We start from the raw sequence: 230,686 nt of genomic DNA on the forward strand, positions 1-230,686 counted from the left end.
GAATGACGAGCGGTGAAATTCAAGCGATGGGATGCAGAGGCTCTGGACGGAGCGCTGAGGGCGTAGCAAGGCTTGGACGCCTGGCACGGCGCCTGTGCCTCGATGTGCCATTCGCTGTCCGCTGTTCGCTTGCTTCGGTGTTGGCGGCGCCAGCGATCAACGCTCGGCCGGTGGCGTGTCGCGATAGCGTTCGAAAAAACGCGCATGCGACGCTTCATCGATAAGGACGGGATTGGCTTCGGTCCGTGCCAGATGTTTCGCGAGCTGCGCACGGGTGCGAATCGGCCGAGGCGCGAAATTGCCGCCGCAATTCGCGGCAGACGTTGCGCAGTCGCGTCAGCGCACAGACCTCGCAGAACGTGCATTCGTACGTGCAGATCATCGCAGCGGGCGCGTTCGGCGGCAGCGACTTGCCGCAACCTTCGCAGGACGGTCTCAGCTCGAGCCTATCGGCGGCTCCGCTTCAGGAACGCGAGGCGCGGGGGGCGTCTCGCTCTCCGGTCAGTGTAAGCGGCCGGCCGCTCGCGGCGGAAGGAGCGGTGCGGGAGCGCCGGCCTACCGTGCGTGCATACGTCGATCGCCGGCAATGACGATACGCCTCGCTCCCGTTGCGTGGCATCGTTACGTCAGCACGTTCCACAACACGAGCGTCAACGCGAGTCCGACGACCGATACGATCGTCTGCAACACCGACCAGACCAGCACCGTCTGTTTCAATTGCAATCCGAAGTATTCGCGGACCATCCAGAAACCCGCGTCGTTGACGTGGCAGAAAAATACCGAGCCCGCGCCGATCGCGAGCGCCATCAGCGAATTGTGTGTCGCGCTGAGGCCGGCCACGACCGGCGCGACGATGCCGGCCGTGGTCGTCGTGGCGACCGTTGCCGAACCGGTGGCCTGACGCAGCGCGACCGCGATGAGCCAGGCGAGCAGAAGCAGCGGCATATGCGAGCCGAGCGCGATCTTGCCGATCGTCGTGCTGATACCCGCGACGACGAGCGCCTGCTTCAAGCCGCCGCCCGCGCCGATGGTCAGCAGCAGCGCGGCGATCGGCGGCAGGCTTTTGCGCAGAATGCCGCCGACGCGCTCGCGCGCCATGCCACGCGACCAGCCGAGCGCGACCACCGCGAACAATACGGTGAGGCCAAGCGCGACCAACGGTTCGCCGAGAAAATTCAGCGCATCGAAGAGGAATGTTTCGGGCTGCAGCAGCAGCTTCGCGACCGTGCGCCCGAGCATCAACACGACGGGCAGCAGGATCGTAATCAGCGAAATCGCGAAGCTCGGCGGCTCGGTGCCGTTTTCTTGCGCCGTGAAGAGCTTGCCCATTTCTTCAGGCTCGCCGACCTGTATCCGCTTGGATAACCAGACGCCATAGAGCGGCCCCGCGAGAATCACGGCCGGAATCGCGACGATCAAACCAAGCCCGAGCGTGAGGCCGAGGTCGGCGTGCAGCGCGCTCACCGCGATCAGCGGACCCGGATGCGGCGGCAGCAACGCGTGCAGCGTCGTCATGCCGGCGAGCGCGGGAATCGCGATGCGCAGGATCGGCTGCTGCGAGCGGCGCGCCATCACGAAGATGATCGGCACCATCATCACGAGGCCGACTTCGAAGAAGAGCGGCAAGCCGATCAGCAATGCGACGACGGCCATCATCCACGGAAGCGTGCGTGGCGTCGAATGTTTGAGGATGGTCGACACGAGTCGGTCGGCCGCGCCCGATTCGGCCATCAGCGCGCCGAGCATCGCCCCGAGCGCGATGATGATGCCGACGTCGCCGAGCAACGCACCCGCGCCTTTGCTGAAGGCGCTCGCCACCGCTTCGAGCGGCAGACCGGCCGCAAAGCCCGCCGCGAACGTGCCGACGAGGATCGACAGGAACGGCGCGAGCTTGAGCACGCTGATGAAGACGATGATCAATGCGAGCCCGAGCACGCACGACAGGATGAGCTGCGTATCGTGGGCAGCCCACGGGGTGAGTGTTGTTATCGGATGCACGGAGGTCCTTTTTCGATTGGTTGATGCGGACGTGGTTTTGCGTGATTGCCCGGCGGCGTTGGGGGTTCACGCTTTCAGACGTTTGGGCGACTGGCCGATTGTAGCGGCGGGGAACGACAGGCTGCAGTGTGGTGGGCTTGGGCTTGCGTCGTGCGATGTGACGGGTACACATGGCAATGCTTCGCTGCGACCGCGTGATTTGCTTATGCGAATTTATCGGTTCGTCCAGGCGGACAGACGAATTATCGTCGGAGCCAATCGGGCCATTTTGCGTCCGTCTTTTTTACGAGCATGTTCATGTCCCGTCATTCGCCGCTCACGCGCCGCGCGTTTCTGACCAGCGTAGGGGCTTCACTGGCCGCCGCCGCGTTGCCTATCGTCTCCACGTCCGTGTTTGCCGCCGATGCGCACGTAAAGGAATTTCGCATCGGCTATCAGAAAGCAGCGAGCACCCTCGTGCTGCTCAAGGCGCACGGTACGCTCGAAAAACGGCTTGCGCCGCTCGGCATCGGCGTCAAATGGACCGAGTTTCCGGCCGGCCCGCAGTTGCTCGAAGGACTCAATGTCGGCGCGATCGACTTCGGCTACGTGGGCGAGGCGCCGCCCATCTTCGCGCAGGCAGCGGGCGCGAACTTCGTCTACACCGCGTATGAAATTCCGACGCCGCACGCCGAAGGCATCCTCGTGCATCCCGATGCGCCGATCAAAACATTGGCCGACCTGAAGGGAAAGAAAATCGCGCTGAACAAAGGCTCCGATGTGCACTGGTTCCTGGTGGCCGCATTGCAGAAGAACGGCGTGAAATTCAACGAGATTCAGCCCGTCTATCTGCCACCCGCTGATGCGCGCGCGGCCTTCGAACGTGGCGCGGTGGATGCATGGGCGATCTGGGACCCGTTCCTCGAAGCCGCGAAGCGACAGTCGAATGCGCGCCTGCTCGCGGATGCCGAAGGCATCGTGAGCCACCATCAGTTTTTCTTGAGCGCTCGGCCGTTTGCGCAACAGAACGGCGACGTGCTCGCCATCGCGATGGACGAAGTCGGCAAGGAAGGGGAGTGGGTGCGAGGGCACTATAGCAAGGCCGCGGCGCAACTCGCGCCGATTCAGGGGCTCGACGCGAGCGTGATCGAATCAGGCCTGCGCCACTACGCGCATATCTACAAACCTGTCGATCCCAACGTGCTTGCGGAACAACAACGTATTGCAGATACGTTCAGCGAACTGCGCCTGATCCCGACGAAGATCGTCACCAGAGACGCAGCGCTGGCAAGCAACGCCTAGCGTCGGCGCGTGAGCTTGCGCCACGCGCATCCTTGACGTCAGTACTCGCCCATTTGCTCAGGCGAAGAGTGCGGCGACGTTTTCAGGCGGGCGGCCGATCACGGCACGCCCGTTTCGCACGACGATCGGACGTTGCAGCAGGATCGGATGCTGCGCCAATGCGTCATACAACTGCGCGTCGCTCAGCGACGGATCGGCGAGATTGAGTTCTTTGTATTCGGCTTCGGTGTCACGGATCATTTCGCGGACCGGACAGCCGAGTTGTGCATTGATCTGTTTGAGTTCGGCGACGGTACGCGGTTGTTTCAAGTATTCGACGATCTCGGTTGCTTCGTTCGCGCTGTTGTAGGTACTCGTGATCAGTTCACAGGTGGCGCGCGACTTGGAGCAACGGGGGTTGTGGTAGATGGTGATCATTGAGATTGAGCGGTTCGGTTTGGGTTTGCGTTCCAGGGTCTGGCGACGAGGTAGTAAAAGGGATTTTAGCGGGTGGGGGGGCGGTTGGGTGTTGAGCTTGGCGGGGTCGCCTGTTGAGCCGTGGTTGGATGACGGCTGCGGGGCACGTGGTTTATCAGCTCCCGAGTTTATGCGCATAAACCGGCCCTCGCTTCGGCTAGCGGCGAGGTCGAGAATTGAATTCTGGTTGCCCTGGAGAAATTCACGCGGGGCTAGTGATTCAGGTAAAGGGCTCTCGCGAAGATCGGCGTAGGCAACCTTCCGCCAAACCCCAAAGCCGTTTGCCCCGCCGCCTGATGCGCCATCGAGCCTCGTAGCGTTGCCCTCTTCGATAGACATCAATCCTTGCCGGGATGACCCGGACTTTATGCGCATAAAGTCCCGCAGGCGCGTCGCACGCCGCAGGCGGAAATCAACGGCACATGTCTCAGTAGCTGCCGACGCAAAGCCAAACCTCTTTGTCCCAAGACCACACACTCAAAGCAGCTCGCCCCTCTCTCAATACTTCATTCCCCGATTGCGCCCACGACGAGAAAACCTCTCGCGCCTTCTCTCCATCACCGCGAGCCGGTCATCGCATCACCTCTCGCGAGCGCTCCTGTCATCTTTATGCGCATAAACGTCTGCCGAACGGCTAATTTTCATTTCTATTTACTCAAGTCATTTGAAATAGGAAATCAACCAGGTAAAATCCAACTGCGTCTAAAAAGAGGAGGTGAAATTTGGCTGCAGAAATCATCGCGGTAACACAGCAGAAGGGTGGCGTCGGGAAAAGCACAATCGCGATGCATCTCGGCGCTGCGTTTCACGAGAAAGGTAAACGCGTTCTCGTCGTCGACGCAGATGGCCAAAACACGCTGATCCACTGGGCCAGCGCTTCCTCTGACGGCGACGTCGGCATCCCATTCCCTGTCGTCAATCTCTCTGAGGCGGGCAGTCAGATCCACCGCGAGATCAAGAAATTCGTGGCTGACTACGACATCATCGTCGTCGACTGTCCGCCTTCCATCACCGAAAAAGTCTCCGGCGTCGTACTGCTTGCGGCGAGCGTGGCAGTCATCCCAACGTCGTCATCGCCCGCCGATTACTGGTCGAGCATCGGCCTCGTCAAGCTGGTTCAGCAAGCCCAAGTCATGAACGAAGACCTGCGCGCCGTCTTCCTGCTCAACAAGACGGAAGAGAAGCGGATGCTGACGCGCGAACTGAAACGCGCGCTCGAAGAACTCGGCTTCCCTTTGTTGAAGACCCAGATTCCAACGCGCGAAGCCTACAAACAGGCCATGGCGCTAGGGCAGACGGTGCTGCAGATGACCGACCGCGGCGCCAAGCTCGCCGCTATCGAAGTCAGGGCGTGCGCGAATGAGATCGCCGCCCTGCTCCCCTGAATTTATGCGCATAAAGGAGCCTGAATGAAACCGTCCCAATTCGCCAAAGGCTTTCAAGCACGTCCTGACACGACCAGCAGCGAAAAGCGCACCGCGCTCGACCGTCTGAACGCGATCGACGGTCTGGTCAAAAACGCGCCGCAAAATCCCGCAGCAGCCGGACGCGCGATACCTGCCGTCGTACCGCCAGGCATGCAGGAAATCGATGCCGTCGACACCGCCAACGAATCGGCGGCGTATCGTGCATGGCGGCTCGAGCACGGCTATCGTCCGGGCCAGGTCATCGAGCTTGCGCTCAAGACGATCAAGCCGAGCCCGTTCAATCCAAGGCACTTCTATCTGAAGTCGTCGATCGCCGAGCTCGCCGTCAATCTGGCTAAGCAAGGGCAGCAGCAAGCCATTCACGTCATTCCCGACTACGACAATCCCGGCACCTACTTCGTCAGCGACGGCGGCCGGCGCGTACGCGCCTTGAAGGAAGCGAACAAGGAATCGGTGAAGGCGATCGTCATCGATCTGCCGATCGGCCTGCAGAGCTACAAGCTCGGCTACGACCTCAATGTCCAGCGCGACTCGCAGACCGTGTTCGACAACGCGGTCGTCTGGAAGCGATTTCTCGATGAACGGCATTTCCAGAGCCAGAAGGAGCTTGCCGAACACCTTGGGCTCGATGAATCGACGGTCGCGGTCGCGCTGTCCGTCGCCAAGTTGCCGGAAGCCGTGATGCACGAGATGGTCGCGCGCCCCGACCGCTTCGGCTCGAACATGGCCTACCAGGTGGGCCGCTATCACACGGCGCGCGGCGCGGAAGCCACACTGCGCCTGATCAACCGAATCCTTGCCGACGACCTGAGCACGCGCCAGGTCGCCGACATCGTCCAAGGCAGGGCGACCGCGCAGGAAAGCGCCAAGCCCGCCGGTCGGCAGCGCTACGCGCAACGTCTGGAAATCAAACTGGAAGGGGTATCGGTCGGCGATCTCAAGTCCTACGGGGACGACCGGCTCGAGCTGCGCCTGAAAGGCCTCACGCGCGAGAAACGCGACGACATTCTGCGGCAGATTGAAAAGATGCTGAAGTAAGCGGACGAGGTGGCCACGCAAATGCGCAGCGCCACCCGCCATTCGCGACGGCCGGTTATCGCGCGGCAGACCCCGCTCAGGCCGCGCGCGACTGGCTCAGCGTAAAGGCAAGCAGATCGCCATCGGTCGGCTCGCCCCAGGTTTTGCGCGAAAGCCAGTCGAAGAACGCCGTTTCGACGATCTTCGAATCCAGCCCACGGCGGCGCCAATCGTCGCGCAGGTGCGAACCGAGCCCCGGCAGTTCCTCCTCCTCGAACGACTGCCGCGCCATATCCCGTTCCGCGTCACCCTGTTCGTTGTATAGCTCGTAGGCCTGCTTGCGGCGATACGCCGAATATTCGCCCAGCAGACGCGCCTTGAGGTCGTCGGCCGGCGTCGCGACGGCTTTACCCACGCCGACAGCGGTCGGCAGCGCCTCGACAGGCGGTGCATAGCCTTTTTTCAACGCATCCTTGAACAGCGCGGGCGCGCTGCGCACCGGCGGCAGCGAAGTACTGCGCATGCGCTGCTCGGTCATCTGCAAAGCCGCGCGGATACGATTTTCCTCGCTGTCCGCATAGAGCGTCTGCGCTTCCTTGAGTGGAATGCCGATCTTCACCATGCGATCGACGAGCGTGCTATCAAACACGTTCGGATGTTCGTCGAGCGCGAGCATCGGCTGCTTGCGCTCGGTCACGCGAAACTGGATTTCGGCGACGCGCCGTCCCTCGCGATGCTCGATCAGCTCGACGAAGATGTTCGTGACCGCATTGACCTCGGCGATGGCCGGACGCAGATAATCGCGCTTGAAATACTTGTACTCGCGCTTCGCTTCGTCGCCGGCTTCCGTGTCCGGTGTGCCCGACAGAATCGGACGCCACCATTCCCACGTCTCGCGCATCGTCAGATGACTCGGGTTGGTCAGATAGCGCACGCAGATCTCGTACAGCGCGAGGCCGGCGCTACTGCGCAACTGGCTCTGGAATTGCAGGCTCAGACGCGCGTACTGAACCGGATCGAGCAGCTTCTTCTTGATCTTCGGCGCGAACGAAAACTCGACCCAGACACGTCGGGTGGTCGGATCTTCGAGAATTTCCGCGTCCGCGATCAGCGTCGAAATACCCCATTTACGGCCGGGCTTCTGACTGGACGTGCCGGTGCTCCATTCGACCTGCACCGACACCATACGGCGCAAGTGTTCCTTGACGAGCGCCGTATCGTTCGAATCGAATGCCGAATTCGCGACGATGTCCGACAGCAGCGCGCGGTACGTGTCGCCCGACTCGTCGGCCTGCTGGGCCACCGCGAGCAGCACGTTGAAGAGCTTGCGGGTCAGCAGCGTGATCTTGCCGCTCTTGGGCTGGATCGCGATCGCCTCGACGGCTTTGCGCAACTCAGCCGAACTCGGGCTGACTACATCGGTCTTTTTCGCGCGCTTCGTGGCCATGCGTCGGGGTGAGAAGGGGGAATTTCGCGTGAGCATACCGGCTGGGGTGATACGCGTCTATAGCGTCCCTCTCACCATTGCCGGTGAAGTGAGTTTACGAAGCGCGGCTCACCTCGAACCACTCCCGAAAACCCTCACCTCAGCCGTCTGCCGCCAGGTTCGGGGTGTCCTTGCAGGTCGCGGCGTTTGCCGATCCGGACAGATTCGCAGTCCATGGAAACGGGGAGTTTTTGATCCCGAACTTCCTCACCTCAAAAAATTGCGGATTTTTTTGAGGCTGCGCGTAAACAAGAGGGATTCGGTGGCGTAACGACCGGGTGGCGAAGTCGCCCCTCCGCAGCTTTGTCACCGGCAGGATCGCGTCCAGCGGCGCAGACCCGACGCTTCAATGGCACCGATGCAAAGAAATGCGCTCAGCCCCCTCTCCAATGCTCTGCTCAAGCAGTCGCTCCCCGTTTGTTCGGCGTTGCGCTCGCAACTTCTCCTTTCACCCAAACGGCTCAAAACAATGGCCAAAGTCCATCGTCAACCGTGGGTTTCCTGCCGTTAACTCAGCCTCTCTTCCGCGATATCCCCGAAAAAGCTCACCTCGACGCCACTGAATCACGTGAGGTGATGCACGCTCAAACCGCGCCAGCACCGACCTGCGCCGAAAAACTCTCCCGAAAAGTCTCACCTTTAGGTATTCCCGAGAGCGACGCGAGGTTGCCACGGAAAGTCCCGAAAAACCTCACCTTTGCCGACGGTCCAAATAATTATCAATGATTTCAGTAGGTTAGAGTAATCCACAAACGTTACCAATCGCCTCGATCTCCCGAAAATTCTCACCTCAAATCACTTTGGGACCTCGAAGGTCTCCCCGCTTACCGGCTCCAATCCTCCTGAAAAACCTCACCCGTGAAATCCAGTCTCCCATGGAGCCGGTGGATCGTAACGGCCATCAGACGGGCATCTCCAGCCGATGAACCCGATTTTTCTCCCGTATTTCCTCACCTTAACGTCCGAAAACCCTCGCAGCACTTCCCGAAAAGCCTCACCTTTAGCGAAATTGTCCGCCTGAGATCGAGCCAAACGCTCACGTCCCGAATCCGCTCACCTTTCCGATCCTCGTGGCCACCAGCCAGTCAACGCCGCGGACAAATCTGGATCACAAAATCCGCTCCTGTCCTGTAAAAGCTCACCTTAGGGCTCCGAATGCTCAAAATTGAGGCAAAAACGACCTGCTGGTCCCGTAAAACCTCACCTTCAATCTGCATTTTCTCCCGACTCATCTCACCAATGGGGTTAACAGCCCAAAAACAACCCAGAAAATCAGTGCTCGCAAGACTCCCGAAAGCGCTCACCGTTGGGCCTGCCGGCCCAGGAAGAGCTTTTCGCGTGTGGCCGGGCGATTCACGGCGCCAGGCTCCCGCAAAACCTCACCTTTCGCCAAACCGCCCGTATACGGCGTTTCCTGAACTCGCTCACGTTCTGTCCCGGACCTTCTCACCAGGCTCCCCGAACCCCATCACTCGAGGTTCCCGCAGAATCTCACCACGTCTCCCGCAAAGCTTCACCTTGTCGGCTTGAAACCCCCGCCAGATAAGGGTTTGCCGAGGCGTTAACGTTTTTAACAAGGGTTCAAAGGTGTTTACTTTTATTACTCTCAAGCTTTTCCACCCCGCGAGCTTCCGAAACACCACGTCCTCAACCCTCTCAACCCGCTAACGCTCGTGAAACAGTGCGCGATCATTGAAAAATCAATAAAAGCTCTTTCTTTACAAGAGCTTATTAGCTATTCTTCGTTTTGTTTCACGGAAATAAAACTGTCACGCAGGTTCAGCAGTGCTTTGCTCCCTCAAAAGCACATCTGTTTACCTCAATCCCCTCGTCACGGATAAATTGGTAGCAAACGCTACGTAAATTGTTATGATTCATCCAATTCGAGCAACATCGAGGTTGATATGAATCTGGATCAGGAACGGCAAACCATTCGGGACGAGCTTGAAGCCATGCGTGCCCAAGGCATGCGCCGGCAGGATCTTTCACTGCACGCCTGCAAGCGGCTCTTTTTCGATCTGGGCATTCGCCCGTCGATGGCTGCGGTTCGCGATCTGACACAAACCGGCAGCGCTAGCGACATTCCAAAAGACATCGATCACTTCTGGGAACGCATCCGCAATGTCTCGCGCGTCAAGGTCGGCGCCGGTGCGATCCCGAAAGCGCTCGAAGAACGTGCCGGCGAACTGCTCGGCGTGCTGTTTGAAGAAGCCGTGGCCGAGGCAAAAGCGGCACTCGATAGCGAACGCGAAGAAATCCATGCGCAAATCGGCGCTGCCGATCTGCGTACCCGCGACGCGGAAATTCGCCGTGACGCAGCCGATGAGGCCGTCAAACGCAGCGAAATGCGAGCCGAAGCCGCTTGGGAACGTGTCCGGGTGCTAGAAACCGAGCTATCGAGCGCGACCACGCACGGCAATATCCATCTCGAGGGATTGCAAGCGACCACGCGGCGACTCGACCAGGAAAACGAGACGCTCCGCCAGCGTCTCGAAACCGAGCAAGCGACGAACGCAACGCTGCGCGACCGGATCGACGCACTACACGTCGAATTGCGGCAAAGCACCGAACACTATGCGCAGCAGATCAAGGACGCGGTTGCCGAGGCCGAGCGACGCGTCAAGCCGATGCTGGTCGAGCTCGATTCGCTGCGCAGCATGGCCGCGACCTATCAATCCGGTGTGCGCGACGCGAGCCGCAAAGAATTCGAGTTCATTCAGCAGATTGCCGCGGCCAAGGCTCGTGGGGACCGGCTCGACGCGCAATTGCGCGAACAGTCGGATGAGGTGGACACGTTGACCAGGGAAGTCGCGATGCTGCGCGGCCAGCAAGGTATCGACCCGGCGATCGCCGCCCTGCTTTGCTCGCTGGTCAACGCCGGCCGGCTCACGAACGAAGAGTTGAGCATGATCGGCACTGCGGCGGACGGTCACGTGACGTTGCCTGCGCGCTGCCCGAAATGCGAGGAAGGTGAGCCGGAGTTGTCGCAGGTCGATCACCGTTTCGAGCTGCTTTGCCCAGAGTGTGAGCATTCCTCGGGCCTCGGCGAATCAAGGCTGGCAGCGGTTAGCCAGTTTCTGTCAGACGCTGCGGCCGCACAGTCCACGCGAGCTGTCGATATCGTGCGATAGCGGATAAAGCGCTAAAGGTGAGGAAATCCGGGAGTCAAGAGGTGAGGACTTTCAGGGTGGGTTTTCTCCCGTTGTATTCGTCAAACGCCCGTCACGCCGAGGTGTCGACAAAGGTGCCGCTGCTGGATCCGGCACATTGGCGGCCGGCGAATCCTGCTGATCCATCCACGTTTGCCACGCGCGATACAGCCGGTTGGCGGACACCGCCTGCACGAAGCCGAGCCACTGACCGACCTGTTCGGCCTCGACCCCGCTTTCGAACAGGTCCGCCGCAAATGTGTTGCGCAAAGTCTGTGGACTCGCGCGCGACGTTCTCGATCCGGCGATTCCCGCAGCATCGACCAGCGCATCGACGGCGCGCAGCATCGTGGCTTTGTGCATCGGCCGCCCGGACGGCGCTGCGGGAAACACGAGATTGCCGGCCAGTTCCGTCAGACGTCGTTCGGCGAGCCACGCGTCGAGAATGGCCGTTGCGAATGGCGCAAGCCGTGTACGTCGCGTCAGCATCAGATTGGCCGACTCGATCGTGACCCACGGCGAACCCGCATTGACGCAACTAACCGTGAGGGATGCCGCCTCGCCGGTCTTCAGTCCACCGCCGAGAAACACGGCAATCAAGGCGCGATCACGCCGTTCTCTCCAGCGTTGCGCCGCCGACAAATCCGGCAATGGCGCAAACAGATGCGCGATCAAGGCGGTTCGCTCGGCATGCGTGAGAAAACCGGTCGGGTCATTATCGCGTGCATTGCGCCACGCAGCTTCGCCATCCTGAGCAATAAAGCGAGCTGGGTTGGTCGAGGCGGATTCGATCTCGCGAACGTGATCGAGTACGCGCTCGATCAGCCTTAAATAGCGGACTCGTTGCGTTTTCCGTATTTCGAGTCCAGCGACAAATTCGGCGATCGCGTGCGAGTCGACCGTGGCCAGGCTTTTTTGCTGCGTACCGAGCCAGTCGAGAAACTGTCCCCACTGTGCCTGATAGACCAACGCGGAAGAACGTCTGAAATGCTGCTTCACTAGCCATGCGTCGAAAGCGATCTGAGGATCGCGACGCCAGTCTTCGCGTTGCTGATCGAAGAGATCGGTCGAAGGCGCGGGACGTGGGACAGGGTCGGACAGATGAGGAGGTGACATCGGTATTCTTTCCGTTAGTTGCGCCTTTTGCTCTGCCTATTGTAGGCGGCAATGGACATCGGATCGGAACGCAAAACACAAACCGGAGCGAAAAGCCGAAGAAAATCAACCTGCTGCCGTATCACCCGCCCCAGGCATGCGCGCGTTTCAGTGTCATATCGCGCGGCACCGGTTGCGTGGCGGCGAGACGTGCTGCTTCCCGCGCCGCGTCTTCGTAGGCGTTAACGGCAAACGCAAACACTGCGGGCAGCGCATTGGACGAGCCGAAATCCACGGTGTCATCGGTTTCGGGATAGGGCAGATCGGATGGCCGCTCGAACAGGCCCAGCATCACGGCATCGTGCCGGCTTGCGAAGCCGAGATCGGCCAACGCCTCGGCTTCGATGGCATGCAGCAGACGCCACGTGAGCGGCACCTGTTTGACGATGTAGCGGGCCGCGATATTGCGCACGATATGTTCGAGATCGCGCGCGGCGGTCTGATAACGCAGCGCGGCCAGAGCTTGATCGGTAGGGTTCGCTTTCAGGTTGTTCATTATCGGCTCCAGTCGACAGATAATACTGTACAAACATACAGTATTGAGCGCAACCTTGGCCGAATGGCCTATTTCACCAACGGCCCGTCATCCGCTTGTCACCGGTCGCCCGATCTGCCGCGCACCGGGCGCGCCCCGCCGCTCAACCGTGAATCACGACCAGCAACGCTTTCGCCTCACCCTTGCCGGCATTGCGAATCGCATGCGGTTCGTCCGCGACATAGCGCGCGGTGTCCGCCACCTTGAGCCGCTTCGTCGCCCCGGCCGCCTCGACTTCGATCGATCCGTTCAGCACGGTCAGATGCTCGCGCGTGCCGGGTTCGTGGGCGTTTGACACGAGCGCTCCGCCCGGCTGCAGCGTCAATTCGTACCACTCGAACTTGCCGGCCAGCTCGATCGGCCCCCACACCCGCAATTGATATTTCGCATCATGGCCGCTCAAGGTCGGAATGTCGTGCGCGCCGGAGACCGCGATCGCTTCCGGCGCCTTCGGCGGCGCAAACAGCGAATCGAGGCTCACACCGAGCGCATTGGTGAGCCGCCACGCGACCGCGATCGTCGGATTGGCCTTGTCGCGCTCGATTTCCGACAGCATCGATTTCGACACGCCCGCCGCGCGCGACAGATCGTCGAGCGTCATGCGCCGCTCGGCGCGCAGCCGCTGAATCTGCTCGCCGACGCGCGGCGGTGCAGCATTGACCGGCGCCGCCGTCGTGCCCGCGGCGGACGCTGTTTGGGCCGTTGCCTTGCGCGCGGTGCGGCGGATACCCGAACTTGCCATTTCCTGACCTATCGTTTAGAGTTGTTCGATATACCGGATTTTAGTTCGAAAAAACGAAAATATCCGATAAAGCTGACAGCCGACTATAACAGGCCGCCTCGCTGCTGCACACGCCGTCGATGCGGACTATGCTGATGTCAAGCGCCGACGTTCAGCGCAGCGAGTCAGGTCGTCTCCTTCATCTCTCCGGAGTCTCGTTCATGCGTGACCAATGTGACCAGTACCTTGCCCATCTGCGCGGCACCCTCGCGCAGATCCGCGCCGATGGCTTTTACAAGAGCGAACGCGTGATCGCGAGTCCGCAATCGGCTGACGTGCGTCTTGCCGACGGCACGGACGTGCTGAATTTTTGCGCGAACAATTACCTCGGCCTCGCCGGCGACGCGCGGCTCATCGACGCCGCGAAAGCAGGGCTCGACAAGGACGGCTTCGGTATGGCGTCGGTGCGTTTCATCTGCGGCACGCAGACCGTGCACAAGCAACTCGAGGAAGCGCTCGCCGCGTTCCTGCAAACCGACGACTGCATTCTCTATTCGAGCTGTTTCGACGCGAACGGCGGCCTGTTCGAAACGCTGCTCGACGAAAACGACGCGATCATCAGCGACGAGCTGAATCACGCGAGCATCATCGACGGCGTGCGGCTGTCGAAGGCGAAGCGCTTTCGCTACAGGAACAACGATCTCGCCGATCTCGAAGCGCGCCTGAAGGAAGCCGACGCCGCCGGCGCGCGCTTCAAGCTGATCGCGACCGACGGCGTGTTCTCGATGGACGGCATCATCGCGAATCTCGCGGGCATCTGCGATCTCGCGGACCAATACGGCGCGCTCGTGATGGTCGACGACTCGCACGCGGTCGGCTTCATTGGCGAACACGGGCGCGGCACGCCCGAGCATGGCGGAGTGATGGCGCGCGTCGACATCATCACCGGCACGCTCGGCAAGGCGCTCGGCGGCGCATCGGGCGGCTACGTCGCCGCGCGCAAGGAGATCGTCGAATTGCTGCGGCAGCGCTCGCGTCCCTACCTGTTCTCGAACACGCTAACGCCGAGCATCGCTGCCGCTTCGCTGAAAGTGCTCGAACTGCTCGCGAGCGACGAAGGCGCGCGATTGCGCGCACGCGTGCGCGAAAACGGCGCGCATTTCCGCGGCAAGATGAGCGCGCTCGGCTTCACGCTCGTACCGGGCGAACATCCGATCATTCCGGTGATGCTCGGCGACGCGCAACTCGCGGGGAAGATGGCCGACGCGCTGCTGAAGGAAGGCGTCTACGTGATCGGCTTTTCGTTTCCGGTCGTGCCGCGCGGCCGCGCGCGCATTCGCACGCAGATGAGCGCCGCGCATACGCCCGAACAGATCGATCGCGCCGTCGAGGCGTTCGCGCGCGTCGGCCGCGAACTTGGCGTGATCCCGGCCTAGTCGCCGCGCGATTCGAACGGAGACGCAAATGAAAGCATTGGCAAAACTCGAACGCGCACCGGGCCTCACGCTCACGGACGTGAAGAAGCCGGAAGTCGGCCATAACGACGTGATGATTCGCATCACGCGCACCGCGATTTGCGGCACCGACATTCATATCTGGAAGTGGGACGACTGGGCGCAAAAGACGATTCCCGTGCCGATGCACGTCGGCCATGAGTACGTGGGCGAAATCGTCGAGATGGGGCAGGAAGTGCGCGGCTTTGCGATCGGCGATCGCGTGTCGGGAGAAGGGCACATTACGTGCGGCTTCTGCCGCAACTGTCGCGCGGGGCGCCGTCACTTGTGCCGCAATACGGTCGGCGTCGGCGTGAATCGCGAGGGCGCGTTCGCCGAGTATCTGGTGATTCCGGCCTTCAACGCATTCAAGATTCCGCCGGAAATTTCCGACGATCTCGCCGCGATCTTCGATCCGTTCGGCAATGCAACGCACACGGCGCTGTCGTTCAATCTCGTCGGCGAAGACGTGCTGATTACCGGCGCGGGGCCGATCGGCATCATGGCGGTCGCGATTGCGAGGCACGTCGGCGCGCGCAACGTCGTGATTACCGACGTCAACGACTATCGCCTCGAACTTGCGCGCAAGATGGGCGCGACGCGCGCGGTGAACGTGTCGCGCGAATCGCTGCGCGACGTGATGCACGATCTGCATATGACAGAAGGCTTCGACGTCGGCCTCGAAATGTCGGGCGTGCCGAGCGCCTTCACGGGCATGCTCGAAGCGATGAACCACGGCGGCAAGATCGCGTTGCTCGGCATTCCGCCCGCGCAAACTGCGATCGACTGGACCCAGGTGATCTTCAAGGGCCTCGAAATCAAGGGCATTTATGGGCGCGAGATGTTCGAGACCTGGTACAAGATGGTCGCGATGCTGCAAAGCGGCCTCGATCTGTCGCCGATCCTCACGCACCATTTCAAGGTCGACGATTATCAGCAGGCCTTCGCGACGATGCTCTCCGGCGAGAGCGGCAAGGTGATTCTCGACTGGACCGCCGCCTGAGCGAGCACGGCGCAGTTCGATTGACCGACGCCCGCGGCGCTTACGCGCCTGCGGGCGTTTTCACGAATTCGGCCTGAATGCGCACGTGAATGTCGTCGCCGACGGCCGGATACCACGTCGCCAAACCGAACTTCGCGCGGCTGAAATGGCCGTCGGCGGAAAAGCCGAGCGTGTCTTTCTTCGTCAGCGGATCGGGTGCGAAGCCGTTGAACGTAACGTCGAGCGTCACCGGCTGTGTGACGCCGCGTATCGTCAGATTGCCGCTCAGCGTGCCGCGCGCGTCCCCTGTGCGCTCGAAACGCGTGCTCGCGAAGCGAATCTCCGGATAGCGCGATACGTCGAGCATGCTGTCGCTCTTCACCATCCTGTCGAGCAGCGGCACGTTCGTGTCGATGCTCGCGGCGTCGATCGTGACCGATGCCGTGCTGCGTTCGAGGCCGCCCTCGTTCCAGTCGAGTTGCCCCTGCTTGCGATCGAAGCGCATCGTAAAGCGCGAGTATTTGAAGTGATCGACGTCGAACGTGATGCTCGTGTGATCCGGGTCGATGTCGTAGCGGCCGACCGGCACGCGCGCTTCGTTCCGGCTGACCGAATGCGTGAGCACCTGCACCGGCGTGCAGGCCATCGCAGTGAGCAGCGTGACGCCGAGCAGCGCCCGCATCCATGCGGTGCGAACAGAAGAGGAGTTCATCGAAGCCGTTCCGGTTGAGCGATCTTCGTCACGATAGCAGCAAGCGCAGCCTGCGCGCGGAAACTCCATAACGATCGCACAGGGTCGGAAAAACTTGACGAAGGAGAATGATCGTTCTACCTTTCGTCCATGACACGCGAAACCCTTAGCGACCCGACACCGACCGGCCAGGCGCGCGAGCGTCTGCTCGACGCGGCCGAAGCGCTGATTTACGCCGGCGGCATCCACGCAACCGGCGTCGACGCGATCGTGCGGCAATCCGGCACCGCGCGCAAAAGCTTCTACACGCATTTCGAATCGAAAGATGCGCTCGTGGCGGCTGCGCTCGAACGGCGCGACGAACGCTGGATGAACTGGTTTATCGCCGGCACGCAGCGGCGCGGCAAGACTGCGCGCAAACGCCTGCTCGGCATGTTCGACGTGCTGCGCGAATGGTTTGCTTCGGCAGATTTTCATGGCTGCGCGTTTCTGAACGCGGCCGGCGAGATCGCTTCCGCCGACGACCCGATCCGGATCGTCGCGCGCCAACACAAGGAGCGTCTGCTCGATTTCGTGCGGACCGAGTGCGCGGCGTTCTCGGCGGAATCGGCTATGGATACGCGCCGCGTTGCGCGTCTCGCGAGGCAGTGGCTCGTTCTGCTCGACGGCGCGATCGCGGTCGCGCTCGTGAGCGGCGAGGCAGACGCCGCGCTCGATGCGCAGACGGCCGCGAAAACCTTGCTCGATGCGCAAGCGGGTTTTGCCGCGAAGCCGGCGGCGAACACAGCAGTGAAATCGGAAGCAAAGCCGCCAGCAAAGCCGGCCGCGAAATCAGCACACGCTCCCCCAACCCAACGACCGCCATCCCGGCGCACCGCTACCTGAATGAGGAACCCTCATGGCCGATACGACCGAAACCCGCCCGCCGCTGCCGCCGTTCACGCGCGACACCGCGATCCAGAAAGTGCGCGCCGCGGAAGATGCCTGGAACACCCGCGAGCCCGAACGCGTCTCGCTGGCCTATACGACGGATAGCATCTGGCGCAATCGCGCCGAATTCGTTCATGGGCGCGCGGAGATCGTCGGCTTTCTGCGCCGCAAGTGGGAGCGCGAACTCGACTATCGCCTGATCAAGGAGCTGTGGGCGTTCACCGACAATCGCATTGCGGTGCGCTTCGCGTATGAATGGCACGACGATTCGAACAACTGGTTTCGCTCGTACGGCAACGAGAACTGGGCGTTCAACGAGCATGGCCTGATGGCGCGTCGCCATGCGAGCATCAACGATCTGCCGATTCGCGAGGCCGATCGCCTGTATCGCTGGCCGCTCGGGCGCCGTCCCGACGATCATCCGGGCCTGTCGGACCTCGGTCTGTAAGCGTCTCGCCAGCGTTCATCGCCGACGGCGCGTTCGCCACGCGCCGCGGATTCACCGCTTTGCCATCGGTTCTCCGTTATCGTTGCGGTTTTGGCTGCGGGCGCGTGCTGTGCCCGCAGTCGAGTAGATCCTCAAGCAGGTCCTCAACATCGCCCGCGCGGGTTGAGGTACAGTGCGCGACGGGCGGCAAACAGACCGTCGGAACATCGATGACCCCGGCGCTCGACCGGTGGCGGAGAAGACATGCACTTTCGGCAGATGAACAAAAATATCCGGCGCATCGCCGTGGCACTCGTGACGAGCCTGGCGGCGGCCACCGCCGCGCATGCGAGCAGTTGGTGCGAGGGGGGCATATGGGCCGACGCGATGCTCGGCTCGTATCACATCGATCCCGATCCCGGCACCGATTTCGAGCAGTTCAACCCCGGCCTCGGTGTCGAATGCTGGCTGAACAACCAGTGGGCGCTGACGATAGGCGGCTTTCGCAACTCGCTGCGCCGGCCGTCCTACTATGGCGGCGGCGTCTGGGCGCCCGAGTTCGCGCACTGGGGCATCGTGCGGCTCGCGGCGATCGGCGGGATCATCTCGGGCTACAACTACGGCAACTGGGGGCTCGGCCGCAATCACACGATCGGGCCGGTGGTCGCGCCGATCGTGATGGTCGAATACAAGCGCGTCGGCGCGAACTTCATCGTGGTGCCGCCGATCCCTTCGGACCATCTACCGTTTACGATTGGATTTCAGGTGAAGTTCAAGTTTTGAGCGGGAGATAACCGGAACGTGTTCCGGTTATCCGTGGGCGCAGCCAGCCATTGGCAAAGGTGAGGTTTTTCGGGAGCGTGACGTAAGCTGGACGGCGAGCCAAGGGGTCAATGGCCCGACAACCTGCTTTCCGGTGTGGATGCAACTCCTGGAAATCCTCACCATTCTGAAAAATGCGCTCGGTTCGGTATCGCCATCTCCTGGAATTCCTCACCATCCTGGAAGAACTCACCTTGAGCGGCGAGTTCACCCATCCCCTGGAAATCCTCACCATTCGCGACTCAGGCGCGCCGGTCCACTTCGACTCGCGTTACTCGGAATAATCCTCGGGATTCTCCCGCCCCGCACTCTGATAGAGCACCATCACGAGAGGAATGCCGGGTTCCGCCGTCGCATCCGTACGATACCCCGTCACTTCGCCGGCGACCCCGCTCGTATACTCCGCGACCACTTCGCCGAACGTGTTGCGCTGGATCGCCACCTTCTGCCCGGCCGTGACCTTCTCGTTCAGCTTGACCAGCAGTTCGACGAAGCCGCCGTGCGTCGTGAGGACCGTGTGCGCGCTATTGCCGACGAAGATGCCGACGTCGCGGCCGGTCTTCCCGATCGGGCCCGGCACGACGCCATAGCGCTTGAGCACGTTCATCGTGCCTTCGACAAACTGCGGAATCATGTTGAGGTCGATGATGCGCGCGGCGCCGATCTCCGGCGTGATCGCGGGAATGCCCACGTCGATCAGCGCGTTCGCAAGCAGCGTGGGATACGCGGGGTTGTCGAAGATCTGCGTGATCGGAAACAGCTCGGCCATCGCGCGCGCTTCCGGCAACTCCATCCGCGCGAGATTGAACGAGGTCAGGTCCATACCGGTCGTGCCGGTGTGAAAGTCGATCGCGTAGTCGGCGTTCGGCCGCAGCAGGCGGTTGAATAGCAGTCCCGCGTGCCGGCTCGGCGCACTCGCGCCATTCTCGTTGCCCGGCCATTCGCGGTTGATGTCGATGAGATCGATGCCTCGCCCCGAGTTCGGCCATCTGCGTTCCATCGCTTCGAGCGCGGGGCGCGACACGTCCAGCACCGCGAGCACCGTGCCCGACATCTGGGCCGGATCGAGCTGGCTCACGACGCTTTGTATCGTATGCACGGGGCTGATCTCATCGCCATGCACGCCGCTCACGAGCACCACGCGCTTGCCCGGTTTCGCACCACGCACGACGATTACCGACACGTACCAGTGCTGGCCCGTCGGCATCTGCACGCCCTGAAAATAGAACATATGCTTCGCGCCGCTCGGCAGGTCGTTGACGTCGAGCGAGCTGATGACCTTCTTGCCGTCTATCACGTCGCCGGTGTAGACCGTGCCCCGGTGCGCGCCCGTCCCGGCGGCCGGCGCATTCGCGTTCTGCGCGTACGCGGTGCCGGCCTGCGCGACGAGCGCGGACGATGCGCCGACCAGCGCAATGGCCGTCTTCATGAAGTTGCGTCGATCGACACCGTCTTTTGATTCGTTCTGCATGGCGAAGGATCCTTATGTTGTGTGCAGGCGTGGCCTGTTCTGATCGCAACGAATTCAACCGCGCTGATGCTGGCCGTTCTTTTCCTCGTGTTCGCGGAAGATCATGACGCCGGCGACACTGATCGCGCTGCAGCCCATCACGTACCATGCGGGCGCATAGAAGCTGCCCGATCAGCGCCATAGACCGAGCACGATGAGTTGTGCGAAACCACCGAAGAGCGTCACGTCCATAGCATAGATGACCCCGAGCGATGTTGCACGTACGTCGGGGCTGAAGGCCCTCAAAATAGGAACAAATGCGGCGGGACTGGAGAGCGTCATTAATCCGACCAGCAATGCGACGATACTGGTGATCAGTTAGGTCGACGGAAATTTGTGAATTGTGTGAAATGCCAGCGGCAGCAGCACGCAGGTGTCGATCGACGTCACGTACACGAGTGTCTTGTGGTTTTGTACGCGATTGATCAGGAGTCCAGTGAAAGTCGATCCGACCTTCCGGCTCGACATGGCGCGTCACAAGATTGCGACATTGCGCCTCGTGGAGTCGTTTCCCGACACGACCGTATCGACGGTGGTGCACGGCGATCGTCCTTTGACGTCGGCGGCGCAGCGCGTTCTATCCTGTTTCGAAGACGGGTGCGGCAGTTCGCGCACGAACGCGACAGGCGCTGATGCATTGATGCGCACGCCAGGGCGGAGCCGTCAGAACTCGAAGCGATAAAGCCGATAGGCGCGCGGCGCGATCAGCGAAAGATACCCATGCACGGCGGTGCGCAGCAAACGACGCAGCGCTGCCACGTCGTGAGGAGCCGGGCGCGTCATCAGCGCCTGCGAGACGAGACCGTAGATTGTCGCGTGTACCGCGAACGCGGCATCTTCCGTCGGCGCATCGGCGGGCCAGTCGGGTGCCGAGGCAAGCAGGCCGGCCCATAGCCGCACGAACTCCGCGTAAAGCTTGCGGTAGGCATCGATGCCGGAAACCCGGCGTTCGAGCTGAAAGAGCGTCGACCACTGTTCGGGTTCCGCGAGCGGCGCGCGAATCTGCGCGTTTAGCAGGGCATCGGCTCGCGCGGGCAATGCTTCGTCGCGCGTGGCCGGAATGCATTCGCTCATTTCGATGGCGATCCGCTTGATGCGCAGATGAATGCACACCGCCGCGAGTGCTTCCTTGCTGGCGAAATATTCATAGAAGCTGCCGATACCGACGCCGGCCGCCGTCGTCACCTGGCGGATCGATACCTTGTCGTAGCCGTGCTCGACCAGAAGCTGAACAAAGGCCTGCTGAATCGCCTCGGCCGTGGCGAGCGCGCGCGATTGCGCGGGCTTGCGGCGCGTGGTTTTGACGGGGAGCGGTTCCTTCATGTCGGCGAATCCGAACACTCGCGCCGAAGCGCGTCCCTATACTGGGTAACCAGAAAAAAGCCCGCGCGGCAAGCGTACAGGTTCGTCGATGACGGATCGACCTTGGACCGATCGGGGCACCTTGAAAAGGAGCCGCTCATGAACTGGAACACCCATGAGGTGACGAATGTCGTGCCGGAGTTGGCCGATTATAACCTCTACACCACGGACCTCGCGCTGCGCGAAGCGGTGCAACGCGCGGGTGCGCAGGCGCACGAATCCGAACTGAGCGACTACGGCGAGCGGCTCGGCAGCGCGCAAACGCTGCGCATGGCCGAGGACGCGAATCACTTCAAACCCGAACTTCACACCTTCGATCGCCAGGGACACCGCATCGATCGCGTCGAGTTTCATCCCGCGTGGCATGGCCTGATGAAGATGCTGCGCGAACAGAATCTCGTCTCGCAACCGTTCTCCGATACGCGGCCCGGCGCATGGGCCGCATACGCGGCCGGCTTTTCGATGCACGGACAGATCGAGGCCGGCTCGCAGTGCCCGACCTCGATGACCTTCGCGAGCATCCCCGTGTTGCGCCAGGAGCCCGAGTTGTTCGAGCAGTTGATGCCGAAACTCTATTCGCGCAGCTACGACGCGCGCGATCTGCCACTCGAACAGAAGACGTCGATGCTGGTCGGCATGGGCATGACCGAGAAGCAGGGCGGCTCCGACGTGCGCGCGAATACTACGCACGCCGTGCCGGTGCGTGGCGAGGGGCGAGGCGGCGAATACGAGATCGTCGGTCATAAATGGTTCATGTCCGCGCCGATGTGCGATGCGCATCTCGTGACCGCGCGCACCGAAAACGGCCTGTCGTGCTTCTTCGTGCCGCGCTACCGGCCGGACGGCAGCAAGAACGCCGTGCAGATCCAGCGTCTGAAGGACAAGGTCGGCAACCGCTCCAATTCGAGCAGCGAAGTGGAATTCCTCGGCGCGTGGGGGCGCATGATCGGCGAGGAAGGGCGCGGTATTCCGACCATTATCGAAATGGCGTCCTATACGCGGTTGAACTGCGTGATGGGCAGCGCGGGTACGATCCGCCAGGCCGTGGTGCAGGCGATTCACTATGCGCGCGAGCGTCACGCGTTCGGCAAGCGCCTCGCGGAACAGCCGCTGATGCGCAACGTGCTGGCCGACATGGCGCTCGAAAGCGAAGCCGCGACGCAGCTGATGATGCGCCTCACGCAGGCGTTTGCGCTCGCGGACCATGATCCGCTGCAGCACGCCTATAAACGGATCGTGACGCCCGCTGCGAAATTCTGGGTGGCCAAACGCAGCATCGAACTGTCGGCCGAAGCGATGGAAGTGTTCGGCGGCAACGGCTACATGGACGAAAGCCCGATGGGCCGGCTTTATCGCGAGGCGCCCGTGATCTCGATCTGGGAAGGATCGGGCAGCGTGATGGCGCTCGACATGCTGCGCGCGATCAGCCGCGATCCCGCCGCGCTAGCCGCGTTGATCGACGATATCCGGCCGATCTGCCACTGCGAGGCGCGCCTGCGCCCGCATATCGAGGCGCTGGCCGGCGCAGCTGGTGCGGGGACCGCGATGCACGAAGCGGCCGCGCGCCGCGAAGCGCAGCGCCTGATTCTGCTCGTGCAGGCGTGCCTGCTGCGCGAGCACGCGCCCGCCTACGTCGCGGACGCGTTCATCGCAAGCCGCTTCGACGCGCAGTGGGGCCGCGTGTTTGGCACGTTGCCGGAACATGGGCAACAGGCGCGGATCGTCGAGCGGGCATGGCCTGTGTGACTGCGTTTCCGCGTGCTGGCGATGATGCGCAACACGGCTCCCGTAAATCCTCACCGTTAGCGCATCTCCTGGAACTACTCACCATTCGCGCGGCTTCACAGCGCCATCTGCACGACCTTCACGATGACGAGGCCGATCGCGAGCAGCAGATAAGCGCGCAGCACGCCCATCCACATGCGCTTCGCCAGCGTCAGATTCGGCGGCGGCAATTCGTCGAGCGCTGGCATGCGCCAGGCGTTGCGCGCCTCTTTCGAATAGACCGGCGACGGTTCGGCCGCGGGCTCGCCGCGCAGCTTGCGGATGCCGAGCGCCGCGCCATAACCGGTCACGGCGAGCAGCGTGCCGCCCACGAGCATTTCGATAATCGTTTTGCCGGCCATGTCCGGATAGATCACCGATGCGGTCAGGATGATTGACAGCATCACGAGTACCCAGACGACAGCGCCCGTAAACAGATTCAGCTTTTTCGAATTGGCCCACGGACCGAGCACCGCGCGGTCGTTGCAAAGCAGCAGCAGGAACACGGTCGCGCTCGGCAGCAGCACGCCGGCCAGCGTTTGCACCGCTTCGGTCAGAAGACCGAGCGGGCTGCCCGGAATCAGCACGAGCGCCGCGGCCGCCGCGACGATAACGAAGTACACGAGATAGAAGCCCTTCGCGTCCGAGACGCTGCGATGCAGCGAGTGACGGATCTTGAACACGTCGCCGATCGCATAGGCGGTGGATAGCGACACGGCCGCCGCGCCGATCACGCATGCGTCGAACAACGCGATCGCAAACAGCACCGCCGAGGTGCGTCCCGCGTATTTTTCGAGTCCCGCGATGACGCCGCCCGCATCGGTGAAGTTGCCGAATTCGGGCCGGCCGTCGAACAGCGCGGCGCTGAACGAAATCATCGCCACCGCGCCGATCAGCACGAACACGATACCGATCCACAGGTCGGCCTTTTCGTAGTTCATGAAGCGCGGCGTGATGCGTTTGTCGATCACGTAACTCTGCTGGAAGAACAATTGCCATGGCGCGACCGTCGTGCCGACGATGCCGATCACGAGCAGCATCACGTCGGAGAGCTTCGAGTGGGCGGGCCAGTTCGGAATGAAGAAGTCACGCGCCATCTGGCTGACGGGCGGATGAATCGACACGAGCACCGGCACGAGCAGCAGGCTCAACACGCACAGCACGACCGCGAAGCGTTCGAAGCGGCGGAAGTCGCCCGTGCTGACGGCGGCCATCGTGAGGGCCGCGGCGATGCACACGCCCGCGATCTTCGAGACGCCGAAGAAGTCGAGCACGAACGTGATGCCGATAAACTCGGTCACGATGGTCAGCGCGTTGAGAATGAACAGATCGACGACGCTGAACGCCCCCCAGAACTTGCCGAAGCGCTCGAAGATGAGGCGCGCATGGCCGACGCCGGTGACCGCGCCGAGGCGTAGCACCATCTCCTGATTGACGTAGAGCACGGGTACGAGCAGCAGCATGGTCCACAGCAGCGTCGTGCCGTAGTTCTGACCTGCCTGGGTATAGGTGCCGAAGGCGCCGGCATCGTTGTCGCCGACCATCACGATGAGCCCCGGACCGAGGATCGCGAGCAGCGTGCGCACGCGCGCCCACCAGTTGGTGCGTGGCGCGACGTCATGATGCGCGATCGTGCCGAGCGCGCCCTTGATGTCGCCGACGTGCGCCGAATCGAGTACGGCGCTGCGGGCGGAGGAAAGGTTGGTGGGCGTGGACATGACGTTCTTCCCTGGTTGTGTTTATAGACGGCGACATGCGTGCTCCGGCATACGCAAGGACATGGGCAGCGTGCGAGTCGAGTGCTGGCTGAGCCGCTTGCGTATGACGGAAGAATCGCGAAACGCTACGAAAGATGAAGAACGCGTGCTTTCAGACGGCGCCAGAACGGCACGAAAGCATGTGTTTCGCGGACGTGCAGCATGAGCAGGCTGTCGTAATGGACGCGCGACTCCTGTACGTGCGGGAGCCGCGAGAGAAGGAGGCCGAATTGCATGATATTTCTCCGTGCGTTGCATGCAACGCGCTGGACGGAAAGCCAGCAGACACGGAGGCCGCGCGTATCGACGCGGCGGTGGCGGTCTACTCGCTTTCCTCAGTTAAAAGAAGCGGTAAGCGGCATAAGGGATAACTGTCACTGTCTGTCATGGCGGCTCCTTGCTGGCTGGTTTCTCTCTGCCATCGCGGCGCGCATTCGGGACGCGCGCCCGCGACAGGCGTGTTTATTCTCGCGTCCGTGCGCGTTCCGTCGAACTGACGAAACGCGTGCGAACACGCACGCGAGCCTGATGCTCGCGATACAAAGCCGCGTCAGCGTATGGACGCGATCAGACGCGTCGATCCGTATGGCGCGGATATAACATTAACCAGGGTGCACGGGGAGTTGCTGCGACGCGCACCGTCTGCCTGCTGGCAAGACGGCGGCTAGGAAAGGAAGCGCGGACGTCCTGCCGTTCAGGCAGCGAATCTGTTCGAAAGTCGACTACTGCAGGTGTCCAAGGCACGAGCCTCACTAGTGAATATTCCTGAATTCTAGGGGGCGTATTTGGGCAAGGTCAATCGGTTTCTTAAGCAGAGCAGAAAAAAGTGTGCTGCGAGCAACGCAGTGCTTTCGGATTGAAAGACCGGATGAGAACCGGAGGATTTCAGCGAGGCGGATCGTGCCAGCGTTGACCGATGCGAAGGAAGGCGGCTGCGCGATTGACGCGGAAGGGACAAAGCAGAGGGAGTCAGGCAGAGGAAGTAAAGCGGAGACATTCGGCGCTCACGAAGGCGGCATCGGTTTCATCCGACCGATGCCGTCTCGTTCGACTCAATGACCCGAGCCGCGCCTCGTTCGCACGGTCAGTCGGTTCGACACCGCTCTCACGCCTTGAACCGATCTTGCGGCGCTGCCGGCCCGTTCGATCTGCGAGCGCTGCGGCACCGAGCCGGTCAATGTCACGAAGGCATGACGCGACTCGACGTGAATGCTCGCCGAATTTAATCCTGGTGTGCGCGTGAAGGCGCGGCGAACGTCGCGGACCAACTGGGTATCCGATCTGTTTCGACGTGGAGCTGGAGCCGCCACCCCCGGCCGGCTTTGCATCGGCATGTTTTGCGCCGACATGTCGCCCGGTGTGCCGCCGGGCGTTTGCGCGTTCGCATAGGTCACGCAAGTCGCGAAGGCCATCGCGAACATCGCGCCGAGTATTCTGCTCGCGCCGTTTGTTTTCATTCTTCCTCCTTTGCCGGTTTGTCAGGAACTGCTGTTCGAGCCGCATGCTGTCAATGGGGAAGAGGCGGCGCCACGCGCTGCCGCCTCGAGACGAGTGTTCGACCGTCTCGTCCGATTATATGCCGCGACGACTGTGCGAATAAGGCATCGACGGGGGGGTTATGCGGCCGTGCCGGTTGCCCTGCTCGCGGCGCGATCCGCGCTGCATGACCGACAGGTGAGAAGATTCGGGAGCTGGCGCGGTGAGAATCGGCGCACCTGTACGCGCACTGCAAATCTGGAGGTGAGGGTTTTCGGGGAACGTCCGCGCATGGTTCCCAGCCAGCGCTCGAACCCGCCGAATACACGAATAAACCGCACGGCAAGATGATTCCGGCAGCACACGTATCGCGGCTGTCACGCTCAAAGGTGAGGATATTCAGGAGCCGAGTGATACGAAGCGGCTATGCATGCCTTGCAAATGCGTAATCCGCTCGGGAAAAACAGCCTGTGCTAAGGCGCGTGCGTCACGTAACCCGTTGAATGTCCAGGCGATATTGCCTCGGCCTTTATCAAAGGTGAGGGTTTTCGGGAATGGCGTATGCCGTGCGTGGCGCACTGGCCGTGAGCCTGCATTTATCCCGCTACGGCCCTCAAGGTGAGCGTTTTCGGGAGCAACGGCGGGGACTATTTGCGTCGATCCGCTGCTGCTCCGTGCTAAAGGTGAGAATTTTCGGGAGCGTCGATGCTGCCGATTGCTGCCCGTTACTGCCGAGTGCGGCCATGGCAACCGCTGCACCGACTACGCCTGCTTCACGATCTCGCGAATATCCGCGACCGGCGTTTGACCGAATGCATCGCTGAGCGCGTAGTCGATCAACTGCGTCGCGCATTGCTCGGGCGTCGACAGTTGGCCGTTGCGTTTGAGGTCTTCGAAACGCGCGCGCATCGGGAACTGTTCTTCGCCGCTGCCGCGAATCTGCGCCTGCATGTCCGTATCGATCACGCCCGGCGCGAGACTGCAGATGCGCAGCGCGCGGTTCGCGTCGAGTGCAACGGCGCGCGCGTGATGATCGAGCGCGGCCTTCGTCGCGCAGTAGATGCTCCAGCCCGGATACGCATTGCGCGCCGCGCCGCTCGAAATATGCACGATGCGCCGGTCGCTCGCCTCGACGGCCGCGGCGGCGAGCGCGCTCGCGAGCATCAGCGGCGTGGCGATGTTGAGGTTCACCGCGTCCGCGATGCTGGCCGGGTCCTGTCCTTCGATCGGACCGATCGGCTGCACCATGCCCGCGTTATTGATGAGCAGCACCGTTTGCGCGCCGCTCGCGAAGCGGCGCAATGCGTCGGTGGCGAGCCATTGCGCGACGCGCGCGGGGTCGGCCAGCGGCAGTTCGATCTCTTCGAGCTGCGCGGCGAATCGCGCTTTCAGCGCGGCGTGCCGCGAGCGCGACAGACCCAGCACCGCGACGCCGCGCGCGAGCAGTTGTTCGGCGAGCGCCGCGCCGAGGCCGCGCGTATGGCCGGTGACGATCGCGCGAATCGGAGAAGAGGAAGTCATGTCGTTCCTTGTGATCGTTGGCTTGCAGAGTCGCCGATTTTCTCACGTCGCCTTCACGACGAACGGAAACGCTCGCGATACTGCATCGGGGTTACGCCAAGCCGCTTCGCAAACACGATGCGCATGCGGTCGGCGGTGCCGAAGCCGCAATCGTAGGCGATCGCCTTGAGTGCCGCGCCGCTGCTTTCGAGCAGTTTGCGCGCGGCATCGACGCGCGCGCGTTCGACGAATTCATGCGGCGTCACGCCGGTTTCCTGCACGAACACGCGCGCGAAGTTGCGCGCGCTCATGCCGGCGACGTCGGCGAGCTGCCTGACCGTAAAGCTCTCGCGGATGCGCGCCATCACGTGCGCCTGGACTTTCGCGGCGGGCGAGGTGTCGTCGGCGGGCGCGGTCAGGTAGGGGCTGAATTGCGACTGGCCGCCCTGGCGCTGCGCGAATACGACGAGCCGCTTGGCGACCGCGAGCGCCGTGTGCGGACCGTGATCCTCGGCCACCAGCGCGAGCGACAGGTCGATGCCGGCCGTCACGCCCGCCGACGTCACGAGCGGTCCGTCGCGCAGATAGATGCGATCGAAGTCGACATGCGCGCGCGGAAACCGCGCGGCCAGTTGCGCCGCATGCTGCCAGTGCGTCGTGACGTTGCGCGCGTCGAGCAGCCCTGCGTGACCGAGCGCGAAGGCACCGGTGCAGATCGAGCCGTAGTGCCCGCAGCGTGTCGCGACGTTCGCGAGCCAGTCGAGCAGCCGCGTGTCGGGCACGTCGTTGTCGGGCAGCGCGGGACCGCCCGCGACCAGCGCGAGATCGAACGGCTCGCGCGCCTCATCGAACGTCGCATCGGCGCTCAGCGTCATGCCGTTCGACGCGCGCAGCGGCGCGGCATCGGCGGCCAGCAGCTTCACTTCGTAATGCTCGCGCGGCGCGATGAAGCGGTTCGCTTCGGAAAACACGTCGACGGGGCCGGCGACGTCGAGCGCCTGCACGCCGGGGAAGATCGCGATCGCGACGGTGGGCATCGAAAGACTTCCTGGGTGGATGAACGGAATCCGCGCGCGGCGGCAGGCCAGCATAGCAAACGCGCCTTGACGCTGCACCGCGCGCCGCGTTCATTCCCCTTCCTGCCGTACGTCGGCGCGAGGTTGCACGGCATGGGGTTCGTCGCGCCCTATGGCAGCAAGCACGAGCGCTTCGAAGCGGACGGCGCAAACGCGGCAGTGCGATAAAGTTCGATAGACTGTATGGCGTCATCTTCGAGCGGGACGAATCGCATTCCCCGCGCCGCGCCATGGTCATCAAAAACCTTCTCCGCAAGCTCGATCTCACCACGCTTCAGCTGTTCCTTGCCGTCTTCGAGGAAGGCACGCTCACGCGAGCCGCCGAGCGCGAGGCGATTGCCGTGTCGGCCGCGAGCAAGCGTCTGCTCGAACTCGAACAAGCGGTCGGCGCGACGCTGTTTCAGCGCAACGCGCGCGGCATGACGTTGACGCCGGCCGGCGAAACGCTGCTGCATCACGCGCGCCGCGTGATGCGCGACATCGAGAACATCGGCATCGAACTGGCCGGTCATGCGAGCGGCGTGCGCGGCTACGTGCGGATGATGGCGAACCTGTCGGCGATCGTCGAATTTCTGCCCGAGGACCTGCGCGCGTTCCAGTTGCAGCACGAGCGCGTCAAGCTCGATCTCGAGGAGCGGCCGAGCGGCGGCGTCGTCAAGGCCGTCGACGACAGCCTCGCCGATCTCGGCATCTGTTCCGGCGACGCCGACACGCGCGAGCTGCACGTCGAGCACTACCGGCGCGATTCGCTCGTGATCGTGATGCGCGACGATCATTCGCTCGCCTCGCGCGCGAGCATCGGCTTCGCCGAAACGCTCGACGGCGATCACGTCGGTCTGCATTCCGCGAGTTCGATCAACGCGCGCACGCACCTCGCCGCGCACCAGGCCGGCAAGCCGCTGCGGCTACGCATCCACGTGCCGGGTTTCGACGCGGTGTGCCGGATGGTGCAGGCCGGCATGGGCGTCGGCGTGCTGCCGCGCAAGGTGTGTCAGCTGATGGGCCGGCCGCTCGGCCTCGTCGGCGTGCCGCTTGAAGACGACTGGGCCGAGCGCAGCCTCGTGATCGTGGCGCGCGACCTCGAGGCGCTTTCGCCGGTGGGCCGGCTGCTGTTCGATCATCTGCGCACAGTCGAAGCGTTGGAAGAGGCGGGCGATTCCGCGACCGCCGGCGCATCGGGCGCATCCGCGACGCCTGCCGCCACCGTCACCACCCCGCCCGCCAAACGCCGCCGCTGAGCGTTCGTCGTTCGCGAACGGTCCTTGGCGAATTGCGGTTGGACCCACCGCCGCACCGCTTCTAAGCTGTCTCCCAACACCAAACCAACTCCGGAGACTGCACCATGGCTGGACCCCTTCAGGGTATTCGCGTCGTCGAGATCGGAACGCTCATTGCCGCGCCGTTTGCCGCGCGCCTCATGGCCGAGTTCGGCGCCGAAGTCATCAAGATCGAAGCGCCCCAAACCGGCGATCCCCTTCGCAAATGGCGCAAGCTCCATGAAGGCACCTCGCTCTGGTGGTATCTGCAGTCGCGCAACAAGAAATCCGTCTGCGTGAATCTGAAATCGGCCGATGGCATCGAGGTCGTCAAGCGCCTCGCCGCCGATGCCGACGTCGTAATCGAAAACCTGCGCCCCGGCGCGCTCGAAAAGCTCGGCCTCGGCTGGGACGTGCTGCACGCGCTCAATCCGAAACTGACGATGGTGCGCATCTCCGGCTACGGCCAGTCCGGCCCGTATCGCGACCGGCCGGGCTTCGGCGCGATCGGCGAGGCGATGGGCGGCATCCGCTACACGACCGGCGAAGTGGACGGCGCGCCGGCGCGCGTCGGCGTGAGTCTCGGCGACTCGCTCGCGTCGCTGCACGGCGTGATCGGCGCGCTGATGTCGCTGCTGCGCGTGAAGACGGGACAGGGCGAAGGCCAGGTGGTCGACGTGTCGCTCGTCGAGAGCGTGTTCAATCTGATGGAAAGCCTCGTGCCCGAATACGACCTGCTCGGCCACGTGCGCGAGCGCAGCGGCGGCGCGCTGCCGGGCATCGCGCCGTCGAACACGTATCGCACGCAAGACGACGGCTATGTCGTGATCGCGGGCAACAGCGATCCGATCTTCAAGCGCCTCATGCATCTGATCGGCCGCGCCGATCTCGCCGACGATCCCGCGCTCGCCTACAACGACGGCCGCGCGAAGCAGGCCGCGATGCTCGATCAGGCGATTACCGCATGGACCTCGCAGCACACGACCGAAGACGTGCTGGCCGCGCTCGAACGCGCCGAAGTGCCGTCGGGGCGCATCTATTCGGTGGCCGACATCGTGGCCGATCCGCACTACCAGGCGCGCGAGATGCTGCTGCAGGCGCAATTGCCGGGCGGCGCGTCGGTAAAGATGCCGGGCATCGTGCCGAAGCTCTCGGACACTCCGGGCGAAGTGCGCTGGCAAGGTCCCGCGCTCGGCGAGCATACCGGCAGCGTGCTGAGCGACCTCGGCTTTGAAAACGACGACATCGAGCGGCTGCGCCGCGAAGGAGCCGTGCAATGAGCGCCGCCATCTACTCCACTGCCGACACTGCCTCGCTCGACACACTGATCGTGCAGGAAGTCGCGCCGCGCGACGGTCTGCAGATCGAGCCCACCTGGGTCGACACGCCGGACAAGATCGCGCTGATCAACGCGCTTTCCACATGTGGCTTCACGCGCATCGAGGGAGGCTCGTTCGTCTCGCCGAAAGCGATTCCGGCGCTGCGCGACGGCGAGGCCGTATTCCAGCAGATCGAGCGACAGCCCGGCGTGATCTACGTCGCGCTGATTCCGAACCTGAAGGGCGCCGAGCGCGCGCTGTCCGCGCGCGCCGACGAGCTGAACCTCGTCATGTCGGCGAGTCAGACCCACAACCGCGCGAACATGCGCATGAGCTGCGAGTCGTCGCTCGCCGCGTTCGGCGACATCGTGCGCCACGTCAAGGGCTCGGGCGTGCTGCTCAACGCGACGGTGGCGACCGCGTTCGGCTGTCCGTTCGAAGGCCGCATCGACGAAGACCGCGTGGTCGGCATCGTCGATACGTATCGCGAGATGGGCATCGAAGGCATCACGCTCGCCGACACGACCGGCATGGCGAATCCGCGCCAGGTCGCGCGGCTCGTCGCGCGCGTGCTCGAACGCGTGCCGGCCTCGGCGCTCACGCTGCATTTTCACAACACGCGCGGCTTGGGCCTCACCAACGTGCTGGCCGCCTACGAAGCCGGCGCGCGCCGTTTCGACGCCGCGCTCGGCGGCCTCGGCGGCTGTCCGTTCGCGCCGGGCGCGTCCGGCAACATCTGCACGGAAGACCTCGTCAACCTGTGCGACGAAGTGGGGATTCCGACCGGGATCGATCTGGAGAAGCTGCTGGTGCTGTCGCGCGGCTTGCCGGCGCTGCTCGGCCACGACGTGCCGGGGCAACTCGCCAAGGCGGGCCGCAATTGCGACCTGCATCCGGTGCCCGAATATGTGCGGCAGATCTGACCGGCCACACGGCAACCATCATCGACCATCAACCATCAAGCGACCGGACGGCGGCGCCGAATCCGGCATTGGAGACAAGCATGAGTGACCTGGGCGTAGCGGCGGACAGTAGCCGCACAGGCAGCGACGATCTCGCGGCCATCATCCGTAAAGTCGCGTGGCGGCTGATGCCGCTCATCATGATCTGCTACCTGTTCGCGTTCTTCGACCGCATCAACATCAGCTTCGCGAAGTTCCAGTTGCAGAGCGATCTCGGTCTGTCCGACACCGCATACGGCCTCGGCGCGAGTCTGTTCGTGATCGGCTATGTGTTGTTCGAAGTCCCGAGCAACCTGTTCCTCTACAAGGTCGGCGCGCGGCGCTGGATCGCGCGGATCATGATTTCGTGGGGTCTCGCGACCGCCGCGATGGTGTTCGTCAACAACGAATGGCAGTTCTACGGATTGCGCTTCGTGATCGGCGCGATGGAAGCGGGCTTCGCGCCCGGCGTGCTGTACTACCTGACGCTGTGGTTTCCGACCGCCTATCGCGGCCGCATCACGTCGATGCTGTTTCTCGCCTCGGCGTTTTCGGGGCTCGTCGGCGCGCCGCTCGCGGGGCTCGTGATCGGCCATCTGGACGGCGCGCTCGGCATGCCGGGCTGGCACTGGCTGTTCCTGCTCGGCGGCATGCCGTGCATCGTGCTCGGCGTGCTGGTGCTGCTGCTGCTGAAGGATCGCATCGAGGACGCGGGCTGGCTGTCGGCCACGGAAAAGACCGTGCTCTCCGCGCAGATCGCGCAGCAGAGCCGTCATCCCGCAAGCGGCCATTCGCTGATCGGCGCGCTCAAAACGCCGGGCTTTCTGACGCTCGGGCTCGTGTACTTCCTGATCCAGATCGCCTCGTACGGATTGAATTTCTGGGCGCCGCACCTGATTCACGTGGCGGGCACGAAGAACCCGACCGTGGTCGGTCTGCTGACGGCGGTGCCGTATGTGTGCGGTGCGATCTGCATGGTCGTGGTGGGGCGTCTGTCCGATGCGAGCGGCGAGCGGCGCAAGTTCGTGTTCGGGCTGCTGCTGATGTCGGCAATCGGCTTCTTTGCGGCGGGCTACTTCGACAAGCAGACCGCGTTGCTGGTCGTCGCGCTCGCGGTGATGGGCGCGGGCGTGGTGGCGTCGATCCCGGCGTTCTGGGCGCTGCCGCCGAAGCTGCTCGCGGGAGCCGGCGCCGCCGGCGGGATCGCGCTGATCAACACGCTCGGCCAGTTGGGCGGGATCGTGAGCCCGGTGATGGTCGGCCGCGTGAAGGATCTGACCGGCAGCACGACGCCGGCCTTGTACGTGATCGGTGTGCTGAGCGTCGTGTGCGCGCTGATCGTGCAGTATGGCCTGCCGGAGTCGCTGCGGCGCCGGGAAACCGAAACCGCGCAGGGATGATGGCGCGGACGGGACGGTGGGCTGCGTCGGACGATGCGCCCCGGCCCGCCGCCCCGTTGCCTGCTGCCGAACCTGGGAGAGATACGCCTGCTGCGTCAATCACTTGGCAGGGCTATGCGCAGGTTGTCCACAAGCTTGTTCCCAAAATATGTGGACAACTCGATGTCGAGGACGATGGGCGTTGTATGGTGTCCCTGGCAAAGCGGTCGGGCCGTGCGGTTTGCCGGGCGGCGGCGCAGGCTGCCTACGCCTGAACCGCAAGCCGATAATGCCGCTGCGTCAATGACTTGGATGGCCTATGAGAAGGTTGTCCACAGCCTTGCCAACATTTTACGTGGACAAGTTTCCACATCGGCTTTAGCTCAGCGATCCTCAATACCGGGTATGGGCTTCGCGTTTCCTACCTCAATTCCCGCCGCCGCCCGGGCTCATCCTTCAATCACCCGCCCATCACCTGCCGATACACGCTCGGCGTCACCCCCGCGCTCTCGCGGAAGCGATGGCTGAAGTGGCTCGCGTTCGCATAGCCGCACTGCTCGGCGATTCGCGCGAGCGGCAGCGCGGTCGTGTGCAATAGCGTGCGCGCGCGTTCGAGCCGCTGCTGCGCGATCCACGCGGCGGGCGGCAGACCGAACGACTCGCGGAACATGCGCGCCAAGTGGAACTCCGAGAGCGCCGCGACTTCCGATAGCTCGCCGAGCGTAAGCGGCTGCGCCAGATGGCTGTCGATATAGTCGCGCAGCCGCCGGCGCGTCGCGACCGACAGCCCGCCCTTCGGCGAGACGCCGGTGCGCCGCACGCCTTGTCCGCGCAACAGCAGGCTCAGCGCCTCATGCGCGGCTTCGTTGGTGCGCAGCAGGCCGTCGGGGCTTGACCAGTCCTCGTTGACGAGCGACTGGCACAGCGTCGAGAGATGCGGGTCCTCGAAATAGGTGCGATCGGCGAGCGTCAGTTCGCGCGGCTCGCGGTCGAGTTCCTGCACCGCGCGCCGCGTGAAGTGCTCGGGCAGGAAGTACAGGTGCATGAAATGCATGTGGCCGCGCACCCACCAGCGCGATTCGTGATCGCCGGGCAGCGCGCATAGCCGCGACGGCGCGCCGTAGTGGCCCGGCATTTTCTGGCGCTCGGTGCGGTAGCCGCCGTCGAGATAGCACGACAGCGTGTGATGGCCCGGCCGCTCGTAGACGGTTTCGGCCTCTTTCGTGTTGCGTGTCCAGAGCGCGATCGCGAGTCCGTCGCCGAGCCATGCGAAGCGGTCCAGATTCGCGTTGGCGCTGGCGAGCGTATGACAGACCGACTGCAGACCGAACGGCGTGCCGGCAGCGGAGATCTCGGGGATGGACGGGCTGGCGTTCACGGTGGCGAGCGGACGATGGGCGGCGAGTAGTGGATGGCTGAGCGGCCAGTATACGGCGAGCCTCGCGAGGCCGCCCAGCGCCGCAAAAATGTGCGCAATCCTGGACAAGTCCGGACGGCGGCGCGGCGGCATAGTCGGGTTTTCGTCATCGCGGCTTACCGTGGCCTGCCGCGCGACATGGCCGACCACGGATTGCCGACCCGGGCTTCATCATGAATCTGCTGCTCTATGTTTCGACCGTGCTGATCTGGGGCACCACCTGGATCGCGATCAAATGGCAACTCGGCGAGGTGCCGCCGCCCGTGTCGATTGCGTGGCGCTTCTGGATCGCGGCGCTGCTGCTGTTCGCGCTGCTGCGCGTCATGCGCCGGCCGATCTGGCCGCCGCGCGCCGCGTGGCGCTATCTCGTCGCGCAGGGCCTCGCGCTGTTCTGCCTCAATTTCCTGTGCTTCTACTACGCCGAGCAGATCGTGCCGAGCGGTCTCGTCGCGGTCGTGTTTTCCACCGCGCCGCTGCTGAACTCGATCAACGGCCGGCTGTTCATGGGCCGTCCGCTGCAACCGACGGCGATCGCGGGCGCGCTGCTCGGGCTCGTCGGCATCGTCTGTCTGTTCGTGCAGCAGATGGCCGGGCACCTCGGCGATCACACCGCGTGGCTCGGGCTCGGCGTCGCCTTGCTCGGCACGCTGTGCTTCTCGGCCGGCAACCTGTTGTCGAGCCGCATGCAATCGATGGGCCTGCATCCGTTCGCGACCAATAGCTGGGCGATGCTGATCGGCGCCGGCATCCTGACGATCGGCAGCCTGTTCGCCGGCTACTCGTTCGCGCCCGATCTGTCGCCGCGCTATCTCGGCGCGCTCGCCTACCTCGCGGTGTTCGGCTCGGTGATCGGCTTCACGGCCTACCTGATGCTGGTCGGCCGCATGGGACCGGAGCGCGCCGCGTACTGCACGGTGCTGTTTCCGATCGTCGCGCTGGCGGCGTCGACGATTTTCGAGGGCTATCGCTGGTCCGCGCTCGCGGTGGTCGGACTGCTGCTCGTGGTGGCCGGCAACCTCGTCGCATTCGATCTGACGCGGCGCATTTTCGTGCGGCGTACGGTGACGGGGTCGTGAGCGGGGGCTTCACCGCCACCGCTTAAGGTGAGGATGTTCGGGAGCGGAAAAAGCCTCTGCATCGACATCGGGTGAGTGTTTCCGGGAGCCGGTTTTACCGGCTCCGATAACCGACGAATGCCGGGGACACGAATGGACGGCGGCGCACGATCGGTATATAACAACGTGACAGGTTCGTTCACCGATGCATCAACAGGAGCGATGTTTCATCATGACGCAAGACGTTTCTCCCAAGCCGCCTTCCGATGATCGTCCCGGGATGGAGCAGCTCGACGCGGCGCTCAGCCATGTCGATCAACAGGTATCGTCGGGCAACATCGCGTCGGGTGCGGCGAAGGGCATTGTGTATAGCCTGATCGAAACGCTCGGCGCGCTGGTCGGCGATCCCGATCTGCCGGAGCATGCTCGCTCGGGTTACGAAGGACTGCTGGAAGCCGCGCGCGAGTTGCGCGCGAAGCTCGAGCACTAAGGCGGATTGCCGGATGGGCCGTTGATGAGGCCTTGAAGCGGGCCTTTGAAGCGGATCGTTGAAGCGTCCATCTGCCTTGGTGCCTCACGAGCGCTGTCCACGATAAAAAAGCGCACGGTGTCATTCACCGTGCGCTTTTTTTCATGCCTGCTCAGCGGCCTGACCGCCGGGTAGCCTGACCCGTTACCCGAGGCGGGCGACCGCCAGGACTTCGCGCTTGGTTTCGAGAATGTGCTGTTCGAGCAGCGTCACGACCTCGTCGACGGCGCGCCGCTTGCACGCGTCGAGAATGCGGTAGTGGTCGTGCTGCACGTCGTCCTTTTGCGTATCCAGCGACATCCGCAGATGCGGATAGCGATTCGTCGTGCTCAGGCAATACTCCTCGATCATCTTCTTGAGCCGCTCGTTATTCGACGGCGCGCACAGCGCCAGATGGAATTGCCGGTTGCACTCCGCCCATTCGGCCGGGGTCGTGGCGATGTCGTATGAGGCGAGGATGCGCTTCATCAGCTCGATGTCGGCGGACACCATGTTGGGCACCGCGAGCTTCGCCGCATAACTTTCGAGCGCGGCGCGGATGTCGAGCAGCTCGCAAATCTCGCTCGTCGACATCGCGATCACCACCGCGCCGCGATTCAGCTGATAACTGACCAACCCTTCCGCTTCGAGTTGCCGCAACGCTTCCCGCACCGGAATCCGGCTCGCGCCGAAGCGCTCCGCCAGATTTTCCTGGCGCAGTTGCGTACCGGGCGGCAACTGTCCCCGCAGGATTTCATCGCGCAGTTGATCCCGGATGGACTGCGGCAGCGATCGTTGCTCTGCCTTGGCCTGCACTGTCGTCATGGGTAAAAGCCGGTCGTGCGCCGACCGACGAAAAAAGTTGTCGTCAAAATTGTGGGTTGCTATGATTGTATCCAATCAGCGCATCTATGGATAAATATAACCAAGATGTGAATCCAATATGTCGTCGCACCAAAGCCTGGAAAACCATGCCCGACGCACCCGGAGACAAGCAACCCATCTTAGCGTATGACCCGGCTCGTCGGAGCGCGGGCCCGGTCCGCGTGTGCGCCGATTTCAGATGAGCAAAAAGCAGTGCCCAACGGCTTGACGGGCGCCGCGTCGGTTGTGCGCGGTGAGCCTTCTCGTGCCATTTCATAACGAAGATATAACGAAGACGAAGAGGAGCATCAGATGAGCATGAAACACATCGCATCTGGCGTGGCCGCCAGCGTGCTCTGTTTGAGCGGAGCGAGCGCGTTTGCGCAGCAGGCACAGGACGTGAAGATCGGTTTCGCCGCGCCGTTGACCGGCGGGCAGGCGCACTACGGCGAGGATTTCCGCAGCGGCGTGACGCTGGCGCTCGAAGACTTTAATGCCACCAAGCCGGTGATCGGCGGCAAGCCGGTGCACTTCGTGCTCGATGCGGCCGACGACCAGGCCGACCCGCGCACCGGCACGACCGTCGCACAAAAGCTCGTGGACGACGGCGTTGCCGCCGTGATCGGCCACTTCAATTCCGGCACCAGCATTCCGGCGGCGCCGATCTACGCGAAGGCCGGCATTCCGGAACTCGCGACCGCCACCGCGCCGGCTTACACCGCGCAAGGGCTGCCGACCACCTTTCGCCTCGTCACGTCCGATGCGCAGCAAGGCGGCGTGCTCGGCAAATACGCGGTGGAAGACCTGAAGTTCAAGCGTTTCGCGATCGTCGACGATCGTACCGCGTACGGCCAGGGCGTGGCGGAAGAATTCGCCAAGGCGGTCAAGGCGGCGGGCGGCACCATCGTCGCGCAAGAGTTTACCAACGACAAAGCCGTCGATTTTCGCGCCATCCTGACCCACATCAAGCAGGCGGACGCGGACGCGATTTTCTACGGCGGCGCGGACACGCAAGCCGCGCCGCTCCTCAAGCAGATGCGTTCGCTGGCGATCAGGAGCACGCTGATCGGCCCAGACATGATTCACTCCGATGAACTGCTCAAGATTGCCGGTCCTGCGGCTGAAGGCGTGCTGGCGTCGTCGGGCGGCAGTCCGCTGGACCAGATGCCGGGCGGCAAGTCGTACGTCGACCGCTACAAGAAACGCTTCGGCACCGAGGTCCAGCTGTATTCGCCATACGCGTACGACGGCACGATGGCCGTGCTCAACGCGATGAAGAAGGCCGACTCGGTCGATCCGCACAAGTATCTGCCGGTGCTGAAAGCAACGCAGATGAAGGGCGTGACGACCAACGAACTCGCCTATGACGATCACGGCGATCTGAAGTACGGCGGCGTGACCGTCTACAAGATGAACAACGGCGCATGGGCAGCGCTGCAAACGGTCGGCACGAAATAACCGCTGCGGAACGATCCGTTAATCGTGCCGCTGGCGCTGTATCGCGGCGTTGGCGGTAACGAGGCGGTCGAATCCGGCGGTGAGACTTGGGCGGTGAAAATCGCGGCGCAAGGAAGCTTAAGGTTTCCTGAGGGTCGTCCACCGGTTCGCGACCCGTGCCGCATGGCCCCGCGTGCGGCGCGGCGTTGACTCCAGACCCCAGCGCGCGAATCGCGGGCGATGAATCTCACGCGCCCAACGCCACCGCTTCCTCGCCGACCGCCGCCAGCAGTTGATGAATCTGCGCGACCACCGCCGCGCCTTCCCCCACCGCCGCCGCCACCCGTTTCGTCGACCCCGCGCGCGCGTCGCCGATCGCGTACACGCCCTTGACCGTGGTGGCGAGATCGCAGGCCGCGGCCGAGCCATCCGTGCCGACGCCGGTCAGCACGAAGCCCTTTTCGTCGAGCTGCACGCCGCAGGTGCGCAGCCATTCGGTGTTCGGGTCCGCGCCCGTGAAGAGGAACAGATGCCGCGTGTCGAGGCGGCTCACGCCATCGGGTAGCGGCCTTTTCAGCGCGACCGAGACGAGTCCGTCCTCATCGCCGTCGAGCCGGCCGATTTCCGAATTCGGATGCACGAACACGTTCGGCAGCGCGCGGATACGGTCGATCAGGTAGCGCGACATCGTCGCCTCGAAACCGCTGCGGCGAATCAGCACGTGGACCTTGGCCGCGTGCGTCGCCAGATAGACGATCGCCTGGCCGGCCGAATTGCCGCCGCCCACGAGCACGACTTCCTGGCGCTTGCAGAGCTTCGCCTCGACCGGCGAGGCCCAGTAATAAACGCCGCGTCCGTCGAAGCGTTCGAGCCCTTCGAGCGCGGGCCGCCGGTACACCGCGCCGCTCGCGATCACGATCGCCCGCGCGCTGATATGGCCGCCGCACTTCAGTTCGAGCCGGTACGGCGACTGGCCGCACTGGAGTGCCTTCACGTTGACCGGAATCGCGACGTGCGCGCCGAACTTCTGCGCCTGCACGAAGGCGCGGCCCGCGAGCGCCTGGCCCGAGATGCCGGTCGGAAAGCCGAGGTAGTTTTCGATCCGTGAGCTGGCGCCCGCCTGGCCGCCCGGCGCGCGGCTGTCGAGCACGATCACCGAAAGCCCTTCGGAAGCCGCGTACACCGCGGCGGCGAGGCCCGCCGGCCCGGCGCCGACGATTGCCACGTCGTACACGTGCGAGTCGTCGAGATCGGGCAGGAGGCCGAGGCAGGTCGCGAGTTCCGGCATGCTCGGATGACGCAGCACCGAGCCGTCCGGGCAGATCACGAGCGGCAGGTCCTCGCGCTGCGCGGCGAATTGCCCGATCAGACGCAACGCGTCTTCGTCGCGCTCGTCGATTACCGAATGTGGATGGCCGTTGCGCGACAGGAAGCCTTGCAGCATCACGAGCCGCGCGTCGTTGCTGTTGCCGATCAGGATCGGCCCGCCCGCGCCTTTTTCGATCAGCGAGACTCGCCGCAGGATCAGCGCCCGCATGATGCGCTCGCCGAGTTCCGCCTCGGCGACGAGCAGCGCGCGCAGACGCTCGGGCGGGATCAGCAGCGCCTGCACCGAACCGAGCGCCATGCCGTTGACGAGCGCCGGCTTGCCCGACAGTTGTCCGACTTCGGCCAGAAAATGTCCCACGCCATGCTCGCCGATTACGACCTCGCGGCCGATGCCGTCGCGCTGATACAGCTTCACGCTCCCTTCGAGCAGCACGAACATGCCGGGGCCGGGCTGACCGGTCTCGAACAGCAGTTCGCCGGCCTGCCAGTGACCGGTCTCGCCGAAGCGGCGCAGCCGGTCGATTTCCGCGCAGGTGAGCGCGGGGAACATCTGGTGCATGCGCGTCGACAGCGACGAAAACGGCGCGTCGGCGACGACTCCCTGCTGTCCGTCCATCTCTTGAGTCGAAACGTCCTGAGTCGAAAGCATTGAACCGCTCCTTCGGTGTTCATTGAACGATTGAACGGAAGGCGAAGCGGCGCGCGGGCACGCGCGAGAGCCGCGCGCGCCGTGCTAGACGGCTTTGGGCGCGACGTCCTCGACCGCGACTTCCGCCTTCGGCGCGTCGGGCAACGCATCCACCGGCTCGCCCGAGTCGCGCCACGCTTCCATGCCGCCGCGCAGCGGCAGCACGTCGGAGAAACCGGCCGCGCTCAGTTGCTTCGCCATCCATGCCGCGGAAATCTCGTTCGGGCAGGAACAGTAGATCACCAGCTTCTGGTCGTGCGGATAATTGGCGACGATGTTCTCGAGATGCCGCTCGTCGGCGAATTGCGCGCCGGGAATCACGAACGGATCGAGCTTGCGTTTCTCGTCCGAACGGATGTCGAACACGACCGGCGCGTTGCCGGCCGCGAACAGCTTGCCGAGTTCGTTGACCTCGATGCGTCCCGACTCGAGCGTCGCGAGCAACTGGCGGCGCCGGATCCACCGGTATGCCGCGTACAACAGCAGCAGCGCCACGACGATGAGCGCCGCGGTGCGGCCGAGCCGGCCGGCGACCGCGAACAGCATGTCGATCTGCCGCGAGAACAGCGCACCGATGATGAGCCCGGTGCCCGACCACAGCGCCGCGCCGATGCCGTCGTAGCTGAGGAAGGTGCGGTAGCGCGTGCCCATGGCGCCCGCCATCGGAATCGACACGATCGACAGGCCCGGGACGAACTTCGCGATGGCCAGCACGCGCACGCCCCAGCGGCCGAAGAAGCGCTCGGTTTTCTTCACGCAGGTGTCCCGCGAAAGCGACAGCCGGCAGATCGTTTTCAGCGTATTGCCGCCGTAGATGCGGCCGGCGAGATACCACGCGCTGTCGCCGATCAGGGTGGCGAAGATCGACAGCACGAGAACGGGCATCAGTTGCGTGCCGACGGAGCCGGGGTGCATCGCCGCCATCGCGCCGAACAGCACGAGTGACGGCATGGCCGGCACCGGCAGCCCGAGTGCGGCGGCCAGCACGTTGACGAATACGAGCGCGGGGCCGTATTGCTCGACGAGGTCATGTAGCATCGGTTTACGTCCGTGGCCCTTGCGGGCGCGTCACGGTGAGGAGAGCAAAGGGGAATGCAAGGATTATGGACGCATTTTCGAGGCGTGCAAACGACCCGGACGCGTGCCCGTCATGCACAGGTCGAAACGCGGTCATGGCGCGCCGGGGGCTTGGCGCTCGCGTGCGGAAACGATCGTAAAAACGCGCGCGCGCAGGCATGCGGAAAAGCGTCTTCTATTAGCCGCCGCGGCGGAACAACGATGCGCGGTTTGGCGCTCGCGGACAGGGCAGGCGCGAACAATGCCGCCTACCCGCATCGGCCGCGGGCGCGCGATGCGGGCAACGCATGCGGCGCTCGTGTGCCGCATGCCGGTTTTACTGACGATGATTGTGTTGCTCGCCCGGCAACTCGGCGCCGTGCGCGCGGATCGCGGCAATCAGTTCGGCGGGCGTGATTTCGTAGCGCACTTCGCGATGTATGCCCGGTTTGCGCTCATCGACTTCGATCAGCAGGATGCCTTTGCCGTCTTCGGTCGATTCGAGGCGCAGCGAGCGGAGTTCGCGCGCCGTTGCGTCGTCGTATTCGGTGAGCAGGGCCATTGACCCGGAGGACCCGGTGATGCGCATCGAAGTTGTCCTTCTTCCGTTGTTGATCGAATCATTGTACGGGCAGGCGCGCGTACCGTCTGCCGCGCCTGCCCGCCGTGCATGTCCTTCTCTGTCACGCCCGGGTTGTGCTTGAGTGTGGCGCCGCCTGTATGGTGACCCCGGTGCGTTTCAATCAGTTTAACGCGACTCCCCGCTATGACGACTGCATTTTTCATGCTCCTCGGCGGCGCGCGATGTGTGCGCGGTTGTCATGCGGGTGACGTGCGGGCAAGGTAGATGAGGCAATGCATTGCGGTACGGGTGCAGCGCGCAGGAGAGCTTACGGATCGTCAGGACAGCATAGCGGCGGCTCCCGTATTGACTCACCGTTGGCTGTTCGTCCTGCGGCTCGCAACGCCTCGTATTTCGTCCACCTGCGCCACGATCAGCAAGACCATGAAAAAATGGCCCGTCCGGATAAGCGGACAGGCCGTTAAACGCCGTTGTTACTCGGGTCAGCCTGCCCTTGCAACGATTGGGCGCTGACATTCCCATCCTCTTGCTTCAGTGGCGGCTTGTCGAGGTGGGAGTAATGCCGATCTATCAGATCAATGCGGCGGGGCCGGTAAAAACGCTCGCGCCCCGTGCGAACCGATGCAGTTGAACTGCAGTTAGGTCGGGGTTAAACCAGGCCCGTTGCGTAATACACGGTGATGACGAAGAACACGGCCAACGTCTTGATGACCGTGACCGCGAAGATGTCGCGATACGACTGGCGATGCGTGAGCCCCGTCACCGCGAGCAGCGTGATGACCGCGCCGTTGTGCGGCAGCGTGTCCATGCCGCCGCTCGCCATCGCGACCACGCGATGCAGCACTTCGAGCGGAATATGCGCGGCTTCGGCGCCCTTGATGAACACGTCCGACATCGCCGCGAGCGCGATGCTCATGCCGCCCGACGCCGAGCCCGTGATGCCCGCGAGCGTGCTGACCGACACGGCCGCATTGACGAGCGGATTGGGGATGCTCTTCAGCGCATCGCCGACCACGAGGAAGCCCGGTAGCGCCGCGATCACGCCGCCGAAGCCGTATTCCGACGCCGTGTTCAGCGACGCGAGCAGCGCGCCCGCGACCGCCGCCTTGGTGCCGACCGCGAAGCGCTGGCTCACGCGGCCGAACGCGGTCACGACGACCATCACGATGCCGAGCAGCAGCGCGCCCTGCACGGCCCAGATCGCGACCACGGCCTTGACCGTCGTTTCGACCGGCGCATGCAGGCCGGGCAGGATGTCCGGCGTGATCGTGTAGGTCGGGCCGTACCAGGTCGGAATCCAGCGCGTCAGCAGGAAGTTCGCGACGCCGACCACGACGAGCGGCGCAACCGCGAGCAGCGGATGCGGCAGCTGCTTCGACTCGACGCGCTCCGGTTCGTTGACGAGTTCCGTGCCGTAGCCTTCGCCGGTCGCCATCGCGGCGCGGCGGCGCCATTCGAGATACGTCAGGCCGACCGCGATGATGAACAGCGAGCCGATCACGCCGAGCGTCGGCGCGGCCCACGAGGTCGTCTTGAAGAACGTCGTCGGGATGATGTTCTGGATCTGCGGCGTGCCGGGCAGCGAGTCCATCGTGAACGAGAACGCACCGAGCGCGATCGCGCCGGGCATCAGGCGCTTCGGAATATTGCTCTGGCGATACAGTTCGGCCGCGAACGGGTAGACCGCGAACACGACCACGAACAGCGATACGCCGCCGTAGGTGAGCAGTGCGCACACCGCGACGATCACCGCATTCGCGCGCGAGCGGCCGATATAGCGGATCGCGGCTGCGACGATCGCTTCCGAGAAACCCGACAGTTCGATGACCTTGCCGAACACGGCGCCGAGCAGGAACACCGGGAAGTAGAGCTTCACGAAGCCGACCATCTTGTCCATGAAGATGCTCGTGAAGACGGGCGCGACGGCGGTGGGTTCGGTGGCGAGAACGGCGGCGAGCGCGGCGATCGGCGCAAACAGGATGACGCTGTAGCCGCGATACGCGGCGAACATCAGGAACGCCAGCGCGGCGAGGACGATGACAAAGGACATTGAGTCTCCAAAGCTTGGTTGTTCTGCATGTAGGCCGCGCTGACGACACGGCGGGGCGGCGGCGAAAGCGCGTGCTCGTGCCGTGCCCGATGGCGTGAGCCGGACGCTTGTGACGGCATCGTGAGGCAACGCGGCCGATTGTACAGAAACGTCTCCGATTCGGGACGTCATTGTGCTGAAGATAGCCAAAACCTGGGATAAACCTCAATAAAACAGGCTTTGCCGCATGTCTCTAAATGGAGATAATCGTGTCCACGAAAAGAGACAAAAACAAGCACTACGATACGTGGAGACAGCGACAGCATGATGACCGACTGGGCGGGCTTGCCCGCCACCTACGGCGACGTATTGCGCCGGGCGATGGATTCGCTCTTTCGCACGTTCGAGAATTTCAGCGAAGGCACCTTCATCGTCGACGCGCAAGCGCGCGTCGTCTGGATCAACAAGCGCTACGCGGCGCGCTTCGGCTTCCCGGACCCGCAGCAGGCGATCGGCCGCGATTGCGAAGCGGTGATCCCGAACAGCCTGATGCGCGAGGTCGTGAACACCGGCAAGCCGATCCTGCTCGACATCATGGAGACGGATCGCGAACCGCTCGTCGTCACGCGTCTGCCGCTCAAGGACGACGCCGGCGCGACGATCGGCGCGGTCGGCTTCGCCCTGTTCGACGAATTGAAGGCGCTCACGCCGCTCTTTTCGCAGTACTCGCGGCTGCAGCAGGAACTGATCGCGACGCGCCAGTCGCTCGCGCAGGCGCGTCGCGCGCGCCATACGTTCGGCAGCTTCGTCGGCACGAGCGCGGCGTCGCTCGAAGTGAAGCGCCAGGCGCGGCGCGCGGCGCAACTCGAAGCGCCGGTGCTGCTGTCCGGCGAAACCGGCACCGGCAAGGCACTGCTCGCGCATGCGATCCACGGCGGCTCGGCGCGCGCGCATCGGCCGCTCGTGAGCGTCAACGTCGCGGCGCTTCCGGAGACGCTGCTCGAAGCCGAACTGTTCGGCGCCGCGCCCGGCGCGTATGCGGGCACGGACCGCAAGGGGCGCGTCGGCAAGTTCGAGCTTGCCAACGGCGGCACGCTGTTTCTCGGCGAAATCGGCGATCTGCCGCTGCCGTTGCAGGGCGCGCTGCTGCGTGTGTTGCAGGACAAGGAATTCGAGCCGCCCGGCTCGAACCGGATCGCGCATGCGGACGTGCGGATCATCGCGGCGACCTCGGTGGACCTGCCCGCGCTGGTCGCGGCCGGGCGCTTTCGCGCGGACCTGTTCTACCGGCTCAACGTATTGACGATCCACGCGCCCGCGTTACGCGAGCGTTCATCCGATATCGAAGCGCTTGCGTATGCGATGCTCGAAGACCTCGCGGCGCAGACGCGCGGCGGCGCTCACTTCGAATTGCAGGACGACGCCTTGCGCCTGCTCTGTGCGTACGACTGGCCCGGCAACGTGCGCGAGTTGCGCAACACGCTCGAGCGCGCGGTGATGCTGTCCGACAGCGAGCGGATCGACGCGCGCACGCTCGCGCCGTTCCTCGGCGCGGGGCAGGGCGGCGCGTTTGCCGCCGTCTTGCCGAAGGCAGCCGGGCCGGCCCATGCCTCCGGTGCCGCGGACCTCGCGGATATCGCCGCCGCACCGGCCTTATGGAGCGACGCCATGGCCGCCTACGAGAAGCGTTTCCTCAGCGATGCATTGCGCGCGAACGGCGGCCGCGTGATCGACACCGCGAAGCAGATCGGCATGGGCCGCGCGACGCTGTACAAGAAGATCGCGGCGCACGGCATCGAGGTCTGAGCGGCGCGTTCGCGCGCATGCCGCCGCAAGTGACGCAGTGCGAGTGCCGCGTGGCACAATCGCGTGATCGAACAACAAGACGTGATCGGGGCATCCAATGAAACGCTGTCTTTCTCTCTTCGCGCGCCGTTCGGGCATCATGCTGGCTGCCGGTGCGGTCGTCGCGCTCGGCGGTTGCAGCAGCAGTGCGCCGTTGTTTCTCTCGGATGGCCGCGCGACCACGCTCGTGCAATGTCCGGTCGGCTCCGACTCGTGTTCCCAGCAGGCGAGCGCCAGCTGCAGCGGCGCATACGACGTCGTGCGTCAGTCGAGCGAGGGCGGCACGCTCAGCCTGATCTACGCCTGCCGCGCGAAGTAACCGGCACGCCAGTCACGCCAACGCCGCGCCGGTGCAACGCCGGCGCCGCCCGTACAGTCGCTACGGCACCGGCGCTTTCTGCGGATTGCGATCCAGTAAAACATGCGGGCTTTTCAGGCGCTATACATTGACGCTGCGCCAGTTAATCGTTTTTCCACCGCCTCAATCTCTTTATTTAGCATGCTCGTATTATTTCGACGAGCGCATGGCCGTCACAAATCGGTGCGTGTAATACACGTCCGATATCGGGTTGACATACAACATGGCTTTTACGAGCGGCGCTTTACCGGAGGCGCGCCGTGTACCCCCACAATTATTTTCCGCGAGAACATGGATTAAGCGTTAGCGGGTTCACCGTCGAACGTCGTCGGTGCGGAAGGTAACGGAACGCGAAGTTCGACAGCAGTATTCTTTTTAAACCGTTAGCGATTTAACCCCCGGCGGGCAGATTTTGCCGGGTTTTTCTGATGCTAGCAGGCGCTCAGGAAGTATTTTCCGCTCACGGTCGGGCCATGTCAGCGTGCGCTGGCTATCGCACTCATGTTTCGATTTTGCTTCGATATTAATCAATAGAAAACGGGGAAAAGCAATGAATCATCAGCAACTCGAAAAAGACATTGAGCATCTGGAGCAGATAATTTCCCATATTTCCGCAGAAGACCGTATTCCGTTGTCCTATTGGCGCAACCGGATCGAACTGGTTTCCTGCGCGGCTCTGGTGCCGTCGCAGGCCACTCGCGTCAAACGCCTGAATGCGGCGCTTAATGCACTCGAAAAACGGCGGAAAGTTTAATTGCCGGGAACCTGATTCCGGCAATCAAGGAAGTCCATGCATTCTTCGGCCGGGCAATTTTTTCGACCCGGCATGCGCCTATCGCGCTCGCGCGGCTGACTGGTCGAAGCCGCAAAAGCGCTGGCCGGTGCGCCCTCCCGATCGTCGACGATTGAGCGCCTTGAGTGTGCCTCGTGCCCATCGCACTCATCGCGCGGGCGGCACGGCTCGCGCGGTCATTCAAGCCATCCAGGTATACGCCGCATTCACACGGTCGCGCGATTCACTATGCTGTGCTTGATTCCTCTGATAGTGTCCGCACAGCACAGCAGTTCGTCCAATGAGTGGGGAGCACCGGCATGGCCTCTTACAAACAGTTGACCGCACAACTCGAAAAACTCCATAAGGAAGTCGCCGTGGCTCGCGAACGCGAAATCGCGCAGGCCATTGCCGAGATCAGGCAGAAGGTGGCCGAATACGATCTCACCGCCGAGGAACTCGGTTTCACGAGCCCGGCGAAGCCGAAGCGCAAGGCTGCTTCGGCAGGGGTTGCCAAGTACCGCAACCCGAAAACCGGCGAAACGTGGAGCGGTCGCGGCCGTTCGCCCGCCTGGCTGGCCGGCAAGAATCGCGAGCGTTTTCTGATCGACGTTTGAGGCGTTCCGGCGCCGTTGGTCCATGCTCACCGACGCTTATCGAAGGCGTCGATGCCCGTTGGCGTGTAGCGTATTGCCATCGTCGCGCGATGCTCGCCGTGATTCGCTGCCGCCTTCTTTTCCCGATGTGATCCGCTTTCATCCGCGCCGTTGTCCAGGTCCTGAAAACGCTCACCTTTGAGCCGGGTTCGAATGCGAGTCGCGAGCTTTGTCGATGCGTTCGAGACTCGCGTGCTCGCTTCGGTGAGCCAGGTTTTATTGCGCGACGCACCGCCGGGCGCATACGCCGCCGCCGCGTTCCGGTGGCATACAGCGCTTGCCGAAAACCCGTACCCGCCTTTGCTGGCGGGCGTTTCCAGGCGTTTTCGAGCGGTTCGGCGCGGCGTATCGATAGCGATGCAGAGCGTTGCCGCCGTTTCTCCACGGCTTGCTTTTACGTTCCGCGCGCCGTAGCAGGTGCAGGGATGATCTTCGCGATCCTCACCTTTCGTCGCGTTTCGATTGCCATTGGCGAGAGTCCCGAAAACGCTCACCTTTCCCGCGCGAATGCGCACGCCGGCGTCCATGCCCGAGCATCGGGCGGCCCATGCCCCGCCCATCGCGCCGTTTCCACCGACCCCCTTTCCCCCGGCCGCCGCGCCGGACGTGTATCATTCGCACCTTGCGCGGCGATTCCCGCATTGTCGAACGCTGAGCCATGACCCGTTCGCCCGTCGTTTTCGACGCGGCACGAGCCGGTCGATCCCGGCTCTCGTCCGACTCCCGCAACTCGACGCCGCCGCGCCACGCGCGGCATACCGGCCGTCCGAGGCCGCGGCAATCGCCCGAACCCCTTTCCGTGACCGCCCGATCCGATGTCAGTCTCCGAACTCAAACGCCGCCGCACGTTCGCGGTCATTTCCCACCCGGACGCGGGTAAAACCACGCTGACCGAAAAGCTGCTGCTGTTCTCGGGCGCGATCCAGATTGCCGGCACCGTGAAGGGCCGCAAGAGCAACCGCTACGCGACGTCCGACTGGATGGAGATCGAAAAGCAGCGCGGCATTTCGGTCGCGAGTTCGGTGATGCAGTTCGAGTACGGCGATTGCGTCATCAACCTGCTCGACACGCCGGGCCACGAGGACTTCTCCGAAGACACCTACCGCGTGCTGACCGCGGTCGACGCCGCCGTGATGGTGATCGACGGCGCGAACGGCGTCGAAGCGCAGACGCTGAAGTTGCTCGAAGTCTGCCGCAGCCGCAAGACGCCGATCGTTACCTTCATCAACAAGCTCGACCGCGAAGTGCGCGAGCCGCTCGAACTGCTCGACGAAATCGAGCAGCACCTTGGCGTGTCGGCGGTGCCGTTCACGTGGCCGATCGGCATGGGCAAGGATTTTCAGGGCGTCTATGACGTCCAGCGCGACCAGGTGCGCGTGTTCCGCGCGGGCCAGGACACGGCCGGCGGCGAAGTCGAAACGCTGCAGGCGCTCTCCGACGAGGAAGGCGAGCGCCGTTTCGGCCACGCATGGGTGCGCGCGAAGGAAGAGATCGATCTGATCAGCGGCGCGACGCCCGCGTTCGATCGCGAGCAGTTCCTCGCGGGCCAGCAATCGCCGGTGCTGTTCGGCTCGGCGATCAACAACTTCGGCGTGAAGGAAATTCTCGACGCGCTCGTCGATCTCGCGCCGCCGCCGTCGATGCGCATGACGGTGCAGCGCCCCGTGCTGCCCGAAGAGCCGAAGTTCACCGGCGTCGTGTTCAAGGTGCAGGCGAACATGGACCTCGCGCACCGCGACCGCGTCGCGTTCATCCGCGTGTGTTCGGGGCGTTTCGAGCGCGGTATGGCGGTGAAGGTCACGCGGTCGAACAAGACGTTCCGCGCGAACAACGTCGTGACGTTCCTGTCGCAGCGCCGCGAGACCGTGAGCGAGGCGTATCCGGGCGACATCATCGGGATTCCGAATCACGGCACGCTGAGTCTCGGCGATACGCTGACCGAAGGCGAGCAACTGCAATTCGTCGGCTTGCCGTTCTTCGCGCCGGAAATTTTCCAGACCGTCGAAGTGGTCGATCCGATGCGCGCGAAGCAGCTTGGCGAAGCGCTGAAGCAGCTTGGCGAGGAAGGCGCGATTCAGGTGTTCCGTCCCGAAGCGGGCGGCCTGATGATTCTCGGCGCGGTCGGCCAGCTGCAGTTCGAGGTGGTGTCGCACCGGCTGTCGACGGAGTACAAGGTCGACGTGCGCATGGCGCCGGCGCGTTACCGCCTGTCGCGCTGGGTGACCTGCGACGACGCGGCCGAATTGCGCCGCTTCACCGATTCGTACTCGGCGCGGATCGCGCTCGATGCGTCCGACGCGCCGACCTATCTGGCCTCGCACGTGTCGGAGATCGAAGTCGCGCAGAAAGCGTGGCCGAAGATCGTGTTCAACGAGTTGCGCGAGCACTCGGGGGCACCGTTCAGGAAGACGATGTAAGGGCGTGAGGCGAGCGATAAGTCCGCTTTTCGCCGCTTCGCCTCCGAGCTTTTCAGCGCTGCATGGAGAAAAAACCGCGTCGGTTCATATCGACGCGGTTTTTTCTTTGCGGCGCGGAACATCGCGACACCGCGATACTGCGGCGCAGTGCGTCAACCACACGCATCGCCGCATTTTCGGCACCTCATCCCGCAGCCACGCCCCCAGCGCCTGCACATACCGCTCCATCACCGGCAATCCGGAATGCGCGTCCGACTTCGCCTATGCTGACGGAAGCGCCCGCCTCGTCGCGAAGCCGGCTCTTTTCCACTCCAACCGCATGGAGCGCCCGTGACCGTTCGCAATCTCGACGCCCTGTTCCGACCCAAATCCGTCGCCGTGATCGGCGCGTCCGAGCGGCCGGGCAGTACCGGCGCGATGGTCTGGGCGCGCGTGCTCGAAGGCGGCTTCACGGGCCCGCTGTGGCCGGTCAATCCGAAGTACGAAACGCTCGGCGGCCACGCGGTGATTCGCGATGCCGGCGATCTGCCGCAAGCGCCTACCGTCGCGGTGATCTGCACGCCGCCCGCGACGTGGCCCGCGCTGATTCATCGGCTCGGCGGCATGGGCACGCGCGCCGCGATCATCGTCGGCGAGGCGCGCGGCGAGGAAAGCCGGCTCGCGCTGCGGCAGGCGCTGTCGGCGGCGCGGCCGCATTTGCTGCGCATCGTCGGGCCGGGCAGCCTCGGCGTGGTGTCGCCGGCGCTCGGCGCGCATCTCGGCGCGCCGTCGTGCACGGTCAAGGCGGGCGGCGTCGCGTGGGTGTCGCAGTCGAATGCGCTGACCAACGCCGTGCTCGGCTGGGCGCAAGCGCGCGGGCTCGGCTTTTCGCATGCGGTGGCGCTCGGCGAGGAAGCCGACGTCGACGCTGGCGACGTGCTCGACTATCTCGCGAGCGATCCCGGCACGCGCGCGATCCTGCTCGAACTCGATAGCGTGCGGGCCGCGCGCAAGTTCATGTCGGCCGCGCGCGCGGCGGCGCGCAACAAGCCGGTGCTGGCGCTGCGCTCGGGCCGCGCCGATCCCGCCGACGGCCTCTACACCGCCGCGTTCCGGCGCGCGGGCCTCGTGCGCGTCGATGCGCTCGACGATCTGCTCGACGAAATCGAAACGCTCGGCGTGGGGCGCGTGGCGGCGGGCGGCACCGCGACGCTGATTACGAGCGACCGGGGGCTCGCGACGCTCGCCTGCGATGCGTTCGCGGCCGCCGGCGGCATGCTCGCGCCGTGGCCCGCCGAGGTGTCGGAGGCGCTGCGGGAAGCGCTGCCGCACGCGGTCGGCGGCAATCCGCTGCAACTCGGCGACAACGCGCGTCCCGAGCATTTCGGCACCGCGCTGAAGCTGCTCGCCGAGCATCGCGACACGGGCACCGCGTTCGTGGTCCACGCGCCGACGCATGGCGCGCCGGTTGGCGAAGTCGCGCAGGCGCTGATCGAGCATCAGCGTTTCGCGTATCGAGGGCTGCTCGCGTGCTTCTTCGGCGGCGTCGATGCGACGATGCGCGACGCGTTGCACGCGCAGGGCATTCCGGTTCATACGACGCCGCAGCGGCTCGCGCGCGCGTTCGCGCGTCTCGTCGATTACCGGCTCGGCCGCGAACTGCTGATGCAAACGCCGGAGGGTTTGCCCGCGCGGATTCCCGAGGCGATCGACGCGGCGCAGGCGCAGGTCCGGGAGACGCTGGCGGCGGGCGAGAGCCGGCTCGCGGGGGCCGCGGCGGCGCGGTTTCTGGGGCGCTTCGGCTTGCAGGTGGAGGGGCATGAGGGCGCGGACGCGGCGCGGCGCGCGGCAAGTCATGCGGCGGGCGGCGTGGTCGATGGCGCAACAGGCGGCGCAACGAACGAAGCAACAGATGAGGCAACGGGCAGCGCGCCAGGCAACACCGCCAGTACGACGCCAAGCGCTACGGTAAACGCTACGGCACAGCCCCCAAATCCCATCGTCGACATCACCGTCGAACTCCACGATGACGACAACTTCGGCCCCGTATTCCGCTTCACCACGCCGCCCGTCGATGGCGTGTTCGAGGCGATACGCGTCTACGGCCTGCCGCCGCTCAACCCGATGCTCGCGCGCGATATCGTCACGCGTTCGCACTACGCGCGGCTCGTCGCGCCGGAGCCGCCGCTCGCGGCGCTGACGTCGCTCTCGCAGGCGGTCTGCGAGGTGCGCGAGATCGTCGGGATTGCGTTGCGGCTCAGGGTCTACGCGGATCGTGTGACGGTGGTCGATCCCGTGCTGAGTCTCGGCGCGCAGCGCAGCCGCCTCGCGATCGTGCCGTATCCGCGCCGCTTCGAGGAGACGCTCGACTGGCACGGCATGCGCGTGACCGTGCGGCCGATTCGTCCCGAGGACGAAATCGCGCATCGCGACTTCGTGCAGGCGATGACGCCCGAGGATTTGCGCTTGCGCTTCTTCGGCGCGGTCGGGGCGTTCGATCATTCGCAGCTCGCGCGCATGACGCAGATCGACTACGACCGCGAAATGGCGCTGATCGCGACGATCGACAACGAAGCGGGCGTCGCGCAGACGCTCGGCGTGGTACGCGCGGTGGCCGATCCCGACAACGAGACGGCCGAATTCGCGGTGGCCGTGCGCTCGGACCAGAAAGGCCGGCGCCTCGGCCAGTTGCTGATGCAGCGGATCATCGCGTACGCGCGGGCGCGCGGCACTCACTGGCTGGTGGGCGAGGCGTTGCGCGAGAACGGCGCGATGATCGCGCTCGCGAGGTCGAGCGGCTTCACGATCACGCGGACTGACGATCCCGGCGTGGTCGGCTTCCGGATGGCGCTCGACGAAAGCATCGAGGCGGATGCGAAGAGCGGGCCGAAGTTCGGGGAGCCGCAGCCCGCGCGTTGAGCGGTTGAGCCAGCCCGGCTTACGCCGCCAGCTTCCCCGCGGCCTCGTCGACCTGCGCGCGCGTCACGGCGAGTTCGTCGAGCCAGGCCTGCGCGTACACCGCGCCGGTTTCGCGCTCGAGCCGCGCGATCGTCGCCGCACAACGGTTCGCATCCTTCAGCGTCGAGATGAACGACTTCACCGACTCGCCGCCCTTGAACGCATCGAACAGCGGCACGCGGATTTCGTCGGGCAGCGCACGCGTCGTCCATTGATACGGCTTGCCGTTGAACGTCAGCGACGGCGGCAGCACGCGCTCCTTGCGCGCGGCCGGAATCAGGCCGAAGGTGCGCGCCGCTTCGCCGATCTGTTCGGAAGAAAACAGCTCGTCGGGCGTGATGTCGAATTGCTGGATGAAGGTCTCGATGCTTTGCATCGCGGCGGCGCGATCGTCGCGGCGCTTTTGCGCGTGAGCGACGATGTCGCGCAGTTCGTCGGCTTCTTCAGGGGTGATCGTGAAGCTCGACTGCTTCTGCTGGAGTTCGGAAAAGCGCTGAAATTCGGAATCGGTCAGAAGTTTGGCCATTGCTCAATCGATGCGCGCACGAGTCTGCTTATGCGGCGTAATTTTGGAAGGGTCGCCATTCTAAACCATGTGGGGGAGTGGTCACGATGCCGGGAGTGAAACTGGGGCCGCGCCATGAATGTTGGGGTGTAGCGGTTCGTGGCGTTGAGCGCAGAGCAACGAATAGCGTGCGGCCCGACAGGAAATGCCCTGATTACCTTGGCTAACAGGGGCGACACAATTAGATTGTTAAAAATGACTATCCCGAAATTAAATATTGAAATTTAAGATGAATCCGCAATTAGAATCGGTAGCGAGGAGTCGTCAAGGAAATTCGAAAATAAACGGAAATTGAAATGGCCGATATTTTTATCAAGATCGACGGTATCACCGGTGCATCGCAGGACACAACGCATCCTGATGAAATCGAGGTTCTTGGTTGGAATTGGAAAATCACACAGCAGTCCAGCATGCATTCCGGTTCGGGTCGTGGTGCAGCTAGGGCAACAGTTTCGGATTTGCATTTCGTACACAGGATCGATCGCACAAGTCCTAATCTGGCGAGTTACTGTTTTCGGGGATCACATGTTCCTAAGGCCGTGCTCACCATGCGTAAGGCCGGCGGTGCTCCTCTGGAGTATCTGAAAATCACGCTGTACGACGTGATTGTTTCGCACGTTGAGCCGGCGGCCAATGACGGCCTGGATTTGGAGCATGTCGCGCTGTCGTTTGCACGCATCAAGAAGGAATATGTAGTGCAGCGCGACTGGCGGCAGTCGGGGGACAGTGACCGCGTTGATTGATGTAAAGCAGAATAATGTCAGTTGAGATTACGCAGCAATGAATGAATACGAGCGGCTACTAAACGACGAGTCAACGTCTCCAGTAAATCACTATTCGTATGGGGACGCAATGATCTTACGGCCTGTGAGTTGTACATTGCGGTGCTGACGGAGGAAATATGTAAGCGACTGGGCGCGGCGGATGTTGCTGCGATTATTGCATTCTTGATCGGTCAACCGTTTCTCACAACCAGACAGAAATTTGCGGGCACTACGCCCGGAACTTCCATCGCATCGCAGATCGCCAGGGAGCTTCTTGATTTCAATCTTCCAGTTAGAGTTCCAACGCTGACCAATCAGTCTATGGCGGCCTTGCGCTTTTCAATGACGTGCAATCTTGGGGCCGTTGTAGGTCGATGGACGCCTCAAATTGGCGCGATGATCCTGGTTTATGACGTTGTTATGATTGATCTCACGACTACTTTGCACTTCAACAAGCTCGCAAAACCAGAGGACAGAATCAGTGATCGAACGGTCGGAACACTCGGCTAAAGAGGCATGGCAACAGCTCGAGAAATTCCTGAGAGAGCGGAAATATCTGTCTCTGCGTGAGGTATTGCGGCCTGATATGGATATTCGATGGGATTTGGGAATGGATGGACACGATGCCGTACATTTTTTTCCCGACTTCTTCGAGGTATTCCAGATCAGGAGCGGCGACTTTACATACGATAAGTATTTTGATGGAGAGAGCGTCAATATTTTTTCTACCGTATGCACGCTTTTATTCGCGCTGTTCTTCAAAAAATTTCGCAAAGAGATACGCGAAAAAAACGAATCGACAAAACTAACGGCCGGGATGCTCCAACGTGCTATCGAACTCGGTATGTGGGATAGCCAACGCCTGATGGAGCCGGAAAAGTAATAACCGAACGGCCCGCTGACATACGGGCTTTTTTTGCAACGGCGTTGAGTCCATCGCGAAGTGCACGCGTCTACCCGTTCCCCTTCCAATCAAAACCCGCCCTGCATCAATCCCGTAACGCAGTGGGCAAATCCCGTTCGCGCATGGTAAAACACCAGACACCCAAGCATGGAATCGGAGAAAGAGCTTCGCACGGGACCCGAGTAGGCGCTCAAGCACCCACTTCGGATCGCTAGCCCAAGAAAGCCCTCACTCCGGTCAACAAGGAGACGCGCTCAATGACCGCAGCGATCGGTTCGAAGATCGGGCAGCGGCGCCGTATCGGCCGCGGCTCGCTGCAAGTGAGCGGATTGGGTCTCGGCACGGCGCCGCTCGGCGGCCTGTACCACGATCTGTCCGACGAGGAGGCTCATGCGACCATCGCCGCCGCATGGGACGCTGGCGTGCGTTACTTCGACACCGCGCCGCACTACGGCAACACGAAGGCCGAGCATCGGCTCGGCACCGCGTTGCGCCGTTATCCGCGTGGCGAGTACGTGCTTTCCACCAAGGTGGGGCGGCGCTTCGTGCCGCGCACCACGCCGTTCGACGACCGCGAGGGCTGGCAGAATCCGCTGCCTTTCGAAGCGATCTACGACTACACGCACGACGGCATTCTGCGGTCGTTCGAGGATAGCCAGCAGCGCCTCGGCATCGTCGACATCGACATCCTGCTCGTGCACGACATCGGCCGGCTCACGCACGGCGCTCAGCACCCGCACTATTGGCGGCAATTGACCGAAGGCGGCGGCTTTCGCGCGCTCGACCGGCTGCGCTCGACGGGCGCGATCAAGGCGGTCGGCCTCGGCGTCAACGAAGGCGCCGTCATACTCGACACGCTGGCCGAGTTCGATATCGATTGCGCGTTGCTGGCCGGCCGTTATACGCTGCTCGAACAGACCACCCTCGACGATCTGCTGCCCGCGTGCGAAGCGCGCGGCGTCGGCATCCTGCTAGGCGGCGCGTTCAATTCGGGCATTTTGGCGCGCGGCGTCGCGGGCGATCTGAAGTTCAATTACGGCAACGCGCCGCCCGACGTGATCGAGCGCGTCGCGCGTCTGGAGGCGGTCTGCCGCGCGCATCAGGTGCCGCTCGCCGCCGCCGCGTTGCAGTTTCCGTATGCGCATCCGGCGGTCGCCACCGTGCTGACCGGCGCGCGCAGTGCCGACGAATTGCGCGAGAACGTCGCGTCGTTCGAGCAGCCGATCCCCGCGGCCTTGTGGTCCGCGTTGCGCGATGAGGGTCTGCTCGACGCGCGCGCCCCCGCCCCCAAGGATTGACTGGATCATGCCGATCGACGCTCACCAGCATTACTGGGACCCTGCGCGTGGCGACTACGAGTGGCTCACGCCGGAGCTGAAAATTCTCTACCGGCCGTTCGGCCCCGCGGATCTGCGGCCGCTGCGCGAGCAGGCGGGCGTCGAGCGGACCGTGGTCGTGCAGGCGGCGCCCACGCTCGACGAAACGCGCTATCTGCTCGACCTTGCGCGGCACGAGCCGTCGATCGCCGGCGTGGTCGGCTGGGTGCCGCTGCTGCTGCCGAACGCGCCCGACCTGATCGGGGCGCTCGCGCGCGAGCCGAAGTTCAAGGGCGTGCGGCCGATGTTGCAGGACCATCCCGACGACAGCTGGATCGCGAACCCCGATCTCGCGCCTGCCGTCGACGCGCTGATCGCGCACGATCTCGCCTTCGATGCGCTGATCTACACGCGCCATGTCCAGTACGTCGAAACCTTCGCGCAGCGTTTTCCGGCGCTGCGCATCGTCGTCGATCATGGCGCGAAGCCGCCGATCCGTTACGGCCAGGCGGGCTATCAGGCGTGGCGCGATGCGATCACGCGTCTCGCCGCGCTGCCTCAGGTGCACTGCAAGCTCTCGGGGCTCGCGACCGAGGCGTCGCCGGGCTGGACCGAGGACACGCTGCGGCCCTACGTCGAGCATCTGCTGGATGCGTTCGGCCCCGCGCGTCTGATGTGGGGCAGCGACTGGCCGGTGCTCGAACTGAACGGCGACTATCTGCTCTGGCATTCGGTGGCGGCCACGCTGCTGGCGTCGTTGAGCGATGCCGAGCGCAACGCCGTATTCGGCGAGAACGCCGCCGCGTTTTACCGGCTCTGAGCGCCGGCAACCCCAGACCATTCAGACCATTCAGGAAACTCAGCAACGTTAGCAGCCCACCCAACTGGAGTCGTAGATGACACAAAGACTGGCCGGCAAAACGGCCCTGATCACCGCGGCGGGACAAGGCATCGGTCTCGCCACCGCCGAACTGTTCGCGCGCGAAGGCGCGCGCGTGATCGCCACCGACATCCGCATCGACGGACTCGCGGGCAAACCGGTCGAGGCGCGCAAGCTCGACGTGCTCGACGGCGCGGCGATCAAGGCGCTCGCCGCCGAGGTCGGCACGGTCGACGTGCTGTTCAACTGCGCGGGCTTCGTGCATGCGGGCAACATCCTCGAATGCAGCGAGGAAGACTGGGACTTCGCGTTCGACCTCAACGCGAAGGCGATGTACCGGATGATCCGCGCGTTCCTGCCGGGCATGCTGGAGAAGGGCGCCGGCTCGATCATCAACATGTCGTCGGCGGCGTCGAGCGTGAAGGGCGTGCCGAACCGCTTCGCGTACGGCGCGTCGAAGGCCGCGGTGATCGGGCTCACGAAGGCCGTCGCCGCGGACTTCGTCACGCGTGGTGTACGCTGTAACGCGATTTGCCCGGGCACGGTGTCCTCGCCGTCGCTCGAACAGCGAATCGCCGCGCAGGCTCAGGCGCAGGGCGCGACGCTCGACGCGGTGCAGGCCGCTTTCGTCGCGCGCCAGCCGATGGGCCGCATCGGCAAGCCGGAAGAAATCGCCGCGCTGGCGCTGTATCTCGCGTCCGACGAGTCGTCCTTCACGACGGGCCAGGCCCATGTGATCGACGGCGGCTGGTCGAACTGATTCTGCCTGATTGACGCAACACTACTGAACGTAAAGGGAAGTGCAACGATGAAACTGCTTCGTTATGGGCCGAAAGGCCAGGAAAAGCCGGGCCTGCTCGATGCGCAAGGCAAGATTCGCGACCTGTCGAAGGTGGTCGCCGATATCGACGGCACAGCGCTCAGCGACGCAAGCCTCGCGACACTGCGCGCGCTCGATCCGGCCACGTTGCCGGTCGTCGAAGGCAATCCGCGCATGGGTCCGTGCGTCGGCAAGATCGGCAAATTCATCTGCATCGGGCTCAATTACGCGGATCACGCGGCGGAATCGAATCTGCCGGTGCCGACCGAGCCGGTCATCTTCAACAAGTGGACGAGCGCGATCAGCGGCCCGAACGACGACATCGAAATTCCGCGCGGCTCGAAGAAGACCGACTGGGAAGTCGAACTCGGCGTCGTGATCGGCAAGGCGGCGAAGTATGTCGACGAAGCGAACGCGCTCGACTACGTGGCCGGCTATTGCATCATCAACGACGTGTCGGAACGCGAATGGCAGATCGAGCGCGGCGGCACGTGGGACAAGGGCAAGGGCTTCGACACGTTCGGCCCGATCGGCCCGTGGATCGTCACGCGCGATGAAGTCGCCGATCCGCAGAACCTGAGCATGTGGCTCGAAGTGGACGGCCATCGCTACCAGAACGGCAGCACGAAGACGATGGTGTTCGGCGTCGCGCAACTGGTGTCGTACGTGTCGCAGTGCATGAGCCTGCAACCGGGCGATGTGATCTCGACCGGCACGCCGCCGGGCGTCGGCATGGGCGTGAAGCCGAACCCGGTGTTCCTGAAGCCGGGGCAGACGGTGAGCCTCGGTATCGAGGGTCTCGGCGAGCAGACGCAGAAGACTTACGCGGCGGAATAAGCCGCACGACGCTCGAAGGCCGGGCGCGCGTCGGTTTCGGCGCGCGGATGCCGCGGCCAGCAAAAAAGCCGTTCCCTTTTACGGGAACGGCTTTTTTTCGTATGCATCTCCACTTCAGCCGGCGCTTTGCGCCACGCGCGGTACGGCTGGCTACCCCGCCGGCACGTCGTCCCCATTCTGGCCGATCCGATTCACCGTTCCCTGTGCGACCGCGACGAGCTTTTCGCGATTCCCGTCCATCACGAACACGCTGCACTGGCAGGTCGCCTGATGCCGGCCCGCATAAATCACGCTCGCGCGCGCGATCAGTATGCCGTTCACCGCCGGGCGCAGATAGTTGATCTTGTATTCGCCGGTCACGACTTTCGGGCCGAGCGACAGCGCGCCCGCGAAGGTCAGCGCGTTATCGGCGAGATAGCTGATGACGCCGCCGTGCACGAAGCCATGCTGCTGCCTCAGCTCATCGCGAATCGGCAGACTCAGCGTGAGTTCGTTGCCGTCGGCGTGCATCAATTCCGCGCCGAGCAGCATGCTGAACGGCTGGGCGTGCAGTGCGCCGCGCGCCCGGTCGAGAAGGTCGGTCATCGTCGTTCCTTGGGGAAGGCCCGTGCGGGCATCCGCGGCGGCGTACTCCGCGCGGTCCCTACCCACTCTAGGAAGCGTGGCTGCACCGCGTCAAGGCGATTTCGCAAAATACATGCTGCATTGTTGCGCAAAACGACTCTAATTTCGACGATCGCCGATGAACCGTGGACATAGCGCGCTGTTTGCTGAACTTGGCCTCAAGTTGCGCGTCAGCTTGCCGTAAACCCTGGTGTATTCCTCGTCACCCTTTGCCCTTCAGGTGTCCACGATGTTCAGCAAGATCAAGGTCGCATCCGGCCTCTTAAGTGTTCTGGTCGCGTTCTGCGTATTCCAGCTCGTCACGGTGGGTCTCGGCTTCTGGTCGTTGACGCGTTCGCACGACGACGTCGGCGAGCTTTCGAACATCGCGCTGAAACAGGTGAATGCGGTCAACCAGACGACGCAGCGTCTGATGGACGTGCGCATCAACCTGTCGCGCGCCGGCACGCGCATGGCGCGCGGCGGCACCGAGCCGACCGACATCGTGCAGCATGCGCGCGAGCAGCTTACCGCCGCCGAGCAGTCGTTCGCGGCGTTCACGGGCGCGCAGAAAACCAGCGGCGAAAACACCGCGCGCGCCGCCGCACTCGCCGAACGCTACAAGAAGCTGCACGACGCGCTCGCCGAATTGGCGCAGGACCTCGATTCGAACAACCTGCAGGCCTTCCTCGATCAGCCGACGCAGTCGTTCCAGGACACCTACCTGACGGAAGTGCGCAACTTCGTGCAATTCGGCGACGCCGCGAGCCGCGCGTCGCTCGATTCGATCGATGCGCGCATGGCGGCGTTTCGCATCGTCAGCGTCGTGATCCTGCTCGTGCTCGTGAGCGGCACGCTGGCGGTCTACGCGGCGCTGCGCCGCGGTGTCGTCGCGCCGCTCGAAGAGGCGGGCCGCCACTTCGAGCGCATCGCGCAAGGGCGTCTCGACCAGCCGATCGCCGCGCGCGGCACCAACGAGATCGGCCGCCTGTTCTCGGGCCTCGCGGCGATGCAGGCGAGCGTCGCGCGCACCGTGCAGAGCGTGCGCGAATCGGCCGACTCGATCCATATCGGCGCCGACGAAATCGCCACCGGCAACGCCGATCTGTCGGCGCGCACCGAAAACCAGGCCGCTTCGCTCGAGGAAACCGCGTCGAGCATGGAAGAACTGACCGCGACCGTGCACCAGAACGCGGATCACGCGCGCGAAGCGAACGCGCTTGCCGAGACCGCGCTCGACGCGACCTCGCGCGGCAGCGAGGTGGTCAACCAGGTGGTCGACAAGATGCGCGGCATCGCGCAAAGCTCGGACCGGATCGCCGAAATCATCTCGGTGATCGACGGCATCGCCTTCCAGACCAACATCCTCGCGCTGAACGCGGCGGTGGAAGCCGCGCGCGCGGGCGAGCAGGGCCGCGGCTTCGCGGTCGTGGCCGGCGAGGTGCGCGGACTCGCGCAGCGCAGCGCGCAGTCGGCGAAGGAAATCAAGACGCTGATCAGCGAGTCGGTTGCCGAGATTCAGGGCGGCTCGGCGCTCGTCGAGCGCGCCGGCGAGGCGATGAGCCACGTGTCGGCGTCGATCTCGCGCGTCACGCAGATGATGGCGGAGATCAGCGCGTCGTCGCTCGAACAGAGCACCGGCATCGAGCAGGTGAACCAGGCGGTCGTGCAGATGGACGAAATGACCCAGCAGAACGCGGCGCTCGTCGAAGAGGCCGCGGCGGCGGCGGCTTCGCTGCATCAGCAGACGCAGCAGTTGAAGCAGGCCGTCTCGGTGTTCGAAATTTCGGAAACTGTGTTGCGCACGCAACAGCCGGGCGCGATGCCGGCCGCGAATGCGGAATTCGGATTAAGCGCAATGCATGCGATTTAATGCGGTAGCGCTTTGAAAAGCAGGTATTGAAAAGCGCATCGAAAAAGCATCAAAAAGAAAATGGCCCGCGAAAGCGAGCCATTTTGCATTAGATGCGGCAGGCGCCGGAAAAGGCACCTATGCGCGCTATCCAGGTCGTCCTGACAGTACGGAAGTACTTAGGCCGACTGGATGTTCGCAGCTTGCTTGCCCTTCGGGCCTTGCTTGACTTCGAACGTCACTTTCTGGTTTTCCTGCAGGGACTTGAAGCCCGATGACTGGATTTCCGAGAAGTGTGCAAACAGGTCTTCGCCGCCGTCGTCCGGGGTGATGAAGCCAAAGCCCTTTGCATCGTTAAACCACTTAACAGTACCTGTTGCCATTTTTGATCCAATAAATGTTGTGTGTTGCATTCGCGTTCGTTATCCCTCGACGTGAGGCAAAGCGCGAGGGGAGAGTTGTATCACGTCTTTATGACGGACGCCAATCAACCCGTATCCGGGTATTCCCCGGTTCTGATATTTTTTGACGCCCGAAAAGCCTTCGAAAGGCATTGTTTTGTCGTCAGGGTAAACCAGCGAGACCGGCTTGCGGCCACTTCCTGTGAAGAGCGGCAGCGCGTTTTTTCAGCCAAAGACGTTTGTCTCCGGATGATTGGTTCGGCCGGCTATCTTCGTCTATTGTCTTTCAATTTCGCCTAAGACAGCGTTGCCGATTCCGCGGCGGCGGGCAGTGCCGCGTACGCCGTGGCGAGGTGATACGGCGTGGTCGACGGCATGTCCGCGCGCGCCACTTCGCCTGAGGATGTTTTGCATTCGAACCAGCCGCGCGAATGCAAAAACCGTTGCGCGAAGAGCGCAATCTGTTGCGGTAACGCGGCGCGCACGGCCGGGTCGTCGTGACAGGCGAGCGCGCGCAGATATTCCGTTTGCGCCCAGATCCGCTCGGTCGCGTCCTTGATATGGCCGGCTTCGTCGAGCGCGGCGCATACGCCGCCGCTGTGCGGGTCCACGCCGTGCTGCCGCGCAAAGGTAAAGGCGCGCGCGAGCGCTTCGGCGAGGCCCGTCCCGTCGACGAGGCTGCCCGCCTGCCTGACCAGCCAGAACCATTCGAACTGATGCCCCGGCTCGAGGCGGTTGTCGCTTGCGCCGATCGGCAATTCGGCGATGCAGCCGCTCGGCGCATGCACGAAATGCCGCGCGACCGCGCCGGCCAGGCGGCGCAACGCGGCGCCGAAGGCGTTGTCGTGGGTAGCCTCGCAGGCGGCGAGCCACGCTTCGGTCAGGTGCATCAGCGGATTTTGCAGCGGCGTGCCGGTGACTTTCGAGAAGTCGACACTGAGCGCGGCGTTGAACAGACCGTCGTCGGCCGCGAAGTTCGACTGGATCAGCGCGGTCGTGCCGTGTACGAGCGCGAGCGCGTCGCGATTGCCGGAGCGCCGGCCGTATTCGGCGCACGCGAAGATGACGAACGCGTGCGTGTAGAGGTCCTTGGTGGTGTCGAGCGGCACACCGAGCGCATCGACGCTGTAGAACCATCCGCCGTGGTCGGTGTCCTGAAAGGTGTGCTTCAGCGAATCGAACAGCACGCGCGCATGCTCCATGTCGCCCGCCTGCGCAAACGTGAACAACTGTCGCGCGCAGGCCATTGCCCGATAGCGCTGCGCGGGCAGCGGCCGATGATCGCCGGCGTCGAGCGCTTCGTACGGCAGCTTCAGGGTGGTGTTGAAGCCGGAGCCGCGCCACATCGGCAGCACCACGTTCGCGAAGTGCCCGCGCAGCGCGGTCGCTGTCGTGGCGGTGGTGGTCGTGGCGAAGGGCGGGGTCGGGCTCGGCATAGGCGGATGGGGCGGGTGCGGCGTTTCGGCGTGGCGTTGAGGGCGGCGATGCAAGGCAGTGATTCAGGACAGCGATTCAAGGCAGCGGCTCGGGCGCGCCAATGTGCGGCTTAGCATAAAGCAAACGTCTCGCGCTGGCACGGACGTCGGCATGAGTCTGTGACATGCACGACGCATGCGCGATGCGGAGTTCGCGTGCGAGGTGGACCGCGAAAGGGGCATGAAGCCGCGCGATGAAGCATGAGCGAAGCGAGCGGCCCCGCGCTCATTTCAGATAAGGAGGAACAACCATGCTTGGCAATCTCGAACTGGTCTCCCGTCTCGTGTTGGCCGCGGCGCTCGGCAGCGTGATCGGCTTCGAGCGCGAGCGGCTTTCGTGGGCAGCGGGACTGCGCACGCATATGCTGGTCTGCGTCGGCTCGGCGCTCATCATGATCGTGTCCGCGTATGGCTTCGCCGAAGTGCTGCAGGGTGAACACGTCGTGCTCGATCCGTCGCGGATGGCCGCCCAGGTCGTGTCGGGCATCGGCTTTCTCGGCGCGGGCTCGATTCTGCTGCGCGGCGAGATCGTGCGCGGGCTGACCACCGCGGCGAGCCTGTGGTCGGTCGCGGCGATCGGGCTTGCGGTCGGCGGCGGGCTGTACACGGCGTCGATTGCCGCGGCGATCATCATTCTGATCATCCTCGCCGGTATCAAGCCGCTCGAGCGGCGCTTCATCACGGCCAAGCAGCGCCGCCAACTGACGATGATCGTCGAGCGCGGCGCGCTCACGTTTCACTCGCTGCACGACGAACTCGGCGCCGCCAGCCCGCGCGTCAAGCAGTTCGTGATGCAGCAGAGCGATGACGCGCCCGAGTGCGACGAGGTGATGATTACGCTGCACCGCGTGTCGAATGTGGAATACGACTCGATCTGCGCACGCTTGCGGCAACTGCACGGTGTGAGGCAGTTTCGCCAGGATGACGCGACGTCGTGACGCGGTGTTGTAATACGGCGTTGTGATTCGGCGTGATTTTCCGTGAGGCGTCGTGAGATGGGGGATGGGCGGAAGCGGCGCAAATCGTCGGCGAATGGCTTCGGCACGGGCGGAGCGCCGTGCGACAATGCGGGGTCTAAAAATTCCAATGGCAATGACGAGCGGTATCCGGCGCCCCGTTCCCGGCGACGACCGCTTTTTTCTCTATGGCAGATTCAGTAGCATCCCCGCAGTCCAAGCCCAGGCGCGCTGCTTCGAAGAAGCAGCGGCAGGGCGCCGTCTCCACCGAAACCGAAAACAAGCTGGCGCGCGCGGCGCGCTCGGCACAACGCCTCGCGCAACTGAGCGGCGCGGCGCGAGACGACAGCACGCTCGACCTGTTCCCCGACGATCCGACCCGCGCGCGGCTCGAAGCGATGAATATCGACATTCGCCAGGGCACGCTGCATGGTTTCGAGCTGCCCGACGTGGTGTTGCAGGCCGTCGGTGCGCTCGACGACAACGCATCGCCCGACAAGGCGGCGCGCCGCGCGCCGCGTGCGGCGAAGGCCGATGTGGCGGAGCCGGTCAATGCGCAGTTGAGCGGGTTCGATATCGAGCCGCAGCCGGGAGTGGCGGTTGTGCCGGCGGGTGAGGTAGCGGGCGGTGGGGTGGATGCGGTGGGGGCTGCGGAGGAGTCGAAGGCCTCGGGTGCTTCAGGCGAAGCGGCGCCGGAAGCCGATGCGACTGCCGGCAACTCAGCCGCCGCAGCCGCGCGCGAACAGTCCGCGCCGCTTGCCTCGACGATGGCGGCTACCGTCGCGCGCAGCGTGACCGCGCTGCGTCAGGCGACGGAAGCAGGAGCCGCGGCGGGTTCGGGCACCGCGCCGGCCGTGGGCGGCGGCAAGCCGTCGCAGCGTTTTGCCGCGACGTCCACGAAGGCCGCGGTGGCTTCGCGCGAGGCACCTGACAGTCACGCGGGCGCGAACACCACAAGTCAATCCGCTGTGGACGTTTCGGCTCAAGCGCGTGACGCATTCGTTGCTGCGGTCGATTCCACCGTTTTCACGGATCAGCGCGATGTGCAGCCGAACAAGCCTTCGGCTGCCGCGTCTACTGTCGCACCCGCACCCGCACCCGCACCCGCACCCGCACCCGCACCCGCACCCGCACCCGCGTCGCTCGACACTCCCGCCGCCTTCGCCACACCGTGGCGCGACGCACATCGCGCCGAGCCGGAACTCGATCGCGCGCGGGCGACCGCCTTTGCCGATACCGTCGATGCGCTTTACGGCGTGATCGCCGATCAGCGCCGCGCCGCGACCGATCATTCGCGCCGTATGAAATGGATGCTGTCGATCGTGGTCGGCGCGCTGCTCGTGACGGTTGCGATCGGCGTTGCGCAAACGCTGCTGCTGATGCGCCTGACGCGCGAAACCACGGCGCAGCAGCAGCGCATCGAGCAGATGATGCAGAACCAGCAGGCGGCGATGGTCAGCCTGCTCGACGCGCATACGGCGGTGGCCGCGGCCACCGCCCCGTCAGCGCCAGCGGCCACGGCACCGGCTGCACCCCAGCAGGTCGCCGCGACGCAGACGGCTCATGGCCGGCACAGCGTCCGCCCGCCGCACGGCCACCGGGCGAAGGCACCCGCCCCGACGCACTGATGATTCTCGCCGCCGCGCCGTGCAAGGCGGGCGCGCCGGCGCTTCATGATGGCCCCATCGCCCGTGCCCGAGGCGGCTCCGAGGCGAAGTGCTCACCCGAAACTCACACCGCGGCGCCGCTTGTCCAGGCGGCGACTCGTTCCCTTGCCCGCCGCGCGCCCGCAACCTTCCAGCGGTCACCTGTTTAACCGCAAACACGCCCCAAACCGCCCAAACGTTAAATCGGGGACGTTGTCCTGATGCAACGCATCATGACCGAAACAGGCCGTGACATCGCGCCACACCGAAAAAATGCTGCGTTGCACTAGCTTTTTATTGGGGAAAACCCTATAGTTACGCATAAGGGAAAACCCTAGAAACGCAGTCACTAACCGGGAGTCGCCATGAGCTTCATCTTTGCACTGTTCCAAAAGGTCAGCGACCTCTTTGCGTCGCCCCATCTGCCGCTGGATGCGGAGTACTCGTACGAAGCGCGCAGCCGCGAAGCGGACCGTGTGCGCCGCACGCAAGCTACGCTGTTCGGCATCAAGCTGACCGACTAAAAGCTGCCTCACCGTCTCAGGCGCAAACATAACGTGCCGGGGCGCGCACTTCGGGTGCGCATCTCAATGAAGCCACTGTTCGCATCAGCGAATCGTGGCTTTTTGTTTTTGAGCCGCCATGCCGTGCGGGCGACGTTGCGGGCGCTCTCGTCCTTACGAAATATTTCTCCGGCGAAATGAATGTAACGGCCGCTCACACCGATTCGCCGGGCCGCGTTGAGGAATCGGGCTGTAAGCCTTGGTGAACGGGGCTCGAAAGCGAAAATCGCCCTGAGTCATCCGTCCCTATCTAAGAAATGCGCGCTTACAAGTGCTCACGTCTTCATGCGCCGCGGGCCGCTAAAGTGCCTCTCAAGCGTACGGCGTCTGGTTCGAACCCAATCGATCCCGAATGGGCAAGCCGAACAGCACGGACGCTGGCTTGAATAAAACTTTGACGGGAGGTCATCATGAAAACTTTCAGCAAGGCATCGCGCTCGGTTATCGCAACGCTGCTCGCCGGTGGCGCACTGCTCGCAGCCGGCAGCGCATTCGCCCAGGATCACATGTACATCCAGAACGGCCCGGCGCCGGTCGTCTACGGCCAGCCGCACATGGTGCCGGTGGGCGTGTCGATCAACATCGGCTGGCATGGCGACCGCTATTGGGACGGCCATCGCTACTGGGCGCACGACGACTGGATGCGCCATCATCCGCACGACTACGATCCGCATCACCGCGACGATCATCGTCCGCCGCCCCCGCGCCACTATTAATGCAGGCATGACGGCGCCGCCTCTCGCGGCGTGAGTCCACGAAGCCGGCCTTTCCCTCGCGGGAAGGCCGGCTTCGGCGCATCTGGGCGTGCGTTTTGCGCATGCTGCGCTATGCTTCGGAGCTTTCATCGACGGCAGCAGGAGCGCATGTGGACAACGCAACGCAGAACGCAGCGATAGGCGTGGTGGGCACGGGCCTGATGGGTGTCGGCATCGCGACGCAGAGCGCATTGCATGGATACCGGACAATCGTGCACGACGTCGACCCGGCGCGTCTCGCGAGCGTCGCGCCGAAAGCGGAAGCGGTGCTCGACGAATTGATCGATGCGGGCCGCATCGGCCATGCGGACAAACAGGCGGCGCTCGCGCGCATCGAAACGCACGCGCAACTCGATGCGATGGCGTCGGCGCAATTCGTGATCGAGGCGATTCCCGAGGTGCTCGAACTGAAGCATCGCCTTTATGCGACGCTGACCGATCTGCTTGCCGCGGACGCGATTCTCGCGAGCAACACGAGCGGCTTCCCGCCCGATCGGCTCGCCACGCCGCTGCGCGCGAAGGAGCGCTTCGTGATCGCGCATTTCTGGAACCCGCCGCACATGATTCCGCTCGTCGAGGTCGTGCCCGGCAGCGCGACCGCGCCCGAAGTCACGCAGCGGACCGCCGAACTGATGAGCGCGATCGGCATGGAGCCGGTCGTGCTCGCGAAGGCGATTCCGGGTTTCGTCGGCAACCGGCTGCAGTTCGCGGTGCTGCGCGAGGCGCTGAACATCGTCCGGTCGGGGGCGGCGACGCCCGAGGTGGTCGACCGCGTGATGAAGGCCTCGCTCGGACGCCGCTGGGGGATCGTCGGTCCGTTCGAGAGCGCGGACATGGGCGGGCTCGACACTTTCGTCGACATTGCCTCGCATCTGATGCCGCAGCTCGCGAAGGACGAGGACGTGATCGATCTGCTGCGCGCGCAGGTCGACGCTGGGCGGGTCGGCGTGCGCAGCGGCGCGGGCTTTCACGAGTGGGACGAAGCGCGGCTTGCGCGCGTCAGGGAAGGGCGTAAGCGCGTGATCGGCCGCGGCTAGTGCAATATTCACGCTAAGTAAGTTTTTTTCAGGCAACTTGTCACACACCAACCCAACGCTACGTCATGTCTCATTACTTTTACGATCCCGCCGCCGGCCACGGTTTGCCTCACGATCCGATCAAGGCCATCGTCGCGCCACGGCTGATCGGCTGGATTTCGTCGCGCGATAGCGAAGGCACGCTCAACCTCGCGCCATACAGCTTCTTCGGCCTGTTCGCCGCACCGCCGGCGATCATCGGTTTTTGCAGCGAAGGCCGCAAGGACAGCATGGCCAATATCGAAGCCACCGGCGAATTCGTGTGGAATCTCGCCACGCGGCCGCTCGCCGAGCAGATGAACCGTTCGTCGGCGCCGGTTGCGTCGCACGTCGACGAGTTTCAGCTGGCCGGGCTCACGCCCGCGCCGGGCCGCAACGTCGCGGTGCCGCACGTCGGCGAGTCGCCGGCCGCGCTCGAATGCAAGCTGCTGCAGATCATGGAGCTGCACGACCTCGACGGCAAACCGGTGGGGAACTACCTGGCGCTCGGCCAGGTGGTCGGCGTGCATATCGACGAGCAGTATCTGAAGGACGGCCTGTTCGACACGCATGCCGCGCAGCCGATCATGCGTGCCGGTTATCGCGCGGACTACGCCGAGATCGGCGCGATGTTCCAGATGTTCCGGCCGACCGCGTAGGCGGTTCGCTTTGTGCCATGCGTGCGGCGGCAACCGCGCTTTCGTGACGGCGTTGACGCCTGAAACGTTGTTGCCCTGTTCGCCGCCGGCATATTGGGCTGAGCGCGGGCCGAGCGCGGGCCGAGCGGCACACATCCGGCGAACGGCATGCCCGGGCGGGTGCGATGCTCAGCGCACCCGCCCGCTCCGATGGTTCGCCGCTCCGCGCCACGTGCGCAGCAACAGCGCATTGGTGACGACGCTCACACTCGAAAACGCCATCGCCGCGCCCGCGAGCATCGGGTTCAGCAGACCGAGCGCGGCGAGCGGAATGCCGATCAGGTTGTAGACGAACGCCCAGAACAGGTTCTGCTGGATCTTGCGCCAGGTCTTGCGCGAGATGTCGATCGCATCGGCGACGAGCGCCGGGTCGCCGCGCATCAGCGTGACGCCGGCCGCGTGCATCGCGACGTCGGTGCCGGTCGCCATCGCCATGCCGATGTCGGCGGCGGCGAGCGCGGGCGCGTCGTTGATGCCGTCGCCCGCCATCGCCACGATGCCGGCGTCGCGCATCTTCAGGTCGCGGATCACACGGGCCTTGTCGTCGGGCAGGACTTCGGCGTGGAATTCGCCGATGCCGAGCGCCTGCGCGACACTCGCCGCGCTGCCGCGATTGTCGCCGGTGACGAGCACGCTGCGGATGCCCATGCGTTCGAGCCGCTCGACGGCCGCGCGCGCCGACGGTTTGACGGTGTCGCCGAACGCGATCAGCGCGAGCGCTCGCGGCGCTTGCGGCGCGCGTGCCATCAGCCACGAGACCGTGTTGCCGGCGGCTTCGAGCTCGCGGGCGCGCGCGCCGAGCGCGGGCGGCGGCGCGATGCCGAGTTCGTCGAGCCAGCGCGTGCTGCCGAGCGCGAACGTGTGGCCGTCGAGGTCGGCTTCGACGCCGCGGCCCGCGATGGCGCGCGCTGCGGTGGCGTGAAACGCTGCCGTCGTGGCGGGTTTGTCGATCGTGCTGGCGACATGATCGGCGTGCGAGCTTGCCGAAGAACCAGCGGATGAATTCGCGGCCAAATTCGCCGCAGCAGCGTTCGACTCAGCACTTGCCGCAGCGGCCAGCGCATCAGTCGGCTCGGCGCCGGCGCTGCCGATAGCCGCCTGTGCTCTTTCCGCCTCATACGCCGCGACGACCGCCCGCGCCAACGGATGATCGCTATGCCGCTGCACCGCCGCGGCGAGTGCGAGCGCTTCGTTGCGGCGCATGCCGTCGACTGGCTCGAACGCCGTCATCGACGGCTGGCCGAGCGTCAGCGTGCCGGTTTTGTCGAACGCGACGACCGTGACGCGATGCGCGATTTCGAGCGCTTCCGCGTCCTTGATCAGCACGCCGTGACGCGCGGCGACGCCGGTGCCGGCCATGATCGCGGCAGGCGTCGCGAGTCCGAGCGCGCACGGGCAGGCGATCACGAGCACGGCGACCGCGTTGAGCAGCGCGGTTTCGCCGCCCGCCCCGGCGATCAGCCAGCCGATCAGCGTCAACGCGGCGATCGCGAGAATCGCCGGCACGAAGATTTCGCTGACGCGGTCGACGAGCCGCTGGATCGGCGCCTTCTCGGCCTGCGCGCTTTCGACGAGGCGGATGATGCGCGCGAGCGTCGTCTCCGCACCGATCGCAGTGGTCGTCACCACGAGCGCGCCTTCGCCGTTGATCGAGCCGGCCGTGACCGCGTCGCCGGTCTGTTTCGGCACCGGCAGGCTCTCGCCCGTAATCAGCGATTCGTCGATATGCGTGCGGCCTTCGAGCACCGTGCCGTCGACCGGCATGCGTTCGCCGGGCCGCACGATCACGACTGCGCCGACGCGTACCTGCGCGAGCGGCACGTCGCGCTCGTCGCCATTGACGCGGATGCGCGCGCGCTCGGGGCGCAGCGCGTTGAGCGCGCGGATCGCGTCGGTGGTCTGACGCTTCGCGCGCGCCTCGAGCCATTTGCCGAAGCGTACGAGCGTAATCACGACCGCCGACGCCTCGAAGTAGAGATGCATCGTGTCGCCGCGATGCATCGCGAGTTCGTAGACGCTGATGCCGTATGCCGCCGAAGTGCCGAGCGCGACGAGCAGATCCATGTTGCCCGCACGGGCGCGCACGGCGCGATAGGCCGCGCGATAGAAGCGCGCGCCGAACGCGAACTGCACGATCGACGCGAGCACGAATTGCAGCCACGGCGGCAGCATCGCGTGGATGCCGAACCATTCGCCGAACATCGGCGCGACGAGCGGCAGCGTCAGGATGGCCGCGGCGAGTACGGTGGCGAGTTCGCGGCGGGCTTCGGTTTGCTTGTGGGCGGCGGTGTCGTGTGCCGCTGTTTGCGCGCCGGTTGTGAGCGACGCGATGGGCCCGGGAGCGGGAATTGCTGTGGCTACGATCGGTGTCGCTTCGTAGCCGGCTTTTTTCACGGCGGCGATGAGCGCCTCGGTATCGGCCGATGACGCGCCCGCTGAATGAACGGTCGCGGTTTCGGTCGCGAGATTGACCGTCGCCCGCTCGACGCCGGGCACTTTCGCCAGTGCCTTTTCGACACGCATCGCGCATGACGCGCAGGTCATTCCGCCGATCGACAGTTCGGTGACTGGCGGCGTCGCAGTTGCTGTTGCAGCTGCTGCTGTGGTTGCTTCGGCTGGCGTGGTTGCGATATCGGCATCCACATCGAGCGTGACGTCATAGCCGGCTTTGCGCACGGCGGCGGCAAGCTGCTCGGGTTCGATTGCGACAGCGCTTTCCACGCGAGCACGCTCCGTCGCGAGATTGACCGATGCGCGCACGACACCCGGCATTTTCGCCAGTACTTTTTCGACTCGCGCCGAGCACGACGCACACGTCATGCCGCCGACATCGAATTCGACGACGCGCGTGGCGCAAGAAGAGGAAGAGGCGGCAGCGGGGCGCTGCTCGTTGGCAAGTGCGGTCATGGCAGGCAAGGTTCGTGGCGGCATCGGGCCGCATCGTGAATCCAGTATCGACCTTCCCATGCCAGGAAGGTCAAGCACGGATTATGCGGCGGCCGCGCCGCGCATGCCGGCAACGCGACATGGCCTGTAGCACGGCTTGCACGCGGAAGCGCGAAGCATGACGGAAAGTCGTACCGAACGCGTCCGCTCAAAACGGCGGCGGTGCATCCAGCATGGCCTGTCCTACCGCCTTCTGCTGCTCGCCGTCGCGCGCGAGCAGCGTTTGCGCCGCGCCGCGCCGGTCGTCGGCCGCCTTGTTTTGCCCGAGCTTCCATTTGCCGACGAGCCGCGTCACCTCGATCTCGATGCCGACAATCGCGCCGAGCATCTGCGCGATGAAGTCGGCGGGCGCGTCGCCCATTTTCCACGGCACCGGCTCGCCAGCTTCCATCTTGCGCGTGAGCCGCGCGACGAGGCCGCGCACGAATGCTTCATCGTCATGCACCACAATCCTGCCATGTGCATGCACGATCATGTAGTTGTAGGTCGGCACCTGCCTGTGCGTTTCGTGCTTGCTCGGATACCACGTCGGCGAAATGTAGGCGGCCGGTCCCTGGAAGATCACGAGCGCGTCGGGATGGGTGGCCGCTTCCTGCCACACCGGGTTCGCGCGTGCGACATGAGCGCGCAGTATGCAGCGCGATGCATGCTGCGCGCCGGCCGCGTTGCCGCTGTCACTGCGGTGGCCGCTATTGCTGCCGCCGTCGCCGGGAATCAGTTGTGCCTCGAACGGCAGATGATTCGCATCGAGCCCATGCGGGCCGTTCGTGATCAGCGCGCCGAACGGCTGCTCGGCAATCAGGCGATGAAGAACCTCTGGGCGGTTCTCTTCGAAATGGGCGGGCATATACATTGAAGCGCTCCGGATGCGAACGGCGAAGGCGTGTCGGCGAATCGAAATTGAAGGCGAAACCGAATCGAAAACTATGGCGTGTGCAGGCGGCGGGTCGCCAACGTGGCGACCGCAAAAATGCCATTTGTGCCGTTTATATGAACTGTACGCGGCAGCAAGCGCAATTCCCTGCTTTCTGCTTGCCTGGTTAGCAAGGATACGATACAACGCGATGTTGTCGGGGTCGCAATCCGCGGACTGGCTGCGCAGGCCTTCGGGGGACCGCGCATGTTCCTTGCGCTGCGCACCGGCATCTCCCATAGGACTGCACGTTCCGCACTCTGAAAGAATGATAAAAAATCGCCAAGCACTGTTTTCGCCTCAACGGACCTGCGCATCGCTCGCCGGCCTCGCATTTCTGGCCGGCTGCGCGTCGGCCCCATCCGTGACGCATCCGAGTACCGGCTGGATCAAGGATGAAGTCGCCGATTCCTACGTATTCGGTTATCCGCTCGTGCTGATGAGCGCCGCGCGCGACGCGGCGGTCGGCACCGATCCGGGCGAGGCGCCGTTCAACACGTTGCGGCATGCCCAGGCACTGCCGCCGGTCGGCGCGGCCAATCCGCCGCAACCGGGTCTCGATACGCTCGATTCGACCGGCTGGCTCGATGTCGCCGACGAGCCGGTGATCCTCTCGTTGCCCGATTCGCATGGCCGTTACATGGACGCGCGCGTGCTCGACATGTGGACCAATGTCGTGTGGTCCACGGGACCGCAGTTCGTCGCGGGCACGGCCGGCGCGAAAGGCATCCACGCGCAGACGCTCGCATTCGTCACGCCGGGCTGGCAGGGCGAACTGCCGAAGGGCGCGAAGCGCATCGAGGTGCCGACCCGCAATGCATGGGTGAGCGTGCGCATCCAGTCGAACGGCACGCGCGATCTGAAGGCGGTGCGCAAGCTGCAACACGCGATTCGTCTCGCGCCGCTGAGTGTCTATGGCGACGACGAGCGCGTGGCGCCGGTCGCGCTGTCGCGCGGCAACGGCGGCGCTTCGGGTGCCAACGGCACGCCGGCGCAGCAGGTGGCCGCGCTCGACGCGAACGGTTTTTTCAGCCGTCTCGCGGATGCGCTGCCGGACAATCCGCCCACGCCGGCCGATCCGCACGCGCTGAAGTTTCTCGCGGACCTCGGCGTGACGCCGGGTGATCCGGTGCAGTTGCCGAAAGCGTCGGACGCGGTTGCGGCCGGTCTTGCCGATGGCCGCGATCGGGTTGCCGCAGCGCCGTCCAATCTGCTCAGCGCGAACGGCTGGAACTGGTTCGGCGATGGCGTCGGCAACTACGGCCCCGACTATGCGTTGCGCGCATACGCGGCGAGCACGCAGCCGGGCATCGGTACCCGGGACGACGAAGTACGCGCGGTCGTCACGCAGGACAGCGACGGCAACTCGTTGAACGGCGCGAATCGCTACGTGCTGCACTTCGCGGCGAACCAGTTGCCGCCGGTGCGCGGCTTCTGGTCGATCACCGCCTACACGAAGGATGGCGCGTTGAGCGACGGCGCGCCGGCACGGCTTGCGGTGGGCGATCGCAACGGTGCGCGCCGCAATCGCGATGGTTCGCTCGACGTGGTCGTGTCGTCGGCGCGCAGCAGGACCGGCAACTGGCTGCCGGCGCCGCGCGCCGATATGCAGCTCGTGTTGCGTCTCTATGCGCCGAAGCCGCAGGCTACCGACGGCAGCTGGCAGCCACCGCCGGTCGTGCGGCGATGAGGGCTGCGGCAACGACGCATGCAGGACCTCTTCGATAGGCAGCAACGGCAGCCACGGCATTAACGCATTTCAATGCAGCATCGATAAAAATCAGAAAGCGGCCAACCCAAAAAGCCTCGATGAAGCGCGTCATCAACATGACAGCGGCGCGCCGGGAGGCATCGATCGATGTCTCCCGCCGTCTGTCCGCAGCGCACTGCACAACGGACAGACGGCCCCGGACAGTCATCGATCGGCGGCGCGAATCTTCAAACCGTCTCTGACAATACTGTCTTACAACTGATTCACGACTTATACTGCCGCTTGCGGGATTTCTGTTTTTCGCGGCGGGCTTGCCGCCGCATTCATCCAGAGCGAGCATGGCAAGCCTCAATAAAGCATCGTTAGCCTCCTCCATGCAGACCGTGCGCAAAGTCGCACAGTCGCGTCGTACGCGTCGTGTTCTCATAGGTCTGCTGATCTTTCTCGTCGTATTCGGCCTGCTGGGCTTTTTCGCGGCGCCGCCGCTGATTCGCCATATCGCGAGCCAGCAGTTGAGCAAGCAGCTCGACCGGCCCGCCACGATCGGCCGCATTGCGCTCAATCCGTACACGCTGCGCTTCGAAGCCGATAACGTGCATATCGGCGAGCGCGGCGGCGCGGGCGAATTCGTCGATATTTCGCGGCTCATCGTGAAGCCGTCGTGGAGTTCGCTGTTTCGCGCTGCACCGATCGTCGATGAAGTCCAGGTCGATTCACCGCGTTTTCATATCGTGCGCTACGATGCGCAGCGCTTCAATTTCAGCGATCTGATCGAGAAATTCGCGAGCCAGCCCGCGAAACCCGACAGCAAGCCGACGCTGTTCTCCGTCTCCAATATTCGCGTCGAAAACGGCCAGATCACGTTCGACGACCGGCTGCTCGGCACGAAGCACGTGATCGATCAATGGAAGCTCGGCATTCCGTTCATCGCGACGCTGCCCTCGAAAACCAACATCTTCGTCGAGCCGCTGCTGCGCGCGCGCATCGACGGCGACAGCCAGCTCGCAATCGACGGCAAGACCAAGCCGTTTGCAGAGTCGCGCGAATCGGAAGTGTCGCTGCGCTTCGACGATCTCGACGTGCCGAAGCTGATCTCCTATGCGCCGAGCAAATTGCCGGTGATCGTGCAGTCGGGCAAGCTCTCGACCGATCTCAAGCTCAACTTCGCGATGTCGAACGAGACGCCTTCGCTGCGCGTCGCGGGCACCGTCGACTTGAACGACGTCGACGTGCGGGATCAGGGCAAGGCGCCGTTTTTCGCGGCGCATGCCGTACACGTGGCGGCTGCGTCGCTCGAACCGCTGAAGAGCGTCTATCACTTCGACGAGATTCGCATCGATGCGCCGAACGCGAACCTCGCGCGCGACAAGGACGGCGTGCTCAGCGTCGAGCGCATGTTCGCGCCGGCGCCCGAACAGAACGAGACGGCCACGGCGGCGGCCAGCGCGGCGTCCCCGGCTTCGGGCGCCAAGGCCGCAGCCGACACCCAAACCGCGGCCGCTGAAAAAGCCGCGCCACCGCTCGATCTGTCGATCAAGCACTTCGCGCTCAACGACGGCACGGTCAACGTTCACGACGAAGCGGTGCCGCGCCCGGTCGATGCCGGTTTGCAGAATCTCGCGGTCACGCTGAACGATTTTTCGACGCTCGCATCGGCGCCTGCTCACTACACGCTGAACACCGTCTTCAAGGATGGCGGCACGCTCGTCGGCGAGGGCACGCTCGGCCTCGCGGCGAAAACGGCCAGCGCGAAGCTCGATCTGAAGTCGCTGAAGCTGCCGCCGATACAGCCGTATCTGGACTCCGCAACCTCGGCGCAGGTGCTCGACGGCGCGCTTTCGGTGACGACGAATATCGACGCGAACTGGTCGAAGTCGCCGATGGCGCTGACAGTCGCCGATACGCAGGTGGACATGCAGTCGCTCAAGCTCGCGGCGCGCGACGGCAAGGCGCCGCTGATCTCGCTTGCGCAGGGCAACGTAGCCGTCAAGCAGGTGGATGTGGCGGCGCGCACGGCCGACGTGACGAGCGTCGACGCGACCGGCCTCGCGATCGACGCGCAGCGCCTGAAAGACGGCAGTATCAACCTCGCATCGCTCGCCAGTCCGCATGCAGCGGCGCAGCCGCGCACCGCGGTGCACGCGGAGAAGAAGCCGCAGGCCGAAGAAGGTCCAGCGTGGCACTACAAGATCGGCGAATTGACGCTGAAGGACGCGACCGCCAATTTCACCGACAACACCACGCCGCAGCCGGTCAAGCTCAGCATCGCGCCGCTGCAACTGAAGGTGCAGCAGATCAGCGACGACCTGAGCCACCCGCTGCCGGTCGATCTGCAAGCCACGCTGAACAGGAAGGGCACGCTCGGCGTGAAGGGCGACGTGACCGCGACGCCGCTGAAGCTCGCCGTCAAGGTGAACGCGAACCGGCTCGACGCGGCGGCGTTCGAGCCGTACTTCGGCAGCAAGCTCAACGCGGTGATCGCGAGCGCGCTGCTCAACGCAAACGGCGAACTCGCCGTTACCAATGCGAAGGCGCTGAAAGCGAACTATCGCGGCGACGTCGCGCTCGTCGACGTGCGCATGCTCGACAAGGCCACCTCGGACCCGTTCGCGGGCTGGGGCTCGCTTGCGCTGTCAAACCTGAAGGCCGATTACGACGAACACGGCACCACGGTCGACGCGGGCCGCGTCACGTTCTCGAAGTTCTACGGGCGCGTGCTGCTCGATGCGCAAGGCAAGCTCAACCTGAACGACGTGGTCGCGCATGAAAGCGGTCAGGCGCAGTCGCTCACGCGCGACAAGAGCGGCGCCGATCACGTGGAACTGACGCCGGCGGCGGCGTCGGAAGCGGTAGCCGCGTCTGCGCCGGTCGTGGCCTCGGCGGCCTCGGCGACGCCCGCGACCGTCACGGCCGCCACGCCGCCGCAAAATCCGGTCAAGCTGCACTTCGGGCAACTGGTGCTGCAGCAGGGCCGCGTCACCTACACCGACAACTTCATCCGGCCGAACTACACGGCGAACCTCGTCGACATTCAGGGCACGGTCGGCGCGTTCGGCACGCAATCGACGACCCCCGCGCCGGTCGACGTCGCCGCGAAGCTCGCGGCCAACGGCCCGCTGACGATCCGCGGCAGCGTCAATCCGCTGATCGACAAGCCGGCGCTCGATCTGACCGCGACCGCGCACGACATCGAGCTGACCAACCTCACGCCGTATTCGGCGAAATATGCCGGCTATCCGATCACGAAGGGCAAGCTCAATGTCGATCTGCACTACAAGCTCGACAACGATCAACTGAGCGCGAACAACCACCTGTTCATCGATCAGCTCACGTTCGGCGATCACGTCGACAACGACACGGCCACCAAGCTGCCGGTGCGTTTCGCGATCTCGCTGCTGAAAAATTCGCGCGGTGAGATCGACGTGAACCTGCCGGTGTCGGGCTCGCTGTCGAACCCCGAGTTCAGCATCGGCGGCCTGATCTGGCATGCGGTGCTCAATCTGCTGGAGAAAGCGGTGACCGCGCCGTTCTCGCTGATCGCCAACGCGTTCGGCGGCAACGGCGAGGAGCTCGGCTACGTCGAGTTCGACGCGGGCTCGGCCACGCTCACCGACGCCGACAAGCAGAAGCTCGACACGATCGTGAAGGCGCTCTCGGACAAGCCGTCGATCCGCATGGACCTGATCGGCCGCGTCGATCCGAAGGTCGACGAACCGGCGCTGCGCACGCAGTACGTCGACCGGCTCGTCAAGCAGCAGAAGATCAAGGACGTGGTGGGCAACGGCGAGAGCGTCGATCTGTCGACGGTCACCGTCGATCAGCAGGATTACGACAAATATCTGGCGAAGGCGTACAAGTCGGGCGATTTCAAGAAGCCGCGCAACTTCATCGGCATGACGAAGACGCTGCCCGAGGGCGACATGAAGGGTGCGCTTGCCGCCAATGCGCCGATCGACGACGCGAGCCTGCGTCAGCTTGCGCAGCAGCGCGCGCAAAGCGTGCAGCAGTACCTGGATGGCAAGATCGACAGCAGCCGTCTGTTCATCGTCGCGCCGAAGCTCAACGCCGACGGTATCAAGGACAAAGGCGCGACGACGCGCGTGGACTTTGGCCTGAAGTGAGAGCGGCGCGCGCGTGCCGGCCGCCGGGCCGCGCGCGCCGCGACGCGTGCCGCTTGCGTGGCGCATGTCCGTCATGCCGCGTACAGATCACGCGGCGTGACGGCGCTTTCACTATCCCTTCACCCCATCGCGAGCCGTTCGCGCTCGCCACGATCCCATCGTGTTCCCGGCGTATCCGCCGCCCACACAGAACGCTCGCGTAGTAAGCGGCCGCTGAACGCCGGCTGCCGGATTGCGCCGTAAAAGTTGTCAGTGAAAGTAAGTACTAGAAAATGCCGCGCATCCAATAGACTATGCTAACTATTGATGCGACTAGCCCAAGTTTCTTACAAGATGATGAACAACTTCGATTCGTCCATCGAAACATATCTGTCCAACGTACATTTCGGCCATTTCGCGACCCAATCCATACAAGCCATCGCCGACCTGTACACCTTCAAGGGCCTCGTACTCGTTCCCGTGCTGTGGTGGATGTGGTTTCAGCAGGACGGGCGGCGCGAATGGCGGCGGGAAATGGCGCTCGCGACGTTTCTGAGCGGCATCGTGGCGCTCTTTGTCGGAAGATTGCTGACGCACTGGCTGCCGTTCAGAGTGCGTCCCGTCTATAGCGACGAACTGCATCTGCACTTTACGAGCGGCGCGACCAGGGACGCACTGCTGACAAGCTGGAGCTCCTTTCCGAGCGATCACGCGATGCTCTGGATGGCGGTCGCCACCGGCATCTTCCTCGTGTGGCGGGGCATCGGTGTGCTGGCGATTCTCTATACCGCGGTGTTCATTTGCCTGCCGCGCGCCTATCTCGGCTTTCACTACCCAACCGATCTGCTGGTGGGCGCGGCCATCGGCGTCGTGATTACCCTGGTCATGACGCGAGATGCGATTCGCGTGCGCTACGCGACTCCGGTGCTGCGATGGATCGAACGCTATCCTGGACCCTCGGCGATGCTGGCTTTTATTCTGTGCCTCGAACTCGTCACGCAGTTCGACGAACTGCGCAAGCTGGCGAGCGGTGTGTTCAAGCATCTGTGAAGTACAAGGCGGGCGCGAGGAGGGTGCCGGCCCGTTATGGGCCGGTCTAATGGGTTTGTCTTCGCTCTCCTCGGGCGCGCACCTTCCGCATGCATTCGTCGACGCGGCCGCTCAGGTTTGACTCGCGGCGATTGCCATGACGATTCGCTGCCTCGACGCAAATCCCTGTTCGGACCGTTGCCTGACGAGTTCCACGATCGCTTGCGGTGCGACGTCCGGGTCTCCTGCCTCGAACGGCGGCGCCGGAGCATATTCGAGTCCGAGCTGAATCGTCTGCGCTTCCTCGGCCCCCGCCAATTCCGCCGCCACCGTCAGCCCGAAATCGATGCCCGCGGTCACGCCGCCGCCCGTAATGAGGTTGCCGTCACGGACAACCCGTTCGCGCGTCGGAATGGCGCCGAGCGGTTCGAGCAGCGAGTGGAAGGCCCAGTGAGTCGTGGCGCGCCGTCCGCGAAGCAAGCCCGCGGCGCCAAGCAATAGCGCGCCGGTACAGACGGACGTGACATAACGGGCGCCGGCGGCCTGCTTGCGAACGAACTCGATCGTCTGAGCGTCCTGTAGCAGATCCGTCACGCCGCTTCCACCGGGAATGCAGATCACGTCGAGTGGCGGGCAGTCCTGATACGTGGCGGTGGGCGTCAGGAGCAGTCCGCTGCTGGATGCCACGGGTTCGCGGGTTTTCCAGATCAATCGGGTCGTTGCACCGGGCAGCGATGCGAGTACGTCGTGGGGACCGGTCAGGTCGAGTTGCTGTATTTGCGGAAATACCAGAAATCCGATCTGGAGTGTCATGAGGATACCTTGTCAAATGTAGAAACGATTTTTCGACGGGTGTTTCGAGGTGGACGAATCGATTCTATGCAGGTAGCCTTTGGCAAGATTGCCATTTACCCCTCAGTTTCTGCCACGCTCTGTTTTTGCCACGTCATGCCAGCCGAAGCGCGATCTATCCTGATGCTTGCTTTTCCGGACGTCCAGCTGCTCGACGTCAGCGGGCCATTGCAGGTTTTTGCTTCCGCCAACGAGCTGGCCGTGCAGCGTGGGCTCGCGGAACCCTATGCATCCCGGCTCGTTGCCGCCGAGGCCGGGCTCGTGACGTCGTCCTCGGGCGTGGCCTTGCTGGCGCGTTCCATCGGTTCCGTGAGAGGGCCCGTCGATACGCTTATCGTTCCGGGCGGGCGCGGCGTTTCCGCGGCATCGGCGGATGCGCGCCTGACGCGTTGGACACGGCGGCAAGCCGGCCGGGCGCAACGCATCGCTTCCGTGTGTTCGGGGGCGTTCCTGCTGGCCGAGGCCGGCTTGCTGGATGGGCGGCGCGTGGTCACGCACTGGGCCCGCTGCGACGAACTCGCGAACCGCTATCCGAAGCTGTGCGTGGAAACCGATCCGATCTTCGTGCGCGACGGCGCTATCTGGACATCCGCCGGCGTGACCGCGGGAATCGATCTCGCTCTTGCGCTCGTGGAAGAAGACCTCGGCCGTTCAGTCGCACTGGACGTTGCCCGCGAGCTCGTCGTCTTCGTGAAGCGGCCGGGCGGCCAGTCGCAGTTCAGCGCCATGCTGTCGATGCAAAAGGCGGATGACCGGTTCGGCGAACTGCATGCGTGGATGACGGCGCACCTTGCGTCCGATCTTTCCGTCCCTACGCTGGCCCGACGGCTCCACATGAGCGAACGCAGCTTCATGCGTCACTACAAGGCGGAAACGGGCCGCACGCCGGCGCGCGCGGTTGAGCAACTTCGGGTCGAAGCGGCACAGCGACTACTCGGCGAGACCTCGTGGCCGGTCAAACGCATTGCAACCCGTTGCGGGTTCGGTAGTGAGGAAAGCATGCGGCGCAGTTTCGTCCGTTTGTTGAGAGTTGCTCCGCAGGTGTATAGGGAGCGGTTTTCGTTTTCCTGAACAATGGAATCGTGGAGCGGGGCAACCCCACGACAACCCCCCCTGCCGCTCCCCAACCCTACTTGCGCGAAAAAACCGGCTGCCGTTTCTCCTTGAACGCGGCACGCCCTTCGCGCGCGTCGTCGGTGGCAAAGCAGATGGTTTGCAGATCGCGTTCATACTGGATCGCGTTTTCCAGCGGCATGTTGAATGCCGCGTGCAGATTCGACTTGGCGGTTTCCGCCGCGATCGGCGCGCGTTGCGCAATGGTCCGGGCGACGTCCTGCGCTCGCGGCAAGACCTGCTCCGCGCTCTCGACAACCTCGCTGATCAGCCCCCACTGGAGTGCGCGCTCGGCGTCGATAGGGTCGCCGGTCATAAGCATCAGCGCGGCATTCGAGGCTCCGATCGAGTTGGCCAGGAAGGCCGCCATGCCGCCGCCGCCGATCCAGCCCAGCTTGATCTCCGGCGCGGCGAATTGCGCATTGGCCGACGCGATGCGGATATCGCAGCTCAATGACGTTTCCAGGCCGCCGCCGAACGCGTATCCGTTGATTGCGGCGATCGACGGCTTCAGCAGGCCGCGCACTGCGTCGCAATAGTCGGGGCGATTGCGGAAATTCCACGGCGTCGTGTAGTCGTCGAGCGTGCCGATGTCGGAGCCTGCGCAGAACGACTTCGGTCCCGCGCCCGTCAGAACGACGGCGCGAATCGCGTCGTCCTCGTTGCAGCGCTTCATGTATTCGACGACCTGTGCGGCCATCATCGGCGTCATCGCATTCAGTTTGGTCGGGCGATTCAACGTGACCGTCGCAACGAAGTCGCTCACCTCGAACGACACGGAACCTTCAACATGCTCACTCATTTTCGCTTCCTGGTAGTTGCCTGATAGTTTCCTGGTCATGGCCGGGTATTCAGACGGGTTTGAAGCATTGCCGGTACGACGACTGAAGCCCGTTCAGCAGATCGGCATCGCCGGCGCCGCGCGCGAGCGCGTCTCTGACCATGGCCGACGCCTCGGTCTGGAACGCGATGTAGCCGTCGAAGCGCGGCCGCACCCACGACTGTTCGAGCGTTCGCGAAGTCCGCTCGAAGAAGCCGTGCGTCAGTTCGTTCACGCGGCCGTCATGCCACGCGGCCCGGTGGCTCGGCTGCCCGGCATGCTGCGGAATGAACTCGCGTTGCGCCGGTTCGGAAAGCAGCCAGCGCAGATGCGCGAGGAGCGCCGGCGTCGCCTCGCAGCGTGTGCTGAGCGCGATGCCCGTGCCGCCGATGACCGAGGTGGCCTCCGACGGCGCGCCGGAGAACGTCGGCACATCCGCGAAACGGACCGCGCGCGAGGTCGTCGCGCCGCGCGAGTAGTTGACGTAGCCGAAGATCAGCGGACACAGCGCGAGACGATCCGTCGAGCTCATCAGGTCGAGCATCCGGATCGGGTTGAGCGCGATCGTCTCTGGGGCGGTTCGGCGGTACAGCGCCCTGAGCACGTCCAGTACCTTGCGGCCCGTCGGCTCCGAGACGAAAACCCCCGGTTCCAGCGAGCCGATCGGCTCGCCGAGCGTCGCCGCGATCGACATGAACGTCAGGATCGCGTGCGGTCCCGCCAGAGACAGCGCGACGGGCGTCGCCGCCGGAAGGTCGATTACGTCGGCCCACGTCGCGGGCGGCGGCGCGTCGAGCAGATCGGGCCGGCAGGCCATGACCTGTGCCGCGGCGTCGAGCGGCAACGCCCACGTTTGTCCGCCGATCTGGTAGGAGCGCAAGGACGGACCGATCGATTGCGCTTGCCACTGGGCGATATCGCTCGCCTCGAACAGCGCTTCCAGCGGTTGCAGGCAGCCGCGCGCGACTGCCTCGCCGAGATGCGGATGATCGAGCACGACGATGTCATACGCGCTGCACAGTTCCTCGATCGGATGCGACTCGAAGCCTTCCAGCGGCTGCTTTTCCCATTGGATATCGACACCGTCGACATCCGCCCGCGCGCTTGCTGCGGCGGCAAGCGCGTCATAGCCACGCGGATGATCCCAGGTGAGTGCGCGGTAGGAGCGCATCATGCCTTCTCCGTTTCGTGCGCATGCTCCTTGACCACGCCGCGCGCCACCAGAGCGTCGATGGCCGCATCGTCGAGGCCTGCCGAACGAAGGATTTCGCGCGTATGTTCGCCCACGAGCGGCGCGCCCATCCGCACCGAACCGGGCGTTTTCTCGAACTGGTACGGGAAGCCCGGCGCCTTGACGAGGCCTTCGGTCGGGTGCTCGTATTCGACGAACGTGCCGTTGTGCCGGATCTGCGGATCTTCGACGACGTCCGCATAGCTGTAGACCGGCCCCGCCCAGATATCGTGCTCGGCGAACAGTGCCAGCCATTCCTCACTCGTGCGCGCGGTCAGACGCTCGCGCGTGCGCGCGAAAATCTCATCGCGGCGTGCGAAGCCGTCGACTTCGTCGACCATGTCGAGAAAGCTCGGCTCACCGATCAGCTCACCGAATTTCTTGAGCGGCGGGAACGCGATGATGATGTAGCCGTCGCGGGTGGCGAAAGCACCATACGGCGCGCGAATGAACACGTGACCATGCGGCTCGTGACTGCGCTTTTGCGGCACCTTGCCTTGGGTGAAGACGGTCAGCTCCTGCATCTGCAGCGTCACGATCGCGTCGAGCATGTTGACCTTGACCAGTTGGCCTTCGCCGGTGCGCTCGCGATGCAGCAGGGCAGTGAGGACCGCTTCGAACGCGGTCGAGGCCGCGACCGCGTCGACGAGAAACTGGCCCGCGGCCTGCGGCGGTTCGTCCGCACGACCGGCGGACAGCATCGCACCCGACATCCCCTGGAGCAGCAGATCCTGGCCCGGACGCTGCACGTAGGGGCCGTCTTCGCCGTATCCCGACATCGAGACGTACACGAGCTTCGGATTCAGCGCCTTGAGCGTGTCGTAGTCGACGCCGAGCCGCTTCGCCACGCCGGGGCGGTAGTTCTGCAGGAACACGTCCGCGCTCTTGACGAGTTCGTACAGGGCCGCTTTCCCTTCTTCGGCCTTCAGGTCGATCGCGACGGAACGCTTGTTGCGGTTCAGCGAAAGGAACGAGACGTTGATCTGGTTGCCGCGCGCGCCGCCCGCGGACGTGTGGCGTTGCCATTCGCCGGTGGTCGGTTCCACCTTGATGACGTCCGCGCCGAGGTCGCCCAGGCGTTGTGCCGCGAAGGGGCCCGCCATCGCGATCGAGCAGTCGAGTACGCGGTATCCGCTCAGCGCGCCCCGGGGTTCATTCTTTTGCATGTTGCATGCTTCCTATAAAAAGTATCAGCCGTTCGCCGTGGCTGGGTTCGTGTTGGCGGCCGGGCGATCGAGTCGTCCCGCGCACAGGATCGAGATGGCGGTCAGACCCGCAAGGCCGATGACGAGAGACGCCAGCGGCCATGTCTGCCCGCTCGTCGAGGCGATCAGCGCGGTGGCGACGAGCGGTAGCGGGCCGGCGATCAGCGAACCCGTCACCTCGCGAGCGACCGAAATGCCGCTGTAGCGCACTTCCACCGGGAACAGCTCGCGGTAATAGGCCGGTTGCACGCCGAAGACCGCGCGTTCGCCGAGATGGGCGAGCACGACCGCGGCCCAGACGATCCACGGCGTCCCGCTGTCGAGCATCCTGAAGAACGGGAAGACGAACAGGCAGACGAAGATCGCGCCGCCGAAAATCACCGTGCGCCGGCCGACGAGGTCGGAGAGCGCGCCGAATCCCACGGTCGCGATCGCACCGCAGATACCCGACAGGATCACGCCGATCAGGATGGTGTTCTGCGGCATATGCAGCTGCTTCGTTGCGTAGGACAACGCAAAGATCTGGAAAACGTAGGACAGGCTCGGGGTGAGATTGACCCCCATGGCGACCAGCAGGCGAGCCTTGTGTTCGCGCAGCAGCGTGCGCAGCGGCATCTTGCGCGCCTGCCTGTCGGTGCCGCGCCGGTAGTCGTCCGTTTCCTTGAGATTGCGGCGTACGAAGAGGCCGAACGCGAGCACGAGCAGGCTGCCGACAAACGGAATGCGCCAGCCCCACGTCAGGTAGTGCTCGCTCGGCATCAGGCTGAACAGCGCGATTGCGCCGGTTGCGCAGACCAGCGACAGATCGACGGCCGCCGCGGGGAAGCTGGCGAAAAAGCCGTGCCGCCGGTTGACGGCCTCGGCCGCCACCAGCACCGCGCCGCCGTATTCCGCACCGGCGCCCAAGCCCTGGACGATGCGCAGAACGACGAGCATGACGGGCGCCCAGATGCCGATCTGCTGATACGTGGGCAGCAGCCCGATCGCGGCCGTCGACAGCCCCATCATGCACAGCGTTACGATCAGCACGGGCTTGCGGCCGTATTTATCGCCGAAGTGACCGAACACCACGCCACCGAGCGGCCGGAAGAAGAAGCCCACCGCGTAGGCGGAGAAGGCGGCCATCGTGCCCGTGACCGGATCGAAGCTCGGGAAGAACAGTCTGTTGAAGATCAAGGCGGACGCGGCGCCGTACAGAATGAAGTCGAACCATTCGACGAACGTCCCTACCGCGCTGGCGGTAAGGGGAATCCACAGCTTCTGCCGTGGTTGGGAAGTGCCGGCCATCCTTGTCTCCTTTGGTCCCTTCTTTGTGTACTTGCGCGACTCGAACGAAATTTTCGCTAGCGCTAATGTTAGCGTTAATGTTAGCGTTGAGATGTGGCGATCGAAACTAGGTGTTTACCCGGCGCAGGGGGTGAAGGTGGTGGAACCGCGGAAATCTGACGAAAATGATGGTTTGCACCGCCGCATCGGCGGCAAACCCTTAACTGGAGCAGGAATGGATCGGCCCGCATCACGTCGCAAATCGCTTTCTTATACGGTCACGCTGGCCGAGGTCGCCGCGCAGGCGGGCGTGTCGGCGCAGACCGTATCGCGAGCCTTGCGATTTCCGGACACGGTCGCCGGGCACACGCTCGCGCGCATCACGGCCGCGGTCGAGGCCACCGGATACGTACCGAATCTTTCCGCGAGCCAGCTGGCGTCCAACCGCAGCAAGACGATCGCGATGATCATTCCGACGCTCGCGGCCTCGGTGATCGCCGAGACCGTGCAGGGCATGTCCGACGTATTGCTGACCGAGGGGTATCAGCTTTTTCTCGGTCACACGGACTACTCGCCCGAGAAAGAGTACGAACTCGTGCGCAGCATGCTGGGCCGCCGTCCCGATGGCGTCTGCCTGATCGGCACGGTGCATCGTCCGGAGACGATTTCGCTGCTACGCAAGGCGGGGATTCCCGTCGTGCAAACCTGGGACTGGACCGAGGAGCGGATCGACATGCTGGTCGGCTTCTCGAATCGCGACGCCGCCCGCGCGGTGGTGGCGCATCTCGCCGGGCGTGGCTACAAAAAGCTCGCCTTTGCCGCCGTCATCTTTCCGGGCGACTATCGGGCCGAGCAGCGCCACGCGGGCTTTCTTGAAGGCGTCGCGGAACACTTCAAGGGCAAGAAGGTGCGCGAGGTGATCTATCGCGACCGGCCTCTATCGATGAGCGTCGGCGCCGAGCTTTTCCACGACATCAGGCAGCGTTACCCGGAGGCGGATGCGATCGTGTTTTCGAGCGACGTCTTTGCGGGTGGCGCGTTGCTCGAGTGCATCGGCGCGTCCATCAGGGTTCCTGATGAAATCGCCATCACGGGTTTTGGCGACTACGACTTTGCCGGGCAGTTGCATCCGGGACTGACGACCGTGCATGTGCCGGCACGCGACATCGGCGCGCAATCGGCACGCCTGCTCGTGCGCCGCCTGAACAAGCAGCCGTTGGAGACCGAGGCGCTCGACGTGGGCTTCGATCTCGTCGTCAGAGAAAGTACCTAGTTTTACGGGGTTGTGTTGCAGGCCGGGCCTGTTTGTTAGGCCCGTGCGTTCATCAACTCAACGGGATGTTTTCACGGAAGATGACCTGTAGCCGGGGCATATAGGTCGGTTCGGCTTGTCCTCGCACCGCCGACGCCAGCAGCCGGACCGCTTCACGCGCCTCGACGCGGGGATTCTGTTCGATGACCGCGTCCATGGTGCGATCCAGCAGGAATTGCCGGGAAATGTGGGTGAGATCATGGCCGACGAACATGATCTGGCGTTGCAGCCCGGCTTCCTGCAAGGCGCGGCCGATTCCCGAATTGCCCGCGCCGATGTTGTAGATGCCCGCGGGCGTTCCCTGCTGCAGCATCTGCCGGGTCAGCTCGTAGGCGCGGGCACGGTCGTCGCCGATTTCGAGCATGCGGGCGATCCTGATGTGCGGAAACTCTTCGCTGAGCAACGCGCGAAATCCCATTTCGCGCTCCTCGTGTCCCCGGTAGGCCAGCGAGCCGAGAAACACCGCGACTTCCTGCGGCACGCCCTGCGGCAGGAAGCGCCCCAGCAGCCATGCGGCGAGACGCCCGGCCGCGCGATTGTCGATACCCACATAGGCCATGCGCGCCGACGTCGGGATATCCGAGACCAGCGTGCAGACATGGACGCCGCTTGCCTGCAAGGCGGCAATGGCATCGCGAACCTGCGGATGATCGAGCCCGACGAGCCCGACCGCATCGGTATTGCCCTTCAGTTGATGCAACTGGGCGGCGAGCTTTTCGGCGTTGAAGCCCTCGACCAGATGCATTCTTGCCTGGACTTCCGGCCGGCATTGCGCTTCCACCAGCAGATGCTGATGCAGCAGGGACATGAAGCTGTTGTCGCCGGCGGGCAGGACGAAGCTCAGGCGGATGCCGGCCTGGGCGCCCTGGTCCGCTTCCCCGGCGTGACCGAGCTTGCGTGCAACGGCCAGCACGTGGTCTCGGGTGTGGCTGCGCACGCCTTCGCGCCCGTTCAGGACGCGGTCCACCGTGGCGGTCGAGACGCCCGCGGCTTCGGCAATGGCCGTGATGGTAGCGCGGGTCATGGCGTGATTGGCTCGGTGGTTGGGTTCATGAGTCGATCATATCACATCATTTTGATTGAATTGCCTCATTTTGATGGGTTGATACTGGCTGACTACGGCTTGTGGTTTGAGGCTCATCTCTCGCAGCGGTAAGGCATTACAGGCGTTGCGTTTCAGGTCGCAGCAGACTGGCAGCCTGGAATAGCGATAACATCAAATTGATGTTAATAAAGTGAAATTTGTAAGCAAAATGATGTTGCATTCAAATAAAAAAGATGTGATATTCGCGTCTAAACGGATCGGCGATCGATCGGCCCCCGGCAGGCGAGCGGGGCGGTTTTCGCCGGCCGATACCAACAGGAGACGAGCATGTCCGTAATCGGCTTCCAACCCGATGCGCCTGTGCGCGAACGCGGCTACACCATTGGCTGCATCGGCGCCGGCATGATCATGGCGGATTGCCATCTGGCCGCCTATCGCGAGGCCGGCTTCAAGGTCGCGGCGATCGCCTCGCGCACGCCCGGCCGGGCGCAGGCGGTGGCGCAGCGATGGTCGATCGGGCGCGTGCATGACACGCCCCAGGCGTTGATCGACGATCCCGAGGTGCAGATCGTGGACATCGCGTTTCCCCCCGATCAACAACCCGCGCTGATTCGCGCCGCGCTGGCGGCACCCCACGTCAAGGCCGTGCTCGCGCAAAAGCCGCTGGCCCTGTCGTTGCCGGAAGCGCTGGCGTTGCGCGACGAGGCGCGCCGGGCCGGCAAGCTTCTGTCGGTCAACCAGAACATGCGCTACGACCAGTCCATGCGCGTGCTCAAGCAGCTGCTCGATGAACGCGCGCTCGGCGAACCGGTGCTGGCCCAGATCGACATGCATGCGATTCCGCACTGGCAGGGCTTTCTCGAAGGCTACGACCGGCTCACGTTGTCCAACATGAGCGTGCATCACCTCGATGTTCTGCGCCATCTGTTCGGCGAGCCCACGGAAGTCACCAGCGTGGTGCGCACCGACCCGCGTACGCGCTTCGCGCATCAGGACGGCATCGTGGGGACGACGCTACGGTTCGAGTCGGGCGTGATCGCCTTCTCGCTCGAGGATGTCTGGGCCGGACCGCGCCACGACGGTTTCGCGGACGATCAATACATCAACTGGCGCGTCGAGGGCACCGAGGGCGTGGCGAAGGGCACGATCGGCTGGCCGCACGGCAATCCCTCCACGCTGAGCTACGCGTCGCAACGCATGACGGACGGCCAGTGGGTCACGCCCGAATGGTCGACGATGTGGTTCCCGCACGCTTTCATCGGCGTGATGGAGCAGTTGCAATACGCGCTCGCGAGCGGCACCGAGCCCGCGCTGACGGTGGCCGACAACGTCAGGACCATGGCCTTGGTCGAGGCCGCGTATCGGTCCGCCACCGAGCGCCGTACCGTGCGCATGACCGAAATTCCGCTTCCCGGCTAGGAGCGTTGCCTCAGGTTCCCAGCCGTTTCCGTTCCCGTAGGACCACTTAGCAGGCAGGCAACCGGTTGCCCCATGAGGCGGCCGGCTCATCCCAAGGAGACAGAGGATGATTCAACCCGGCATTTTCTCAGGCTATTTTCCGTACGACCTGGCCACCGCGGCGGGCAAGATTCGCGCGCACGGCTTCAATACCGTGCAACTGGACTTGCACTTCAAGGACATGGACCTCGGCCGCGGCCAGATCACCCAGGACAAATGCGAGCGCATCCGCAACACGTTCCGCGATCACAACCTGCCGGTGTCGTGCATCTCCGGCTATACCAACATCGTGCATCCCGATGCGCAGGAACGGCAGCGGCGCAATGACTACCTGAAGGAAATCATCGCTCATGCGCAGTATCTGGGCTCGCCGTATGTGATCTCGGAGACGGGTACGTTCGCGACCGACAGCGACTGGGTTCATCACCCCCGCAACAAGACCGAGGAAGGCTGGGAACAATGCCGGGCCGTGATTCAGGAACTGGCGCAACATGCCTATGACCACGGCGCCGTGTTCCTGCTCGAAACCTACGTGAACAACGTCGTCGGCTCGGTGGAAGAAACCCTGCGCATGTTCGCCGAAGTCGATCATCCGGGACTCGGGTTATTGATGGACCCGACCAATTACTTCGAAGACCATAACATCGACCAGATGGACAAGACGCTCAACCAGGTGTTCGATGCGCTGTCCGACAAGATCTGCATTGCTCACGCGAAGGACGTCAAACGTGCCGGCGGCGACAAGTCGGAAAAGCACTCCGATATCGGCGATGCCGATGCGGCGGAGAGCCATACGTTTCGCGGTGTCGGCGAGATCGAGTTACCGGCGCCGGGGCTCGGCGCGTTGAACTACGACCTGTACCTGCGGCGCCTCGCGAAGCGTTACCCCAACATCCCCATCATCATCGAGCACCTGACCGAAGACGACGTGCCGCGCGCCAAGGCGTTTCTGGACGGCAAGCTGCGCGCCAACGGTGTTTGAAAACGGCGCGCCGCCGCGCCGCGAGTTCCCGCCTTCCACATCAACCCGGCACCGCGAGTGCCGGTTTCCGGAGTAGACGTACACATGGTGCAGCTATACGCCACGACGATGAACCGGCAGCAGATCGAAGCGCGCTGCGGACAACTGGCCCAGTTTGCCGGCGTGCGACTGGTCACGCTCGAAGATGGCCTGGAGCGCGGCATCCGGCAACTGGAGTTTCGCAGCGGCACGGGTCTGCGCTTTACCGTGCTGGTGGATCGCGCGATGGATATCGCCGACTGCGAGTTTCGCGGCTATGCGGTGGGCTGGCATTCGCCCGCCGGTTTCCGGCATCCCGGCCTGCACGAGTACGAGGGCGAGGGCGGTCTCGGCTGGCTGCGGTCGTTTTCGGGCCTGATGGTCACCTGCGGGCTGGACCATATCCTCTTCATGCATGACGCGCCCGCGGACAACTACGTGTACAAGCCGCGCCAGAAGGTGCAGCACTCGATCCACGGCCGGGTCGGCACGATCCCGGCGCGCCTCGCGGGCTATGGCGAGCGTTGGGACGGAGAGCGCTGCTTCCTGTGGGCCGAGGGCATCGTTTCGCAGGGCACGGTGTTCGGCGAGCACCTGGAATTGCATCGGCGCATCGAGATCGAGGTGGGCACCAACGACATTCAACTGAGCGACCGCGTGGTCAATCGCGGTTTCTACCGCACGCCGCACATGCTGTGCTACCACCTGAACATCGGCTACCCGGTGCTCGACGAGGGCGCCCGCTACCTCGCGCCGATCCGGCACGCGGTATGGGCGGCACATGCCGATGCGTACCGTGCCCAGGGAGTCGGCTATCGGCGCATGCCGGCGCCCCAACTGGGTTTTCACGAGCAGGTCTGGCAGCACGAAATGAAGGCGGACGACGCGGGCCTCGTGCCCGTGGCGCTGGTCAACGACCGGCTCGGCATCGGCGTGGAAGTGACGACCCGCAAGGACCAGTTTCCGTGTCAGTATCAATGGCAGAACCTGCAGGCCGGACAGTACGCGCTCGGCATCGAGCCCTCGACGAATCACGTGCTCGGAGAAGGCGGCGCGCGCGAGCGCGGCGAACTGATCTGGCTCGAACATGGCGACGAGCGCCGCTATCAGACCAACATCCGCATCCTCGCCGGCGCGGATGAAATTGCCGGCAGCGAGCGGCGCATTCGCGCGATTGCCGAACAGCCGTCCGACGACTACCCCGAACTCTCCGGCCAGTTTGCGCCGTTGAGCGGACGCGAAGGACGAGGAGCCGCCGTATGAGCGCGCAAGCGATGCAGTTTTCCTTGCGTGGCCGGCGCGTGTTGCTGACCGGCGCGGCGGGCGGGCTCGGCCACGGCATGAGCCTGGCGCTGTTGCGGCAGGGCGCGCGCCTGCTCGCGCTCGATCGCGACGTCGAGGCGCTGGCGCGGTTGCGCGACGCGGCGGGGCCCGAGTTCGCCGACTCATTGCAAACCCTGCAGATCGATCTCGCCGACGCAGCCGCGTTGCAGCGGACACTAGACCGGCTGACGGCCGAGGCGCCGCTCGACGTGGTCATCAACAACGCGGCCATTTATCCGTCCAGGCCCTTCGAAGCGTATTCCGACGACGAGCGCGCGCTGATTTACCGCGTGAACGTTTCGGCCGCACTGCAGATCGTTCGCGCGGCGCTGCCGGGCATGCGCGAACAGCGATGGGGCCGCATTATCAACGTCGCGTCCATCACGCTTTCGGGCGGCTGGGAGCGGTTGCAGCCCTATGTGGAATCCAAGGGCGCGATGGTCGGCAACACGCGCGCGCTCGCGCGGGAGTTCGGCGCCGAGGACATCACCTGCAATGCGATCTCGCCGGGCGCATTTCCGACGGCGGCCGAGGCCATCCATCCCGACCTGCCGGGTTACGAGCGCATGGTGCTCGAGCGCCAGTCCATCAAGCGGCGCGGCCACGCGAACGATATTGCCGCCGCGGTCGTCTTTCTCGCCTCCGAGGAAGCGGGGTTCATTACCGGGCAGACGCTGTCCGTGGATGGGGGATGGGTGATGCGCTGATCGTGCGCGTGAGCCCGCACGCGTCCGCTGTTTGAGACGTCGATACCGCGCATATCAATCGCGGCACGCGTCGCTATGCGCTCGCCCGGTCGATGATCGAAAACCCCGTATCGACCCGAACGGGCGCCGAAGAGGCGCTCTCGCGCGCACCGAAGCGGCCCAGCAACGCTTCGGCCGCGGTCTTGCCGATCGCGGCTCCATCGACGCGCACGGTCGATAGCGCGGGATAAACGTGAGCGGCCGTACTCAGGTCGCCGAATCCCATGACCGCGATGTCTTCGGGAATGCGCAGGCTGCGGCTTGCCGCCTCGGCCAGAATGCCTTGAGCCAGCGTATCGGTGCTGCAGACGATGACTTCCGGCAGCCCCGCTTCGAGCATCCGCGTCAGGCCTTCCCTGCCGGTCTGGAGCGTCGCCGGTGCGGGGAGCACTTCAAGGGGAATTGGCGACGCACTGTGCTTTTGCAGTTCGTTGATAACGGCGTGGCTCCGCCTCAATCCTCGCGGGTCGTCCGCGGAAACGACGCCGAACCGCTTGTAGCCCTTTTCCATGAGGTGCCGCGCGACCGCCGAGCCGAGCGCCTCGTGCGAGAACCCGACCAGCATGTCGATAGGCTTATCGGTGAGGTCCCAGATTTCGACGATGGGCACGTTGGCCTGGCTCAGCCGTTCGAGCGTGAGGTCCGTGTGGTCGGTGCCGGTCAGGACGATCCCGTCGGGCCGCCGGCCGAGCAGGGTGCGAACCAGTTCTTCCTCGCGCATCGAGGAGTATTCCGTCAGGCCGAGGAGGGTCTCGTAGCCCGACGCGGACAGCGTGTGCATCAGCGCCTGGACCATATCCGTAAAGATGGACGTCGCAATGGTGGGCAACAGCAAGGCCACCAGCCGGCTCCTGTTGCTCGTCAATCCGCTGGCCAGCATGTTCGGCACGTAGCCCGTCTTGCGCACCGCCTCGATAACCCGCTTTTGCGTTTCACTGCGGACGAGTTCGGGGCGATTCAGTGCACGGGACACCGTCATCGCGGTGACGCCCGCGACCCGGGCCACATCTTCCAGGGTAACGCTCGCGCCGGTCCGGGGGGCCTGTCCTGCGGCGTCTTGTGTCAAAGCTTCGTCCATTCCTTGCTCCGTCGGTGGACGTTATTTTAAGCGGATTTTTTCCGCCGCCCCGTTGTGTGCCGGGGTTAAAGGTCTGGGAAAACGCGATATCTATCATATGACATCGTATGTTTAGACAGCCTAAAACACCGGGGAAAACCCTTATTTTAAAAATGTTTGCGCAAACATAATCTGTCGAAGTCATAGGACATCTGATAAAAATCGGAGGCACAGATGCGACAAGGACCTGGGCATACAGGTGAGATGCAGGGCAGCGCGGCACCCGGACCGGACCTCGGAGCAGGCTCGCTGCCTTCGGCCGGGGGACGGACCGATCCGCATGCCGGTAGAAGCCGGGCGCGATTCCTGATCGTTGCGATGCTGTTCGTGGTCACGACCCTGAACTTCGCGGATCGCGCGACGATTTCGATCACGGGCTCGTCGATCCAGCATTCGCTCGGCGTGTCCCCCGTTGAGATGGGGTACATCTTTTCGTCGTTCGCGTGGTCGTACGTGATCGCGCAGATACCGGGCGGGTGGCTGCTCGACCGTTTCGGCACAAGGCGGGTGTATGCCGGCAGCATCCTGTTCTGGTCGATCCTGACCGCGCTCCAGGGGTTGGTTACGCTGCTGCCCGCGGTGATGGCCGTCGCCACGCTGTTCGTGTTGCGGTTTCTGGTCGGCGCCGCCGAAGCACCGGCATTCCCTGGCAATTCGCGCTTGACCGCGGCATGGTTCCCGACGCACGAACGCGGCACCGCCAGCGCCATCTTCAATTCCGCGCAGTACTTCGCGGCGGTGATTTTCACGCCGTTGATGGGCTGGATCACGCACGCCTACGGCTGGCCGTACGTGTTCTTTACGATGGGCGGGATCGGCGTGGTGATCGCGGGCATCTGGGTCAAGACGGTCTATGCGCCCAAATCCCATCCGCTCGCGAACGAGGCTGAAGTCCGCTTCATCGCCGACGGCGGCGCGCTTGTCGATCTCGAAGACCCGGTGCTCGCCGAAGAGCGCCGCGCGGCGCAATCGACGGGCCAGTCCGCGGCTGCGAAATCGTCCGGCGTGGTCGGGCAGCTTCTGAAAAACAGAATGATGATGGGGGTCTTCGTCGGACAGTACTGCATCACCACGCTGACCTATTTCTTCCTGACGTGGTTTCCGATTTACCTGGTGCAGGAGCGCCATATGTCCGTTCTGAAGGCCGGCTTCGTCGCGTCCATTCCGGCGATATGCGGCTTTCTTGGCGGCGTGCTCGGCGGCGTGATTTCGGACCGTATGATGAAGCACGGCTTTTCCACGACGGCGGCCCGCAAAGTGCCCATTGTCGTGGGGATGCTGCTGTCGACCTGCATGATCGCCTGCAACTATGTCGACAATCAGTGGATCGTGGTCGGCATCATGGCCGCGGCTTTCTTCGGCAAGGGCATTGGCGCGCTCGGCTGGGCGGTCGTCGCGGACACCGCGCCGAAGCAGGCAAGCGGCCTGTGCGCGGCGCTATTCAACACGTTCGGCAATACCGCGGGTATTACCACGCCGATCGTGATCGGCTATCTGGTCCAGGGGACGGGTTCGTTCGCGGCCGCGCTGGTGTTCGTGAGCGCCAATGCGCTCATTGCAATCGTCTGCTACCTGTTCGTCGTCGGAAAGATTCAACGTTTTGAACTGCAGCCGGCGAGCCGCTGATTGCCTGTTCGAATCTTGACAAAAAAAGCCCGACCAAAGGTCGGGCTTCAAAGTCGGCTGCGCCCTCCACAGGACGCAGCCCCTGCAAAACAGCGAGGCTGTTTGCGTCGTCGCCGAGCTTAAGCAGCCAGCAGCGAACGCAGCACGAACGGCAGAATCCCGCCGTGCTTGTAGTAGTCGACTTCGATCGGCGTATCGATACGCAGCAGGACCGGAACGCGCTTGTCGCCGTCCTTGCCGTGGATCACGAGCGTGACTTCCTGTTGCGGCTTGAAGTCGTCGCCGAGGCCTTCGATGTCGTACGTTTCTTCGCCGGTGATGCCGAGCGACTGCACGCTATCCGAGCCCTTGAACTGCAGCGGCAGAACGCCCATGCCGACGAGGTTCGAGCGGTGGATACGCTCGAAGCTGCGTGCGACCACGGCCTTCACGCCGAGCAGTTGCGTGCCCTTCGCCGCCCAGTCGCGCGACGAACCCGTGCCGTACTCTTCGCCCGCGAACACGACGGTCGGCGTGCCGGCGTCGATGTACTTCATCGCTGCGTCGTAGATCGACTGTTGTTCGCCGCTCGGCTGGTGAATCGTCAGGCCGCCTTCGACGCGCGTGCCGTCCGCCTTCGCCGGGATCATCAGGTTCTTGATGCGGACGTTCGCGAACGTGCCGCGCATCATCACGTCGTGGTTGCCGCGGCGCGAGCCGTAGCTGTTGAAGTCGGCCTTCTGCACGCCGTTCGCCTTCAGCCACTTGCCTGCCGGCGAGTCTTCCTTGATCGAGCCGGCCGGGCTGATGTGGTCGGTCGTGACCGAGTCACCGAAGATGCCCAGTGCGCGCGCGCCCTTGACCGGCGCGATGCTGGTGTCCGGCGTCATCGAGAAGTCCTTGCCGAAGAACGGCGGCTCGGCGATGTAGGTCGACTTCGGCCAGTCGTAGACCTGGCCTTCCTCGCCCTCGATCTTGCTCCACAGGTCGCCCTTCTTCGTGAGCTGCGAGTAGTTCTTGCGGAACGCGTCGGCGTCGAGCGCGTACTTCAGCAGCGCGTTGACTTCTTCGCTGGTCGGCCAGATGTCGCCCAGGTAGATGTCCTTGCCGCCCTTGCCCTTGCCGACCGGCTCGGTCATCAGGTCGCGCGTGATGTTGCCGGCGATCGCGTAGGCGACGACGAGCGGCGGCGAGGCGAGGAAGTTCGCGCGGATGTTCGGGTGAATACGCGCTTCGAAGTTACGGTTGCCCGACAGCACCGCCGCCGCGACGATGTCGTTCTTCGTGATCGCTTCGTTCAGTTCCGGCGTCAGGTCGCCCGCGTTGCCGATACAGGTCGTGCAGCCGTAAGCGGCCAGCGTGAAGCCGAGCTTGTCGAGGTACTTGAGCAGGTCGGTCTTCGTCAGGTACTCGGTGACGATACGCGATCCCGGCGCCAGCGACGTCTTGATGTGCGGCGCGACCGTCAGGCCAGCCTCGACAGCCTTCTTCGCGAGCAGACCGGCAGCCAGCAGCACGCTCGGGTTCGAGGTGTTCGTGCACGAGGTGATCGCGGCGATCAGCACGTCGCCGTTCTTCACGTCGACGCCGTTGCTCGTCGTGTATTGCGCGTCGAGGTCGGCTTCCTTCTTCGCAAAGCCGTTTTCGGCGACCGGCTTCGAGAACAGGTCGCTGAAGGTCGACTTCACGTTGCCGATTTCGATGCGGTCTTGCGGACGCTTCGGACCGGCCAGCGACGGCGCGACCGTGCCGAGATCGAGCGTGACGACATTCGTGTAGTCGATGTCGCCTTCGCTCGGGATGCCGAACAGCTCCTGCGCCTTGAAGTAGTTTTCGAACGCGGAGATTTCGGCGTCGGTGCGGCCCGTGCCGTTGAAGTAGTCGATGGTCTTTTCGTCGACCGGGAAGAAGCCCATCGTCGCGCCGTATTCCGGCGCCATGTTGCCGATCGTCGCGCGGTCCGGCAGCGACAGCGAGCGCGTGCCTTCGCCGAAGAACTCGACGAACTTGCCGACCACTTTTTCCTTGCGCAGCAGTTCGGTGATCGTCAGCACGAGGTCGGTGGCGGTCACGCCTTCGCGCAGCTTGCCCTTCAGGTTCACGCCAACCACGTCCGGCGTGAGGAAGTACACCGGCTGGCCGAGCATGCCGGCTTCGGCTTCGATGCCGCCCACGCCCCAGCCGACCACGCCGATGCCGTTGATCATCGTCGTGTGGCTGTCGGTGCCGACGAGCGAATCCGGGTAGTACACGGTGTCCGCGCCGTCAGCCTTCTTGTGCACGCCGCGTGCGAGGTATTCGAGGTTCACCTGGTGAACGATGCCGACGCCCGGCGGCACGACCTTGAACGTGTCGAATGCCTGCATGCCCCACTTCATGAACTGGTAGCGCTCGTTGTTGCGCTGGAATTCCAGTTTCATGTTCAGGTCGAGCGCGCCCTTCTCGCGGAAGTGGTCGATCTGCACCGAGTGGTCGACGACGAGGTCGACCGGCACGAGCGGCTCGATCGACTTCGGGTTCTTGCCGACGGCCTTCGCGACGCCGCGCATTGCGGCGATGTCGGCGAGCAGCGGCACGCCCGTGAAGTCCTGTAGCACGACGCGCGACACGACGAACGGGATTTCGTCGACGCGCGCGGCGGTCGGCTTCCAGTTCGCCAGTTGCGTGATGTGTTCTTCGGCGATTTTCTTGCCGTCGTAGTTACGCAGCACCGATTCCAGCACGATACGGATCGAAACCGGCAGGCGGTCGATCTTGATGTTCAGTGCCTTGCCGAGTTGCGGCAGGGAGTAGAACTTGCCTTTGCCGGAACCGCTGTCGAATTCCTTGAGCGTTTTGTGGAGGTTGTGGGCCATGGTGTTTTCCTTGGTTTGGATCGCGGAACTACAGTACTTAACCTAGATGACGTACAGATCGACGTACTCATTGACCGGCATCGATTCGAGCCTGGCCTGATCGAGCGACACGCCGAGAATCGCCAGTTGCTGCTTGACCGGAAAGCGCCGCGCGAGGTTGGTCCTGAACTTCTCGACCAGCAACGGGATACCGTCTTCGCGACGGCGCTTGTGCCCGATCGGGTATTCGACTACGACTTCGTCGAACTTCGCCCCGTCGTCGAATTCGATCGTCAATGCATTGGCGATCGAACGCTTCTCCGGATCGTGATAATCCTTCGTGAATTGCGCGTCTTCGACGCATGCCATCTTCGCGCGCAGCGCGTCGATGCGTGCGTCCCGCGCGACCGACTCTTCGTAATCGGCGGCGGTGAGGCGGCCGAAAATCAACGGCACCGCGACCATGTACTGGAGGCAATGATCGCGGTCGGCCGGATTGTCGAGCGGCCCTTTCTTATCGATGATACGAAGCGCCGCTTCGTGCGTGCGAATCGTGATCTTGCTGATGTCTTCGACGCGCCGGCCTTGCGCGGCCAGTTGCGCATGCAGCGCGAGCGCGGCTTCCACGGCGGTCTGCGCGTGGAATTCGGCCGGAAACGCAATCTTGAACAGCACGTTTTCCATCACGTACGAGCCGTACGGACGCTGGAACCTGAACGCGTTGCCCTTGAACAGCACGTCGTAAAAGCCCCACGTTTTTGCCGTGAGCACCGACGGATAGCCCATCTCGCCGGTCTTCGAAATCAGCGCGAGGCGCACCGCGCGCGAAGTCGCGTCGCCGGCTGCCCACGATTTGCGTGAGCCCGTGTTCGGCGCATGGCGGTAGGTGCGCAGCGCCTGCCCATCGACGAGCGCCTGCGATACCGCGTTGATCAGTTCGTCGCGGGTGAGGCCGATCAGCTGGCCGACCACGGCGGTCGAGGCGAGCTTGACGAGCAGCACGTGATCGAGCCCGACCTGGTTGAACGAGTTTTCGAGAGCGATGCAGCCTTGAATTTCGTGCGCCTTGATCATTGCGATCAGGACGTCTTTCATCGTCAGCGGCGCCTTGCCCGCTGCGATGGCGGTGCGCGAGAGCCAGTCGGCCGTCGCGAGAATTCCGCCGAGGTTATCCGACGGATGACCCCATTCGGCGGCAAGCCAGGTGTCGTTGAAGTCGAGCCAGCGGATCATCGCGCCGATATTGAAGGCGGCCTGAACCGGATCGAGCTGGAACGACGTGCCGGGCACCCTGGCGCCGTTGGGGACGATCGTGCCCGGCACGATCGGTCCCATCAGCTTGGTGCAGGCCGGGTAGGTGAGCGCCTCGAGTCCGCAGCCGAGCGTGTCGATCAGACAGTGCCGCGCGGTTTCCAGCGCGAGCGTGCTGTCGATCCGATAGTTCAGAACGTAGTCGACGATATCCGCCAGGACGGTGTCCGGGGCGGGTCGTACGTTCGATATCGTTGACATCAGCGGAGCAGACATCGGGGAGCGTTCCTGACGGCGGAAATCAGTTAGTTGCCGAGCTTGTTGATCGCGTTCGATTGCGTCGCTGCCGGCGCGCCTTGCGCCATGGCTGCGGTTTGGCACTCGTCGGCGAGACGCGAGCTGTCCTTGTCCTGGAACAGCATCGCCTTGGTCGGGATCACGACCAGGTCCATGCCGCTTGCGGCGTCGTGGAAGCGGTCCGCGCCCGTGGTGGTCGTTTCGCGCGGCAGGTTGTAGTTCTTGTTGGCCCAGTGAACCGTGACGATCTGGTCGCGCTTCATGTCGCCTTTCATTTCGAAAGAAAGACCGTCCTTGCACGACCACTTTTCGGCGCCGTCCGGTACCGGATCGACCTTCGCTTCCTTCGCCGGGTTCGGCTTGCGCTTGATCAGGCGGCGCGGTTCCGGACGCTTGGCGACGGCCTTCTTGGCAGCCGGCTTGGTGGTCGGCTTCGTGGTGGTCGCCGTTTGCGCGGCGGCGTCAGTCGAGACGGACAGCATCGTCGTGGACAGGGCGCCAATCACGGCGGCGATCATCAGCTTTTTCATGGAGAAAACCTTTCTATCTAATTTCAGTTAAACAGTGCACGGGAGACCGGTTCCGGGGGCCGCGCGGGTTGAACTGCGCGCGCTTCGAAAGCGCGCAGCGAGCGCTATTTTCTCCTATTTAGCGGCACGTACTTCAAATTCTCGGGGCCGGTGTAATTCGCGCTCGGCCGGATGATCTTGTTGTCGATGCGCTGCTCGATGATGTGCGCGCTCCAGCCCGCCGTGCGCGCGATCACGAAGATCGGCGTGAACATCGCGGTCGGCACGCCCATCATGTGATACGACACCGCACTGAACCAGTCCAGATTCGGGAACATCTTCTTCGCTTCCCACATCACCGCTTCGAGCCGCTCCGCAATCGAGAACAGCTTCGTGTTGCCTGCTTCCTTCGAGAGCTTCTGCGCCACATCCTTGATGACCTTGTTGCGCGGGTCCGAGATCGTGTACACCGGATGACCGAAGCCGATCACGACTTCCTTGTTCTCGACGCGGCGACGGATGTCCGCCTCGGCTTCGTCGGGCGTCGGGTAGCGCGACTGGATCTCGAAGGCGACCTCGTTGGCGCCGCCATGCTTCGGCCCGCGCAGCGCGCCAATCGCGCCGGTGATCGCCGAATACATGTCCGAGCCCGTGCCCGCGATCACGCGACCGGTGAACGTCGAGGCGTTGAACTCGTGTTCGGCGTAGAGATTAAGCGAGACGTGCATCGCATCGACCCACGACTTCGACGGCTCGACGCCATGCAGCAGATGCAGGAAGTGACCGCCGATCGAATCGTCATCGGTTTCGACCTCGATGCGCCTGCCGTTGTGCGAGTAGTGATACCAGTAGAGCAGCATCGAGCCGAGCGAGGCCATCAGCTTATCGGCGATATCGCGCGCGCCGGGCAGGTTGTGGTCATCCTTCTCGGGCAGCACGGTGCCGAGTACGGAAACGCCGGTACGCATCACGTCCATCGGATGCGCGGCGGCCGGAAGCCATTCGAGCGCGGCCTTGACGTTGGCGGGCAGTCCGCGCAGGCCCTTGAGCTTTGTTTTATAGGCTTTCAGTTCGGCGGCGGTCGGCAGCTTTTCGTGGACCAGCAGATAGGCGATCTCCTCGAATTCGCAGGCACCGGCGATGTCGAGAATGTCGTAGCCGCGATAGTGAAGGTCGTTGCCGGTCTTGCCGACCGTGCACAGCGCGGTATTGCCCGCGGTCACGCCCGACAGCGCGACGGATTTCTTCGGTTTGAAGCCGCTTTGCGTTTCGCTTTGTGCTTCCTTACCGCCCACTGCGCCAGCGGTTTGCGTCGTCTCGCTCATCTTCCGCTTTCTCCTGTGTGCCGGCTTGCCGCCGCCGTTTGACCCGCGCGGCTCATGTGCCGGACTGTCCGTTAGCGCCTGCTTGCGCAAACAGCGGCGCCGCTTCTGGCGGAACCGCACGGCCGGTGGTTTGCGCGCGGCGCAGCACCGACCAGTAATAGCGATAGCTCGCGCGGTCATGCAGCGTATCGCGATGACGCGTCGGGCCCCATTGCGCGGACTGCGCGGCCAGCAGGATTTCGGCGGCCGTGGCGATTTCCTCGTCGCGCGGCGCGAACGCGGCGACGATCGCCTCGATCTGCGCGGGGTGGATGCTCCACATGCGCGTGTAGCCGAACTCGTTGCGCGCGCGGGCGGCGTCGTTGGCGACCACGCTCATGTCGCGCACTTCGGTGCTCACGTTATGCGAGGGCACCTTGCCATGCGCATGGCAGGCGGCCGCGATTTCGAGCTTGGCGCGCCGTACGAGCGGATGATCGAACTGGCCCGGCGAGCGCATGGCCGTGTCGGGAATCGCGCCGTCGTGCGCGGAGACGAAATCCATCAGGCCGAAGCTCAGCGCCTCGACGCCCGGCAGCGCGGCCAGCTCGAACACGCGCGTGAGCGCGCCGTGAGTTTCGACCAGCAGTTGCGCCGGCACCGGTTGTGCGATGTTCAGCTCGCGCCGTGTCGCTTCGATGAACGCGACCATTTCGGCCGCATCGTGGACGTTGCGGATTTTCGGCAACGTGATGTAAGCGGGTGCTCGCTTCGCGGCGCGCAGAATCAGGCGCACGTCGTCGCGCCAGTGCGCGTGAGCGAAGTCGTGGATGCGCACGCCGACACGGCCGAAGCGGTCGTGCTCGCTGCCGAGCAACGACGCGACGAGTTCCGCATGCTCGGCCTCGCGGCCGACCTGGGCGCCGTCTTCGCAATCGAGCGTGATATCGAACACCGGGCCCAGTTGCTGCTGCAACGCGAGCGACTTCAGCATCAGCTTTTCGCTGCCGGCGTAGTGGTCGCAGGCAGGCAGCACAGCGGGCGGCGCTTCGCCGTCAAACAGCACTTCGGCGGGTGTGAGAACGCGCATCTTCGGCGTGAAGGATGGGGTGATTAGAGAAAACCGGATTCGGGCGTGCTCTGCAGAGGCGCTGCGCGGCAACTGCAAAGCAGGCTCGAATCCGTTGCGAACCGCTGCCTTTCAGTGGCGATTTCAACGGCAATTCGCACGGCAATTTGCGCGAAAAAAACCGGAACCCGCCGCGCTGAAGCTTCGGAGTTCCGGTTCGTTTGCATCGGAGGCTTAGCCCAGCAGGTGTTGAACGCCTTCGCGCTCTTCGAGCAGTTCCTGCAGCGTGCCGTCCATCTTTTCGCGCGAGAACGCGTCGATGGCGAGACCTTCGACGCGCTTGTACTCGCCGTTTTCGCAGGTTACCGGCACGCCGTAGATGATGTCTTCGGGGATGCCGTACGAGCCGTCCGACGGAATGCCCATCGTGACCCACTTGCCGTTGGTGCCGAGCACCCAGTCGCGCACGTGGTCGATTGCCGCGTTAGCCGCCGAGGCCGCCGACGACAGGCCGCGCGCTTCGATGATCGCCGCGCCGCGCTTGCCGACGGTCGGGATGAACGTGTTGCGGTTCCATTCTTCGTCGTTGATGAGCTTGGTCAGGTCCTGGCCTTCGGCCGTTGCGACGCGGAAGTCCGGGTACATGGTCGGCGAGTGGTTGCCCCACACGGCGAGCTTTTCGATCGACGCGACCGGCTTGCCCGACTTGGCGGCCAGTTGCGACAGCGCGCGGTTGTGGTCGAGGCGCAGCATCGCGGTGAAGTTCTTCTTCGGCAGATCCGGCGCCGACTTCATGGCGATGTAGGCGTTCGTGTTGGCCGGGTTGCCGACCACCAGCACCTTCACATCGCGGCTCGCGACGTCGTTCAGCGCCTTGCCCTGAACCGTGAAGATTTCGGCGTTGGCCGACAGCAGGTCCTTGCGCTCCATGCCCTTCGAACGCGGACGCGCGCCGACCAGCAGGGCGATGTCGGCGTCCTTGAACGCGACCTTCGGGTCGTCCGTGATCACGACGCCCGACAGCAGCGGGAAGGCGCAATCATCCAGTTCCATCACGACGCCTTTGACGGCGGCTTGCGCTTGCGGCAGATCGAGCAGCTGCAGGATGACCGGCTGATCCTTGCCGAGCAGGTCGCCATTGGCGATGCGGAACAGCAGGGAGTAAGCGATTTGACCTGCGGCGCCGGTGACGGCAACGCGCTTTGCGGGCTTAGCCATTGAGAAATCTCCAGGACGATGCGTTAGACGCTAGGAAAAACGCCATTCTATATGCGCGTTCAGCGAAGCGTTATGAAACACGGCGGATTTACTGCTCGCGTACGGATGTGCCGACGAACCCGGTGCATGCCGGGCTCGGACGGCGCGTTGCGGCAAGACCGCCATGCCGGAAACCTGTACTGCCGAGCGGGACGGGATGGTGCGCTGCCGGACCGCCGCTGCACGGTGCGAACTCCTGCGAACAGCGCGTTTCGGCAAGCGTCTGGCCAGCGGATGGCGGCGAATCGAAACCTGAACTGCGTAGGGAACGGCATGGTGCAGAGTGGTTGCCAGCGCGTCGCGGCACTGCATCAAACAGCTGCCGGAAAACCCCGCAAACCCTTGCTCGACAAGGAGTGTAGGAGTCGACACAGACAAAGTCAACATTATCTTATGTCTTATATAAGACATATCTCTTGCCGGGAAAAGTCTGGACGCGCCCCGGCCCTTTATGATGAAATGCGCGCATGAATTCGAACCCGGCGAATCCTGTGAACCCGAATGGCCAGGGGGCCGCGGGCGAGGCTGTACCCGTTGCCGCACCGGTTGCGTCGCCTACTTTCAGCCCTCTATATCAGCAGATCAAGGGGCTGATTACGCAGAGTCTCGAAAGCGGCGAGTGGAAGCCCGGCGAGATCATCCCGAGTGAAGTCGAACTGGCGGCCCGTTTCAAGGTGAGTCAGGGCACCGTGCGCAAGGCGATCGACGAACTGGCCGCCGACAACCTGCTGGTGCGCCGCCAGGGCAAGGGTACTTTTGTTGCAACGCACAACGAAGATCGCGCGCAGTTCCGCTTCCTGAGACTGCTCGCCGACGACGGCGCCGAGCATCCGCACGTGAGCCGCCTGCTCGAATGCCGGCGCCTGCGGGCATCGGCGGAGATCGCCAGGCAGCTCGATCTGAAGCCGGCCGACCCGGTCGTGCTGATCAAGCGTCTGCTGCAATTCGACGGCGAAGTCACCGTGCTCGACGAGATCTGGCTGCCGGGCGCCGTGTTCCGCGGGCTTACGCTCGAGCGGCTCTCGGAGTACAAAGGTCCCCTCTACGCGATGTTCGAGACGGAATTCGGCACGCGCATGATTCGCGCGACCGAGAAGATCCGCGCGGTGGCGGCCGAGCCTTCCGTGGCGGACCTGCTGCATGTGCCGGCGGGTTTTCCGTTGCTTTCTGTGGAGCGCGTGTCCTATACCTATGGGGACCGCCCCGTCGAAGTCCGGCGGGGTTGGTATGTCACAACCGGGTATTACTATCAGAACGATCTGAGCTGAATTGGGCTGGAACGAGGCGTGGCGTCCTACACGCGTGCCTCTCGGAAGGTGCCTTCATCGCGCTCGCGGCAATCAATCCGTAGGGGTTTTCGCTGCAGCGCGATATAAAAAGGCGCTAAAATCGCGGATTAGTGTGACTACATAGTAGGGGTCTAGCATGGCAGAAGCCGTAAAAAAACCGAGGCCGGAATTCCGGAACATCGGTATTGGGCAAATATTGACGTCGTACCGTCTCCCGCTAGCGGGGCGCGTGTCGATTTTGCATCGCGTGAGTGGTGCCTTGTTGTTTGTATTTCTTCCGTTCCTGCTGTACCTCTTCGATCAGAGCCTGACCTCGGAACTCAGTTTCGACGTTTTCAAGGGCTTCCTCTCCAACATCGTCGTCAAGCTGATCACGCTCGTTCTTGCGTGGGCTTTCCTGTTCCATTTCTGCGCCGGCGTCCGTCACCTCGTGATGGATACGAACCACAACGCGGTCTCGAAGGAAAAGGGCAAGTCGACCTCGGTCGTCGTGTTGGTCGTGTCGTCGCTGCTCACCATCGCATTCGCGGCCAAACTGTTCGGAGCATTCTAAAAAATGTCAGCCAATAACCGAATCGGTTCGAAGCGTCTCGTCGTCGGCGCGCATTACGGCCTGCGCGACTGGCTCGCCCAGCGCATCACCGCCTGCATCATGGCGATCTACACCGTGATCCTGCTCGCCTGGTTCTTCGGCGCGCACGACTTCTCGTACGACGGCTGGGCGTCGATCTTCGCGACGCAGTGGATGAAGCTCGCCACGTTCGTCACGCTTCTCGCGCTGTTCTACCACGCGTGGGTCGGTATCCGCGATATCTGGATGGACTACGTGAAGCCCGTTGGCGTGCGTCTGCTGCTTCAGGCGCTGACGATCGTCTGGTTGCTCGCATGTGCGGGCTACGCTGCGCAGATTCTCTGGAGAGTATAAAAGCATGGTTGCAATCAAGAATTCTCTGCCGCGTCGCAAGTTTGACGTGGTCATCGTCGGCGCGGGCGGCTCGGGGATGCGCGCGTCGCTGCAACTCGCGCGCGCCGGCCTGTCGGTTTGCGTGCTGTCCAAAGTGTTCCCGACGCGTTCGCACACGGTCGCGGCGCAAGGCGGCATCGGCGCTTCGCTCGGCAACATGAGCGAAGACAACTGGCACTACCACTTCTACGACACGATCAAGGGCTCCGACTGGCTCGGCGACCAGGACGCGATCGAGTTCATGTGCCGCGAAGCACCGAACGCCGTCTACGAACTCGAACACTTCGGCATGCCGTTCGACCGTAACGCCGACGGCACGATCTATCAGCGCCCGTTCGGCGGCCACACCGCGAACTACGGCGAAAAGCCGGTGCAACGCGCCTGCGCGGCGGCTGACCGTACCGGTCACGCGCTGCTGCACACGCTGTACCAGCAGAACGTCGCGGCCAAGACGCAGTTCTTCGTCGAATGGATGGCGCTGGACCTGATCCGCGACGCCGACGGCGACGTGCTCGGCGTGACCGCGCTGGAAATGGAAACCGGCGACGTCTACATCCTCGAAGGCAAGACCACGCTGTTCGCTACGGGCGGCGCGGGCCGCATCTTCGCGGCATCGACCAACGCGTTCATCAACACCGGTGACGGCCTCGGCATGGCGGCCCGTTCGGGCATCGCGCTGCAGGACATGGAATTCTGGCAATTCCACCCGACCGGCGTGGCCGGCGCGGGCGTGCTGATTACCGAAGGCGTGCGCGGCGAAGGCGGCATTCTGCGTAACTCGAACGGCGAGCGTTTCATGGAACGCTACGCGCCGACGCTGAAGGATCTGGCGCCGCGTGACTTCGTTTCGCGTTCGATGGACCAGGAAATCAAGGAAGGCCGCGGCGTGGGTCCGAACAAGGATCACGTGTTGCTCGACCTGTCGCACATCGGCGCCGAGACGATCATGAAGCGTCTGCCGTCGATCCGCGAAATCGCGCTGAAATTCGCGAACGTCGACTGCATTAAAGAGCCGATCCCGGTTATCCCGACCATTCACTATCAGATGGGCGGTATTCCGACGAATATTCACGGCCAGGTCGTCGGTACGCCGAAGGGTCATGAAGAAATCGTCAACGGTTTCTACGCTGTGGGCGAATGCTCGTGCGTGTCGGTGCACGGCGCGAACCGTCTCGGCACGAACTCGCTGCTCGACCTCGTGGTGTTCGGCCGCGCGGCCGGCAACCATATCGTCAAGCACGTGAAGGAACTGAAGGAACACAAGCCGCTGCCGGCCGACGCCGCCGACTTCGCGCTGTCGCGTCTCGCGAAGCTCGATAGCTCGTCGTCGGGCGAGTACACGCAGTCGGTCGCGAACGACATTCGCGGCACGATGCAGAAGCACGCCGGCGTGTTCCGTACTTCGGCCCTGCTGGCCGAAGGCGTCGACGCGATCCGCGAAGTGGCGGCGCGCGTCGATAACATCCATCTGAAGGACAAGTCGAAGGTGTTCAACACGGCCCGTGTCGAAGCGCTCGAAGTGGCGAACCTGATCGAAGTGGCACGCGCCACGATGGTCTCCGCCGAAGCGCGCAAGGAAAGCCGTGGCGCGCACGCGCACAACGACTTCGAACATCGCGACGACGAAAACTGGCTGCGCCATACGTTGTGGTTCAGCGAAGGCGATCGCCTCGACTACAAGCCGGTTCACATGCAGCCGCTGACCGTCGAATCGGTTCCGCCGAAAGCGCGTACCTTCTAAGGCACAAGTCAAAGGAATTCAGAAATGGCCAAGCGTACATTTGAAATTTACCGCTACGATCCGGACAAGGACGCCGCACCGCGCATGCAAACGTACGAGATCGACATCGACTCGCACGAACGCATGCTGCTCGACGCGCTCGTCAAGCTGAAGGCGCTCGACGAAACCCTGTCGTTCCGTCGCTCGTGCCGCGAAGGCGTGTGCGGTTCGGACGCAATGAACATCAACGGCAAGAACGGCCTCGCGTGCCTGACGAACCTGAACGACCTGCCGCAGAAGATCGTGCTGCGTCCGCTGCCGGGCCTGCCCGTCGTGCGTGACCTGATCTGCGACTTCACGCAGTTCTTCAACCAGTATCACTCGATCAAGCCGTACCTGATCAACGATACGCCGCCGCCGGAAAAGGAACGTCTGCAGTCGCCGGAAGAGCGCGACGAGCTCGACGGCCTCTACGAATGTATCCTGTGCGCCAGCTGCTCGACCTCGTGCCCGAGCTTCTGGTGGAACCCGGACAAGTTCGTCGGCCCGGCCGGTCTGCTGCAGGCCTACCGCTTCATCGCGGACAGCCGCGACCAGGCGACCGGCGAGCGCCTCGACAACCTGGAAGATCCGTACCGTCTGTTCCGTTGCCACACCATCATGAATTGCGTCGACGTTTGCCCGAAGGGCCTGAACCCGACCAAGGCGATTGGCAAGATCAAGGAATTGATGGTTCGCCGCACGGTCTGAGATGGACGCATCGCATCAGTCCGACCCTCTCCGCCGCGCGCGCCTTCGCTGGCGCGCGCGGCGGGGCCTGCTGGAAAACGATCTTTTCATGGAGCGTTTTTTCAGCCGATATGAGCATGACCTCAGCGATGCCGACGTGGGCGCTCTCACGCGCCTGCTCGAGCTGAGCGACAACGACCTGATGGACTTGCTACTCGCGCGCAAGGAACCAGAAGGCGATCTTGCCGACCCGGACGTGGTTCGGGTTCTGGAGTTACTGCGCAACGCTTGAGTGCCGCCAGTCCGTTGATCCAGGCGTGCAATTATCGAAACCCCGTATCCATACTTCGATTGAGGATGTGCTATGACCCCGTCAGATGTTAAAGCCACGCTATCGTTCAGCGACAATTCGCCGAGCGTCGAAATGCCGATCTACAAGGGTACGATTGGCCCGGATGTTATCGACATTCGCAAGCTGTACGGACAGACCGGCAAATTCACGTACGATCCGGGCTTCATGTCGACGGCGTCGTGCAATTCGGCGATTACCTACATCGATGGCGACAAGGGCGAACTGCTCTACCGCGGCTATGCGATCGACAACCTCGCGCAGAACGCCGACTTCCTCGAAACCTGCTACCTGCTGCTGAACGGCGAACTGCCGAACGCCGCCCAGAAGACCGAGTTCGTCGACACCGTCACGAAGCACACGATGGTGCACGAGCAGATGCAGTTCTTCTTCCGCGGCTTCCGCCGCGACGCGCACCCGATGGCGATTCTGGTCGCCGCGGTCGGCGCGCTGTCCGCGTTCTATCACGACTCGCTCGACATCAACAATCCGCGTCACCGTGAAGTCTCGGCAATCCGCATGATCGCGAAGCTGCCGACGCTCGTCGCGATGGCGTACAAGTACAGCATCGGCCAGCCGTTCGTTTATCCGAAGAACGACCTGTCGTACAGCGCGAACTTCATGCGCATGATGTTCTCGAACCCGTGCGAGGAGTACGTGGTCAATGACGTGCTCGTGCGCGCGCTCGACCGTATCCTGATCCTGCACGCGGACCACGAGCAGAACGCGTCGACCTCGACCGTGCGTCTCGCCGGTTCGTCGGGTGCGAATCCATTCGCCTGTATCGCAGCCGGTATCGCGTGTCTGTGGGGCCCGGCGCACGGCGGTGCGAACGAAGCCGCGCTGAACATGCTCGAAGAAATCGGCTCGGTCGACAACATTCCCGAGTTCATCAAGCAGGTCAAGGACAAGAACTCGGGCGTGAAGCTGATGGGCTTCGGTCACCGCGTCTACAAGAACTACGACCCGCGTGCGAAGCTGATGCGCGAAACCTGCCACGAAGTGCTCGAAGAACTGGGTCTGCACGACGATCCGCTGTTCAAGCTCGCCATGGCGCTCGAAAAGATCGCGCTCGAAGACGAATACTTCGTGTCGCGCAAGCTGTACCCGAACGTCGACTTCTACTCGGGTATCGTGCAGCGCGCGCTGGGCATTCCGACCTCGATGTTCACGTGTATCTTCGCGATGGCGCGCACGGTCGGCTGGATTGCGCAGTGGAACGAAATGATCGCCGATCCGGAGCAGAAGATCGGTCGTCCGCGCCAGCTCTTCATCGGCGAGACGCTGCGTGAGGCGAAGCCGCTTGCACAGCGCTAATCGCTGATCGACCTCGATACGCGCGCTGCGCCGCGGCATTCGTGCCGCGACCGGGCGCGCAATCGGAGTGAATAAAACGCCTCGACGGGCCCACCGTTGAGGCGTTTTTGTTTTTGCGGCCGCCGCGAGGCGCGTATGTGCCGCAGCGGCATCGCGAAGGTCCCGCGCGTGCCGGGTAACGCCGATACAGGTATCGACACTACCAGCCAACTCCCTGTTTTTTATCGGTTTTTTTCGTTGGATGAGCCGCCCATCGCGGTGCATCGCGTGGCATAATCAACCGACATAGTCAGCCCGCAGTCACTCGTAGTTACTATTTTCCCCGCATACCATGGCACAGACTCTCTACGACAAATTGTGGAACACGCACGTGATCCACACGGAAGACGACGGCACCGCGATTCTCTATATCGACCGTCATCTGCTGCATGAAGTGACCAGCCCGCAGGCGTTCGAAGGCCTGAAGATAGCCGGGCGCCCGGTGTGGCGCATCAGCGCGAACTTGGCCGTGTCGGATCACAACGTGCCGACCACGGACCGCACCCACGGCATTGCCGATCCGGTTTCGAAGCTGCAGGTCGACACGCTCGACACGAACTGCGACGCGTACGGCATCACGCAGTTCAAGATGAACGATCTGCGCCAGGGCATCGTTCATATCATCGGACCGGAGCAGGGCGCGACGCTGCCGGGCATGACGATTGTCTGCGGCGATTCGCATACGTCCACGCACGGCGCGTTCGGCGCGCTTGCGCACGGCATCGGCACCTCGGAAGTCGAGCACGTGCTGGCCACGCAAACGCTCTTGCAGAAGAAGAGCAAGAACATGCTCGTGAAGGTCGAGGGCCCGCTGCCGCGCGGTTGTACCGCGAAGGACATCGTGCTCGCGATCATCGGCAAGATCGGCACTGCGGGCGGCACCGGCTACGCGATCGAATTCGGCGGCTCGACGATCCGTTCGCTGTCGATGGAAGGCCGCATGACGGTCTGCAACATGGCGATCGAAGCGGGCGCGCGCGCCGGCATGGTCGCCGTCGACGACACCACGGTCGAATACCTGAAGGGCCGGCCGTTCTCGCCGCAGGGCGTCGAGTGGGATCACGCGGTCGAGTACTGGAAGCAGTTCAAGTCGGACGACGGCGCGCATTTCGATCACGTGGTCGAACTGAATGCCGCGGAAATCGTGCCGCAGGTTACCTGGGGCACGTCGCCGGAAATGGTCACGTCGGTCGACGGCCGCGTGCCGGACCCGGAACGCGAGAAGGACCCGGTCAAGCGCGACGCGATCGAGCGCGCGCTCAAGTACATGGCGCTCGAACCGAACGCGCCGATCGAGTCGATCAAGCCGGATAAAATCTTCATCGGCTCGTGCACCAATGCGCGCATCGAAGACATTCGCGCCGCGGCTTACGTCGTGAAGAAGCTCGGCCGCCGCGTTGCGCCGAACGTCCGCCTGGCGATGGTCGTGCCGGGTTCGGGGCTCGTGAAGGCGCAAGCGGAGCGTGAAGGCCTCGACAAGGTCTTTACCGACGCCGGTTTCGAATGGCGCGAGCCGGGCTGCTCGATGTGTCTCGCGATGAACGCCGACCGGCTCGAGCCGGGCGAGCGTTGCGCGTCCACGTCGAATCGCAATTTCGAAGGCCGTCAGGGCGCCGGTGGCCGTACCCACCTCGTGAGCCCCGCGATGGCTGCGGCTGCGGCCATCGAAGGGCATTTTGTCGATATTCGCAAGCTTGGATGATCCGCATGATGAAGAACACGAATCGCATCACGCTATTGCGCCGCTTCGCACTCGGCACGCTCGCCGGGCTCCTGCTCGGCTTGGCCGGCTGCAACACGGTGCACGGATTCGGCGAGGACATGTCGCACCTCGGCAATTCGATCAGCAATCACGCTGATAAATAAGCGGTTTTTGATTTTTGCCGGCGACGCGGCGCGCGGCTTTCCTGCCGCCGCTCGCATCGCCCGGTCCTGAACAGGCGCAAGCGTCATGGATAAATTCATCGTACACACCGGCGTCGTGGCGCCGCTCGATCGCGAGAACGTCGACACGGACGCGATCATTCCGAAGCAGTTCCTGAAGTCGATCAAGCGCACGGGCTTTGGTCCGAACGCGTTCGACGAATGGCGCTATCTCGACCACGGCGAACCGGGCCAGGACAACTCGAAGCGTCCGCTGAACCCGGACTTCGTGCTGAACCAGCCGCGTTATCAGGGCGCTTCGGTGCTGCTCGCGCGTAAGAACTTCGGCTGCGGCAGCTCGCGCGAACACGCACCCTGGGCGTTGCAGCAGTACGGCTTTCGCGCGCTGATCGCGCCGAGCTTCGCCGACATCTTCTACAACAACTGCTTCAAGAACGGCTTGCTGCCGATCGCGCTGACCGAACAGCAGGTCGATCATCTATTCAACGAAACGTACGCGTTCAATGGCTTCCAGCTGACGATCGACCTCGAAGCGCAAGTCGTGCGCACGACCGACGGCGGCACCGAATATCCGTTCGACGTCGCGGCGTTCCGCAAGTACTGCCTGCTGAACGGTTTCGACGATATCGGCCTCACGCTGCGTCACGCGGACAAAATCCGCCAGTACGAAGCGGAACGCCTCGCCAAGCAGCCGTGGCTCAATCACCGCCTCGTCGGCTGAACGCACGCAGTTAGCGCGGTTGCGCTCGATCACGTGAGGGCCGTGCGCTCGCGCGCCGGTTCGCACGCTGGATCGTGCTCAAAAGTCTCGAAGAAAATCATCAAGGAATTCGCATGAAGATCGCAGTGTTGCCGGGCGACGGCATCGGTCCCGAAATCGTCAAGGAAGCCGTCAAGGTTCTGAACGTGCTCGGCGAAAAGTTCGAACTCGAAGAAGCGCCGGTCGGCGGCGCGGGTTACGAAGCGAAGGGCCATCCGCTGCCCGATTCGACGCTCGCGCTCGCGAAGCAGGCCGACGCGATCCTGTTCGGCGCGGTCGGCGACTGGAAGTACGACAAGCTCGAACGCGCGCTGCGCCCGGAGCAGGCCATTCTCGGTCTGCGCAAGCACCTTGAGCTGTTCGCGAACTTCCGTCCGGCCATCTGCTATCCGCAACTCACGGGCGCGTCGTCGCTGAAGGAAGAGATCGTGTCGGGTCTCGACATCCTGATCGTGCGCGAACTGAACGGCGACATTTACTTCGGCGCGCCGCGCGGCGTGCGCGAGGCGCCGGATGGCCTGTTCGCCGGTGCGAAGGAAGGCTTCGACACGATGCGTTATTCGGAGCCCGAAGTGCGCCGCATCGCGCACGTCGCGTTCCAGGCAGCGCAAAAGCGCGACAAGAAGCTGACGTCGGTCGATAAATCCAACGTGCTCGAAACGTCGCAGTTCTGGAAGGACGTGATGATCGACGTGTCGAAGGAATACGCGGACGTCGAGCTGTCGCACATGTACGTCGACAACGCCGCGATGCAGCTCGTGAAGGCGCCGAAGTCGTTCGACGTGATCGTGACCGGCAACATGTTCGGCGATATTCTCTCCGACGAAGCGGCCATGCTGACGGGCTCGATCGGCATGCTGCCGTCGGCTTCGCTCGACAAGAACAGCAAGGGCCTGTACGAGCCGTCGCACGGTTCCGCGCCGGACATCGCGGGCAAGGGCGTGGCGAATCCGCTCGCCACGATCCTCTCCGCGGCGATGATGCTGCGCTATTCGCTGAACAAGGCCGAGCAGGCCGATCGCATCGAAACCGCGGTGAAGAAGGTGCTTGAGCAAGGCTATCGCACCGGCGACATTCTCACGCCGGGTTGCAAGCAGGTCGGCACGGCGGCGATGGGCGATGCCGTCGTGGCCGCGCTGTAAAAAGCGCGAGTTGGCCAGTCAGCGGACCGTCGAATTCGTCGAATAAACGGCTGCAAAAACAGCCGCAAAAACGAGAATCGGCCCGTATTTAAGGTCGATTTTCGCTTAACAAGCCTGGCGGCGGCGATAAGCGCCGCCGGCTTCCGGTTTTCGTGTATATTGTTGCGATGGCGCAGATCTCCCAAATCTCCTCGATTTCCAAACCGCACGGCACAACAGCCCGTGCGATCGAGTTCGCCATTATTACCATCAAAACGATTACCCCGAAAACGATCACGAAGCGCTGATCGTCCGTCGTGCCCGCCCATCTTCCCCGCGCGGTCACTGCGGGCAAAGATGCGGGGAAGTTTCCATTCGAAGGGTATGAAGTCATGAACGTAGGTCTCGTAGGTTGGCGCGGCATGGTCGGCAGCGTCCTGATGCAACGCATGCAGCAGGAAGGCGATTTCGACTTGATCGAACCGGTGTTTTTCAGCACCAGCAACGCGGGCGGCAACGCGCCGTCGTTCGCCAAAAACGAGACCAAGCTCAAGGATGCGACAAGCATCGACGACCTGAAGAAGTGCGACGCGATCATCTCCTGCCAGGGCGGCGACTACACGAACGACGTGTTCCCGAAGCTGCGCGCGGCAGGCTGGAACGGCTACTGGATCGACGCGGCCTCGTCGCTGCGCATGAAGGACGACGCGGTCATTATTCTCGATCCGGTCAACCTCGACGTCATCAAGAACGCGCTCGTGAAGGGCCAGAAGAATTTCATCGGCGGCAACTGCACGGTCAGCCTGATGCTGATGGCACTGGGCGGCCTGTTCCGCGAAAACCTCGTCGACTGGATGACGGCGATGACGTATCAGGCCGCATCGGGCGCGGGCGCGCAGAACATGCGCGAACTGCTGTCGCAAATGGGCACGCTGCACGGCTCGGTGAAGAGCGAGCTGGCCGACCCGGCTTCGGCGATTCTCGACATCGACCGCCGCGTGCTCGAAGCGATGAACAGCGACAGCATGCCGACCGATCACTTCGGCGTGCCGCTCGCGGGCTCGCTGATTCCGTGGATCGACAAGGACCTCGGCAACGGCATGTCGAAGGAAGAGTGGAAGGGCGGCGCGGAAACCAACAAGATTCTCGGCAACCCGGCCATGGGCACGCCGGGCTCGATTCCGGTCGACGGCCTGTGCGTGCGGATCGGCGCAATGCGCTGCCACTCGCAGGCGCTCACGATCAAGCTGAACAAGGACGTGCCGCTCGACGAGGTGAACAGCATCCTCGCGTCGGGCAACGATTGGGTCAAGGTCGTGCCGAACGAACGCGAAGCGTCGATGCGCGATCTGTCCCCGGCGGTTGTGACGGGCACGCTGTCGGTGCCGGTTGGCCGCGTGCGCAAGCTCGCGATGGGCGGCGAATACCTGTCGGCCTTCACGGTTGGCGATCAGTTGCTGTGGGGCGCGGCCGAACCGCTGCGTCGCATGCTTCGCATTGTGCTCGACAAGTAAAGTAAACTACGCGCTCACGACGCGTAGACAACTCTCAAGAAGCGTCGCGCTTGCGCGGCGCTTTTTTCATTGTGTCTCCGATTATCTTGTTTCTTTCCAATCGCAAAAAAGGCTGCGCGCTGACGCAGCGGGAGTCCCGATGAACTTTCGACGCTCCGCTCTTCGGGCTATGTCCATCCATCACGATAAAGGTCGATTCAAAGACCGTCTGACGACTGTGGCGGCTGCCGCTGCGTTGGCGCTTGCGCTTGCGGGCGCCGGCATGGGCGGCGCGGTTGCGGCGCCGGTGCCAGCGTCGGCGAGCGCGCCGGAGGCTGGTTTCGCTCCCGCTGTCGTCACCTATGGCGCGGGCAGCCAGTACACGGTGCGGGCTGGGCAGTCGCTGAACGACGTGGCGATCGCCGTCACGCAATCGCATGACAAGGCCGTGCTCGCTCGCTCGACGCACGCGCTGTTCGATACGAATCCGGCCGCGTTCATGAACCACGATCCGAGCCGGCTGCGTGTCGGCGCGATCCTGATCGTGCCGGCGCTGGACGCGTCGGGGGCGCTGGCGGCTTCGTCTGTTGCAGCGGCAGGTGCTGTGGCGGCGGCTTCGGGGGCGTCTGGTGCGGCGGTGTCTGCGCCTACGGCATCTGCTTCCGCGCCGGCTGTGCCGGTGTCCACGCCGACGGTGGCTGCTGCGGCTAGTGCGGGCAGTGGTGCTGCGAGCGCGGTCGCGCAGGTCAGCGCTGCGGCTGCGAGTGTGACTAGTGCTGCGACTCAGGTCACAACTCAGGTAGGCACTCAGGCAGCGGCGCAGGTCGCGACGTCTGCCGCGCCCGCAGTGTCTGGTGCGGCCAGTGTGCCGGTTAGCGCGAGCGCGGTGATGTCGGCGACGGCAGCGAGCGGAGCGGCTGCGTCCGCGCCGGTAGCAGGCTCGCAGGCGGCGGCGCTGCCGGCGAGCGGTGCGCAGGAGTGGACCGGATCGGTTCAATCGCCGGCGAGTGTGCCAGCCGCCCAGGCGCAGGCAGCGACGAGCGGCGTCGGCTCGGCAGCCGCTGCCGTGCAGCCGGCTTCGCAGACGCATCCGCAGGTATCGAGCCTGCAGCAATTGCTTGCGCTGAAAAACCGCGTGCTGATGGAGTTGCAGAAGCACGGGATCGGTGGTGCGCCGGCGGTTTCGGGCGCTGCGCCGACGAGCGCTGCGCAGCCGGCGGCGGGAGCGTCGCCAGTGACGGGTGCTGCGCCGGGGCAGGCGAGCGTGGCGCCGTCGCCAGCGAATGACGATGGCATGTCGCGGCGGAATCTGAGCATCGCTGCGGCGATTGGCGCCGCGCTGATCGTGCTGCTCTCGGCCCTGCGGATGGGGCGGCGCAAGCGCGAGAAGGCGGTTGCGGGGCATACGGCGGATGCGGTGAATCCCGAAATGGCGCAGTCGGCGCAGGCGGGCGATTCGCAGGACGATGCTTCGGCGCGCGGGCAGACGGCGGCGCAGGAAGCGTCGGATGTGCACGGTGATGAAGCGGCTCGGCAGGCGGCTGCGTTGGCGGCAGAACGTGCGGCAGCCGAACAGGTGGCAGCGGAACGCACCGCAGCCGAGCGCGCGGCGGCGGAGCAGGCGGCAGCGGAACGCGCCGCGGCTGAGCGCGCGGCAGCCGAGCAGGCGGCAGCGGAGCGCGCCACAGCTGAGCGTGTGGCAGCCGACCTTGCAGCACCGGCACACGCAGCCACAGAACACTCCACGGCCGAACCTGACGCAACCGCCGCCCCAGCAACCGCCCCTCAGGAAACCCTCAACACCGCAGCCACAGCCGCAAGCCCTGCCGTCGGCGCGGAACCCGCCGCCGAGGCTCTGTCGCGCGATCCACTCGAACCTCGCCCCGAATCGGCACCGCAGGAAGAGCGCGCTCATCGTCTGCAATGGGACGACGAATCCACGGGAAGCGAGGCCACAACAAACACCCCGGCAACCCCACCGGCCGAGCCCCAACAGCCCTTGGCCGAGCCGCAAAACCCGGTTCCCGCCCCCGCGATCGATTTCACGCAACACCCGGCCGAACCTGACGCAACCGCGCCGCTCGGTCAACCGCACAGCGATACCGCAGCACCGATTCAACCCACGCTACCCGCGCCATCGGCATTTCCGCGCGACGCCGTGGACGCGTTCAGCAGCCTCGACATGCCATTGCCGCCGCGCGTCGAAGCGCCCACCGGCAATGCGGAGCCAGCCGCCCCGTTGTCGACGCAACCGGTCGCCTCGCCCGAAACGACCGCGCAGCAAGCCTTTGCCGCACATGAGCCGGACGACGACGCCCCGCACATCGCCGATGAAATCGCCGCCGGCACCGCCGGTCACGGCGCTGTCGCGGGTTTGGGCGCGGCGGGCTTCGGCGCGCTGAAGCTCGACTTCGACCTCGAACTGCCGCCGAGTCCCGCGCAGCCGTTGCCGGCGTTCACGCAGGCCGATCTCGGCCGCATCGCGCGCAACAAGCTCGAACTGGCGTCCGAGTACATCGAACTCGGCGACCTCGCGGGTGCCCGCGCCCTCATCAACGAAGTGATCGAAGCCAACGATCCGGCCACGCGCACCGAAGCCCGCGCGTTGCTCTCGACCCTCGCGCCGCTGTCGTGAAGCGCATTGCGTTAGGCGTTCAGTACGACGGTTCGGCGTTCGCGGGCTGGCAGTCGCAACCGCACGGCAACACCGTGCAGGACGAACTCGAGCGGGCGCTGCGCGAATTCATGCGCACACCCGTGCAGACCACCGTGGCGGGCCGCACGGACCGTGGCGTGCACGGGCTCGGGCAGGTCGTGCATTTCGACACCGAACTCGAGCGCGTCGATATCTCGTGGGTGCGCGGTCCCAATGCCTTCCTGCCGAAGACGATTGGCGTGCAGTGGGCGAAGACGATGCCCGACGATTTCCACGCGCGCTTCTCGGCGTTCGAGCGGACCTATTACTACGTGCTGTACGTGAGCCCGGTGCGCTCGCCGATGCTGTCGACGAAGGCCGGCTGGGTGCATACGCCGCTCGACGCCGACGCGATGCGGGCCGGCGCCGTGCACCTGATCGGCGAGCACGATTTTTCGGCGTTCCGTTCGTCGCAATGTCAGTCGAAGACGCCGTTCAAGCATCTGTACCAGATCGACGTGAAACAGCACGGTAACTTCGTGCATTTCCGCTTCCGCGCGAACGCGTTCCTGCACCACATGGTGCGCAACGTGATGGGCTGTCTGATTGAAATCGGCAGCGGACGCCGGCCTGCCGGCTGGATGGCCGACGTGCTCGCGAGCCGCAGCCGCGATTGCGCGGCGCCGACCTTCATGCCGGACGGCCTGTATCTCGCGCAGGTGGGCTATCCTGAACAATTCGCCGTGCCCGCGCCGGTAACCGGCAGCGTGCCGTGGAGCAGCGTATGGACCGAACAACCGAAAACCTGAAAGCAGTCGAGCAACCCGCGAACCAAGCCGGCGCGGCCGACTCGCCAGGCGTGCCGCATCGCACGCGCATCAAGCTGTGCGGGCTGTCCAGGCCCGAGGACGTCGCCCATGCGATCGATCTCGGCGCCGACGCGATCGGCCTCGTTTTCTACCCGCCGAGCCCGCGTTCGGTGAGCGTCGCTCAGGCGGTCGAGCTCGTGCACGACGTGCCGCCGTTCGTGTCGGTCGTCGGCCTGTTCGTCAATGCGACGCCGGACTGGATTCGCGAAGTCGCGAGCAACGTCAATCTCACGCTGCTGCAATTTCACGGCGACGAGACCCCGGCGCAGTGCGAAACCCTTGCCAGCATTGCGGGTTTGCCTTGGTTGCGCGCGCTGCGGATTGCGGCGGATACTCAACCGGCCGATTTGGTAAAATCGGCACTTAACTATTCAGCAGCCAGTGGCCTTCTATTCGACACGCATGTCGAAGGCTATGGCGGCGGCGGGAAGGTTTTCGATTGGTCACTTATTCCAGCAGAGCTCGCGCATCGGGCCGTTTTGAGTGGTGGGTTGAACGCGCAAAACGTCAGTGATGCGATCCATCGCGTGCGCCCATACGCGGTCGATGTCTCGAGCGGCATCGAAGTCGCGGGCGCCAGGGGCGTGAAAGATCACGCCCGGATGGCGGCGTTCGTACGCGCGGTGCGCACCGCGGACGCCGAATGATTCAGGTTCGCGGCTCTCTCGCATGAAAGCCGCGAGCCATTCTGAGAAGAGTGATCACCATGTACAACTTGCCTGACGAAAGAGGCCATTTCGGCCAATTTGGCGGTGTGTTCGTCGCCGAAACGCTGTTTTCCGCACTCAACGAGCTGCGTGAAGCCTACGAGAAATATCAGAAAGACCCGGAGTTCGTCGCCGAATACGAGCGCGAACTCAAGTATTTCGTGGGTCGTCCTTCGCCGATTTATCACGCCCAGCGCTGGAGCGAACTGCTCGGCGGCGCGCAGGTTTATCTGAAGCGTGAAGACCTCAACCATACCGGCGCGCACAAGATCAACAACGTGATCGGCCAGGCGCTGCTCGCCAAGCGCATGGGCAAGCCGCGCGTGATTGCCGAAACCGGTGCCGGCCAGCACGGCGTGGCCACGGCGACGATCTGCGCGCGTTTCGGCATGGAGTGCGTGGTCTACATGGGCGCCGAAGACGTGCGTCGCCAGGCTGCCAACGTGTACCGCATGAAACTGCTCGGCGCGACGGTCGTGCCGGTGGAATCGGGCTCCCGTACGCTCAAGGACGCGCTGAACGAAGCGATGCGCGACTGGGTCACCAACGTCGAAAACACGTTCTACATCATCGGCACGGTCGCGGGTCCGCATCCGTATCCGATGATGGTGCGCGACTTCCAGCGCGTGATCGGCGACGAATGCCGCGTGCAGATGCCGGAACTGGCCGGCCGTCAGCCGGATGCTGTGATCGCGTGCATTGGCGGCGGTTCGAATGCGATGGGTATCTTTTACCCCTATATCGACGACACTTCCGTGCAATTGATCGGCGTCGAAGCAGCCGGCGACGGCCTCGAAACGGGTCGCCACGCAGCCTCGCTGATCGGCGGCAGCCCCGGCGTGCTGCACGGCAACCGCACGTACCTGCTGCAGGACGAAGACGGCCAGATTATCGAGACGCATTCGGTGTCGGCCGGTCTTGACTATCCGGGCGTGGGCCCCGAGCATGCGTGGCTAAAAGACAGCAATCGCGCGCAATATGTCGCTATCACCGACGAAGAAGCGCTCAAGGCATTCCACGATTGCTGCCGCATCGAGGGCATCATCCCCGCGCTCGAGTCGAGCCACGCGCTCGCTTACGCGATGAAGCTCGCGCCGACGCTGCCGAAGGACAAGGTCCTGCTGGTCAACCTGTCGGGCCGCGGCGACAAGGACATGCACACGGTCGCCGAGCGATCGGGCATCCAGTTCTGAGCCACGACGATGCGCGACGAGTTCGACGAGCCGCAGCCGGCGCTTGAAACCACGAATCCGGCCGCCGGGGTAACGGCGGCCGCGGCATCGGCGCCGCTGCTGGCGCAGGTGCCGGCCGGCATTCAGCTGTTGAACCGCGATTTTCTGACCGACGTAGCGAACATTCCCGACGGGTCGATCGACCTGATCGTCTGCGATCCGCCTTATGGGCTGGGCAAGGACTACGGCAACGATTCCGACATGCGTACGGGCGAGGACTTTCTCGTCTGGACGCGCGGCTGGCTCGAGCTTGCGGTACCGAAGCTCAAGCCGTCGGGTTCGCTCTATATTTTCTGCACCTGGCAGTACGCGCCGGAAATCTTCAGCTTTCTGAAGACAAAACTCGTGATGATCAACGAAATCATCTGGGACCGGCGCGTGCCGAGCATGGGCGGCACCACGCGCCGCTTCACGTCGGTGCACGACAATATCGGTTTCTTCGCGGTGTCGAAGGACTATTTCTTCGATCTCGATCCCGTCCGCATCCCGTACGATGCAGTCACGAAGAAGGCGCGTTCGCGTAAATTGTTCGAAGGAAGCAAGTGGTTGGAGCTTGGCTATAATCCCAAGGATGTCTGGTCGGTCTCGCGCCTGCATCGGCAGCATGCCGAACGTGTGGCGCACCCGACCCAGAAACCTCTGGAAATCGTCGAGCGGATGGTGCTGTCCAGCTGCCCGAAAGGCGGCCGGGTGCTCGACCCGTTCATGGGCAGCGGCACCACCGCGGTCGCTTGCGTCCGTCATCAGCGCGAATTCGTCGGCTATGAGATCAATGAAAGCTACTGCGCGATAGCGCGCGAGCGCGTGAGCGCCGCCGCTTCGCCACCTGTGCCGCGTCGGGCCAGAGCCAGGCCGAAAGTGCAGCCGCCGACCGAAGTGCAGTGAAAAGCGTGACAGTTGCCGCGAACATGCAGCAAATACACTGTAACGAGCATGCAGTAGCCCTAATCCGAGAATATTTCCATGTCCCGTATCAAGAACACGTTTGCCGCGCTGTCCGCCCAGGGTAAGAAGGGCTTGATCCCGTTCATCACGGCCGGCGACCCGGACCCGGCTCGCACCGTCGAATTCATGCATGCGCTCGTGGCCGGCGGTGCCGATGTCATCGAGCTTGGCGTGCCGTTTTCCGACCCGATGGCCGATGGTCCCGTGATCCAGCGGTCGTCCGAGCGCGCGCTGGAGCGCGGCGTGACGCTGCGCCAGGTGTTCGCCGACGTCAAGCGCTTCCGCGAAACCGACGACAAGACGCCGGTCGTTCTGATGGGCTACGCAAATCCGATCGAGCGGATGGGCGCCGAAGCGTTCGCGAAGGCGGCCAATGAAGCCGGTGTCGATGGCGTGCTGGTGGTCGATTATCCGCCCGAGGAATGCGTTGATTTCGCCGAACAGATGCGATCTGCCGGCATCGATCCGATATTTCTGCTTGCCCCGACCTCAACTGACGAGCGTATCGCCGAGGTCGGCCGGATCGCCAGCGGCTACGTCTACTATGTGTCGCTGAAAGGGGTGACCGGCGCGGCGAATCTGGACGTTTCCAGCATCGCGAGTAAAATCCCGGCCATCAAGTCGCGCGTCCCCCTGCCGGTGGGCGTCGGTTTCGGCATTCGCGACGCGCAAGCGGCGCGCGCGGTGGCCGGTGTGGCCGACGCCGTCGTGATCGGCAGCCGTATCGTTCAATTGCTCGAACAGGCAGCGCCCGACGCCGCTGCCGAGACGCTGACGCGTTTCATCGCCGAAGTGCGCGAGGCGCTCGATAGCGCCGCGACTGCCCGATAACAGTTATTTTTGTCGCTGTCACGTGAGCGGCGGGTTCGTCCCGCCGTTCGCGCAACCGTGACCCAGAAGGATTCCCTATGAGCTGGCTCGATAAGCTGCTGCCGCCGAAAATCAAACAAACCGACCCGAAGAACCGCAAGGGGATTCCGGAAGGCCTGTGGATCAAGTGCCCTTCGTGCGAAGCCGTGCTGTATCGCAACGACGTCGAGGCCAATCTGCATGTTTGCCCGAAGTGCGACCATCACATGCGTATCGGCGCGCGTGAGCGGCTCGACGGCCTGCTCGATCCGGAAGGCCGCTACGAAATCGGCCAGGAAATCGTTCCGGTCGACGCGCTCAAGTTCAAGGACAGCCGCAAGTACCCGGATCGCCTTAAAGAGGCGATGGACGAAACCGACGAAACCGACGCCATGGTCGTGATGGGCGGCGCGATTCACACGCTGCCGGTCGTGGTCGCATGCTTCGAGTTCTCGTTCATGGGCGGCTCGATGGGTTCGGTGGTCGGCGAGCGCTTTGCGCGCGGCGCACAGAACGCGCTCGAACAGAAGGTGCCGTTCATCTGCTTTACCGCTTCGGGCGGCGCGCGGATGCAGGAAAGCCTGCTGTCGCTGATGCAGATGGCGAAAACCACGGCGATGCTCACGAAGCTCGCCGAAGCGAAACTGCCGTTCATCTCCGTACTGACCGATCCGACGATGGGTGGCGTGTCCGCGAGCTTCGCGTTCCTCGGCGACGTCGTGATCGCCGAGCCGAAGGCGCTGATCGGCTTTGCCGGCCCGCGCGTGATCGAACAGACCGTGCGTGAAAAGCTGCCGGAAGGTTTCCAGCGCGCCGAGTTCCTGCTGCAGAAGGGCGCGATCGACATGATCGTCGACCGTCGCAAGCTGCGCGAGGAAATCGCGCAATTGCTGGCGTTGCTGAGCCATCAGCCGGCGGATGCCGTGGCGTAAAGCTGGCCGTACCGCACGTCGTACAGCTATTTGCTCTGCCGCTTCGCCGCGAAAAACGCGCGGCGGCGGTCAGAGAAATCGTCAAAAAGAGCGCGCCGCGTGAGCAATCAAGCGGCGCGCTGTCATTTCCGGGATAATTGCGGTCTCTTGCAATGCGACGGCGATTGCCTCTGGCGGAAGCCGCAACGAAAGAGGCTGCGCGGCTTTCTTTGTGCGCATAAACCGCGCTGGCGCGCGTGCCCGGCTCGACCTGAACCGCCGGGCCCGCGCCTATTCATAGCGTTGCCACTAGCACTGCCGGACCGAAAACTCGCGAACGAACCCGCGAACCACCCGCGAAGACTCTCGACTCACTCAAGATTCACCCGATGACGACATTCCCCACCCTTGACGCGTGGCTCACGCACCTTGAATCCGCGCATCCGGTCGGCATCGACATGGGTTTGGGCCGCATCTCCAAGGTGCGTGACGCAATGCAGTTGTCGTTCTCCTGCCCGATCATCACGGTCGGCGGCACGAATGGCAAAGGCTCGACCTGCGCGATCATGGAAGCCATTCTGTTGCGCGCGGGCTTCACGGTCGGCTGCCACACGTCGCCGCATCTGCTGTCGTTCAACGAGCGGGCGCGAATCAACGGCGAGATGGCGAACGACGCGGACCTGCTGCCGCACTTCGAAGCCGTCGAAACCGCGCGCCTGAGCCTTGCCGAGCCCGTCACGCTGACTTATTTCGAATTCACGACGCTCGCGATCATGAGCCTGTTCGCGTCGCGCGGGCTCGATGCGGTGATCTTCGAAGTCGGTCTGGGCGGCCGTCTCGACGCCGTCAATATTCTGGACACGGACTGCGCGATCATCACGAGCATCGATCTCGATCACATGGATTATCTCGGCGATACGCGCGAGAAAATCGCCTTCGAAAAAGCCGGCATTTTCCGTCCGGGCAAGCCGGCGATCTGCGCGGACCCGGTGCCGCCGCAATCGCTGATCGATCACGCGGAAAAAATCGGCGCCGAGCTGTGGCTATTCGGCCGCGATTTCCGTTACGAAGGCCAGGCGGGCAGCGAGCGCCAACAGTGGAGCTATGTCGGCCCGACGCTGCGGCGCTCGGCGCTTGCCTATCCGTCGCTGCGCGGCGCGAATCAGCTGATCAACACATCGGCGGCGCTGGCCGCGCTCGAAGCATTGCGCGACCGCCTGCCGGTGTCGGCGCAGGACATCCGGCTCGGCATCGCCAACGTCGATCTGCCGGGGCGTTTCCAGGTGCTGCCAGGCAAGCCGTCCATCGTGCTCGACGTCGGCCACAATCCGCATGCGGCTGCGGTGCTCGCGCAAAACCTCGGCAACATGGGCTTTTTCCCGTACACGTACGCGGTGTTCGGCGCGATGCGCGACAAGGACATCGCCGGCGTGCTCAATCACCTGAAGGGCGAGATCGATCACTGGTGCGTGACCGATCTGCCGACCCCGCGGGCGGCGTCGGCGCAGGAGCTCGAAACGGCATTGCGCGAGCAGGGCGTGAGCGAGGGTGGGGGCGCCGACAGCAGCGTGACGCGTTACGCGAGTCCGGCAGAAGCTTTCCAGGACGCGCTAAAACGTGCGTCGGAGAATGATAGAATCGTGGTTTTCGGCAGTTTCTATACGGTAGCAGGTGTGATGGCCTACCGGAAATCGCAGCAACACTGAGCGGGCGCCAGGCTCGAACCAAGCGATTCATGGGAATTTTCTCGTTCGGCAAGAAAGACGACGCGCCCAGCCGGCGCGGCGCAAACACCAGTTCCAATCGGGCCGCCCGGGGTGAGCGCGTCGAGCGGCGCACCCGCCGCACCGAGCGCTCCGTCGATGCCGATGCCATGCTGCTCGACCCTACGCTGCCGGAAAAGCAGCGTGCGCGGCGCCGGCTTGTCGGCGCGATCGCGCTGGTCGTCGCGGCGGTGATTATCCTGCCGATGGTGCTCGACTCACACCCGAAGCCCGTCACCGACGACATCTCCATCGACATTCCGAGCCGGCCCGCGCCGAAGCTCGCCAAATCCACCGCCAGCGAAGACGTGCAGGCCGGCGTCGCGCCAGATAATCCGCCTGCCGCCGACGCGGGTCTCTCCGCTTCCGGCCTTGCGCCGGCAACGACCGCCGCCACGAAGCCGGCACAGTCGGGCACGAGCACCGCGAAGCAGGACGCGAAGCCGGCCACGAGCGCAACTGCTGCGGCCAAGCCCGCCGCGAAACCGCAGGCGCCGGCGCTCGCCGCCAACACCGCTCCCGCGAAGCCGACCAAGGCACCGGCCACCGCCGCTACGTCGACCGACGACGACACGAACACGGCCGCCGCCAGCGCCGACGCCAATTCCGGCACGCCGGCATCGCCGCCCGGCAGCCGTTTCGCGGTCCAGCTCGGCGCCTTCGCGAACGAAACGAACGCGCGCAATTGGGTCTCGAAGTTGAAAGCGGCCGGCGTACCCGCATATATCGAACATCGCAAGCAGGCAGACGGCTCGACCATGGCGCTGTTGCGCGCCGGTCCGTTCGCCGACCGCGCCTCGGCCACCGAAGCGATCGCGAAGGTTCGCGGGGCCGGTCTGATGGCGGGCTCGAACAGCGGTGCCGCTCAGTAAGCCAGCGATGTTCACTGCCTTCGACTACGCTGTAATGGCGGTGATCGGCTTGTCGGCGCTGCGTGGCGCCTGGCGCGGTTTGCTGTCGGAAGTATTCGGTTTGATCGGCTGGGTCGCGGCGTTTTTCCTGGCTTGCGAGTTCGTCGGCTACGTGGTCCCTTATATCCCGTCCAACTGGCCGGGGGGCGCGCTGACCCAGTGGCTGCTGGCTTTCTCGCTCGTGGTGATCGGCGTGGTGCTGGTGTCGAGCGTGGTGAGCGCGCTGCTCAGCCGTCTCGTGCAGGTCACGGGCCTCGGCGGCGCGGACCGCTCGCTCGGTTTGATGTTTGGCCTCGTGCGCGGGGTCGTTCTGGTGCTGATTCTGGTCGCTCTCGCAGGCTTGACCGAACTGCCCAAACAGGAATTCTGGCGCAACGCGCTGCTTCGCCCGTATGCGGCAGAAGGCGTGCTCGCTCTGAAATCGCTGCTTCCCGAGGCGCTCGCCGCTTACGTCCACGTGGACGATCCGGGCGCCCAGAGCAATGCAGGACAGGACCCCGGCACCCGCCGGCTGCCTTGACGCCGTAGCGCGTACCGTCGCGGCATCGCGCGTACGCCGTCGCAGGCACCGGGCGCCATCATGAATTTCGTACCTTTGAAGGACATGCCATGTGCGGCATCGTAGGCGTAGTTTCCCACTCTCCGGTCAACCAGCTCATCTATGACAGCCTGCTGCTGCTGCAGCACCGCGGTCAGGACGCCGCCGGCATCGCAACCGCGAACGGCAGCAATTTCCACATGCACAAGGCCAACGGCATGGTGCGCGACGTGTTCCGCACGCGCAACATGCGCAGCCTGCCCGGCACGACCGGCATCGGCCAGGTCCGCTACCCGACGGCCGGTTCGGCGTCGAGCGAAGAAGAAGCCCAGCCGTTCTACGTGAACGCGCCGTTCGGCATCATCCTCGCGCACAACGGCAATCTGACCAACTGGCAGCAGCTGAAAGACGAGATGTTCCGCATCGATCGGCGCCATGTGAACACCAATTCCGACACCGAAGTGCTGCTCAACGTGCTCGCGCACGAATTGCAGCTGTCGAGCTCGGGCCTGCAGCTCGATCCGGCCGCGCTGTTCAAGGCGGTGTCGGGCGTGCATCGCCGTGTGCGCGGCTCGTACGCGATCGTCTCGCTGATCGCCGGTTACGGCCTGCTCGGTTTCCGCGACCCGTTCGGCATTCGCCCGCTGTGCATCGGCAAGCAGGAAACGGCGCAGGGCGTCGAGTGGATGCTGGCGTCGGAATCGGTGGCGATCGAAGGCATCGGCTTCGAGTTCGTGCGCGACGTCGCGCCGGGCGAAGCCATTTTCATCGACGCCGACGGCCAGTTGCATGCGCAGCAATGCGCGACCGCTCCGAGCCTGAACCCGTGCATCTTCGAACTCGTGTATCTCGCGCGTCCGGACTCGGTGCTCGACGGCGTGCCGGTCTACAACGTGCGTCTGCGCATGGGCGACTACCTCGCCGAGAAAGTCCGCCGCGAGCTGCCCGACGTCGCGATCGACGTCGTGATGCCGATTCCCGACTCGTCGCGCCCGGCCGCGATGCAGGTCGCGAAGAAGCTCGGCGTCGAGTATCGCGAAGGCTTCTTCAAGAACCGCTACGTGGGCCGCACCTTCATCATGCCGGGCCAGGCGGTGCGCAAGAAGTCGGTGCGCCAGAAGCTCAACGCGATGAACATCGAGTTCAAGGGCAAGAACGTACTGATCGTCGACGACTCGATCGTGCGCGGCACGACCTCGCACGAAATCGTGCAGATGGCGCGCGACGCGGGCGCGAACAAGGTGATTTTCGCCTCGGCGGCGCCGCCCGTGAAATTCCCGAACGTCTACGGCATCGACATGCCGACGCGCGGCGAACTCGTCGCGCATGGCCGCACGGACGAAGAAGTCGCGCGTATGATCGGCGCGGATCACCTCGTGTATCAGGACGTCGATGCGCTCAAGCAGGCGGTGCGCGACATCAACCCGGCGCTGAAGGAGTTCGAGGCGTCGTGCTTCGACGGCCACTACGTGACCGGCGACATCACGACCGAGTACCTCGATCGCATCGAAAGCGCGCGTCTTGAGCCGTCGTCGCAATCGGATCGCGACGCCGCGAGCGAGGCGATCGACGGCGGCGGCCCGGCGCGTTCGCAGCTGCATCTGCAGCTGTCGGTAGGCTGAGCGCACACCGCGGCGCGAGCGTGTTAGCATGACGGCTTGCGTCGATTTGATCTCAGCTTGCGGACGCGGGGCAACCCGAAACAGCTAAAGCGAAAGGCGGAAAGCCGCAATCATCCGCCCTAGCTCCAGCTTCCCCGCACATGAAGCCCGCTTATGCCGACGCAAAAGCGGGCTTTTTTGTTGCTGCCGTACGGCGTCGCGCCGTCTCCGATGCGCACCGCACGCAGCCATGGAACCTTGGAAACCAGAACCAACATGGACGACTCCCTGAACTTCGACTTCGATACGCTGGCCGTCCGCTCGGGCACCGCGCGCAGCGACTTCAACGAGCATTCGGAAGCGATTTTCCTGACCTCGAGCTTCGTGTTCGCGAGCGCCGCGGATGCCGCCGAGCGCTTCAAGAACTCCGAAGACTATTTCACGTACTCGCGCTTCACGAACCCGACCGTCTCGATGTTCCAGGACCGCCTGGCCGCGCTCGAAGGCGGCGAGGCCTGTATCGCGACGGCGTCGGGCATGGCCGCGATCATGTCGGTCGTGATGTCGACGTTGCAGGCGGGCGACCACCTCGTGAGCTCGCAGGCGCTGTTCGGCTCGACGCTCGGCATGTTCTCGCAGATTTTCAGCAAGTTCGGCATTACGACCACGTTCGTCGATCCGACCGATCTCGACGCATGGAAAAACGCCGTGCGTCCCGAGACGAAGATGTTCTTCCTCGAAACGCCGTCGAACCCGTTGACCGAAGTCTCCGATATCGAGGCGATCAGCAAGATCGCCCGGGCGGCCAATGCGCTGTTCGTCGTCGATAACTGTTTCTGCAGCCCGGCCTTGCAGCAGCCGCTGAAGCTCGGCGCGGACGTCGTCATGCATTCGGCCACCAAGTTTCTCGACGGCCAGGGCCGCGTGCTCGGCGGCGCGCTGGTCGGCTCGAAGAAATTCATCATGGAGAAGGTGTTTCCGTTCGTGCGCAGCGCCGGGCCGACGCTGTCGGCGTTCAACGCGTGGGTGCTGTTGAAGGGCATGGAAACGCTGTCGCTGCGCGTCGAAAAGCAGTCGGCGAATGCGCTCGAAATCGCGCGCTGGCTCGATTCGCATCCGGCTGTGAATCGCGTGTTCTATCCGGGGCTCGAATCGCATCCGCAGCATGCGCTCGCGATGCGTCAGCAGAAGTCGGGCGGCGCGATTGTGTCGTTCGAGCTGAAGGGCGACACGCCCGAGCAGATGCGCGCCAATGCATGGCGCGTGATCGACAGCACGAAGGTTTGCTCGATCACCGGCAACCTCGGCGACACGCGCACCACGATCACGCATCCGGCGACGACCACGCACGGCCGTATCACGCCGGAAGCGCGCGCGGCGGCGGGCGTCAGCGAAGGTCTGATCCGGCTTGCGGTGGGGCTCGAAAACGCCGGCGATATTCGCGCCGATCTGGAGCGCGGGCTGGCGGGGTAAGCGGGGGAAAGTGCCAGCCAGCAGAACTGGTGTGGGCCATACCGGCTCACGCAGCCTCTCGCCTCATCAATGACGCAGCGCCCGCCACTGTCCGGGCGCGAGCCCAAAGCGCCGCGTGAACGCGTGCGTGTAAGCGCTCTGATCGGCGAAGCCGATGTCGAGCGCGATTTCAGTCAATGAAAGACGCGGGTCCGCGAGCAGCGTGAGCGACGTGTCGAGCCGCAGCCGCTGCAAATAGCGATGCGGCGTTTCGCCGAATGCGTCGATAAAAAGCTGGTGAAAACGGCGCATGCCGAAGCCGCAATGCGCGGCGAGATCGGCGATACGCAATGGCTCAGAGAGATGCGCGCGCAGCCAGCGGTCGATGCGCGCGAAATCGAGGCCGGCGCCTGCGGCCCGCGCGCCCGCAAGCGTGCCGGCGTCGGCGATAAGCGCCGCGCCGAGACGCGCGGCGGCGTCCCAATGGAAGCGGCGGTTGAGGGCGTCGCCTTGCGCGTCGACCGCGCCCCCTGTTGCATGCGCGGCGATCCGATGCACGAGTTGCGCGAGCGACGCATCCACCGTAACGGCCCGAGGGCGCTCGAACAGCCGCTCGGGCACGGCCAGCGACGCAGCCGGCAAATCCAGCACCAGTTGCCGGTTTTCGCCGACACCCGCGTAATCGTGCCGCGCGCCGGCCGGAATCAGCCATGCGGAACCGGCGTCGATCTGCTGCGCGACGCCGTCTACCGCCATCACCATCGCGCCGTCGAGCCCGAGCACGACCTGATGAAAGTCGTGCACGTCCGACGCTTCGATTGCGCCGTAGCGGCGCAACGAAACGTTAGGGGCGGTGACGGCGGCGTGGCTCATGAAAAACAGCCTGGGTGTAGCCGGAATGGACCCGAGGGCCGACTCAGACTTCGAGCAGCTCGACTTCGAACACGAGCGTTGCGTTCGGCGGAATCACGCCGCCCGCGCCGCGCACGCCGTAGCCGAGTTGCGGCGGAATGGTCAGCTTGCGCTTGCCGCCGACCTTCATGCCTTGCACGCCTTCGTCCCAGCCCTTGATGACCATGCCGCCGCCCAGCACGAATGCGAACGGGTCATTGCGGTCTTTGCTCGAATCGAACTTCTGGCCGTCGGTCAGCCAGCCCGTGTAGTGCACGGTCACGGTTTTGCCGGCTACCGCTTCGGCGCCGGCGCCTTCCACGAGGTCTTCGTACTTCAGGCCGGATTCGGTCGTCACAGTCGACATGCGTCGCTCCTCTCATCAAAACGTAAAACCGACATTGTAGGCGTGTTGAGCCGCATCGCCGAGTCTTGCCGGGCATTGCAGGTGGCACGCGGATTGCGCGCCATTAGCCGTTCGGCCAGGCTGGTCGGCCCGGACCGCTTGCCTATAATGGGACATTCCTTCAATCACCGCCATTGCCTGAGAGAGCTCGATCGTGACAACGTCTTCAACCGGGGCGGCTGACGTACAGTCCGCGCCTGCCGGCTTTGCCATTTCCGAACGCAGTGCGCATCTGCGCGCGCAAACCGCGTTGTTCATGCGCGATCATGTGCTGTCGCTGGTGTCGCACGATCTGCGTGGTCCGTTGAATGCGATCCATAGCTGGGCCTACGTGCTCGAGCGCAAGCTCGATGCGAGCGACCCGAACTCGCAGCGCGCGATTGCCGGCATTCGCAGCGGCGTCGATCAGCAGGTCAAGCTGCTCGAAACGGTGGTCGATGCGACGCGCGCCGAAACGAAGTCGCTCGCGCTCGCGTATGCGCCGTTTTCTCTGCATCCGCTGCTCGACGAAACCATCGCCGAGGTCCGCACCGGTCTCGCTCGCGCGCGCGGCGTCGAGATCAGGCTCGACTCGCAGCTTGCCACCGAGCAGTTGAACGGCGACCGCGAGCGGCTCGTCGCCGCCTTGTGGCTGATGCTCACGTTTGCGGTCGAAGCGGGCGCGCCGGGTGCCGAGGTCGCGCTGAGCACGCGCGCGGACGCGGGCGCGTGGCACGCGAGCGTGGTGTACGAGCCGAACCAGGCCGCGCTGAACGATGCCGCGTTGCCCCACCTGCTGGAAGCGTTTGCGCGCAAGCAGGCAGGCGAGCCGCGCGAAGCGAAACGCATTGCATGGGTGTTCGCGCTGTGCAAGCGCGTCGCGGAAGCACACGGCGGCAGCTTCGAGCAAAGCGACGCGGTGGACGGCGACGGCAACGGCGTTGCCACGCTCACGCTGCGCGTGCCGTTCAGCGCGAGCGTACCGAAATGAATACGAACGAACACGAATGAGTACGATTGAGCATGGGGTGCCGGCATGCCGGGCACGCAAGCAGGCGCAGGCAACAGGCAGCCGCCGGCAAACACGAGTACGTGCAAATAAGCGCGCTTAACTTTTCACCGAGCTTTCACCCTCTATACTGACAACTTTTGTTGCCGGAGCCCCTCGCTTTGATCCAGGTCGTTGCCCTTATCGGCGCATTGTTTCTCGTTGCCCTCAACGGCTTTTTCGTCGCCGCTGAATTCGGTCTGGTGAAACTGCGGCAGACGCGCGTGCAAAGCCTCGCGGCCCAGCACGGCATGCGTGGGCGCCTGCTCGCGAAAGTGCATGGACAACTCGATGCCTATCTGTCGGCGTGTCAGCTCGGCATCACGCTCGCCTCGCTCGGTCTTGGCTGGATCGGCGAGCCCGCGTTCGCGCAACTGCTGACGCCGCTCTTCAAGGTGATCGGCGTCGAATCGGAACAGCTGATCCACGGCATTTCGCTGTTCTTCGCGTTCTCGTGCATCTCGTTCCTGCATATCGTCGTCGGCGAACTCGCGCCGAAGTCGCTCGCGATCCGCGAAGCGGAGAAGGTGTCGCTATGGGCCGCGATGCCGCTGTACGGTTTTTACTGGGTGATGTATCCGGCCATTTGGGTGCTCAATACGAGCGCGAACACGGTACTGAAGGCAGCGGGGCTCGATACCGGTCACGGTCACGATTCCCATTACTCGACCGACGAACTCAAGCTGATCCTGCGCGGTCGCCGCGCACAGGTCGCGAGCGGACGCGTGGCGACCGATGGCGCCTACAGCCAGGACGAATGGAACACGATTGCGCATTCGCTCGATTTTTCGCGCATGACCGTGTCGGACCTGATGCGGCCGGCGCATGAAATGGTCAGCCTGCGGCGCGATCTGCCCTTGCGCGACAACATGCAGGTGGTCGCGCAGCATCGCTTCAGCCGCTATCCGCTATTCGAGGATGCCTCGGGCGAGCGCGTCGCCGGCATGATTCACCTGAAGGACCTGCTGCTCGCGCGCCAGGCCGGCAGCACGCTCGACGATCTCGGCCGCTACGTGCGCCCGGTGCAATGCGTGCGGCCCGATCTACCGGCGCTCGAACTGTTTCGTCGCTTTCGCAAGGGCGCGCCGCACTTTGCGCTGGTCGGCTACAAGCATGCGAAGCCGATCGGCTTTCTCACGCTCGACAATCTGCTCGGCGCGCTGGTGGGGCAGATTCACGACGAATTCCGTCAGGGCGATGCCGACTGGACTCGCATGGACGACGGCACGCTGATGGGCAAAGGCAGCTTGCCGGTGGTGTCGCTCGAACGCGCGCTTGGTATCGATATCGACGAGGGCCGGGCGGAATCGGTCGGCGGTCTCGTGATCCAGGCGCTCAACGATCTGCCGAGCGAGGGGCAGCGCATCGAGTTCGAAGACTTCGACGTGGTCATCAAGAAGATGAAGGGCCCACGCATCGTGCTCGTGCGCGTGTATCCGAAGATGTTCGACGACGAAGGCGGTTGAGCGGTCGTTCAAAGCCGGCGCTCAAGGTTAAGTCCAAGCCTGGGAGTGCACTTCAACTTACCCGCAAAAGCCGCCCTCAACTCCGCGGCACGCCGTCCTCGACCAGCACCGCCACCGGCATCGCCGCCAACGCATCGCGCAGATACAGCAAACCATTCTCGTCGACCTTCGGCGCGGCCGGACTCAGCCAGTCGAACAGCGCGCGCGCCGACAGATCGGACGGCATCTCGATGGCCGTATCGGCCCATCGCTCGGGCTCGACGAGCGGCAAATCTCCTTGAGCGCTCCCGGCGTCACCTGCGCCGGTATCGCGCCCGGTTCGAAGCAGCCTCGCCGCAAGCCGGCTCGCCACCACCACGGCCCACGCATTGCCATGCCGCCGCGCGAACGCAATCACACTCGACGCATGCGCGCCCCGCACCGCGAGCGGCAGATACGCACCCTGGCTCAGCAATTCCGGCAGATGCGTGCGCAACGCGAGCACACGCTGGATTACCGCGAGCTTCACGCGTCCGTCGCGCCAATCCGCGAGAAGCTCCGACGGCGGTGTCTGTGCCGTCGCGAGCGATGCTTCGCGCTGCGCGAAATCGACGGGCCGCCGATTGTCGGGATCGACGAGGCTGAAGTCCCACAACTCGGTGCCTTGATAAAGATCGGGAATCCCCGGCGACGCGAGCCGCAGCACCGTCTGTTGCAAGCCGTTGAGCGCGCCCGCGCGGCCGATGCGCTCGACGAACGCCGCCAGCTCCTTCAGGAAGCCGTCGCGCCGCTGCGGCGCGAGGATGTCGAACAGGAAGTCGCGGCAGCCCGCTTCGTAGGCTTCGTCGGGCGCGAGCCAACTGGTTTGCAGTTTCGCCTCGCGCAGCGCCTTCAACTGCCATTGCGCGACGCGCTCGGCCAGTGCCTTGACGCCGGCTTCGTCGCCGGCACGTAGCAGAAGCGGCCAGCAGCCCACGAGCGTCTGATACAGCATCGCCTCGGCGGCGGGGCCCGGCGCCCATGCGTCGCTCGTGTCCCGACTCACGCTGCTGATCGGCGTGCCGTCGAGCGCGCGCCGCTGCGGCGCGTTCAAGGTCGACCACGCGCGCAACGTCGCGCTCCATTCGTCGGCGATCTCGCTGAGCACCGCGAGCCGCGCGCGCACGTCCTCGCCGCGCTTGTGATCGTGCGTGGCCGTGGCGAGCAAGGCATGCGGAAAGCGTTGCGCGCGCTCCCGGTTGCGCGCGTGAAACGGCTCGACCGGTAATGCGAATTCGCTCGGGTCCGAGCCGACTTCGTTGCGCGACAACAGGCGGCCGTAGCGGTAGCACGCGGTGTCCTCGATGGCCTTCGCGGCGAGCGGCGCGGTCAGCTGCGAGAACAGCGTCTGCGCGTTGCGTCGCGACGACCCCGTGTGCGAGGGCGGGCCGCCGCCTTGCGCCGACGGTGGCTGCGGCGCGCCGGGCCGTGCGGGCGGCGCGTCTTCGGCGCTGCCGCCGAGCCATGCGTTCACGCGCTCGAGCGCGGCATGATCGGCGCGCGGCAGCGTCGCCCGCGCGCGGGCGAGCGCTGCGTCGAAGTAGACGTTGTCGGCGGCGCTGCGCAAGCCGTTCTGCGGATAGATGCGGTACACCGGGAAATGCACGACCAGTTCGGTCAGCACGCGGCGCAGCGTCGTGAACGTGAAGTCGCGCGTCGCTAGCGAATCGCGCGCGATGCGGTGCAATGCGCGCGCGGCGCGATCGAGTTCCGCCGCGAGGTTTTCCGCGAGAATCTTGCGGCGCGCGGCGAGCGCTTCGTCGGCGAAATGCGCGGCGCGGCCGGTCAGCTCGACCCATGTGCGCGCGAGCGGTTCGGCGCCGGCCGGATCGTGCAGCAGCGCGCCGACGTCGTTCATGAAGTCGTAGCCGGTTGTACCGTCGATGGGCCAGTCGTCGCGCAGCGGCTCGTCGTGGCCGAGAATCTTCTCGACCACGACGTACGGCGCCGTGTCGCGCAACTCGGCGAGCCGTTGCCGCAGGCGCTGGCAGTATTCGCGCGGCTCGGCGAGTCCGTCGACGTGATCGATGCGCAGACCGTCGACGAGCCCTTCGCGATACAGCCGGAAGATCAGCGCATGCACCGCGTCGAACACCTCGGGCCGCTCGATACGCACGCCCGCGAGCGTCGAGATGTCGAAGAAGCGCCGCCAGTTCACTTCGTCGGATGCGGTGCGCCACCACGCGAGCCGGAAGTGCTGCCGTTCGAGCAGCCGATGCAGCCGGTCGCGCGTGACCGGGTCTTCCGGTGCATACGCTTCGAGCACGAAGTCGAGCGCCGCGGCGCCGTTGCGCGCCGCGAACTCGCGCAGCGCGTCGCGCGCAACGGCCGCGTGCGGCTGATCGGCGGGCTGCGTCGTGAGTCCCTGAAAGCGGTTGGCGAGCGCGCCCAGATCGGCGCGCTCGGCGCTCAGCAGGATCGCCGCGTAATCGATCGGGCACACCGGGAACACGTGCGGGCCGTAGCGAACATCAAAGCGCCCGCTGTCGGCCGCGAAATGCAGCGCGATGCGGCCCGCGGCAAGCTCCTCGCCGTAGGGCGCGCCGAGCATCGGCAGCAGCACCTTGCCGCGCAAGGCGGGGTCGGGCGAGTGCCAGTCGACGTCGAAGTGGCGCGCATACGTGCTGTGGCGTCCCCATTCGAGGATGTCGAGCCACCACGCGTTGCTCGATCCGCCGACGCCCATATGGTTCGGCACCATATCGACGATGAGGCCCATGTCGTGCGCGCGCAGCTTTTCGACGAGGCGCCGCAAGCCCGCCTCGCCGCCGCATTCGGCGCTGACTTCGGTATAGTCGACGGTGTCGTAGCCGTGCGTCGAGCCGGGCTCGGCCGTCGTGATCGGCGATGCGTACAGGTGGCTGATGCCGAGCGCGGCGAAGTATTCGACGTGGCGCGCGGCGTCGTCGAACGTGAAGCCTCGATGGAACTGCAGGCGTAGGGTGGAGCGTGGGACGGTCATGGCGTGTCGGGCTCCGAAGAAGCGTTGGATGAAGGGGTAGCGGGGCGCGCCGAAGTCGACGCCGGAGCCGGAGCCGGAGCCGAAGCCGGGGAAGCGGAAGAGGCCGAAGCATCCGAATCCGGCGCGCCGGCCGGCACCGAAGCGGCGGCGCGGCGCACGCGGTCGATCTCGCGCAGGCGCTTGCTGAACGCGGCGTCGTCGAACATCGCATCGACCGGCAGCGTCATGCGGCGGCGCCAGTTCGGATGCTCGTCGATCGAGCCCGGCAGGTTCGGCTGCTCGACGAGCGCGAGCAGGTCTTCGAGCGGCAGCGTGACGAGCTCGCAGGGCGTGGCCGCGACGAACGCGAGCGCCGCGTCGACCGGCGCGCTGTCGGGGGGCGCGCCGTCCTGCGGGCCGCGCGGGGACAACGCGTGGGCGGCTACGCCCGCCTGCTGGAACGCGCGCCACAACTTCGCGCGGTCGTGCGCGCGTTCTTCCTGCGCGACCTGCTCGGGATCACGGCCATCGGCGCGCGCCAGCGTCTGCCCGATCCGGTTGCGCCACGTGATGTCGCTGCCGCGCCACCAGCCGGCCACGGTCGGCAGATCGTGGGTGGTGGTTGTGCCGACCGCATGGCGGTCCCAGTCGCGCGGCGCCTTGAAGCCGTCGCCGCCGGACGCGCCCTCGAACCACAGCACGCGAATGCCGTCGATGCCATGTTCGTCGAGCCGCTCGCGAAACCCGGGCGGCACGGTGCCGAGGTCCTCGCCGATCACGATCGCGCGATGCCGCCACGATTCGAGCGCGATAAGCCGCAACAGGTCTTCGAGCGGATAGCGCAGATACGCGCCGTTGCGCGCGCTCTCGCCGTCGGGCACGAGCCACAGCCGCCGCAAGCCGAGAATGTGGTCGATGCGGATGCCGCCCGCCTGCGCGAACGCGGCGCGCAGCATGTCGATGAACGCGGCGAAGCCCTGCGTGCGCATCGCGCGCGGCGAGAACGTGGTGAGTCCCCACGACTGGCCGGCCTGGTTGAAGAGATCGGGCGGCGCGCCGACCGACACGCCGCGCAGCATGTCGTCGGGATACGACCATGCGTGACTGCCGGCGCTGTCGCAGCCCACCGCGAGATCGGCGATCAGGCCGATCGCCATGCCGGCTTCGCGCGCGACGTGCTGCGCATGCGCCAGGCCGCGTGCGGCGAGCCATTGCAGGAACAGATGGAAGTCGACCTCGGCGCGATGCGCGGCGGCGAATGCCTCGACTTCGGGGCTGCGCGGATCGCGCAACGCCTCGGGCCAGTTGCGCCAGTGTCCGTCGCCGCCCTGCGCGAGCTGCGCGGCCTGCAACGCTTCGAAGCGCGCGTGATCTTCGAGCGCGCGGCCGGCGCGTTCGCAGAAGCCGTGAAATTCGAGCGCGCGCGGCGTGGGCTGTGCGCGCTCGTCGGTGTTGAACCGCTCGTAGAGCGCGCGCAATACCTTGAACCTCAGCGGTGTCGCATTCGGCCAGTCGATCAGCGGCGCGTTTTCGTATTGCGCGTATTGCGCCCACGCGTTGCGCGCGCTTGCCGACGGCAGCACGGCCGCCAGCGCGGCCTGCATCGCGTCGGCGCCGAACATCGCGGCGGGGTCGATATGCGCGACGTTGAGCCACAAGCGCGAGGACGGCGAGTAGGGGCTGAAGCGCTCGGGCTGCGCGCTGAACATCGCATGCGTCGGGCTGACGGCGAGCGCATGCGCGCCGCGTTGCGCGCTGTGCCGCGCGAGTTGCGCGAGCGCCGTGTAATCGCCGATGCCGCCGTCGCCCGCGCGGCGCAAGCCGTACAGTTGAGCGGCGATGCCCCACAGCGGCGGCGCGGGCGGTGCCTCCCGGCCGTCGTGCAAGGTGCGCCACGCATCGGCGACGGTATAGCAGCGCGGCGGCGCGACCGCGAGCGTCACATGCTGCTCGTTGATGACGAGCGTGTGATAGCCGGCTTCGTCGATCGGCGCGAGCAGCGCTTCCTCGCCCTTCGGCGCCGTGAAGCGGCCGTCGATGATCGAACCGCTTTCGAGTTCGATCCGGTAATGGCTGCCCGATTTGACCGCGGCGGCGGGCAGTGCGATACCGCGCCCGACCATTGCGGTCATCAGCGGCGGTAGCTTGCGGCCCGATAGTTCGGTCTCCAGAGCGGCGGCGCTCTGGCGAGTCTGCGTGGCGTTGCCGCACGGCAGACCCATGCGTTCGAGCAGCGTCGCGAGCGTGCTCTCGGGCACGCGCTGCGTCGTGCGATGCGCGTCCTGCCACTCCACCTCGAAGCCGGCGCGGACGGCGAGCGCGGCGATCCTGTCGTTGGGGGGGCGTCGGGTCGTCACGCGCGATGCTCCTGGCGGCCCGCGATGCGCGCATCGTGGCCGCTCGCGTATTCGCTGACGTCGCCCGTGAGCCACGCGACGAACGCATGCGCCGGCAACACGTGGGCATCGATCCGCTCGCGCACGCGCGGCGGCGTTTCGAAGATCACCTTGCCGTCGGGCGCGTGCCCGAACGCAACCTCGTCTTGCGACAGATTCAGCGCGATCGACAACGTCTCGCCGTCGCCGAGTTTCCAGCGCGCGACGAGCGCGTTCGCGTCGCTGCCGTCGGCTGCGGGCAGCACGCGCGCGCCGAGTGCTTTGCCGTGCTTCAGACGCGGCGTGATGAGCTTCGCGCGCACCGCGAGCGCGGACTTGTAGAAGTGCAGCCAGTCGAGGCGGTCGGGGTTCGACGCCGCAGCGGCAGCGGCTGCGGCATCGGGCGCGGGCGGCGACGACGCCGCGAACGTCCGCGCATCGTTCGGATCGGGAATCAGCGCGCGCCGCTTTTCGTCGCTAAACGCGGAGAAGCGCGCGAATTCACGCCGACGTCCTTCGCGCACCGCGTCGGCGAGATCGCCGGTGTAGTCGGTGAAAAACAGGAACGGCTGTGTCGAGCCGTACTCCTCGTCCATGAACAGCAGGGGAATCTGCGGCGACAGCAGAAGCAGGCCGGTCGCGGCGCGCAGCGCGTCGTCGGAAGTCAGCGAGCGCAGCCGCTCGCCGCAGGCGCGATTGCCGATCTGGTCGTGGTTCTGCAGGAACATCACGAACGCGGTCGGCGGCAGATGTCCGCAGGCTTCGCCGCGCGGCGCACCGTCGTGAATCGGCGACGGGTCGCCCTGATACGCGAAGCCCTCGGCCAGCACGCGCGCGAGGCGGCGGATCGGCTGGTCTTCGTAGGCGTGGTAGTAGCCTTCGGTTTCGCCGGTCAGCAGCACGTGCAGTGTGTTGTGCGCGTCGTCGTTCCATTGCGCGTCGAAATGCGTGTCGAGCAGGCTCGCGCTGTTGCGCTCGTTTTCGAGCACCAGATGCACGTGGCGGCCATGCTGCACGCGCGCGCGAATATGGTCGGACAATTCGCGCAGCCAGTCGTGATGGCCGATCGCATGCACTGCGTCGAAGCGCAGCCCGTCGATGCGGTATTCGTTGATCCAGTAGACGGCGTTGTCGGTGAAGAATTCGCTCACTTCGCTGCGCTCGAAGTCGATCGCGGGGCCCCACGGCGTCGCCGCGCCCGCGCGGAAAAACGGCCGTGCATAGCGGTGCAGATAATTGCCGTCCGGGCCGAAGTGGTTGTAGACCACGTCGAGAAACACCATCAGGCCGAGACCGTGCGCGGCGTCGATCAGCGCCTTCAACTCGTCGGGGCGGCCGTAGGCGGAATCGGGCGCGTAGGGCAGCACGCCGTCGTAGCCCCAGTTGTGGCGGCCGGGGAAATCGTTCACCGGCATCAGCTCGATCGCGGTGACGCCGAGCGCGGCAAGTGCCGCGAGGCGCTTCTGCACGCCCGCATAGCCGCCCATGGCGCCGACGTGCAATTCGTACAGCACCGTTTCCTCCCAGGGCCGGCCGTGCCAGCCGGTGTGCTCCCAGCGATACGCGCGCGGGTCGATCACTTCGCTCGGTCCATGCACGTCCTGCGGCTGGAAACGCGAGGCCGGATCGGGCACCACCTGGCCGTCGTCGAGCCGGAAGCGGTACAGCGTGCCCGCGCCGCTCTCGACACTCGCCTCGAACCAGCCGTTGCCGGCCGGCGTCATGTCGTGCGCGCCCTGCGCGGGACCGTTTTCGATCAGCACCTGGGCGCTTTTGCACGACGGCGCCCAGAAACGGAAACGCGTGCGCGGCCTGGCGCCCGTCGCGCCGATCAGCTGCGCGCTGAACGGCAGGCAATGCGCGTGATGATGCGCATGAGGATCAATCGGACTTTCGGACATGATTCTTCACCCTTCGAGAATCGGCTATCGAACTGTCTTGCAACGTGTTTGCCGCAGTGGTCGCCGGTTAGGGCGACCCATCGCCTTCCGGCGCTTCCGCGCCGGCCTCGCCGCCGGCGCGAGGATCGGGCGGCAGCGCGCTCAGCAGCCGCGAGCCGTGCCGCGCGCCGGCTTTCCAGCCGGCCTGCCAGTCCGCCTCGCCGCTCGGCTGCGCGGCCAGCATCACGAGCGTGTGCGCGCCGACTTCGACTTCGGCCGTGGCGAGCCGCCGCGGCGCGTCGTCCGGGGCCGCCGTGTCCAACAGCACGTGCCATTCCAGATGCGGGGCGGGCGGAACGAACTGCCGCGGCTCCTCGTGCGCGTTGAGCATCAATAACAATACTTCCGTTTCGCCATTCAGGCCCGGACCCGCGCGGCGCAACGTGAACGCGCGGCCTTCCGGGTCTTCCCAGGCTTCGATCGTAAGCGGGTCGCCGTGCTCGTCGAACCAGCCGACGTCGAACAGGCCCGGCAGCACCTCGCGGTCACCGAACAGAAAACGCGTTTCGCGCAGCAGCGGATGGCGCTTGCGCAACGCGACCATGCGCGCAACGAACTCGGTCATACGCCGGCCTTCCGGCGAATCCGCGAGCGGCCAGTCGAGCCACGATATTTCGTTGTCCTGGCAATACGCGTTGTTGTTGCCGAACTGCGTGCGCAGTGCTTCGTCGCCGGCCAGCAGCATCGGCGTGCCGAGCGCGACCAGCAGCGTCGCGATCAGCGAACGCGACACACGCCGGCGCGTGGCGAGAATCGCGGGGTCGTCGCTCGGGCCTTCCACGCCCCAGTTGCGGCTGCAATTCTCGTTGTGGCCGTCGTTGTTGTCTTCCTGATTCGCCTCGTTGTGCTTCTGCTCGTAAGCGGTGACATCGGCCAACGTAAAGCCGTCGTGTGACGTGATGAAGTTGATCGACGCCCACGGTTTGCGGTGCCGCCGGTTGAACAGATCGGCCGAGCCCGTCAGGCGCGCGGCGAGATCGGGCCGCAGGCCCGCGTCGCCGCGCCAGAAGCGCCGCACGGTGTCGCGAAAACGGTCGTTCCATTCGCTGAAACCGGGCGGATGATTGCCGAGCTGATAGCCGCCGGGGCCGATGTCCCACGGCTCGGAAATCAGCTTGCGCTGAGACAGGAGCGGGTCCTGGCGCAACGCGTCGAAGAGGCCCGAGCCCGGATCGAAGCCGTGGCTCTCGCGCCCGAGCGTCACGCCGAGATCGAAGCGAAAGCCGTCGATGTTGAACGCGCTCGACCAGTAGCGCAGCGAATCCATCACCATCTGCAGCACGCGCGGATGCGCGAGGTTCAGCGTGTTGCCGCAGCCGGTGTCGTTGATGTGGTGGCGCTCGTCGCCGGGAATCAGCCGGTAGTAGCTCGCGTTGTCGAGCCCGCGCCACGAGATCGTCGGTCCCATTTCGTTGCTTTCGCAGGTGTGGTTGTAGACCACGTCGAGCATCACCTCGATGCCGGCCGCGTGCAACTGCCGCACCGCGATGCGCATTTCGTCGAGCCGGTGCGAACTCAGATACGACGGCTCCGGCGCGAAGAACGCGGCGGTGTTGTAGCCCCAGTAGTTGCGCAGCCCGCGCTCGACCAGAAAACGGTCGTTCAGAAACGCATGCACGGGCAGCAGTTCGACCGCTGTCACGCCGAGCTTCAGCAGATGCTCGATGAACTCGGGCGAGGCCAGCGCGGCGAAGGTGCCGCGTTCGTGCTGGCGCAGGTTGGCGCGCAGCATCGAGGTGCCGCGCAGGTGCGTTTCGTAGATCACGGTGTCGCCCCACGGCACGTCCGGGCGCCGGTCGTGCGAGGCGTCGAATGCCTCGTCGATCACGACGCACTTCGGCATCGCGGGCGCCGAGTCGCGCCGGTCGATCGACAGGTCCGCGCGATTCGAATGCATGCGAAAGCCGAACAGGGCATCGGACCAGCGGAATTGCCCGACGAGCTTGTGCGCATACGGATCGAGCAGCAGCTTGTGCGGATTGAAGCGATGCCCGTATTGCGGCTGATACGGCCCGTGCGCGCGAAAGCCGTACGCGGTGCCCGGATGCGCGTTCGGCAGATAGCCGTGCCAGATTTCGTCGGTGCATTCGGGCAGCGCGAAGCGGCGTATCTCCTTGCGGCCGGTGGGATCGAACAGGCAAAGCTCGATTTTCTGCGCGTTCGCGGAGAACACCGCGAAATTCACGCCGAGGCCGTCCCAACTCGCTCCGAGCGGATACGGCGCGCCGGGCAGCAGCCGGTCGGGCATGGCATGCGACATGGTTCCCCTTTCCTGTTCTGACTTATGAGCGCGAAGCCCGGGTTTTCATGCCACGGGCGCGTGGCGCATGTTCCGGCGAGTTTCCTGCGAGTCCTCGCGAACCGCGCGCCCGTGGTGCGGCAGCTTCGTCAATCCGCGCGCAATACGATCGTCGCGAGCGGCGGCAGCGTCAGCGCGGCCGAGTACGGGCGGCCGTGGCTCGGCACATGGTCGACGTGAATCCGGCCGCCGTTGCCCATGTTCGAGCCGCCGTACACGCTCGCGTCGGTGTTCAGCACTTCGCTCCAGTGTCCGCCGCGCGGCATGCCGAGCCGATAGCCGAGACGCGGTACCGGCGTCATGTTGCACAGCACGACGCACTCCGCGCCCGCGCCGTCGGTGCGGCGATACGCGAACACGCTGTTCGCGCTGTCGTCGCCGATCAGCCATTCGAAGCCGCCCGGTTCGCTGTCGAGCCGATGCAGCGCGGACTCGTCGCGGTACAAGCGGTTCAGATCGCGCACCAGCAGCTGCACGCCGTGATGCAGCGTATCGTCGAGCAGATGCCAGTGCGGCGAGCCGTCGTGATCGAACTCGGCCATCTGGCCGAATTCGCCGCCCATGAACAGCAGCTTCTTGCCCGGATGCGTCCACATGAAACCGAAGTACGCGCGCAGATTCGCGAAACGCTGCCAGCGGTCGCCGGGCATCTTGCCGAGCAGCGAGCCCTTGCCGTGCACCACCTCGTCGTGCGAGAGCGGCAGCACGAAGCGCTCCGAGTACGCGTACACCATGCCGAACGTCATGTCGTGATGATGGTATTGGCGATACACCGGGTCTTCGTGCAGGTAGTGCAGCGTGTCGTGCATCCAGCCCATGTTCCACTTGAAGTCGAAGCCGAGGCCGCCGTCGTCGAGGCGCGCGGTCACGCCGGGCCAGGCGGTCGATTCCTCGGCGACCGTGATCGCGCCGGGCACGCCCGGCACGTAGCGGACTTCGTGATTGAGGCGCTTGAGGAACGCGATCGATTCGAGATTCTCGCGGCCGCCGTGGATGTTCGGCACCCACTCGCCGGCCGCGCGCGAATAGTCGCGATAGAGCATCGAGGCCACCGCGTCGACGCGCAGGCCGTCGACGTGATAGCGCTTGAGCCACGCGAGACCCGAGGCGATCAGGAACGCGCTGACCTCGTTGCGGCCGAGGTTGTAGATCATCGTGTTCCAGTCCTGGTGGTAGCCCTCGCGCGGATCGGCATGCTCGTAGAGCGGCGTGCCGTCGAAGTCGACGAGACCGTGCGCGTCGTTCGGAAAATGCGCGGGCACCCAGTCGAGAAGCACGCCGAGCCCGGCCTCGTGCGCGCGATCGACGAAGCGCGCGAACTGCTCGGGCCTGCCGAAGCGCGCGGACGGCGCGAACTGCCCGAGCGGCTGATAACCCCACGAGCCGCCGAACGGATGCTCGGCAATCGGCATGAACTCGAGGTGCGTAAAGCCCATGCTCGTCACGTAGGGAATCAGCCGCTCGGCGAGTTCGTCCCAGTCGAGGCCGCGCTGGCCTTGTTCGGCGATGCGCAGCCACGATTCGGCGTGCACTTCGTAGATCGTGAGCGGCGCGCTCGCGGTCTGCCGGTCGGCGCGGGCTTGAAGCCAGTCGTGGTCGGTCCACGGAAACTGCTCGACCTCGTCGACGTGTGCGACGACCGATGCCGTGCCCGGCGGTCTTTCGGTCTGCATCGCGCAGGGGTCGGCCTTCAGCGGCAGCGGATGGCCGTCGCGCGACAGCAGTTCGTACTTGTAGCGCGCGCCCGGCCCCACGCGCGGCACGAACAGTTCCCACACGCCGGCTTGATGGCGTAGCCGCATCGGATGACGGCGCCCGTCCCATGCGTTGAAGTCGCCGACCACCGACACGCGCCGCGCGTTCGGCGCCCACACCGCGAAGCGCACGCCGGGCACGCCGTCCATGTCGATCGGCCGCGCGCCGAGACAGTCGAGCACCGCATACGGATCGCCGCGCGCGAGACGTTCGAGCGGTTCGTCGCCGAGCACGGGACCGAACGAGTAGGTGTCCTCGACTTCCTGCACGACGCCATGCCAGTCGATCCGCAAGCGGTACGGTTGCGCGGACGCGACGCGGCCCGCGAACAATCCCCCGCGCAACGGTTCGAGTTCGCCGAGCGTCGCGCCGTCGGCGCGCGCAATCACGCTGACCTGCGCGGCGTTCGGCAGCAGCGCGCGCACGACCGGTCCGGCGTCCGTGCGATGCGGGCCGAGTTGCGAGAACGGATCGGGATGGCGCGCTTCGACGAGCGCGTCGATATCGACCGGTTGCAGGCCAGCGGCCGGATCATGCTCATTCATAGTCGCCCTCGGCCGGGTTAGGCGGCGCAGCGTCGCGCGGCGCCTCGCTGGATGGATTCGACGGATCGTGACCCGGCAGCGTGCCGGGGGTGCCGAGCAGGCGGTCCGCGAGCGCCGCGAGGCCGCGCACCGGCAGGCTGAGCCACGTCGGCCGGTTGGCCGCTTCGTAGCGGATCTCGTAGGCGGCCTTCTCGATCAGGAACAGGTCGAGCAGCGCCTGCTCGGATTCGGGCGCGACGAGCGGTGTCGGCGCCTGTTCGACGATCGCGCGGTACTCGGCGAGGAACGTTTCCGTGGCTTGCACGCGGAAGCGTTCGAACAGCGCGCGCTTGCGGTCCGCGGTCTGTTGCGGCGCGCTCTCGGTGGTCGATTGCGCGGCCGCGCTCGCATACGACAGCGAACGCATGAGACCGGCCACGTCGCGCAACGGGCTCGATTTCTGCCGACGCTCTTCGAGCGAACGCGCGGGCTCGCCCTCGAAGTCGATCAGATACGCGTCGCCCTGCGCGACCAGCACCTGGCCCAGATGGAAGTCGCCGTGAATGCGGATGCGCAACGCGTCCGCCGCGCCGGACACGAGCCCGCCGACCGCCGCGACGAGCCGCTTGCGCCGGTCGAGCAGGCTTTGCGCGAGCGCCTTGGTGTCGGCATCGAGCAGGTCGGCAATGCGCGGCGCGAGCAGATCGAGCGCGCTCGCGAGCATCGCCTGCGTTGCGTCGACCCATGCCTTGACGTGTTCGGCGCTGGCTGGTTCCGGCGCGAATGCGGGGTCGTCGGTCAGGCTCGCGAGCGCGACGTGCAGCTCGCCGAGCCGTTTGCCGATGATGCCGGCGAGTTCGCCGTAACCGTCCAGCAGGATCGCCTCGTTGTCGCGGTCGGGCGCGGTTTGCGTATCGGTGTCGATCGCGATCGCGAGTTCGTCGACCGAGCGGCGCAGATAATCGAGCGACCAGTTCCACGCGTCGCCCTGATTGTCGATATAGCCTTGCAGGATCGCGAGCGTATGCGGCACGCCCTCGGGATCGACGCGCACCACTTCGCCATACAGCGGCGCCGTGTTCGCATAACCGAGCTGCGTCAGATAGCGGCTGATTTCCGCTTCCGGATGAATGCCGCTGACGAGCCGGCGCACGAGCTTCAGCACGGCGGCATCGGCGACGATCAGCGAGCTGTTGCTCTGCTCGGCCGCGAGCCAGCGAATCTCGGGCCGCTCGCCGAGAGCGTCGAGTTCGGCGAAGCGTTCGGTCGGCAGGAATTGGATCTCGCTCTTCTGCACGGTCGGCACGACCGCGCGTTCGCGCAGCTTGCGCAGCACGTTGTGCGCGAAGATCGGCAGCGAGAACGCGTCGGTCAGATGGCCGACATTGCGGCCGCGCCGCACGCGCGCGAGCGCCAGTTGCAGGAACAGCGGCGTGGTGGTTTCGCCGCCCCACGTGAGCGCGATCGGCACCACATAGCGCTCGGTATGAGCGCCGACGTCCACCTCGATTTCGGTGAACGCGAAGCCGCCGTTCGGAATCGTGGTCAACGCGGCGAGCCGCACCGCGTGCATCTTCTGATCCTTCGAGGCGAACCAGCGGCGCCGGCTCAGCCATGACGGCAACACTTCCGATTCGAGCAGGCGCACGTTCTCGGGCGTCGGGCCGGTTTGCCCTTCGCGGATCACGATCGTGACGAACTCGGGCAGCGGCTCGGAATGCGCCTGCGCCCACGTCGGACGCTGGCTGCCCTCGCAGAGCAGGAACCACAGGAAGCCGTACGGCGGGAACGTCAGCAGATAGGTGAGCTGGCCGATTGCGGGGAATACCGAATCGGCAGTCATTTCGATCGGCACGGTGCCGTTGAATTCGGACAGGTCGAGTTCGACCGCCTGCGGCGCGCGCGAGAGATTGGCGACACACAGGATCGGCGGCTCGCCCGGCATCTCGCGCAGATACGCGAGAATCTTGCGGTTCTCCGGCTTCAGGAAGCGGATCGTGCCGCGCCCGAAGGTCTGCTTTGCGCGCCGCGTCGCGAGCATGCGGCGCGTCCAGTTCAGCAGCGAATGCGGGTCGCGGCTTTGCGCTTCGACGTTGACCGCGTCGAAGCCGTAGAGCGAACCCATGACGGGCGGCAGCACCAGCTGCTCGGGGTCGGCGCGCGAGAAGCCGCCGTTGCGGTCCGACGACCATTGCATCGGCGTGCGCACGCCGTCGCGGTCGCCGAGATGGATGTTGTCGCCCATGCCGAGTTCGTCGCCGTAATAGATGACCGGCGTGCCCGGCATCGACAGCAGCAGCGAATTGATGAGCTCGATGCGGCGGCGGTCGCGCTCCATCAGCGGCGCGAGGCGGCGGCGAATGCCGAGATTGAGGCGCGCGCGGCGATCGCTCGCATAGGTGTTCCACAGATAATCGCGCTCGGAGTCGGTGACCATTTCGAGCGTGAGTTCGTCGTGATTGCGCAGGAAGATCGCCCACTGGTTCGATTCGGCGAGGTCCGGCGTCTGCTTCATGATGTCGGTGATCGGAAAGCGGTCCTCGCTCGCAATCGACATGTAGATGCGCGGCATTAGCGGAAAGTGGAACGCCATATGGCATTCGTCTTCGTTGCCGAAGTACTCCTTCACGTCTTCGGGCCACTGGTTCGCTTCGGCGAGCAGCATCCGGTTCGGGTATTCGGCGTCGATGGTCGCGCGAATCTTCTTGAGGATCGCATGCGTCTCCGGCAGGTTCTCGTTGTTGGTGCCTTCGCGTTCGACGAGGTACGGCACCGCGTCGAGCCGCAGCCCGTCGATGCCCATGTCGAGCCAGAAGCGCATCACCTGCAGCACTTCTTTCATGACCGCCGGGTTGTCGAAGTTCAGGTCGGGCTGGTGCGAATAGAAGCGATGCCAGAAATACGCGCCCGCGACCGGATCGTGGGTCCAGTTCGACGGCTCCGAGTCGATGAAGATGATGCGCGTATCGAGGTACTTCTGATCGGTATCGGACCACACGTAGTAGTTGCGATAGTTCGAGCCGGCCTTCGCGCGGCGCGCGCGCTGGAACCACGGGTGCTGGTCGGACGTATGGTTGATGACCAGCTCGGTAATCACGCGGATGCCGCGTGCGTGCGCTTCCTGAATGAAGTGCCGCACGTCGGAGAGGTGCCCGTAGTCGGGATGCACGTTGCGGTAATCGGCGATGTCGTAGCCGTCGTCGCGGCGCGGCGACGGATAGAACGGCAGCAGCCAGATCGCGTTGACACCGAGTTCGGCGATGTAGTCGAGCTTGGCGATGAGGCCGGGGAAATCGCCGACGCCGTCGTTGTTCGCATCGAAGAACGACTTGATGTGCACCTGGTAGATGATCGCGTCCTTGTACCAGAGCGGATCGTCGCTCAGCGTGGCCGGCTTGCCGCGCCGGCGTGCATGGGGGTGCGCCTTGGCGCTACTGGCGGCCGCGGCCGTATGCGCCTCGTGCGCGGTTTGGGCGGGATCGTCACGCTTCATGTTCCACCTTCCATCCAGGTTGGGTTGCCAGCGTCTGCGTGAGATGCGCTGTCCGGATCGGGGTCGGTCTCCTGCGGACGCTCGGCGGGCAGGCCGCCGAGCGGTGCGATGCGCCAGATCGAGAACGGCTGCCCCGAGCGGAGCCGCACGTGCTGCCAGCGTCCGTGCCATTCGAAGCGCGCGCCGCTCATCTGGTCGGCGACTTCGAGCGCGCCGTGATCGTGCAGATGCCAGCGCTGGAACGTGTCCCACGACAACTCGACATCGGCGCCCTGTTCGTTGAACGGATCGAGATTGATCGCGACGACGATCACGTTGTCGCGTGCCTCGGTGGCCTTCTCGAAGAACAGGATATGGTCGTTGTGCGCGGTGAGGAACGTGAGGCCGAGATGCGATTGCAGCGCCGGATTGGCGCGGCGAATCCGGTTCAATGCCGTGATCTCGCCGACGATGTTGCCGGGCCGCTGCCAGTCCCATGCGCGCAACTGATACTTTTCGGAATCCAGATATTCTTCGCTGTTCGGCAACGCGGCGGCTTCGCACAGTTCGAAGCCGCTATACACGCCCCACAAGCCGGCCAGCGTCGCGGCGAGCGCCGCGCGAATCAGAAAGCCCGTGCGTCCCTGCGCCTGCAGATGGCGCGGGTTGATGTCGGGCGTGTTGACGAAGAAGTTCGGCCGGTAGAAATCGCGCGCGCCCGTTTGCGTGAGTTCGGTCATGTACTCGATGAAATCGCGCTTCGACTCGCGCCACGTGAAGTACGTGTACGACTGCGAGAAGCCGATCTTGCCGAGCCGGTTCATCATGCGCGGCCGCGTGAACGCTTCGGCGAGAAAGATCGCGTCGGGGTAGCGCGCGCGCACGTCGCCGATCATCCACTCCCAGAACGGCAGCGGCTTCGTGTGCGGATTGTCGACGCGGAAGATGCGCACGCCCGCCTCGATCCAGAACAGGATCACGTCGCGCAGCGCGAGCCACAGGCCGGGCTTCGCGTCGCGCGCATAGAAGTCGGGATTGACGATGTCCTGATACTTCTTCGGCGGATTCTCGGCATAGCGCAGCGTGCCGTCGGGACGCCACGCGAACCATGTCGGATGCTCCTTCAGCCAGGGGTGATCGGGCGAGCATTGAATCGCGAAGTCGAGTGCGATTTCGAGGCCGTGCCCGTGCGCGGCGGCGAGCATCGTCTTGAAGTCGTCGAGCGTGCCGAGCTGCGGATGCACGGCGGTGTGGCCGCCTTCGGCCGCACCGATCGCATACGGACTGCCCACATCGCCGGGCTGCGCGGTCAGCGTGTTGTTGCGGCCCTTGCGGTTCGCAAGCCCGATCGGATGGATCGGCGGGAAGTACAGCACGTCGAAGCCCATCTCGCGGATGCGCGGCAGTTTCGCCGTGACGTCGGCGAAGGTGCCGTGGCGCGCTTCGTCGTCGCTCATCGAACGCGGGAAGATTTCGTACCAGCTTGCGAAGCGCGCGGCGGTGCGTTCTGCGTCGATCCTGTAGATCACCGGGGCGCGGCTCAGGAACGGACGATGGCGCGCGGCCGTCATCGCCTGCGCGGTGGCCGGCGCCAGGATCAGCGCGAGCTTCTGTTCGGCGCCGGCCTTCGTGAAGTCGCGCACGATCCGTTCGAGCGGTTGCTTCTGCGCGCCGTCGGCCGTTTCGACTTCGGCGAGCACGAGCGCGAACAGATGCGCGGCTTCGTCGATTTCGATCTCGACGGTCTGCCCCGCCTTCAGCTTCTTCTCGATGTGCTCGACGAGCGAGGCGAAGTCGTCGCGCCAGGCGATCACGGTGAACTCGTAGCGGCCGATCCGTTCGAGCGGAATGCGTGCGCTCCACAAGTCGAGCCCGGCCGGCGGCGCGGGCGACATGAGCGTTTCGTGCCACGCGGTTTCGTCGGCGGCGCGCCAGAGCACGGCGGCCGCAATCTTGTCGTGCCCCTCGGCGAAAATTGCCGCGCCGATCTCGGCGCGCTCGCCGACGCTGCGCTTCGCCGCGAAGCGGCCCTGCTCGACCGACGGCGAGACGCTTTCGATCGCGACGCGCGGCGCGTCGATTGCTTCGAGCACGGTCTTGTGGCCGCTGTGCTGGCTGTTCGGTTTGTCGATCGGCGGCGCGAGACAGATCGGCTGCTCGGCGAACGCGCGCCAGAGCCGCACGGCGCCAGGCGCGAGCGCGAACGGTGCGAGCGCCGCGGGTTGACTCTCCTGTTGCGCCTCGGTATGCGCAGCGGGAGCGTCGACAGGTGGTGCAACAGGTGGTGCAAAAAGCGGCGCAAAGCGCGTGAAGCCGCCCGGCACGCCCGCGAGGAAGCGCGCGGGATCGACGCGCAGCGGCGCGCCGAGTTCGGGATTGACGACGATCAGCATGGCCTCGCTCGCATCACGCAGATCGGCCTGCTCGGCGCGCAGCAGCACCGCGGCCGGCGCGTCGGGCCCGGAGAGCGGGCGCAATTCACCGTTCGCGTGCAGCACGGGCGTATGGCGCGCGATGTCGTTGGCCTGCGTGATCGCGGCTGTCAGGTCGAAGCGCCGCGCCTGCGCCGCGAGCGCGAACTGTGCGGCATCGCCCCGTGTTTGCGACAACGGTTCGGTAAGGCCGTACTCGAAGCCCATCGGCATCATCCAGCCGCTGCCGATCGCCACCGAGGTGAACAGCGCGCGCCGGTACGCGCGCTCGATGAGCGCGGCGTCGTGCGCGTCGCCGAATTCGGCGGCGAGGCGCGTGCCGTACGGCGCTTCGGGAAACGCGATCGGCGTGCCGATCCGCGCGAGCGCCGCGTGTTCCTCGGCCATCCAGCTTGCCCGAAAGTCCCACCAGCGCACCGAGGAAAACACGCTGTCGAAGCCGGCTGGTTCGAGCGCGGGCAGATCGCCGCGCGCGAGGCCCGGCGTCGCGGCGAGAAAGCGCACGTGCGTATGCTTCGCGCGCACCGCCTCGCCGAGATGCCGCCATACGCCGGCCGGCACGCGATGCGGCGAGTCGCAACGGAAGCCGGCGACGCCGGCATCGGCGAGCGCGAGCAACTGCTGCGCCCACCAGACGGTTAGCGCGGCGCTCGTCGCCGGGTCGTCGAAGTTCGCGTAGGCGACGTTGTCCTCACGATGCGCGTGACGCGGATCGAGCCGCGCTTCAGCGGATTCGCGCGCGTGGAACCACTCCGGATGGTCGGCGTAAAGCGCGCCGTCGGCGGCCATGCGGTCGATCACGAGATCGACGAGCAACGCGAGGCCGTTGCGGCGCGCGGCATCGGCGAGCCAGCGCAGCGCGTCGTGAGCCGGCTGCTTCGCCTCGAACACCGGATGCAGCCGCGCATGATTGCCGACCACCTGACCATGACCGGCCTGGCCGGGCTCGAACAGGCCGCCGATCAACGCGTGATCGAAGCCCAGCGCGGCCGCGTGAGCGAATTGCGCGGGCCAGGCATCGAGCGGCCCGACGAGAAGCGAATGGAAAAAATAAATCCGTGGCGCGTACCCGTTTGGAGATTCCATCGGTCGTTTCCAGAGTTGTCCTGCTGCGGTGTGGATGCAATGGCATGCGATCACAGCGCTCATCGGGCTTCCCGGGCGGATACCACGCAGGCGTCAGCGAGGGCGCGTACTGGTCAAATGTAGTGCATAGATCGTCACGCCGCTGGCCAGTCGCGGGTGTTTCGACGCCAGATGCCGGTTGCACGAGGCTGCTCAGCACTCGTGGCGGAAGGGAGCAAGCGTTGTGCCAATGAGGGCCTCGCGAGGACGAGGCAGAGGACGGGGCAGCGGCGGGGGCGAGTGTCGAGGGGAGGTGCGCGGGAGTCCGCACGGGACTGCGCGCAAGCCGGTTGCGTGCGATGAAGCGCGCATGGCATGCGTAGCGCGCCGGCTGCCAGCGTGTAAAACGGGCGGGTGCCGTGCGGGTTTTACACGCAGCGGATCAATGCTTCGGCGCGTGCTGCAAAAAGCGGAGTGTTCGGACTGTGTGGCACGCATGTGGCGTTCGCATGAAGTTCATGCGAACGCCACATGCAAACCCATGCAGACCGTCTCACGAACCGAGCAGGCCTGCCGCGATGTTCACGCACAAGCCCAGCACGGCGACGTTGAAATAGAACGACAGGATCGATTGCGCGAGCGTGGCCCGGCGAATCGAACGCGAGCGCAGCACCACGTCGGAGGTTTGCGACGCGACCGCGATCGTGAACGAGTAGTACAGGAAGTCCCAGTAGTTCGGCGTGAGCTTGTGATCGGGAAACAGCAGCGCGGTTTCGTGTGCGTCGGTGTCGTAGTAGAGCCGCGCGTAGTGCAGCGTGAAGATCGTCGGAATCAGAAACCATGCGCCGAACATCGTCAGACCCGTCAGCAGATAGTGCCAGGCGGTCGACGCGCCCGCCGTGCCCTTCGCCGAGGCGAGTTCGAGCACGATCGCGGCAATGCTCGCGACCGTCGCGAGGCAGATCACGAACAGCACGACGCCCGCGTTTTCGTCGTCGCTCAACGCGCGTTCGCGCACGCGGTTTTCGTCGGCGAGGGCCATGTGCAGCCAGATCATCAGCAGGTAGCTCCAGACGGCCGCGTCCCAACCGATCAACGCGCGCGCCATCGAACTCGTATGCGCGGGCACGAGAAGCGCAACGACGATGCCGATGAAAAGACCGATGACCGTGCGCGGACGATTGCGAAGAACCTGCGGATAGTATTTCATGAACATGTGGTCGGGATGAATGACGGTTGCTGTCGCGAATTTTACTCGCGCGGCGCAGATCATTTGTCGAATCGGCGGATCACAGGCTATAGTCTTTCGCAGTGGCCTTGCACGCCGCTTTCAGTTGAAAGGCGATTGGCAGACACCGCCACGCGGTTGCCGTCGCGATATCGCATGCGGCGCGGCGCGCAAGATGCTGTATGCGGTGCGTGCGAACGTCACGCGCAAACACGAGACCGCTCGAGCGGCGCAAAGACCAGGTTTGGGGAAGAGAGCAACCGAAGCAGCACGCGAGCGGCACCCTGCCATCGCCTCGCTGCTCGTTGAGAATGACTCATCATCTGGAGCCCCCAATGACAGATGCTGCTGAGAATAACGATGCGCACCGCGACGTGACGCCTCGGCCTCGCGCACCATCGTATCGCAACGTGATACATCCGCCGGGCGGGCCAGGGCCGTCGTCGGCTGGACGCCGGACCTGGGTGCTCGGCTCGTGCGCGGCGGCCGCGGCGCTCGCGTTTGCGGGCGCGAACCGCTCGCTGTCGTGGATCGCCCCCGCTTTCGCCGATGCCGCCAGTGCCGCCGCTGCGCCTTCCGCCGGCGGCGGGCTCGATGCCTTCCTCGCGCTCTCGCGGCACCTCACGGGCCGCAGCGGCTTCGATGCCGTGCTCGGCCAACGCGTCTACGACGCACTCGCCCAATCCGACAACCAGTTCGCGCAGAACGTCGCCGCGCTCAATACGTGGCTGCAGGCTCATGGCGGCGTGCCGTCCGATACCGTGACGCAGGTGTTGCAAAGCGACCAGCCCGCGCTCGCGAAGCCGGTCGGCGCGATCATGCGCGCGTGGTATCTCGGTCTCGTCGGCGAGATGCCGCATGTCGAGGTGGTCGCCTATGAAAAGGCGCTGATGTTCGAGCCGGTCAAGGACGTGCTCACGATTCCGTCCTATTGCCGAGACGTGCCGTTCTACTGGACGCAGAAGCCGGCGTCCGCCTGAGCGGCGTTGCGCGCGCGGAGCAAGGAAAAAAGCGAAGAAAAGCGCCGCAGCAAGGGCGCTGAAGAGGGCAACGATGGCAAACACACATTCCGCCGATATCGTCGTAGTCGGCTCGGGCGTCGCCGGTAGTCTGGTCGCGCATCAACTCGCGCTCGCCGGTGCCTCGGTGATTCTGCTCGAAGCCGGGCCGCGCATTCCGCGCTGGCAGATCGTCGAGAACTTCCGCAATTCGCCGGCCAAGTCCGACTTCGCGACGCCGTATCCGTCGACGCCTTATGCGCCGCATCCCGAGTACTCGCCCGCGAACGGCTATCTGATCCAGAAGGGCGATTATCCGTACAACTCACAATATGTGCGGCTGGTCGGCGGCACCACGTGGCACTGGGCCGCGGCCGCGTGGCGGCTGCTGCCCTCGGACTTCCAGTTGCACAAGCGCTATGGCGTCGGGCGCGACTGGCCGTATCCGTACGAAACGCTCGAACCGTGGTACGTGGCGGCCGAAGTGCAGCTCGGCGTGTCCGGGCCCGACAGTTCGATCGATCTCGGTTCGCCGCGCTCGAAGCCGTATCCGATGCAGCAGTTGCCGCTCTCGTACATGGACCAGCGCTTCAGCGACGTGCTCAACGCGCAGGGCTTCAAGGTCGTGCCCGAACCGGTCGCGCGCAACAGCCGCCCCTACGATGCGCGGCCGACCTGCTGCGGCAACAACAACTGCATGCCGATCTGTCCGATCGCGGCGATGTACAACGGCGTGATCCACGCGGAAAAGGCCGAGCAGGCCGGCGCGAAACTGATTCCCGAGGCGGTCGCGTATCGCGTCGAGGCGGACGACAAAGGGCTCATCACCGCGGTCCACTACAAGGACCCGAACGGCAACAGCACGCGCGTGACGGGCAAGCTGTTCGTGCTCGCGGCGAACGGCATCGAAACGCCGAAGCTGATGCTGATGTCGAGCTCCGATAAATTCGCGCACGGCATCGGCAACAGCTCCGATCAGGTGGGCCGCAATCTCATGGATCATCCCGGCACCGGGGTCACGTTCCTCGCCAACGAACCCTTGTGGCCCGGCCGCGGACCGATGGAGATGACCTCGATCGTCAACTTCCGCGATGGCGCGTTCCGTTCCGACTACGCGTCGAAGAAGCTGCATCTGTCGAACGGCGTGCCGACCATGAGCGTGACCGCCGACCTGCTGAAAAAAGGCCTGACCGGCGCGGAGCTCGACCGGCAGATTCGCGACCGCGCCGCGCGCACGCTCAACATCAACAGCTTTCACGAGCATCTGCCGGAGCCGCAGAACCGCATCGTGCCGTCGGCCGATCACAAGGACGCGCTCGGCATTCCGCAGCCCGAGATCTACTACTCGATCAACGACTACGTGAAGAAGAGCGCGGCCAACACGCACGAACTCTATGCGCGGATCGCGGCGCTGTTCGGTGGCACCGAAATCTCGTTCGACGATACCTTCGCGCCGAACAATCACATCATGGGTACGACGATCATGGGCAGCGATCCGGCGACTTCGGTCGTCGACGCGGACTGCCGCACGCACGATCACCCGAATCTGTTCATTGCCAGCAGCGGCGTGATGCCCACCGCGGCCTCGGTGAACTGCACGCTGACGATCGCGGCCTTGTCGCTGAAGCTGGCCGACAAACTCAAGCGCGAAATCTGAGCCCCGACCGGAGAGCCACCATGCTGAAGAATCTCTCGCGCGCGCGGCCGGACCCAGCGCCCAGACATGCGGCGCGGCGCCGCCGCTTTGGCGCCGCGCTGGCGGTCGCGTTCGCGCTGTTCGCGCTGTCGATGGCGTGGCGCGAGGTGTCCGGCCCGGGCGAGCCATTGAGCGACGAATTGCCGATCACCCAGGCCCATGCCGACGACGCCATGCAGGCGTCCGATGCCGGGGCCGCCGTGCTCGCCGGCTCCGCCGCCAACGGCGATCTCGTCAAACGCGGCGAGTACCTGACGCGCGCCGCCGATTGCGCGGCCTGCCATACCGCGGACAAGTCGCGCCCGTTCGCGGGCGGCCTGCCGATCAGCACGCCGTTCGGCACGATCGTCACGCCGAACATCACGCCCGACCCCGACACCGGCATCGGCCAATGGAGCGACGCCGACTTCATGCGCGCGATGCACGAAGGCATCGGCAAGGGCGGCGAGCGGCTGTACCCGGCGTTTCCCTACACGGCCTATACGCGCGTGACCGATCAGGACGTGCTCGCGATTCGCGCGTACCTGAACACGCTCACGCCGATTCACTACACGCCGCCCGCCAACAGCCTCAAGTTCCCGTTCAACCAGCGCTGGCTCATGGTGTTCTGGAACCTGTTCAACTTCAACGAGGGCCGCTTCGTTCCCGATCCGAAGCAGAGCGCCGAATGGAATCGCGGCGCGTATCTCGTCGAAGGGCTCGCGCATTGCGAGGAGTGCCATACGCCGCGCAATTTCATGCAGGGGCTGCAGACGAGCGCGCGCTTCTCGGGTGCGGTGCAGGCAGGCTGGCACGCGTTCAACATCACGCCGGACAAGGTGAGCGGCGTGGGCGACTGGCACGACGACGAACTCGCCGCGTATCTGTCGACGGGTGCGGTGCCGGGCCGCGCGAATGCGGCTGGACCGATGGGCGAAGTGGTCGCGAACAGCACGCAATATCTGACGCCGGTGGACCTGCGCTCGATCGTCGTCTATCTGCGCTCGCTACCGGCCGTGAGCGGCGGCGAGACGCGCGGGCGCCACCAGTGGGGCACGCCCGCCGCCGACGTCACCGCGTTGCGCGGGGCGAAGATCACTGGCGCGAGCGGCGAGGTGAGCGGCGCGCAGCTGTTCATCGGCAATTGCGCGACCTGTCACAGCTGGACCGGCGAGGGCGTGGGCGCGAGCGCGCCGGGCGCGTATCCGTCGCTGATCCACAATTCGACGGTCGGCGCGAGCGATGCGAACAATCTCGCGCTGGTGATCCTGCACGGCGTGAGCCGCACCACGTCGCACGCGGACGTGCTGATGCCCGCGTTCGGCGGCCATCTCGACGACGAGCAGATCGCCGCCATCACGAACTACGTGACGAAGCAGTTCGGCAATCCGCAGGCGACGATGACAGCAGCCGGGGTCGCGAAGCTGCGCGCGCAGCAGTGACACGGCGAGACGATGGCGTTGCGATGACGCCGTGGCTGCGTGGTCGTGTCGAGGTCCACGGGCGAAGGTGCCGGGCCGATGCCGGTCTTGTATCGTTTTGTGACAATTTCGCGCGTTCGGACACAACGATACGATGGGCGCCGCGCATACGATACCGCGTCCGCCGCATTATCATGAACAGATGGATTCCACACCCGCCAACGTCGTTCAGCATCACGCAGCCAACGAGCTTGGCCGCGATTTCGTGGTCGGCGATTTGCATGGCTGCGTCGATGCGCTCCGTTATCTGCTGTGCCAGATCGTGTTCGATCCGGCGCGCGACCGGCTGTTTTCCGTCGGCGATCTCGTCGATCGCGGCGAGCATTCCGAGCAGGCGCTCGCACTGCTCGCGAAGCCGTGGTTCTTCGCCGTGCTCGGCAATCACGAGGACACGCTGTGCGCGGTCGCCGATGGCCGTTTGCGGCGGCAGTGGTGGTACGGCATCGGCGGCGCCTGGGCCGCGGACGTGCCCGACGAGCGCCTGCGCCACTACGCGCAGCATCTGCGCACGCTGCCGCTCGCGCGCACGATCGGCAGCGGCAAGGACCGCTTCAACGTTCTGCATGCCGAATTTTTCGGCTCGGACGCCGATCTCGACGCGGGGAATTTCTCCGCCGAAAAGCGTCAGCAGTTGCTATGGGGGCGTGAGCTCGCGCTCGGCAACAGCGACCCGCTGCGGCAACGCGGCTTGTCGCTGACCTACTGCGGCCATACGCCGATGCGCGACATCACGCAGATCGGCTCGCAGGTGTTTATCGACACCGGCGCGTTCGGGCCCGACGGCAAGCTCACGATCGTGCAGCCGCTGGCGTTGCGGCGCTGGTCGATCTCGGTCGAAGAAGCGCGGGCGGACGGGGCGGCGGCGCTGGCGCTGCCTTGAGCATGCCGTCTTCCGCCGCACGGCGTTGCGTTTGCCGTGCGGCTTGCCGCTTGCTTCGGCCCGCGGTTCGTCGTTACCCCACCTGATTGAGCTCGAACACCATATCCACGCTCGTGCCGTTCCAGTTGTATTCCAGATACGCCGCGTGATGGCAGTCGCGCAGCAGCGTCGTGCGAAACGCGGCGAGGCATTCGCCCGCGCCGTCGCGCACCGACGGATAGGCGATGCCCGGCGCGCCCGCCTGCCGCACCGCCCGCCCGAGCGCCTGGCCGGCCAGGTAGTCGTGCGGCGAGAGCACGGCGGGATCGAGCGCGGCATCGTGGCGCAGATCGACGACCGTGCCTTGCGCGACCACGGTGTAGAGACGCATCTGCTGACGTAGCGGCGGTTCGGCGGTCGCGGCGAGGAATTTCCCCGTGTGATAGCGCGTTTCGGCGATCGCCGTCGCGCGCGAGCGGGCGCAGTAGAACACGCCGTAGGTGCCGTCCGAAAAGCGGCTGCCGAGCGGATTCAGATGCGTGAGCGCAGCCATGATCGGCCCGTAGCCGGGCCCGAAGCGGCGCTCCTCGCGCGGCACGAGATCGAGTTCGCCGACTTCGGTGCGCAGACGGTCGTTGGTCATCGCTTCGAGCGCGTAGAGCGCGTCGAAATCTTCGGGGGAAGCGACCCGGTCGAACAGATTGACGGCCGGAAAGCGGGTTGGAATGACGCGATACGCGGGCGACCAGTCGAGCGCGGCGCTGGTCCAGCGGTCCTGCCAGTTCGCTTGTGTCACGCCCAGCCGCCTCGCATTGCGTCGAGATACTGGCGCACGGCCACGAGATCGCTGATATTGCCCGCCAGCATGCGGTCCAGCGCGCGCCGGCCGCCGAACGGCGGCGCGCTGTTGGGGCGCTTGATCCAGGTATCGGCGGCGCTCGGTTGCGGCAGCAGAATCTGCAATGCCTTGTAGATGCCGAGCAGAAGCGACAGGCGCTCCAGCGTGTCGCGCCCGAGGCGCGCCGTTTCGGGCGACGCCTTCCATTTGAAGAACGTCGAGCGGCCCGGCGAGCCGAGCAGGACGATCTGCTCGTCGGCGTTCAGGTCCCAGTCGCGCGCGATGTTGAAGAACGCGCGCAGCCCCGCAGCCGACATTTGCGTGAGCGTGGGTTCCGGGGCGGGCCGTCGTAACGGCGACTCGGGCGGAGTGAGGCGGGCAGCGTGAGCCATGATCGGGTGAGTCCCTATATGTACTTTGAATGGATATTAGTCCATAAATGGATTTTTGCAAGAGAATATAATCGCGGCTCGTTTTTGCAGTCGTCGATCAGGAGAAGCAGGAGATGCGGGTTCGAGCAGTAGCAGCGGCGCTGGCCGTGTGGTGTGTGTCGGAAGCGGCCATGGCGGCGGGTTATACGGAAACGTGGAATCCGCCCGAGGCGAGCGGGCATGTCGTCAGCGGACATGTCACGAAAGCGGTGCGGCAAAAGCCGGGTGGGGCGAAGGGTAAGGTGGCCGAGGCCAAGGCCGGTGGGAAGCGCGGCGGCGCGCATGGGAAGCAGGTGGCGAGCGTTCGGCACGGGGCGGCGCATGGCGCGGCGGGTGGCGGCGTTCACAGCAGCAAGCTCGCGGCGCATGGCGCTGGCGCGAAAAAGGTGGCGGCGAGCGGGGCTGCGAAGGGCGGCATGAAGTTGGCGGCCTTGGGTAGGGGCCGAGCGCATGCGGGCGTGAGCGCGCAGGCCGTGAAGCAGCGTACACAGCCACATGAGCAGCCACATGCGCAGCTTGCGCGTGCGAAATCGACGCAGGGCAAGGTGATGCACGCGGACTTTGCGCCGGGGCATACGGTTCGCCCGCATGTCGCGAAGGTCGCGGCGAAGCCGGTGGCGGCGAGCACGAATCCGGTCGCGCCGGCCGTGCAGACTGCGCCGGCCGCGTCCGTGAACGTTGGCGACATCGCGCCGATGGGCACTGCGCCTAATCCGGCGACCGCTCGCAGCGGTGCGTTGCCGCCGATTATTCACTGAGCGTTATTTCGGCGGGGACGTGTTGCGGCCGACGCGTTGTGCCGTCGCCCATCCGATCTGTTTGACGGCAAACGGGGCGTGTGCCGGGCGCGAAGCGCGTACTTGCGAACGCAGTGTTACCCCGTCGCTAACCCATTCGCCAGCAACCGCAGCGTTTCCGCCGAGCGCGGATCGCGCACGCGCGAATGCAGCGTCACGCGCGATTCCGGCAGCTCCGGCAAGCCGAGCCGCGCACCGACGTCGACGAGACCGCGCGGCGCAACCCGGCGCGCGAGCGGCGAGACGGCGAGCCCTGCCGCCACCGCCGCGCCCACCGCGGCCATGCCGCCGCCGACAAACACTTCCTGCCACGCAACCCCCGCCGCCGTCAGCGCGCGCAGCGCGACGTCGCGCACCTTGCACGGCGGGCTCAGCAATGCCAGCGCGAGGGGCTCGCCAACGCGCGGCAGCCACGCGGGCGAGGCGAGCCAGCCGAGCGGTTCGCTGAAGAGCGTCTGCGCATCGTCGCGCGGCGGCTCGTCCGCGCCATAGCGGATGATCGCCGCGTCGAGCCGGCGCTCGTCGAATTGCGTGAGCAGTGCCGCCGACGTCCCCATATGCAGCTCGATCACGAGCCCCGGATCGTGCGCATTGAGTCGCCCGAGCAACTGCGGCAGATCGGGACCCGCGACATGCTCGCTGAGCCCGAGCGCGAGCCGGCGCCGTTCCACCGACAGCGCGCCCAATGCGCGCTCGTGCGCATTCAGCAGTTCGCGCGCCGCGCCGAGAAACGCGTTGCCATCGGCGGACAGGCGCACGAGGCGCGGTGTGCGTTCGAGCAACGGCTTGCCGAGATGCGCTTCGAGCCGCTTCAGCTTGAGGCTGACGGCCGATTGCGTGGTGTCGAGCGCGTCGGCGGCGCGCGTGAAGCTGCGCAGATCGGCGACGAGCACGAATGCCCGCACCGCATCGAGATCGAGCACTTTCATTTCCAATGAATATGGATGAAATAGGCGAAGATATCTGTTTATTATGACTGAGCGTGCCTAAGCTGTGTTTAACCCAACACCGCAACAGGAGTCGATCATGCCGCTCACCCGAATCTCACTGCGCGCCGGCAAGCCGGCCGAATACCGCGAAGCGCTGACTGCGGGCATCCAGCGCTCGCTGGTGGACACGTTCAACGTGCCGCCCGACGACATGTTCATGCTGATTACGGAGCACACGCCGGGCAACCTGATCTATGACCGGCAGTATCAGAACATCGAGCGTGGCGACGATTTCGTCGTGATCCAGTTGACCGTGAGCAACACGCGCACGATCGAGCAGAAGAAGGCGCTGTACCGGCGGATCGTCGATGAACTGGCGAAATCGCCGGGCGTGCGGCGCGAGGATGTGTTCATCAACCTCGTCGAGGTGGAGAAAGAGAACTGGTCGTTTGGGAATGGGGTTGCGCAGTATGCGACGTAGGCGCGTGCGGGGCAGAGCATCTTCGATGCTCCGCCCCTGCGATTATCCGGTTCAAGCCTCTCAAGCCATTTGAGGCTCAAACGGAAACTGCTCGATCTCCCCGCCGCGCGCCACCACCACCGTGCTCTCCGGAATTTCCTCCCACCAGTCCGGCAAATCGGAGAGCGGTTCCGACAGGACCAGAAACGCATCTTCACCGACCATCGCGATGCGCGGATCGTCGGGATACAACTCGTGCAGATGATGGAACGACGTGCTGTGATACAGCGAGCGTGATTGCTGTTCACTCGAATAACGCACCGCCACGATCTGCTCGCCGTCGGTTGCGCAGACGGTCATGTTCAGCGGCTGATCCACGCCGTGGCGGCGGCCGGTTTCCTCGACGAACGCCACCATGCGCCTGAGCGCGGTGACGGGCGCCAGTTCGAGACCGAACGTGAGCGCGAGGAAGAACAGCACTTCGGAATCGGTCGATCCCTCGACCGACGGGAACAGTTCCGGGTCGATCGCGACCATCAGATCGCGACGCAGCGCCGGATAGTTGCGCACGAGGCCGTTGTGCGCGAACAGCCACCGGCCGTGGCGAAACGGATGACAGTTGGTTTCCTGCGAAGGCGTGCCGGTCGCCGCGCGTATGTGCGCGACGAACATCGGCGCGCGAATCGCGCGCGCGGCTTCACGCAGATTGCGATCGCTCCACGCCGGCTGAATGCAGCGATAGCGGAACGGAATGTCGGTCGGATGGCCGTACCAGCCGATTCCGAAGCCGTCACCGTTGGTGGTCGTGTTGCCGAGCCGCGAATGCAGGCTCTGATCGATCAGCGAATGCTTGGCGTTGAACAGCACCGTTTCGAGCTGAAGCGGTTTGCCGGAATAAGCGAGCCAGCGGCACATGAAATGTCTCCTGTCGAATACGCTTCTATCTGGCGGCCGGTTGCAGCGTCGTGATCGTGATCCGCACACCGATGCACGGCAGCAGCGACGACGATACACGGATTACCGCCCCGGCACCTTTCAAGCCGAAATAATGGGCAAAAATTTCCACACGGCGGCGGATCGGCATGCCGTAAGCGCTACTCATGGTCGACAAAGACCGTGTCGTTATAATGATTCGCGGTCCTTTCCGGACCCTAGCCCTCGCCCCGGCCCTTCAACTTCTCCCGCCATGCCCACCGACCGCACCGATCCCCCTCGCGAATCCCTCGAACTCGGCGGCTCCGTCTGGTTTCAAGCCGGCACGCAGACGCTCGGCGGCGCGGCGCGCATCGCGCTGCTCGCGGCGATCGGCGAAACCGGCTCGATCACGAGCGCGGCGAAGGCGGTCGGCATCAGCTACAAAGGCGCGTGGGACGCCATCGACACAATGAACAACCTCGCGGGCGAACCGCTCGTCGTGCGGATGACGGGCGGCAAGGGCGGTGGCGGCACCACGCTCACGCCGCGCGCGGTGAAGCTGATCGCGACGTTTCGCGCGGTCGAGCGCGAGCATCGGCGTTTTCTCGAACGCGCGGGTGCGGCGATCGAAGGTTTCGCGACGGACTGGGACCTGATCGGCCGCATCGGCATGAAGACCAGCGCGCGCAACCAGTTCTACGGCACCGTCTCGGCGATCACGCGCGGCAGCGTCAACGACGAAGTCACGCTGGCGCTGCCCGGCGGCCAGGCGATCGTCGCCGTGCTCACGCACGAGAGCACCGAGGCGCTGGGGCTCGTCGAGGGCGCGGCGGCGTTCGCGCTGATCAAGGCGTCGTGGGTCGTGCTGCTCGTCGATGGCGCAGACGGCGCGCCGCTCAGGCTATCGGCGCGCAATCAGTTGCGCGGCACGGTGCAGAGCGTGAAGCGCGGTGCGGTGAACGCGGAAGTGTCGCTGGCGCTCGACGGCGGCGCGGTCATGACCGCGGTCGTCACCAACGAAAGCGCCAACGCACTCGGCTTACGGGAAGGCGCGAGCGCGGTGGCCGCGTTCAAGGCGTCGAGCGTGATACTCGGCGTGAAGGATTGAGCGCCAGCAGGGACGGCGAGACCGCGCCCTTACGACTCGCTGCGCACATACCCCGCGAACGGATGGTCTTCGCGCACGCGGCCATCGTTGACCTGCACGACCTGATCGCCGAATGCCGCGACGTCGTCGGGATCGTGCGTAATCAGCACCATCGGAATATCGAGCCGCGTTTGCAGGTCCGACAGTTCGCGCCGCATGCGCTGGCGGAGCGCGCTGTCGAGCGCGGAAAACGGCTCGTCGAGCAACAGCAGGCGCGGCTGCGCGACCAGCGCCCGCGCCAGCGCGACGCGCTGCTTCTGCCCGCCGGACAGCTGCACCGGGTGATTGCCCGCGACGCCCCTCAACTCCAGCGCCTCGAGCCAGTAATCGACCTGCGGATGCGAGCCGCGCGCGCGCGGATTGAACCAGCCCCGGCGCAGCCCGAAGCCGATGTTCTGCCGCACGTTGAGATGCGGGAACAGCGCGTAGTCCTGAAACAGATACGCGATCTTGCGCGCCTGTGGTTTCTGATCGACGCCGCTCGCGCTGTCGAACAGCGTGGTGCCGTGCAGCGTGATCGATCCCTCGTCGGGGCGCAGCAAACCGGCAATCGCCTGCAGCGTCAGGCTCTTGCCCGCGCCGGACGGGCCGAACAGCACGAGCCGCTGGGTGTTCGCGCGGAACGAAACGTCGAGCGTGAAGCGGCGCTCGGCGGTCTCGAAGGTCTTGCGGATGGCGACGTCGAGCGGCATGTCAGCGAGACCTCAGAAGCGTGTGCTGCGGCACGAGCCGCCCCGCGAGCAGCAGGATCGTGACGCACGTCACCGAGGTCACGAGCACGAGGAAGTTCGCGGTGCTGTCGTCGCCGGCCTGCACGGCCGAGTAGACCGCGACCGAGAGCGTCTGCGTGCGGCCCGGCAGATTGCCGGCGATCATCAGCGTCGCGCCGAATTCGCCGAGCGCGCGCGCGAACGCGAGCAGGCCGCCGGCGAGAATGCCGCGCGCGGCGAGCGGCAGCGTCACGCGAAAGAAGATCGCCGCTTCGCTGACGCCGAGCGTGCGCGCCGCGCGCTCCAGTTGCGGATCGACGCCCTCGAAGGCGGCGCGCGCCGACTTCAGCACGAGCGGAAACGCCACCACCGTCGAGGCGATCACCGCGCCCTGCCATGTGAACACGAGCTGGATGTCGAAGCGGTCGAGCCACGCGCCGATCACGCCGCGCCGGCCGAGCAGCACGAGCAGGTAGTAGCCGAGCACGGTCGGCGGCAGCACGAGCGGCAGCATCAGCAGCGAGTCGATCACGTCGCGCGCGCCGGAGCGCCAGCGCGACAGACCGAGCCCCGCCGCGACGCCGAGCACGAGATTCAGCGCGGTGGCCCAGCCCGCCACCTTCAGCGACAGCAGCAGCGGAACCCAGGCCTGTTGCATGACGTGTGCTTTCCCGTCGATCAGTGCGCAGGTTTGAAGCCGTACTTCGCGAGCACGGCCTGGCCGGCCGGCGACAGCACGAAGTCGATGAACGCCTGGGCGTCGGCCGCGTGATGGCTGCCGTCGACCTGCGCGATCGGATAGGTGATCGGCGTTTGCGTCGGCAGGCTCAGCGCGACCTTGACCTTGTCGGGCATGATCGCGGCGTCGGTGCCGAACACGAAGCCGGCGTCGACTTCGCCGCGCGCGACGTAGTCGAGGCTCTGGCGCACGTTCGCCGCGAGCACGGCCTTCGCGTTGACCGCGTCCCACACGCCGGCAGCCTTCAGCGCGCCTTGTGTATAGCGGCCGACCGGCACCGAAGCCGGATCGCCGAACGCGACGCGCTTCACGTTCGCGGTCGTCAGATCGTTGAGGCTCGCCGGGGCGAAGTGGCTGTCGTTCGGCACGATCAGCACCAGCGAATTGGCCGCGAAGTCGCGCCGCGTGGACGGCACGATCACTTTTTGCGAGGCGGCCATGTCCATCGCCTTCTGGTCCGCCGAGGCGAACACGTCGGCCGGCGCGCCCTTGACGATCTGCTGCATCAGCACGTCGGACGCGCCGAAGTTCAGCAGAACCTTGGTGCCCGGATGCTGCTGCTGGAACGCGTCGCCGACTGCCTTGAACGCGTTGGTCAGGCTGGCGGCGGCGGAGACCACGAGTTCGTCGGCGTGGGCGTTTACGCTGACCACAACGGAGACGGCGCTTGCGACGCAAAGCGCGTATTTCTTCAGATGGCGGGAGAGTGTCATGAAGGACCTGAAAGTCTGACGTGGACGGGAAGCAGCGGTTTAAAAACGCTATCGTAATATATGCGCGGTTATAGCGGTGTGCGCATGACCGGCGATCGAGGCTGACGCTTCATTTTCGGCGTGCAGCGCTCGTGGATCGGGACAGGATCGGCGGGGAACCGGGAACTGCGAGGAACGCTCGCAGCAAACCCGAAGAGAGCGGCGCCGTGCCGCTCAGACGTGAGACGCGTGCTGCGGCGCGAGCGTATTGAGCGTTTGCGACAGCGGCAGGCTGGCCGGACGAATCTCGCGCGCGGCCTTCCACTTGGCGCGGATGAACGGCCGGTCGTGGCCGGACACCTTCAGCGCGATATGCGTGACCCAGCGCTGTGTCGGCACATGCACGTCGTGCATCGCGATGGCGAGCACCATCATGCTGACGGCGACTGGCAGCGCTGCGAGGCGCCCCGGCTCGGCATTCCACGCGATGCGCACGAACAGCAGCGCCGCGAGCGCGCCGACGATGCAGCCGGTGACCGCTTCGGACGGCGAATGCGCGCTCAGCACGACGCGCGACAAGCCCACCGCGATGCCGGCGGCCAGCCCCGCCAGCACGCCGAGCAGACGGATGGCGGGCCGCGCGGGCAACAGCATCAGGAACATCGCGACCGGGTAGACCGCCGTGGACAGCGTCGCGTGGCCGCTGACGCCAGTGAAATCGAGTTCCCGCACGCCGACGCCCCAGCCGAGGAAGGCCAGCTTGGTCACCGTCACGATGCCGATGGCCGCGCCGAGCAGCAGCAGCCAGCCGGCCGCGAGCCGCCACGAGTAGCCGACCGCCAGCCAGAGTGCGATGGCGAACGCGAGCGGCAGCGTGAGGCCGGCGCCGCCGAGGCTGGTAATCGAATACCACAGGTGGATCGGTAAGTCGGGCATGGCTAAAGTGCGACGTGGGCCGCGTGAAATGAGGTGGGTGGGTAGCCGAACCGGCGCGCGGCCGGCACGGACGCCGCTTTCGCCCGGGTCGGGACCTTCGGCATTAACCGCCAGTATAGACGGGTGTCGCTCGCCGGTCTTGCCGCGCACCGCGCATTTACGCGCCAAATGTTGGCTGGCGAACGGGACGTCGTGCCAGCTTGCGCGGTGCTTACCGGGTGCCTGTCGTGGACGTCGACGAGCAGCGGTTAGGGTTCGACGGCAGGATGGCAACAAGGTTCGCCGGAGAGAAAATCGGACTCGGCATGATTGTCAGTCTTCGGCAACGCATGAAAAATGATGTTATTGTGCATTGCACAACTTCGTGTGAACTCGCGTTTTTCGCCGGTTTGCACTGTCCCTTTTTGCGAGGTTATCGCCGATGGCAAAAAGCCTATCGAAAATCTGGCTGCGCGGTTTGAAGCGCCTGCTCGCGATTCAAACCGAACATGCGCAAAAGTCCACCCGACGCGCGCCGGCGCGACCCGTGCGCGCCGCCGCCAACAAACCGTCGAGCAAGGCTCGTCCGCTCAAGCCGGCCGACGCGCTGCGCACGCCCGTGAAGCGCGAGTCGCGCGTGCGGCCGCGCGCGGCCGCGTGGGCGAGCGGCTCGTGGACGCGCTCGTTCCACTCCGCGCCGGTGGCGCCGGGGCGGCTCGTCAATCATCTGCAGTACGGGCTGTATGTGCCGTCGGGCCATGCGCTGGAAGCGATGCCGCTCGTCGTGATGCTGCACGGCTGCACGCAATCCATCGACGAATTCGCCGAGGGCACGCGCATGAATCTGCTCGCCGATCGCTACGGCTTTGCGGTGGTGTACCCGGAGCAGTCGAAGCACGCGCACTCGCACCGCTGCTGGCACTGGTACGACGCCAGCGACAGCGCGGGCGGCGCCGAGGCGCGCGCGGTGGTGTCGCTCGTCGACGAGCTCGTCGCGCAGCATGGTTTCGACCGGGAGCGCGTCTACGTGGCCGGGATTTCCGCGGGCGCGGGCCTGACGGCGCTGCTGGCGCTCAACTATCCGGATCGTTTCGCCGCGGTCGCGCTGCATTCCGGCCCCGCAATCGGCGAGGCCCGCTCGGGCATCGCCGCCATGGACGTGATGCGGCGCGGCGTGCGCCGCGAACCGGCCGAGCTCGTCGACGAAATGACGGACGTTGCGCAATATCCGGGCATGCCGGCGCTCATCATCCACGGCGACGCCGATCACGTGGTCGCGCCCGTCAACGCGGACCAGCTGGCGGCGCAGTTCCTGCGTCTGAACCGTCTCGTCGACGCCGACGGCGCACGCCGGGCCGGCGAAATGCGCGAAGACCGCAAGGGCGGCGTAGTGATGCGCGACTATCTGCGCGGCGGCCGGCGTGTGGTGCGGGTGTGCCGTGTGCAGGGGCTCGGCCACGCATGGGCGGGCGGCGACGACGCATTGCCGTTCCATTCCGCCAAAGGTCCGGACGCGAGCGCCATGCTGTGGGAGTTTTTCAGGCATCAGCGCCGCACGGATGCGGGACGTGCCGTGGAAGGCCTGGCGGCGTCGTCGGCCGGGAGATGACACCGGAAGCGCGCCTCGAAAATGAGTAGTAGCGCGAAACTAGGGTTTTCCCTATAATACGGGTTATCCCTTAGTTGTAACGCACAGCCTTCATTTCCGAGGTCGACCATGTATCTGCTTAGCCGCCTGTTCCTGTTTCTGACCAAATCGCCGGACCAACTCGCAAAAGAGCGCGCCGACGACTACCTCTCCGAAGCGACCGATCTCTACGATCTCGAATTCCGCATGCGCAAACTGGACCGCGAAGGCAGCGTGCGCCAGCCGTCGTGGATGAGCCAGCACTACGGCTAAGCAGGCGCGAGCGTCGCGATAGTCGGAAAAACATCGGCGTGTGGTGAGGCGCCGATGTGCGGGGCGAGCCGCTCAGGTATCGCGAACCGCCACGGGTTTTTCAGCGTAGTTGCCGCCGGGCAGCCTGCGCGCCCAACGCCCAACCAATCGGCTCCGCGTCAAGCAGCCGGATTCAACTGCCAGAGCGCGTAATTCAGTAGCGCCGCGTACGCGACCCAGATCACGTACGGCATCAGCATCACACCGGCCAGGCGGTCCCGTCGCCAGAAGACGCCGGTCAGCATAACGATCAGCACCAGCAGAATCACGATATCGGTTAATGCCATTTCCGGCCGATGCAGACCGAAGAATAGCCACATCCACGCGGCGTTGAACACCAACTGAACCACCCACAGGACGATTGCCGCGCTCAGGCCATCGCGCTTCCATACGCGCCACGCGGAAAACGCCATCAGCACGTAGAGTACGCTCCAGACCGGCGGGAAGACCCAGTTCGGCGGATTGAACGCGGGCTTTTGCAGTCCCGCGTACCAGGCCTCCGGCAAGGACAGGCTCGCGGCCCAGCCGGCCGCAAGCGTCAGAATCAGAAACACGAGCAGCGACGGCAGACGGCGCATCTTCATCCCTCCAGGCGTTTTTCTTCAATGATGTAAGCGGGCACTCACTTGCCGAAACGGGCCAGTGTACGCAGGCGCGCCTGCGCATGATCGACGATCGGCTCGGGATAATTCCCGCCCAGCACCACGCCGAATTCCGCCAGCCGTTCCGCGCCCGCCAGCCACGGCGCGTGAATCCATTTTGCCGGCAGCTTCGTAAGCTGCGGGAGATAGCGTTGGATAAAGCGCCCATCCGGGTCGAATTTTTCGGATTGCGTGACCGGGTTGAAGATGCGGAAGTACGGCTGCGCGTCGCAGCCCGTTGATGCCGCCCACTGCCAGCCGCCATTGTTCGCGGAGAAATCGAAGTCGTTGAGCCGATCGGCGAAATAGCGTTCGCCGCGGCGCCAGTCCACGCCGAGATCCTTCGTGAGGAAACTCGCCGTCACCATTCGCAAGCGGTTGTGCATGTAGCCGGTGCGGTTCAGTTGCAGCATGGCCGCGTCGACGAGCGGATAGCCGGTGCGGCCGTCGCACCACGCGGCGAATGCGGCGTCGGCTGCGGGGCCTTGTTCCCAGCGCAACTGCTCGTATTCCGGCTTGAACGAGGTGCCCTTTGCGAGGCGCGGATGATGCGCGAGGATCATGAAATAGAAATCGCGCCAGATCAGTTCGGAGAGCCACGTCGCCGCGCCTTGTCCGTCGGGCTGTAGCGACGTTTCGTAGGCGAGCCGCGCGAGCGTGCGGATCGACACCGTGCCGAAGCGCAGATGCACTGACAGATAGCTCGGCCCCTTCGCGGCGGGAAAATCGCGCCGCTCGGCATAGCTGTCGATGCGCGTCAGGAAGTCGTCGAGCAAATGCCGGGCGCCGCTCATGCCGGCGGGCAGCTTCAGGTCTGCGAGATTGCTCGGTGCGAAACCGAGCTGGCCGAGCGTGGGTAATTGCCGGTCGAGCTTGCGCGGCAGCGCCGCGAGGTGCTTCGCGTAGGCTTCCACGGGGTAGGGCTTCAGGTCGAATGCATCGAGTTGTTTGAGCCACGCGTTCCTGTACGGCGTGAACACCGTGAACGGTTTGTGCTGGCCGGTCAGCAGTTCGTCGCGCTCGAAAATCACCTGATCCTTGAACGTTAGCCACCGACGCCCCGCTTGCGCGAGGCGCACGCGCACGGTTTCGTCGCGGTCGAGCGCGACCGGTTCGTAGTCGTGATTCGCGAACACGGCATCGACGCGCAGTTCCGCGGCGAGCTTCGGCACCTGCTCGGCCGGATCGCCGTACAGCACGACGAGACCGCCGCCGTGTGCGCGCAACGCGTCGCCAAGCTCGCGCAATGACTCGAGAATGAAGTCGATGCGACGATCCGGAGCCCGCTCGCCCGGATGGCGCGCCTGCCACGCGTCGATCAACGGTTGCAGGATCGTCGTGTCGAACACGAATACGCACCAGACGCGCTCGCAATGCTTGAGCGCGTAGTACAGCGCCGCGTGGTCCGTGCTGCGCAGGTCGCGGCGGAACCAGACGAGGCCGGTATCGAAGATGTCGTTCAGGCGGCGGGCGAGTGTCATCGAGCGCGTCGGTCGGAATGAAGGGGGCTCGAAAGCCAGTGCAGCAGATTGCGTGCCCCGTGCGCCCAATGCGTCAGCGCCCGCCCCTATTGTGCAGGGGCGGGCGCTGTTCGCGAGCGCGCGAGGGTGTTGCGCCGGCGGCGCTCATTGGCGGCGTGCTTATCAGCACCATCGCCTATGCTGCCATGAGCAAAGGCCGCCGCAACGCGCAACGACTAACGCAGCGGCGAACCCAGCTTAAGCGACGTGCAGACGCACCGCGACGTTGTTGCGCGTGGCGTTCGAGTACGGGCAGACCTGGTGCGCGGCATCGACCAGTTCCTGCGCCGCATCCGCGGCGAGGCCGGGCAGCGAGATTCGCAGATCGATGTCGAGCGCGAAGCCGCCCTTGTCGTTCGGGCCGATGCCGACCTCGGCCGAGACCTGCGTGTCGGCCGGCAACGCCTGCTTGCGCTGGCCGGCGACGAACTTCATCGCGCTCAGGAAACAGGCCGAGTAGCCGGCTGCGAAGAGTTGTTCGGGGTTCGTGCCCGCTGCGCCGTTGCCGCCCAGTTCACGCGGTGCTGCCAGCTTCACGTCCAATGCATTGTCCGACGATACTGCGCGGCCGTCGCGGCCACCGGTGCTCGTTGCGCTTGCCTTGTAGAGGATGTTCATGGTGCTGCTCCTTAGCTGGGTTGTCAGGGTTTGCATGCTTGCCGCTTCGTGTTGCTTTCCGGTCCGGCCGGGTGGTTGCGAGGTAGTTACGAAGCGGCATGTCGTTAAGATAGTGCACAAATGATTTGTGTACAAATTAAATTTGAGCGGATACCGGAACAAGTCTTTTGCTGTGATTGCACTACTGGTCCATGTAATCGTTGAGCGTCGTGCGCAAGCGTGTCAGGTCGTCGCGCAGACGCAGCAGAAAGTCCGGCGTCTGCTGGGTCGCGCAGAGAATTTCGGCAGGCACCTCGCGTGCCTGGCGCTTGAGCGCCTTGCCCGCGCTGCTGAGGCGGATATAGACGATGCGTTCATCGTCGACGCCGCGCACGCGCTCGACGAGGCCTTGCGCTTCGAGGCGCTTGAGCAGCGGTGTGACGGTGGCCGGATCGAGATTCAGGCGCGCGGCCATGTCCTTGACCGCGACGTCGTCGGCTTCCCATAGCACGAGCATGGCCAGATATTGCGGATACGTGAGTCCGAGCTTGTCGAGCAGCGGCTTGTACGCTTTCGTCATCGCAAGCGAGGTCGAGTAGAGCGCGAAGCAGAGTTGCTCGTCGAGCGTGAAAGGCAGGATGGGGCGCTGTGTCATGGTGCATCTCGGCTGAAAGAGCGTACGAATGAATTGCACGCAAACCATTGTGCCGCAAATCGATGCGGGCCGGTGAGCACAGGCAGAGGCACGGGCGGGGAGCGGCGGGTAGCGCGAAAGGCGGCCGCTAAAGCAGGAAAGCGAAGGAAAGCCGCGCGAAGAAAACGCGGGCATCCCGACGATGCCCGCATGCAAGCGGTCGATCAGGCCGCCGGTTTGGTCGGCAGATCCGGCGTTTGCGGTGTCTGCACGCCGAAGCAGCCGCGGTAGGTCGCGTAGAACGAGCAGTACAGCATGGTCGTGACGATCATCGTCGCGGGCATCAGGACCGCGAACGCGAAGTCGGCGGCGCCGAGCGCCTGCATCACCGCGGACAGACCGAACGACACCAGCGTCGCGACCGCGAACCACAGCGCCACGAACACGACGAAAGCACCGCGATTGCGCCAGCAACTGACGACGCTGAAGAACATCGCCTTGACGGGCGGCACGTCGTGCCAGGCGGCGAGAATCGGCGAGAACCAGAACAGCATCGCAACCGGCACATAGAACGCGAGCGCCGTGAGCACCGCGAGCGGGATGTTGCTGTTGACGATCGCGTCCTGATCCAGCTGCGCGCCGCCGAGCATCACCTTCAGCAGCATGCCGCCGTCGGCGAGCGCGGAGCCGGCCAGCACAAGCGCCATCGCGACGACATACAGCGCGCCGAGCACGAGCAGCCGCCGCGCGACCACCGGGCCGTACGAATGAAAGCCATCCACGAGGATGGTCGGGAACACCGGCTTGCCCGCGATCGTGTTGCGGCACGCGGCCATGAAGCCGACCGCGACGCCGGGAATGAACAGCAGCGGCAACACGCCGCCGATCACCGGAATCTGCGAGACGAGCGTCATCACCAGCACATAGGTGAAGAACAGCGTCAGGAACGCGAGCGGATTCTTACGGAACAGCCAGATACCTTGCCGGAACCATACATAGCCGGTTTTCGCGGGGACTTCGATCAGTTGCATGAGGTAGGGATGCCTGGATGCGCGACGCCGGCGAGGCGTTCGCGCAGAATGCGTTCGAAATGGCCGGGATCGTGCGGCTTGAGCAGCTCGGCCGCGCGCGGCAGGTGAAAATCATACAGGCGCGAGACCCAGAAACGGTACGCACCCGCTCGCAGCATGTCGCCCCAGTGGCGGTTTTCCTCGGCGGTGAACGGCCGCACCGTCTGGTACGCGCGCAACAGCGCTTCGGTGCGCGCGGCGTCGAGCTTGCCGGTCGCGAGGTCGACGCACCAGTCGTTGACGGTCACCGCGACGTCGAACAGCCACTTGTCGCAACCGGCGAAATAGAAGTCGAAGAAGCCGCCGAGCCGCACTTCGTGGCCCGTATCGGGCGCCGCATGCGCGAACATCGCATTGTCGCGGAACAGGTCGGCATGGCACGGGCCTGCGGGCAGCGCCGCGTAATCGGCCGAGGCGAAGAACGCTTCCTGATGCGCGAGCTCGGACGCCAGCAACTCGCGCGGCTCGCCTTCGAGAAACGGCAGGATGGTCGGCACGGTCTCGCGCCACCACGGCAGGCTGCGCAGATTCGGCTGATAGCGCGGATAGTCGCGGCCCGCGAGGTGCATGCGCGCGAGCATCTGCCCGACTTCGACGCAGTGCTCGACGCCCGGCGCGAGTTCCGGCTTGCCTTCGAGCTTCGTCACGATGGTCGCGGGCTTGCCGAGCAGCATGCCGAACAGCGCGCCGTCGAGGCGCGGCATCGGGTCCGGCACCGGCACGCGGTGCGCGGCGAGGTGGCGCATCAGGTCCAGATAGAAGGGCAACTGCTCGGCGGTCAGCTTTTCGAAAATCGTCAGCACGTATTCGCCGCGCGTCGTCGTCAGGAAGAAGTTGCTGTTTTCAATACCGGACGAGATGCCGCGAAGCTCGACGACATCGCCGAGATCGTAGTGACGCATCCATTCTGCGAGTTGGGATTCGTTGACAGCGGTGAAGACAGCCATGCGGGAAACGTCGGATCAGGTTGCTCGGGCTGGCGCGATGCGGCCAGTGCGAAGTGTGGCGAATGGATGTTGCGAATACGGTGTCGAACGATGCGGCGGGACGCGGGCGATTCCGGCTGGACTCGCCGGCAAACAGGACAAGCGCGACGGGCGCATTGCCGCATGTAGCGCCGGAGCAACCCGCCAGCCACCGGAATCAGGCGCGGCGGCCCACGACAGCCGCGCCCACGCGCATCGGCTCAATAGTGCAGATTCACCGAAGGCAAGCGCGTGCTCGGACGGCCGCTATCGTGGACAGTGGGCGAGGTGTCGAGCGGCGCGCTCATCTGATAGCGCGTGCCGAAATTCGAGTGCACGTTGATTTCGACCGGCTTGCCTTTGTCGCGGTATTCGGTGATTTCGGTGCCGTTCGGGCTGACTTCGTGGAAGCTCGGCGTGCGCGGAACGTTGATGTCGACCTTCGAGCTGACCTCGGCGCCCGGACGGTTGATCTTGTCCAGGTCGGGCAGACCGGCCCGTTCATTGGCGGACTGGGGCGCGTCGGCGGGCGGCGGTTCGTCGACGGGCTGGGCAGCCATCGCGGCGTTGCCGAAGGCGAGGGCCAGCGCAACGGCGACGGGAAGGAGCGGCTTCATGGTGATTCTCCGATGGGATGCGCCGATTCTAGCAAATCCGGCCTCGCGTACGGTCGCGAAGCCTTATTTTGCGCCGCTTTCGCGCGCCGCGCGCGAACCGTGCCGGGAACGCCGCGAGGCCATGTGGCGCGCGCGTGTTCCGTGGTAATGTCGTCTCATCAATAGGGGTGAACGATGATGAACAACGATATCAATCAGCGCGCGCTGCAGACGCCCGCCAACAGCTTCCCGACCGAAGGCTTCGACGACGCGGCCGAGGCCGTCACCCGCCTCGCCGCGATCTACGAGGCGAACACGTCGTTTCTGCGCGATGCGTTCGCGCGTTATCGCCGCAACGAACTGTTCGAGCGCCGCGTGCGCGCGTGCTATCCGTTCGTGCGCGTGCGCACCGAGGTCAACACGCACGTCGATTCGCGCCGCTCGTACGGCTTCGTCGCCGGGCCGGGCGTGTTCGAGACGACGGTCACGCGTCCCGATCTGTTCGGCGACTACTATCGCGAGCAGTTGCGCCTGCTCGCGAAGAACCATCATGTGCAGATCGAGGTCGGCGTGTCGGACCAGCCGATTCCGATTCACTTCGCGTTCGCCGAGGGCATTCACCTCGAAGGCGATCTGGACCGCGAGCGTCTGTTCCTGATGCGCGACATCTTCGACACGCCGGACCTCGCGCTGCTCGACGACCGCATCGTCAACGGCACGTACGAGCCGATGCCGGGCGAGCCGCATCCGCTCGCGCTTTTCACGGCGGCGCGCGTCGACTTCTCGCTGCATCGGCTGAAGCACTACACGGCGACCTCGCCGACGCACGTGCAGAACTACGTGCTGTACACGAACTACCAGTTCTATATCGACGAGTTCGTCAAGTTAGGCCGCACGATGATGGCCCGTACCGACGACGAGCAACTGCGCGTCCATCGCAGCGAATACACGTCGTTCGTCGAGCCCGGCGACGTGATTACCTATAACGAGAATCTCGGCGAGCAGGCGCAGGAAGGCGCGCCGCCGCCGCGTCTGCCGCAGATGCCCGCGTATCACCTGAAGCGCGCGGACGGCAGCGGCATCACGATGGTCAACATCGGGGTCGGGCCGTCGAATGCGAAGACCATTACCGATCACATCGCGGTGCTGCGTCCGCATGCGTGGATCATGCTCGGCCACTGCGCGGGTCTGCGCAACACGCAGCGTCTCGGCGACTACGTGCTCGCGCACGGCTATGTGCGCGAAGACCATGTGCTCGATGCCGATCTGCCGCTATGGGTGCCGATCCCGGCACTTGCCGAAGTGCAGGTCGCGCTCGAGCGCGCGGTCGCGCAGGTTACGCAGCTCGACGGCGTCGAGTTGAAGCGCGTGATGCGCACGGGCACGGTGGCGAGCGTCGACAACCGCAACTGGGAACTGCGCGATCATCGCGAGCCGGTGCAGCGGCTGTCGCAGAGCCGCGCGATCGCGCTCGACATGGAAAGCGCGACGATCGCCGCGAACGGCTTCCGCTTCCGCGTGCCTTACGGCACCTTGCTGTGCGTCTCGGACAAGCCCTTGCATGGCGAACTGAAGCTGCCCGGCATGGCGGATCAGTTCTATCGCGCGCAGGTCGATCAGCATTTGCAGATCGGCGTGATGGCGATGGAGATCTTGCGCACGAACGGGCTGCACCGCCTGCATAGCCGCAAGCTGCGCAGTTTCGCCGAGGTGGCGTTTCAGTAGGCCAAGGGCGAGCGGGTTGCGTCGGCCCGCTCGCGCTGCGTTAGCGTTGCCTCAGCCTCGCATCGCATCTGCCATCACACCTGCCCGAAGCCGGTCAGCCCGATCAGGCTGCCGGCCGCCAGCAGCCAGAGCGGATGAATGCGCGTCTTCGTCGCCAGCACGGCGGTGAACGCGGTGATGGCCCATGCGATCGCGTTCGGGTTCGATGCTTTCGCGATCAGCGCCGCGCTGGCCGCGACGATGCCGGCCGTCACCGGCACGAGCCCGAGTTGCGCATAGCGCCGCCACGGGCGGTCCTTGAAGCGATCCCACGCATGTAGCGCGAGGACCGTTACGAGCGACGACGGTCCGAACTTCGCGATCGACGTCACGAGCATGCCGGCCCAGCCGGCCACATGCCAGCCGATCAGCGTCACGATCATCAGGTTCGGCCCCGGCGCGGCCTGCGCCAGCGCGAACAGCGCGCTGAATTCGCTGGCCGGCATCCAGTGATGCACCTCGACCACCTGCCGCTGCATTTCCGGAAGAATCGTATTGCCGCCGCCGAATGCGAGCAGCGAAAGCTGGCTGAAGATGATGGCGAGAGAAACGAGCGTGTCGTTCATCGTGCGTTCCTCGCTGCGAGATAGATGCTGATCGGCGTGAGCACGAGCATTGTCGGCAGAAGCGGAACGCGCAGGATCGCAATCGCGATGAAGCCGAGTACCGCGATCAGCGCGGCCAGCGGCTGGTTGCGCAACGGCAGCACGATCTTGATCGCCATCGCGATCAGCAATCCCGAGGCCGCGGCCGCGAGTCCCGCGAACAGATGGCGCACGTGCGGATCGTTCTGCGTGTGCTCGTAAAGCACGCCGAGCCCGATCACGACGAGCGAGGGCCCGGCGATGAGTCCGAGCAGGCCCGCGAGCGCGCCGGGCACGCCGCGAAAGCGCATGCCGAGCGCGACCGCGAGATTGATGACGTTGCCGCCCGGCAGGAATTGACAGAGGCCGAGCAGATCGGTGAATTCGTCGGCGCTGAGCCAGCGGCGCTGTTCGACGATCGCGCGGCGCGCGAGCGGCAGGGCGCCGCCGAATGAAATCAGCCCGAGGCCGAGAAAGCCACCGAAGATTTCCCGCGATGTCGGCGTGGGCGCGAGCGCGGGTTCGGACGAGGTGAGTTCGTGGTTCATATCGCGAGGCTTCGAGTAGAAGCTCAGCAGGTTAGCGCCGAACCGGCGGCCCGCAAAACGATTTTTACGCGAACGTGTCGTTCGCGCGCGAGAGCCGCCTATAACCCGCCCATAACCGTAAGCGCGCCGCAAACTGCCCTGCAAAACGAAAGCGGGCGGCCCGAAGGCCGCCCGCCAGATGCGTGGCGATGCGCGTGATCTCACGCGCAAGGCTCAGGCTATTCGCGTGGCATCACGCGATTACAGATAGAACATCCTGTCCTCATCCGACTTGGCCGGATGCGCCTCGCCTTCCTCGCGGTCTTCGTAGAACTTCAGCACCGCTTCGAGCACCTGGTCCGGATCGTCGATCACCTGCATCAGATCGATGTCGGTCGGATTGATGAGGCCCATCGGGATCAGCGAGCTCTTGAACCACCCGAGCAGTCCTTCCCAGAACTCGGCGCCGACCAGGATGATCGGCACGTGGCGCGACTTCTTGGTTTGAATCAGCGTGAGTACTTCGGCCAGTTCGTCGAGCGTGCCGAAGCCGCCCGGCATTACGATGACCGCGTCGGAGTTCTTCACGAACGTGACCTTGCGCGTGAAGAAGTGGCGAAAGCGCAGCGAGATGTCCTGCCATTGATTGCCCGACTGCTCGTGCGGCAACTCGATGTTCAGACCGACCGACGGCGCCTTGCCCGCATGTGCGCCCTTGTTGGCCGCTTCCATGATGCCGGGGCCGCCGCCGGAGATCACCGCGAAGCCTGCGTCCGACAGTTTGCGGGCGATCTGCGTGGTGAGTTTGTAGTAGGGCGAGTTCGGTTTGAGGCGTGCCGAACCGTAGATGCTGACTGCCGGGCGGATCTCCGAGAGGTATTCGGTCGCCTCGATAAACTCTGCCATAATCGTGAACATCTGCCACGATGCGCGGGCTTTTTTGGCCGTTGCGCGCTCTTGATCTGCGAGCGATCGCAGACTCGGAATCACTTTTCTCTTAGTCATAATGCCTGAAGAACGAAGCCTTGAAGGTAAGACCCTGCTGTTGGTCGACGGTTCGAGTTATCTGTACCGGGCCTACCATGCGATGCCTGATCTGCGCGGTCCCGATGGTGGCCCGACCGGTGCGCTCTACGGGATCATCAACATGCTGCGGCGCATGCGCAAGGAAGTCACGGCAGAGTATAGCGCGTGCGTGTTCGACGCCAAGGGCAAAACGTTTCGCGACGACTGGTATCCCGACTACAAGGCGAACCGTCCGTCGATGCCCGATGATCTCTCGCGCCAGATCGAGCCGATTCACGTCGCGGTGCGCGCGCTCGGCTGGCCGCTGCTGATGATCGAAGGCGTCGAGGCCGACGACGTGATCGGCACGCTCTCCACCGCGGCGGAAAAGCTCGGCATGAACGTGATCGTCTCGACCGGCGACAAAGACCTCGCGCAACTCGTGTCGGAGCGCGTCACGCTCGTCAATACGATGACCAACGAAACGCTCGATCGCGACGGCGTGGTTGCGAAGTTCGGCGTGCCGCCGGAGCGCATCGTCGACTATCTGTCGCTGATCGGCGACACAGTGGATAACGTGCCGGGCGTCGAGAAGTGCGGCCCGAAAACGGCCGTCAAGTGGCTCACGCAATACGACTCGCTCGACGGCATCGTCGAGCATGCGAGCGAGATCAAGGGCGCGGTCGGCGACAATCTGCGCCGCGCGCTCGACTTCCTGCCGATGGCGCGCAAGCTCGTGACCGTCGAGCGTCATTGCGATCTGACCGGCCATCTCGCGTCGATCGAGGAAAGCTTGCCGAGCCTTCCCGAGTCGCGCGAAGAATTGCGCGACGTCTTCACGCGCCACGGCTTCAAGACGTGGCTGCGCGAAGTCGAAACCGCCGCCGCCGAAGAGGGGCCGGCAACCGACGCGCCGCCCGCGCTCGCGGTGGATCAGGAGCGCCACTACGACACCGTGCAGACGTGGGAGCAGTTCGACGCGTGGCTCGAAAAAATCGACGCGGCCGCACTGACTTCGTTCGATACCGAAACCACCTCGCTCGATCCGATGATCGCGCAGATCGTCGGCCTGTCGCTCTCGGTCGAAGCGGGCAGTGCGGCCTATGTGCCGCTCGCGCATCGCGGTCCCGACGCACCCGTGCAACTGCCGCGCGACGAAGTGCTCGCGAAGCTCAAGCCGTGGCTCGAAAGCGCGCAGCACAAGAAGGTCGGCCAGCATCTGAAGTACGACGAACAGGTGCTCGCGAACTACGGCATCGAAATGCGCGGCGTCGAGCACGACACGCTGCTCGAATCGTACGTGCTCGAATCGCATCGCACGCACGACATGGACAGTCTCGCGCTGCGTCATCTCGGCGTAAAGACGATCAAGTACGAAGAGGTCGCGGGCAAGGGTGCGCAGCAGATCGGCTTCGACGAAGTCGCGCTCGAGCAGGCCGCCGAATACGCGGCCGAAGACGCCGACATCACCTTGCGTCTGCATCAGGCGATGTATCCGCAGATCGCCGCCGATAAATCGCTCGAACGCGTGTATCGCGAGATCGAGGTGCCGACCTCGCGCGTGCTGCGCAAGATGGAGCGCACGGGCGTGCTGATCGACGCGGAGAAGCTGCGTCAGCAAAGCAGCGAGATCGCCACGCGGCTGATCGAACTCGAAGGCGAGGCGTACGAACTCGCGGGCGGCGAGTTCAACCTCGGTTCGCCGAAGCAGATCGGCCAGATCTTCTTCGAGAAGCTCGAGTTGCCGGTGGTCAAGAAGACGCCGAGCGGCGCGCCGTCCACCGACGAAGAAGTGTTGCAGAAGCTCGCTGAAGACTATCCGCTGCCGAAGATCCTGCTCGAACATCGCGGCCTCTCGAAGCTGAAGTCGACCTATACCGACAAGCTGCCGCGCATGGTCAACCCGCAAACGGGCCGCGTGCACACCAACTATGCGCAGGCCGTCGCGGTGACGGGGCGGCTCGCATCGAACGATCCGAACCTGCAGAATATTCCGGTGCGGACCGGCGAAGGCCGCCGCATCCGCGAGGCGTTTATCGCGCCGCCGGGCCACAAGCTCGTGTCCGCCGATTATTCGCAGATCGAATTGCGCATCATGGCGCACATCTCCGGCGACGAATCGCTGATGCGCGCGTTTTCGCAGGGTGAGGACATTCACCGCGCCACCGCCTCGGAAATCTTCGGCGTGACGCCGCTCGAAGTGTCGAGCGACCAGCGGCGCGTCGCGAAGGTCATCAACTTCGGCCTGATCTACGGCATGAGCGCGTTCGGCCTCGCGTCGAACCTCGGCATCACGCGCGACGCGGCCAAGATGTATATCGACCGCTACTTCGCGCGCTATCCGGGCGTCGCGCGCTACATGGACGAGACGCGCACGAGCGCCAAGGCGAAGGGCTACGTCGAAACCGTGTTCGGTCGCCGCCTGTGGCTGCCCGAGATCAACGGCGGCAACGGTCCGCGCCGCCAGGCGGCCGAGCGTGCCGCGATCAATGCACCGATGCAGGGCACCGCCGCCGACCTCATCAAGATGTCGATGATCGCCGTGCAGAAGTGGATCGAAGACTCGAACATCGGCACGCGCATGATTATGCAGGTACACGACGAACTGATTCTCGAAGTGCCCGACGCCGAGTTGTCCGAGGTCCGCAAACGTCTGCCCGAACTGATGTGCGGCGTCGCCGCGCTGAAGGTGCCGCTCGTGGCCGAGGTCGGCGCGGGCCTGAACTGGGAGGAAGCGCATTGACATGCCTGTGACACAGGTACGATGAGTGCGCGATAACGTCGTGCGCATGTCACACATGGGTTTTGGCGACTTGTGGCATCCCGTGAGGGTCGAGGACAATCGGGTCAGGACGGCGCATTCATGCGCAGCGTCGCGACAGATAATTCATCGGCTACACGGAGAAGTGCAATGCATCGATTTATCGTCGTTGGCGGAGGTGCGGGCGGACTGGAACTGGCGACACGTCTGGGTGATCGCTATGGCGCCGGCAAAAGAGGGAGCAGCGCGCGGGCCGTGGTCACGCTGGTCGACCGCAATCCGACGCATATCTGGAAGCCGCTGCTGCACGAGGTGGCGGCCGGCAGCATGGATCCGTTCACGCAGGAACTCGAATACGCGGCGCAGGCGCGCTGGCACGGCTTCGAGTTCCAGCAGGGCGAGCTGACCGGTCTCGACCGCGCGAACCGGCGCATCACGCTCGGCACCGTGCTCGACGACGACGGCGCCGAACTGCTGCCCGAACGCCAGCTCGAGTACGACACGCTGGTCATCGCGATCGGCAGTACCACGGCTTTCTTCGGCGTGAAGGGTGCGGCCGAATTCTCCCTCGCACTCGATACCGTCGGCCAGGCCGAGCGCTTCCGCAAGCGGCTGATCGCCGCGTGCATGCGCGCCGAGCATCAGGCGTACGAGCCCGTCGAGTCGCGGCCGGGGCCCGGCACCTCGACGTCGAGCGAGCCGCGCATCCAGGTGGCGATCGTCGGCGGCGGCGCGACCGGTGTCGAGTTGTCGGCGGAGTTGCGCAATACGGCGCAGGTGCTGTCCGCGTATGGCTTGCACAAGCTCGATCCGCGGCACGACGTCGGCATCGTGCTGATCGAGGCCGGGCCGCGCATTCTGCCCGCCTTGCAGGAGCGCGTTTCGACGGCCACCGCCGAATTGCTGACCAAGCTCGGCGTCAAGCTGATGATCGGCGAAACGGTGGCCGAGGTCGCGCCCGGCTATATCCGCACCGCGAGCGGGCACACCGTGCGCGCCGATCTGACCGTGTGGGCGGCGGGCATCAAGGCGCCGGCGGTGCTGAGCCAGCTCGACGGGCTACCGGTCAACCGGCTCGGCCAGCTCAACGTGCGCCGCACGCTGCAAACCGAAATCGACGACAACATCTTCGCGCTCGGCGATTGCGCCGCCTGCCAGTGGCCCGGCAACGAGCGCAACGTGCCGCCGCGCGCGCAGGCCGCGCATCAGCAGGCGGCCTTTTTGCTGAAGGCGCTGGCGGCGCGGCTCGACAACAATCCGCTGCCGGAATTCACCTATCGCGATTTCGGTTCGCTCGTGTCGCTCGGCCACTTCAGCGCGGTCGGCAATCTGATGGGCGGGGTGATCGGCGGCAACATGCTGATCGAGGGGCTGTTCGCGCGCTTCATGTACATGTCGCTGTACCGGTTGCACATCGCCGCGCTGCACGGCTATCCGCGCATGGTGCTCGACACCTTCGCGCATTGGCTGCGCCGTACCACGCTGCCGCGCGTCAAGCTGCACTGACGACTGCCCCGACGCGGGCGGACGTTCTCCTCAGTCGAATCTGCAACGGGATGCGCCCAGGGCGTATCCTGTTGCTTCCCACCCTTCATCGAGGAGCGCCGCATGCTGAAACCCGAAGTCGACGCCCTGGTCCCGCACGTTCCCTTCAACCGGCGTACCTTCATCAAGACCGCGCTCGGCAGTGGTTTCGCGGCGGCCGTGCTGCCGGTCTCGGCGCAAACCATCCATACCGACAGCGACGGCCTCGAAGCCGGCGAAGTCGCGTTTCATTCGCAAGGCACGCTGATCCCGGCCTATCGCGCGCGGCCATTGGGCAAGACGCATCTGCCGGTGATCCTTGTCGTGCATGAGATCTTCGGCGTGCACGAGCATATCGCCGACGTTTGCCGGCGCTTCGCGAAACAGGGCTATCTGGCGATCGCGCCGAACCTGTACGAGCGCGAGGGCGATCCGACCGTCTACACGAGCATGCAGCAACTCAACGAGCAACTGGTCAGCAAGGTGCCCGACGAGCAGGTGCTGGCCGACCTCGACGCGGCCGCCGCGTGGGCCGGCGAGAACGGCGGCGACCTGAAGCGGCTCGGCGTGAACGGCTTCTGCTGGGGCGGGCGCATCGCGTGGCTGTATGCCGAGCACAATCCGCGCGTGAAGGCGGGCGTCGCCTGGTATGGCCGCGTGACCGGCGCGAAGAATGCGATGACGCCGGCCAATCCGCTCGATCTCGTCGCCGATCTGCATGCGCCGGTGCTCGGCCTGTATGGGCGCGAGGACCCGAGCATTCCGCAGGACACGCTCGCGCAGATGAAACAGGCCATCGCGCAGGGTCCGCAGGCGGGGCGCGGTTCGCAGTTCGTCGTCTATGACGACGCGGGCCACGCGTTTTTCGCCGATTACCGGCCGAGCTACAGGAAGGCCGATGCCGAGGATGGCTGGCGTCGCACGCTCGTGTGGTTCAAGCAGCACGGGGTGATTTGAGGCACATGGTGCTGTCAGGCGGTAACGACGGGGTTGGCGCAGTCCTCGTGCCTCGTTGATCCGATACGTCCGACGAAAAGGAAAAGGCCATGGCCGCGTTGAGACGGCAATGGCCTTTTTAGTCGGCTTTCCTGGTAGGGCTAATGCATTGGACTAACGCGTGCCTCACTGTGGCTGCGCCCGCCCATCGCGGCTTGCTTGCCCGCAAGCTCGGCTCAGCTCAGCTCAAGGATTCGGCCCCGTCGCGACTGGCCGCTTCGGGTCCGAACTCCATTCGCTCCACGACCCTGCGTATAGCGCGGAGCCATGCATGCCGGCGATTTCCATCGCGAGCGAGTTCACGCAGGCGGTCACGCCCGAGCCGCATTGCAGCACCACGTGTTCCGGCGGCGTGTCGCCGAGCAGCGCGTGGAATTCCTCGCGCAGCGTGTGCGCCGGCTTGAAGCGGCCGTCGGCGGTGAGGTTGTCCTTGAAGAAGCGGTTGAGCGCGCCGGGGATATGGCCGCCGACGCGATCGAGCGTTTCGTTCTCGCCGCGATAACGGTCGGCCGCGCGTGCGTCGACCACGACGCGCTCCTTCGAGCCGAGGTTGCGCTCGACCGTCTGCGCGTCGACGGTTACGGCGAGCGGCGCGGCCGCGCTGAAGTCGCCGGTGTTCTGCGCCGGCACGTCCGGCGTCAACGGTTGGCCCGCGGCCTGCCAGGCTTGCAGGCCGCCGTCGAGTAGCGCGACCGCATCGTGCCCGAGCCAGCGCAGCAGCCACCAGATGCGCGCGGCGTACATGCCGCCATGCGCGTCATACGCGACGACCTGCTGGCCTTGCTTGAGTCCGCGCGATTCCAGTGTCTCGACGAGCCGTGCGCGGTCCGGCAGCGGATGCCTGCCGTTCGAGCCGGTCTTCGGCCCAGACAGATCGCGGTCGAGATGCAGATAATGCGCGCCCGGCAGATGGCCGGCGAGATACGCTTTCTCGCCCGCTTCGGTATCGGCGAGGTCGAACCGGCAGTCGACCACGAACACGCTGCCCGGCGCGGCGGCGAGCCGCTCGGCAAGATTGGTCGCGGAGATCAGGGTGGTGTAGTGGGTGTGGGGCATGACGTTTCCTCGATACGTGCGATGGTGGCTCCGGTTGCGTGGTGGGGCGCAGCGGGCGGAGAGCCGGTCTATGTCGGTAGTCTAAACAAAAAAAGACGGGCCGCAGCCCGTCTTTCCTTGTCTTGCCCATTGTGCCAACGAGTGGCGCTGCTTGCAGCGAATCAGACCGTGCCGAGTTCGCGACGCAGAAACTCGTGGAAGTGCTGCATACCGTCTTCCATCGGGCTCTGATACGGACCCACCTGCGATTCGCCGCGTTCCATCAGCGCGCGGCGGCCGGCGTCCATGCGCTCGGCGATCTCGTCGTCTTCGCGGGCCGTTTCCATATAGGCGGCGCGCTCGGCTTCGACGAAGTCGCGTTCGAACAGCGCGATTTCCTCGGGGTAATAGAATTCGACCACGTTGGTGGTTTTCTGCGGACCATGCGGAATCAGCCACGACACCACGAGCACGTGCGGATACCACTCGATCATGATGCCCGGGTAGTACACCATCCAGATCGCGCCGAACTCGGGCGGGTTGCCGCCGCGAAAGCGCAGCACTTCGTCGTGCCACTTGCGGTACGTCGGGCTGCCCGGCTGCTCCAGATTCTTGTGCACGCCGACCGTCTGCACGCTGTACCAGTCGCCGAACTCCCACGTCAGGTCGTCGCAATTGACGAAGCTGCCGAGGCCCGGATGGAACGGCGCGACGTGATAGTCCTCCAGATAGACCTCGATGAAGGTCTTCCAGTTGTAGTTGCACTCGTGGACTTCGACGTGATCGAACATGAAGCCCGAGAAGTCGAAATGCCGCTTCGTGCCGAGACGTGCAAGGTCTTTCGCGACGTCGCGGCTCTGTGCCTCGAACAGCAGGCCATGCCAGTTCTGCAGCGGCGTCGCGCCGAGGTTCAGGCACGGGTTGTCGGCGAAATGGGGCGCGCCGAGCAGCTCGCCCTTCAGGTCGTACGTCCAGCGATGCAGCGGACAGACGATGTTCTGCGTCTGGCCGCGGCCGTTAAGCATGATGGCCTGGCGGTGGCGGCACACGTTCGACAGCAGTTCGACCTGCGACTGCTGGTTGCGGACGAGCACCCGCCCCTCGCGTTCGCTGGGCAAGGCAAAATAATCCCCCGCTTCGGGCACCATGAGATCGTGGCCGATGTAGCGAGGACCTTTCTTGAAAAGGGTGTCGATTTCGCGCGTAAGAAGCGCTTCGTCAAAGTAAGCCGTGACTGGCAGCTGGCTGTGAACAGACCGCAACTGCAATGCATTGCTCAGATTGGACATTCCCACTCCCGATGAAGACGTGAAAGCAGTGAACAACCCAACCATCGAAGATTCGATTTAGGGAGCCGGAGATTATACCCGTTTCTCGCTGTCAGGGGCACTTAAGTGACTGATTTGGGTCAAAAATGTCCGATTGGTTCGGCATTTTCGCCGCAGATTCAGCGGTTTTTTTCTGCGAGACTTCAGGCTCGAAGCCGCTGCAAAGCAGGGTCGAAGCGGGGTAGGGCGGCGAGGCGAAGGGGGCGAGCGGATCGGAAACGCCGCTTTTGCCGTAGAATGTCCGACTTGTTTTAATTTTGCGACTATTCATGGCGAAGACCGCATCGAAAGATACTGCCGCCGCGTCGGCCGAAAGCGGCGATACCACGCCGCTGCCCGGCAACTACGAGGCCGCGCAGGCCGAACTGGAAGAGCTGGTGGCGCGCATGGAAGGCGGCAGCCTGAGTCTCGAGGAGTCGTTGGCTGCCTACCGGCGCGGGGCCGCGCTTGTCGCGTTCTGCCAGCAGCAGCTCGAAAAGGTCGAGCAGCAGGTGCGCGTGCTCGACGGCGAAACGCTGAAACCACTGCCCATGAATACCGCAGGCACAGCCGCTGAAAGCGGGGACGATCTATGACATTCGAACAATGGACGCGCTCGGTGCTCGAACGCGTCGAAACGGCGCTGGAACATTACCTGCCGGCTGACACGACCACATCCGCCAATCTGCACGAGGCGATGCGCTATGCGGTGCTCGGCGGCGGCAAGCGCGTGCGGCCGCTCCTGTGCCACGCGGCCGGCGAGCTGACCGGCGCGCACGCCGAATGCCTCGACGCGGCGGCAGCGGCGCTCGAAATGATCCACGTGTATTCGCTCGTGCACGACGACATGCCGTGCATGGACGACGACGCATTGCGCCGCGGCAAGCCGACGGTTCACGTCAAATACGACGAAGCGACCGCGCTGCTGGTTGGCGACGCGCTGCAATCGCAGGCATTCGTCACGCTCACTTCCGACGTGCTGGCCCCGCCGCAGCAGGCCTCGCTCGTGCGCGAACTCGCGCTCGCGAGCGGCTCGCTCGGCATGTGCGGCGGGCAGGCCATCGATCTGGCGAGCACCGGCCTGACGCTGGCGCGCCCGCAACTCGAAACGATGCACCGTATGAAGACCGGCGCGCTGCTGCGCGCGGCCGTGCGCATGGGTGCGCTGGCCGGCGAAACGCCGGACGCGCAGGCTCTGGCGTCGCTCGACGCCTACGCCGCCGCGATCGGCCTCGCGTTTCAGGTTGTCGACGACATTCTCGATGTCACGACCGACTCCGCAACGCTCGGCAAGACCGCCGGCAAAGACGCGAAGCTCGGCAAGTCGACCTACGTGTCGATTATCGGGCTCGACGCGTCGCGCGCGCTTGCGGCGCAACTGCGCAGCGACGCCCACGCCTCGCTCGCGCCGTTCGGCGCGCGCGCGCAGCGTCTTGCCGAATTGGCCGACCTGGTGGTGAACCGGGTCAGCTAAACGCGAAAGCCCGCCGCCGCGCACCTTCTGTCCCCGGGGTGCATGTATGAAGTGCGGGCGCGTAAGTTTTCCTACAATGGAACGACGATGTACGACTTGCTGAAAACCATCGACGACCCGGCGGCCCTGCGCCGCCTCGATCGCCGCCAATTGCAACCGCTTGCAGACGAGTTGCGTGCCTTTGTGCTCGACAGCGTATCGCAGACGGGCGGCCATCTTTCGTCCAATCTCGGCACGGTCGAGTTGACCATCGCGCTGCACTATGTGTTCGATACGCCGCATGACCGGATCGTCTGGGACGTCGGTCATCAGACCTATCCGCACAAGATCCTGACCGGCCGCCGCGAGCAGATGCACACGCTGCGCCAACTGGGCGGCATCTCTGGCTTCCCGAAACGCGACGAATCCGAATACGACACCTTCGGCACCGCGCATTCGAGCACGTCGATTTCGGCGGCGCTCGGCATGGCGGTCGCGAGCAAGCTGCAGGGCGACAACCGCATGGGCATCGCCGTGATCGGCGACGGCGCGATGACGGCCGGCATGGCCTTCGAGGCGATGAACAACGCGGGCGTCGAAGACGACGTGCCGCTGCTCGTGATCCTCAACGACAACGACATGTCGATCTCGCCGCCGGTCGGTGCGCTCAATCGCCATCTTGCGCGTCTGATGTCGGGCCGCTTCTACGCGGCCGCGCGCGCGGGCGTCGAACGCGTGCTGCGCGTCGCGCCGCCGGTGCTCGATCTCGCGCGCAAGCTCGAAGAGCACGCGAAGGGCATGATCGTGCCGGCCACGCTGTTCGAGGAATTCGGCTTCAACTACATCGGGCCGATCGACGGCCACGATCTCGACTCGCTGATCCCGACGCTGCAGAACATCAAGGAACTGCGCGGTCCGCAATTCCTGCACGTCGTCACGAAGAAGGGCCAGGGCTACAAGCTGGCTGAGGCCGATCCGGTGCTGTACCACGGCCCGGGCAAGTTCAACCCGGCCGAGGGCATCAAGCCGGCCGCGACGCCGTCGAAGAAGACCTACACGCAGGTGTTCGGCGAATGGCTGTGCGATGCCGCGGAGCTCGATTCGCGTGTGATCGGCATTACCCCGGCGATGCGCGAGGGCTCGGGCCTCGTCGAATTCGAACGGCGCTTCCCGGACCGTTACTTCGACGTCGGCATCGCCGAGCAGCATGCGGTGACGTTCGCGGGCGGCCTCGCCGCGGATGGCATGAAGCCGGTCGTCGCGATCTACTCGACGTTCCTGCAACGCGCGTATGACCAACTGATCCACGACGTCGCGCTGCAAAACCTGCCGGTCGTGTTCGCGATCGACCGCGCGGGTCTCGTCGGCGCGGACGGCGCCACGCACGCGGGCGCCTACGACCTCGCGTTCATGCGCTGCATCCCGAACATGACCGTGATGGCGCCGTCGGACGAAAACGAATGCCGCCAGATGCTGTACACGGCGTTGCAGCAGCCGAATCCGACGGCCGTGCGCTATCCGCGCGGCGCGGGCACCGGCGTTGCAACGGTCAAGCAGATGGCCGCGCTGCCGCTCGGCAAGGGCGAAGTGCGCCGCGAAACCTCGGCGCCGGCCGGCAAGCGCATCGCGATTCTCGCGTTCGGCACGATGGTCGCGCCGTCGCTCGCGGCAGCCGAGCAACTCGATGCCACGGTCGCGAACATGCGTTTCGTGAAGCCGCTCGACGCCGAGCTCGTGCGCCAGCTGGCTGAAACGCACGACGCGATCGTCACCGTCGAAGAAGGCTGCATCATGGGCGGCGCGGGCTCGGCCTGCGTCGAAGCCCTGCTCGAGAGTGGGGTTATGCGACCCGTACTACAATTGGGCCTCCCCGACCAGTTCATCGATCACGGGGACCCGGCCAAGCTGCTCGCCGCGTGCGGTCTCGACGCCGCGGGCATCGCCCGGTCGATCCGCGAGCGTTTCCTCGCAAGCGGCACGGTCGGCGGTCAGTCGTCGGTGAAGCGCGTCGCGTAAAGCGCTGCCGCGCGTCAGGCCGCTGCGCTGCCGTCATGCGGCGGCGGCCGCGACAATCTCCTGTTTGAGCTGACGGGCGTAACGGCCCGTCTTCCAACGCCGGCGGAAGCCGGCGTTCGCCGTTGCGCGTGCTGATCCGTGCGGCCGCCGGGCGTTTCGACGTCGTCGCGTGACAGTTTCCGATGCGGCGAACCGGGAGCGGCCCGGCGCTTTCCAGAAAGGACAAAAAATGAATCAGATGAACCCCGCCTTTGTGATGCCCGACGTGCAAAGCACGCCCGACACGCGCCAGATCCCGATTCAGCGGGTCGGCGTCAAGGGCGTGCGTCATCCGCTGACGGTGCGCACGCAAGGCGGCGAAGTGCAGCCGACGGTCGGCACGTGGAATCTCGATGTGCATCTGCCGGCCGATCAGAAGGGCACGCATATGTCGCGCTTCGTCGCGCTGCTCGAAGAGAACAAAGCGCCGCTCGAGCCGGCCGCGTTCCGCTCGATGCTCGCGGTGATGCTCGAAAAGCTGGAAGCCGAGGCGGGCCGTATCGAGGTGTCGTTTCCGTACTTCGTGAACAAGACCGCGCCGGTGTCGGGCGTGCAAAGCCTGCTCGACTACGAGGTCACGCTGACGGGCGAGACCCGCAACGGCGCGACGCGGCTGTTCCTGAAGGTGCTGGTGCCGGTCACGAGCCTGTGCCCGTGCTCGAAGAAGATTTCGCAATACGGCGCGCACAACCAGCGCTCGCATGTGACGATCGACGCCGAGCTGGCTGGCGACGTCGCCGTGGAAGAGCTGATCCGCATCGCCGAGGAAGAGGCGTCGTGCGAACTGTGGGGGTTGCTCAAGCGCCCGGACGAGAAGTTCGTCACCGAGCGCGCGTATGAGAATCCGAAGTTCGTCGAGGACCTCGTGCGCGACGTCGCGCAGCGCCTCAATGCCGACGAGCGCATCGTTGCCTATGTGCTCGAGGCCGAGAACTTCGAGTCGATTCACAACCACAGCGCCTATGCGGTGATCGAGCAGGACAAACGCCTCGCTTGATCGCTTCTTCGCCGGTCCGCCCCGTTTCGTTGCGGGCGCATTGACGCAAAAAAGCCGCTTTAAAGCGGCTTTTTTTATCGCCCCGGGATTCGCGGCATTCGCTTCCGGCGACTCAGCGCGCGAGCGAAGTCAGGTCCCAGCGCGGCTTCACCGTGAACGCGTAGTCGTTGCCGGCCTGCTCGGGCCAGCGCTGCAAGCGCAGCGCGCCGGCCAGCGCGATCATCGCGCCGTTGTCCGTGCATAGCGACAGGTCCGGGTAGTGCACGTAGAAATTGCGTTTCTTCGCGGCGGCCGAAAGCGCTTCGCGCAGTTGCCGGTTCGCGCCGACACCGCCCGCGACCACCAGCCGGTTCAGCTTCGTGCGCTTGAGCGCCGCGAGCGACTTGGCCGCCAGTACGTCGACGGCGGCGTCGACAAAACCGCGCGCGAGGTCGGCCTTCGCCTGCTCGCAGATATTCGCGCCGCCGAGCCGGTTCGCGTGTGTGAGGACCGCGGTTTTCAGCCCGCTGAAGCTGAAGTCGAGATCGCCGGAATGCAGCATCGGACGCGGCAGCACGACCGCGCCGGGCGTGCCGAATTCGGCCATGCGCGAGACTTCCGGGCCGCCCGGATAGCCGAGGCCGAGCAGTTTTGCGGTTTTGTCGAAGGCTTCGCCGGCGGCATCGTCGAGCGTTTCGCCGAGTGTCTCGTAGACGCCGACGTCGGTGACGCGCATCAGTTGCGTATGACCGCCGGACACGAGCAGCGCGACGAACGGAAACGGCGGCGGTTCATCGACGAGCAGCGGCGACAGCAGGTGCCCTTCGAGATGGTGAATGCCGACGGTCGGCTTGTCCCAGGCCATTGCCAGCGAATTGGCGATGCTCGCGCCCACGAGCAGCGCGCCTGCCAGCCCCGGCCCTTGCGTGTAGGCGATCGCATCGATGTCGCCGCGCGTGACGTCCGCGCGTTCCATCACCTCTTCGAGCAGCGGCAGCGCGCGGCGAATATGGTCGCGCGACGCGAGTTCCGGCACGACGCCACCGTACTCCCGGTGCATGGCGATCTGCGAATGTAAGGCGTGCGCGAGCAGGCCGCGCTCGGTGTCGTAGAGCGCGAGTCCGGTTTCGTCGCAGGAGCTTTCGATGCCGAGAACGAGCATGATGAATCGCTTGAAGGCGGGCACACGTAACGCGGGCCCAACAGTGAAAGGTAAGCCTAAAAGTATAGCAGCGCGGGCAAGCAGGCGCTGCTACTGGCGGCCTTCGGGGCTCGGCCACGAACGCGCGGACCCGGCAGGTACAATGCGGCCCCATGGAATCTTTTGATATCGCGGTGATCGGCGCGGGCGCGGCCGGCATGATGTGTGCGGCCGTGGCCGGACAACTCGGCCGGCGCGTGGCGTTGATCGACCACTCGCAGCGTCTCGCGGAAAAAATCCGCATTTCCGGCGGCGGCCGTTGCAACTTTACGAATCTGTACGCGGGGCCGGCCAACTATCTGTCGGCGAATCCGCACTTTTGCCGTTCCGCGCTCGCGCGCTACACGCCGCGCGACTTCATGGCGCTGCTCAAGCGCCATCGCGTGACATGGCACGAAAAGCACAAGGGGCAACTGTTCTGCGACCAGTCGAGCGACGCGATCATCGACGTGCTCAGGAACGAATGCGACGCGGGCGCGGTGGCGTGGCGCGCGCCGCTGTCCGTCGAGGAAGTGGGCCACGACGGGCAGCGCCAGTTCACGCTCGGCACGCCGGCGGGGACGATCGCCGCCCGCGCGCTCGTGATCGCGACGGGCGGCCTGTCGATTCCGAAGATCGGCGCGACCGACTTTGCCTACCGGCTTGCCAAACAGTTCGGCCACAAGCTGATCGACACGCGTCCCGCACTGGTGCCGCTGACCTTCGCGCCGGCCGACTGGGAGCCGTTCGCGGCGCTGTCGGGCGTGTCGCTTGAGGTGCAACTCGCGACCGGCAGCAAAAAGACCGGCGCCGAATTCACCGAAGATCTGCTGCTCACGCACCGCGGCCTGTCGGGTCCCGGCATCCTGCAGATTTCGAGCTACTGGCAGCCCGGCGAGCCGGTCCATATCGATCTGCTGCCGGAGCGCGATGCCGCGGCCGCGTTGCTGGAGGCGAAAAGCGGCACGAAGCGCCAGATCGCGAATCTGCTCTCGGAGTGGGTGCCGCAGCGGCTCGCGCACGTCTGGCTGGAGACTCACCAGATTCCCGCCGAGGCGCGCGTCGCCGATCTGCCGGACAGGACGCTGCGGCGCGTCGGTGAGGCGCTGTCGCGCTGGACGCTCACCCCGAACGGCACCGAGGGCTACCGCAAGGCCGAGGTGACGCGCGGCGGCGTCGATACGCGCGGCCTGTCGTCGACGACGATGATGAGCGCGCACGTGCCGGGCCTCTATTTCATCGGCGAAGCGGTCGACGTGACCGGCTGGCTCGGCGGCTACAATTTCCAGTGGGCGTGGGCTTCGGGCGTGGCGGCCGGTCAGGCCGCCGCCGACTATGCACGAGGGGCTTGACGGCGCCATGGCTTTGTGAGAAAGCTCTGCTATACTCATCAACCTTTACAAAGTTCCGTTATTGAAAAATGACGACCATCCGCGTAAAAGACAATGAGCCGTTTGAAGTTGCCATGCGCCGTTTCAAGCGCACCATGGAGAAAAACGGCTTACTGACGGAACTTCGCGCTCGCGAGTTTTACGAGAAGCCCACGGCCGAACGTAAGCGCAAGAAAGCGGCGGCGGTGAAGCGTCATTTCAAGCGTCTGCGTGGCCAGATGCTCCCGAAGAAGCTCTACTGATTCTGGCGTTGCCGCGCTCCGCTTCACACGCGGTGCGGCAGCATCCAAGCCGATGGCGGCACGACAGGTGCCGTCACGGAAAACCCGGCCCATCGGGCCAGCCGGCAGGGTCGCATCCACCAAACATATTGCGCCAACCCGCTTGAGGAAGAGGTCCCAAGCGGGTATTCGTGTTGATGCCGCGGTATGGCCGCCATCGACCCGCCGGTTTTTCAACTTTCAACGCATTCAGGTGAGTGATGAGTCTCAAAGACCGGATCAACGACGATATGAAAGCTGCCATGCGGGCGCGCGAGACCGAGCGTCTCGGCGCGATCCGCCTGCTGCTCGCGGCGATCAAGCAGCGTGAAGTCGATGAGCGCGTCACGCTCGACGAAGCCGGCGTGACTGCCGTTGTCGACAAGATGATCAAGCAGCGCAAGGATTCGATCAGCCAGTTCGAGGCTGCCGGCCGCACGGATCTGGCCGACAAGGAAAAGGCCGAACTGGCCATCCTGTCCGCTTACATGCCGGCGCAGATGTCCGAAGCGGAAATCGTTGCCGAAGTGCAGGCCGCGGTCGCGCAAACCGGCGCGGCCGGTCCGCAGGACATGGGCAAGGTGATGGGCGTGCTCAAGCCGAAGCTCGCCGGCCGGGCCGACATGACGGCTGTCTCGGCGCAGGTCAAGGCCGCGCTCGCGAAGTAATTCCTGTGGTTTGCCCGGACCGCGCGCGCCGTGTTCGAAAGCGGGCGCGGCGCCGGGTTGCGGTGTCGAGCCTGAGTACCCGTACCGGGCTTGGATTTTGAAGCTTTCCTGGCAGCGTCATTTACTGTGATCCCACCGTCATTCCTGCAGGACCTGCTCAACCGCGTCGATATCGTCGACGTGGTCGGCCGGTACGTGCAGCTGAAAAAGGGCGGCGCAAACTTCATGGGGCTTTGTCCGTTTCACAACGAGAAGAGCCCTTCGTTTACGGTTAGTCCGACTAAACAGTTTTATCACTGCTTCGGTTGCGGCGCGCACGGCACGGCCATCGGTTTCCTGATGGAGCACGTGGGCGCGTCGTTCCCCGAGGCGGTCAACGAGCTCGCGCAGTCGGTTGGCCTGACCGTGCCGAACGAGCCTTCGCCGGGCTACGGCGGAGGCGGCGGTTTGGGCGGCGGCTACGCGCCGGCAGCGTCGAAGGCCGTCACCACGGCGCTCTCCGACCTCATGCAGACTGCCTGCGACTTTTATCGCAAGCAGCTGCGCGGCGCGACGGGTGCGATCCAGTACCTGAAAAAGCGCGGCTTGACCGGCGAGATCGCCGCGCGTTTCGGCCTCGGCTATGCGCCGGACGGCTGGCAGAACCTCGAGGCGGCCTTCCCGAACTATCGCGACGACGGGCTCGTCGAGGCGGGTCTCGTGATCGTCAGCGAAAAGTCCGACGGGCAGGGGCAGAACCGCCGCTACGACCGTTTCCGCGAGCGGATCATGTTCCCGATCCGCAACGTGAAGGGGCAGGTGATCGGCTTTGGCGGGCGCGTGCTCGACGGCGGCGAGCCGAAATATTTGAATTCGCCCGAAACGCCTTTATTTAACAAAGGCAGCGAGCTGTACGGCCTGTTCGAGGCGCGTCTCGCGATCCGCGAGCAGCATTACGTGCTGGTCGTCGAGGGCTATATGGACGTGGTCGCGCTGGCCCAGCTCGGTTTCCAGAACGCGGTCGCGACCCTTGGCACGGCCTGCACGCCGATTCATGTGCAGAAACTGATGCGGCAGACCGATACGGTCATCTTCAGCTTCGACGGCGACTCGGCCGGCCGGCGCGCTGCGCGCCGCGCGCTCGATGCCTGCCTGCCGCACGCCGCGGACAACCGCACGATTCGCTTCCTGTTCCTGCCGGCCGAGCACGATCCGGACAGCTACGTGCGCGAGTTCGGCACTGAGGCGTTCGCGGAGCAGGTCGAGCGCGCGATGCCGCTGTCGCAATTCATGCTCAACGAGGTGCTGACCGGCAAGGAGCTCGATCAGCCGGAAGGCCGGGCCCGCGCGCTGTTCGACGCGAAGCCGCTCTTGCAGGCGCTGCCGGCCAACGCCCTGCGCGCGCAGATCATGCACATGTTCGCGGACCGGCTCGACGTGCCGTTCAACGAAGTCGCGGCGCTCTGCGAGGTCGATGCGCGGATCGCGGCCGCGGCGCGCGAGGCGCCGGCCCGCAAGGACCGCCGCAGCGTGACCGGGATCGAGGAAAAGACGCTGCGCAATCTGGTGATGTATCCGCGCACGGTCGCGATGCTCGACAGCGAGGCCGAAGAGGCGCTGCTCACGGTGACGCGGCATGGGGAACTGTTCGGGGAAGTGACCACGCATGCGCGCGCGCTCGGCGATTCGGCGGAATTCCAGTTGTTGTCCGATCTCTTGCGAAATGGCGCGAACGCCCCAACTTTCGAGGAAATCTTTCGCAAAATTCTAGACTATGATGAAAACGTCCGGGATTTGCTGCTGAAAGACCCACAGGACGCGGCCGTCATCGAGGAACGGCGCGAACAGGAGCGGATCGTCGGCGAGGAGCTGAAGGCTGCGATTCTGAAGATGCGGTATGACGCTTATTGCGATCGTCTCGAGCAGCTTTCGCGACAATCCCGGCATTCGCCTGAGGAATTCGCCGAGCTCTCGGAACTCAACCGGAAACGGGCTGACATGAAGCGTCAGCTCGGGCTCTAACGGAGAGGCCGAAAGCTCGGGTGGTATAATAAAAAGTTTCTAGCGGTTTGTTTTTCAAGGGTTTTCCTAGCAAAGGCGAAAGGCGATGCGATGGCAAAGACGACAGGCGGAAATCAGGCAGCAGGCACACGCTCGCAGGAGCGCACCGCGAAGGTTACCGAGGCCAGGCTGACTTCATCCGCCAGAAAATCGTCTGCTGTCAGCGTTGCGCCGGCCGGGAAAAAATCGTCGACCACTGCGGCCGCGCAGGCGGCTTCGGTAAGGGCGGCGAAAGCTGTACCACCGTCGGCTGCGAGGCGGCCGGGTGTCGGAAGCGCAAGGGAAGCGGCTGCCGCTGATGACGATGCGGTAGCGCGCGTGACTCCAGTATCCACGGTTCAACCGGCTGTTGTCCAACAGCCGGAGGTCGAGATTACAGCCGGTACGACGAACTCCATGACGAAAAAGCTGAACGAAGTATCTGTCGACGACGATGCAACCCAAGCCGAAGAAACCGCTGCCGCCGCGCCGGGCAAGACGGAGAAGGTCAGGGCTCGCGACCGTCGTGCAAAGGAAAAAGCGCTGCTGAAGGATGCGTTCGCGTCGTCGCAGCCGGGCACGGTGGAGGAACTCGAAGAGCGCCGCTCGAAACTGCGCGCGCTGATCAAGCTCGGCAAGGAGCGCGGCTTCCTCACGTACGCTGAAATCAACGATCACCTGCCGGACAACTTCACCGAGACCGAGGCGATCGAAGGCATCATCAGCACGTTCAATGACATGGGTGTGGCGGTCTACGAACAGGCCCCCGACGCCGAAACGCTGCTGCTCAACGACAACGCACCGGCCGCTTCGTCGGACGACGAAGTCGAAGAGGAAGCCGAAGTCGCGCTGTCCACCGTCGATTCCGAATTCGGCCGCACCACCGACCCGGTCCGCATGTACATGCGCGAAATGGGCACGGTCGAGCTGCTCACGCGCGAAGGCGAAATCGAAATCGCCAAGCGCATCGAAGACGGCCTCAAGCACATGGTGATGGCGATCTCCGCGTGCCCGACCACGATCGCCGACATCCTCGCGATGGCCGAGCGCGTCGCCAACGACGAAGTGCGCATCGACGAACTCGTCGACGGTCTGATCGACGCCGACGCGGAAGACGCCGACGGCTTCTCCGCGCAGGAAGCGGAAGCGATCGAGAACGAAGACGAGGAAGTCGAGGAAGAAGACGAAGAGGACGAGGAAGAAGACGATGGCGCGGCGCAAGCCACGGCCAACGCCGCGCAGCTCGAAGCGCTGCGGCGTGCGTCGCTCGAAAAATTCGCGCTCATCAGCGAGTGGTTCGACAAGATGCGTCGCGCGTTCGAGAAGGAAGGCTACAAGTCCAGGTCGTATCTGAAGGCGCAGGAAACCATCCAGAACGAGCTGATGACGATCCGCTTCACCGCGCGTACCGTCGAGCGTCTGTGCGACACGCTGCGCGCGCAGGTGGATGAGGTGCGCCAGGTCGAGCGTCAGATCCTGCACACGGTCGTCGACAAATGCGGCATGCCGCGCGCGGAATTCATCGCGCGTTTTCCGGGCAGCGAGACGGACCTCGAATGGTCCGACAAGATCGTCGCCGAGGGGCACGCGTATAGCGCGATCCTCACGCGCAACATTCCGGCGATTCGCGAACAGCAGCAACGTCTGCTCGATCTGCAGGCGCGCGTGGTGCTGCCGCTGAAGGACCTGAAGGAAACCAACCGGCAGATGGCGGCCGGCGAACTGAAGGCACGCCAGGCGAAGCGCGAGATGACCGAGGCGAACCTGCGTCTCGTGATCTCGATCGCGAAGAAGTACACGAACCGCGGTCTGCAGTTCCTCGACCTGATCCAGGAAGGCAACATCGGCCTGATGAAGGCGGTGGACAAGTTCGAATACCGTCGCGGCTACAAGTTCTCCACCTATGCGACGTGGTGGATTCGCCAGGCCATTACGCGTTCGATCGCCGACCAGGCGCGCACGATCCGGATTCCGGTTCACATGATCGAAACGATCAACAAGATGAACCGCATCTCGCGGCAGATTCTGCAGGAAACCGGTCTCGAGCCGGACCCGGCAACGCTGGCCGAGAAGATGGAAATGCCGGAAGACAAGATCCGCAAGATCATGAAGATCGCGAAAGAGCCGATCTCGATGGAAACGCCGATCGGCGACGACGACGATTCGCATCTGGGCGACTTCATCGAAGATACGAACACGGTCGCGCCGGCGGATGCCGCATTGCATGCGAGCATGCGCGATGTCGTGAAGGACGTGCTCGACTCGCTGACGCCGCGCGAGGCGAAGGTGTTGCGCATGCGCTTCGGTATCGAGATGAGCACGGATCACACGCTCGAAGAGGTCGGCAAGCAGTTCGACGTGACGCGCGAGCGGATTCGTCAGATCGAGGCGAAGGCGCTGCGCAAGCTGCGTCACCCGAGCCGTTCGGACAAGCTGAAGTCGTTCCTCGAAGGGAATTGAGCGTAGCGGGCTTCGAGAGGTAATCAGTGATGTAGTTTGAGGGGCCTCCTTGTCGTTTCGCATAGGCGAAGCGGTCACGGCGGCCCCTTTTTCGTGTAGTATGTCGGCCAATCGACGAAACAGGCCCGGCCTTCACGACCGGGTCTTTTTCTTCTTGGGCTGGACGCCGTGTTGGTTGCAGGCAGTGGACTCATAATCCACCTCCGAAAGGACATCGTGGGTTCGAACCCCACCCGGCCCACCATTTACTCTTCCGCTGGATTCCCGGGCGTTCCGCCCGATTCTCCGAGGCCCTTGCCGGACAGGCATTCTGGGCAGTCTTCAGCTCCTTGGTCTACCGTGTTGGTTCATTGACTTCCGACATTCTCTGAGGGTAGTTTTGGGGGTACGCTGTTCTTCGCGACAGGAGATGCCCCCATGCCCCTCTCCGACGCAACAATCCGCAGTGCCAAGCCCAGCATCAGACCGATCAAGCTTTATCGATGTGCTGTCGACTGCAACGACGCCTTTTCGCGGCGGCAGTATCGCGTTCAACAGCTATGAGGCGAACGTGCGATATGATCTGACTGCCGCACTGACGCTGGCAGCCTCTTACAATTGCACGGATGCCGGGTAGAACGAGGCGGTTCCTCCTGTTGATATCACTATCAGAATACTGCCCATCGCTGTCCTATAGATACAGCGCGGCTAGCTACCGCGCCTGTGACTGCCGCAAATAAACGCTCCCTGTCGTGTGACGTGAAAATCGTCCAGGCGATGCGTGCAAGCTTGTTGGGCAAACCGAGCTTGTAGGGCAGGTACCAGCGCACACAAAGAACAATGATTCCACGATCAAAACACCGATCATCGAACAATCCTTTCACACCTTTGCGCTTGCGGATCATCGCCTGCCGAGTCATTGAGCGGGCTGCGTTAGCTGATTCCAACGACTTATTTGCACCAGGTACTTCTGTGCTGTGGGCGATCGTCGCACATTGTTCGTGCTTCTTAATTATTGGACGATGATGAGCCAGTTATGCTCACACGCGTTGTGTCGTTGTGGTAACTGACGAATTTTTCAAGCAGGCGCAGAAATTGTTCGCTTTCTTTATTGGTGAACGGTTCAAGTAGCGTCTTCATTTCATATTCCGCCAATTTTTGCGCCTCTCGGAATATTTTTTTTCCTTCATTCGTAAGCTGTATCTCGATCTTTCGAGCATCCTCCGTACTTTGTGTTTTGGTCAGCAGTCCGCGATCCGTGAGTAGCTTGACAACGAGTGCGGTCGTAGAACGATCCAGACCAATCAGGCGTGATATGCCGATCTGACTGAGTGAGCCGAGGGTATTCACGATGTATAGCACTCCGTACTGACTCGGTGTGATGTTCACCGGCAGGCAAGCCTGGACGAACAGATCAATGGCGATCTGATGTGCACGTCGGAGCATAAAACCTGGTCGGGAATAAAGCTCGGTGAGCATGGCACCTTCAGCATGCTTATCGGGATTAGGTTTGGTCATTTTTAAAATTGATCGCGTAGGTAGCGCGCCTCATTCTAACTGACCTCGGCGCCATCCACGGCCGCAAGTAGGTACATACCCCAGGGTGATAGGAATTTGACTTGCATCAAAGTCTCTTAGTACTATTCGGCAGACGTCTGTCGTTTTTGGGGCGACAAATCTTGAGGTGAGGAAAGCTGCATGAACAAGGAATGTGAAGTCGCGATCATCGGCGCGGGCAATGGCGGGTTGACCCTCGCGCTGGCCCTGCATGAAGCCGGTATCAACTGCCGTGTCTACGAAGCGGTCCCGGAACTCAAACCGCTCGGCGTAGGTATCAACATCCTGCCGCACGCGACCGGCGTGCTCGGACGCCTGGGCGCGAATGAGGCGCTTTCGAAGATTTCGATTTCGACGCAGAACGCGTCGTTCTTCAACCAGTACGGCCAGCACATCTATACCGAAGCACTCGGCACGAACGCCGGGTATGCCACGCCGCAATTCTCGATTCATCGGGGCGAACTGCAATTGGCGCTGTTGAAGATCGTCGAGGAGCGGCTAGGGGCGGATTCCGTGGTTATGGATCGCCGCTGCATCGGCGCAACTACCGTGGGCGATGAAGCACATGTGCAATTCGAGAACGTAGCGGGTGAGAAATTCACGGTGAAAGCCAGCGTCGTGATTTCCTGCGACGGCTTGCATTCGGCGTTGCGCAAGCAGTTCTACCCGGATGAAGGTGCTCCGCACTATACGGGCGTGAACATGTGGCGCGGCGCGCTGAACTGGTCGCCGTTTCTCGATGGCGCGACGTTCGCACGTGCCGGTGCGCTGACGGCCGACACCGGCAAGATGGTGATCTACCCGATCCTGAGCAATCCGGACGGCACGCAACTGATGAACTGGGTCGCGGAAACCGTTTCGCCGCAGCCTGCAATGCGCGACTGGAACAGGCAGGGCAGCCTGGACGACTTCTTTCCGGTCTTCAAGGACTGGCATTTCGACTGGCTCGACGTGGCAAAGATGATCGAGTCGACCCAAAACGTTCTCGTGTTCCCGATGGTGGATCAGGAGCCGCTGCCGCGCTGGACGCATGGGCGTGTGACGCTGCTGGGCGACGCCGCACACCCGATGGTACCGCGTGGTTCGAACGGCGCCGGTCAGGCAATCATGGATGCGGAATATCTGACGGCGCAATTCGTCAAGTTCGGCGTCGGTACTGAAGCGCTGGAAGCGTACGACCGCGAACGTGTCACGGCGACGGGCAACGTCGTACTGGCGAACCGCAAGGCACCGCCCGACAAGATTCTCCAGGTCGTGCACGAGCGCACGGGCGGCAAGCCGTTCGCGTCGATCACCGACGTAATCAGCCTGGATGAGCTGCGCGAAATCACGAGCAGCTACAAGGCCGTCGCCGGGTACACGCTCGAAGGTCTGGCGAACAAGGCCGCGTAACAGGAGATGACGAAATGACAGACGTTAAAGCAGACCGTGCCGCGTATTACGGCCAGATCAAACATAGAAATATGGCCCCGTTGTGGGAGTCGCTGCACAACCTGGTGCCGCCGCAACCGCGCCCGCAAGCACGGCCAGCGATCTGGAAATACGCGGAGGTTCGTGATCTGGTGATGCAGTCGGGCGGCTTGATTACAGCTGAGGAAGCGGTGCGCCGTGTACTGTTCCTGGAGAATCCGGGCCTGCCCGACAAGGCCAGCATTACGCCCGCGCTGTACGCCGGGCTGCAATTGATCCTGCCCGGTGAAATCGCGCCGAGCCATCGTCATACGCAATCGGCGTTGCGCTTCATTCTGGAAGGCTCGACCGCCTATACGGCCGTCGATGGCGAACGTGTACCGATGCAACCGGGTGATTTCATTATCACGCCGTCGTGGACGTGGCACGACCATGGCAACAAGACTGAAGAAGACGGCGGCGAACCCGTTATCTGGCTCGACGGCCTGGATATTCCGATTGTCTACCAACTCGATCAGGGGTTCGCAGAGAACTATCCCGGCAAGGTCCAACCGGTGCAACGCGAATCTGGCGATAGCGCCGCGCGTTACGCCCAGAACATGCTGCCGGTGCGTCATGTCGCGAGCAACCCGACCTCGCCGTTGTTCAGCTATCCATACGACCGTACGCGTGAAGCGCTCGATACGCTCTATCGCCATGGCGAGGTGGATCAATGGGATGGCGTGAAGCTGAAATTCATTAATCCTGCCACCGGTAGCTGGCCGATGCCGACCATGGCGACTTTCATGCAGTTCCTGCCTGCCGGGTTTCGTGGCCGCCAGTACCGCACGACCGATGCGACCGTGTATTCGGTTGTGGAAGGTTCCGGCGTCGCGAAGGTCGGTGACAGGACGTTTGAATTCGCGGCGAAGGATATTTTTGTCGTGCCGTCCTGGGTGACGGTGAGTCTCGATGCTGACGTCGATTCCGTGATCTTCAGCTATTCGGATCGCCCGATCGTCAGCGCTCTCAATCTGCTGCGCGAAGAGCGGATTTAGAGCTCGCTTTACATTCATAAGGAAACAAGATGGCGTTTATTTTTTCCCCTGAAGTGCACGTTGCCGTTCCCGTTTTCGGAACGGAAGATAGCGTTGCTGTACGCCGCGTCTACTGCGTCGGTCGTAACTACGCGGCACACGCCCGCGAAATGGGCTTCGATCCGGATCGCGAACCGCCGTTCTTCTTCTGCAAGCCGGACAATGCCGTCGTACCGGCCGCATATGGCGAAACGCTGGAACTCGCGTATCCGGCGCAGACGCAGAACTACCATTACGAAGCGGAACTGGTCGCCGTAATCGGTAAGAGCGGTGTGAACATTGCCGTTGAAGATGCGTTGTCTTATGTGTACGGCTACGCAGTTGGCCTCGACATGACGCGCCGCGATCTCCAGATGAAGATGCGCGAAATGGGCCGCCCGTGGGAACTCGGCAAAGCCTTCGACCGCTCCGCGCCGATCGGCCCGATCCACCGTGCGAGCGAAGTCGGTCACTTCGAGCAGGCGGGTATCTGGTTGACCGTGAACGGTGAAACGAAGCAGAAGAGCGATGTCACGCACCTGATCTGGTCGGTTGCCGAAACTGTTTCGTATCTGTCGCAATTCTTCCAGATCGAACCTGGCGATCTGATATACACGGGCACGCCGGAAGGTGTGGGTCCTGTCGTCGCGGACCAGACGATAAAGGTCGGCGTCGATCGCCTGGGCGAACTGACCGTGCTGGTTGTCTGATGGAACTACATAGCTTCTTCAACAGTTCGGCATCGTACCGCGTGCGGATCGCCCTCAATCTCAAGGGACTTCCGTACGAGTACGTACCGGTCAATATCCGCACCGGCGAGCATCGCGACCGGGAATACGTCGAGCGCATTAATCCGTCCGCGGGTGTGCCGGCGCTGGTCGATGGCGATTTCAGCCTCGGACAGTCGCTGGCAATTATCGACTGGCTGGATCAGATACATCCGGAGCCATTGCTGATTCCAGGTGAAATAGACGCGCGTGCTCGCGTTCTGGAATTAGCGACGCTCATCGCTTGTGATATTCACCCCGTGAACAACATGCGAATCCTGAAGTATCTGGACAGCGTATTGAAGGTCACACCGGAACAGAAAAACGCATGGTATAGGCACTGGATCGTGGAAGGCATGCAGGCAGTTGAACGTCTTCTGACTGATACAGGCGGCGACGACTGGTGCATTGGCGACGCACCTACGCTCGCGGATTGCTGCCTCATTCCTCAAATCGCGAACGCTGAACGCATGGGTTGTGACCTGACGCCATATTCGCGCAGCATGCGAATCTATCAGCACGCGATGCAGCACCCGGCTTTTTTCACGGCAGCACCAAAACAACAACCTGACTATACGAACTAGTCGGTAGCAGAAGGAGACAAAACAATGAAAAACTCTAAAAAAGCAGTGCTTGCGTGCGCGGTAGCATTGTGCGCCGCCTCCGCGGGGGCCACGGAAGGCGGCAATTCCGCCTACGTGATTGGAGCGCAGACGATCTTTCCCGGTACTCTTGATCCCGGTATGCAATTCCAATCGTTCACGGTGATCTATAACTCCGGGAATTTCAAGGATTCGAACGGCAATAACAAGTTCAAGCAGTTCTCGTCCAACGTTCAGGTGCAGGCGTTCCGCTTCCAGTATGTGCTGCCGGAAGAATTTCACGGCTTCCGCTTCGGCATGGCCGCGCTGTTGCCGTTCTTTCACATCAACACTTATCGTCAGCCGCCAGGCGGTGCGATGATTCACGGCAACGACACGGGCCTGTCAGATCCGCTGATTACTCCCGTCATGATCGGCAATAGCTTCAATGCGCCGTTTCTCGGACATGTGAATCAGGCAGTGCGATTGACGGTGAACGTGCCGATTGGCAATTACGCGGCGAGCCAGCCGTTCAACGTCGGTCACCATTACTGGGCGTTTTTGCCCAGCTACGGCATCGATGTACATCCCGACGACAAAACGACAATCGGGATGAACTTCACGTACATCTGGAATGGTCGCAATCTCAACGATGGGTACCGCAGCGGTCAGGAAACCGTGACGGAATTCGTTGCCATGCGCAAGGTGACGCCGAAACTGTCGTTGGGCTTGAACGGGTATTACTACAAGCAGATTTCCGGTGACGTACAGAAAAACGGAACTCCATTTAACGGTGATGGCTTTTACGGCCGCGCTGTCGCTATTGGGCCTCAGATCCAGTATCAGTTCACCAAGAAAACGGCTGTGACGGTGAAGTGGCAGCACGAAATGCTGGTGCAGAACCGTCCGCAAGGCGAGCGCATCTGGATGCAGTGGTCCTTTAAGCTCTGATGTAGCGCGCCGCCTCTCTTGTGGAGCGGTATGTCATTCGAGCATGGTAAAAACAAGCAGGTGTAAATGAAACGTTTGATAGTAGGTATCACTGGGGCTTCCGGTGCGATTTACGGCGTCAGGACCCTCGAAATCCTGCGTGGGCAAGCGGATGTCGAAACGCATCTGGTCGTTTCGCCGTCAGGCTTGCGGACGCTTGAAGAGGAAACCGGTCTTGGACTGGCACGTTTGCGTGAGCTTGCGGACGCAACGCACAGTTACAAGGACATTGGCGCTTCACTTTCCAGTGGTTCATTTCGCACTTGCGGCATGCTGGTTGCGCCGTGCTCGATTCGTGCATTGAGCGGCATCGCCAATTGCTATGACGCGGACCTCATCACACGCGCGGCTGATGTTTGCCTGAAAGAACGTCGTCGCGTCGTGCTGATGCTTCGCGAGACGCCTTTTCACGCCGGGCATATCGAACTGATGGCACAGGCGACGCGCAACGGGGCAATCATCATGCCACCGGTTCCTGCGTTTTACGCACAACCGAAGACACTTGACGATATGGTCAATCAGACTGTCTCGCGTGCACTGGATCTGTTCGATATCGATGTCGGTATCGCGAAGCGCTGGAACGGCGGACAAAAATTCAAGGCGCAACAGGAAGTCGAAAAAGTACAGAACGTCGGAGACAGAACATGAGCACAACGAGTATGAATGCAGCACCGATCACGGTGGAAGACTGGCTGGCAACGCGGCGCGTCAACGTGTTCCAGATTTTTACGACGGTGTTGTGCGGCCTCGCGGTGTTTCTCGACGGCATCAGTACGCAGATTATCGGATATACCGCACCTGCCATTCATAACGCGCTGCATCTGGATCATCAGCAGATGGGCACAATTTTCTCCACGGGCCTTTTGGGCTTGCTTATCGGAGGCTTCAGTTGCAGTGTGCTGGCGGACCTATACGGTCGCCGCCGTATGCTGATTGCCTGCACGATAATTTTCGGTATTTTCACGGTAGCAACCGGTATGGCTACATCGCCATCTGAAATGCTCGCGTGGCGTTTCATCGCCGGTCTGGGCCTCGGTGGCGCGATGCCCACTGCAATCACGCTGACGGCAGAAATCGCCCCGGCCCGCGCACGCAGCGTTATGGTGATGTCCATGTTCTGCGGTTTTCCCGCTGGTGGCGCAATTGCTGGAGTACTGGTTTCGTCCATTTTGCCGCGTTACGGCTGGGAAGCGGTGTTCTACACCGCCGGCGCCGTTTCGCTGATCGTCGCGCTCGCACTCATCATGTGGTTGCCCGAGTCGCTGGTGTTTCTCGTGAATCGCAATGCGGATGCAGCACGTATCGAGCAGGCGAAGCAGCGCATTTCGCCGCTGAGCGATATTGTCGAATTTACGCGCGATGAGAAGAGAAGCAGCACGCCGGTCGCTGGACTGTTCCAGGAGGGGCGAGCACCCGGCACACTTATCCTGTGGGTGATTTATTTCATTAGCCTCCTGGAAATTTATTTCCTGGCCTCGTGGCTCCCGACCGTGCTCAACAGTGATGGCCGTTCGCTTGCGAATGCTGCATTGGGTACGTCGCTGATGCAGTTTGGTGGCGTTGCCGGTACGTTTGTCTTTGGCCGCTTCATGGATCGCCTGAATCCGCACCGCGTGCTGATGGCTTGCTATCTCCTGGGTTGTTTCTTCATCGGCTCTATCGGCTTCCTGTACAAGAGCAGCATCATCCTGCCGACGCTGTTTCTCGGAGGCATGTTTCTGATCGGCGCTCAATCTGGCCTGAGCGCTGTATCTTCAGTGTTTTATCCGACGAGTGCTCGTGCCACCGGGGTAGGCTGGAATCTGGGCGTGGGTCGTATCGGCTCGATCTGCGGCCCTATGGTTGGCGCGTTACTGCTCAGCAAGAATTTCAGCGTGCAGTCGATGTTCATCTGGATTGCGGTGCCGATGTTTATCGCTGCTATCTTCTCGATGGTTCTGCAATACGTTCGCCCCAAAAACTCCTGAACGGAATCTGTCCGTGCTTTCGTATGGACAACACAAGGAATACATGATGACAAACCACACTCCGCACGCCGATCTGCGTGAATTTCTCGAACGTTGCGACGCCGCGGGCGAACTCGTGCACATGAAGGGCGTACATTGGGATCTGGAAATGGGGGCGATTGCGGAAATCGTCAATCACAAGCGCGCCGAAGCACCCGCGATCCTGTTCGAAGACATCCCGGATTATCCCGGTATGCGCGTGCTGTCGGGCGCAACGAATTCATCGAAGCGACTGGCAATCACACTGGGTTTTCCGGAACCGGCACACCCGATGGATGTGGTGCAGGCGTACCGCAATCGCATGAAGACATTCCAGCCGATTCCGCCGCGAGAAGTCGAAACCGGCTCGATCTTTGACGTTGTCGACCGCGATGACGATGTAAACGTACTCAAATTCCCGGTGCCGAAGTTGCATGAACTGGACGGCGGGCGCTACATCGGCACGCATGACCAGGTCATCATGCGCGATCCGGATGAAGGCTGGATCAACCTCGGCACCTACCGCGTGATGGTGCACGATGAAAAGAGCGTCGGTCTATGGATGTCGCCAGGCAAACAGGGTCGTCAGATTCGCCAGAAATACACGGATCGAGGCCAGCCTACGCCGGTCCTGATTTGCGTTGGCATGGACCCGCTGATGTTCCTCGCGTCGGGCAACGAACTGAAATGGGGGTTGTCCGAATACGATTACGCTGGCGGTCACCGTGGCGCGCCGTTCGAAACGGTCAGGAGCGAACTGTATGGCCTGCCGATGCCGGCGCATGCGGAAATCGTGCTCGAAGGCGAAATCATGCCGGGCGACGACAAGATCGAAGGCCCGTTCGGTGAGTTCACCGGCTACTATGCGAACCATCCGAGCGAACAGCCGGTGGTGCGTGTGCGTCGTGTCTATCATCGCAAGAATCCGATCTTGACGATGGCATCTCCGATGCGCCCGCCTTCGGATTTCAACTTCTCGAAGTGCGTCATGAAGTCCGGCATGATCTGGGATGAAATCGAAAGTGCCGGCCTGGCTGGTGTGAAGGGCGTGTGGGTTCACGAGGCCGGAGCCGCGCGCATGTTCAATGTGATTTCCATCAAGCAGGCGTTTGCCGGTCACGCCAAGCAGGCGGGGCTGCTGGCCGCGGGTTGTCAATCGGGTTCGTATATGGGCCGCTACGTTGTGGTCGTGGATGATGATGTAGATCCGAGCGACATGTTTGACGTGATGTGGGCGATCTGCACGCGCGCTGATCCGGCGCAGGACATCGACATCATTCGCCGTGCGTGGAGCGGCCCGCTCGATCCGATTTACGATTCGGCTTCGTCCACGAACTCGCGTGCGATCATCGACGCGTGCCGTCCGTTCGAACGCATCAAGAACGGTAGCTTCCCGCCTGTTGCGCGGGGGTCGAAGGAGCTGATCGCGCAGGTGGAGGCGAAATTCGCAGATGTGCTGAAGAAAATCTAAGCTTTCCTGTGCATTAGAACAACACGTCTGTTGAATTTGAAATGCGCCCCAAAGGTTGGACACTAACCTAACCTTTGGGGTGACCAGGGGCCTTGAACAGTCTGGTCGACGAGGACGAAGCGGCGCGGCGCATCGACGTCCACAAACCGGTCGCGGAGGAGGCTGCTGGTGCCTGTACCGTGTTCGGGATGAGCGATGTCTACCTGGAGGTTTGCGACGCATCATATTCTCAGGTCGAGTGGTGCCTGCTTGCCTTCCTGATCGGGTTCCCTGCATTCGTGGTGAACCGATATGGCCGGAGGACGTCGAGGCTGCTGCAACAATGCTCAGCCAGCCGGGGTAACGGAAGTTTGACGGGTTCCAGGGCCGTCTCGTGCAGCGACCTGACAAGTTGCTTGCGAAACGTCCGGTATCTGGCCCGCCGTCGCGCACCGACAGGTTTTCACATTTGTTCCGTATATAAGAACTTGTTTCCTTTATAGTTAACACACGGTAAGTAAAAACCCGTATAATGGTTTCCACGGGTTGCCTTGGTGCGCCACCCACGAATCGCTACGGGACTCTCACATGAAATCGCTCATCAATATTGCCTTCGTAGTTGCCCTTATCGCTCCGGTGCTGTCGCATGCCGCTGAGCCGCTTACGCACGCGCAGGTACGCGCGGAACTGATTCAACTGGAAGACGCGGGCTACGACCCTGCCGACGTCAACGGCTACCCGAAGAACCTGAAGCACGCGCAGACCATCCTGGCGCAACAGAACGAAGCCAATACCGCGTACGGTTCGGATATTGCTGGTGCGTCGCAATCCAGTGGCATGAAGCAATCCATCGCAAAGTAAAAAAGCTGCCTTGAACCGAGGCAGCTTTTTATCGAAGGAATGCGGAGCCTAGCTCAGAAACAGGTGGTTAAAGAGGTTGTTCCATTTGGTGCGCTCGGCTGCTGACATTGCAGGATCGACAGGCGTTATCTGGCTATTCTGGAAAGGTGACGCGATATTCCGATGCGTCGGAACATAGTCCATGTTCGCCAGAATTTTTTGCGCCTCCAGCGAGAGCATGTAATCGTAGAGCAATATGCCCGCAGCCGGATGCGGTGCATGTTTGAACAGGGCAATGCCATTCGCTCGCGCCACCGCTGGCTGCAACAGGAACCAGTCGATAGCCGCATTTTTACGCTTCGCCTGCATGGGCATGTAGTTGTACGTCTCGAGCGCGAGTGGCACTTCGCCTGAGGCAACCATATTGTTCAGCAATGAGTTGCCGTTGCGGACAGACACATCATTAGTGGCGATCAACTCCTTGAAGAAGGCAATGCCTTTTTCGGTGCCCATCTGCTGACAAATGGTTGCAAACCAGTCGGAGCTCTTCGACTCGATGCCGAGTTTGCCTTTCCATTTCGGCAACAGCAGATTGTCAAAGGAAGAGGGCAGGTCTTCTTTCCTGATGGTGTTCGTGTTGTAGGACTGAACCCAGACAGAGAGCAGTGTCGAAGCCCACATGCGATGTTCCGGCACCGATCCTGGAATCAGGTCTGCGAACATGGGCGAGGCGACAGGCTGCAACAGGTTCTCCTGTCGCAGATTATTCAGGAATGAAGAGCCGACATGCACATTGTCGGGCATGAAACGGCCGGCTCGCGCTTCTGAAACGGCGCGTTGCACGACTTGCTCATCTCCTGCACGCCAGGTATTGACCTTGACGCCGTATTTTTTCTCAAACGGATTGAACAATGGTTCGAGGTCCGATTTTGCGATCGTGGTGTAGAAGTTCACTTGCCCTTCTTTCTTTGCCGCTGCGAGAATCCGGGCTGCGCGATCCGATCCGGCATAGTTTGCCAGCGCAAGATTCGACGAATTTTCCTCGGCCGATCTGGCATGGAACGGCACGAATGCCGCGCTCGATGCGAGGCCCAAACTGGCTTTCAAAATGGTACGTCGAGTAGTCATCCTGTCTCCATGTTTGAAATAAAACGCCCCGAATGTGGCAGCATTCAGGGCTGTAGTTGGCGCGTGCCCGTGTATCGCGCGATTCGCGCACCTGCATCAATTCGGTCTGCATAGTTTCATGCATCTGCGCATCGAGCGCAGAAAACGGCTCGTCCATCAACAGTACTTCGGGCTCTACTGCTAGTGCGCCTGCGAGGCTCGGGTGTTCGCGCATGCCACGGAATAACTGACGTGGTTAGGTTTCTTGAATCCATCGGGTCCGATTCGTTACAACAATGCGCGCACGGCATGGTTCGACATCGTTGGTACGACCGGCAATTTTGCTCGCTGCCCGCATTCGGGAACGATCTGCGTTGAATTAATTGGTAATCAATCCCGTCATGTGTAAATTAGTAATTTCCCCATGGCGGTCCTATAATAATGAGATAGTGATCTGACAAATCAGACGTCCACACCCCAGAGGTAAGGCCATGAAACTCCTGATCAATGCTGTTTGCGCTGCTGCCATCCTTGTTCCAATGTTGTCGCATGCTGCTGAGCCCATCACGCACGCCCAGGTGGTCAAGGAACTTGAGCAACTGGAAGCGGCGGGCTACAACCCCGGTGTCGCCGACGACAGCTATCCGGAGAATCTGGAGCAGGCGAAGGCCGTCCTCGAGCAGCAACAGAACGCAGCGACTTCCTGGGGGCCGGACATGCACGGCACAACGCAATCGGGTCATTAAACGGCCTCGCGCGAACAAAGCCGTTTCAGACCTGCTGGCGTTCAGAGTCGGCGCCACACGCCAGGCATCGCGACTACCTGTCCTGTGCCGTGTCAGGATCGCCAGTACCATTGGGATCAGGCTGAGGCGCCTGCCTTGACTGCGGCACGCTTCGGATCACGCTGTTCCGGATACACGTATGGCCCGAGACACATGATCGAGACGACGGCGATCGAAATAAATCCCGAGAACGTCCAGAGGGCAATCGTGTAGGAGTGCGTGAGGTCGAACGAGAGTCCGGATGCAAAGATCATGATGCCCGCACCCCATCCCCACGCCATCCACATCGCACCACATACCCGGCCAAACAGGCGCAGATCGAAGTAGCGGCTTACGATGAACGTAATGATGTCCGCTTCCGCGCCAATTGAAACGCCAATCAGTCCGGCGGCAATCATTGCGGTGTAACCGGTCGCGCCCGTTGCGAGAATGAGCACGCCAATGAGCGTCAGCGAGAACGACATCGCAGCACAATAGGGCGCATGAATCCGGTCCATCAACCAGCCAGCGAGCAGACGGCCGAGCGCTGATGTCAAACCGGCGATCGACAGCATCGTTGCGGCAGCCGACACTGTTTCGCCGCGATCGCTCATCATGGGTACGAGTTGCGAAAGCAACGCGAGCAGCACGCCGGACACACAGAAGATCGAAAGGCCCAGCAGGCGGAAAGTCCGATCCTTGAGGAATAGCGACCAGAGCGATGGTAGTTCGCGTCTAGCTTCATGCGCTTTACGCACGAGTTCTTCGTCGACGCCCGGCGGCATTTTGACGAGGAAGTAAAGCGCGGGAACGGAGAACATGGCCATCAACGCAGCGACGCCGAAATAGCCTGCACGCCAGCCAAAGTGTTTCAGCAGGTAACCCGCATAGTGCGGCATGAACATCGCGCCCACTGCCGTGCCGCCAACCATCAAGCCCAGTGCCAGGCCACGCTGGCGGTCGAAGCGAGCGCAGATTACTTTCGCATAAGGCAGTGCATTCGTACTGGGTGCGAACAGGCCGACCGCAACGAATGCCAGTGCGAATATCCATGGAGACGCCGGCAACACGCCCACGAGAGCCGTCGATGCCGCAAACAGGATCAGAAATAACAGGGTGGGGCGGCGCACACCCATTTTGTCGATGAGCGAGCCGAGGAGGATGGTGCCGGGTCCCATCGAAAATTCGAAGACGGTCAAGCCGAGCGAAACCTGTGCACGGCTCCAGTGATTCTCCGCGGCGATCGCCTTGATGAACATGCCGAACATGAATGCCGACAATACCCCCGCGCCGACGGAAACACAGACTGCGCCGCCGAGTACTGTCCACCATCGATTGATGTCGCGCTGCAAAATATTCTCCTTGTTACGCGCCGAGTGCGGAAAGCAGGTCGTCCAGATAACCGGCCTTCGTCGGAAGAACCATCATCGTGCTGTAAGGACGCAACATATCGGCCGTGCTGTTCGATTTCCTGTCGGAAGGACTGATTACGACGGATACGGTGACGCCATGCATGCGATACGTCCTTGCCGCGATTGCCATCGCTCGGGCATCGTCACCGTCGCGGCCCGAAATGACGACCGTATCGGGCGTGCCGAGCCATTCGCTTAGCACCTCGGAGTCCAGGTCAGCACTTGTATCAGAGCTTTGCGAAAGCGCGGCGAGATCGCTCGCCATCGCAAACTCCACATCGGCGTATGTGCGGCAGCTTGCGACTTCGGGGTCGTTATCCGTCAGCGCGATCACGCGAATGCGCCGAGGAGAAGAATTCGGCGTCTGAATTCTGTAACGCACTTCGGATGGGGTCTGGTAATCAGGCATGGCTTACTTCCACGGATCGATCGTCATGTGAATCGCACCGCTGACACCTTCGCCCTGCAAGGTGCGCAACGCCAGGTCCGTGTCGTCGAGACCGAACGTGTGCGTGCTCATCTGCGTAACGTCGTGGCGGTTCGCGGCGATCAATTGCAATGCGAGTTCTACGGACTGGTAACTGTGACCGCGCATGCCTTTCACCGTGAGAAAGCGCGCGATGATCATGTCGCTGTTGAATTCGGGAATCGGCACGCGCTTTTGCCCACCGAGTACGACCGTTCCGCGCTTTCGCGCAAGCTGGATTGCGGAGACGACGGTGGCCGGACCACCCGATGCGCAATCGATCACGAGGTCGGCCATCGAGCCGCCCGTGAGGTCGGCTACGCGTTCGAGCACGTCTTCCTGATCGACCTCGATCGTGTGATCCGCGCCGAGCCGTTTTGCCAGTGCAAGACGTTCGCGGTCGGTGTCCGTCGACAGTCCCGTGACGATGATTTTTTCGGCACCCGCTTCGCGCGCTGCAACGACGCACGACAAGCCTTGTTGTCCAGGACCCTGGATGACGACTGCCTGGCCTGGACCTGCGCCGCCCTGCAAGTAAGCCCATTCGATACCGTTACCAAGGGGCAGGGCAAGTGCCGCGTGTTTCGGTGCGACGCTCGAGGGCACGCGGTGAAATACGGTGTTCAGTTGCAGGTACTGGTATTGGCTGAAGCCGCCCCAGAAAGACGGCGCGGTCTTCAGGCCGGTTGCGCCATAACGCAGACCGTTCAGGCGCCAATCTGTTGCGTTGCACAGGCGGAATTCGTTCGACAGGCAATATTCGCAATGACCGCACGGAACGTATTCTTCGAGCGCGACGTAATCGCCTTCTTTAAGCCCCCAACGTGTGCTGGCAAGCTCGCCTGCTTCTTCGATATGGCCGACTGTCTCGTGCCCGAGAATCAGCGGCCCGCGGCTTTGAGGAAGTTGCTGGTAATAAGGGCCATCGCTGCCGCATACGCCCGTAATCGCAACGCGAAGCAATCCGGTAGACGGCGTAATTGCCGGGCGCTCGAACGTCTGAATCTCCGTGCGTGATGGTTCGACAGCAACAGCCGCCTTGAAGTGACGTGGGGTGAGTTGGATCGTGTCGTTCATACGTAGTGCGCGTGCGAAATTTCCGAAATAACGCGAGGCTCCATGCAACAGAGCCTCGCACGTCCATCAAGCGGCTTTAGAAGCGATGCCGCAGAAGGAGCTTGACTGCAACCTGCGTGGGCGTTGAAGAACTGCCGAGCGAGCCGATCGTTGCGACCGCGGACTTGCCGGTCGAATCGATACCGGAGGCGAGTTGCCATACGCCGCTCAGTTGAATGTCGGTTCGCTTGGAGAGGAAATAATCCGGTCCGGCGTTGACCTGGTGATAGTGCGCCGCCCTGCCCTGCGCGCGCACGGTCGTGTAGTCATACGCTGCCGCAAGCAGCAGTGTCGGCATCACGCGGTAGCGAATGTTGCCTTCGTAGCTGTTGAACGTCGCCGACCCGGTATTCGGCGTCGTTTTCGTTGGCAACATATTGCTGAAGACGGTTCGCGTGTACACGAAGCTGACCTGGCCGCCGGTGCCGAATTTGTAGCCGACACCTGCTGCGAAGATGGCTTGCGTGTCTGCGGACAGGAAGCCGCTGAACGATGGCGACTTGCCGGGCGACGAGAAGGCCGACGTGCCGGGTGCAGCAGCACTGTCGTAAACCGACACCGCCGGATTGTTCAGATTCTCGTACGCGATTGCGCCGATAATCGGGCCGGAATCGTATGTCGCCGCAGCCTGATAACGACGGTTGGTGGCGAAGCTACCCGGTGCGCCGCCCGGTGCGAATAACAGATCGAGCTTGACGCCGGCATACGTCGGCGAGATATAGCGGATCGAGCCATCCATCCGGAAATTGGCGTTCAGGTTGTCGAAGTCGCCCACGTGACTGCCGATCCACGCCCATATTCCGGTCGAGGACAGGCGCTCGCCGACATCGTCGTGCATGGCATCGTATTGACGACCGAACGTGAGCCTGCCGTACGGCGTTTGCAGACCCATCCATGCCGAGCGGCCAAAAAGACGGCCGCCTTGCGAGAGCGTGCCGGCAGAACCGTCGAAACCGTTCTCCAGGTCGAAGACGGCTTTCAGGCCGCCGCCAAGATCTTCCGTACCGCGCAGACCCCAGCGACTACCATTGGTCTGACCTTTGATGAGGCCAACCACGGCGCCACCGCCCTGATTGTTGATGTAGTTGATCCCCTCGTTCACAATGCCGTACAACGTAACCGAACTTTGTGCGTGGGCAACGCTTGCAATACTTGCAAGAGCGGGGAAGGACATCAGTGCGAGTATTTTTTTATTCATGAGTCTCCGACCTTGATTTAATAAAAATTCAGTGTGGATCGACAGATATCTGCATGCAGAAATGCCGCAATTTGTAGAAATAAGTATACCTAATGAAAAAGGATATACTTTGCGATCTGGTACAAACCCCTGCTGGAACGCGGCACTAAATGCACGGCCTATCCCGTGTTAAATGAAACACACGCATAAGATTCCATGACAGATAAAGATTATCCGCGTGGAAAGCAGTCCTTATAATAATGATACTTTGGATCTGCCTGAAAGAAGAGGTGCGTGGACCAGACGCACCTCTTTCTGATCGGGACTTAATTCATGCCGTTGAATACGGTATTGAACAGCGCCTGGTTTTTCGCCTGGTTGTCGATGATGTCCTTGTTCGAGATGATCTGCATCGCCACGCTCGGCAGCTTGTGCTTGACCGTCGTATTCGTCACAGCCATATCGTGATCGGCATACATGGCCTGGCCTTCGGTCAGCAGGAAATCATAAAACAGCACGGCCGCGTTCGGATGCCTCAGCATGTGCGCGACACCGACGCCGTTCGGCTGGGTGATGGCCGATCCAATCGAAAACCAGTCGATGGAAGCGCCGGCCTCCTTCATGGACTGGACCTTGTAGTTGTAGATGCCGAAAGCCATCGGCACGTCACCCGAGGCGACCAGATTCGCCAGCAGCGTATGGCCGCGACGCACGGACACGCCGTTTTTGGCAACGATCTGCTTGAACAGGTCGATACCCGGCTGACCACCGAGTTCCTGCACCGTGCCTGCGAACCACGGGATCGAATCCTGGCCTTCCACGCCGAGCTTGCCTTTCCATTTCGGGTCGAGCAGATCCTTGTACGTCTTCGGCAGGTCTGCCTTCTTGATCAGGTTCGTGTTGTACGCGACGGTGAACACGTTCAGGCGCGTCGCCGTCCAGGCGTTGTTGTCCTGAATCGCTTCGGGAATCAGCGATTTCAGAACCGGCGAATTGATCGGCTGCAACAGTTTTTCGCGGTACATCGCTTCGAGCTGCGGGCCGTTGGTTTCGAACACGTCCGCTTCGTAGCGGCCGGCACGGCCTTCCGAAATGGCGCGTTGCAGAATGCCCGAAGCGCTTGAACGCCAGACAGTCACGTGTACGCCGTATTTCTTTTCGAAGGCCTGCACGACCGGATTGAAATCGTCAGGCGGCAGCGACGCATATACCGTCAGTTTGCCTTCTTCCTTCGCCCCGGCGATCAACTTTTGCATGCGATCCGCGCCGTTGTATTGCGCGACGGATTCGCTCGATACATAACCGGCTGCGAAAGCGGGACTGGAACCCATGAACGTCAGCGCGGCACCCAGAAGCCCAGCAATGGCTGCGAGGCGGAAATTACTCTTCATCAAGAGTCTCCGATGTGTTTATTTTCGGCAGGGGCACATCGGCCTGATGTACCCCACACCTTTAGCCGTACCGGATTAGCGGTTCAGCGGCAGGAATTCAAACCGCGAGCGGCGGCAGCGTTTCCAGTTCCTTCGTGTATGCGCCATCCATCTGCATCGAGAGGCCGATCTTTTCCAGTTCCGACGAGAACGTCGAACGGATGACCGGGTTTTCGTCCGCATAGTCGATCTGGCAACCGCCGATGCGACGCGAAATCCAGGCCTTCGGCACGCCTTGCGAATTGCGCTGCGATACGACTTCGTGCTTGAGCGCGAGGTAACGCGACGGATTCGGGTTCGTGTTGAAGTGCTGGTGGAACTCGCCGTTGGACGGCGTGATGAGCGAACCGGTTTGCCAGTCGTAACGCTTCGGCTCTTCGCCTTCGCGCCACATCATCGAGTAACCCGAACCGCTCATGATGATGACGTGCGCGCCGGGACCATGCGAGTGCGCTTTCTTGTACGTCGAGGTCGGGAACTGCGAAATGTGGCTGTTCTGCGAGCCGCGCGCCATGCTGAAGCGGATGTGACCGCCGCCGGCACCACGTTCGGCGGCGCTGATCAGCGGCAGGTTCACCGCATCGGCGACGAAATTCGTGTCCATCAGCAGGCCTTTCTGTTCGCCGCCGTTGGCGAAGTAATCGGGCTCGCCATTGAAACGGTTCTTGAAATCGTACGCCGTGCCGAAGATGAAATCGATGTCTTCGAGCGCGTTGATCGTAGGCGGACCGTTCGTGACCGCGACGAAACGCGCGGCGTCCTTGCCGGACGTATTGTAGTGCGTGTGCCAGCAGTTCAGTGGGATCGCGAAGAGGGCCCCGGCTTGCCATTCGAACGTGACTTCCGCGCCGGCTTCGTTGCGAACGGTAGTCGATCCCCGGCCACTCAGAACGTAGATCATTTCTTCGAACAACTGACGCTGCGGCGCAAGCGATTTGCCCGGCGGAATTTCGCAGACGTAGCAGTCGTTCGACGTGCGCGACGCTTCGTGGTTGATGTAGACGCCCTTGCCGCCGCGACGCGCCCAATCCTTCAGATCGACCGTACGCAGGTCCTGGATGTAATGACCGTCGATAATGTCCAGGCCTTGCTGGGCAACCCAGCGCGTATACGCGGTTTCCTTTTCGGAAGCGAATTTCTTCGCCATGTCCTCGGAAACGACTGCGTTCTTGCTCATTTACTTCTCCATTCAATGCGGGTTGCGTATACAACAAGTTAGCTCGCAGACCTGCAAGCTAACCGATCCGGGTACGCCTTAGACGGTCGCCGTATTCTTCAGGTACTCGCGAATCTTCTCGGCCGTGAGCGTCACGCTCGGGTCGTATTCCGGCGCGTCTTCGAGCTGTTGGAGATCGTTGAGGCCGCACTTCCAGAAAATGCGGTTGATCGCGGAGATCAGGCGTACGGGGCGCTCCGGGTCCGCGTTGAAATGCTGATGCGCGGTGCCGGGCGGAATATAGATCACGTCGCCGGCTTCCCACTCGAAGCGCTTGAGTTCGCCGACCGGCTTCCACGCGTACTGATCGACGATTTCGACATCGTAGTCCTGGTGCAGGTCATAGCCGCGACCTTCGAGCACGTACAGGCACTCTTCGGCCAGGTGACGGTGTTTGCCCGACTTGCTGCCCGGCGGAATGATCTGCATGTACGCGTCGACCGTCTCCATGCGCGTGTTCATGCCTTCGTTCAGCAGGTGCTTGAGCAGGCCTTGACGCGACATTTCCCACGGCATGTTTTCCGGCCGCACGATCTTTGCGCGCTTGGCGTTGCGCTCCGGAGCCTGTTCGGCGTTTTCCAGCAGGCCCTTGTAAAGCGCGCTATTTTCCTTGCCTGCCAGCCAGTTTCCCGATTCGGTCCATGCCATGATCAGTAGCCTCCTTCCGGATGATTGAAATCAGTTTCTTCCATGCGCGCGACGAAACCAACGCCGGTCGGCGACGGCTCGTCAGGGCGAGGTTCGACGGTCTTCTGGAACAGCATGTTCATGAACATGAACATCGGCTTCGTCTTGATGACGAGCGCACGCGCGGGCTTGTCCAGGCTGCGGTTGAAGTGCTGGTGCACGCAGTTGTTGTGGACGATCGCGATGTCGCCGGCTTCCCAGTCGTAGCGGATGCCGTCGTGTACTTCGTAGCCGATGCCGTCGAGAATGTAGAACGCCGCTTCGTTCACGTGGCCGTGCTTCTGCGAGTGACCGCCCGGCGAGTACTCCTCGATATGAAGGTGGAACGTTTGCGTGATTCCGTTCTTCGGCTGCACGTAGTGGCGGCTGAAGGTTTGCGGTCCCTTGCTGAACTTGACTTCCTTGCCTTTGCGCACGCGCGGAACCGAACGCAGACGCTCCAGTTCCGTGCTCAGGCTGTACGCCCCTTCGATACCGCGCACGAAAATGCGATTCTTCACATTGCCAGCGGTGCTGTGATGCGATTCCTCAGCGCGCTGATCTTCCTCATACATCGTGTTTGTGTCGATGTTTGCTTCAGACATAGTGCCTCCTTGTTGGTACAGCGAATTTACTGCGGGTTCAGCGCGACACAGCGGGCTGGATCAATGGTGACCCAGATCTTCGAGCCGACCGGCTGGCGATGCGACGGATGCGCACGCGCGAGCAAAATCTGTTCACCGACCTTGATCTGCAAATCAAGCGTTTCGCCAAGGAATACTTTGGAATAGACGGTGCCTTCGAACACGTTGCCGTGTTCGAGCGTCGGCTTGCTATCGAAGATTTCCAGGTTCTCCGGGCGCAACGACACGACGGCTTTTGCACCGGCATTCATGCCGTCGCCGTGAGCCACCGTGATCGGGCCGATGCTCGAATGAACGGTCAGCTTCTGACCGTCCGTGTCCCGGACCGTGCCATCGACAAAGGTCGTCGTGCCGATGAAATCCGCCACGAACCGGTTGGCCGGCTGTTCGTAGATATCGCGAGGCCGCGCCTTCTGAACGATGTGGCCGTCCTTCATGATCGCGATTTCGTGCGACATCGCGAGCGCTTCTTCCTGGTCGTGCGTCACGTAGATCGTCGTGACGTTCAGCTCGCGCTGCAGACGCTTCAGCTCGAAACGCATCTTGTCGCGCAGCTTCGCGTCGAGATTCGACAGCGGCTCGTCGAGCAGCAGCAGTTTCGGCTCCATTACGATTGCGCGGGCGAGGGCCAGACGTTGCTGCTGGCCGCCGGACATCTTCGTTGCATCGCGATCGGCTGCATGATCGAGGCCGACCGCGGTGAGTGCGCGCATGACCTTGTCGGCAATCTGCTGCTTCGTGAATTTCTTCGTGCCGACTTCAAGCGGAAAGCTGCAATTCTTGAAAACGGTCATGTGCGGCCAGATCGCGTACGACTGAAACACCATGCCGAACTGACGTTTGTTGGGCGGCACGAAGGTCTTGCGATCCGCGTCGAAGACGGTTACGCCGCTCGCCGTGATTTTTCCGTCATCGGGTTTTTCGAGGCCCGCAATCGAGCGCAGGGTAGTGGACTTACCGCAGCCGCTCGGGCCGAGCAACGTGAACAGCTTGCCTTCAGGCACCTCGAAACTCACGTTTTCAATGCCCGCGACTTTCACGCCGTGACTGTCGAAATACGCCATGTTCAGATTCTGAATGTTTAGCATTGTCGTCTCAATAGTTTCTGTTATGGCGGGTTCAGACCGATTTCACGCCGAATTTGCTGCCCACCCACTGCGCGAGCGATACCAGCGCGAGCAAGCCAATCGCGAACATCACGCTTAACGCCGACAGTTCGACGTATTGCCCGTTTTGCCACAGTTCCCACACCACGACGGAAATCGTTTCGCTACCGGGGCTGTACAGCAGGATCGAAGCGGACAATTCGCGGATCGATACGATGAACACATAAATCCAGCCGCCCATCAGACCCGGTTTGAGCAGCGGCAAAACGATACGAAAGAACGTCGTGCCCCAGCCGGAACCGCACATCTCCGCCGATTCTTCCAGTTCCTTCGACAACTGAACCATCGAGGTCTGCGTATAACGCATGCCGTACGGCATGAATCGCGTGATGTATGCGATCAGGAGAATCCACAACGTGCCGTAGATGCCGACGTTGACGTTCAGGAAGAAGATCATGAATGCCAGGCCCAATACGAGGCCCGGAAACACCATCGGAAGCGATGCGAGGTTATCGAGCAACCAGCGGCCCCGAATCTTCGTTTTGATCACGATCCAGCACACGATTGCGGAAAGCAGCATCACGCCCGTTGCGCAGGAAAACCCGAGAATCAGGCTGTTGCCGACGGCTTCCTTAAGTTCCGGATAGCTGAATATGTAGCGGTACGAGTCGAGCGTCAGGTGGCGCAGCGCTTCCATCGACGGCGGCGCATAGAACTTCTGGAACGACGACCATAGCAGAACGAGCAGAGGCAGCACCACGATCACAAGCGCATACAGCACGAAGATTGCCGCGGTGAGATAGCGCCATGCGCCAAGGTCGATGGTGCGTGCGCGGAACGCTTTGCCGGTGACCGTCGTGAATTTGCCGCCCTTGGCCAGCAGGCGGCTCTGGACGAAGATGCCGACCGACGTGATGAGCAGCAGGATGGTGGAATAGGAAGAGGCCAGCCCGGTCGGTGTCGGATATTGCTGCAGTGCTTCGTAAATCGACGACGTGAGTACCTGAATTTTTACCGGCAGGCCGATCAGCGCAGGCACTTCGAACGATTCGACCGCGCGCACGAACAGGATCAGCACCGTCGAAACGATGGCCGGCACTGCGAGGCGAAACGTGATGCTGAACGTCGTCCTGAACAGGCTTGCGCCGCTCATGATGGCGGATTCTTCCAGCGACGGGTCCATGCCGCGAAACGCTGCCGACATCAGCAGGAACGCCATGGGCGAGTATTGCAAGCCGTCGATCCAGATCATCCCGCCCATACTGTAGATATTGAGCGGCGGATGCGAAAGGCCGAGCCAGTGCATCAGCGCAACGTTCAGCACGCCGATCTTCGGGCTGGCAAGCAGAATCCAGGCAATCGTGAAGAGGATCGCCGGATTGATGAGCGGAACGATCGTCACGATCGAAAAAAAACGCCGCAAGGGCGTATTGGTACGCTCGTTGATCCAGGCAAGACCCGAGCCGAGAACGAACGAAACGAGTGCGGCACCAATGGCGAATTCCACCGAATTCGCGAAAGCCGACCAGGAGTCCGCGCTACCGAATGCAATCCGGTAATTGTCGAGGGTAAATACCGATGACGTATCCGCTCCCTGCGGCGTCATGAAGCTCTGCCATAACAGGAAACAAAGGGGAATCAACGCCAGCACCGCGACGATGAAGATTGCGCTGCCGATCACCAGCCATTTCGAGTCGAACCGCTTCCAGAACCGGGGCGGCGTATTGGTGACATCAAGTTGAAGCTCCACCAACTGTCTCCTTAGATAACTTCATTTCCGTTGTTCCTTTATATAGAACACCGTTTCTATATGAAGGTGCAGTTGCCGTATTGGGCGCGTCTGCTTGATTTTTGTCAAGATGTAAGGGGATCGGGTTAGCCCTAGTGTGGGCGGTTCTATTGATTGCTGCGCCGCGTTTTTTGCCGCGCAGCCAATAAGCGATGCCGGTATTTAAAGGGGAACAATTCTTTTATGCGGAGAGTCGTTCCATTTTCAGCTACTACCGTTCCATAAGCTACGGTATGATCGCTGTACAAATGCCCTACAAACCGGAGACGCCCCATGCCGAACGATGCAAACGTTCATTCGCTTGACGATCACCTGTACGGTTACGACCCTAACCACGAGCACGGTGACGATGCCGATCATGATCACGACCACGATTTCGCCGAGTCCGAAACGAATCAGGAGGCCATGTGGCTGCTCGATAACGTCGTGCTCAATAGCGTCGGTATCGATATCGGTTCGTCGGGCACGCAACTCGTGTTCTCGCGTATTCATATGCGGCGCATTGCTGAAGAACTCTCGAGCCGTTACATCATCGTGGGGCGCGAACCGATTTATCAGAGCCCGATTTCGCTCACGCCGTATCTGAGCGAAACGCAGATGGATACGCAGGCGCTCGAACGCATCGTGGCCGCGGCCTACAAGGAAGCCAATCTCGGTCCGGACGATATCGATACCGGTGCCGTGATCCTCACCGGTGAAGCGCTGCGTCGCGAGAACAGCGAAGGCATTGCGGATATGCTCGCGGAACAGGGCGGCGAATTCGTCTGCGCGGCTGCCGGGCACCACATGGAAGCCATGCTGGCCGTGTATGGTTCGGGCGCGGCCAGGTATTCTCACGAGCACAAAAAGCGCGTGCTCAATGTCGACATCGGCGGCGGCACGACCAAGCTGGGTCTGGTCGATTCCGGCAACGTGATCGGCACGGCCGCGGTTCATCTCGGCGGACGATTGATCGTGACGGACCAGCAAGGGCGCATCACGCGTCTCGACCCGGCAGGCAAGGAACATGCTCGGGCGGCCGGATTTGCCTGGGAAATCGGCACGCAGACGACGCGCGAGCAACTTGCGCAGGTTGCCGACTGGATGGCGCAGACGCTTATGCGTGTGCTGAGCGAACGCTTCACCGCGGAAGATCTGAATTCACTGTTCCTGACCGATCCGATTGCCGATTTGGGCAAGCCGGATGGTCTGATCTTCTCGGGTGGTGTCGGCGAATATGTCTACGAGCGCGAAACGCGGGACTTCCTCGATCTCGGGAAACTTTTCGGTTCCGCCGTGCGTCGGCGCCTGCTTGCCAATGAAGTGCCGTGGACGCTGCTGCCGGCCATCGAGTGCATTCGCGCGACGGTTCTCGGCGCGTCCGAATACAGCATCCAGCTGAGCGGCAACACGACTTTCATTTCGAATCCGCGCAATCTGCTGCCGCGCAAGAATATGCCGGTCGTGCCGATCGAAGAGCGCATGCCCGAAGTGATCGACCCGGCGGCGATCGTCGAGTCGCTGCGCAAGAGCTTCCAGCGCTACGACCTGAAAGAGGGGGAACGCGACGTGGCAATCGTGGTGCGCTGGGCGGGGCCGCCGGAATATTCGCGGCTGTCGGCACTCGCGCGCGGGCTGATCGACGCAAATCCGTCGACCATCGCTGCCGGCAAGCCGCTCTACGTTATCGCCGATGGCGACATTGCCAATTCGCTCGGCAACTTGCTGCGCGAAGCACTGGACGGAAACGACCTGTTCGTGATCGATGGCGTTTCGCTGCGAGGGCTCGATTACGTCGATCTGGGCCGCATCCGCATGCCGTCACGCACCGTTCCCGTTACGGTCAAATCGCTGGTGTTCAGCGAAGACCCGAGCCTGCACGGTAAATCCGATGCGTCCGAATGGCATGCGCACGAGGATGGCACCGTACATCGTCACCACCACCCTGTAACCGCCGGCAAGCATCAACATCACGATCATGCACACGCACACGGCCATCACCATCATCACGATCATGATCATAGCCACGGCGCTGATCACGGGCATCACCACCATGGGGATCACGCGCATGACCACTCGCACGGCCACCCGCACAAGCACGACTAACGGCTAAAGCAACCCACGCCGTCACACGTGCAGATGCTCGTGTGACGGCGCACTCTCTCCCATCAGCGGCATCAGATGCAGGTTGCTGTTGCGCACGCCACGCTGCGACGCAAGCGACCATGCGAATTGCTGAATCGTACCCACTTCACCGCGTAGCACGATCGTTTCCAGGCAATTGTCGTGGTCGAGATAGATGCGATTGCTGCTGACGATCAGCGCGTGCCGTTCGTGATACGCATCCGACAGGCGCTGCGCGAGTTCGCGTACGCCGTGCTCGAACACGATCGTCAACGTGCCGATACATTGCACGTGGGCGTCAGCCAACAACTCCTTTGAACGATGGGCACGCAGGATGTCGCGCAGCGCTTCCGAGCGGCTGTTGTAGGCGTGCCGCTTCATCGTGTCGTCGAGCATCGCGAGCAGGAAATCGTCAATCGTAATCGTGATGCGTTGCATGTCGGCTATCCATTTCGCGCCAATTGCGTCTTGACACCACCATAGCATAGCCCGCATTATTCTCGCAAAGCGTTCCAGATAAAGATTCGATGTTCTTTTATAAGGAACGGCTGGATGTGGTCGGGAGTATGAGGATTCTTTAGAAAAGTATGAGCGATGTGCGATCCGCGCATGGCGATCTTTCGGTGGAGACGTGAATGATTCGATTTCTGAAATTCCTGTTCAACGATGCCGGCCCGAATATTCGAGGCCGTATTGCCGCGATGTATGCGCTTCTCGCGGTATTCAATCTCGGCGCATGGGCGTGGGCATTCATTGCGTTTCATGGGCAGCCGGTGCTGCTCGGCACGGCCTTTCTCGCCTACAGCTTCGGGCTGCGTCACGCGGTCGACGCCGACCATATCGCCGCTATCGACAATTCGACGCGCAAGCTCATGCAGGAAGGGCAGCGGCCGGTGACGGTGGGTTTCATGTTCTCGCTGGGTCATTCGACTATCGTGATCGCCGCAACCGCTGCGATTGCGGCGACGGCCATGACGCTGCAACACCGCTTCGAGGCATTTCATGAAATTGGCGGCGTGATCGGCACGCTGGTGTCGGCCGTCTTCCTGTTCGTGATCGCCGCGATCAATCTCATCGTGCTGAAATCCGTGGTCGCTACCTTCATGCGCGTGCGCCGGGGCGAGCGTTACGATGAAGAAGATCTCAATCTGCTGCTCGCCAATCGCGGCCTGCTCGCGCGCATTTTCAAACCGATGTTCCGGCTGATTACGCGCGGCTGGCATATGTACCCGCTCGGCGTGCTCTTCGGGCTCGGCTTCGATACGGCATCCGAAATCGGCTTGCTCAGTGTTTCGGCAACCCAGGCATCACATGGCGTGCCTATCTGGTCGATCATGGTGTTCCCGGCGCTGTTCACGGCAGGCATGTCGCTTATCGATGCGACGGATAGCATCCTGATGCTGGGCGCGTACGGCTGGGCGTTCATGAAGCCGATCCGCAAGCTCTACTACAACATGACGATTACGTTGGTATCGGCGGTTGTCGCAATCGGCGTTGGTGGAGTAGAAGCACTCGGGCTGATCGCCGACAAGCTGCATCTGAGCGGTGCGTTCTGGGATGAAATCGGCGCGATCGGTGACAACTTCGGGATGGTCGGCTACGCGATCATCGGATTGTGCGCGTTTATCTGGCTGGCCTCGACCCTCGTCTACAAATGGCGGCGTTTCGACGAAGTGGAGGTGTAAGCACGATGGCAGAACGACACAATAAATATCGTCCCCAAAGCATCGCCCGCCTTGGCCTGATGGCGGCACTTGCCGCGGCCGGCTCGAACGCATTGGCTCAAAGCAGCGTGACGCTGTACGGTGAAATCGATGCTAGCGCCGTTTGGCTGAACCGTGTCGATGGCGGGCATCAATTCAAGCTGGCATCGGGTCTGATCGACGGCAGTTTTTGGGGCCTGCAGGGTTCTGAAGACCTGGGCGGCGGTAATCGGGCCATCTTTCGTCTCGAACGTGGTTTCAGCGTCACGACCGGTGCCGATCAGAACGACCATCCGTATTACGTGGGCCTCGAGAACGACGGATATGGCACGCTGACGCTCGGGCATCAATACGATTCCATCCACGACTACCTTGCCCCGTTCACGCTGACGGGCGGCAATGGCGGTACGGCGTTCGCGCATCCATTCGACAACGACAACGCGAATAATTCATGGCTCGCGCGCAACTCGATCAAATACGCCAGCTCATCGTTTGGCGGACTGAGTTTCGGCGGGATGTATGCGTTCTCCAATGCGGCGGGGCGGTTTGCCGACAATCGCGCCTATAGCATCGGCGCGAATTATGGCAGCGGCGATTTCAACGCCGGTGCGGCCTGGCTGCATGCGAACGGGCGGGGCAACACGGAAAGCGGCGCTTACGATGCAGTAACGTTGCCGGGCGCGAGTCGCAGTACGTTCGATGCTGCTGTGCAGGCACAAAACACTTTCGGTGTCGGTGCCAGCCAGGCGTTCGGTCCGGTCACGCTGGCAGCATCCTGGACGCGCTCGATTTATAGCGGCATAACCGACACGGAAACGGGGCAAGCCGCGCGATCCGTCGCCTTCGGCAACTACGAGGTCAACGGAACGTGGCAAGCAAGCGCCGCGTTGTCGCTCAGCGGCATGTACACGTATACGAAGGGTACGGGCGCACATTGGAATCAGGGCGCGCTGCAGGCCGATTACATCCTGTCGAAGCGTACCGATACCTACGTCGAAGCAGTCTATCAGCGTGCCTCGGCTGACGCGCCGGCCGTCATCAACTCGATGATGCCTTCGGGCGGAAGCAGCCAGTTATTGCTCGCGGCGGGTATTCGCCATCGCTTCTGAAGCGGCGTTCCTGGTGCGCGTTCCCGGTGCTTCACCCGGGAAGCTGGGCGGTTCAGGAATCCCGGTCGGTTCAATGAAAAAACCCCGGGAGTCGGATCGATGTCCGACTCCCGGGGTTTCAGTTTATCCGCCGTCTGTTCGGTTCTATCAGAGCGGCACGTAGAACACGGCTACGTAGATTAGCGCTACGGCCGACATCAGAATGTACGGATTGAGCTTGGTGAAGTAGACGACGCAGGCTGCAATAGCCGTTGTTGCCCACGCGAGCGTGGTTGCGTGCATGGATTCCATCACGGCCACGGCCCCGGCGAAAATCAGACCGACCGCCACCGGTGCCAGCCCGCGCTCGATGGCGCGACGCCAACGCGTGCCTTCGCTCTTATGCCAGAACAGCGTGACGACCACGAATACCACCGATGACGGGATATACATCGCGAGCGTCGCCACGATCGCGCCTGTAAAGCCCTCCAGATGCCAGCCGATCAACGCGGAAATCAGGGTGGTCGGCCCGGGAGAGACGCGGGAGATAGCGAAGAGGTCCGCGAATTCCTGACCCGACAGCCAGTGGTAGACCGACACACTTTGATGCTGGACATCGGCAATGATGGTTTGGCCGCCGCCGAACGACAACGCGGAAAGCGGCGCGAACAGAAGAACGATTCTTAGCAGGACGTTAGCCATTTAGTTTTCCATAGCAGCGCAAATGATACTGAGCGGGACGAGTACGAGCACGACAGGCACGGTAGGCCAATGCAGCACGCCGACGGTGACGAAGGCGACCATGGCAAACACATAGCGGAGCAGTTTGCGCTCGACGCGCACCGCAACCTTGGCACCCATCGAGAACGTCGCGCCAACGCCGGCAGCGGCAATGCCGAGCAGCAGAAAGTGGGTGAGCGGATAGCCCGAGAGACGCGTATAGAGCACCGCCAATACGAGCACGACGACAAGAGCAGGCAAGATCATGCCGATCGCGCCAACGAGCGCACCGAGCGGCCCACGCAGACGCTGGCCGACATAAAGCGAGACATTGACCGGGTTTGCGCCGGGCATGACTTGCGAGAGGGTCATGCCCGCGACGAAGGCATCGTTATCCATCCATTTGCGCTCCTCCACGACGGCTCGATAGGCCCATGCGGCAGTGCTGCCGCCGAACGACATCACGCTGATGCGCACGAAGGCGGTGAATATGTCCCATAACGCGACGTTTTGAGCCGCGGGCGCGGCAGCGGATTCTTCAAGGGTAGACATGGCATGAAGTGGACAGAGGGTTGATGTATGTTCCGTATAAGGGAACTTCGTTCCTATTTAATTGCTATTTTTAGCACGCTGACGATTTGCCGGGCAACCAGGTTTTACGCGACCTCGGCGCCCGTCGTGTTACGGAAAATAAAAAAGCGCTGTGTCCATCGGAGCACAGCGCTTTGAGCGGCGGAGCTATAGGGGCTCAGATCGATTGCTGCTTCTTGCCTTCTTCCGCGACCATCGCATCGTGTGCGCCTTCGCTGAACGGCGTTTCACGCTTCAGCAGAATCGCGACCGAGCGAACCTTCTGCGACTCCGGATCGCG

At 63.7% G+C, this 230,686-nt stretch carries 200 protein-coding genes, 1 tRNA gene and 2 pseudogenes (2 of these 203 cut by a window edge); 112 read left to right on the forward strand and 91 right to left on the reverse strand.

Translation table 11 applies throughout. The features are described from left to right. Positions 1-16: the 3' portion of a zf-HC2 domain-containing protein gene (locus tag F3J19_RS06340; protein ID WP_167038913.1), read on the forward strand. Its footprint begins 191 nt before the window's first position; the window shows 16 of its 207 coding nt (coding positions 192-207); its start codon lies beyond the left edge, outside the window; its stop codon occupies positions 14-16. A gap of 140 nt (positions 17-156) precedes the next feature. Here F3J19_RS06340 and F3J19_RS06345 read toward each other — a convergent pair. Together F3J19_RS06345 and F3J19_RS06350 are read right to left on the reverse strand one after the other, a co-directional pair. Next, positions 157-439: pseudogene (locus F3J19_RS06345) on the reverse strand (DUF1272 domain-containing protein). A 182-nt stretch (positions 440-621) separates the two neighbouring features. Then, positions 622-1,998 carry a gluconate:H+ symporter gene (locus F3J19_RS06350; RefSeq protein WP_167038915.1) on the reverse strand — a complete coding sequence of 459 codons (1,377 nt, stop codon included), beginning with the start codon at positions 1,996-1,998 and terminating at the stop codon, positions 622-624. A gap of 297 nt (positions 1,999-2,295) precedes the next feature. Between F3J19_RS06350 and F3J19_RS06355 the strand changes: the two genes are divergently transcribed. Beyond that, the gene (locus F3J19_RS06355; RefSeq protein WP_167038917.1) at positions 2,296-3,279 is read left to right on the forward strand and encodes a sulfonate ABC transporter substrate-binding protein; all 984 of its coding nucleotides are present in this window, start codon (positions 2,296-2,298) and stop codon (positions 3,277-3,279) included. Positions 3,280-3,336: 57 nt separating this feature from the next. Here the strand turns inward: F3J19_RS06355 and arsC are convergent, their stop codons facing one another. Continuing rightward, positions 3,337-3,696, reverse strand: a complete 360-nt coding sequence (arsC, locus tag F3J19_RS06360) for an arsenate reductase (glutaredoxin) (protein WP_167039323.1) — start codon at positions 3,694-3,696, stop codon at positions 3,337-3,339. 761 nt (positions 3,697-4,457) lie between these two features. Between arsC and parA the strand changes: the two genes are divergently transcribed. Beyond that, positions 4,458-5,120: a ParA family partition ATPase gene (gene parA, locus F3J19_RS06365; RefSeq protein WP_167038919.1), complete on the forward strand. Its 663-nt coding sequence runs from the start codon at positions 4,458-4,460 to the stop codon at positions 5,118-5,120. Between the two features lie 24 nt (positions 5,121-5,144). Next, positions 5,145-6,200 (forward strand): ParB/RepB/Spo0J family partition protein, encoded by a 1,056-nt coding sequence (locus tag F3J19_RS06370; RefSeq protein WP_167038921.1) that lies wholly within the window; start codon positions 5,145-5,147, stop codon positions 6,198-6,200. Positions 6,201-6,276: 76 nt separating this feature from the next. Here the strand turns inward: F3J19_RS06370 and F3J19_RS06375 are convergent, their stop codons facing one another. Continuing rightward, positions 6,277-7,626: a replication initiation protein gene (locus F3J19_RS06375; RefSeq protein WP_167038924.1), complete on the reverse strand. Its 1,350-nt coding sequence runs from the start codon at positions 7,624-7,626 to the stop codon at positions 6,277-6,279. A gap of 456 nt (positions 7,627-8,082) precedes the next feature. On the opposite strand from F3J19_RS06375, the gene F3J19_RS06380 reads away from it, so the two are divergent. Together F3J19_RS06380 and F3J19_RS06385 are read left to right on the forward strand one after the other, a co-directional pair. Continuing rightward, positions 8,083-8,391, forward strand: a complete 309-nt coding sequence (locus tag F3J19_RS06380; RefSeq protein ID WP_167038926.1) for a hypothetical protein — start codon at positions 8,083-8,085, stop codon at positions 8,389-8,391. A 1,178-nt stretch (positions 8,392-9,569) separates the two neighbouring features. Beyond that, the gene (locus F3J19_RS06385) at positions 9,570-10,796 is read left to right on the forward strand and encodes a DNA-binding protein (protein ID WP_167038928.1); all 1,227 of its coding nucleotides are present in this window, start codon (positions 9,570-9,572) and stop codon (positions 10,794-10,796) included. A 51-nt stretch (positions 10,797-10,847) separates the two neighbouring features. On the opposite strand, the gene F3J19_RS06390 is transcribed toward F3J19_RS06385, so the two are convergent. The 3 genes from F3J19_RS06390 to F3J19_RS06400 form a co-directional block, all read right to left on the reverse strand. Next, positions 10,848-11,930, reverse strand: coding sequence for a tyrosine-type recombinase/integrase (locus F3J19_RS06390; protein ID WP_167038929.1), 1,083 nt, complete (start codon positions 11,928-11,930; stop codon positions 10,848-10,850). A gap of 121 nt (positions 11,931-12,051) precedes the next feature. Continuing rightward, complete coding sequence (locus F3J19_RS06395; protein ID WP_167038931.1) at positions 12,052-12,465, reverse strand: DUF2471 family protein; 414 nt, start codon at positions 12,463-12,465, stop codon at positions 12,052-12,054. A gap of 142 nt (positions 12,466-12,607) precedes the next feature. After that, the gene (locus tag F3J19_RS06400) at positions 12,608-13,258 is read right to left on the reverse strand and encodes an XRE family transcriptional regulator (RefSeq protein ID WP_345891008.1); all 651 of its coding nucleotides are present in this window, start codon (positions 13,256-13,258) and stop codon (positions 12,608-12,610) included. A 188-nt stretch (positions 13,259-13,446) separates the two neighbouring features. Here F3J19_RS06400 and F3J19_RS06405 point away from each other — a divergent pair, with 188 nt between their 5' ends. Beyond that, entirely contained in the window at positions 13,447-14,661 is a 1,215-nt protein-coding gene (locus F3J19_RS06405; RefSeq protein WP_167038935.1) for a glycine C-acetyltransferase, read from the forward strand. 28 nt (positions 14,662-14,689) lie between these two features. Next, the gene (gene tdh / locus F3J19_RS06410) at positions 14,690-15,721 is read left to right on the forward strand and encodes an L-threonine 3-dehydrogenase (protein ID WP_167038937.1); all 1,032 of its coding nucleotides are present in this window, start codon (positions 14,690-14,692) and stop codon (positions 15,719-15,721) included. Between the two features lie 40 nt (positions 15,722-15,761). On the opposite strand, the gene F3J19_RS06415 is transcribed toward tdh, so the two are convergent. Beyond that, entirely contained in the window at positions 15,762-16,412 is a 651-nt protein-coding gene (locus F3J19_RS06415) for a YceI family protein (RefSeq protein WP_167038939.1), read from the reverse strand. Between the two features lie 129 nt (positions 16,413-16,541). Here F3J19_RS06415 and F3J19_RS06420 point away from each other — a divergent pair, with 129 nt between their 5' ends. The 3 genes from F3J19_RS06420 to F3J19_RS06430 all read left to right on the forward strand — a co-directional run bounded on the left by F3J19_RS06420 (position 16,542) and on the right by F3J19_RS06430 (position 18,531). Further along, a complete protein-coding gene (locus F3J19_RS06420; protein WP_167038941.1) occupies positions 16,542-17,276 on the forward strand; it encodes a TetR/AcrR family transcriptional regulator in 735 nt (244 codons plus the stop codon). A 13-nt stretch (positions 17,277-17,289) separates the two neighbouring features. Beyond that, positions 17,290-17,769: a nuclear transport factor 2 family protein gene (locus F3J19_RS06425; protein WP_167038943.1), complete on the forward strand. Its 480-nt coding sequence runs from the start codon at positions 17,290-17,292 to the stop codon at positions 17,767-17,769. 243 nt (positions 17,770-18,012) lie between these two features. Further along, on the forward strand, positions 18,013-18,531 hold the full coding sequence (locus F3J19_RS06430; protein ID WP_167038945.1) for a hypothetical protein: 519 nt from the start codon (positions 18,013-18,015) through the stop codon (positions 18,529-18,531). Between the two features lie 310 nt (positions 18,532-18,841). Here the strand turns inward: F3J19_RS06430 and F3J19_RS06435 are convergent, their stop codons facing one another. Together F3J19_RS06435 and F3J19_RS06440 are read right to left on the reverse strand one after the other, a co-directional pair. Continuing rightward, entirely contained in the window at positions 18,842-20,041 is a 1,200-nt protein-coding gene (locus F3J19_RS06435; protein ID WP_167038947.1) for a succinylglutamate desuccinylase/aspartoacylase family protein, read from the reverse strand. 702 nt (positions 20,042-20,743) lie between these two features. After that, a complete protein-coding gene (locus F3J19_RS06440; protein WP_167038949.1) occupies positions 20,744-21,403 on the reverse strand; it encodes a TetR/AcrR family transcriptional regulator in 660 nt (219 codons plus the stop codon). A 138-nt stretch (positions 21,404-21,541) separates the two neighbouring features. On the opposite strand from F3J19_RS06440, the gene F3J19_RS06445 reads away from it, so the two are divergent. After that, positions 21,542-23,188 carry an acyl-CoA dehydrogenase family protein gene (locus F3J19_RS06445; protein WP_167038951.1) on the forward strand — a complete coding sequence of 549 codons (1,647 nt, stop codon included), beginning with the start codon at positions 21,542-21,544 and terminating at the stop codon, positions 23,186-23,188. Positions 23,189-23,283: 95 nt separating this feature from the next. On the opposite strand, the gene F3J19_RS06450 is transcribed toward F3J19_RS06445, so the two are convergent. The 5 genes from F3J19_RS06450 to F3J19_RS06470 form a co-directional block, all read right to left on the reverse strand. Next, positions 23,284-24,924, reverse strand: coding sequence for an NRAMP family divalent metal transporter (locus F3J19_RS06450; protein WP_167038953.1), 1,641 nt, complete (start codon positions 24,922-24,924; stop codon positions 23,284-23,286). A 125-nt stretch (positions 24,925-25,049) separates the two neighbouring features. Next, positions 25,050-25,199, reverse strand: coding sequence for a hypothetical protein (locus F3J19_RS06455; RefSeq protein ID WP_167038955.1), 150 nt, complete (start codon positions 25,197-25,199; stop codon positions 25,050-25,052). An 816-nt stretch (positions 25,200-26,015) separates the two neighbouring features. Further along, positions 26,016-26,420 (reverse strand): BON domain-containing protein, encoded by a 405-nt coding sequence (locus F3J19_RS06460; RefSeq protein WP_167038957.1) that lies wholly within the window; start codon positions 26,418-26,420, stop codon positions 26,016-26,018. Positions 26,421-27,201: 781 nt separating this feature from the next. Beyond that, on the reverse strand, positions 27,202-27,960 hold the full coding sequence (locus tag F3J19_RS06465) for an SDR family oxidoreductase (RefSeq protein WP_167038959.1): 759 nt from the start codon (positions 27,958-27,960) through the stop codon (positions 27,202-27,204). 53 nt (positions 27,961-28,013) lie between these two features. Beyond that, positions 28,014-28,976 carry a GlxA family transcriptional regulator gene (locus tag F3J19_RS06470; protein WP_167038961.1) on the reverse strand — a complete coding sequence of 321 codons (963 nt, stop codon included), beginning with the start codon at positions 28,974-28,976 and terminating at the stop codon, positions 28,014-28,016. A 66-nt stretch (positions 28,977-29,042) separates the two neighbouring features. On the opposite strand from F3J19_RS06470, the gene F3J19_RS06475 reads away from it, so the two are divergent. The 5 genes from F3J19_RS06475 to F3J19_RS06495 all read left to right on the forward strand — a co-directional run bounded on the left by F3J19_RS06475 (position 29,043) and on the right by F3J19_RS06495 (position 33,931). Further along, on the forward strand, positions 29,043-29,183 hold the full coding sequence (locus tag F3J19_RS06475) for a hypothetical protein (RefSeq protein ID WP_167038963.1): 141 nt from the start codon (positions 29,043-29,045) through the stop codon (positions 29,181-29,183). 62 nt (positions 29,184-29,245) lie between these two features. Then, on the forward strand, positions 29,246-30,253 hold the full coding sequence (locus F3J19_RS06480; RefSeq protein ID WP_240158773.1) for a LysR family transcriptional regulator: 1,008 nt from the start codon (positions 29,246-29,248) through the stop codon (positions 30,251-30,253). A gap of 104 nt (positions 30,254-30,357) precedes the next feature. Beyond that, complete coding sequence (locus F3J19_RS06485) at positions 30,358-31,551, forward strand: CaiB/BaiF CoA-transferase family protein (RefSeq protein ID WP_167038965.1); 1,194 nt, start codon at positions 30,358-30,360, stop codon at positions 31,549-31,551. Beyond that, positions 31,548-32,513, forward strand: a complete 966-nt coding sequence (locus F3J19_RS06490; RefSeq protein ID WP_167038967.1) for a hydroxymethylglutaryl-CoA lyase — start codon at positions 31,548-31,550, stop codon at positions 32,511-32,513. Before F3J19_RS06485 ends, F3J19_RS06490 begins: the two co-directional genes overlap by 4 nt. An 80-nt stretch (positions 32,514-32,593) precedes the next feature. Beyond that, entirely contained in the window at positions 32,594-33,931 is a 1,338-nt protein-coding gene (locus F3J19_RS06495) for an MFS transporter (protein WP_167038969.1), read from the forward strand. Between the two features lie 439 nt (positions 33,932-34,370). Here F3J19_RS06495 and F3J19_RS06500 read toward each other — a convergent pair whose 3' ends face one another. Continuing rightward, the gene (locus F3J19_RS06500) at positions 34,371-35,288 is read right to left on the reverse strand and encodes an AraC family transcriptional regulator (protein ID WP_345889899.1); all 918 of its coding nucleotides are present in this window, start codon (positions 35,286-35,288) and stop codon (positions 34,371-34,373) included. Positions 35,289-35,500: 212 nt separating this feature from the next. Between F3J19_RS06500 and F3J19_RS06505 the strand changes: the two genes are divergently transcribed. Continuing rightward, positions 35,501-36,403 (forward strand): EamA family transporter, encoded by a 903-nt coding sequence (locus F3J19_RS06505; RefSeq protein ID WP_167038973.1) that lies wholly within the window; start codon positions 35,501-35,503, stop codon positions 36,401-36,403. Between the two features lie 211 nt (positions 36,404-36,614). Next, positions 36,615-36,872: a hypothetical protein gene (locus F3J19_RS06510; RefSeq protein ID WP_167038975.1), complete on the forward strand. Its 258-nt coding sequence runs from the start codon at positions 36,615-36,617 to the stop codon at positions 36,870-36,872. 183 nt (positions 36,873-37,055) lie between these two features. Here the strand turns inward: F3J19_RS06510 and F3J19_RS06515 are convergent, their stop codons facing one another. Continuing rightward, positions 37,056-37,715, reverse strand: a complete 660-nt coding sequence (locus tag F3J19_RS06515) for a GntR family transcriptional regulator (protein WP_167038977.1) — start codon at positions 37,713-37,715, stop codon at positions 37,056-37,058. A gap of 357 nt (positions 37,716-38,072) precedes the next feature. On the opposite strand from F3J19_RS06515, the gene F3J19_RS06520 reads away from it, so the two are divergent. Next, entirely contained in the window at positions 38,073-39,212 is a 1,140-nt protein-coding gene (locus F3J19_RS06520) for a branched-chain amino acid ABC transporter substrate-binding protein (protein WP_167039325.1), read from the forward strand. Positions 39,213-39,438: 226 nt separating this feature from the next. On the opposite strand, the gene F3J19_RS06525 is transcribed toward F3J19_RS06520, so the two are convergent. From F3J19_RS06525 to F3J19_RS06540, 4 genes are all read right to left on the reverse strand, one after another. Continuing rightward, entirely contained in the window at positions 39,439-41,169 is a 1,731-nt protein-coding gene (locus F3J19_RS06525) for a cyclic nucleotide-binding domain-containing thioredoxin-disulfide reductase (RefSeq protein ID WP_167038979.1), read from the reverse strand. An 84-nt stretch (positions 41,170-41,253) separates the two neighbouring features. Then, positions 41,254-42,246 (reverse strand): DedA family protein/thiosulfate sulfurtransferase GlpE, encoded by a 993-nt coding sequence (locus F3J19_RS06530; RefSeq protein ID WP_167038981.1) that lies wholly within the window; start codon positions 42,244-42,246, stop codon positions 41,254-41,256. Positions 42,247-42,601: 355 nt separating this feature from the next. Further along, entirely contained in the window at positions 42,602-42,853 is a 252-nt protein-coding gene (locus tag F3J19_RS06535) for a hypothetical protein (RefSeq protein WP_008921056.1), read from the reverse strand. 643 nt (positions 42,854-43,496) lie between these two features. Then, a complete protein-coding gene (locus F3J19_RS06540) occupies positions 43,497-44,897 on the reverse strand; it encodes a GntP family permease (RefSeq protein WP_167038983.1) in 1,401 nt (466 codons plus the stop codon). A 303-nt stretch (positions 44,898-45,200) separates the two neighbouring features. Here F3J19_RS06540 and F3J19_RS06545 point away from each other — a divergent pair, with 303 nt between their 5' ends. From F3J19_RS06545 to F3J19_RS06560, 4 genes are all read left to right on the forward strand, one after another. After that, positions 45,201-46,682 carry a sigma 54-interacting transcriptional regulator gene (locus F3J19_RS06545; RefSeq protein ID WP_167038985.1) on the forward strand — a complete coding sequence of 494 codons (1,482 nt, stop codon included), beginning with the start codon at positions 45,201-45,203 and terminating at the stop codon, positions 46,680-46,682. Positions 46,683-46,779: 97 nt separating this feature from the next. Beyond that, entirely contained in the window at positions 46,780-47,040 is a 261-nt protein-coding gene (locus F3J19_RS06550; protein ID WP_167038987.1) for a hypothetical protein, read from the forward strand. A gap of 589 nt (positions 47,041-47,629) precedes the next feature. Next, positions 47,630-47,833, forward strand: a complete 204-nt coding sequence (locus tag F3J19_RS06555) for a hypothetical protein (protein WP_167038989.1) — start codon at positions 47,630-47,632, stop codon at positions 47,831-47,833. Positions 47,834-48,171: 338 nt separating this feature from the next. Continuing rightward, positions 48,172-48,468, forward strand: coding sequence for an H-NS histone family protein (locus tag F3J19_RS06560; RefSeq protein ID WP_167038991.1), 297 nt, complete (start codon positions 48,172-48,174; stop codon positions 48,466-48,468). Between the two features lie 26 nt (positions 48,469-48,494). Here F3J19_RS06560 and F3J19_RS06565 read toward each other — a convergent pair whose 3' ends face one another. Beyond that, positions 48,495-49,034 (reverse strand): hypothetical protein, encoded by a 540-nt coding sequence (locus tag F3J19_RS06565; protein ID WP_167038993.1) that lies wholly within the window; start codon positions 49,032-49,034, stop codon positions 48,495-48,497. Between the two features lie 288 nt (positions 49,035-49,322). On the opposite strand from F3J19_RS06565, the gene F3J19_RS06570 reads away from it, so the two are divergent. Both F3J19_RS06570 and F3J19_RS06575 read left to right on the forward strand, forming a co-directional pair. Then, on the forward strand, positions 49,323-50,924 hold the full coding sequence (locus F3J19_RS06570; protein ID WP_167038995.1) for a peptide chain release factor 3: 1,602 nt from the start codon (positions 49,323-49,325) through the stop codon (positions 50,922-50,924). 330 nt (positions 50,925-51,254) lie between these two features. Beyond that, positions 51,255-53,822: a GNAT family N-acetyltransferase gene (locus F3J19_RS06575; protein WP_167038997.1), complete on the forward strand. Its 2,568-nt coding sequence runs from the start codon at positions 51,255-51,257 to the stop codon at positions 53,820-53,822. A 19-nt stretch (positions 53,823-53,841) separates the two neighbouring features. Here the strand turns inward: F3J19_RS06575 and F3J19_RS06580 are convergent, their stop codons facing one another. Beyond that, on the reverse strand, positions 53,842-54,387 hold the full coding sequence (locus F3J19_RS06580) for a hypothetical protein (protein ID WP_167038999.1): 546 nt from the start codon (positions 54,385-54,387) through the stop codon (positions 53,842-53,844). A gap of 335 nt (positions 54,388-54,722) precedes the next feature. On the opposite strand from F3J19_RS06580, the pseudogene F3J19_RS06585 reads away from it, so the two are divergent. The 7 genes and pseudogenes from F3J19_RS06585 (at position 54,723) to F3J19_RS06615 (ending at position 59,947) form a co-directional block, all read left to right on the forward strand. Further along, positions 54,723-55,194: pseudogene (locus F3J19_RS06585) on the forward strand (type VI secretion system tube protein Hcp). Positions 55,195-55,298: 104 nt separating this feature from the next. Next, a complete protein-coding gene (locus F3J19_RS06590; protein WP_167039000.1) occupies positions 55,299-55,700 on the forward strand; it encodes an STM2901 family protein in 402 nt (133 codons plus the stop codon). After that, positions 55,672-56,073 carry a DUF1493 family protein gene (locus F3J19_RS32980; RefSeq protein ID WP_167039002.1) on the forward strand — a complete coding sequence of 134 codons (402 nt, stop codon included), beginning with the start codon at positions 55,672-55,674 and terminating at the stop codon, positions 56,071-56,073. The genes F3J19_RS06590 and F3J19_RS32980 overlap by 29 nt, the downstream gene beginning before the upstream one ends. A 278-nt stretch (positions 56,074-56,351) precedes the next feature. Then, positions 56,352-57,392 carry an aldo/keto reductase gene (locus tag F3J19_RS06600; protein WP_167039004.1) on the forward strand — a complete coding sequence of 347 codons (1,041 nt, stop codon included), beginning with the start codon at positions 56,352-56,354 and terminating at the stop codon, positions 57,390-57,392. A 7-nt stretch (positions 57,393-57,399) separates the two neighbouring features. Then, entirely contained in the window at positions 57,400-58,230 is an 831-nt protein-coding gene (locus F3J19_RS06605) for an amidohydrolase family protein (protein ID WP_167039006.1), read from the forward strand. Between the two features lie 76 nt (positions 58,231-58,306). Then, entirely contained in the window at positions 58,307-59,050 is a 744-nt protein-coding gene (locus F3J19_RS06610; protein ID WP_167039008.1) for an SDR family oxidoreductase, read from the forward strand. 48 nt (positions 59,051-59,098) lie between these two features. Next, a complete protein-coding gene (locus tag F3J19_RS06615) occupies positions 59,099-59,947 on the forward strand; it encodes an ureidoglycolate lyase (protein WP_167039010.1) in 849 nt (282 codons plus the stop codon). 150 nt (positions 59,948-60,097) lie between these two features. Here the strand turns inward: F3J19_RS06615 and F3J19_RS06620 are convergent, their stop codons facing one another. Next, positions 60,098-60,532 carry a PaaI family thioesterase gene (locus tag F3J19_RS06620; protein WP_167039012.1) on the reverse strand — a complete coding sequence of 145 codons (435 nt, stop codon included), beginning with the start codon at positions 60,530-60,532 and terminating at the stop codon, positions 60,098-60,100. Between the two features lie 268 nt (positions 60,533-60,800). Here F3J19_RS06620 and F3J19_RS06625 point away from each other — a divergent pair, with 268 nt between their 5' ends. Further along, a complete protein-coding gene (locus F3J19_RS06625; protein WP_167039014.1) occupies positions 60,801-62,423 on the forward strand; it encodes a methyl-accepting chemotaxis protein in 1,623 nt (540 codons plus the stop codon). 158 nt (positions 62,424-62,581) lie between these two features. Here F3J19_RS06625 and F3J19_RS06630 read toward each other — a convergent pair whose 3' ends face one another. Continuing rightward, complete coding sequence (locus tag F3J19_RS06630) at positions 62,582-62,785, reverse strand: cold-shock protein (RefSeq protein WP_167039016.1); 204 nt, start codon at positions 62,783-62,785, stop codon at positions 62,582-62,584. A 314-nt stretch (positions 62,786-63,099) separates the two neighbouring features. Beyond that, positions 63,100-64,239, reverse strand: a complete 1,140-nt coding sequence (locus tag F3J19_RS06635) for an AGE family epimerase/isomerase (RefSeq protein WP_167039018.1) — start codon at positions 64,237-64,239, stop codon at positions 63,100-63,102. Positions 64,240-64,529: 290 nt separating this feature from the next. Here F3J19_RS06635 and F3J19_RS06640 point away from each other — a divergent pair, with 290 nt between their 5' ends. The 6 genes from F3J19_RS06640 to F3J19_RS06665 all read left to right on the forward strand — a co-directional run bounded on the left by F3J19_RS06640 (position 64,530) and on the right by F3J19_RS06665 (position 69,912). After that, positions 64,530-65,216, forward strand: a complete 687-nt coding sequence (locus F3J19_RS06640; protein ID WP_167039020.1) for an MgtC/SapB family protein — start codon at positions 64,530-64,532, stop codon at positions 65,214-65,216. 206 nt (positions 65,217-65,422) lie between these two features. Continuing rightward, entirely contained in the window at positions 65,423-66,862 is a 1,440-nt protein-coding gene (locus F3J19_RS06645) for a hypothetical protein (RefSeq protein ID WP_167039023.1), read from the forward strand. Between the two features lie 383 nt (positions 66,863-67,245). Then, a complete protein-coding gene (locus F3J19_RS06650; protein WP_167039025.1) occupies positions 67,246-67,404 on the forward strand; it encodes a hypothetical protein in 159 nt (52 codons plus the stop codon). 449 nt (positions 67,405-67,853) lie between these two features. Continuing rightward, a complete protein-coding gene (locus F3J19_RS06655; protein ID WP_167039027.1) occupies positions 67,854-68,159 on the forward strand; it encodes a hypothetical protein in 306 nt (101 codons plus the stop codon). A gap of 200 nt (positions 68,160-68,359) precedes the next feature. After that, positions 68,360-69,235 (forward strand): 3-hydroxyacyl-CoA dehydrogenase family protein, encoded by an 876-nt coding sequence (locus F3J19_RS06660; protein WP_240158785.1) that lies wholly within the window; start codon positions 68,360-68,362, stop codon positions 69,233-69,235. Positions 69,236-69,300: 65 nt separating this feature from the next. Beyond that, positions 69,301-69,912, forward strand: coding sequence for a flavin reductase family protein (locus F3J19_RS06665; protein WP_167039031.1), 612 nt, complete (start codon positions 69,301-69,303; stop codon positions 69,910-69,912). Between the two features lie 168 nt (positions 69,913-70,080). Here F3J19_RS06665 and F3J19_RS06670 read toward each other — a convergent pair whose 3' ends face one another. Then, a complete protein-coding gene (locus F3J19_RS06670) occupies positions 70,081-72,858 on the reverse strand; it encodes a heavy metal translocating P-type ATPase (RefSeq protein WP_167039033.1) in 2,778 nt (925 codons plus the stop codon). A gap of 187 nt (positions 72,859-73,045) precedes the next feature. Beyond that, a complete protein-coding gene (locus F3J19_RS06675) occupies positions 73,046-73,750 on the reverse strand; it encodes an FMN-binding negative transcriptional regulator (RefSeq protein WP_167039035.1) in 705 nt (234 codons plus the stop codon). 328 nt (positions 73,751-74,078) lie between these two features. On the opposite strand from F3J19_RS06675, the gene F3J19_RS06680 reads away from it, so the two are divergent. The 3 genes from F3J19_RS06680 to F3J19_RS06690 all read left to right on the forward strand — a co-directional run bounded on the left by F3J19_RS06680 (position 74,079) and on the right by F3J19_RS06690 (position 80,671). Beyond that, positions 74,079-75,500 carry a DUF1254 domain-containing protein gene (locus tag F3J19_RS06680; protein ID WP_167039037.1) on the forward strand — a complete coding sequence of 474 codons (1,422 nt, stop codon included), beginning with the start codon at positions 74,079-74,081 and terminating at the stop codon, positions 75,498-75,500. Between the two features lie 359 nt (positions 75,501-75,859). After that, positions 75,860-79,642, forward strand: coding sequence for a DUF748 domain-containing protein (locus F3J19_RS06685; protein ID WP_167039039.1), 3,783 nt, complete (start codon positions 75,860-75,862; stop codon positions 79,640-79,642). A gap of 336 nt (positions 79,643-79,978) precedes the next feature. Then, the gene (locus tag F3J19_RS06690; protein ID WP_167039327.1) at positions 79,979-80,671 is read left to right on the forward strand and encodes a phosphatase PAP2 family protein; all 693 of its coding nucleotides are present in this window, start codon (positions 79,979-79,981) and stop codon (positions 80,669-80,671) included. A gap of 111 nt (positions 80,672-80,782) precedes the next feature. Here F3J19_RS06690 and F3J19_RS06695 read toward each other — a convergent pair whose 3' ends face one another. After that, entirely contained in the window at positions 80,783-81,463 is a 681-nt protein-coding gene (locus tag F3J19_RS06695; RefSeq protein WP_167039041.1) for a DJ-1/PfpI family protein, read from the reverse strand. A gap of 135 nt (positions 81,464-81,598) precedes the next feature. Between F3J19_RS06695 and F3J19_RS06700 the strand changes: the two genes are divergently transcribed. Next, positions 81,599-82,573 (forward strand): GlxA family transcriptional regulator, encoded by a 975-nt coding sequence (locus F3J19_RS06700; protein ID WP_167039329.1) that lies wholly within the window; start codon positions 81,599-81,601, stop codon positions 82,571-82,573. Positions 82,574-82,631: 58 nt separating this feature from the next. Here F3J19_RS06700 and F3J19_RS06705 read toward each other — a convergent pair whose 3' ends face one another. The 4 genes from F3J19_RS06705 to F3J19_RS06720 are packed head-to-tail and all read right to left on the reverse strand — an operon-like array spanning position 82,632 to position 87,158. After that, positions 82,632-83,417 carry an enoyl-CoA hydratase/isomerase family protein gene (locus tag F3J19_RS06705; protein ID WP_167039044.1) on the reverse strand — a complete coding sequence of 262 codons (786 nt, stop codon included), beginning with the start codon at positions 83,415-83,417 and terminating at the stop codon, positions 82,632-82,634. Positions 83,418-83,466: 49 nt separating this feature from the next. Continuing rightward, positions 83,467-84,609, reverse strand: coding sequence for an extracellular solute-binding protein (locus tag F3J19_RS06710; protein WP_205192613.1), 1,143 nt, complete (start codon positions 84,607-84,609; stop codon positions 83,467-83,469). Further along, positions 84,606-85,832: a CoA transferase gene (locus F3J19_RS06715; RefSeq protein ID WP_167039046.1), complete on the reverse strand. Its 1,227-nt coding sequence runs from the start codon at positions 85,830-85,832 to the stop codon at positions 84,606-84,608. The genes F3J19_RS06710 and F3J19_RS06715 overlap by 4 nt, the downstream gene beginning before the upstream one ends. A gap of 24 nt (positions 85,833-85,856) precedes the next feature. Beyond that, positions 85,857-87,158 carry an MFS transporter gene (locus tag F3J19_RS06720; RefSeq protein ID WP_167039048.1) on the reverse strand — a complete coding sequence of 434 codons (1,302 nt, stop codon included), beginning with the start codon at positions 87,156-87,158 and terminating at the stop codon, positions 85,857-85,859. Here F3J19_RS06720 and F3J19_RS06725 point away from each other — a divergent pair. Then, a complete protein-coding gene (locus F3J19_RS06725; RefSeq protein ID WP_205192615.1) occupies positions 87,148-88,410 on the forward strand; it encodes a LacI family DNA-binding transcriptional regulator in 1,263 nt (420 codons plus the stop codon). The genes F3J19_RS06720 and F3J19_RS06725 overlap by 11 nt on opposite strands. Positions 88,411-88,462: 52 nt before the next feature. On the opposite strand, the gene F3J19_RS06730 is transcribed toward F3J19_RS06725, so the two are convergent. Beyond that, positions 88,463-89,473, reverse strand: coding sequence for a LacI family DNA-binding transcriptional regulator (locus F3J19_RS06730; RefSeq protein ID WP_167039049.1), 1,011 nt, complete (start codon positions 89,471-89,473; stop codon positions 88,463-88,465). Between the two features lie 348 nt (positions 89,474-89,821). Here F3J19_RS06730 and F3J19_RS06735 point away from each other — a divergent pair, with 348 nt between their 5' ends. From F3J19_RS06735 to F3J19_RS06750, 4 genes are all read left to right on the forward strand, one after another. After that, positions 89,822-90,913, forward strand: a complete 1,092-nt coding sequence (locus F3J19_RS06735; RefSeq protein WP_167039051.1) for a Gfo/Idh/MocA family oxidoreductase — start codon at positions 89,822-89,824, stop codon at positions 90,911-90,913. A gap of 106 nt (positions 90,914-91,019) precedes the next feature. Beyond that, the gene (locus F3J19_RS06740) at positions 91,020-91,934 is read left to right on the forward strand and encodes a sugar phosphate isomerase/epimerase (protein ID WP_167039053.1); all 915 of its coding nucleotides are present in this window, start codon (positions 91,020-91,022) and stop codon (positions 91,932-91,934) included. Between the two features lie 84 nt (positions 91,935-92,018). Next, complete coding sequence (locus F3J19_RS06745; protein WP_167039055.1) at positions 92,019-93,215, forward strand: aldose 1-epimerase family protein; 1,197 nt, start codon at positions 92,019-92,021, stop codon at positions 93,213-93,215. Positions 93,216-93,253: 38 nt separating this feature from the next. Beyond that, positions 93,254-93,982, forward strand: a complete 729-nt coding sequence (locus tag F3J19_RS06750; RefSeq protein WP_205192617.1) for an SDR family oxidoreductase — start codon at positions 93,254-93,256, stop codon at positions 93,980-93,982. 73 nt (positions 93,983-94,055) lie between these two features. Here F3J19_RS06750 and F3J19_RS06755 read toward each other — a convergent pair whose 3' ends face one another. Then, complete coding sequence (locus F3J19_RS06755; protein ID WP_167039059.1) at positions 94,056-95,099, reverse strand: LacI family DNA-binding transcriptional regulator; 1,044 nt, start codon at positions 95,097-95,099, stop codon at positions 94,056-94,058. Positions 95,100-95,312: 213 nt separating this feature from the next. On the opposite strand from F3J19_RS06755, the gene F3J19_RS06760 reads away from it, so the two are divergent. Beyond that, positions 95,313-96,764 carry an MFS transporter gene (locus tag F3J19_RS06760; RefSeq protein ID WP_275692055.1) on the forward strand — a complete coding sequence of 484 codons (1,452 nt, stop codon included), beginning with the start codon at positions 95,313-95,315 and terminating at the stop codon, positions 96,762-96,764. A 119-nt stretch (positions 96,765-96,883) separates the two neighbouring features. Here F3J19_RS06760 and acnA read toward each other — a convergent pair whose 3' ends face one another. From acnA to F3J19_RS06790, 6 genes are all read right to left on the reverse strand, one after another. Beyond that, positions 96,884-99,598 carry an aconitate hydratase AcnA gene (gene acnA / locus F3J19_RS06765; RefSeq protein ID WP_167039061.1) on the reverse strand — a complete coding sequence of 905 codons (2,715 nt, stop codon included), beginning with the start codon at positions 99,596-99,598 and terminating at the stop codon, positions 96,884-96,886. Between the two features lie 42 nt (positions 99,599-99,640). Next, on the reverse strand, positions 99,641-101,104 hold the full coding sequence (locus tag F3J19_RS06770; protein WP_167039063.1) for a bifunctional 2-methylcitrate dehydratase/aconitate hydratase: 1,464 nt from the start codon (positions 101,102-101,104) through the stop codon (positions 99,641-99,643). 29 nt (positions 101,105-101,133) lie between these two features. After that, a complete protein-coding gene (locus F3J19_RS06775; protein WP_167039065.1) occupies positions 101,134-101,655 on the reverse strand; it encodes a hypothetical protein in 522 nt (173 codons plus the stop codon). 104 nt (positions 101,656-101,759) lie between these two features. After that, positions 101,760-102,959, reverse strand: a complete 1,200-nt coding sequence (gene prpC, locus F3J19_RS06780) for a 2-methylcitrate synthase (RefSeq protein ID WP_205192619.1) — start codon at positions 102,957-102,959, stop codon at positions 101,760-101,762. Positions 102,960-103,011: 52 nt separating this feature from the next. Next, a complete protein-coding gene (locus tag F3J19_RS06785; protein ID WP_167039067.1) occupies positions 103,012-104,028 on the reverse strand; it encodes an aldolase/citrate lyase family protein in 1,017 nt (338 codons plus the stop codon). Between the two features lie 213 nt (positions 104,029-104,241). Further along, positions 104,242-105,225: a malate dehydrogenase gene (locus tag F3J19_RS06790; RefSeq protein WP_062128179.1), complete on the reverse strand. Its 984-nt coding sequence runs from the start codon at positions 105,223-105,225 to the stop codon at positions 104,242-104,244. A gap of 506 nt (positions 105,226-105,731) precedes the next feature. Between F3J19_RS06790 and F3J19_RS06795 the strand changes: the two genes are divergently transcribed. The 23 genes from F3J19_RS06795 to purF all read left to right on the forward strand — a co-directional run bounded on the left by F3J19_RS06795 (position 105,732) and on the right by purF (position 129,911). Continuing rightward, complete coding sequence (locus F3J19_RS06795; protein ID WP_167039069.1) at positions 105,732-106,532, forward strand: GntR family transcriptional regulator; 801 nt, start codon at positions 105,732-105,734, stop codon at positions 106,530-106,532. A 157-nt stretch (positions 106,533-106,689) separates the two neighbouring features. Beyond that, entirely contained in the window at positions 106,690-107,106 is a 417-nt protein-coding gene (gene sdhC / locus F3J19_RS06800; RefSeq protein WP_167039071.1) for a succinate dehydrogenase, cytochrome b556 subunit, read from the forward strand. A gap of 3 nt (positions 107,107-107,109) precedes the next feature. Continuing rightward, the gene (gene sdhD, locus F3J19_RS06805) at positions 107,110-107,478 is read left to right on the forward strand and encodes a succinate dehydrogenase, hydrophobic membrane anchor protein (RefSeq protein ID WP_167039073.1); all 369 of its coding nucleotides are present in this window, start codon (positions 107,110-107,112) and stop codon (positions 107,476-107,478) included. 4 nt (positions 107,479-107,482) lie between these two features. Then, positions 107,483-109,258 carry a succinate dehydrogenase flavoprotein subunit gene (gene sdhA / locus F3J19_RS06810; RefSeq protein WP_167039075.1) on the forward strand — a complete coding sequence of 592 codons (1,776 nt, stop codon included), beginning with the start codon at positions 107,483-107,485 and terminating at the stop codon, positions 109,256-109,258. 24 nt (positions 109,259-109,282) lie between these two features. Further along, a complete protein-coding gene (locus tag F3J19_RS06815; protein WP_167039077.1) occupies positions 109,283-109,987 on the forward strand; it encodes a succinate dehydrogenase iron-sulfur subunit in 705 nt (234 codons plus the stop codon). 1 nt (position 109,988) lies between these two features. Then, positions 109,989-110,258: a succinate dehydrogenase assembly factor 2 gene (locus F3J19_RS06820; protein ID WP_167039079.1), complete on the forward strand. Its 270-nt coding sequence runs from the start codon at positions 109,989-109,991 to the stop codon at positions 110,256-110,258. Positions 110,259-110,330: 72 nt separating this feature from the next. Beyond that, the gene (gene gltA, locus F3J19_RS06825; RefSeq protein ID WP_167039081.1) at positions 110,331-111,632 is read left to right on the forward strand and encodes a citrate synthase; all 1,302 of its coding nucleotides are present in this window, start codon (positions 110,331-110,333) and stop codon (positions 111,630-111,632) included. Between the two features lie 331 nt (positions 111,633-111,963). Continuing rightward, entirely contained in the window at positions 111,964-113,373 is a 1,410-nt protein-coding gene (gene leuC, locus F3J19_RS06830) for a 3-isopropylmalate dehydratase large subunit (RefSeq protein WP_167039083.1), read from the forward strand. A 5-nt stretch (positions 113,374-113,378) separates the two neighbouring features. Beyond that, on the forward strand, positions 113,379-113,537 hold the full coding sequence (locus F3J19_RS06835) for an entericidin A/B family lipoprotein (RefSeq protein ID WP_167039085.1): 159 nt from the start codon (positions 113,379-113,381) through the stop codon (positions 113,535-113,537). 85 nt (positions 113,538-113,622) lie between these two features. Further along, positions 113,623-114,276 (forward strand): 3-isopropylmalate dehydratase small subunit, encoded by a 654-nt coding sequence (leuD, locus tag F3J19_RS06840; protein ID WP_167039087.1) that lies wholly within the window; start codon positions 113,623-113,625, stop codon positions 114,274-114,276. Positions 114,277-114,389: 113 nt separating this feature from the next. Continuing rightward, on the forward strand, positions 114,390-115,457 hold the full coding sequence (leuB, locus tag F3J19_RS06845; protein ID WP_167039089.1) for a 3-isopropylmalate dehydrogenase: 1,068 nt from the start codon (positions 114,390-114,392) through the stop codon (positions 115,455-115,457). A 371-nt stretch (positions 115,458-115,828) separates the two neighbouring features. Continuing rightward, positions 115,829-116,950: an aspartate-semialdehyde dehydrogenase gene (gene asd / locus F3J19_RS06850; protein WP_167039091.1), complete on the forward strand. Its 1,122-nt coding sequence runs from the start codon at positions 115,829-115,831 to the stop codon at positions 116,948-116,950. Positions 116,951-117,119: 169 nt separating this feature from the next. Next, complete coding sequence (locus tag F3J19_RS06855; RefSeq protein ID WP_240158775.1) at positions 117,120-119,564, forward strand: FimV/HubP family polar landmark protein; 2,445 nt, start codon at positions 117,120-117,122, stop codon at positions 119,562-119,564. Next, positions 119,561-120,373: a tRNA pseudouridine(38-40) synthase TruA gene (truA, locus tag F3J19_RS06860; RefSeq protein WP_167039095.1), complete on the forward strand. Its 813-nt coding sequence runs from the start codon at positions 119,561-119,563 to the stop codon at positions 120,371-120,373. The genes F3J19_RS06855 and truA overlap by 4 nt, the downstream gene beginning before the upstream one ends. Further along, positions 120,349-121,080 carry a phosphoribosylanthranilate isomerase gene (locus F3J19_RS06865; RefSeq protein WP_167039338.1) on the forward strand — a complete coding sequence of 244 codons (732 nt, stop codon included), beginning with the start codon at positions 120,349-120,351 and terminating at the stop codon, positions 121,078-121,080. The genes truA and F3J19_RS06865 overlap by 25 nt, the downstream gene beginning before the upstream one ends. Positions 121,081-121,139: 59 nt before the next feature. Then, positions 121,140-122,333, forward strand: coding sequence for a tryptophan synthase subunit beta (gene trpB / locus F3J19_RS06870; protein ID WP_167039097.1), 1,194 nt, complete (start codon positions 121,140-121,142; stop codon positions 122,331-122,333). Between the two features lie 9 nt (positions 122,334-122,342). Beyond that, positions 122,343-123,257: a site-specific DNA-methyltransferase gene (locus tag F3J19_RS06875; RefSeq protein ID WP_167039099.1), complete on the forward strand. Its 915-nt coding sequence runs from the start codon at positions 122,343-122,345 to the stop codon at positions 123,255-123,257. Between the two features lie 78 nt (positions 123,258-123,335). Further along, entirely contained in the window at positions 123,336-124,148 is an 813-nt protein-coding gene (gene trpA / locus F3J19_RS06880) for a tryptophan synthase subunit alpha (protein ID WP_167039101.1), read from the forward strand. Positions 124,149-124,225: 77 nt separating this feature from the next. Beyond that, positions 124,226-125,098, forward strand: a complete 873-nt coding sequence (gene accD, locus F3J19_RS06885) for an acetyl-CoA carboxylase, carboxyltransferase subunit beta (protein ID WP_167039103.1) — start codon at positions 124,226-124,228, stop codon at positions 125,096-125,098. 368 nt (positions 125,099-125,466) lie between these two features. Further along, entirely contained in the window at positions 125,467-126,783 is a 1,317-nt protein-coding gene (gene folC / locus F3J19_RS06890; protein ID WP_167039105.1) for a bifunctional tetrahydrofolate synthase/dihydrofolate synthase, read from the forward strand. Positions 126,784-126,812: 29 nt separating this feature from the next. Further along, entirely contained in the window at positions 126,813-127,712 is a 900-nt protein-coding gene (locus F3J19_RS06895; RefSeq protein WP_167039107.1) for an SPOR domain-containing protein, read from the forward strand. 7 nt (positions 127,713-127,719) lie between these two features. Continuing rightward, entirely contained in the window at positions 127,720-128,271 is a 552-nt protein-coding gene (locus F3J19_RS06900; protein WP_167039109.1) for a CvpA family protein, read from the forward strand. 89 nt (positions 128,272-128,360) lie between these two features. Beyond that, positions 128,361-129,911, forward strand: a complete 1,551-nt coding sequence (purF, locus tag F3J19_RS06905; RefSeq protein ID WP_167039111.1) for an amidophosphoribosyltransferase — start codon at positions 128,361-128,363, stop codon at positions 129,909-129,911. Between the two features lie 119 nt (positions 129,912-130,030). Here the strand turns inward: purF and F3J19_RS06910 are convergent, their stop codons facing one another. Continuing rightward, positions 130,031-130,168: a hypothetical protein gene (locus F3J19_RS06910; protein WP_167039113.1), complete on the reverse strand. Its 138-nt coding sequence runs from the start codon at positions 130,166-130,168 to the stop codon at positions 130,031-130,033. Between F3J19_RS06910 and F3J19_RS06915 the strand changes: the two genes are divergently transcribed. Then, positions 130,167-131,363 (forward strand): O-succinylhomoserine sulfhydrylase, encoded by a 1,197-nt coding sequence (locus tag F3J19_RS06915; RefSeq protein ID WP_167039115.1) that lies wholly within the window; start codon positions 130,167-130,169, stop codon positions 131,361-131,363. The genes F3J19_RS06910 and F3J19_RS06915 overlap by 2 nt on opposite strands. 66 nt (positions 131,364-131,429) lie before the next feature. Here the strand turns inward: F3J19_RS06915 and F3J19_RS06920 are convergent, their stop codons facing one another. After that, the gene (locus F3J19_RS06920; protein WP_167039117.1) at positions 131,430-132,215 is read right to left on the reverse strand and encodes an AraC family transcriptional regulator; all 786 of its coding nucleotides are present in this window, start codon (positions 132,213-132,215) and stop codon (positions 131,430-131,432) included. Positions 132,216-132,258: 43 nt separating this feature from the next. Beyond that, positions 132,259-132,600 (reverse strand): FKBP-type peptidyl-prolyl cis-trans isomerase, encoded by a 342-nt coding sequence (locus tag F3J19_RS06925; RefSeq protein WP_167039119.1) that lies wholly within the window; start codon positions 132,598-132,600, stop codon positions 132,259-132,261. Positions 132,601-132,793: 193 nt separating this feature from the next. Here F3J19_RS06925 and F3J19_RS06930 point away from each other — a divergent pair, with 193 nt between their 5' ends. Both F3J19_RS06930 and F3J19_RS06935 read left to right on the forward strand, forming a co-directional pair. Then, on the forward strand, positions 132,794-133,609 hold the full coding sequence (locus F3J19_RS06930; RefSeq protein ID WP_167039121.1) for a HAMP domain-containing sensor histidine kinase: 816 nt from the start codon (positions 132,794-132,796) through the stop codon (positions 133,607-133,609). 179 nt (positions 133,610-133,788) lie between these two features. After that, a complete protein-coding gene (locus F3J19_RS06935; protein ID WP_167039123.1) occupies positions 133,789-135,132 on the forward strand; it encodes a hemolysin family protein in 1,344 nt (447 codons plus the stop codon). Positions 135,133-135,208: 76 nt separating this feature from the next. On the opposite strand, the gene treY is transcribed toward F3J19_RS06935, so the two are convergent. The 8 genes from treY to F3J19_RS06975 form a co-directional block, all read right to left on the reverse strand. Then, positions 135,209-138,112 (reverse strand): malto-oligosyltrehalose synthase, encoded by a 2,904-nt coding sequence (gene treY, locus F3J19_RS06940; RefSeq protein ID WP_167039126.1) that lies wholly within the window; start codon positions 138,110-138,112, stop codon positions 135,209-135,211. Then, positions 138,109-140,448 (reverse strand): 4-alpha-glucanotransferase, encoded by a 2,340-nt coding sequence (gene malQ, locus F3J19_RS06945; protein WP_167039128.1) that lies wholly within the window; start codon positions 140,446-140,448, stop codon positions 138,109-138,111. Before malQ ends, treY begins: the two co-directional genes overlap by 4 nt. After that, complete coding sequence (gene treZ, locus F3J19_RS06950) at positions 140,445-142,367, reverse strand: malto-oligosyltrehalose trehalohydrolase (protein ID WP_167039130.1); 1,923 nt, start codon at positions 142,365-142,367, stop codon at positions 140,445-140,447. The genes malQ and treZ overlap by 4 nt, the downstream gene beginning before the upstream one ends. 67 nt (positions 142,368-142,434) lie before the next feature. Continuing rightward, positions 142,435-144,666 (reverse strand): glycogen debranching protein GlgX, encoded by a 2,232-nt coding sequence (gene glgX, locus F3J19_RS06955; RefSeq protein WP_167039132.1) that lies wholly within the window; start codon positions 144,664-144,666, stop codon positions 142,435-142,437. Positions 144,667-144,794: 128 nt separating this feature from the next. Further along, positions 144,795-147,005, reverse strand: a complete 2,211-nt coding sequence (glgB, locus tag F3J19_RS06960) for a 1,4-alpha-glucan branching protein GlgB (RefSeq protein ID WP_167039134.1) — start codon at positions 147,003-147,005, stop codon at positions 144,795-144,797. Beyond that, complete coding sequence (gene treS / locus F3J19_RS06965) at positions 146,998-150,477, reverse strand: maltose alpha-D-glucosyltransferase (RefSeq protein ID WP_167039136.1); 3,480 nt, start codon at positions 150,475-150,477, stop codon at positions 146,998-147,000. Before treS ends, glgB begins: the two co-directional genes overlap by 8 nt. Then, complete coding sequence (locus tag F3J19_RS06970; RefSeq protein ID WP_167039138.1) at positions 150,474-153,974, reverse strand: maltotransferase domain-containing protein; 3,501 nt, start codon at positions 153,972-153,974, stop codon at positions 150,474-150,476. Before F3J19_RS06970 ends, treS begins: the two co-directional genes overlap by 4 nt. Before the next feature lie 532 nt (positions 153,975-154,506). Next, positions 154,507-155,169, reverse strand: coding sequence for a DUF1345 domain-containing protein (locus F3J19_RS06975; protein WP_167039140.1), 663 nt, complete (start codon positions 155,167-155,169; stop codon positions 154,507-154,509). A 347-nt stretch (positions 155,170-155,516) separates the two neighbouring features. On the opposite strand from F3J19_RS06975, the gene F3J19_RS06980 reads away from it, so the two are divergent. From F3J19_RS06980 to F3J19_RS06995, 4 genes are all read left to right on the forward strand, one after another. After that, positions 155,517-156,161, forward strand: coding sequence for a sugar dehydrogenase complex small subunit (locus tag F3J19_RS06980; protein WP_167039142.1), 645 nt, complete (start codon positions 155,517-155,519; stop codon positions 156,159-156,161). 73 nt (positions 156,162-156,234) lie between these two features. After that, positions 156,235-157,836 (forward strand): GMC family oxidoreductase, encoded by a 1,602-nt coding sequence (locus F3J19_RS06985; RefSeq protein WP_167039144.1) that lies wholly within the window; start codon positions 156,235-156,237, stop codon positions 157,834-157,836. A gap of 20 nt (positions 157,837-157,856) precedes the next feature. Next, on the forward strand, positions 157,857-159,296 hold the full coding sequence (locus F3J19_RS06990; protein ID WP_167039146.1) for a cytochrome c: 1,440 nt from the start codon (positions 157,857-157,859) through the stop codon (positions 159,294-159,296). A gap of 181 nt (positions 159,297-159,477) precedes the next feature. After that, a complete protein-coding gene (locus F3J19_RS06995; RefSeq protein WP_167039148.1) occupies positions 159,478-160,215 on the forward strand; it encodes a metallophosphoesterase in 738 nt (245 codons plus the stop codon). A gap of 73 nt (positions 160,216-160,288) precedes the next feature. Here F3J19_RS06995 and F3J19_RS07000 read toward each other — a convergent pair whose 3' ends face one another. Then, positions 160,289-160,990 (reverse strand): RES family NAD+ phosphorylase, encoded by a 702-nt coding sequence (locus F3J19_RS07000; RefSeq protein WP_167039150.1) that lies wholly within the window; start codon positions 160,988-160,990, stop codon positions 160,289-160,291. Then, positions 160,987-161,424, reverse strand: a complete 438-nt coding sequence (locus F3J19_RS07005; RefSeq protein WP_167039152.1) for an MbcA/ParS/Xre antitoxin family protein — start codon at positions 161,422-161,424, stop codon at positions 160,987-160,989. Before F3J19_RS07005 ends, F3J19_RS07000 begins: the two co-directional genes overlap by 4 nt. A gap of 113 nt (positions 161,425-161,537) precedes the next feature. Between F3J19_RS07005 and F3J19_RS07010 the strand changes: the two genes are divergently transcribed. Next, a complete protein-coding gene (locus tag F3J19_RS07010) occupies positions 161,538-162,221 on the forward strand; it encodes a hypothetical protein (protein WP_167039154.1) in 684 nt (227 codons plus the stop codon). A 116-nt stretch (positions 162,222-162,337) separates the two neighbouring features. Here F3J19_RS07010 and F3J19_RS07015 read toward each other — a convergent pair whose 3' ends face one another. Beyond that, positions 162,338-163,189, reverse strand: coding sequence for a LysR substrate-binding domain-containing protein (locus F3J19_RS07015; RefSeq protein ID WP_167039156.1), 852 nt, complete (start codon positions 163,187-163,189; stop codon positions 162,338-162,340). Positions 163,190-163,286: 97 nt separating this feature from the next. Here F3J19_RS07015 and F3J19_RS07020 point away from each other — a divergent pair, with 97 nt between their 5' ends. Continuing rightward, complete coding sequence (locus F3J19_RS07020) at positions 163,287-163,670, forward strand: tautomerase family protein (RefSeq protein WP_167039158.1); 384 nt, start codon at positions 163,287-163,289, stop codon at positions 163,668-163,670. Positions 163,671-163,730: 60 nt separating this feature from the next. Here F3J19_RS07020 and F3J19_RS07025 read toward each other — a convergent pair whose 3' ends face one another. Beyond that, complete coding sequence (locus tag F3J19_RS07025; RefSeq protein ID WP_167039160.1) at positions 163,731-164,564, reverse strand: class II glutamine amidotransferase; 834 nt, start codon at positions 164,562-164,564, stop codon at positions 163,731-163,733. 271 nt (positions 164,565-164,835) lie between these two features. Here F3J19_RS07025 and F3J19_RS07030 point away from each other — a divergent pair, with 271 nt between their 5' ends. Continuing rightward, on the forward strand, positions 164,836-165,672 hold the full coding sequence (locus F3J19_RS07030) for a TOBE domain-containing protein (protein ID WP_167039162.1): 837 nt from the start codon (positions 164,836-164,838) through the stop codon (positions 165,670-165,672). Positions 165,673-165,701: 29 nt separating this feature from the next. Here the strand turns inward: F3J19_RS07030 and F3J19_RS07035 are convergent, their stop codons facing one another. The 4 genes from F3J19_RS07035 to F3J19_RS07050 all read right to left on the reverse strand — a co-directional run bounded on the left by F3J19_RS07035 (position 165,702) and on the right by F3J19_RS07050 (position 168,788). Next, positions 165,702-166,403 carry an ATP-binding cassette domain-containing protein gene (locus tag F3J19_RS07035; RefSeq protein ID WP_167039164.1) on the reverse strand — a complete coding sequence of 234 codons (702 nt, stop codon included), beginning with the start codon at positions 166,401-166,403 and terminating at the stop codon, positions 165,702-165,704. Position 166,404: 1 nt separating this feature from the next. Then, positions 166,405-167,079: a molybdate ABC transporter permease subunit gene (modB, locus tag F3J19_RS07040; protein WP_167039166.1), complete on the reverse strand. Its 675-nt coding sequence runs from the start codon at positions 167,077-167,079 to the stop codon at positions 166,405-166,407. A gap of 20 nt (positions 167,080-167,099) precedes the next feature. Beyond that, a complete protein-coding gene (gene modA, locus F3J19_RS07045; RefSeq protein ID WP_167039168.1) occupies positions 167,100-167,873 on the reverse strand; it encodes a molybdate ABC transporter substrate-binding protein in 774 nt (257 codons plus the stop codon). Between the two features lie 213 nt (positions 167,874-168,086). Continuing rightward, on the reverse strand, positions 168,087-168,788 hold the full coding sequence (locus F3J19_RS07050; RefSeq protein ID WP_167039170.1) for a phosphatase PAP2 family protein: 702 nt from the start codon (positions 168,786-168,788) through the stop codon (positions 168,087-168,089). A gap of 421 nt (positions 168,789-169,209) precedes the next feature. Between F3J19_RS07050 and F3J19_RS07055 the strand changes: the two genes are divergently transcribed. Together F3J19_RS07055 and F3J19_RS07060 are read left to right on the forward strand one after the other, a co-directional pair. Then, entirely contained in the window at positions 169,210-170,376 is a 1,167-nt protein-coding gene (locus tag F3J19_RS07055) for a PHB depolymerase family esterase (protein WP_167039173.1), read from the forward strand. A gap of 108 nt (positions 170,377-170,484) precedes the next feature. Further along, on the forward strand, positions 170,485-170,667 hold the full coding sequence (locus tag F3J19_RS07060) for a DUF3563 family protein (protein WP_167039175.1): 183 nt from the start codon (positions 170,485-170,487) through the stop codon (positions 170,665-170,667). Between the two features lie 158 nt (positions 170,668-170,825). On the opposite strand, the gene F3J19_RS07065 is transcribed toward F3J19_RS07060, so the two are convergent. The 7 genes from F3J19_RS07065 to F3J19_RS07095 all read right to left on the reverse strand — a co-directional run bounded on the left by F3J19_RS07065 (position 170,826) and on the right by F3J19_RS07095 (position 176,750). Then, entirely contained in the window at positions 170,826-171,290 is a 465-nt protein-coding gene (locus F3J19_RS07065; protein ID WP_240158777.1) for a TspO/MBR family protein, read from the reverse strand. Between the two features lie 38 nt (positions 171,291-171,328). After that, positions 171,329-172,828, reverse strand: a complete 1,500-nt coding sequence (locus F3J19_RS07070; RefSeq protein ID WP_167039177.1) for a deoxyribodipyrimidine photo-lyase — start codon at positions 172,826-172,828, stop codon at positions 171,329-171,331. 237 nt (positions 172,829-173,065) lie between these two features. Further along, positions 173,066-173,485 (reverse strand): organic hydroperoxide resistance protein, encoded by a 420-nt coding sequence (locus F3J19_RS07075; RefSeq protein ID WP_167039179.1) that lies wholly within the window; start codon positions 173,483-173,485, stop codon positions 173,066-173,068. Between the two features lie 181 nt (positions 173,486-173,666). Further along, entirely contained in the window at positions 173,667-174,119 is a 453-nt protein-coding gene (locus tag F3J19_RS07080) for a MarR family transcriptional regulator (RefSeq protein WP_167039181.1), read from the reverse strand. 203 nt (positions 174,120-174,322) lie between these two features. Beyond that, a complete protein-coding gene (locus F3J19_RS07085) occupies positions 174,323-175,129 on the reverse strand; it encodes a BPSS1780 family membrane protein (RefSeq protein WP_167039183.1) in 807 nt (268 codons plus the stop codon). After that, positions 175,120-176,115, reverse strand: a complete 996-nt coding sequence (locus F3J19_RS07090; RefSeq protein WP_167039185.1) for a homoserine kinase — start codon at positions 176,113-176,115, stop codon at positions 175,120-175,122. Before F3J19_RS07090 ends, F3J19_RS07085 begins: the two co-directional genes overlap by 10 nt. Positions 176,116-176,354: 239 nt before the next feature. After that, a complete protein-coding gene (locus tag F3J19_RS07095; protein ID WP_167039187.1) occupies positions 176,355-176,750 on the reverse strand; it encodes a hypothetical protein in 396 nt (131 codons plus the stop codon). Positions 176,751-176,927: 177 nt separating this feature from the next. Here F3J19_RS07095 and F3J19_RS07100 point away from each other — a divergent pair, with 177 nt between their 5' ends. Further along, positions 176,928-178,454, forward strand: a complete 1,527-nt coding sequence (locus F3J19_RS07100) for an AMP nucleosidase (protein ID WP_167039342.1) — start codon at positions 176,928-176,930, stop codon at positions 178,452-178,454. 74 nt (positions 178,455-178,528) lie between these two features. Here the strand turns inward: F3J19_RS07100 and F3J19_RS07105 are convergent, their stop codons facing one another. The 3 genes from F3J19_RS07105 to F3J19_RS07115 form a co-directional block, all read right to left on the reverse strand. Further along, positions 178,529-179,059 (reverse strand): chromate transporter, encoded by a 531-nt coding sequence (locus F3J19_RS07105; RefSeq protein ID WP_167039189.1) that lies wholly within the window; start codon positions 179,057-179,059, stop codon positions 178,529-178,531. Beyond that, positions 179,056-179,625 carry a chromate transporter gene (locus tag F3J19_RS07110; RefSeq protein ID WP_167039191.1) on the reverse strand — a complete coding sequence of 190 codons (570 nt, stop codon included), beginning with the start codon at positions 179,623-179,625 and terminating at the stop codon, positions 179,056-179,058. The genes F3J19_RS07105 and F3J19_RS07110 overlap by 4 nt, the downstream gene beginning before the upstream one ends. A 240-nt stretch (positions 179,626-179,865) precedes the next feature. Then, complete coding sequence (locus F3J19_RS07115; protein WP_167039193.1) at positions 179,866-180,609, reverse strand: TIGR00730 family Rossman fold protein; 744 nt, start codon at positions 180,607-180,609, stop codon at positions 179,866-179,868. A gap of 1 nt (position 180,610) precedes the next feature. On the opposite strand from F3J19_RS07115, the gene polA reads away from it, so the two are divergent. The 3 genes from polA to F3J19_RS07130 all read left to right on the forward strand — a co-directional run bounded on the left by polA (position 180,611) and on the right by F3J19_RS07130 (position 185,851). Continuing rightward, positions 180,611-183,352 carry a DNA polymerase I gene (polA, locus tag F3J19_RS07120; RefSeq protein WP_167039195.1) on the forward strand — a complete coding sequence of 914 codons (2,742 nt, stop codon included), beginning with the start codon at positions 180,611-180,613 and terminating at the stop codon, positions 183,350-183,352. A 168-nt stretch (positions 183,353-183,520) separates the two neighbouring features. Next, positions 183,521-184,876 carry an NAD(P)/FAD-dependent oxidoreductase gene (locus F3J19_RS07125; protein ID WP_167039197.1) on the forward strand — a complete coding sequence of 452 codons (1,356 nt, stop codon included), beginning with the start codon at positions 183,521-183,523 and terminating at the stop codon, positions 184,874-184,876. 102 nt (positions 184,877-184,978) lie between these two features. After that, positions 184,979-185,851: a dienelactone hydrolase family protein gene (locus F3J19_RS07130; RefSeq protein ID WP_167039199.1), complete on the forward strand. Its 873-nt coding sequence runs from the start codon at positions 184,979-184,981 to the stop codon at positions 185,849-185,851. A 225-nt stretch (positions 185,852-186,076) separates the two neighbouring features. Here F3J19_RS07130 and F3J19_RS07135 read toward each other — a convergent pair whose 3' ends face one another. From F3J19_RS07135 to F3J19_RS07145, 3 genes are all read right to left on the reverse strand, one after another. Continuing rightward, positions 186,077-186,946 carry a sulfurtransferase gene (locus F3J19_RS07135; protein WP_167039201.1) on the reverse strand — a complete coding sequence of 290 codons (870 nt, stop codon included), beginning with the start codon at positions 186,944-186,946 and terminating at the stop codon, positions 186,077-186,079. Positions 186,947-187,107: 161 nt separating this feature from the next. Then, entirely contained in the window at positions 187,108-188,214 is a 1,107-nt protein-coding gene (locus F3J19_RS07140; protein ID WP_167039203.1) for an aromatic ring-hydroxylating dioxygenase subunit alpha, read from the reverse strand. 91 nt (positions 188,215-188,305) lie between these two features. Next, positions 188,306-188,524, reverse strand: a complete 219-nt coding sequence (locus F3J19_RS07145; protein WP_167039205.1) for a hypothetical protein — start codon at positions 188,522-188,524, stop codon at positions 188,306-188,308. On the opposite strand from F3J19_RS07145, the gene F3J19_RS07150 reads away from it, so the two are divergent. The 4 genes from F3J19_RS07150 to folE2 all read left to right on the forward strand — a co-directional run bounded on the left by F3J19_RS07150 (position 188,523) and on the right by folE2 (position 192,737). Beyond that, the gene (locus tag F3J19_RS07150) at positions 188,523-188,828 is read left to right on the forward strand and encodes an exodeoxyribonuclease VII small subunit (protein WP_167039207.1); all 306 of its coding nucleotides are present in this window, start codon (positions 188,523-188,525) and stop codon (positions 188,826-188,828) included. The two genes, F3J19_RS07145 and F3J19_RS07150, sit on opposite strands and share 2 nt — an antisense overlap. After that, a complete protein-coding gene (locus F3J19_RS07155; RefSeq protein WP_167039209.1) occupies positions 188,825-189,706 on the forward strand; it encodes a farnesyl diphosphate synthase in 882 nt (293 codons plus the stop codon). The genes F3J19_RS07150 and F3J19_RS07155 overlap by 4 nt, the downstream gene beginning before the upstream one ends. Before the next feature lie 87 nt (positions 189,707-189,793). Continuing rightward, the gene (gene dxs / locus F3J19_RS07160; protein WP_167039210.1) at positions 189,794-191,701 is read left to right on the forward strand and encodes a 1-deoxy-D-xylulose-5-phosphate synthase; all 1,908 of its coding nucleotides are present in this window, start codon (positions 189,794-189,796) and stop codon (positions 191,699-191,701) included. Positions 191,702-191,930: 229 nt separating this feature from the next. Beyond that, positions 191,931-192,737, forward strand: a complete 807-nt coding sequence (folE2, locus tag F3J19_RS07165) for a GTP cyclohydrolase FolE2 (protein ID WP_167039212.1) — start codon at positions 191,931-191,933, stop codon at positions 192,735-192,737. Between the two features lie 112 nt (positions 192,738-192,849). On the opposite strand, the gene tsaD is transcribed toward folE2, so the two are convergent. Then, complete coding sequence (tsaD, locus tag F3J19_RS07170; protein WP_167039214.1) at positions 192,850-193,878, reverse strand: tRNA (adenosine(37)-N6)-threonylcarbamoyltransferase complex transferase subunit TsaD; 1,029 nt, start codon at positions 193,876-193,878, stop codon at positions 192,850-192,852. A gap of 152 nt (positions 193,879-194,030) precedes the next feature. On the opposite strand from tsaD, the gene F3J19_RS07175 reads away from it, so the two are divergent. The 6 genes from F3J19_RS07175 to F3J19_RS07200 all read left to right on the forward strand — a co-directional run bounded on the left by F3J19_RS07175 (position 194,031) and on the right by F3J19_RS07200 (position 200,938). Then, positions 194,031-195,248 carry an NAD(P)/FAD-dependent oxidoreductase gene (locus F3J19_RS07175; protein WP_167039217.1) on the forward strand — a complete coding sequence of 406 codons (1,218 nt, stop codon included), beginning with the start codon at positions 194,031-194,033 and terminating at the stop codon, positions 195,246-195,248. 68 nt (positions 195,249-195,316) lie between these two features. Beyond that, positions 195,317-195,529 carry a 30S ribosomal protein S21 gene (rpsU, locus tag F3J19_RS07180; protein ID WP_008919901.1) on the forward strand — a complete coding sequence of 71 codons (213 nt, stop codon included), beginning with the start codon at positions 195,317-195,319 and terminating at the stop codon, positions 195,527-195,529. Between the two features lie 239 nt (positions 195,530-195,768). Then, positions 195,769-196,215, forward strand: coding sequence for a GatB/YqeY domain-containing protein (locus F3J19_RS07185; protein ID WP_167039219.1), 447 nt, complete (start codon positions 195,769-195,771; stop codon positions 196,213-196,215). Between the two features lie 126 nt (positions 196,216-196,341). Beyond that, positions 196,342-198,216 carry a DNA primase gene (gene dnaG / locus F3J19_RS07190; RefSeq protein WP_167039221.1) on the forward strand — a complete coding sequence of 625 codons (1,875 nt, stop codon included), beginning with the start codon at positions 196,342-196,344 and terminating at the stop codon, positions 198,214-198,216. A gap of 90 nt (positions 198,217-198,306) precedes the next feature. Beyond that, the gene (gene rpoD / locus F3J19_RS07195) at positions 198,307-200,694 is read left to right on the forward strand and encodes an RNA polymerase sigma factor RpoD (RefSeq protein ID WP_167039222.1); all 2,388 of its coding nucleotides are present in this window, start codon (positions 198,307-198,309) and stop codon (positions 200,692-200,694) included. Between the two features lie 156 nt (positions 200,695-200,850). Further along, positions 200,851-200,938, forward strand: a tRNA-Ile gene (locus tag F3J19_RS07200). Between the two features lie 403 nt (positions 200,939-201,341). On the opposite strand, the gene F3J19_RS07205 is transcribed toward F3J19_RS07200, so the two are convergent. After that, the gene (locus F3J19_RS07205) at positions 201,342-201,620 is read right to left on the reverse strand and encodes a hypothetical protein (protein WP_205192621.1); all 279 of its coding nucleotides are present in this window, start codon (positions 201,618-201,620) and stop codon (positions 201,342-201,344) included. Between the two features lie 61 nt (positions 201,621-201,681). Then, positions 201,682-202,191, reverse strand: coding sequence for a MarR family transcriptional regulator (locus F3J19_RS07210; RefSeq protein WP_167039227.1), 510 nt, complete (start codon positions 202,189-202,191; stop codon positions 201,682-201,684). Positions 202,192-202,371: 180 nt separating this feature from the next. Between F3J19_RS07210 and F3J19_RS07215 the strand changes: the two genes are divergently transcribed. The 9 genes from F3J19_RS07215 to F3J19_RS07250 all read left to right on the forward strand — a co-directional run bounded on the left by F3J19_RS07215 (position 202,372) and on the right by F3J19_RS07250 (position 211,329). After that, positions 202,372-203,622 carry a flavin-dependent oxidoreductase gene (locus tag F3J19_RS07215; protein ID WP_167039229.1) on the forward strand — a complete coding sequence of 417 codons (1,251 nt, stop codon included), beginning with the start codon at positions 202,372-202,374 and terminating at the stop codon, positions 203,620-203,622. A gap of 14 nt (positions 203,623-203,636) precedes the next feature. Further along, positions 203,637-204,677: a gentisate 1,2-dioxygenase gene (gtdA, locus tag F3J19_RS07220; RefSeq protein WP_167039231.1), complete on the forward strand. Its 1,041-nt coding sequence runs from the start codon at positions 203,637-203,639 to the stop codon at positions 204,675-204,677. 29 nt (positions 204,678-204,706) lie between these two features. Beyond that, a complete protein-coding gene (locus tag F3J19_RS07225; RefSeq protein WP_167039233.1) occupies positions 204,707-205,405 on the forward strand; it encodes a fumarylacetoacetate hydrolase family protein in 699 nt (232 codons plus the stop codon). Next, complete coding sequence (gene maiA, locus F3J19_RS07230) at positions 205,405-206,046, forward strand: maleylacetoacetate isomerase (protein ID WP_167039235.1); 642 nt, start codon at positions 205,405-205,407, stop codon at positions 206,044-206,046. Before F3J19_RS07225 ends, maiA begins: the two co-directional genes overlap by 1 nt. A gap of 24 nt (positions 206,047-206,070) precedes the next feature. Further along, positions 206,071-206,994 (forward strand): transporter, encoded by a 924-nt coding sequence (locus tag F3J19_RS07235; RefSeq protein WP_167039237.1) that lies wholly within the window; start codon positions 206,071-206,073, stop codon positions 206,992-206,994. 66 nt (positions 206,995-207,060) lie between these two features. Continuing rightward, positions 207,061-207,681 carry a UbiX family flavin prenyltransferase gene (locus F3J19_RS07240; RefSeq protein ID WP_167039239.1) on the forward strand — a complete coding sequence of 207 codons (621 nt, stop codon included), beginning with the start codon at positions 207,061-207,063 and terminating at the stop codon, positions 207,679-207,681. Then, complete coding sequence (locus F3J19_RS32550) at positions 207,678-209,000, forward strand: MFS transporter (protein WP_240158780.1); 1,323 nt, start codon at positions 207,678-207,680, stop codon at positions 208,998-209,000. Before F3J19_RS07240 ends, F3J19_RS32550 begins: the two co-directional genes overlap by 4 nt. Before the next feature lie 46 nt (positions 209,001-209,046). After that, positions 209,047-210,489 carry a UbiD family decarboxylase gene (locus tag F3J19_RS07245; RefSeq protein WP_275691458.1) on the forward strand — a complete coding sequence of 481 codons (1,443 nt, stop codon included), beginning with the start codon at positions 209,047-209,049 and terminating at the stop codon, positions 210,487-210,489. A 567-nt stretch (positions 210,490-211,056) separates the two neighbouring features. Continuing rightward, positions 211,057-211,329: a DUF4148 domain-containing protein gene (locus F3J19_RS07250; RefSeq protein WP_167039243.1), complete on the forward strand. Its 273-nt coding sequence runs from the start codon at positions 211,057-211,059 to the stop codon at positions 211,327-211,329. Positions 211,330-211,377: 48 nt separating this feature from the next. Here F3J19_RS07250 and F3J19_RS07255 read toward each other — a convergent pair whose 3' ends face one another. Further along, entirely contained in the window at positions 211,378-212,436 is a 1,059-nt protein-coding gene (locus tag F3J19_RS07255) for an extracellular solute-binding protein (RefSeq protein ID WP_167039244.1), read from the reverse strand. Positions 212,437-212,906: 470 nt separating this feature from the next. Here F3J19_RS07255 and F3J19_RS07260 point away from each other — a divergent pair, with 470 nt between their 5' ends. Next, positions 212,907-213,161, forward strand: a complete 255-nt coding sequence (locus tag F3J19_RS07260) for a DUF4148 domain-containing protein (protein WP_167039246.1) — start codon at positions 212,907-212,909, stop codon at positions 213,159-213,161. 116 nt (positions 213,162-213,277) lie between these two features. Here the strand turns inward: F3J19_RS07260 and F3J19_RS07265 are convergent, their stop codons facing one another. From F3J19_RS07265 to F3J19_RS07310, 10 genes are all read right to left on the reverse strand, one after another. Beyond that, positions 213,278-214,531: an MFS transporter gene (locus F3J19_RS07265; protein ID WP_167039248.1), complete on the reverse strand. Its 1,254-nt coding sequence runs from the start codon at positions 214,529-214,531 to the stop codon at positions 213,278-213,280. Between the two features lie 13 nt (positions 214,532-214,544). Further along, positions 214,545-215,000, reverse strand: a complete 456-nt coding sequence (locus F3J19_RS07270; protein WP_167039250.1) for a hypothetical protein — start codon at positions 214,998-215,000, stop codon at positions 214,545-214,547. Positions 215,001-215,003: 3 nt separating this feature from the next. Continuing rightward, entirely contained in the window at positions 215,004-216,134 is a 1,131-nt protein-coding gene (locus F3J19_RS07275) for a zinc-binding dehydrogenase (RefSeq protein ID WP_167039252.1), read from the reverse strand. A 76-nt stretch (positions 216,135-216,210) separates the two neighbouring features. After that, positions 216,211-217,371: a porin gene (locus tag F3J19_RS07280; protein WP_167039254.1), complete on the reverse strand. Its 1,161-nt coding sequence runs from the start codon at positions 217,369-217,371 to the stop codon at positions 216,211-216,213. A gap of 305 nt (positions 217,372-217,676) precedes the next feature. Next, a complete protein-coding gene (locus F3J19_RS07285; RefSeq protein WP_205192628.1) occupies positions 217,677-218,741 on the reverse strand; it encodes an extracellular solute-binding protein in 1,065 nt (354 codons plus the stop codon). 97 nt (positions 218,742-218,838) lie between these two features. Continuing rightward, positions 218,839-219,957, reverse strand: a complete 1,119-nt coding sequence (locus F3J19_RS07290) for a cupin domain-containing protein (protein ID WP_167039256.1) — start codon at positions 219,955-219,957, stop codon at positions 218,839-218,841. Between the two features lie 78 nt (positions 219,958-220,035). After that, positions 220,036-220,644, reverse strand: a complete 609-nt coding sequence (locus tag F3J19_RS07295) for a cupin domain-containing protein (protein WP_167039258.1) — start codon at positions 220,642-220,644, stop codon at positions 220,036-220,038. A 2-nt stretch (positions 220,645-220,646) separates the two neighbouring features. Continuing rightward, on the reverse strand, positions 220,647-221,267 hold the full coding sequence (locus F3J19_RS07300; protein ID WP_167039260.1) for a cupin domain-containing protein: 621 nt from the start codon (positions 221,265-221,267) through the stop codon (positions 220,647-220,649). Between the two features lie 26 nt (positions 221,268-221,293). Further along, a complete protein-coding gene (locus F3J19_RS07305) occupies positions 221,294-222,394 on the reverse strand; it encodes an ABC transporter ATP-binding protein (RefSeq protein WP_167039262.1) in 1,101 nt (366 codons plus the stop codon). Between the two features lie 31 nt (positions 222,395-222,425). Then, positions 222,426-224,162, reverse strand: coding sequence for an iron ABC transporter permease (locus tag F3J19_RS07310; protein WP_345891006.1), 1,737 nt, complete (start codon positions 224,160-224,162; stop codon positions 222,426-222,428). A gap of 312 nt (positions 224,163-224,474) precedes the next feature. Here F3J19_RS07310 and F3J19_RS07315 point away from each other — a divergent pair, with 312 nt between their 5' ends. After that, a complete protein-coding gene (locus F3J19_RS07315) occupies positions 224,475-226,286 on the forward strand; it encodes an ethanolamine ammonia-lyase reactivating factor EutA (RefSeq protein WP_167039264.1) in 1,812 nt (603 codons plus the stop codon). A 21-nt stretch (positions 226,287-226,307) separates the two neighbouring features. Here the strand turns inward: F3J19_RS07315 and nikR are convergent, their stop codons facing one another. Further along, positions 226,308-226,742, reverse strand: coding sequence for a nickel-responsive transcriptional regulator NikR (nikR, locus tag F3J19_RS07320; RefSeq protein ID WP_167039266.1), 435 nt, complete (start codon positions 226,740-226,742; stop codon positions 226,308-226,310). 197 nt (positions 226,743-226,939) lie between these two features. On the opposite strand from nikR, the gene F3J19_RS07325 reads away from it, so the two are divergent. Both F3J19_RS07325 and F3J19_RS07330 read left to right on the forward strand, forming a co-directional pair. After that, positions 226,940-227,989 (forward strand): HoxN/HupN/NixA family nickel/cobalt transporter, encoded by a 1,050-nt coding sequence (locus F3J19_RS07325; protein ID WP_167039268.1) that lies wholly within the window; start codon positions 226,940-226,942, stop codon positions 227,987-227,989. A gap of 59 nt (positions 227,990-228,048) precedes the next feature. Next, positions 228,049-229,116, forward strand: coding sequence for a porin (locus tag F3J19_RS07330; protein WP_167039348.1), 1,068 nt, complete (start codon positions 228,049-228,051; stop codon positions 229,114-229,116). 147 nt (positions 229,117-229,263) lie between these two features. Here the strand turns inward: F3J19_RS07330 and F3J19_RS07335 are convergent, their stop codons facing one another. The 3 genes from F3J19_RS07335 to F3J19_RS07345 form a co-directional block, all read right to left on the reverse strand. Further along, positions 229,264-229,797, reverse strand: a complete 534-nt coding sequence (locus tag F3J19_RS07335) for a chromate transporter (protein ID WP_167039270.1) — start codon at positions 229,795-229,797, stop codon at positions 229,264-229,266. Then, positions 229,798-230,367, reverse strand: a complete 570-nt coding sequence (locus tag F3J19_RS07340) for a chromate transporter (protein ID WP_167283610.1) — start codon at positions 230,365-230,367, stop codon at positions 229,798-229,800. 196 nt (positions 230,368-230,563) lie between these two features. After that, a protein-coding gene (locus F3J19_RS07345) for an aromatic ring-hydroxylating dioxygenase subunit alpha (RefSeq protein ID WP_167039274.1) crosses the window boundary here: on the reverse strand, positions 230,564-230,686 show its 3' end. Its footprint extends 1,167 nt past the window's final position; only the last 123 of its 1,290 coding nucleotides appear in the window; its start codon lies beyond the right edge, outside the window; its stop codon occupies positions 230,564-230,566.

It is taken from the genome of Burkholderia sp. Ax-1724 (genome assembly GCF_011752995.1).
Classification (GTDB): Bacteria; Pseudomonadota; Gammaproteobacteria; order Burkholderiales; family Burkholderiaceae; genus Paraburkholderia.

Excerpts from the sequence above, each read along its gene's own strand:
- F3J19_RS07300 (WP_167039260.1), bottom strand. The coding sequence starts at position 221,267 with ATGTCTGAAGCAAACATCGACACAAACACGATGTATGAGGAAGATCAG.
- F3J19_RS06645 (WP_167039023.1), top strand. The coding sequence starts at position 65,423 with ATGGCAGATTCAGTAGCATCCCCGCAGTCCAAGCCCAGGCGCGCTGCT.
- F3J19_RS06535 (WP_008921056.1), bottom strand. The coding sequence starts at position 42,853 with ATGCGCATCACCGGGTCCTCCGGGTCAATGGCCCTGCTCACCGAATAC.
- F3J19_RS06660 (WP_240158785.1), top strand. The coding sequence starts at position 68,360 with ATGGGTGTCGGCATCGCGACGCAGAGCGCATTGCATGGATACCGGACA.
- F3J19_RS07295 (WP_167039258.1), bottom strand. The coding sequence starts at position 220,644 with ATGGCATGGACCGAATCGGGAAACTGGCTGGCAGGCAAGGAAAATAGC.
- F3J19_RS07005 (WP_167039152.1), bottom strand. The coding sequence starts at position 161,424 with ATGGCTCACGCTGCCCGCCTCACTCCGCCCGAGTCGCCGTTACGACGG.
- F3J19_RS07315 (WP_167039264.1), top strand. The coding sequence starts at position 224,475 with ATGCCGAACGATGCAAACGTTCATTCGCTTGACGATCACCTGTACGGT.
- F3J19_RS07260 (WP_167039246.1), top strand. The coding sequence starts at position 212,907 with ATGAAACTCCTGATCAATGCTGTTTGCGCTGCTGCCATCCTTGTTCCA.
- F3J19_RS06715 (WP_167039046.1), bottom strand. The coding sequence starts at position 85,832 with ATGCAAAAGAATGAACCCCGGGGCGCGCTGAGCGGATACCGCGTACTC.
- F3J19_RS06875 (WP_167039099.1), top strand. The coding sequence starts at position 122,343 with ATGCGCGACGAGTTCGACGAGCCGCAGCCGGCGCTTGAAACCACGAAT.
- sdhC (WP_167039071.1), top strand. The coding sequence starts at position 106,690 with ATGGCAGAAGCCGTAAAAAAACCGAGGCCGGAATTCCGGAACATCGGT.
- F3J19_RS07225 (WP_167039233.1), top strand. The coding sequence starts at position 204,707 with ATGGCGTTTATTTTTTCCCCTGAAGTGCACGTTGCCGTTCCCGTTTTC.
- F3J19_RS06415 (WP_167038939.1), bottom strand. The coding sequence starts at position 16,412 with ATGAACTCCTCTTCTGTTCGCACCGCATGGATGCGGGCGCTGCTCGGC.
- F3J19_RS07080 (WP_167039181.1), bottom strand. The coding sequence starts at position 174,119 with ATGACACAGCGCCCCATCCTGCCTTTCACGCTCGACGAGCAACTCTGC.
- F3J19_RS06920 (WP_167039117.1), bottom strand. The coding sequence starts at position 132,215 with ATGAGCCACGCCGCCGTCACCGCCCCTAACGTTTCGTTGCGCCGCTAC.
- F3J19_RS07075 (WP_167039179.1), bottom strand. The coding sequence starts at position 173,485 with ATGAACATCCTCTACAAGGCAAGCGCAACGAGCACCGGTGGCCGCGAC.
- F3J19_RS07185 (WP_167039219.1), top strand. The coding sequence starts at position 195,769 with ATGAGTCTCAAAGACCGGATCAACGACGATATGAAAGCTGCCATGCGG.
- F3J19_RS06460 (WP_167038957.1), bottom strand. The coding sequence starts at position 26,420 with ATGAAAACAAACGGCGCGAGCAGAATACTCGGCGCGATGTTCGCGATG.
- gltA (WP_167039081.1), top strand. The coding sequence starts at position 110,331 with ATGACCCCGTCAGATGTTAAAGCCACGCTATCGTTCAGCGACAATTCG.
- F3J19_RS06370 (WP_167038921.1), top strand. The coding sequence starts at position 5,145 with ATGAAACCGTCCCAATTCGCCAAAGGCTTTCAAGCACGTCCTGACACG.
- F3J19_RS07280 (WP_167039254.1), bottom strand. The coding sequence starts at position 217,371 with ATGAATAAAAAAATACTCGCACTGATGTCCTTCCCCGCTCTTGCAAGT.
- F3J19_RS06785 (WP_167039067.1), bottom strand. The coding sequence starts at position 104,028 with ATGCGCGTTCTCACACCCGCCGAAGTGCTGTTTGACGGCGAAGCGCCG.
- treZ (WP_167039130.1), bottom strand. The coding sequence starts at position 142,367 with ATGTCCGAAAGTCCGATTGATCCTCATGCGCATCATCACGCGCATTGC.
- F3J19_RS07210 (WP_167039227.1), bottom strand. The coding sequence starts at position 202,191 with ATGACCAAACCTAATCCCGATAAGCATGCTGAAGGTGCCATGCTCACC.
- F3J19_RS07255 (WP_167039244.1), bottom strand. The coding sequence starts at position 212,436 with ATGACTACTCGACGTACCATTTTGAAAGCCAGTTTGGGCCTCGCATCG.
- sdhA (WP_167039075.1), top strand. The coding sequence starts at position 107,483 with ATGGTTGCAATCAAGAATTCTCTGCCGCGTCGCAAGTTTGACGTGGTC.
- F3J19_RS07135 (WP_167039201.1), bottom strand. The coding sequence starts at position 186,946 with ATGCCCCACACCCACTACACCACCCTGATCTCCGCGACCAATCTTGCC.
- purF (WP_167039111.1), top strand. The coding sequence starts at position 128,361 with ATGTGCGGCATCGTAGGCGTAGTTTCCCACTCTCCGGTCAACCAGCTC.
- F3J19_RS06990 (WP_167039146.1), top strand. The coding sequence starts at position 157,857 with ATGCTGAAGAATCTCTCGCGCGCGCGGCCGGACCCAGCGCCCAGACAT.
- dxs (WP_167039210.1), top strand. The coding sequence starts at position 189,794 with ATGTACGACTTGCTGAAAACCATCGACGACCCGGCGGCCCTGCGCCGC.
- F3J19_RS06895 (WP_167039107.1), top strand. The coding sequence starts at position 126,813 with ATGGGAATTTTCTCGTTCGGCAAGAAAGACGACGCGCCCAGCCGGCGC.
- F3J19_RS06445 (WP_167038951.1), top strand. The coding sequence starts at position 21,542 with ATGAACTGGAACACCCATGAGGTGACGAATGTCGTGCCGGAGTTGGCC.
- F3J19_RS07330 (WP_167039348.1), top strand. The coding sequence starts at position 228,049 with ATGGCGGCACTTGCCGCGGCCGGCTCGAACGCATTGGCTCAAAGCAGC.
- F3J19_RS07250 (WP_167039243.1), top strand. The coding sequence starts at position 211,057 with ATGAAATCGCTCATCAATATTGCCTTCGTAGTTGCCCTTATCGCTCCG.
- F3J19_RS06545 (WP_167038985.1), top strand. The coding sequence starts at position 45,201 with ATGATGACCGACTGGGCGGGCTTGCCCGCCACCTACGGCGACGTATTG.
- F3J19_RS06680 (WP_167039037.1), top strand. The coding sequence starts at position 74,079 with ATGATAAAAAATCGCCAAGCACTGTTTTCGCCTCAACGGACCTGCGCA.
- F3J19_RS06755 (WP_167039059.1), bottom strand. The coding sequence starts at position 95,099 with ATGGACGAAGCTTTGACACAAGACGCCGCAGGACAGGCCCCCCGGACC.
- F3J19_RS06470 (WP_167038961.1), bottom strand. The coding sequence starts at position 28,976 with ATGCCCACCGTCGCGATCGCGATCTTCCCCGGCGTGCAGGCGCTCGAC.
- tdh (WP_167038937.1), top strand. The coding sequence starts at position 14,690 with ATGAAAGCATTGGCAAAACTCGAACGCGCACCGGGCCTCACGCTCACG.
- F3J19_RS07125 (WP_167039197.1), top strand. The coding sequence starts at position 183,521 with ATGCATCGATTTATCGTCGTTGGCGGAGGTGCGGGCGGACTGGAACTG.
- F3J19_RS07145 (WP_167039205.1), bottom strand. The coding sequence starts at position 188,524 with ATGAATAGTCGCAAAATTAAAACAAGTCGGACATTCTACGGCAAAAGC.
- treY (WP_167039126.1), bottom strand. The coding sequence starts at position 138,112 with ATGACCGTCCCACGCTCCACCCTACGCCTGCAGTTCCATCGAGGCTTC.
- F3J19_RS06695 (WP_167039041.1), bottom strand. The coding sequence starts at position 81,463 with ATGACACTCCAGATCGGATTTCTGGTATTTCCGCAAATACAGCAACTC.
- F3J19_RS06675 (WP_167039035.1), bottom strand. The coding sequence starts at position 73,750 with ATGTATATGCCCGCCCATTTCGAAGAGAACCGCCCAGAGGTTCTTCAT.
- F3J19_RS06640 (WP_167039020.1), top strand. The coding sequence starts at position 64,530 with ATGCTTGGCAATCTCGAACTGGTCTCCCGTCTCGTGTTGGCCGCGGCG.
- F3J19_RS06815 (WP_167039077.1), top strand. The coding sequence starts at position 109,283 with ATGGCCAAGCGTACATTTGAAATTTACCGCTACGATCCGGACAAGGAC.
- F3J19_RS06560 (WP_167038991.1), top strand. The coding sequence starts at position 48,172 with ATGGCCTCTTACAAACAGTTGACCGCACAACTCGAAAAACTCCATAAG.
- F3J19_RS06770 (WP_167039063.1), bottom strand. The coding sequence starts at position 101,104 with ATGTCTGCTCCGCTGATGTCAACGATATCGAACGTACGACCCGCCCCG.
- F3J19_RS06425 (WP_167038943.1), top strand. The coding sequence starts at position 17,290 with ATGGCCGATACGACCGAAACCCGCCCGCCGCTGCCGCCGTTCACGCGC.
- F3J19_RS07015 (WP_167039156.1), bottom strand. The coding sequence starts at position 163,189 with ATGAAAGTGCTCGATCTCGATGCGGTGCGGGCATTCGTGCTCGTCGCC.
- gtdA (WP_167039231.1), top strand. The coding sequence starts at position 203,637 with ATGACAGACGTTAAAGCAGACCGTGCCGCGTATTACGGCCAGATCAAA.
- leuD (WP_167039087.1), top strand. The coding sequence starts at position 113,623 with ATGGATAAATTCATCGTACACACCGGCGTCGTGGCGCCGCTCGATCGC.
- F3J19_RS06455 (WP_167038955.1), bottom strand. The coding sequence starts at position 25,199 with ATGCAATTCGGCCTCCTTCTCTCGCGGCTCCCGCACGTACAGGAGTCG.
- F3J19_RS06530 (WP_167038981.1), bottom strand. The coding sequence starts at position 42,246 with ATGCTACATGACCTCGTCGAGCAATACGGCCCCGCGCTCGTATTCGTC.
- F3J19_RS07090 (WP_167039185.1), bottom strand. The coding sequence starts at position 176,115 with ATGGCTGTCTTCACCGCTGTCAACGAATCCCAACTCGCAGAATGGATG.
- F3J19_RS06565 (WP_167038993.1), bottom strand. The coding sequence starts at position 49,034 with ATGGACGCCGGCGTGCGCATTCGCGCGGGAAAGGTGAGCGTTTTCGGG.
- treS (WP_167039136.1), bottom strand. The coding sequence starts at position 150,477 with ATGAAGCGTGACGATCCCGCCCAAACCGCGCACGAGGCGCATACGGCC.
- F3J19_RS07155 (WP_167039209.1), top strand. The coding sequence starts at position 188,825 with ATGACATTCGAACAATGGACGCGCTCGGTGCTCGAACGCGTCGAAACG.
- F3J19_RS06700 (WP_167039329.1), top strand. The coding sequence starts at position 81,599 with ATGCCAGCCGAAGCGCGATCTATCCTGATGCTTGCTTTTCCGGACGTC.
- F3J19_RS07105 (WP_167039189.1), bottom strand. The coding sequence starts at position 179,059 with ATGAACGACACGCTCGTTTCTCTCGCCATCATCTTCAGCCAGCTTTCG.
- F3J19_RS06390 (WP_167038929.1), bottom strand. The coding sequence starts at position 11,930 with ATGTCACCTCCTCATCTGTCCGACCCTGTCCCACGTCCCGCGCCTTCG.
- F3J19_RS07175 (WP_167039217.1), top strand. The coding sequence starts at position 194,031 with ATGGAATCTTTTGATATCGCGGTGATCGGCGCGGGCGCGGCCGGCATG.
- F3J19_RS06465 (WP_167038959.1), bottom strand. The coding sequence starts at position 27,960 with ATGACTTCCTCTTCTCCGATTCGCGCGATCGTCACCGGCCATACGCGC.
- F3J19_RS06625 (WP_167039014.1), top strand. The coding sequence starts at position 60,801 with ATGTTCAGCAAGATCAAGGTCGCATCCGGCCTCTTAAGTGTTCTGGTC.
- F3J19_RS07025 (WP_167039160.1), bottom strand. The coding sequence starts at position 164,564 with ATGTGCCGCTGGCTCGCTTATTCCGGCAAACCGCTTCAGCTCGAAACG.
- F3J19_RS06450 (WP_167038953.1), bottom strand. The coding sequence starts at position 24,924 with ATGTCCACGCCCACCAACCTTTCCTCCGCCCGCAGCGCCGTACTCGAT.
- F3J19_RS06775 (WP_167039065.1), bottom strand. The coding sequence starts at position 101,655 with ATGAAAAAGCTGATGATCGCCGCCGTGATTGGCGCCCTGTCCACGACG.
- F3J19_RS06510 (WP_167038975.1), top strand. The coding sequence starts at position 36,615 with ATGACGCAAGACGTTTCTCCCAAGCCGCCTTCCGATGATCGTCCCGGG.
- tsaD (WP_167039214.1), bottom strand. The coding sequence starts at position 193,878 with ATGCTCGTTCTCGGCATCGAAAGCTCCTGCGACGAAACCGGACTCGCG.
- glgX (WP_167039132.1), bottom strand. The coding sequence starts at position 144,666 with ATGTCGCATGCCATGCCCGACCGGCTGCTGCCCGGCGCGCCGTATCCG.
- F3J19_RS06690 (WP_167039327.1), top strand. The coding sequence starts at position 79,979 with ATGAACAACTTCGATTCGTCCATCGAAACATATCTGTCCAACGTACAT.
- F3J19_RS06495 (WP_167038969.1), top strand. The coding sequence starts at position 32,594 with ATGAGTGACCTGGGCGTAGCGGCGGACAGTAGCCGCACAGGCAGCGAC.
- F3J19_RS06580 (WP_167038999.1), bottom strand. The coding sequence starts at position 54,387 with ATGGCCAAACTTCTGACCGATTCCGAATTTCAGCGCTTTTCCGAACTC.
- F3J19_RS07050 (WP_167039170.1), bottom strand. The coding sequence starts at position 168,788 with ATGCCCGACTTACCGATCCACCTGTGGTATTCGATTACCAGCCTCGGC.
- F3J19_RS07215 (WP_167039229.1), top strand. The coding sequence starts at position 202,372 with ATGAACAAGGAATGTGAAGTCGCGATCATCGGCGCGGGCAATGGCGGG.
- F3J19_RS06355 (WP_167038917.1), top strand. The coding sequence starts at position 2,296 with ATGTCCCGTCATTCGCCGCTCACGCGCCGCGCGTTTCTGACCAGCGTA.
- F3J19_RS06635 (WP_167039018.1), bottom strand. The coding sequence starts at position 64,239 with ATGCCGAGCCCGACCCCGCCCTTCGCCACGACCACCACCGCCACGACA.
- F3J19_RS07055 (WP_167039173.1), top strand. The coding sequence starts at position 169,210 with ATGGCAAAAAGCCTATCGAAAATCTGGCTGCGCGGTTTGAAGCGCCTG.
- F3J19_RS07275 (WP_167039252.1), bottom strand. The coding sequence starts at position 216,134 with ATGAACGACACGATCCAACTCACCCCACGTCACTTCAAGGCGGCTGTT.
- F3J19_RS06760 (WP_275692055.1), top strand. The coding sequence starts at position 95,313 with ATGCGACAAGGACCTGGGCATACAGGTGAGATGCAGGGCAGCGCGGCA.
- F3J19_RS07070 (WP_167039177.1), bottom strand. The coding sequence starts at position 172,828 with ATGACACTCGCCCGCCGCCTGAACGACATCTTCGATACCGGCCTCGTC.
- F3J19_RS06505 (WP_167038973.1), top strand. The coding sequence starts at position 35,501 with ATGAATCTGCTGCTCTATGTTTCGACCGTGCTGATCTGGGGCACCACC.
- F3J19_RS06430 (WP_167038945.1), top strand. The coding sequence starts at position 18,013 with ATGCACTTTCGGCAGATGAACAAAAATATCCGGCGCATCGCCGTGGCA.
- F3J19_RS06480 (WP_240158773.1), top strand. The coding sequence starts at position 29,246 with ATGGTCATCAAAAACCTTCTCCGCAAGCTCGATCTCACCACGCTTCAG.
- polA (WP_167039195.1), top strand. The coding sequence starts at position 180,611 with ATGCCTGAAGAACGAAGCCTTGAAGGTAAGACCCTGCTGTTGGTCGAC.
- modB (WP_167039166.1), bottom strand. The coding sequence starts at position 167,079 with ATGCAACAGGCCTGGGTTCCGCTGCTGCTGTCGCTGAAGGTGGCGGGC.
- accD (WP_167039103.1), top strand. The coding sequence starts at position 124,226 with ATGAGCTGGCTCGATAAGCTGCTGCCGCCGAAAATCAAACAAACCGAC.
- F3J19_RS06900 (WP_167039109.1), top strand. The coding sequence starts at position 127,720 with ATGTTCACTGCCTTCGACTACGCTGTAATGGCGGTGATCGGCTTGTCG.
- sdhD (WP_167039073.1), top strand. The coding sequence starts at position 107,110 with ATGTCAGCCAATAACCGAATCGGTTCGAAGCGTCTCGTCGTCGGCGCG.
- rpsU (WP_008919901.1), top strand. The coding sequence starts at position 195,317 with ATGACGACCATCCGCGTAAAAGACAATGAGCCGTTTGAAGTTGCCATG.
- F3J19_RS06670 (WP_167039033.1), bottom strand. The coding sequence starts at position 72,858 with ATGACCGCACTTGCCAACGAGCAGCGCCCCGCTGCCGCCTCTTCCTCT.
- F3J19_RS06650 (WP_167039025.1), top strand. The coding sequence starts at position 67,246 with ATGAGCTTCATCTTTGCACTGTTCCAAAAGGTCAGCGACCTCTTTGCG.
- F3J19_RS06980 (WP_167039142.1), top strand. The coding sequence starts at position 155,517 with ATGACAGATGCTGCTGAGAATAACGATGCGCACCGCGACGTGACGCCT.
- F3J19_RS07140 (WP_167039203.1), bottom strand. The coding sequence starts at position 188,214 with ATGTCCAATCTGAGCAATGCATTGCAGTTGCGGTCTGTTCACAGCCAG.
- F3J19_RS06795 (WP_167039069.1), top strand. The coding sequence starts at position 105,732 with ATGAATTCGAACCCGGCGAATCCTGTGAACCCGAATGGCCAGGGGGCC.
- acnA (WP_167039061.1), bottom strand. The coding sequence starts at position 99,598 with ATGGCCCACAACCTCCACAAAACGCTCAAGGAATTCGACAGCGGTTCC.
- F3J19_RS06720 (WP_167039048.1), bottom strand. The coding sequence starts at position 87,158 with ATGGCCGGCACTTCCCAACCACGGCAGAAGCTGTGGATTCCCCTTACC.
- modA (WP_167039168.1), bottom strand. The coding sequence starts at position 167,873 with ATGACACTCTCCCGCCATCTGAAGAAATACGCGCTTTGCGTCGCAAGC.
- F3J19_RS07290 (WP_167039256.1), bottom strand. The coding sequence starts at position 219,957 with ATGAGCAAGAACGCAGTCGTTTCCGAGGACATGGCGAAGAAATTCGCT.
- F3J19_RS06915 (WP_167039115.1), top strand. The coding sequence starts at position 130,167 with ATGGACGACTCCCTGAACTTCGACTTCGATACGCTGGCCGTCCGCTCG.
- F3J19_RS07305 (WP_167039262.1), bottom strand. The coding sequence starts at position 222,394 with ATGCTAAACATTCAGAATCTGAACATGGCGTATTTCGACAGTCACGGC.
- F3J19_RS06710 (WP_205192613.1), bottom strand. The coding sequence starts at position 84,609 with ATGATGCGCTCCTACCGCGCACTCACCTGGGATCATCCGCGTGGCTAT.
- F3J19_RS06735 (WP_167039051.1), top strand. The coding sequence starts at position 89,822 with ATGTCCGTAATCGGCTTCCAACCCGATGCGCCTGTGCGCGAACGCGGC.
- arsC (WP_167039323.1), bottom strand. The coding sequence starts at position 3,696 with ATGATCACCATCTACCACAACCCCCGTTGCTCCAAGTCGCGCGCCACC.
- F3J19_RS06440 (WP_167038949.1), bottom strand. The coding sequence starts at position 21,403 with ATGAAGGAACCGCTCCCCGTCAAAACCACGCGCCGCAAGCCCGCGCAA.
- folC (WP_167039105.1), top strand. The coding sequence starts at position 125,467 with ATGACGACATTCCCCACCCTTGACGCGTGGCTCACGCACCTTGAATCC.
- F3J19_RS06570 (WP_167038995.1), top strand. The coding sequence starts at position 49,323 with ATGTCAGTCTCCGAACTCAAACGCCGCCGCACGTTCGCGGTCATTTCC.
- F3J19_RS06970 (WP_167039138.1), bottom strand. The coding sequence starts at position 153,974 with ATGGAATCTCCAAACGGGTACGCGCCACGGATTTATTTTTTCCATTCG.
- F3J19_RS06705 (WP_167039044.1), bottom strand. The coding sequence starts at position 83,417 with ATGAGTGAGCATGTTGAAGGTTCCGTGTCGTTCGAGGTGAGCGACTTC.
- F3J19_RS07335 (WP_167039270.1), bottom strand. The coding sequence starts at position 229,797 with ATGGCTAACGTCCTGCTAAGAATCGTTCTTCTGTTCGCGCCGCTTTCC.
- F3J19_RS07115 (WP_167039193.1), bottom strand. The coding sequence starts at position 180,609 with ATGACTAAGAGAAAAGTGATTCCGAGTCTGCGATCGCTCGCAGATCAA.
- F3J19_RS06550 (WP_167038987.1), top strand. The coding sequence starts at position 46,780 with ATGAAACGCTGTCTTTCTCTCTTCGCGCGCCGTTCGGGCATCATGCTG.
- F3J19_RS07110 (WP_167039191.1), bottom strand. The coding sequence starts at position 179,625 with ATGAACCACGAACTCACCTCGTCCGAACCCGCGCTCGCGCCCACGCCG.
- F3J19_RS07060 (WP_167039175.1), top strand. The coding sequence starts at position 170,485 with ATGTATCTGCTTAGCCGCCTGTTCCTGTTTCTGACCAAATCGCCGGAC.
- F3J19_RS06600 (WP_167039004.1), top strand. The coding sequence starts at position 56,352 with ATGACCGCAGCGATCGGTTCGAAGATCGGGCAGCGGCGCCGTATCGGC.
- F3J19_RS07100 (WP_167039342.1), top strand. The coding sequence starts at position 176,928 with ATGAACAACGATATCAATCAGCGCGCGCTGCAGACGCCCGCCAACAGC.
- F3J19_RS06540 (WP_167038983.1), bottom strand. The coding sequence starts at position 44,897 with ATGTCCTTTGTCATCGTCCTCGCCGCGCTGGCGTTCCTGATGTTCGCC.
- F3J19_RS07245 (WP_275691458.1), top strand. The coding sequence starts at position 209,047 with ATGACAAACCACACTCCGCACGCCGATCTGCGTGAATTTCTCGAACGT.
- F3J19_RS07130 (WP_167039199.1), top strand. The coding sequence starts at position 184,979 with ATGCTGAAACCCGAAGTCGACGCCCTGGTCCCGCACGTTCCCTTCAAC.
- F3J19_RS06615 (WP_167039010.1), top strand. The coding sequence starts at position 59,099 with ATGAAACTGCTTCGTTATGGGCCGAAAGGCCAGGAAAAGCCGGGCCTG.
- F3J19_RS06375 (WP_167038924.1), bottom strand. The coding sequence starts at position 7,626 with ATGGCCACGAAGCGCGCGAAAAAGACCGATGTAGTCAGCCCGAGTTCG.
- F3J19_RS06730 (WP_167039049.1), bottom strand. The coding sequence starts at position 89,473 with ATGACCCGCGCTACCATCACGGCCATTGCCGAAGCCGCGGGCGTCTCG.
- F3J19_RS06610 (WP_167039008.1), top strand. The coding sequence starts at position 58,307 with ATGACACAAAGACTGGCCGGCAAAACGGCCCTGATCACCGCGGCGGGA.
- F3J19_RS06485 (WP_167038965.1), top strand. The coding sequence starts at position 30,358 with ATGGCTGGACCCCTTCAGGGTATTCGCGTCGTCGAGATCGGAACGCTC.
- F3J19_RS06515 (WP_167038977.1), bottom strand. The coding sequence starts at position 37,715 with ATGACGACAGTGCAGGCCAAGGCAGAGCAACGATCGCTGCCGCAGTCC.
- F3J19_RS07270 (WP_167039250.1), bottom strand. The coding sequence starts at position 215,000 with ATGCCTGATTACCAGACCCCATCCGAAGTGCGTTACAGAATTCAGACG.
- F3J19_RS06975 (WP_167039140.1), bottom strand. The coding sequence starts at position 155,169 with ATGTTCATGAAATACTATCCGCAGGTTCTTCGCAATCGTCCGCGCACG.
- F3J19_RS06435 (WP_167038947.1), bottom strand. The coding sequence starts at position 20,041 with ATGCAGAACGAATCAAAAGACGGTGTCGATCGACGCAACTTCATGAAG.
- trpB (WP_167039097.1), top strand. The coding sequence starts at position 121,140 with ATGTACAACTTGCCTGACGAAAGAGGCCATTTCGGCCAATTTGGCGGT.
- F3J19_RS06420 (WP_167038941.1), top strand. The coding sequence starts at position 16,542 with ATGACACGCGAAACCCTTAGCGACCCGACACCGACCGGCCAGGCGCGC.
- F3J19_RS06620 (WP_167039012.1), bottom strand. The coding sequence starts at position 60,532 with ATGACCGACCTTCTCGACCGGGCGCGCGGCGCACTGCACGCCCAGCCG.
- F3J19_RS06685 (WP_167039039.1), top strand. The coding sequence starts at position 75,860 with ATGGCAAGCCTCAATAAAGCATCGTTAGCCTCCTCCATGCAGACCGTG.
- F3J19_RS06740 (WP_167039053.1), top strand. The coding sequence starts at position 91,020 with ATGATTCAACCCGGCATTTTCTCAGGCTATTTTCCGTACGACCTGGCC.
- F3J19_RS07285 (WP_205192628.1), bottom strand. The coding sequence starts at position 218,741 with ATGAAGAGTAATTTCCGCCTCGCAGCCATTGCTGGGCTTCTGGGTGCC.
- F3J19_RS06835 (WP_167039085.1), top strand. The coding sequence starts at position 113,379 with ATGATGAAGAACACGAATCGCATCACGCTATTGCGCCGCTTCGCACTC.
- F3J19_RS06745 (WP_167039055.1), top strand. The coding sequence starts at position 92,019 with ATGGTGCAGCTATACGCCACGACGATGAACCGGCAGCAGATCGAAGCG.
- rpoD (WP_167039222.1), top strand. The coding sequence starts at position 198,307 with ATGGCAAAGACGACAGGCGGAAATCAGGCAGCAGGCACACGCTCGCAG.
- F3J19_RS06865 (WP_167039338.1), top strand. The coding sequence starts at position 120,349 with ATGGACCGAACAACCGAAAACCTGAAAGCAGTCGAGCAACCCGCGAAC.
- F3J19_RS06995 (WP_167039148.1), top strand. The coding sequence starts at position 159,478 with ATGGATTCCACACCCGCCAACGTCGTTCAGCATCACGCAGCCAACGAG.
- F3J19_RS07020 (WP_167039158.1), top strand. The coding sequence starts at position 163,287 with ATGCCGCTCACCCGAATCTCACTGCGCGCCGGCAAGCCGGCCGAATAC.
- F3J19_RS06655 (WP_167039027.1), top strand. The coding sequence starts at position 67,854 with ATGAAAACTTTCAGCAAGGCATCGCGCTCGGTTATCGCAACGCTGCTC.
- folE2 (WP_167039212.1), top strand. The coding sequence starts at position 191,931 with ATGAATCAGATGAACCCCGCCTTTGTGATGCCCGACGTGCAAAGCACG.
- glgB (WP_167039134.1), bottom strand. The coding sequence starts at position 147,005 with ATGAATGAGCATGATCCGGCCGCTGGCCTGCAACCGGTCGATATCGAC.
- F3J19_RS06820 (WP_167039079.1), top strand. The coding sequence starts at position 109,989 with ATGGACGCATCGCATCAGTCCGACCCTCTCCGCCGCGCGCGCCTTCGC.
- asd (WP_167039091.1), top strand. The coding sequence starts at position 115,829 with ATGAACGTAGGTCTCGTAGGTTGGCGCGGCATGGTCGGCAGCGTCCTG.
- F3J19_RS07150 (WP_167039207.1), top strand. The coding sequence starts at position 188,523 with ATGGCGAAGACCGCATCGAAAGATACTGCCGCCGCGTCGGCCGAAAGC.
- leuB (WP_167039089.1), top strand. The coding sequence starts at position 114,390 with ATGAAGATCGCAGTGTTGCCGGGCGACGGCATCGGTCCCGAAATCGTC.
- F3J19_RS32550 (WP_240158780.1), top strand. The coding sequence starts at position 207,678 with ATGAGCACAACGAGTATGAATGCAGCACCGATCACGGTGGAAGACTGG.
- F3J19_RS06630 (WP_167039016.1), bottom strand. The coding sequence starts at position 62,785 with ATGGCAACAGGTACTGTTAAGTGGTTTAACGATGCAAAGGGCTTTGGC.
- maiA (WP_167039235.1), top strand. The coding sequence starts at position 205,405 with ATGGAACTACATAGCTTCTTCAACAGTTCGGCATCGTACCGCGTGCGG.
- F3J19_RS07240 (WP_167039239.1), top strand. The coding sequence starts at position 207,061 with ATGAAACGTTTGATAGTAGGTATCACTGGGGCTTCCGGTGCGATTTAC.
- F3J19_RS06555 (WP_167038989.1), top strand. The coding sequence starts at position 47,630 with ATGAATCATCAGCAACTCGAAAAAGACATTGAGCATCTGGAGCAGATA.
- F3J19_RS06525 (WP_167038979.1), bottom strand. The coding sequence starts at position 41,169 with ATGCTTTCGACTCAGGACGTTTCGACTCAAGAGATGGACGGACAGCAG.
- F3J19_RS07030 (WP_167039162.1), top strand. The coding sequence starts at position 164,836 with ATGCCCACCGACCGCACCGATCCCCCTCGCGAATCCCTCGAACTCGGC.
- F3J19_RS06985 (WP_167039144.1), top strand. The coding sequence starts at position 156,235 with ATGGCAAACACACATTCCGCCGATATCGTCGTAGTCGGCTCGGGCGTC.
- F3J19_RS06925 (WP_167039119.1), bottom strand. The coding sequence starts at position 132,600 with ATGTCGACTGTGACGACCGAATCCGGCCTGAAGTACGAAGACCTCGTG.
- F3J19_RS06790 (WP_062128179.1), bottom strand. The coding sequence starts at position 105,225 with ATGGCTAAGCCCGCAAAGCGCGTTGCCGTCACCGGCGCCGCAGGTCAA.
- F3J19_RS06520 (WP_167039325.1), top strand. The coding sequence starts at position 38,073 with ATGAAACACATCGCATCTGGCGTGGCCGCCAGCGTGCTCTGTTTGAGC.
- F3J19_RS06855 (WP_240158775.1), top strand. The coding sequence starts at position 117,120 with ATGTCCATCCATCACGATAAAGGTCGATTCAAAGACCGTCTGACGACT.
- F3J19_RS06405 (WP_167038935.1), top strand. The coding sequence starts at position 13,447 with ATGCGTGACCAATGTGACCAGTACCTTGCCCATCTGCGCGGCACCCTC.
- trpA (WP_167039101.1), top strand. The coding sequence starts at position 123,336 with ATGTCCCGTATCAAGAACACGTTTGCCGCGCTGTCCGCCCAGGGTAAG.
- F3J19_RS07325 (WP_167039268.1), top strand. The coding sequence starts at position 226,940 with ATGATTCGATTTCTGAAATTCCTGTTCAACGATGCCGGCCCGAATATT.
- F3J19_RS06490 (WP_167038967.1), top strand. The coding sequence starts at position 31,548 with ATGAGCGCCGCCATCTACTCCACTGCCGACACTGCCTCGCTCGACACA.
- F3J19_RS06665 (WP_167039031.1), top strand. The coding sequence starts at position 69,301 with ATGTCTCATTACTTTTACGATCCCGCCGCCGGCCACGGTTTGCCTCAC.
- F3J19_RS06605 (WP_167039006.1), top strand. The coding sequence starts at position 57,400 with ATGCCGATCGACGCTCACCAGCATTACTGGGACCCTGCGCGTGGCGAC.
- F3J19_RS07035 (WP_167039164.1), bottom strand. The coding sequence starts at position 166,403 with ATGCCGCTCGACGTCGCCATCCGCAAGACCTTCGAGACCGCCGAGCGC.
- leuC (WP_167039083.1), top strand. The coding sequence starts at position 111,964 with ATGGCACAGACTCTCTACGACAAATTGTGGAACACGCACGTGATCCAC.
- prpC (WP_205192619.1), bottom strand. The coding sequence starts at position 102,959 with ATGAGCGAGACGACGCAAACCGCTGGCGCAGTGGGCGGTAAGGAAGCA.
- F3J19_RS06395 (WP_167038931.1), bottom strand. The coding sequence starts at position 12,465 with ATGAACAACCTGAAAGCGAACCCTACCGATCAAGCTCTGGCCGCGCTG.
- F3J19_RS06385 (WP_167038928.1), top strand. The coding sequence starts at position 9,570 with ATGAATCTGGATCAGGAACGGCAAACCATTCGGGACGAGCTTGAAGCC.
- F3J19_RS07010 (WP_167039154.1), top strand. The coding sequence starts at position 161,538 with ATGCGGGTTCGAGCAGTAGCAGCGGCGCTGGCCGTGTGGTGTGTGTCG.
- F3J19_RS07340 (WP_167283610.1), bottom strand. The coding sequence starts at position 230,367 with ATGTCTACCCTTGAAGAATCCGCTGCCGCGCCCGCGGCTCAAAACGTC.
- F3J19_RS07095 (WP_167039187.1), bottom strand. The coding sequence starts at position 176,750 with ATGAAGCCGCTCCTTCCCGTCGCCGTTGCGCTGGCCCTCGCCTTCGGC.
- F3J19_RS07065 (WP_240158777.1), bottom strand. The coding sequence starts at position 171,290 with ATGAAGATGCGCCGTCTGCCGTCGCTGCTCGTGTTTCTGATTCTGACG.
- F3J19_RS07235 (WP_167039237.1), top strand. The coding sequence starts at position 206,071 with ATGAAAAACTCTAAAAAAGCAGTGCTTGCGTGCGCGGTAGCATTGTGC.
- nikR (WP_167039266.1), bottom strand. The coding sequence starts at position 226,742 with ATGCAACGCATCACGATTACGATTGACGATTTCCTGCTCGCGATGCTC.
- F3J19_RS07085 (WP_167039183.1), bottom strand. The coding sequence starts at position 175,129 with ATGCAACTGATCGAAGTCCCCGCGAAAACCGGCTATGTATGGTTCCGG.
- F3J19_RS06910 (WP_167039113.1), bottom strand. The coding sequence starts at position 130,168 with ATGTTGGTTCTGGTTTCCAAGGTTCCATGGCTGCGTGCGGTGCGCATC.